Genomic DNA, 230,686 nt, shown 5'->3' on the forward strand with positions numbered 1-230,686 from the left:
GACTAGGGTTTGAAAAGATGGGGAAAGAAGTTCATGTTTATGCGCCGGCTTACGTGGAGCAGGAATTTGACGAATTTCTTAACTATTGCGACCACATTGTTTTTAATTCTTTTGATCAGTGGAATCGATTCAAAGGCAAAGTAAAAAATTTTAATGCAAAAAAAATAGCATGCGGCATCCGCGTAAATCCGGAATATTCGGAAATTGAAACACCTATTTATAATCCTTGTTATAAGCATTCAAGACTAGGAGTAACTTTGTCTAATTTCAGACCTAAAGAGCTGGAGGGCATTGACGGACTTCATTTCCACACCATGTGCGAGCAAAATTCTGATACTCTGGAACGAACCATCAAAGTGGTTGATGAAAAATTCGGGGCATATATTCAGAAAATGAAATGGCTTAATTTAGGTGGCGGCCATCATATCACCAGACCGGATTATGATCTGGAAACCCTTGTCCGTTCCATTTTATTTTTTAGGGACAAGTATGGAGTAGATATCTATTTAGAACCAGGTGAAGCTATTGCTTTGAATACTGGATTCCTTGTTGCCCAGGTTCTCGATATTGTTGATAATGACATGAGAATCGCCATTTTGGATACTTCAGCAGCATGCCACATGCCTGATGTACTCGAAATGCCTTACAGACCCCATATTATTGATGCGGGAAAGCCTGGTGAATATTCTTATACTTACCGGCTTGGCGGGCTTACTTGTCTCGCGGGAGATATTATTGGCGACTATTCTTTCACACAGCCTTTAAAACCTGGTGACAGGCTGGTGTTTTGTGATATGGCCCACTATACAATGGTTAAGAACAATATGTTCAATGGTGTAAACCTTCCTTCAATCGCACTTTACAACGAAGCAGAAGGCATTAAAATCATCAGACAATTTACTTATGAAGATTATATATCCCGGTTATCCTGATAAATAAGCATTTATATGATAGGATATATGTATATAAATCAGCAATCTGCCTGTAAGGTTTTTGATGGATGATTTAACTAATGATAAAAGAGCCAGAAAAAACAAGGAGTATGGATATGGACTTTCTCAAAGGAATTTTAGATGTGATAGAGACTGATTACCCAGACAGATACGTGATGATGTTAGAGGATCGTACCCGGATCAAAACGTTGTTTTCAAATGAAGAATGGATAGACATATTGACAAAATCTAGGAATTCTTATGAAAGTCATCTTAAACGAATTAAAAAACAAGAAAACGTTTAACCTATGTGATCATCAAGCAGAGAATAAGGTTGATTGGAATAAGGTTAAATTTTTCGCTTGGCAAGAAGTGAAATGTCCAGGGGACGGGGTGTGCGCCCTTGTGTGGCGCACACTGCGTCCCCTGGTATATTCCAGAGTAAAACTCCTCGGTGGCTGCGGGAATGAGGAAGTCATTTTTTCTGGCCAAGTGTATTGATAAATCCCTGCTAACATGTTAAATTATGTTTGCTTTACTATTTTTAAAAAAGATCCCCATGATTAACTGAAAGAAAGATAGGGCGGTGTTTAATCATGAAGCTTTCCCAAAATATTGCCCCGATTTTAGACGCGCTCGACAAATATAAGAAAAATAGAGTGGTTCCTTTTGATGTTCCTGGTCATAAGCAGGGTAAGGGAAACTTAATGCTCAGAGATTTTCTGGGGGAAAGATGCCTATCTGTTGACGTAAATTCTATGAAGCCTTTAGATAATCTTTGCCATCCGGTATCTGTAATAAAAGACGCAGAGGATTTAGCAGCCGAGGCATTTGGATGCGACAATGCGTTTTTTATGGTCAACGGCACAACTTGCTCTGTTCAAGCCATGATTATGAGCGTATGCAAGGATGGGGACAAAATAATTATGCCGCGAAACGTTCACCGCAGTGCCATTAATGCTGTTATTCTAACCGGTGCCATTCCGGTTTATGTCAGTCCGGGAATTAACAGTGAATTGGGCATCCCTCTTGGCATGTCTATGAGAGATCTTGAACAGGCGATTTTAACAAACCCGGAGGCAAAGGCTGTTTTTGTTAACAATCCTACCTATTATGGAATTTGCTCGGATTTGAAAGGTATAATTGAGCTTGCCCACAAACACAATATGCTTGTACTTGCGGATGAAGCCCATGGCACCCACTTTTATTTTGGCGAAGGCATGCCGGCTGCCGCCATGCACCTGGGCGCTGATATGTCCGCGGTCAGTGTGCATAAAACCGGAGGGTCCCTTACGCAAAGTTCTCTGCTGTTGGTCAATGCAAAGCGCGTTAATCCCGGACATGTCCGAACGACCATAAATCTGACCCAAACTACCAGCGGCTCCTATCTGCTCCTTGCCTCGTTGGACATTGCCCGCAAAAATCTTGCCATCAACGGTAAGGATATTTTCGCCAAGGTACTTGAGCTCTCTGAATACGCCAGACAAGAGGTCAATTCAATTGGTGGGTACTATGCTTTTTCCGAAGAACTTGTTAACGGTGACACGGTTTTTGCTTTCGATCGGACAAAGCTGAGCATGCACACCCTGAGCATCGGCCTGGCCGGGATCGAAGTTTATGACATCCTGAGGGATGAGTATTCCATACAGATTGAATTTGGGGATATTGGGAATATTCTGGCGATTATTTCCGTGGGGGACACCTATTTTGCCATAGAACGTCTTGTCGCCTCCTTGACGGAAATTAAACGGCTCCGCTCCAAAAATAGGTCGGGCATGTTTGACCATGAGTATATTTCACCAGTGGTGAAACATTCCCCCAAGGCCGCATTTTATGCGCCCAAGAAAAGGGTTGCCATTGCCGACAGCAAGCACGAGGTCAGCGGTGAATTTGTAATGTGCTATCCTCCGGGAATTCCCATATTAGCACCTGGAGAGATGATTACCGAGGAAGCGATAGAATATATTCAATACTCTAAGCAAAAGGGATGCCTGCTCACTGGAGCTGAGGATATGGAAATGCAGTTTATTAATGTATTAGATTTATAGGGGGTATGGATAATGGAATTATGGTACACGGAGGAACATACCGACACAGTCCGTTTTTCAATTAAGGTAAAAGAGCAATTATACAGTGCAAAAAGCCCGTTCCAGCAAATTGATGTGTTTAACTCAGAGGAATTTGGCGTGATTTTAACTATTGACGGATTGATGATGGTTACTCAAAAGGATGAATTTATCTACCATGATATGATTGCCCATGTTCCCATGGCGACAAATCCCCAGATTGAAAAGGTACTTGTGATAGGTGCAGGCGACGGTGGCACGGTACGCGAGCTGACACGCTACCATGGGATCAAACAGATTGACATGGTTGAGATTGATCAGATGATTGTTGACGTTTGTCGCAAATATCTGCCTCAAACCGCTTCCAAGCTTGACGATCACAGGGTTAATCTATACTTTGAGGACGGGCTCAAATTTGTCCGCACCAAGGAAAATGAATATGATTTAATTGTTGTTGATTCCACTGACCCCTTTGGACCTGGAGAGGGATTGTTTACCAAAGAGTTTTATGGTAATTGCTTCAAAGCGCTCAAAGATGACGGTATCCTGGTTAATCAGCATGAAAGCCCCTACTATGAATCTTATGCAAATTCCATGAAACACGCCCACAAACGGATTAAAGAGTTTTTCCCGGTTTGCAAGGTTTATCAGGCCCATATACCTTCTTATCCGTCAGGGCATTGGCTCTTTGGTTTTGCCTCCAAAAAATACGACCCGATTACCGACTTCAATGCCAACGCATGGAACCAGCTTGAGTTGAAAACAAAATATTATAACACGGAACTGCATATCGGGGCGTTTGCACTGCCCAATTATGTAAAGGAAATGCTTGAGGATAACAATGAATAGTCATTCGCATGAGAATGCGATCATAATATTATTTTAATATAACGGGGTATGCTATATGATATATCGAAAAGCACGTATGACTGATGTGGAAGCGATTCATGGGTTGATTAATAATTATGCAGAAGTAGGTCTGATGCTGGCCAGGTCCCGCAGCTCATTGTATGAATGCCTACGGGAATATACGGTGGCCGAAAAAGACGGCGCAATTATTGGTGTGGGAGGACTGCACATCCTGTGGTATGATTTGGCGGAAATCCGGGCCCTGGCCATTGCACCCGAGTACAGTAAACAGGGCATTGGCCGTCAAATCGTCTCCTTATTGGAAAAAGAAGCACGGGATTTAGGATTGCCCAGGCTATTTGCACTCACTTACCGGCAGGAGTTTTTTGTCAAGTGCGGGTTTAAAGAAGTTGACAAGAAAGAACTTCCCCAAAAAGTGTGGAAGGAATGTATTGATTGCCCCAAGTTTCCCCATTGTGAAGAACAGGCTGTGATCAAAATCCTCTAGACGGCAAACAAAAATTAACAGCATAGTTTTATTGGTCGGTAAGAAGGAAAAATCCTTACTCTTGTAGAATATTTCCTGAAAAGTAATACTATTTTTTTGTCTTTTTCATAAAAGACTAGTAAAAAACACTAAGTTTTGATAGAATCAGACTAGAGGGTTATCCTATGCAGGTGTCTGAAAATTTATTTTCAAGGGGATATCGATGTGACGGAGAAAACACAAACAGTCGAAGAAGTATACGAAACATTGAAAAAACGCATTATCAGTTTGGAATATAGTCCCGGCCAGGTGCTGAATGAAGCGGATATTGCCAATGAGTTCGAGTTGAGCAGAACTCCGGTCCGGAAGATATTCGAACAGTTAAAAAACAAGAAGTTGCTGAATATTATTCCCAGATACGGTGCCCAGGTGGCCACCATTGACTTTCGCTATATGAAATCGGTCTTTGAGGTGGTGCGGGAACTGGAAGGGTATGCCACCCGATTGGCTGCGGAACGGATACCTGAGGAGAGGATTCCCGATTTACTGAGCATTGTGGAACGAATTAAGCAGTGTAATATAGAAACCGATTATAAGACCATCATTACGGAAGACGAAAAATTTCATGAAATTGTGATTCAAGCCAGCGATAATCCTGCCCTTGTTGATATCCTTCTTGACCTCCATATGCATACCGAAAGACTCTGGTTTTATTCCCAAAAAGACCTGGTTAATCTCAGCTTATTTCATGAAACCTTGGCCAATATTATAGAGGCTTTGAGACAAAGAGATGTTTGGAAAGCCGATTCCTGTGCCAAGGAACACATTGATGATTTTGTCGCGCTGATCAAGCGAGAACTTTTATAAAACAAAATAGACGGCCTGGGAAATTATTTCCCAGGTTTTTTTATTTTTATCAGGGCGTAGAATGGGCAAAATGATAATACTGATTCTAAGCTTTTATGATGGTTTAAATTTTTATTAAAAAACTTTATCTATTTTTTTAAAAGATAGAAGGAATTTGTCACATCGTAGCGAAGAATATTATAAAAATACAGTAATACGATCAGTGAAATACAAAGAGTTTTTTTAGGAAAAAATAGGAAAATACAATTAGAGAATTAAGAAGCTCAATTTATTTCTTAAGGGAGGCAAATATGGTGGCAGAGATTTATGACATTCTCGTTGTTGGTGGGGGACCGGCAGGTTTAGCCGCAGGGATATATGGGTCCCGGTCACGCCTGAAAACGGCGATTTTGCAGAAAGGGAAGCCGGGCGGTCAGGCGGCAACCACCCAGGAATTAGAGAATTATCCGGGCTTTTCCCGGGGTACCACGGGGCCGGCATTGATGGAGGCGATGGCGGAGCACGCCAAAAGCTTTGGTACGGAAATCCTGCGGGAAGAAGTTATTGATCTGGAGTTAGAAGAAGAAATAAAGATCGTTAAAACGAAAAGCGGTGCCGAATACCGGTCTAAGGCCGTAATCCTCGCCCCGGGTGCTGAGCCTAGATCCTTAAACATTAAAGGGGAACGGGTATTAAGAGGAAAAGGCGTTTCCTATTGCGCAACTTGTGATGCGGATTTCTTTGAGGATTTGGACGTGGTGGTGGTAGGAAACGGTGACGCTGCGGTGGAAGAAGCCATGTACTTAACCAAATTTGCGGAAAGCGTTACCATTATTGTGATCCACGATGAAGGGGTTCTAGACTGCAATAAAGCCAGTGCAGAGCATGCTTTTGCCAATCCCAAGATTAAATGGGTATGGAATTCCGTGCTGGAGGAAATCAAGGGCGACGGTCTGGTGGAAAGCGTGATGATCAAAAACATTAAGACCGGAGAAATTTCCGAAATGGAGACAAACGGAGTCTTCTTCTTTGTAGGAACAGTGCCCAAGACCGAGATCTTAAAAGGAAAAGTGGAACTGAGTGAACAGGGATATGTCATTACCAATGATTTGATGGAAACCTCCGTCCCCGGAGTTTATGCAGCAGGTGACGCCAGGGTGAAATATCTGCGCCAGGTGATCACGGCCGCCAGTGACGGGGCTGTGGCAGCGGTGGCGGCAGAAAAATATTTGGCGGAAGAGGAAGGGTTTAAAGACCAGGTCCTTCATGCCCAGGAGCCGGTGCTGGTAGCCTTTTGGGCGCCTCAAATTGAAGAGAGCATTGCGGCCGTATCAAAGTTGGAAAAGGCAGTAAGTGAATTAGCCGGCAAAGTGAAACTGGTTAAGATTGACACTTACCGAAATCAAAGAGTGGCCAAAAGATATGGGGTCACTGAAATACCCACGGTGGTCTTTTTCAAAAACGGAGAAAAGGTCGATGCCATAAAGGGAAGCTTTAGTACAGAAGAAGTAGCGGAAAAAATTAATCTGATTTAGCACATGTACAAATTAGGCAACTAAGGAGGTGAACAAAATGATTGAACTGACGAAAGAGAATTTTGAACAAGAGGTACTACAGGCAGAAGGCTTAATCATGGTTGATTTTTGGAGCCAAAAATGTGAACCTTGTAAAGCGTTAATGCCCAGCGTTCATGAACTGGCCGAAAAGAACGAGGGAAAGGCAAAATTCTGCAGCCTGGACACCACCAATAACAAGAGACTTGCCATCAGTCAAAAGGTCTTAGGGTTACCGACCATCGCATTCTATCAAAATGGGGAAAAGATTGCCGAATTATGCAAAGATTTTTCCATTGAGGATGTAGAGGCAAAACTAAACGAGCTGGCATAAAACTTGTTTATTAGTAAGGGGATGCTTTTTACAAAAAATAAAAAATAAATCATATGACACCATGAATGAAAGGGGAAAAATGTGATGCTGGAAGGCAAGAAAGTCGCCATTCTCGGTGACCGGGACGGGATTCCTGGACCGGCCATTGAAGAGTGTGTGAAGTCAGCCGGCGCAGAAGTAGTATTCTCAACGACAGAATGCTTTGTCTGAACGGCGGCTGGAGCAATGGACCTGGAAAACCAGGCGAGGATCAAGGATTTGACGGATAAATATGGTAATGAAGATTTAATTGTTGTTCTGGGCGGAGCCGAAGCAGAAGCTTCCGGCCTGGCTGCCGAAACCGTATCTACCGGAGATCCCACCTTTGCAGGTCCGTTATCCGGAGTCTCGTTGGGACTCAAAGCTTATCATATGTTTGAATTAAAAGATGAAGTTGACCCTACTGTTTATGATGAACAGATCAGTATGATGGAAATGGTTCTTGATGTGGATGACATCATCAATGAAGTAAAGACTTATCGCGGATAATACGGGTCAGCAAGTCAAAGATCTGTTGATAAACATTTCCCACAAAGGGTAATGACGCCTGCTGAACCCATTACCCTTTGTGATCATTTGGAGGTGATTTCATGAGTTTTCCGGTTGTCAAAGGTGCCGCCTATGCTTTAATCCAAGCAAATGACATGCTTGTCCACCATGGCACCACCCAAACATCGGACCGGAGAAAAAACCCGGACTCAGAGCATTTACAAAAATTGCCGGAGCACCTAAGAAGCTTTGAAAAAGCGGTTAGCTATCCGCCCAATCAAGTATATATTGGTAACATGACGCCTGACGACCTGAAAGGGATAGCCCGCCCCTGGTATGAAGCATCTGTACCCGGAGCGACACGGGACGGTAAGTACGGAGAAATCATGCCGGAAGATGAATTCTTAGGCTTGATGAAAATCGTCGATGCCTTTGACCTGGTGATTCTGGAAGAGAATTTCCAGGCGGCAGTAAAAGAAAAAATTTCTGCTCATCCCATCCTGGGCGATATGAAGGATTTGGATAAATTAGCCAAGAACCCGGGAAATGGGGAGGAGATTAAAAAACTGGTCGACAGTCATGTCGCTCAGCCCATGTATTTTGAGGGAACACTTGTCGGCTGTGTCAAAAAAGCCCATGAGTTTGATGAAGCTTTATCAGATCATGTGATGTTTGAAAACCTGGTGGGCAAAGCTTCATCTGTTTATGCTTTAAAACTTTTGCTGGCGAAGACAGATGTGCAGCCGGAAGAAGTGGAATACATTATTGAGTGCTCTGAAGAGGCTTGCGGAGATATGAACCAGAGAGGCGGGGGAAACTTTGCCAAAGCCATTGGGGAAATGTGCGGCTGCGTCAATGCTACCGGGTCCGATACGCGCAGCTTTTGTGCCGGTCCCGCCCATGCTCTTGTTGAGGCCGCAGCTTTGGCCCAGTCCGGAATTTATAAAAATGTGGTGGTGTTGGCCGGGGGCGCTTCTGCCAAACTGGGCATGAACTCCAAAGACCATGTGAAAAAAGGGATGCCGGCTTTGGAAGATATGCTGGGCGCTTTTGCCATTCATATTGCCGAGAATGACGGTATCCATCCGGTGATCCGGACGGATGGCATCGGACGGCATAAAATCGGTTCCGGGGCTTCCCCCCAAGCGGTGATGACGGCGATTGTCGCCGATCCCTTGGATAAATTAGGCTACAAAATCCCCGAGATTGACCGTTATTCACCGGAAATGCAAAATCCTGAAATTACCGAACCTGCCGGGGCCGGGGATGTTCCTCTGGCAAACTATAAAATGATCGGTGCTTTGGCCGTAAAAAGAGGAGAACTGGATAAGGCAGACCTTCTCAAAGTAGTTGACAATTTTGGCATGTCCGGATTTGCCCCCACCCAGGGACATATTCCTTCCGGTGTTCCCTTTATTGGCCATGCGCTGGATATGATTCAGGAAGGAAAAATCAGCCGGGCCATGATTATTGGCAAAGGGAGCTTATTCTTAGGCCGGTTGACAAATCTTTTTGACGGTGTCTCTTTTGTCCTGGAAAAGAATGGTGGCTTGTCCCCAGAGGCCGGTTTTGACAAAGAAGAAGTCCGGTCCATGATTGCAGAGGCCATGCGTGATTTTGCCAAGGCTTTTCGCCAGGAGTAATGATTGGGGCCATTCCTTGGCCAGATAGGAATACCCGATATAGAGGTGTGTCCCCTGACCTTATAAGGGAGGTGAAATAGTGAGCGAAAATATAATTCGTGACACGATTGCAGATATATTTGAAGAGGTAGCTAACGCATTAGAAACCGGTAAACTTGGCAAGAAAACCAGGGTCGGTCTCACCATACTAGGCAGCGAACATGGCCCCCAAGAACTGGTTTCCGGTGCCGAACTGGCCCAAGACCAAAATTCCGATATTGAAGTGGTAGTAATCGGCTCCGGCGTAGAAACCAGTTTGGAAATGGTGGAAGCAGCGGATGAAAAGGAAGCCCATGCCAAGATGGATGAACTGCTTTTGCAGGGGAACCTGGATGCGGCCGTAACCATGCATTACAGTTTCCCCATTGGCGTCTCTACGGTCGGCCGGGTGATCACGCCGGCTAAAGGCAAAGAAATGTTTCTTGCTACTACCACGGGAACATCTGCTACCGAACGGGTTTCCGCCATGCTCAGAAATACCATCTATGGCATTGCTACCGCCAAGGCCTGCGGAAAAAGCAGCCCTACCGTAGGGATCTTAAATATTGACGGCGCCAGACAAGTGGAAAGAGCATTAAAGAAGCTTCAGGATGGGGGATATCCCATTAACTTTACCGAATCCGCCCGGGCAGATGGTGGCGTGGTGATGCGTGGGAATGACCTCTTAATGGGTGTTCCCGATATTATGGTTCATGACAGTCTCACCGGCAATGTGTTTATGAAAGTGTTTTCCGCCTACAGTACCGGGGGCAGTTACGAGTCTTTAGGCTCCGGCTACGGTCCCGGCGTGGGAGAAGACTATGACCGGATTATCTGCATTATTTCCCGGGCTTCGGGAGCTCCGGTAATTGCCGGTGCCATTCGTTTTGCCGCGGAATGCGCCAGGGGAAAGCTGATGGAAAAAGCCAAGGCGGAATTTGCTGCGGCCAAAAAAGCGGGCTGGGATGATTTGCTTAAATCATTAAGCTGCCCTGCCGGACCGGTAAAAAAAGAAGCCGAGCCTGAAATCCCGGCACCTGCCAAAAAGCCTGTCACCGACTCCATTCCCGGAGTAGAGGTGATGCAGCTGGAAGATGCGGTTCAGGTGTTATGGAAGGCCAACATTTACGCCGAAAGCGGCATGGGCTGTACCGGGCCTATTGTCATGGTCGCCCCGGAAGACAAGGAGAAAGCGCTAGAATTGCTTAAGAAAAATGAGTACCTGTAAAACGGAATTTATCGCTTAAAAGATAGGTTTTACCTAAGTAGCATCGTCCCACATAAATTCCGAAAGGAGGGGCTTCATTGAAAAGAATAATCATCACGAATAATCCAGCAGTCGCCGAAAAATACGACAATGTGCTTTTTGTGGAAGGTTCTGTGGAAGAAACTCTCATCAAAGTGCGGGACCTGGTGCATCAGGGATATGAACTGATCAGCCACCCGTTAGCAGCAAGTTTAAGAATGATTTTTTCGCCCTATCGTTCTGTGATCATCGGAAAACGGAATGAAAAGGTTGATTTTCTGAGTGCGGAGGTTATTGAGGATAGTATTATCAAATACAAAAGGCACATGGATCATAGAAAAACCGATACAGCCCACAGTGATGATTATCAAGCCATAGATTTAATCCTCTTGGAATCTGCTTTGAAAGAACCAGCAGCGGAAAGTTAGGCTCTATGAAATTTTTGGGAGGTGGATGTTTTGAAACTGGAGATTGGACGTGTGTTTATTAAGGATATCCAATTAGGTAACGAAACCTCTGTGAAAAACGGTGTGCTCACCGTCGACAAAGAGGGATTAATTGCCAAGCTTAAAGAAGATGAAAGAATTAAAGAGGTATTACTGGATGTAGCCAGACCCGGAGAAAAAATCAGAATTATCCCTGTGAAAGACGTGATTGAGCCCAGGGTAAAAGTATCCGGAGGAAATAACGGTTTTCCCGGTGTGACCTCAAAACCGGCTCAGTGCGGGGAAGGACGGACTCATGTCCTTTACGGCGCCGCCGTTGTTACCGTGGGTGATGTAGTCGGCTTCCAGGAAGGCGTTATTGATATGTGGGGCGAAGGGGCCAAATGGACTCCTTTTTCCAAGACCTATAATTTGACCGTCGATATTCATGTGGTAGACGGTCTTGATCCCCATACCCATGAAGAAACAGTTAGGTTGGCCGGTTTAAATGCAGCCGAGTATCTTGGCCAGGCGGGAAAAGATGTTACCCCTGATGAAGTGCTCACTTATGAAATGGGCAGCATTTTTGAAGAAGCAGCCAAATATCCCAATCTTCCCAAAGTAGTTTATGCGGAAATGATGATTACCCAGGGATTGCTTCATGATACCTATATTTATGGCGTCAATGCCCAGACCATTCTTCCTTCCGTGCTGCATCCCAATGAAGAATTGGATAATGCAGTCGTAAGCGGAAACTGCGTGGCTGCCTGCGATAAGATTACCACTTACCAGCACCAGAATAACAGTGTAATCGAAGATTTGTATGCCCAGCATGGGAAAGAAATCAACTTTATGGCATGTATTATGGTTCCGGAGCACACCACACTGGCCGGAAAATTACGGGCCTCCGACTATACCGCCAAATTGGCAAAGATGCTTGGTGCCGATGCGATCGTTGTTTCTGAAGAAGGATACGGCAACCCGGATTCCGACCTGTTGATGATTTGTAAAAAGTGTGAAAAAGCTGGAATCAAAACCCAATTGATTACCGACGAATGTGCAGGGAGAGACGGTATGTCTCAGCCATTGGCTGACACTGCGGTAGAAGCTGTTGCTGTGGTTTCCGGGGGTAATGTAAGTCACGTTGTGACTTTGCCGCCTGCCGACAAAGTGATTGGAAATGCTGCAGCTATTTCCGTACTGGCAGGGGGCTGGGAAGGAGCCTTATTGGAAGATGGAACCCTCATGTGCGAATTAAACGCTGTGATCGGCGCCACTTCTGAAATCGGTTTCCACAATGTGACCTGCAGGCTTTACTAAACCACTTGCTGAAAGGAGGACATGAGATGTCGGATAAATTTAAAGTATTATATTATGTTAACCAGTTTTTTGGCCAAGTCGGCGGAGAAGACAAAGCGGGCATGGCTCCCGAATTCCGTCCGGAAAAGGTAGGACCCGCTCTGGGATTTGAAGGACTCCTCAACAAAGAGGGTGAAGTCGTAGGGACCATCATCTGCGGCGACAACTTCTTCAATGAAAATAAAGAAGATGCCTTAAACATTATTCTAAACACGGTAAAAGAAGCTGCCCCCGATGTTTTTGTGGCAGGTCCTGCTTTTAACGCCGGCCGTTACGGGGTAGCCTGTGCGGAAATTTCCAAAGCTGTGGCGGAAAGGTTAAATATTCCTGTGGTTACCGGGATGTACGTGGAGAACCCGGGATTAGACATCTGCAAAGAGATTGCTTATGTGGTTAGCACCAGCGATTCTGCCGGCGGCATGCGCAAAGCTTTGCCGGCGATGGCGGCTATTACCAGTAAATTAGCCAAAGGAATTGAGGTAGGATCTCCTGAGGAAGAAGGCTACATTGCCCGGGGCATGAGAAAAACCCTTTTTGCCGAAAAAAGAGGGTCCCAGAGAGCGGTAGAAATGTTATTAGCCCGTTTGAAAGGCCAGCCTTTTCAAACAGAAATGCCCATGCCCGTATTTGACGTAGTACCCCCGGCTCCTGCCATTAAGGACCTGCGCAAAGCTACCATTGCTCTGTGCACTTCAGGCGGTATTGTTCCGGAAGGCAACCCGGATCATATTCAATCTGCCAGTGCTCAGAAGTGGGGCAAATATCAGGTAGGCAGCAGAGATGCTTTGAATGCTCCTGATTTTTACACTACCCACGGCGGTTATGACCCCGTTTATGCCAATGAGATTCCGGACCGGGTAGCTCCCTTGGATATTTTAAAGGAATTTGAAAAAGAGGGTTACATCGGCAAGGTATACGATTGGTTCTGCACCACGACAGGAACCGGAACCGCTGTAAGCAAAGCGCGGGAATTTGGTACCGAAATTGGTGCCCAATTAAAAGAAGCAGGAGTGGACGGCGTAATCCTCACCTCCACCTGAGGTACTTGTACTCGTTGCGGTGCAACGATGGTAAAAGAAATTGAAAGATATGGTATTCCCATTGTGCATATGGCCACCATTACTACTATTTCCGAATCAGTTGGGGCCAATAGAATCGTACCGACTGTGGCAATTCCCCACCCGGTGGGAAATCCAAAACTCAATGCCGAGGATGAGCATGCCCTCCGCAGAACTCTAGTGAAGAAGGCTTTAGATGCCCTGGCCACGGAAGTTACAGAACCGACTCATTTTGAATAATTTTTTGGATCGATTTCCTTTGTTCCATGATCGTGTTCCTATTTCTATTGCTGCTTTTAGAGGACCGGAGATGTCTGGTCCTCTAAAAGCAATTGTTGTATTAAATTGTTTTTACGGGTTCAGCCACAGAATGCATGTTGCTTAGGTCCCTATGCTATGGAAGGAGGCTCTTAAATGGAAGAAAAGATTAAAAAGATGTACCGGGGAGACTGCAACCTCATTATTGCTTTTACCATCTTTCTCTGGATCGTTCTCATCTCTACCATGATCGTGGTAAGCAGTCTTGCTCCCAGCCATACCGTGCGGATTATTGCTTTGGGTGCAGCGATCATTGCCGGCGTAACTGCCACTACCGCCTTGCTTGCCGTGCTGGGACACCTGAAAAAGAATCAAACCCAGCTCTATAGCGAAGATATCATGTGTTCCGGCGCCATGGAAAAACAACAGTAGACTTACCTGAATAACCTGGGAAAGGAAGGATTCTACAGATGGCCAAAAAGAAAAACAGCAGCCTGTTTATGAGCGTCTTTGACGTTTTGTTTATCATGATCTTGTGTTTTGCCACCCTGCTCACCACCATGCTGATGCAGGGAGGCGTGCTCGTAGGAGGCTCAGCCTCAGGAATGCGCTATCATTTCAGTATTGCCTCTTTCCTGATGGTAGTAGCCGGATTGATCATCTATCTGTTTTACATCATTCCCCACAGCGACAAAGAACTGAGAGAGATGATCAAACATCTTTACGGGGAAAAGAAATAAAGACGGGATCCGGAACCGGGTCCCGATAACCTAAACAAAGCACCGAAACTCACGCAGACCATTATCCATAAAGGAGGCAAAACAATGAGTTTTTGGTCCGTCATGAACTGGGTTGCCTGGGGATTGTGCGCAGTACTCTTCATTCTCATTGCCACCGACTTCATCAAAGTCGAAAAAGACCAGGCAGCGCGGAAAAAAAGCTAACTTAAGAAACTGACAAAGAAGAAAGGCAGGTACAAAGCGTTGGAAGAAAAAACCACACTGGGTGAAGCACAAGAAAAAGCCCACGAATCCCATCTGTTAAAAGTACTGGGGCCAATGCATATCTGGGCTTTAGGAGTAGGGATCGTACTGGTGGGTGAATTCATGGGATGGAATTTCACCATCGCCAAAGGAGGATCCCTGGGCTCCATCATCGCCTGCTGGGTTATCGGTATACTCTACATCTCACTGGTCATGATCAACACCGAAATCGGCTCCGTCATCCCCGAAGCGGGAGGCCAATACGCCATGGCCAAATACCTCTTAGGCCCCCTGGCCGCCTTCAACATCGGTCTGATGCTGGTCTTCGAATACGTCATGCTGGAGGCGGCAGACGCCCTGGTCGTAGGACAGATCCTCCAATCCCTGCATCCTGACGTCCAGGCATTGCCCTACATCATACTCAGCCTCCTGCTCCTGACCTATTTAAACTACCGGGGGGTATACGCCACCCTCACCCTAAACTTCTTCATCACCGCCATAGCATTCGTCACCATCTTCGTACTCCTCTTCGGCACCCAATTTTACAGTCCGGAGCACAGCCTGATCCAGATCAAACAGCTCACGGACGGACTGCCCTATGGCTGGATCGGCATCGTCGCCGCCTTCCAGTTCGGGGTCTGGTTCTACCTGGGCATCGAAGGAACGGCCCTGGCGGCGGAAGAATGCCGGTCCACGGGACGGTCCTTGCCCATCGGGGCCATGGTCGGATTAGTCACCCTGCTCATCGGGGCCACCACCACCTGGTTTGTCTGCTCCGGACTGGTAGGGGCGGAAAAACTGGGAGAATCCGTCTTCCCCCTCTATGATGCGGCGCTGGCCACCGGGAAGCCCTATGTCATCATCGCCCTCTTCGTAGGCACCATCCTCTCCTGCTTAGCCAGTGCCAACGGGTGCATCAACGACTCCAGCCGGGCCTGGTTTGCCATGTCCCGGGACACCCTCATCCCCGGAGTCTTTGCCGTCACCCATCCCAAATACAAAACACCATACCGGGCCATCCTCTTCCTCTTGCCCATCTCCATCGCCTTTGGCTTCACCGGGCTTTTGGACCAGGTGATCACCTTCTCCATCCTCTCGGCCCTCCTGGTGTACGTATTAACGGCATACATGATGTTCAAATTCCGGGCCATGTATCCCCTAGGGAGCATCGAACGGGGCTATACGGCGCCCTGGCATCCCATCCCGGCGGTAGTACTGCTGCTATTGACCCTGGCCACCCTGGTCGGCATGTACTTCGGCTACTGGATCAACATGGTCTCCGGTTTCATGTTCTATTTACTGGCCTCCGTATGGTTTACCATGCACAGGTCCAAATTTGTGGATACCGAAACCTTTATCGAGGCTGGCGCCGGCTGCTGGCCCCGCCCTCAGGGATATTAATTTTAGAAATATTGTAAAAGAGTATGGTAAAATAAACGCTGGTTTGGGTAGTAATACCTTAACCGGCGTTTTTCATGCGTGCGTGATTAGGTGTCGAGGGGGCGGGGTTGTTGACAACACCCTTAACAGAGCCATGGAGGTGGTTCAGCTAAACTGCCTGCAAAATAACTGCCGACTAACTGCAGAATCACGGAGGAAAGCTGCCGCTGAAGCTGTCTTATTCAGTGGCATTGCCTTCCATCCAAATAGGAGGGACATGGGGGACAGCTAATATTGATGAAAATATGGTAAAGGAAAATATTGCTTATTTTCAAAAAGCATTTGCGGAAGGTTGGGTACTAGCGTCTGGACTTAAAGATAATGCGAGTGGTGGACTAACCATTATAAAGGCTGACTCCATTGAGCACGTGAACGATTTTCTTGATGCTGATCCACTTAAGGTTTCCGGTATACAGGAATATCGTGTTGTGGAGTTTGAAGTGCAATACTTTAATCCGATGGCAAGTGAATTGTTTAAAAACTAATTATTGAAAAAGCCACAACGCTCGGTACGCTACAAGGAAATAACAAATAGACTAAAAGTCATATTAAGGGTTATGTATAGAAGAGAAAAATGCCGGTATGAAGAGCCAAGATTTTATCTTTGGCTATTTTTTTATGCTTAATCATACCCGAATAAAAGCCCTTTGGGCTTTTTTACATTTTTCTTGACATTCCTTGCCAGGACAGATAATATATAACTGTATTAACTGTATTAATAAATATAATACAGATAGGGGGGTGAAGAAAAGCATGTTTCAGTTGGATATTGGGGACAGGAGACCTCTTTATGAGCAGATCAAAGAAAAAATGAAAATACTCATTATCAATGGGGTCATGAAGGCCAATGAACAGATACCATCCGTCCGGGAGTTGGCTCAGTCCTTGACGATTAACCCGAACACCATTCAAAAAGCCTATAAAGACCTGGAAGTGGAAGGATTTATTTATTCTGTCCGGGCGAAAGGAAGTTTTGTCACGCCGCTGCAGCAGGTCAATAACCAGGTAAGAAGGGATGAACTATTCAAGGACTTTGACCGGGTAACAGCCGAGTTAAGATATATCAACACCCCGAAAGAAGAATTAATTTCCCATATACAACGAATCTATGAGGAGAGGGAGGCCAGGGAATATGATTGAAGTAAGGGAAGTTACCAAGCGGTTTGGCTCATTTAAGGCATTGGATGAACTCAGCCTCCATGTAGAAGAGGCATCTGTATACGGTCTGCTGGGACCGAACGGCGCAGGAAAAACAACGTTGATCAAACACCTGGCCGGTATCTATCGTCAGGACTCCGGGCAGGTTACCATCGATGGGGAGCCGGTGTATGAAAACCCCAGGGTTAAATCCTCCCTGGTCTATATTCCGGATGATCTTTATTTTTTTTCTCAATACAGTATTGATGAAATGGCCAAATTCTACGCGGGAATTTACCCGGCTTGGAATTGGGACCGGTTTCACCTGCTGAAACAGGTATTTCCCCTGGAAAGTAAAGGAAGGATTACCCATTTGTCCAAAGGAATGCAGAAACAAGTGGCATTTTGGCTGGGAATCTGCATGATGCCCCGAGTGATGATCTTAGATGAACCGGTGGATGGACTGGACCCGGTGATGCGCAAAAAGGTCTGGAATTTGGTGTTGCAGGATGTGGCCGAGCACAGGACCACAGTCTTGGTTTCCTCTCATAATTTACGGGAACTGGAAGATGTCTGCGACCATGTAGGGATCCTGCATCAGGGAAAAATCGTCGTGGAAAGAGAATTGGACAGTATGAAATCAGATATTCACAAAATCCAGGTGGCTTACGCCGGAACATTTCCCGAGGGGTTGTTTCAAGAGGGAGAAACCCTTTACCGGACGCAAAATGGCAGCGTTTTTCTCTTGATTGTCAAAGGGAACAGGGAAGAACTTTTATCCCGGATTCGGACCACGAATCCCATTATTTTGGATGTTCTGCCCCTGAGCCTGGAAGAAATATTTATCTATGAGTTAGGGGGGATGGGATATGAAATCAAAAACATCCTTATTTAACAAGAGCCTGATGAAAAGTGACCTGAAACGCTTTTGGTGGATAAGCAGCCTGTATATGCTGGTGCTCTTTTTTATCCTGCCCTTTAATCATCTGGTGGCAGGCCCCCCCGGGGCGGATAAGTACAGGCAGGAGATGTTTAGAAGGTCTTTGGACCTATCGTCCGGACAAAACGAGCTGCAAATCTTATTAATCATTGTGGTGCCGGTATTGATGGCCGCACTGCTTTTTAAATATTTACATACGGCCAGATCTGCGGCGATGATGCATGGCCTTCCCTATGCCAGAAAAACCCTTTATTTCAATCACGGTCTTTCCGGCCTCTTGCTTCTCGTTGCTCCTGTTTTATGCAATGCATTGGTATTAATGGTCCTGCAGTCGGCAACTTTTTTAAAGGAATATTACTCTTTGGGAGATATTTGGACCTGGGCAGGCTACACCCTGCTGTTTAATACGCTGTTTTACGGCATGGGCATCTTTATGGGCATGTTTACGGGAAATGCCATAGCCCAGATCGTTTTTACCTATATCCTTCAGATCCTGCCCGAAGGGTTTCACATGCTTTTATCCTATAACCTTCGGCAGCTGTTGTTTGGGTATGCGGATACCAGTTTCCAGGGAAGCTTTTTCAATAGTCTCCCTCTCTTGGTATTGCTGAACGGCAGACTTACACCGGAGTATTTCGGCCCGGGCCAGATTGCCGGCTATCTTATTCTCGCTGGACTGTTTTTCTTGTGTGCTTATTATGTCTACAAGATTAGAAAATTAGAATCTTCCGGCGATATTGTGGCTTTTCCCTTTTTCCGGCCCGTGTTTAAATATGGGGTAACCTTGTGCAGTATGCTGCTGGGAGGGGCCTATTTTGCCGGAATCTCCAACGGTTCCTTTGCTGTAACCGTTTTTGGATACCTCTTCTGCTCTTTCTTGGGATACTGTATTGCGGAAATTTTATTGCAGAAATCTTTTCGGGTTTGGCCCGCCTATAAAGGTTATCTGGCCTATACGGTACTGCTGGTGGTGCTGCTGGTGGGCATTAAAACTGATTTTATCGGTTATCAGACTAGGGTTCCCGACCTTGACCAAGTTGAAAAGGTGTACTTGGGAAATTATTTTGGCAATTGGACCCAGGTTGAACTGGAAAAGGGAAAAGAAAAGGCTTGGGAATCTGATCAAAAAGAGAGAGAGTACTCAACCGCTTATGACAGAGGAGCTTTTTTTCACGGCAAAGAGAATATAGAAAATGTGATCAAGCTGCACCGGCATTTCGTTGAGCAAAGACCTGATAAAAAGGAAGGTCCTTACCGTTATATTATTTATACCATGAAGGACGGCACCCATTTGATCAGAGAGTATCCCATGGAGAATAATGCAAAGAATGCCCCTTTCCTCCAGCCTATTTATGAATCCATGGAATATAAGGAGGCCAGGTTTCCTGTCTTAACGCAGGATCTGTCTCAGATAAAATTGGTGGAAATCAAAGATGACCGGACGCCCAAAAGACCTTTGATTTTGACGGAAAGCGGCGAGATCAAGGAATTTACGGATCTTTTCCGGCAGGAAATCAGGTCTGCCTCTTTGCCGGTACTGCTGTCGGAAAAAAACATATACACCAACATCCGGATCACCGATCAAAAGGGAAATATTCAGTATTACCAAATGCCTAAAGAGTATAGGACTCTCTTTCAGTGGTTGCAAACTAAGGGATACTATGACCAGGTGATGCTGCTTCTCAATGAGGTAGGATACGCGGAACTGGAAAAACAAAACCGGGGATATGAAGAGAGAGCGGCTGACGGGCAGGCGCTTCCCAAACGGGTGAAAATCGAAGACCCTAAGGTGATCCAGGAGCTCTTGGAGCTGTGCGAAAATTATCGATATGATCAGGAAAAAGAGCAGATAGATGTCATGTTTAGTATCAGAGGAGGTACCCTATCCCAATTCCATGGTACGATCAATGAGGGTACACCGGTTTCAGAGAGCCTGAGCGCTTATCTGAAACGGCTTTAAGCATAAACATGTGTCTAGCCACGGTTGGTATGCCCCCCTATTCATGGGGGACATACCCCGACAGGCAATCATGAGAGAGATGTCCCCTGGTCGAGCACAAGGAGTGGTTTTGATGGAGGGTGTGAGAGAAATGTGTGCAAAACAGAGCATGATAGATTGTTTAAATGAAAATAGTGCTTTACTCTATAATGCCGCCTTTAGGCTAGTTGGACAAGATAGTTTAGCGGTGGAACTGATCTCTAAAGCAGTAGGCGGTTTAATGCCGGTGCAGGACATGGCACCAAAAGATCTTGCCCGGGAGATTTTAAAAAAGATGTGCCGGATCTACCTTCAATTTTACCAAGAGGAGCCGAAAGGTGTTAAAGGAAACCCCCGGCAGGTGGATACTTTGCTGATGATGCTCCCGCCTAAAGAAAAACTGGCCCTGGTGCTTTATGACGTTCTTAAACTGTCCCGGGCCGAGGTGATCCAGATCCTGGGAGAACCGGAGGAGGCCTTTCAGGCACGACTGTCCCGGGGCAGAAATATGATGAAAGATAGTTTAAAGCTAGTGGGGTGAGAATGGTGCGGGCTGTTGACGAAGTAGCGCAACCAGTCAAGCCAGAATCGAGTAGAAGCCGTCCGAAAGGGCGGCTTTTACGGGTATTAGAGATCGTTTTTATTTGCTAAAGGGCTTGTCTTGTTAAAGAAATAGGCGGCAAAGCACCACCAGCCTAAAAAGGTAAGGTAGCTGAAAAAGGGATAAAACCAGGGACGATAGTCAAAAAGACCCACATTTTTTACTAGGATGCCGTATCCCACGGAAAAACCGGCAAAGGTGAGAACATAGAAATATTTGAAAAAACGTTTATGGGGCAAAAAACGGAGAAAAAGCATCACGGTAACCGTCCAACTGGGCGGAGAAAGAAGGTTCTGTCCTAAGACATGGAAGATCCCCGCATTTTTAAACCAAATGATCTTAAATACATTTTGGAATAGGGCTACCACACAAAAGTCGCCCAGGGCGCCGATGAGAAATCCGTAAATAAAATATTCTTTATAGTACTTCTTAGGAATAAAAATCAGGGAGAAGATAATTCCTAAAACCAAATACGTGGGATAAAACCAAACTTTTACCATCAATAAACCCCCAGCGGTTTTTTTTTATTTTTTGCTTTAGAAGAGCGCAATATGCATGAAGGAGAGGTTGGGCTCTTTTCTATTTTACGTTTCATATCTTGGTCCTGGTTGGAATAGATTTATTAAAGAAATAAAGGAGGCGTTGCTATGCGGACCAACAAACAAGTGCTGCGCGGGCAAAGAGCGAAGTTTAAAAGCGCCTTTGCCGATCTCTTGGAAATTCCTCCGGATATTGCCTTGAATTTGCCCCGCATTACCATGATTGGCAACCTTCAGTTAAATATAGAAAACCATAAAGGCATTGTGGAATATACCGACAGCAAAATAAGGGTCCTGGTGGCCCGGGGTACTTTGGACATCGAGGGAAGTAATCTGATCCTGAGAAACATTCAGTTGGACGAAATTATGATCAATGGGGAAATTCTTCAAATAAAAGTATCCATTTCCGGTTAAGGGGAGGACCTGAATTGAAAAATCTGTTAAATTACCTGATGGGGTATGTGGTGATTTATATTAAAGGAGCCGGAGTAGAACGTTTCATCAACTTTGCCGTTCTGGGAGGCATCCACATTTGGGACATCTCTTGGAAAGACGACGGCACGGTACAGGCAAAGGTACAGCTTTCCTATGTCAAAGCTTTACGGCATGTGGCCCGAAAAAGCCGGTGCCGTTTTCGGATTGTAAGGAGAAGGGGCCTGCCCTTTAAGATTAAATATTTTCAAAAAAGAAAAATGCTGGCCTTTGGCGCCGTGATGTTTATTGTCACCTTATATGTCCTTTCCACCTTTGCTTTTTTTGTGGAAGTAACCAGCCAAAAGCCCGTCAAGAATATCAACCCCCAAATGATCAAGCGTTTGGCTGCGGAACAAGGTATCTTTGCGGGACGTCCCAAATGGATGATGGATTTTAAAGGGACAGAAAAATATCTCATTACCCGCGTTCCGCAGCTTTCCTGGGTCGCTATCAGGGCCAAAGGAACCAAAATAGAAATCGAGATTGTGGAAAAAGTTGCGCCGGAGCCGGGTGAAAAAAACAAAGGGCCGGGTAATATTGTGGCCTTAAAGGATGGGGTCATTACCCAGATTCTGGTCATGAAAGGACAGCCTTGCGTGGAGCCGGGAGATACTGTTTCCCGGGGGCAGGTGCTGATTTCCGGTGCAATTTTGCCAAATGAGGAATCGCTTCCGGGCCAGGAACCGGCGCAGCCTCCCCCTTCTTCTTTCTCAGGGGAAAAGGTCCAAGCAGACGGGATTGTACGTGCCCGGGTATGGTACCGGGGGTATGGTGAATGCCCGGTTGTGGAGTATGGAAAAAGAAATACGGGAAAAATTACCCATGCCTTATCTCTGAAATGGCAGCAAAAAAATGTGGTGATTTGGGGACCGAAAGTATCTCCGTACAAGCTTAGTATTGATGATACGAAAACCCAAAAATTGAATTGGGGGAGGAGTATTAAGCTCCCTGTCGAATTAATAATTGTTACTTACCGGGAACAGGAAACCTATCAAAAAAATTGGGGAACCGAGGGCGCCTGGCAGAGAGCGGTGAAGATTGCTTTAGCTTCCGCAAAGCGCCAGGTACCGTCTCAGGCTGTAATTACGGATCAAGAGATCAGACCCGTGGAAGGAAACGGGTCCCGCTTAAAAAGAGCCTGCGTGATCCTAGAGACTGAGGAGGATATAGGGAAATTTCTTCCCATTGAGTAATGGTACAAAAGAAGGTATAATGGGGTCAACAACATTTTCCAATAATATAGGGAGGTTCTGATTGATTGACCACCAAACGGGAGCTTAAAATTACCATTGGAAACAATGGACAAGCGGCAAATTTGTTGGGCCACCGGGATGAGAATTTGAGACTGCTGGAACAAAGCCTGCAGGCGGGAATTGTCGCCCGGGGAGACGAGGTTATTCTCACAGGTACAAATGAAGAAGTGGAAAAAGCCCGCCGGGTTTTTGAGCATTTGCTCACGCTGGCCAAAGCGGGTGTGACCATAACGGTATCTTCCATCAATTATGCGGTGAATATGGTTGCTCACGAAAATGAAAACATTGCGGAAAAATTAACCGAGACCATTTATGTGACCCCGCGGGGAAAGCAAATTAAAGCGAAAACATTAGGACAGTACCAATATATCCAATCAATCCGGCAAAACGGCATTGTTTTTGGCATTGGCCCCGCCGGGACAGGGAAAACGTACCTGGCGGTGGTGATGGCTGTTTTGGCCTTAAAAAACAAAGAAGTGACCCGGATTATACTAGCTCGGCCTGCTGTGGAAGCCGGTGAGAAATTAGGCTTTCTCCCGGGCGATTTGCAGGACAAGGTAAATCCCTATCTCCGGCCTATTTATGACAGCCTTTATGATGTGCTGGGCATGGAAGCGGCCCAGAAGTTTATGGAACGCAATACCATCGAAGTTGCTCCCCTGGCTTACATGAGAGGCCGTACCCTGGACGATGCCTTTATTATTTTGGATGAAGCGCAAAACACCACGCCCCAGCAAATGAAAATGTTTTTAACCAGAATTGGTTTTGGTTCCCGGGCGGTAGTGACCGGAGATATTACCCAGGTGGATTTACCCCAGGGACAGTATTCCGGTTTAATGCAAGTACAGAAAATATTGCGAGATATTCCGGGCATTGGTTTCTGTTATTTAACCCAGTCGGATGTAGTGCGCCATCCGTTGGTCCAAAAGATTATCAATGCTTATGAAGAAAATCAAATGTAACTCCCAAAAGGAGGCAGTCCTGGTGACAAAAGACCGGTTGCTAAGAAAATATCTCCTGTTACCTTTTCTCAGGTTGTTTCGTAACCATACTGCCCGCCGTGTCCTTTGGTGGGTTATCTTTTTTCTTTTCAGTTTTATCATTCTGGGAGCAAATTTTATTCCGGACCAGGTGGTGCTGGAGACAGGAGAAGTTGCCAAAAAAGATGTTTATTATAACGGGGGAGTAGTTACCTATACCAGTGAGATCAAAACCGCCGAAGCCAGAGCGAAAGCGGCTCAGGAGGTCCCTCAAATCTTTCAGATGAATCATCAGGTGTTGAATAATCTGGAACTGGGCGTCGAAGATTTTTTTGTCGCTGTTTCCACAATTAAAAATGATGCCAATTTGGACGAAACAGCAAAGATGGAAAAATTAAAAGGCCTGCTGCCGGAATCCGTTCCCCAGGAGTCTTTGTCCGCTCTTTTAGATGCCGACCAGGAGACCGTAGCCATGCTGGAAACAGAATTAAAAGGAATTATCCGGACCAGAATGCAGGATGGGGTCACCAAGGACCAGCTGGAGTCTGTGCAGCGGCGCATCATTAACGATGTGGAAGCACTTGATTTGAAGTCATCTTTTAAAGTGTGCCTCCGGGGCATTGTCAATCAGCTCAAATTTGAGCCGAACAAGATTTATGACCCGGTCACCACCGCTCAAGAAGTAGAATCCAAACTGGCTCAGGTGAAACCGGTTCAAGTGACGATTCAGCCGGGGGAAAAGATCGTGGAAAAAGGAGCGGTGACCACGCCGGAACAGATTGAGGCCCTGAAGTATTTGGGTCTGCAGAGGGCCAATACGCCTTTTCCCACCTTTGTAGGGTTGTTTGGATTTATCGCCATAGTCTATGTTTTAATTATTGTTTATATAAGAGGATATAAACCGGAACTGCAAAAGCAAGAATCCAATATTGTTTTATTGGGCCTGCTCATTAATGTTTCTTTGATTATCGCCAAAATCGTCACCTCCATTCATATCTCGGACAGGCCCGAGTTTGCCTCCCAACTGGGCTATGCCATTCCCATCGCGGCCAGTTCGATGCTGGCGGCAATTTTGTTTGATGTGCGCACGGCTGTTTTTATTACGGTGGTGTTGGGCCTGTTTATCGGGGTGATCACCAACGGGCAGATGATCTATGTCACAGTAGCGATTGTGGGCGGTCTGGTGGGTATTTACCGGGTGGCGAACTTAAGTCAAAGGTCCCATTTGGTACGGGCCAGCATCGATATCGGTTTGGTAAGTGCTTTAACGGTGGGTGTTCTTGGCTTAATGTGGAACCAGTCCATGCCGGTAATCGGGTTAGGTATGGGTATGGGCTTATTTAACGGTGTTTTCGCATCGATCCTCACCATTGGAACTTTGCCTTTTTTAGAGACTGCTTTTGGCATTACCACCTCGGTAAAACTGCTGGAACTGTCCAACCCGGGGCATCCTCTCATGAAAAGACTGATGGTGGAGGCACCTGGCACCTATCATCACAGCATTCTGGTGGGGAATTTGGCGGAAGCTGCGGCAGATGCTGTAGGCGCCGACTCTCTCTTAGTGCGGGTGGGTTCTTATTTTCATGATATCGGCAAGGTGAAAAGACCCTATTTCTTTATTGAAAACCAGCCTTCCGTAGAAAATCCCCATGATAAAATTACGCCTACGCTCAGTACCTTGATCATCACCTCCCATGTCAAAGACGGGGTGGAATTAGCCAAAGAGCATAAATTTCCCAAGGTCATCGTAGATATTATTGAGCAGCACCATGGCACCGGGTTGGTTTCTTACTTTTACCACAAAGCCAAAGAGGGCGATAAGCCGGAAAGCGTGTTAGAATCAGATTTCCGCTATCAGACGCCCCGGCCTCAGAACCGGGAAACGGCCATTATCATGCTGGCGGACAGCGTAGAAGCCGCGGTTCATGTCCTGGAGAAGCCCACCAAAGGGCATCTGGAGGCAAAGGTACGGGAGATTATCAAACAAAAGCTGGATGACGGCCAGTTGAGTGAATGCGATCTTACCTTTAAGGATATTGCCGTTATTACCCAAACCTTTGTCCGGGTGTTAAACGGCATGTTCCACAGCCGGATCGAATATCCGGATCAGGTTGCCAAAGAAATGGAAAGGGGAAAAGCAAAGGGTGGAGTTAATCATAAGGAACCAGCAGGACAAAGTGATAGTAACCCCGGAGACGGAAGAGCTTCTTAATACCCTCGTCTGTGCCGTGATCAGGGAAGAAAATTTGGACATGGACCCGGAAGTAAGCATTCTGCTCGTCGATGATGCGGAAATTCAGGAATTAAACAGGTCTTACCGGGGCATGGACCGGCCTACGGACGTGTTGTCTTTTGCCATGAACGAAGAGATGGAAGGGGCTCCCGAATTTATTTCCCTGGAAGAGAGCAATCTGTTGGGGGATATTGTGATTTCCCTGGAAACAGCCGGGCGGCAGGCCGAGGAATACGGACATTCTTTAGAGAGAGAATTGGGCTTTTTGACGGTACACGGCATGCTTCATTTGCTCGGTTACGATCACGGCAATGAGGCTGAAACCGCTGAAATGCGCCAAAAAGAAGAAAAAATATTAAATCAGGTAGGATTGGAAAGATAAAGGTGAAACGCATGAGAATCCGAAAACCAGGAAGGGGTTTTCGGGTTGTACAAAATAGTAAGGTTGGTTGAGTGATGGTAAAAAAATCGCGAAATTTTTGGGAAAGCCTGGGCTTTGCCGGAGACGGCATTCTTTATTCCTTGCGCACGCAACGAAACATGCGTATTCATGGCCTTTTCACCCTGGGGGTTTTACTGGCCGCCCTATATTTCCATATCTCTACGACAGAACTCCTGATTTTGCTTTTAACGATCCTGATGGTGGTGACCCTGGAAATGATCAACACCGCAGTGGAAACAGTAGTCGACATGTATACAGAGGAGTACCTTCTTCTCGCTAAAGTGGCGAAAAATGTGGCGGCAGGTGCGGTTCTGCTCGCCTCTTTCGGCGCGGTGATCATTGGTGCGATCATATTCGGTCCTAAAGTCTGGGCCTTATTTTAGAAGCTGCGTTTATCTGATGATAGAGGGGGAAAATAAATGAAGCCCAGAGGCCGTTACAAATTAATGATGATCTTGTTGACGGTTCTTTTTTTGGGTATCTGTACTTTTATTTACTTGACCTGGGCAGAAATAAATTCTGTTTCCCAGGTGGTAAAGGATGATAACAGTACAGAGGAAACTGGAGACCAAGACCCGATCTATGCCTATGTTTGCCCCTTTGATGGAACGCCCCTGGAGAAAATGCCTGCCCGTCCTGTGGCCGTTACCATCGATAATCTTTTTGCTGCCCGGCCCCAGTCCGGATTGACGAAAGCGGATTTGGTCTATGAAATACCGGCGGAGGGAGGAGTCACCCGTTTCCTTGCCATATATTTTCATGGGCAGGCGGAAAAAATCGGCCCGGTGCGCAGTGCCCGGCCTTATCTGGCCAGCCTGGCCCAGGATTGGGATGCCGTTTTTATTCATGCCGGGGAAAGTCCTCAGGCCCAAATATATTTTAAAAATGAGGATCTGGACCATATTAACGAGATGTTTCATCCTGCCGGGTTTTGGCGGGATAAGTCCAGGAAAGCTCCCCACAACCTTTATACCAGCAGCGAGAACCTGGGGCGGGAGATCGCCCTGAAAGGGTGGGATGAGAAAGTGGAGGTGCCGGGTTTTTCTTTCCGGGCACGGGAAGAAGCGGGCGCCGGAAATCACGAGGCTCTTCAGGCAACGATCCATTATGCCTATGGGGATGTAATTTATAAGTATGATCAGGCCTCCGGCCTGTACCGCCGTTATCTGGGTGATAAACCCCACCAGGATAAAGAGACGGAAGAACAGCTTTCTGCGGCGAATATTCTTGTCCAGGAGACCAAAATTCGGGCCTTTGATGAAGAGGGGCGCCTGGAGATTGACCTGCAGGGCGAAGGAAAGGTCTGGCTTTTTTCCGGGGGGCAGGTAGAGGAAGGCCGGTGGATCAAGGATGCGGAACATCAGCCTACCCGTTTTGTAGATGTCTACGGGAATGAGTTTCGCTTCCTGCCCGGGCAGACCTGGATTGAGATTATTCCCCAAAACACCCGGGTAGAATATTGATAGAACAGGGACCAAACCCCAACCCCCAGTCCCTGTGAAGGGATGTGATCGGATGGATGACAGAAGTCTCTTGGCTTTAGCTGAGCAAGCCAAGGAAAAGGCATATGCCCCCTACTCCCAATTCCGGGTGGGCGCGGCTTTGCTTACGGAAGAAGGAAAACTTTTTACCGGATGCAACGTGGAAAATGCCTCTTACAGTCTGACCAATTGCGCGGAACGGACGGCCGTTTTTTCTGCCGTGGCGGCGGGATGCAGGAATTTTTCCGCTTTAGCGGTGACCTCCGATGCGCAAACTTATACCTATCCCTGCGGGGCGTGCCGGCAGGTCTTGATTGAATTTAACCCGGATATGAAAATTATCATGGGAAATATTAATGGTGAGTTTATCGTACGCACCGCAGCAGATTTACTTCCCCTGTACTTCCATGGGGATACATTCGGAAAACCGGAGGAAAGGAAATAATGTCTTCATATAAATCGGGATTCGCCACCATTATCGGCCGGCCTAATGTGGGAAAATCCACCCTCTTGAATACCATTTTGGGCCAAAAGATTGCCATTATGTCTGACAAACCGCAGACGACGAGAAATAAAATTCAGGGTTTTTTCACCACGGAGAATGCCCAAATCATTTTTATTGATACGCCGGGAATTCATAAACCCAAGCATAAACTGGGCGAATTTATGGTAACGGTCGCGGAAAGGACTTTAAATGAGGTTGATATTGTTTTGTACCTGGTCGATGCTTCGGCAGATTTTGGCGGCGGCGAGGAATTTATTATCAATCAGCTGGAGAAGATCGATACCCCGGTATTTCTTGTCCTGAATAAGATCGATTTAGTTTCCCGGGACAAGCTTTTAACGCTCATCAGCCTTTACAGCGGTAAATACCATTTTGCGGAAGTAATCCCTATTTCCGCCCTGGCCAATGATAATGTGGACCAACTGATTTCGGTAATTGAAAAATATTTGCCGGAAGGCCCCCAGTTTTACCCGGCTGACATGATCACGGACCAGCCGGAAAGAGCCATCATCGCCGAACTGATCCGGGAAAAAGTACTGCATCTTACCAGGGAGGAAATCCCCCATGCGGTAGCGGTTGAAGTAACGGAGGTTAAGGAAAGAGAGCGGGATTTGGTTTATGTAGGCGCGATCATCTATATCGAACGGGACTCTCAAAAGGGCATCATCATCGGCAAAAAGGGCAGCATGCTCAAGGAAATCGGCAAGCTGGCCCGGGAAGATGTGGAGAATCTTTTGGGCAGTAAAATCTTCCTGGAACTATGGGTAAAGGTGCAAAAAGACTGGCGCAACAGAGACGTGGCCTTGAGAAATTTCGGGTATGATAAGAGAAATATCTAATCCATTGCATGTGAGGTGAGCTTTTTCATGGACAGTGACCCTGGAGGAAAAAAATCGATCATATGCCGGGAGAAACTGTCCTGAAACAGAGACTCCTGGGATCAGAAAGGAGTCTTTTTTTGTGAAAAGCGAAGAATTCTATCCTCTTTTAAAAGAATATATTTCCCATAACCAACACCAAGAGGCGGAACGGCTGCTCCAAGAGTGTCAGCCGGCAGATATTGCGGAATTCCTTGTCGACCTGGAACCGGAGGAAATAGCTACTGTCCTGAACCTTTTAGACGGGGACATGGCCGCGGAAGTTTTAAACCAGTTGGATCCGGACCTGGCCAATCAGGTTTTGAAAATCATCGGCGCGGAAAAAACCTCTGAGATTTTGGATGAAATGTATTCCGACGATGTGGCGGACCTGCTGGGCGAATTGACGGATCAAGAAAAAGACCAAATACTCAATTTGATGGAAAAGGAAGATGCCGTTGAGGTGCGGGAACTCCTGGAATACAAGGAGGACACGGCCGGCGGTATTATGACCACGGAGTATGTGGCCATTCTCCAGGACATCACCGCAGCCAGAGCCATCGAGGTGCTGCGGGAAACGGCTCCTGATGCGGAGACAGTCTATTATGTCTATGTGATCAATGCCAAAAACCAGCTGGCCGGTGTGATCTCTTTACGGGAACTGATTGTGGCCAGTCCCGATACGGTGATTGAAGAGATTATGCACCGGAAGGTCAAGAGCGTAAATGTACATATGGACCAGGAAGAAGTCGCCGCCATGGTGTCCAAATATAACTTCCTCGCTATACCGGTTGTGGATGACAACAATTGCCTCTTAGGAATCGTCACTGTGGACGACGTCATCGATGTTATTCATGAGGAGGCTACAGAGGATATTTTCCGGTTGGCTGGTACGGCAGAAATTGATTTAGAAGATACTTTAGGAAGCAGAATTATTAATTCTCTGCGCACCAGGCTTCCCTGGCTTTTGGTGACCCTGGCGGGAGGGTTGCTGGCGGGAAGAATTATCCGCGGCCTGGAGGCAGAATTGCAGGCTGTAGTTGCTTTGGCCTATTTCATTCCCTTACTCACCGGCATGGGGGGAAACGTAGGAACCCAATCGTCCACACTGACGGTGCGCGGACTGGCTACCGGTCAAATCGATGCCAAAGAACTTTTTTTGACGGTAGGACGGGAAAGCCTGGTTGGTTCCGCGGTGGGCCTGATCTGTGGATTAATCGTTACTTTCGTCGCTTTTTTCTGGCAGAAAAGCCTGCTTTTGGGCTTGGTGGTGGGGGGCGCGCTTTTGGGCAATATGATTACGGCTGCCACCATGGGAACCCTGGTTCCCTTAGTGTTTAAGCGCATGGGTATCGACCCGGCGGTAGCTTCAGCTCCCTTTATCAGCACCTCCATTGATATCACCGGACTGTTGATTTATACCGGGCTGGCGTCCTTCTTTATGAGCCAGCTGGTTTAAAAGAGCAGGCGACAAAAATTTCACTAACAAGCGAAGATTTCCAACGGACTGTAGACAGTCCCCCAAATTTATTAACCGAGAACCGACTAAATCCCGGTAACCGGAAACCGAAAAGGAATGTATCCCATGACCAAGCTATATTCCGTGGATGCCCTGGTTGTTAGAACCCGGGATTTCGGTGAGGCAGACAAAATATTGACCTTATATACAAAAGAACAGGGAAAGGTACAGGCCATTGCCAAAGGAGTAAGAAAGCCTACCAGCAGGCTGCGGGGGGGCGTGCAGATGTTCTCCCATTCCCGGATGCTCCTGTACCGGGGCCGCAGCTTGGATACCGTTTCCCAGGCTGAGACGGTAGAAGCATTTGGCGGTCTGCAGGATGACCTGCTGCGGCTGATTTATGCCTCCTATCTGGCTGAACTCCTTGATGGTGCCGTGCCTGACCGGGAACCCAATGAAAAGCTGTTTCTTTTAACCCTGCTTTGCCTGGGACTCTTGCTCGGCGATGATCCGGAACTAATCTGCCGTTTATATGAAATTCGTTTGCTTTATCTTCTGGGTTATCAGCCCTATTTAACGGAGTGTATGCTTTGTCACCGGTCTTTGGGCGGCGGTTCTTTTTTCCTCGATCCGGAGGCCGGAGGAATCCTGTGTCAAAATTGTGTGGGAGATAGGGGAGCAAAAAGCGCTATTTCCCCCGGTACAGTGCTTACCATGCAAAAAATGTTGTCAATGGATCCCAGGCAAATATTTCGCTTGAAAATATCTCCCATGATGAGAAACGAATTGGAGAAAGCTTTCGAGCACTATTTAGAATATCATTTGGATAAGACCTTAAAGGCAAAACGAGTCTTAAAAACTCTGGAAACATGGGGACGGTCCTAGTGTTTCCTGTTGGCGATCAGGCCTTGAATATCGTGCTTGGGGCGACCCCCAGGATTCTGGCGATTTGCCGATAGTTTGTCCCTTTAATGGCCTTTGTGTTACGTAAAATAGCCTTTCGTTCTTCTTTAGGCATGCTGTTGATATTTTGAATATTTCGCCCTTGCATAAGGCGTATGATTTCCTGCCGGACTTCCCCATCGCTCCTTCTCTTTTTCTCATCATGGTCGAGACACTGGTCTGAGTTTGCTTCTTCCATGTATTCTCTGAATAAGGAAATAGCATTTTCTTTGTTTTCTGAAAGTATCCCAAGGGTAAATTCTGTTTCCGTGAGTCCTAAGGGATAGGGGGACATTTCGTAATAGGCCCGGCAGCTACTCCAGTCCCAACTTTCAGGATTTTTTGCCAGGCCTGCTTTCACCGGATTAAGATGAATGTATCGAACAACAGTTAAAAGATAGGCCTCTTTATCAACCGCTTCACTTTTATACCGATCTTGAAATACATGCCCATTACGGTCATATTTCCAGTTGTACCAGCGCGCATATGCTGTCCCAATACTCTTCATGGCTGCTGCAAGTCCGTCTTTTCCTTCTTTAATCAGTAAGTGCACATGGTTTTCCATTAAGCAATACCCATATAATGCTATATCTTGTTTTTCCTTTACGCGCATAAGCGTTTCTAAATATCGTTCTGAATCTTCCTTATCATGAAAAATATCTTGACGATTGATTCCCCTGGACATCACATGATAGATACCAGTTTCACTTTTTTCCCGCGCCTGTCGTGACATGGCAATTCCTCCATTGGATCTTTTACTTTATCAAATTATAGTGTAAAACTGTAATGGAAACAATAGGACCGTCCCCGTGTTTCCTCTTTAGCATCTCCATAATTCGACAGAATAATACATATTTTTCATATAAGCATAAAATATGTAAAATTCTATTATAATTAGCAGGAAAATAAAAAAAACAGTAGAATAATCCCGTATGATGAAAAATAATCAAACTATGACTAATAAGATTAGCCATTATTTGGCAACTGAATCCGGAAAAGATGAAGAGGTAATTTTATTTGGGTTTAAGCTGTTTACTTCATTTATTTTAGGTTATCTAGTTTTAATCGTTTTAGCGGTTAAGTTAGGAATTTTCTACGAAACGATTACGGCTGGATTAACAGTTTCGTTCTTTCGTACTTTTTCCGGAGGAGCGCATGCTTCTTCTCAATGGAGATGCAATTTAATTGGCTTATTGATCCTCATCCCTATTGGCTTTTTTGTAAAATATGATTATCTAGCTGTCAACCCATTTTTAGGTTATTTATTGTTGTTGACTACTATTTTAGGAATATGGTCAACCTATATTTATGCACCTGCGGATACTCCTGGCAAACCAGTCACATCACAAGTACAAAAGAAGTATTTACGCAGAATTTCTTTTACTTTACTTTTTGTATGGAGTATACTTTGTATTTTCTTGGTGCTCTATGAAAAAAATCTATTAATCAATCGCCTGATATTCGCTAGTTGCTTAGGTATGGTGTGGCAGATTTTTTCTATTACTCCTATCGGTTATTTGTTTGTTCATTTTTTAGATAGCTTGTTAAAAATAATTACAGAAAGGAGGAGAGAGAATGAGCCGGATATTTGTTAGATTATTTACGGTAGTATTGACATTAATTGCCTTAGCTAATGTGGCGGTTGCTTGTGGACCAATGTCATATCAGCCAGATGTTCCTGCGGCATTAAGAAAGTAATTTATACTAGATATATAAAATATAAAAATTCTTTAAAAGGAGCCGATCGATAATGGGGGATCTTATGATCCTAATTTTTTTGCATATGATACAATCTGCAATAATGATAGTAACTGGATTAGAATTATTTAATATCAACTATAAACTTAAAAATATCTTAATACCAGTAATGATTTTCGGGCTAGCAATTTGGGTAGTTCGTAAGGTTTATGTTTATTATCATATACCCTTTGGATCACATACTCTGGTATTAATAGTATTATTTTGTATTATTCTCAGATTGTTTGTGATAGTGAAAAATCACTATGTAATAAGCATTGCCCTTTTAGATTTCAGCTTGATCATGCTGGGGTCATGTCTGGTAGGATATATTTTTAATATTTTTCATGTAGATTCGAGTGTTGTAATGAAGTCTCCTTCGCTACTTGTTGTATTTGGTCAAGCAGAAAATATTTTTCTTATTATATTATTAGTCGCATTAAAAATATTTAAAATTAATATTTTTACTATTATAGAAAAGATTGAAGTGAAATGATTAGGAAAAAACTTATAGTTTTGAATTATTTTTTATTGCAGATCTGCTTTCTTTCCTTTATTTCATATGTTTACATTTTTAATGTTTTTCAAGAATATAGAGTTAGTACAGAAACCATTCTATTTCTTGTTTATTCCGTTGTATTTATAGATATTTTTTTATTTATAGAATTTATTAGACTATTTTCGAAAGAAAAGAATATGGAAAAAAGGATGGAAGTTGAGAAGGTTAGTCTGCTTTTAGAAGAAGCCAATAATTTAATATATTCTATTCGGGCAAAGCATCATGATTTTATCAATCATCTACAGGTAATTATGGGGTTGGCCCAATTAGGCAATAATGAAGAAGTGAGCAGATATATTAAAAATCTTTCAAACGAATTAATTGAATATGAAAAGCTCGTTTCGTTAAAAAGACCGGAGGTAGCAGCCCTTATTTGTAGTAAAACTGCCAGCCTCAGTTATCTTCGAGTCTATTTGGATATTACTACATCACTAGAAAATTTGGAAATATCACCGTTTCCTTTAGTGACCGTTTTAGGGAATTTAATTGATAATGCCGTGTATGAAATATCTACAAAGGATGACAAATGGATTAAAATAGCGATTTATGAAGACCCAAAATATTTTGTTTTTGAGATCACTAACCCTGGAGTAATTCCCCAAGAAATTCGGAGCAGAATTTTTGATTTGGGTTTTACCACTAAAGAGGAAAAAGACGGAGGAAGAGGTCTATATATAGCAGAAAAAATTATCACAAATTCGGAGGGTATGTTATTTGTTGATTTGTTAAAAGAAAATGAGACTACATTTATAGTTAAATTACCAAAATGTATTAAAAAGTAATTACAGTTTTTGGTGTATAAAGTAGATAATGCTTTTAAGATCAATTACAGAGCAGTATGGGAATAATTATTGCTGATGGAGAAGTTTTTCCTACTTAATTTAAGAAAGTAAAAGAGAATAAATAATCTAAATATCAGGAGGCTTTAATGGAAGATCTTAAGGTAATAATATTTTTCTATATGATACAATCTCTTTTAATGATTTTGACAGGATTAAAATTTTTTAGCGTTAAGTATAAAACTAAAAATGTATTAGTACCTGTATTTGTATTTGGACTAGTAATTTGGTTGGTACGCAAATTATATATTTATTTTCAGATACCGCTTGGCACACATACCCTTGTGCTATTAGTATTATTTTGTGTTATACTCAGAATATTTTTTAGATTAAATATCACATACATTTTAGGTATTGCTTTTCTTGATTTTAGTTTAGTTATGCTTGGAGGAGGCTTGACAGTATATTTTTATAAAATTTTTAATGTTCAACCAGAATTTGTACTTGATCATGCATGGATGCATATATTAATGGGGCAAGTAGAAAATATTTTTCTTATAATTTTATTATTGATTCTAGAATTATTCAATATAAGCATTTTTAAAATTATGAGAAAAATTGAGGAAAATAGGTAACCATGTTTTAAATTTTATCGTTAAATTACCAAAGGATATAAAAGAGTGAAAAACCCGGGCACTCTTTTATGAAAGTGAAATTCGCTCCATTTCCCCTGCATAAAATTATTCTTCTACGGGCATAAATGCTCATAGAAGGAGTGATCATGATGGATGATACATTAAAAAAGATAGATCAAATCAAAGACCGGACCGGCGTTAGCTACGGCATGGCCAAGGAGGCTTTGGAAAAAAGCGAGGGAAGTGTGATAGATGCCATCATTTATTTGGAAAAGCAGGCTAATTCCCCGGAGAAAAAGGCAATGGAGCAGGGAAAAGACCTTTGGCATGGTTTGCAGGGCGCGATAGAGAAAGGAAAAGATGCCAAAATCCGGGTGTTAAAGGAAGGAAAACCGGTGGCGGAAGTACCGGCCGCAGCGGGAGTTCTGGGGCTGGTAGGTGCTCTGGCCATTCCCGGAGTTGCCGTAGTGGGGGCTGTGGGCTCCGTTGTGGCCTTAATGAACAAATATTCTCTGGAAGTGAAACGAAACGATGATCCGGATCAAGATCCGGACCGGGAAAATGACGTTGACAATAAGGCCTAATTTTGCTAAAGTTTAACCTGACAAGTTAAATAAAGTTGTGACGATCGAGACAAGTACCCAGTAATTTTCAGGCGGGGCAGCATAACCCGCAAAAGAGAGCCGGGAGGGTGGAAACCGGCAGCCCATGCTGGGGAAGGCACTCAGGAGCAGTCGGGTGAAAGCAAGGCAAATAGCCTGAACCGGAGTCATCCTCCGTTATCAAAGAATGGTATGATATGGATACCGGATTGAGACGGACTATTACGTCAATCAGGGTGGAACCGCGGGAAACAAACCTCTCGTCCCTGTAGCTTTATTGCTGCATGGCCAGGGGTTTTTATTTTTTTATCTGTTTTCCGGTAAGTTCATCGGCCTGCGGGTCCCAAGTCCACCAGCAAAGTGGGTCTGCTGAATTTTTATTTGGAGGGAAAGAAAATGAATTTCCAGGATCTTATTTTAGCGTTAAACAAATTCTGGGGTGAACAAAATTGTATTATCCAACAACCCTATGACATGGAAAAGGGTGCCGGAACCATGAACCCGGCCACAGCCCTGCGGGCTTTGGGGCCGGAGCCATGGAATGTGGCCTATGTGGAACCGTCCCGGCGGCCTACCGACGGCAGGTACGGGGAGAATCCCAACCGGCTTCAGCATTATTATCAATACCAGGTGATCCTGAAGCCTTCTCCGGATAATATTGTGGAATTGTACATGGACAGCCTGCGGGCCATCGGCATCAAACCTGAGGAGCACGATATCCGGCTCGTGGAGGATAACTGGGAATCAGCGAATTTGGGAGCATGGGGCTTGGGCTGGGAAGTTTGGCTGGACGGCATGGAAGTAACCCAATTCACCTACTTCCAGCAGTTCGGGGGATTGGACTGCAAACCCGTGAGCGGGGAAATTACTTACGGAATTGAGCGGCTGGCCATGTTTATCCAGAAGGTGGACAGTGTTTTTGACATTGAGTGGGTAAATGGGATTACTTATGGTGACGTGCACCACCAGACGGAAGTGGATTATTCTTATTACAACTTTCAGGTCGCGGATACCGGGATGCTGTTCAAACTATTTGATATGTTTGAAGAGGAGTTTAAAAGGGTGGTAGAGAAAGGGCTGGTTCAGCCCGCCTACGATTATGTACTGAAATGCTCCCATACTTTCAACCTGTTGGATGCCCGGGGTGCCATCAGTGTCACCGAGCGGCAGAGCTACATTACCCGGGTGCGCAACTTGGCGAAAGTTGTTAGCGTGGCATACGTGAAGCAGCGGGAGGATCTGGGCTTTCCTCTTATCAAGGATGGGGCAAAACGTGAATCCATGGGGCTTCCTCCCCTCCTGCAGTCTCGTCCTGCCGCAAACAAAGCCCTTGATACCAAAGATCCCATGGATGTGAAGGAGGCATAAATGATGGCAAAGGATCTGTTATTTGAAATAGGCACGGAAGAGATACCTGCTCGTTTTATGGCGTCGGCTTTAAAACAGATGAAAGAATTAGGGGAGAGCAGCCTCAAAGAGGCCCGTCTGGCTTTTTCTCACATCCATGTGTACGGGACGCCCCGGAGACTTGCCCTTCTGGTTGAGGGTCTGGCGGAAAAACAGGCCGATGTGCAGGAAGAGGTGAAAGGACCTTCAGAAAAGGCAGCCTTTGATGGGGAAGGCAACCCGACCAAAGCGGTCCTGGGTTTTGCCCGGGGACAAGGGGTAGAGGTAAAAGATCTGGCTATCAAAGAAACCCCGGCGGGGAAATATGTTTTTGCGACGAAGAAAGCGGCAGGACAAGGGGCGGAAACGGTTCTTCCCGGCATCCTTTTAAACCTTGTGCACAAGCTCTATTTCCCCAAACCTATGCGCTGGGGTGATTTAGAGATGCGTTTTGCCCGTCCCATCCGGTGGATGGTGGCTTTATTCGGCAACGAGGTGCTTCCTGTGGAAGTGGAGGGACTGAAAGCAGGAAGAGAAAGCCGCAGCCATCGTTTTCTCGGCCAGGGCATCGTAGAATTAGCCTCTCCTGATCAGTACATCCCCAAACTAAAAGAAAACTATTGTATCGTGGACCAAAATGAAAGAAAACAGCTGATCTGGCAGCAGATCCAGGAAACGGCCGGGAAGAGCGGCGGCCAGGTGCTGCCGGATGACGAATTATTGGAGGAAGTAACCTATCTGCTGGAATATCCCACCGCTTTGTGCGGCGGTTTTGAAGAAAAGTATCTTGCCCTGCCCAAAGAAGTGTTGATTACACCGATGCGGGAGCACCAAAGATATTTTCCGGTGTTAAAAGAAGATGGAAGCCTGCTCCCGAAATTTATCACGGTGCGCAACGGTTTAGCGGAACATTTGGATATTGTCACGGCCGGCAATGAAAAGGTTTTGAAGGCACGGCTGGCGGATGCGGAGTTCTTTTATACGGAAGACTTGAAAAAGAATTTGGCGGATCATGTACCGAAACTGGAAAGCATTGTCTTCCACGAAAGATTGGGCAGTTTGTACGCCAAAGTGGAACGGGTCCAGAAGCTGGCGGAATATATCGGCCAGCAATTAGGCTTCTCTCCGGAAGAAATTAGGGATACCCGGCGCGCGGCATACCTGTCCAAGGCCGATCTGGTCACCAATGTGGTCTACGAATTTCCTGAGCTTCAGGGGATCATGGGCGAATACTATGCCCGGCACGCCGGAGAGAATACCGCGGTGAGCACGGCGATCAGAGAGCATTACCAGCCCAGGTTTGCGGGAGATATGGTACCCCAGTCTAGAGTGGGAACAGCTGTTGCCCTTGCGGATAAATTGGACAGTATTGTGGGCTTCTTCGGTATGAATATTCAGCCCACCGGGTCCCAAGATCCGTATGCTTTAAGAAGACAGGCTTTGGGTATGGTGCACACCATTCTGCACCATAACCTGGAGATTTCCCTCCCATATCTGGTGCGAAAAGCCTACCAGCTCCTTCAAGAGCAGGTTGTTTTCCCCCAGGATGAGCAAAAAACATTGTCGGATATCCTGGCCTTTTTTAAACAGCGCATGGACAATGTGCTGACAGAGGCAGGAATACGGTATGACGTGATTAATGCGGTCTTGGCGGCGGACCTGGATCATCTTTCCGAAATCCGGAGAAAAGCGGTGGCGATCAGTGAATTCAGAGAAAGCACCGAGTTCCACCAGTTGATTACCGGCTTTACCAGGGCGGCTAATCTGGCGAAAAACGCGGTCAAGAACGATGTGAGGCCGGATTCGTTTACCTACGAGGAAGAAACCTGCCTTTACCAGGAATTTCTCAAGGTCAAGGAAAAGGCCGATGCCTATATCGGCAGGAAAGATTATCAGAAGGCCTTAGGGGCTGTAGCGGATCTCCGGGAACCTATTGATCATTTTTTTACCGCTGTGATGGTGATGGTTGATGACACCGACATTAAAGAGAACCGGCTGGCTTTATTAAAGCAGATTGCCGATTACGTCACGGGCATAGCCGACCTTTCACAGTTGGTAGTTTAAAAATTTTCTTAGTCCAAAGGGGCTTTCCGGGAACCGGGAAAACAAGAGCAGGGAGCATTTATACATTAAAAAATCAAGTTGACGTAACCCGCAACTTGATTTTTTTTTACAGCAACTTTCTGATAATTTTTTCCGGTAGCTGGCAACCGGTGTCCGGACCCCGAAAACGGGATAATATTTTTTAAAATATGCCAATTTATAGGAAAATCCTATTGACCGGGGGAGTACATTTAAATATAGTAGTAATATATTGTTTTTAGTTAAATAGTATGACATAATGTAGTTTTCGGTAGATTATGAGGGGTGGTGGCTACTATTCAGCTTACGTTTCGACAAAGAGAGATTATTGGTATCGTAAAAGAAAAGGGCCCAATAACAGGGGAAGTTATAGCCCAACACCTCAATTTAACCAGGGCAGCATTGAGAGCAGATTTGACCATCCTGGTGATGGCCGGGTTAATTGATGCCAGACCCCGGGTGGGGTACTATTATGTGGGAGACGATTCCCGGTCTTTTATCTCAGAAAAGATCCAAGAAATGAAAGTAAATGACTTTAAATCAATCCCCATTGTCGTAAAAGAAGAGGCATCTGTTTATGATACCATTGTGACCATGTTTGTTGAAGATGTCGGTTCCCTTTTTATTGTGAGCGAGGGAGGGCTTTTGCAAGGAGTAGTTTCCCGAAAAGATCTTTTAAAAGTTACATTAGGTCAGGGAGATCTTCATAAAATACCTGTAAAAGTAATCATGACCAGGATGCCGAATATTATTACCACTTTTTTGGATGAATCCGTTTTCGATGCCGCAAAAAAAATTATTGAACATCAGATTGACGCCCTTCCGGTGGTGCGGCTTTGTGCCGGTGATCCGGGTCATGAGGGTAATCTGGAAGTGGTGGGCCGGTTTACCAAAACCAATATCACGAGAATTTTCCTGGAATTAGTGGAAGGCAAATAAGGGGGTTCATATGAACGAAAAAACAAGTGATCCGGTAATATTCGTTGTTTCAGACTCATTGGGTGAAACTGCGGAGCTGGTGGCCCGGGCTGCCGGCAGCCAATTCGACGGGGGACATGTCAATATCCGTCGGGTGCCATATGTTGCGGAAGTGAGCGACATAGAAGCTATTTTCCAGGAAGCTGTCAAATACAACAGTGTGATTACCTATACCGTGGTAATTGAAGAACTGCGCGAAGCCATCAGCCGGCTTTCTGTGGAACATGACATCCCTTGTGTAGATCTATTGGGGCCTACTATGGAGGCAGTAACCCGGGTTACCGGGATGCAGCCGAAAATGGCCACAGGTCTTTTAAGAAAACTGGATGATGAGTATTTCCGCAAGGTAGATGCCATCGAATTTGCCGTAAAGTATGATGACGGCAAGGATGCCCGGGGATTTAAAAAAGCCGATATTGTCTTAATTGGCGTGTCCAGGACTTCTAAAACACCCGTGTGCATGTATTTGGGACACAAAAAAATCAAAGCCGCCAATCTGCCTTTGGTACCGGAGGTAGCTCCGCCGGAAGAGCTATTCGAGATACCGCCTAAGAAAATTATTGGGCTTACCATCAGATCCCAACTATTAAATGATATCAGAAGCGAGCGGCTGAAAGTACTTGGCTTAGGGTCGGGAGCGGATTATGCCAATCCCAACCGCATCATTGAAGAGTTGGAATATGCGGAAAGCATTTTTCGTAAAGTTGGTTGCGCCGTCATCGATGTGACAAACCGGGCGGTAGAAGAGACAGCCAGTAAAGTACTAGAGATATATTATAAGGGGGAGAAAAATGTCTAACAGAAAGTATGTCTACTTATTTCATGAGGGAAAGGCGGAAATGAAAGACCTGCTGGGCGGAAAAGGGGCCAATCTTGCGGAAATGACCAATATCGGCTTGCCGGTTCCTCCGGGATTGACCATTACCACGGAAGCATGCAATGAGTATTATGAAGTAGGGCGTGCCTTTCCCGCCGGTTTGGAAGAACAACTGCAAAAAGGTTTGCAGGATCTGGAGCAGCAAATCGGCAAAAAATTTGGGGATGCCGTCAATCCTCTTCTCGTTTCTGTGCGCTCCGGAGCGAAAATATCCATGCCGGGCATGATGGATACCATTCTGAATTTAGGGTTAAACGATGTTACCGTGCAAGGCTTGATCCAGGCCACAGGGAATGCGCGGTTTGCTCTGGACTGCTACCGGCGCTTTATTCAAATGTTTGGTGATGTGGCCATGGGCGTACCCCATCATGCTTTTGAAGAGATCCTGGCCCGGGCCAAAGAGGAGCAGGGAGTGGGGTTTGACCATCAGCTTGATGCGGAAGCCTTAAAACAAATTATTGGAAAATATCAGCAGCTTTACCAAGAACATACCGGTACCGACTTCCCTCAGGAACCTTATCAGCAATTGCTGCTTGCCATCAAAGCGGTATTTGGTTCCTGGAACAGTGACCGGGCCATCGTTTACCGGAAACATAACAAGATCCCTGATGATTTGGGCACTGCTGTAAATGTTCAGGCCATGGTCTTCGGAAATATGGGCGATGACTGCGGTACCGGAGTCGCTTTTACCCGGAATCCTTCCACTGGAGAAAAGAAGCTCTACGGGGAGTACCTGATCAACGCCCAGGGCGAGGATGTGGTGGCCGGGATCCGTACCCCCCAGCCCATATCCAGCTTAGAGCAGGATATGCCGGAAATTTATCAGCAATTTGTCCAGATCAGCCAGCGCTTGGAAAAGCACTATCGCGACATGCAGGATATTGAGTTTACCGTGGAAAAGGGCAAACTTTACATGCTTCAGACGAGAAACGGCAAAAGAACTGCCGCTGCAGCCATGAAGGCGGCGGTAGATATGGTCCATGAAGGTCTAATTAGTAAAGAAGAAGCGATGCTCCGGGTGGATCCCAAGCAGATCAATCAGATTTTGCATCCCCGCATTGATACCAAGGCAAAATTAAATATTATTGCTACAGGTTTACCGGCTTCCCCCGGAGCGGCCTCGGGAGAAGTAGTATTTGATGCCGATGATGCGGAAAAGCAGGGTAAGGAAGGCAAAAAAGTAGTCCTGGTCCGCACCGAGACGACCCCCGATGATATTCATGGGTTGGTCATGGCCCAGGGCGTTCTGACCAGCAGGGGAGGAATGACCAGCCATGCCGCCGTGGTGGCCCGGGGAATGGGCAAGCCGGCGGTATGCGGTTGTGAAGCGCTGAAAATTGATTATGAACAAAAATGTTTCACGGTGGGCAGGATCACGGTGCAGGAAGGAGATTTAATTTCGATTGACGGGGCTACCGGTCAGGTAATACTGGGTCAGGTTCCTACCCTGGCGCCGGAATTGGGCGGTGAATTTGCCGAATTCTTAGGCTGGGCCGACGAGATCAGAACCATGGGGGTCAGGGCCAATGCCGATACCCCGGAGGATGCCAAAAAAGCCCGGGATTTCGGGGCGGCAGGAATCGGGCTGACCCGGACCGAGCATATGTTCATGCAGCAGGAGCGCTTGCCTATTGTGCAGCAGATGATTCTGGCGGAAACCGTAGAAGAAAGACAAAAAGCCTTGGATCAGCTTCTGCCTTTCCAGCAGGAAGATTTTTACGGCATTTTAGAAGCCATGGAAGGATATCCCGTGTGTATTCGTTTGCTGGATCCGCCTCTACATGAATTTTTACCGAACCGGGAAGAATTGCTCGTGGAAATTACCACATTAAAATGTACCGGAGGGGACCCGGAACTGATCACTGAAAAAGAAGTTTTGCTGAAAAAAGTGGAAGCATTGCATGAATTCAACCCCATGCTGGGCCACCGGGGATGCCGTTTAGGCATCACCTACCCGGAAATCTATGCCATGCAGGCCAGGGCAATATTCCAGGCAGTAGCCCAGTTGACCAAAGAAGGGGTAAAAGCAATCCCTGAAGTGGAAATACCCTTGGTGATTCACGTCAATGAATTGGCTTTCCTGAGAAAACAGACTATCGAAATAGCGGAACAGGTGATGAAAGAAACCGGGGTCGAATTCGAATATACCGTAGGCACCATGATCGAAGTTCCCCGGGCTGCCCTCACCGCAGACGAAATTGCCCGGGAGGCGGACTTTTTCTCTTTCGGTACCAATGACCTAACCCAGACCACCTTTGGCTTTTCCCGGGATGATGCGGAAGGCAAGTTCTTGCAGCATTATATTGATGCCAAGGTTTTGAAGGAAAATCCTTTTGTGACCCTGGATCCCCTTGGGGTAGGCAAATTAATGGATTTAACGGTGAAACTGGGCCGTACCACCAAGCCGGACTTGCAGATCGGCATTTGCGGCGAACATGGAGGAGATCCGGACTCCATTGAAACCTGTTACAAACTGGGATTGGACTTTGTCAGTTGTTCCACTTTCCGGGTGCCTATCGCCCGGTTGGCGGCAGCCCAGGCGGTGATAAGCAACAAAGACCAATCGAAGTAAGTTTCAAAACGAAAACAAGGGTGCTGTCACTTAATAAGATTAGGTGGCAGCACCCTTGTTGTTATAATATTTTCAATTAAAGAAAAATTGTTTTGTGACGGACCAGAAAAATATGTTAAAATGAACGTTAAGTAAATTAACTCTAGAGACATGATTCTGACATACTGTAATAACTGTGAAGTAGGTTATAAATAAGCTATAATAAATATTAGTAGATGTTGTGAAGTAAGGAGTATTTATGCTGAAAAGAAGTATGGAAAAAAAAGAGGCAGCAGCAATTGGAATTATAGGAATACCCGATGAAGAAACTATTACAATGTTGGAAAAGGAGTTGGGGAAGCCTATAAAGAAGATTGAAAAAAATGGAAAGATTATTTTATTGGTTGGTAAAGGATTATTTAAAAAGAAAATTGTAATTCCTATCGAAGAATAGGTATACTGAAAACTGATTTACATTGAAATTTTTTGCAGTGTTTTTATTTTGTGAAGTTAGTCAGAAATCTTGTATAATTTATTCCTAGAGTGTTCCATAATGCGAAAAAATGATGATTAGTCTATTATGATTGTGTCGCAGTAAGCGGAGGAAGCCTGGACAGAAGTAAGGCAATACAAAACATAGCATCAAATTGACTCCGGCGGGTGACCTTAGAGTTGCCTGCCGGTTTTTGTTTGTGGAAACAAAATCCGGATAGATGATAAGGGAAGATTTAATTATGAATTTTCAAATTTACATCCAAAAAGAAATAAATGTATTTTATGAGTTTACAAAAGAAGACCAAGAAGAAATTCAAGAAAAAGAATATACTGACAGTGCAAATGAGGATCCGGACTATAAAATACCGGTTATAAAGCTAGATAATGAAATTCCTAAAATAACCAATAAAGCTTCATTCACAATCAGTGGAACTTGCGAAAATGCAGACTATATAGTTATAAATGGTCCGTTTAATTTTAGTGGCAAAATGAAATTAGAAGATGGTAGATATAGTTTTACTGTAGGACTTTGGACAGGTGACAATGGCGGTTCTCAATCAGAAAAAGGAGTATACAATTTTATTCAAATATATGCAGCCAACAAAGATAAGGTCTTGGTTAGAGAATATATAGTTTACTATAAAGAATAGTTTTATATGGGTACTAGTACTTTGGCAACTCTAAATTTTTATTAAAATATTCTTTGTGTTATATTATTCACAGAAACGCCGCTGTTAACAATAAAGACCAATCAAAATAAGGCTTAAATAGTATGGTTGAAGCCCCTGAAGCTTTATATACCAAGGGCTTGAAAGATTTTGCATAAATGAAAGACGGGTACTGTTTCTTAATGATTTTTAAGAGACAGTACTCTTTTTTATATAGATGTAAAGGAAACTTGACAAAGTGGGAGAAAGCCTTTACAATAGATGTAAAGGTACCTTGTCACCGGAAGAGATGGTTGGTGGTTAAATGGAAAATAAAGTTGAAGAGCTTAGAAAGCTTATAGGACTTAATCAAGAAGATTTGGCAAAGGCGCTTAAAGTTTCAAGGCAAACAATCAGTTCAATAGAAACAGGGAAGTATAACCCTTCGCTAGAATTAGCCTTTGCAATTTCCGCTTACTTTCAAAAATCAATTGAAGAAATATTTATTTATGAAGGGAGAGGGGAGAATGAAAAAAAGTAACCTGTATATAGGGCTGATATACTTGTTTATAGGAATTGTTTGCTTAGTTATTGCGCTGAATTTTGAGTCAAGACTAGAAAGCCTATTATTTGGGTTCACAGGGGCAGGGATTTGCGGTGGAGCAGTTATCTTATGGAAATATTATTATTGGACCCGACCGGAAAATAAAGACAAATATCAAGAAAAAATTGAAAATGAAACCATTGAATTGCATGACGAAAGAAAAACAATTCTGCGGGATAAATCTGGAAGATATGCGTATATTATTGGGCTGATAGTAATGTCTGTGTCTATTGTAATCTTTTCCATAATAGGGAGTCTTAATATCATAGAAAATTCGAAGCTGATAATAACATATTTAGCTGGATTTTTGGTATTCCAATATATCATAGGAATTTTAATTTTTAAACATCTGAATAAGAAATACTAAGCAGGCTCTAAGGAGTGTTCAATAATAGTGAAAATTAAGATGGGTCTATTTTGATAGCCGTGGCTCAGGCCGTGGTAAGCCAGAAAAGAGTTGAGAGAACATAGGAACTTGGAAAAAATATCACAAAAACAGGTATAAAAATCATTCTTGTCTGTTTTTGTCTGTGGTAAGATCAGAAAAATGGGTAAAAAATGAAAAAACCATCTAGATAAATTCAGCAAGACGTTTTATAATAGGATTGTATACATAATACAATGTACAATTTATTGAATTGCCTGAATAAAAGCGATTTATTCGGCAAGTATGTCAAATCAATTTTCTCATCACAAAGGAGGCTTTACCTATGTCTACAGGAGAGAACTGTCTAAAGGGAAATCTTGAATCATTTATGCAAAAAGTTATGGCAAAGAATCCCGGTGAAAAAGAATTTCACCAGGCAGTGCAGGAAGTGGCCACTTGTATTATGCCCTTCATCGACAAAAACCCCAAGTATCAGAAAGCAAAGATACTGGAGCGCATGGTAGAAGCGGAGCGGGCCATCATCTTTCGCGTACCCTGGGTTGATGATAAAGGAGAAGTCCAGGTTAACCGGGGTTACAGGGTAGAAATGAATAGTGCCATCGGCCCCTATAAAGGGGGATTAAGATTTCACCCCACCGTCAGCTTAAGTGTAATGAAATTTTTGGCCTTTGAACAAGTTTTGAAGAACAGTTTAACCACGCTGCCCATGGGAGGGGGAAAGGGAGGTTCCGACTTTGATCCCAGGGGAAAATCCGACAACGAAGTGATGCACTTCTGCCAGGCTTTCATGAGCGAACTTTTCCGCCATATTGGACCCAACACCGACGTTCCTGCCGGTGACATCGGCGTAGGGGGCCGGGAAATCGGCTATCTCTTTGGCCAATATAAAAAACTGAAGAACGAATTTACCGGCGTACTTACGGGAAAAGGAATTACCTGGGGCGGGAGCCTGATTCGTCCGGAAGCCACCGGGTACGGAACGGTATACTTCTTGGAGGAAATGCTTAAGACCCGGGGCGAAACCGTAGAGGGCAAAACCATTGCCATTTCGGGATATGGAAATGTAGGCACCTACTTTATTGAAAAGATTAATGAACTGGGCGGTAAAGTGGTCACGATTGGGGATGAATACGGATATGTCTATGATCCGGACGGCATCAAAGGTGAAAAACTTGATTTTCTCAAGGACCTGTGGGTGATCCACCGCAGACCGGCGAAAGACTATGCCAATGAATTCAATTTGAAATGGGTAGAAGGGAAACGTCCTTGGGAAGTACCTTGCGATATTGCGGTGCCTACGGCCACTCAAAACGAAATCGACGGCCCGGATGCCAAAAACCTGATTGAAAACGGGTGCTGGTGTGTGGCGGAAAGCTCCAATATGCCCTCCACCTTGCAGGCGATCGAAGTATTCCAAGAAGCAAAAATACTTTTTGCCCCCGGAAAAGCTGTTAATGCCGGCGGCGTGGCCGTATCCGGACTGGAAATGGCCCAAAACAGCATGAGATACAACTGGTCCAGAGAAGAAGTTGACCAGAAGTTACGAAATATTATGCAGAATATTCATGAACAGTGTGTGCGTTTTGGCAAACACGGCGACTACATTAATTATGTAGAGGGAGCCAACCTGGCCGGATTTGTTAAGGTGGCCGATGCCATGCTGGAACAAGGTATTGTGTAAAATGAATGATGTGAAAACCCCGTCTTTTCAGGCGGGGTTTTTTATTGGATGCTATTGATTTTGGGCCGCTTTCTCCATGAATTCCCGAAATTTTTCCCCATTGATGATATGAAGTCCGGAGCCGTCCCTTTCTGCGATCACACTCCCCGAAGCGCCTTCAAAGGAATTATCATAGATTCTCATGCGGTCAAACTGATCTTCAATAGCCATAAAGGTCACGGGAAACTGGTGATGAAAATAGCGAAAAATCCGCTCCGGCACTTTGCGGTGTATTTTTTGAAATCTTTTTCTTTCCCGGGTCAGGGCTACCTCTTCCGAGGTATAAACACCCACAATTATTAAATGATAGCCGGCTTTTTTAGCCCGGTGGATAAAAGGAAGATATTCATCCGGCGGGGCCGCTAAGCTGGAATCATAAATAAAGGAATTTTTGTTGTCCAGGCACAAATAAATGGCCTTCTGGGCAATATATTTACTTTCTTTATGTATTTCAATACCTGTTTTTTCAGAAGCCAAACTATGGCACGGGTTCAGGACCAATCTGGCTTTCATGATGTCGGCATCAATAATGACAGGGGAGATACCCAGCCAGGGAATGATCACTTGATCACGAAGAGTGCTTTTTCCTGCCGCTGCCCCGCCGCCGATAAACACGGCCAGGGGAAAATCCGAGGGAGGCTGATTGATCGTCTCCGCTAATATTTGATCATGAAGGGCTCTTCTTTCCGAAGAATACTTTTCCCCTTTCACCGCTCTCACCTTTCCCGGAATAAAGTCGCATCGAACTGAAATAAAAAACAATTTGACTATAATTATATGTTATTAATTGCTCTTATGAAAGAATATTATTCAAAATAGCAAAATTCCCTTAGACTGAAAAAAAGCGTAATTTAATTATTAAAAAAATAATAGAAAAAATTGACACCCTGTAATATAATTTGAGATAGCGGGTGGTTGTAGTATACAATGAACATTATACAATGTGCTCATGAACCGGTAACAAAAGGTCTTCTGGCGCCTTTTGTCATAAATTACTTATAAGGGGATGATCTGATGTCGTATGTTCAGGAAGTATTTGAAACCGTAAAAAAACGGAACCCAGGTGAAGCGGAATTCCACCAGGCAGTGGAAGAGGTTTTAGAGTCACTTGCACCAGTGATCGAAAGGCACCCCGAATATGCTGAGACTGGTTTATTGGAGCGCATCGTAGAGCCGGAACGACAAATTCTTTTCCGGGTCCCCTGGGAAGATGATCAGGGCAAGATCCACGTGAACCGGGGATTCAGAGTCCAGTTTAACAGTGCCATCGGACCCTACAAAGGCGGCTTGAGATTCCATCCTTCGGTCAATTTAGGTATCATCAAATTTTTGGGATTTGAACAAATCTTTAAAAACTCTTTAACCGGACTTCCCATTGGCGGAGGTAAAGGTGGTTCAGACTTTGATCCCAAAGGTAAATCCGACCGGGAGGTCATGCGCTTCTGCCAGAGTTTCATGCATGAATTGTCCCATCACATTGGTCCGGATATTGATGTCCCTGCCGGTGATATCGGTGTAGGGGGCAGAGAAATCGGTTTTTTATACGGACAGTATAAGAGAATTAAAAATGCCACGGAAGCCGGCGTTTTGACCGGGAAAGGGATTCCTTACGGCGGTTCGCTGGCCCGTACGGAAGCGACCGGATACGGCTTAGTCTATTTCTTAAAAGAAATGCTGGAAGACCACGGCCATGAGCTGGCCGGAAAAACCGTCTTAATCTCCGGATCGGGCAATGTATCCATTTATGCCTGCCAAAAATGCCAGGCCTATGGCGCGAAAGTTGTGGCCATGTCCGATTCCAACGGCTACATCTATGATAAAAACGGCATTGATCTGAAAGTAATCCAGCAACTAAAAGAAGTAGAAAGAAAGAGAATTAAAGAATATTTGAATTATCATCCCGAAGCTGAGTATTCCGAAAACTACCGGGGCATTTGGAACATCAAATGTGATATTGCTTTGCCCTGCGCCACCCAAAATGAAATCAACGACAAAGAAGCGGCGACCCTGATTGAAAACGGTGTCATGGCAGTGGCGGAAGGAGCCAATATGCCTTCGACCAGTGAAGCAATTAAACTGTATCAGGATCACAAAATTCTGTTTGGGCCGGCAAAGGCTGCCAATGCAGGCGGGGTAGCCACGTCCGCCCTGGAAATGTGCCAGAACAGTATGCGGCTGGCCTGGTCCTTTGAAGAAGTAGACCAAAAATTACATGGCATCATGGTAAATATCTACAGATCGATCAAAGATGCCGCAAAAGAATACGGCATGGAGGGCAATTATGTAGCAGGAGCCAATATTGCCGGATTCCAGAAGGTTGCCGCATCCATGATGGCTCATGGGATTTATTAAACCCCAGGTTTGGCAGATCGATAGAACAAAGGGGCTATAATAGAAGGGGGATCGTATCTTGGTGAGACGATCCCCCTTTTTTTCAACCTAAAAGCCAAAGAGTAATTTACAAGGTATAGCAAATTATTTTTTGGGAAACCAAATCCGCATTGATGTAAAGGTTTTTTCCGGGAAATGCCTGGGACAGATCGATCACTTTCACTACATGCATCCACTGGTCGTTACCGGGGAGAATGGTTCCCAAATGATTCGGCGCCTCGTCAAGCCATTTCTGATTAAAAATGACATCTTCTTTTTCCGGAAAAATCGCCACATAGAAAATATCCGTTTCCACCAGATCCTGAAAAAAGTGGGTGCCAAAAGACAGTTCCGGACAGAATCCAGCTGTAAAAAAGGCCACCTCTCCTAAAACACGCATGTGGTTGATGTCGCTAAAGGTCACGGGTACGCCCAGAGAAGGTGTACTGGAGCCCCAGCGGCCCGGGCCAAGCAAGAGAGTAGCGGTCTCAGCGTTGTCGTCAACGAGGCGGTTGATTTCTCCAATTAAATGAGCGATATCATATTTATTCCTGATGGGAAGTTGATGATACTGTTGGGGGTCAATGAAAATGATACGGTTGATTAATAATTCCAAATTTCCCCCCATGAAATTTCCCGTCGAGCGGAATAAAATATCCTTTTCTTCAATGCTTTGGGGAATATTGACTTTCGTATGCTGACCCTTGGTTTGGAGGGAGCGGCATTGGAGCAGGTTGATCCGGGGCTTTTCTTCTGTGTCAAAATTGACCGTGAATTCCACATCCACCGGGCATTGATAGCCTTCTTCCAGTATCTTGAGCATGGATTGCATGGTGTTCAAGAAGTCCGGATTGGACAATAACTTATCAAAGGTGACCACCCAGGCCTGCTCTCCGGCCATGCCTAATTCTTTCAGCTTTTTCTCTGTTTCCCAATCCTTTACGGCAACCAGATTTAGTCTTAAGTCCAGTTTTTCATTGGTTAATTGCCGGAATGAGATGGTTTCCCACTGATTTTCTTTAATATTGAGTACATCTACTTCATGCTGGGAATATTTTCTGATATCGTCCATATTACCGCACGGGCGCAGTAAGGGGGCATCCAGGGCCACTACCCGGGGGTAGTCGCCTTCCGTCCTTCCTACCGCCCTGGTTCCCAGCCCGAATACCAGGCGCAGCATCCCTGCTTCCGGAGCCATGGAATCTTTCCACACGTACGTGTTGTAGGAAAGGCCTACTCCGGCAATATCCGGGAAGAAATAATCCCCGTGGTAGGTACCGGAGACCCGCTGCACCAGGAGCGCCATCTGCTCATCTTTTTCCGCCAGACCCCGTTGGAGGCGGTAATTTAAAGCATCCTCATTCATGGTACTGGCATATGCGGTGCGCACCGCTTTCTCAAATTCCTGATATCTTTGCTCGGGTGTTCCCTGGTTCACGCAAAAAATGCTCACGTATTTACCGGCAAAGGCGTTTCCAAAACCATCTTCCAAAAGACTGCTGGAACGGACTACAATAGGAGATTGGCCAAAGTGCTCCAGCATCCTTTTGAATTGATCCCGCACTGCTTCCGGCAGCCTTCCTTTCATGATTTTTTCTTTTAGTTCTTTGGCTGCCTGAAAATATTTATCAGGGCACTTTTGTTCCATTCTCAGCTTCCACCAGCCATTTTGCACCAAAAAGGTATAAAAAACATCCGAGCCGATGTAATAAGAGTCATGGGGCTCTAAAAAATCGTCCCATTTGAGCAAGGGGTTTTGATCCAGGATTTTTCTGGCCAAGAGCATTCCTACGGTCTTACCGCCAATAAAGCCTGAGCCGATCATGCGGGATTTAATATCCAATAAGTCACCTAAACAAAAATTGTTTTTCACTAAATTGAGAATGGTTTTATCTTTGCTTAACACCATTTTGCAGATGGTTTCCACCATTTTTGTTTCTTCAGTCCCGCCGGATTGATCCTGTTTCTGGGCTTTTTCATATATTTCCGATGCTTTGAAAAAGACCTGATCCCAGTAATCCCAGTTTCTTTCCGTTTTGCCCAGGCCCCTGCTGATTACGCAAGCATATAGTTTCGCCCCGTCCACCCCGCTGGTTACGGGGACAAAATTTTCCCCCCTTTGCACATGGGGGAAAAACATAGAGGGTGAATACCGGTTTTGCGCTTTTAAGGGATGTACGAAAACATCACCGTCACAATTGTAGATATCTAGAAGCAGCTGGGTTGTTTCCCGGATCGTGGCCACCGTAGAAAAGGAGTTGCGGTTTCTTAAGATGGAAAAATAAGCAATGGTATTTAATTCGTACAAATAAGGGCAGGTAATGTTAAAAAAATTTCCGATCATTAAATCTGTGGCCCAGGCGGACAAGAGTTCGGACAGACAATCAAATACGTAATAAACGCCTTCACCTTCCCGGGTAGCGATTTGGTGCACCTGAGTTGAAAAGACCTCAAAACCCGCATTGGCATCCAAATCATAAATGGTTACGTTTTCTCCGGGAGCTATCAGGGGCTTGTGTTCGGCAAATCTAATATAGTTTATTTTTTTGCCCTCCTGATGGGCTTGTTCTACAAAAGGAGTCACGAAGTATATGTAGTCATCGATGCTGTCGACATGTAGAACCACATTGTCCCCCAAGCGCAGGTAATCAATGATATAGTCTAGCCCGGGCACGCCGGTGCTGGGCTTGCCAAAATGAGTGTTGCCAAAATCTGATCCAGAAGGGGTGAAATCCATTGATCATACCTCCCTTTAATAAGAATTTGACGGTTTTAGAAAGCGGGCAGCATCTATTCTTTATTCTCTTTTTTTTCTTTCATTCCTTTTTTGGGCGTACCGGAAAGATAGGTTTTGTACAAATGCCCGAAAAGCCCCTTGGGCTTTTTGCATGGAAAGAGAAGGTGTTGGATGGGAGAATCAATATGCAGCTTCAAAATAGTGCAGGGCGGAATTGATTTGGGCCGGTCCAATCCTGAGAAGTCTTGGACCGGCGCCAATTGTGCCGGCAGGGATTTCTCATTATTTGGTGAATATTATCTCATGGTTGTCCGCTGACTTAATTTTTGTGGCTTGATCACGCCGGATCTTTTCCGGTTGGCCGTATTTTTTTCTATCATATGTACAGCTTCCGGTCCCTTTATCCTGCTTCGGGAATAACCTGGGTAATACTTCAGAGTAAACTCTTCTTGTTTTAGGGCCACTATTTTGGTGCGAAACCATTCGGTATGCATGTGCTCGTCCACAAAATTATGCTGCAGTATTTTTACCAGCTCCTGGTCACCATGTTTATCCCGGTGTAATCTTTCGATTAAATTATTATAGTCCTTCATGGCTTTCTGTTCGATGATGATATTTGCCATTAAAGTATCCTTTAGTCCGGCGAAAGAAATCAATTTTCCCCCCAGGCGCCCGATGATGGGGGAAAGGATATCTCCCAAAACGGTGGGGGTACGGCCCAGCTCTTTAATCTTTTCACCGATGTTATCCACATGCTGCTGTTCCAGATAAGCACACCGTTCAAAAACAATACCGGAATAGCTGTTTTTAAAGGTTTTACTCTGGGCATGATAGAGATCGACCTGATTCAGTTCCAAGGAATAGAACCAGTTAAGTTTGGCAATTAACGCTTCTTTATCCACTTTATCCGCTCCAAAAAAATGAATTAATACCAATAGCTTCGGCATATTTTAAAGGGAATATGCAAATTGTTTGCGAGAAAAGGCAGGAGTAAAATAATGCTCAAATATATTATTTTTGATTTTGACGGCACCCTGGTTGATTCCAAGGATGTTTTTGTTTCGGTGTACAACCGGATCGCGGAGAAATATCGCTATAAAAAACTGGAACAGAAGGATATCGAAGCTTTACGCAGGCTATCCATCAAAGAAAGATGCCGATTTCTTCATTTTCCCATGTATAAATTTCCCTTTCTGGCCATGGAGGCTTATCACCTGTACAAGGAGTCTCTGGCAAATGTGGTTTTGGTCGCGGGCATGAAGGAGCTTTTGGAAGAGTTGCATCATCAAGGCTATCTTTTAGCCATTATCTCATCCAATTCCGAACATAATATCAGAGAATTTTTGGAAAAGCACCGGGTGGATCATATCGAACAGATTATTTGTACACCGAGCATTTTCGGCAAGGATACTGCGATTAAGAAATTTTTAACAAAGAATGATCTGAAAAATTCCCAGGTCATTTATGTGGGAGATGAGCATCGGGATATCGTGGCGTGCAAAAAAAATGGCGTCAGGGTGATCTGGGTAGCCTGGGGATATGACGCCATAGATATGGTGAAAGAAGAGGGTCCGGACTATCTGGTGCAGATGCCGGATGAGGTTTTAGGTATTTTGAAAGAATTTTAGGAAACGGATTTGATTTTATCAGCCCAAAGGTTAATCAGGTCCTCCGGGACGGAGAGATCCCCTAACCCGGCCCCCAGCCGAATATGGGGTTTATTTTTCCCGTGGTAATCACTGCCTCCGGATACATAGAGACCGTGCCGCCGGGCAATATCCAAAAGAAGGTTGATATTTTCCGGGGCGTGAAGGGCGTAAAAGACCTCCAGCCCGTCCAAGGCGGATTCCGCACTGATCTCCTCCACCATTTTGCGGTGGTCGGTCACCAAATAGGTAAAAGGGTGAGCCAGAAAAGCCAGCCCTCCGGCCTCCTGAATCGCGGCCACCACTTCCCCGCAGGGAGGGAAATAAGAATCAAACATATACAGGACACAATGAGGATCGTTCATATACCGGTAGAGCATTTCCGGATACTTAACCAGTTCTTCGGGAAATCTTTTTAAGTTTTCCGGATACTTCCACAGCTCTTTTTCAAAGGCCTCGGTAGCAAAAGGCGCCACATATTCCAGATCAGGATCCAGTTTGAATCCTCTTTTCTGCAGTTCCTCCTTAATGAGGGCAAAAATCTCTTTTTCTTTTTGTTCCATCTCCTGTGGGTGAAAGCGCAGGTCAATATACTTTTGCATCTGGGATAGATCAAATCCGTACCCCAGGATTTCCACCAACAAAGAGCCAAAAGTGGCGCAGAATTCTACACCGGTGATGATTCTGCCGGAGAATGCTCTCAGCTCTTTGCTATGGCGTAGCCTGTCGTAGGCAGAAATAACATTATGGTCCGTAATACTTAAAAAATCCAACCCCAACTCCCGGGCATTACTGATCAACTGCTCCGGCGTGTCTGTGCCGTCAGATTCACGGGTATGAATATGAAGATCAATTTGGGACATATCAATCAACCTCTCCGTATGCTGGATCTGTTCAGCATTTCTCTTTATGATCGGCTTGATAGGAATAAATTTGTGCCTTGGCAGGTAAGATCCCGTAATATTTACTCCCCTCTGAGGAACACTTTTAGAGGAGCCTATTTTTGCCTACCTATCATACCGCATTCGATGCGGGATGTAAACTTTTTATCCCTGCAAATGATCGATTATTTTGTTGCTTTAAAATAGTTGAGGAACAAAACTTCCCTGGGTTATAATAGATGGGGTTGATCAGCTTGAAAAAGGAGGGTAGTTTTCAAAAACTAATATTTTTTAGGGGGTATTCGATTGCAAGCGTTTCATGATTTTATTGGCTTCCTCAACGGTTATCTTTGGGGGCCGCCCATGCTTGTCCTTTTGTTTGGCACTCATTTGTTTTTAACTTTCCGGCTCCGTTTTATTCAAAGATATATCGGGTTGGGCATTAAACTATCTGTCCGTAAGGACAGGCAAGGATCCGGGGATGTCAGCCAGTTCGGCGCTTTAACGACGGCCCTGGCTGCGACCATTGGCACCGGTAACATCGTTGGGGTGGCGACAGCTGTCTCCCTGGGAGGCCCGGGAGCCGTTCTCTGGATGTGGCTGACAGGCGTATTCGGCATTGCGACCAAGTATTCCGAAGCTTTACTTTCCGTGAAATACCGGGTAAGAACATCAGACGGGACCATGCTGGGAGGACCCATGTATGCCCTGGAGAACGGCCTGAAAATGAAATGGCTGGCCGTATTGTTCTGTATCTTTACTTCTATAGCGGCCTTTGGTATTGGCAACACCGTTCAGGCCAACTCTATTTCTACCATGGTCAATGAAACCTTCAAAATTTCTCCGTACATTACCGGTGCAGTAATGACAGTCCTTACAGCCATTGTCATCCTTGGTGGAATCAAATCTATCGCCAGAGTGTGCGAAAGGTTGGTTCCTTTTATGGCTATTTTCTACACGCTGGGATGTTTAATCATCTTGGCCATGAATGCTTCATTTATATTTCCTGCCGTCGCATTAATTGTTAAATCAGCTTTTTCACCTCAGGCGGCCGGCGGCGGTTTTATCGGTGCTACGGTGATGATGGCGGCCCGGTATGGGATTGCCCGGGGCCTTTTTTCCAACGAATCCGGTCTCGGTTCCGCCCCTATCGTGGCGGCGGCAGCCCAGACCAAAAACCCGGTGCGGCAAGCCCTGGTTTCCTCCACAGGTACCTTCTGGGATACCGTAGTGGTCTGCGCCATGACCGGGATGGTCCTGGTGACGACCATAATGAAAAACCCGGAAATGCTGAACGGACTGCAAGGCGCCGCTTTAACCAAGACTGCTTTTGCCCAGATTCCGGTTGTCGGGCCCATCGTATTAACAGTCGGTCTTTTAACCTTTGTGTTTTCCACCATCCTGGGTTGGTCCTATTACGGAGAGAGAGCGATTGAATACTTGTTTGGAAAAGTTGGCATCTTGCCTTATAGAGTTTTGTGGGTGGTTGCGGTTTTTATTGGTTCTACCGTATCCTTGCAGTTAGTGTGGGATTTTGCGGATGCCATGAATGCGATGATGGCCATACCGAACCTGGTCGCTCTGCTCCTGCTGAGCGGTGTAATCGTCGCGGAAACCCGGGAATATCTCTGGAATGACAATCTGGATAAGTCTGTACCAGTTAAAGAAAAGCAGTTGTAATATTAGTATTATCGAAAAACCATGGAAGGAGGCCGGGATGGCCTCCTTATTTTATTATCCGGTACCCGGCAACGGTTCACGGATCCCGAAAAGCCCTGGGGGCTTTTTTAGTTTTCTGATCATCTTTGTTATTTGACAAATTATCCGATTTTTTTTATGATACATTTATAAGTTCCGAGGAGAATGAAGATGCATATCGTTTTAGTCATCTCGCTGGGTCTTTTGGCCGGCATTCTAAGTTCATTGTTAGGGGTAGGGGGCGGAATTATCCTGGTGCCGGGAATGATGTATTTATTAAAAATCCCCATTAAAACCGCAATCGGCACCTCCCTGGCGATTATTCTTCCTACTGCAATTATTGGGGTATACCGGCACGGCCTGAACGGAAATGTAAACTGGAAAGTGACCCTTTTGATTTCGCTGGGCACAGTGACCGGAGCCTATTTAGGCGTATGGTTAAATGAGGTGTTATCTGTGGAAACCCTGCGCAAAATATTCGTTGTGCTTTTAATTGTCATGGCCATTAAAATTTGGCGCGGGTGAGGATCGCCGGGACAATTCTTAACACATAAGAGACGATCACAGAAAGATCAAGAAAAATTAAATTAGTCGAAAATTATTGGAAGGTACATGGTTTTTATTTGGTGATTGGTTGCTTGCAGGCAGCTTTTTTTATTAGAGCTGGTAATCCTGTTTTGTTTAAGAGAAACTTTATTTGGGTAGATTCAAATGGGCTTGAACATGAATAAGTGTTTGTGTCACTGTTATGAACGGAACAATCCAACTTGAAAAGAGGTGCGCTTGTTTTGGAACATGATAGAAAAGGTTGTAATCAAACATTGTTAGACGTGGTTCAATCTGCCTTTGAGACAGCGGATGATAAGTTATTCGTGGAAAACGGGGATGAAAAAGATCCTAGTATCGTCAGTAAAAGTGATTTATTTATCGCATTTGCCGGGGGATTGTCAACGGAACAGACCCTGGGAGAATTGTGCGCAGAATGGGTGAAAAGGAGCCAGAGTTATGTGAACATTTCTCTGGGAAAAACGCTGGAAAAATTTTTCCGCGATTTTTCCGCCCAGATCGGCTGGTTCATCAGCATCTTCAATTCGATTCATGACGGGATCATGATTGCCGATGAAAGGGGTATTGTCAGATTTATTAACCCTGCCTATACGAAATTGACCGGCGTGGAAGCGGAAGATATTATCGGCCAAGAATTGAGCGCAGCCAGGCCCAGCGCCCGTCTGCCGGAAGTGATCAAAAGTGGAAAGCCTTTGTATAATGTACACCGGAAAGTGGGCGACGTGGAATATATTGCTAGTATGCATCCCATCATTGTTCAGGAAAAGGTGATCGGGGGTGTGACCATAGCTTCCGATATCACGGAGATGCAAAATTTAAATAAAAAATTGATTAATTACAGAAATAAAGTGAAAGGCTTAATTAACCGGGTGAAAGAACAGAATGTGGCCCGATATGATTTCTGTGATATTCTGGGCATTTCCCCGGAATTCCAAAAGATTATGCGTATGGCGCAAAAATTAAGTCAATCGAATATCAGTGTCTTAATCAGAGGTGAAAGCGGCACCGGCAAAGAACTTTTTGCCCATGCCATCCATAATGCAAGCAAAAGAGCCCAAGGTCCTTTCGTCGTTGTCAATTGCGCCGCCATACCGGTAAACCTGTTGGAAAGTGAATTATTCGGCTATGAAGCAGGGGCTTTTACCGGGGCCAATAAGCAGGGGAAATCAGGTTTAGTGGAGATTGCTGATGAGGGGACCATTTTTCTCGACGAAATAGGGGACATGAATGTGGACCTGCAGGCAAAGCTGCTCCGCTTCCTTCAGTCCATGCAGTTTCAAAGGGTGGGAGGCACAGAAACCGTTGACGTCAATGTCCGGGTCATTGCCGCCACAAACCGGGACCTGGAATCAATGGTGGAAAAAGAAACTTTCCGGGAAGACCTGTATTACCGGCTGAATGCCGCCCAGCTAAAAATACCGCCTTTAAGAGAGCGCAAAGAAGATATGGAAATTCTCATCAACTATTTTTTAGCGAAGAATGGGAATAAAGACTGTGGACATTATACGCTGGCGGAAGATACCAAGAGGATTCTCTTCCGTTATCCCTGGCCGGGAAATATCAGAGAATTAGAGAATACCGTTAATTTTTTGACCAGTATCTCCAATGAAAACGTCATCGCCTCGTCTAATTTGCCGGAAAAATTTTTCCGCGACAGACCGGACCGGCATCCGAGAGAGGACGTCAATAAAGAAAAGCAAGCATTGATCGATGCCCTGGAATTGTTTGGGAAAAGCGTCAAGGGGAAAAAGGAAGCGGCCAAGCATCTAAAGATCTCTTTAGCGACTCTTTATAATAGGCTAAAGTATTACGGCATTAAATAAACCTAGAAATTTCTAATATTTCTAGAAATATTTCTAGAAGTATTAGAAATTGAAGGGGCAAACCGGTACAACCCTATCATTCCGTTATAGATTCCATAATTTAATTATTATGTGCGAGCACTACGCGGTCAAGCGATTCAGGGGTTAAATGACTTCATTTAACCTCTATTTTTATGAATTGGTATGATTGTTGCAAATATGAGAAAAGCAAATGGCCATTAAGAATGGAAAGGAGAATTACAGCAATGGATAAACCTCTTACTGGTATTAAAGTGGTCGATCTGTCCAGAATCATTGCCGGACCCTTTTGTACCATGCAGTTAGGCGACATGGGGGCGGAAATCATTAAGGTGGAAAACCCTAACAAAGGAGATGACCTGAGATCAATCCCTCCTTTTATGAATGGAGAAAGTTCCTACTTTCTTTTAAACAATAGAAACAAGAAAAGTATTACCTTAGACCTGAAAAAACCCCAGGGAAAGGAAGTCCTAATGAAATTGCTGGAAGATGCGGATGTGCTCATTCAGAATTTCCGGCCGGGGGTAATCGATAAACTGGGCTTTAGCTATGAGAAGGTTGCGCAAATCAACCCCCGTATTATTTATTGTTCTATTTCAGGTTATGGGGACAGCAACCATAGCGGCGCCTATGATCCCATCATCCAGGGTGAATCAGGAATTATGTCCGTAAATGGAGATCCTGACGGCCTACCGGTTAAGGTAGGTGTTCCGGTAGGCGATCTGGTGGGTTCTTTATATGCGGTAAGCGGCATTCTTTATGCCTTATTAATGCGGAATACAAGCGGCAAGGGGCAATATGTGGAAATAAGCCTGCTGGATGCGCTGGTTTCCCTATTGGCTTTACCTGCCAGCATCTATGTGGCCACCGGGGAAAATCCGCCCCGGGTGGGAAATGGTCATCCCGGATTTAATCCTTATGATTTGTATGAGACGGAAGATGGATATATTAACATTGCAGTAGGCAATAACTCTTTATGGCAGAAGTTCTGCGCGGCCACCGGTTTGGAGACTTATCAGGACGATCCCCGGTTTCTCACGCTGAAAGACCGGAAGGAAAATCGCAGCGCACTGCAAAAGATCGTCAAAGAAGTTCTCAAAACGAAGGCAACAGAAGAATGGGTAAAGATATTTACGGAGCATGACATCCCCAACGGCCATATTCGCAAGATTAAAGAAGTGTTTGAAGATGAAAAACTGAAAAACCGAAATATGATTTCCACCATGCACCATCCGGTGGCGGGAGATTTTGCCTGGATGGGTAATCCAGTAAAACTGTCCAGCCAAAATGAAATTGACTATTTTCCTCCCCCCTTGTTAGGAGAGCATAGTGCTGAAATATTAAAAGGCCTGGGATATGGTGATGAAGAAATACTAGAATTGAAGAAAAATGGAGTGATGTAACGCTATGTGTGCAGACTGTAAAATTGTCCCCTTAAATGCGGTTGGGTCACTTGTGCGTGATAATCAAAAAATTGCGATTGGGGGCACTCTTTCCGCGAAAGAACCTATGGCGATTATCAGAGAAATCATCCGGCAGGGCATCAAAGGCCTTACCACCATTGGCGGTGCCCATGGGATAGATGTTGATCTGCTTTGTGCGGGGGGAGCCGTAAAAGCTGTGCATAATTCTTTTGTCGGCTTTGAATTTGACTTTGGCATTGCTCCCAACTACCGGAGACTGGTCCAGGAAGGAAAAGTGATCCCTCAGGACAGCGATTGTGATTTTATTTTAAACCAGCTGCGCGCCGCTGAATATGGCGTCCCTTTCATGCCCATGCCTTTGGTGGGAGGGACAGATTTATTAAAACTGCATCCGGAATATCAGACCATGACCTGCCCCTATACCGGTCAGAAAGTAACTGTTGTACCCGCTTTAAAGCCGGATGTGGCAATCATTCATGCCCATTACGGCGACAGCTCAGGGAATATTAAGCTTTTCCGGCCTCATTTTGCCGATCTGTTAATGGCTACGGCCGCGGAAAGAACCATTGTTTCCGTAGAAGAAATCATTCCGGAAGAAAAAATGCGGGAACTGAATCCGGAATTGCCGGGATATCATGTAGATGCTTTAATTCACCTTCCCTTCGGAGCGCATCCCACATCCTGTTATCCAAACTATGTTTATGATCGGGACCATATCGCCCATTATATGGAACTGGCTAAAAAAGGTGGGGATGTTTTTGATGAAGAATACTTAAAGGTATTTGTTCATGGGGTGAAGAGTCATGAAGAATATTTGGAACTGATTGGCGGATCAGAAAGACTGCACAAGCTCCGGAATTGGCAGGAATCCGTCCCCCAATGGAAGGAGGCGTTTATCTCCCATGAGTGCTGATTATTATACCATAGATGAGCTGATGGCGGTGTGCATGGCAAAAACAATCAAGGATCATCAGGTGGTATTTAACGGAGTTGCCGTTGCTCTGCCCTTTACGGCAATCATGCTGGCTAGAAAAACCCATGCGCCGCATAGTATTTTTTGGGGAGGCCTTCCCGGAGGCATTAATCCCCAACCCCCATTTTTGGTGCCTACCTCGGGCGACAGTGTGATGCTGGAAAATGCTACGGTCAAGTGCGATTTGCACGAAGTCTTTGATATGGCTCAAAAGGGAAAGCTGGATCGCATATTTTTTGGGGGCGGGCAGATCGATCAGTATGGCAACCTGAACAATACCTTGATCGGCAACCTGGAGCACCTGAAAGTAAAACTGCCCGGGGGGGCCGGGGCGAGCACCCTGGCTTGTTTTGCCAAGAACTTTACCGTTTGGTGCCCGCGCCACCGGGCGATAACCACCAAAAAGGGCAAACAATATACCCTGGTAAAACAAAATGATTTTGTAACTACCTTTGGACACCGGACTAAGGATGGGGTCACAAGAAAGGAAATGGGATTAATGGGCGGTGGCCCGGACTGTGTGGTCACAAACTTAGGCGTATTCGATTTTGAGCCGGAAGAATTTAAACTGCGCCTGAAGAGTTACCATCCGGGTGTCACGATTGACGAGGTAAGAGAAAACACCCAATTTGAACTCGTGATTGATCGGGATTGCCATGAGACTCCCATTCCTTCCAAAGATGAAGTAGAGATGATTCGGTTGATAGATCCACTGGAAGTGAGAAAAAAAGAGTTTTCCATCAGTGATCGGGAAACCAAATATTATTTTAAATAAATTTGGTTTTTATCATGAAAGGGGAAAACAAGTTAACCAAAAGAAATGGGGGTAAAAAATGTCTTTAGAAATAAGAAGTTTCCATGTTAAACATGCTAAGTTTACGGAAGGGCCGAGTAAGATTGAGGGAGGCACCCTGCTGATCAACAAAGACGCTGTACTGGGAAATTTAACCCATGAATCGATGGAAAAGGTTGATCTGGATATTGTCAAACCCGGAGACAGCGTGCGCATCATTCGGGTTTTAGACGTGGTGCAGCCCATTGCGTCTCCGGATAAAAAGATATTCCCCGGTTTTTTAAATGAACCGAGTACGGTGGGGTGGGGAAATACCAATCGTATCGAAGGATTTCGCGTCATCAGCTGCGGCACTTTTCCCCAGGTTCAGAATACGTCCTTAACTACGAAAGACGGTCTGATAGATATGTCGGGTGTGGGAGCAGAGATTTGTATCGGATCCGATACGGTCAATCTTGTCGTCACATATTATCCCAAAGCGAATGTTTCTAATGAAGAGTTTGATCAGGTTACCCGAAAATTAACGCTCACTTTGGCGGCGTATTTTGGGAAAATGACCTTGGGTTTGGAGCCGGATGAAGTTTGTCGTTATGACATTTCCCAAGAAAACCCGGAATTGCCCAATGTACTTTATATCAATCAACATCAGGATCAGGGCCCCCACATTCGTCCCTATCTATACGGCAGGCCTTTAGGAGAGGACTTTGTTCCCACTTTGATCAGCCCCCTGGAAATGATGGATGGAGCTATTGTGAGCGGAAACTACAGAAACTGCATGAAAAAACCTACCAGCTTTCATATGCGGGACCCCATTATGGAGGAGCTGCTGCGGCAACACAATAAAACCCTTAATTTTAAAGGGGTGATTGTAACCCGGGGACATCACGGGGATGCCACACTAAAACTGCGTTCAGCCTCTTGCGCGGCAAAACTGGCCAGGATGATGGGGGCGGATGGTGTCATTGTGGCCCTTGAAGGGACGGGAAACGGAACCATTGATTTTCAGTTTACCCTGGAATGTTGTGAAAAAGCCCAAATTAAGACCATCGGAATTATCCATGAATTGGGAGGGGTTGTAGGGGATGATGCTCCCCTTGTTTATCGAAGCCCCTATGCAGATGCCCTGGTCAGTACGGGAGGCGTGGAAAGAGAATTTGCCCTTGGTCCTGTTGAAAAGGTGATTGGCGGATCGGATTATTTAAATTATATGATGTTGGAAAGAGATCCATACAGTGGATTTGTAGCAAGACCTATGGATTTCTATGGTAGTTTTTGGAAGATGAATGCGGCCGGCTTTACTTGCCAAGATTTTTAGGAGGTGAAAAAATTGCCAAAAGTACGGATTGTGTATTATATTAACCAATTTTTCGGGGGGATTGGCGGGGAAGAACATGCAGGACATTTGTTTGAAGTGAAGAATGGCCCTGTAGGTCCGGGCGCCTTGTTGGAAAAGTTGCTGGGAAATGAATGTGGCATAGAGAAAACGATTGTGTGTGGGGATAATGAATTTAATGAGCACGAAGGGGAAAACATCAAAAAGATTTTGGAGGTAATAAAACAAGTAAATCCGGATATTTTTGTGGCCGGACCTGCTTTTACCTCCGGCCGTTATGGACTGGCCTGTATGAAGGCCTGTGTGGCGGTGGCGGAGAATTTTGGCATACCGTGCGTAACAGGGATTCATCCGGAGAACCCGGGGGCAGGCTTGCAGGAAAAGCAACAGCATGTATATGCCGTTCCAGTGGGAAAATCGGCTGCTACCATGAAAAGTGCGATCCAACTGTTTTCCGATCTTATTTCCAAAATAGTTCTGAACGGAGAAAATGGCCTTTCCGTCGGTGACGGCTTTTTATCCAGAGGAATCAGAAAAAATGTAAAAGTAGCGGATGGTGCCCCCAAAAGGGCTTGCGAAATGCTTTTAAACAAGATAAAGTCCCTGCCCTTTCAATCGGAAATTGCCGCGGAGCAATATGAAGTAATTGTGCCCCCACAACCCATCAAGGATCTTTCTAAAGCTAAAATTGCCCTGGTTACGGAAGCCGCCCTGGTACCGGAAGGAAACCCGGACGGTATTCAGGCAGCTCGGGCAGACAAGTGGGCGAAATATTCAATTAAAAAGACGGACGACTTTGTAGAGGGAAGTTTCCATTCCGTGCACGGAGGCTATGACAGCAAATGGGTGGATAAAGATCCGGATCGGGTTTTACCCTTGGATGCGCTCCGCTATTATGCACAAAATAGTGAGGTTGGGCAGGTTTGCGAGTACATTTATGTGACATGCGGCAGCATGGGGCACGTTCTGACCATGGAAAAGATAGGCAAGGAGATCGCTGATCAACTCTTAAAGGAACAGGTAGACGGGGTAATACTAACAGCAACCTGAGGCACCGGAACGCGTAGCGGCGCTACGGTGGCAAAGCAGATTGAAAAAGCCGGTATTCCAGCAGTTACATGCACAGGTCTGCCTGATGTAGCCTTAAGAGTGGGAGCGAATCGCGTTTATCGAACCGAGGGGCACTTTCACCAACCCTTTGGAGACCCGAATAAGAGTCAGGAAGAAGAAATGATATGGAGGAGGTGTCAGGTTAAGAAAGCTCTTGATTCTTTAACCCAAAGTGTGGATAAGCCTACATTAATTACATTTAATTAAAAGGGGGAGCCAAAGTGAAACTTAAAAAAAGTCAGGCAATGGTGGGGCTGTTGGCAGTATTATTATCTTTAACAGTATTTTTGGCCGGCTGCGGGCCAAAAGAGGGGGAACAGAGTCAGGGTGATTCAGAACAGGCAGGTTCCCCAGAAACGGTACAGTATTTGATGGGTACAGGTAATTCCGGCGGGGCTTTCTATTATTTAGGCGCTGCTTTATCCCAGGTGATCAATAATCATAGCGATCATTTAAACTTTACTCCGCAAACTACTGCCGGATCAGGAGAAAATGTACGGTTGATCAATGAAAAGACGGTCGAGTTTGCCTTGGGTTCTTCAACTACGGAAATTTTGGCCGTTAAAGGCGAAGGCCCTTATCAGGGGACGCCGCTGACTGATATCCGTGGTGTAGCAGGAGGATATATTCAGCCGGTACATTTTACCGTTAAGGCTGATTCAAACATCAAAAGCTTAGCGGATTTTAAGGGCAAAAAGATTGGTATGCCGGCAGGGGTAATTGCTACCACTGTGGCGCAGGAAGTGCTTAAAGAATATGGTTTAGAACCGGGCAAGGACTATACTGCGGTAAACATCGGATATACGGAGCAGGTTGATGCCATTAAAAACGGCAATATCGACGGAGCCATCCAAGGGGTAGCGCTTCCGGTTCCCGCAGTTACCGAAATGGACAGCACGATTGGCATTAGAATACTCAGTATCGATAAACCGGAGGTTCTGGAAAAGGTAAACAGTACATTGGCAACGGTTACTACAATCATACCGAAAGGAACCTACCCTGGTTTCCAAGAGGATGTCCAAACGGTTGGTTTTCCTGCGGACATCATCGTAAATAAGGATGTTCCGGATGACGTGGTATATGAGTTTTTGACCATTATGTATGATAATCATGACGAATGGGTTAAAGGTTATGCGGCAGCCGAAGGCTTCAATTATGAAAATGCCATCATACCCGGTTGGATTGACCTGCATCCTGGTGCCGTGAAGTATTTCAAGGAAAAAGGAATATTAAAATAAAAAAGAGAAGGAAGAGTGCAATGAGGGATGATCTTCCTCATTGCACGTCTTCATCTAAAAAGACATTGCACCAGAATTAGGCTAGAAAAAATAATGGAAAATGCTCCATCAATGATGAGGAGGGTGTGATGAAATGACAGAAGTAGTTGAGGCTCCGGAAAATCAGATATGGGGATCTTATGACAAGACAGTTAAAAAAATAAAAATTGTCCTGGCTGTTGCATGGGTACTATTTCAGATTATCAGCGCGATGTTAAATGTACCTGATCCCGCCCGGGCCCGCGTGATTCACCTTACTTTTGCTTTGATTTTTGTGTATTTGACTTTTCCTTTTCGAAGAGGGAATAAAAATATAATGTCTGCTCTGGAAGGGTGTGCAAACATCCTGGCCATATTACTGGCGATTGCGGGTGCCGTTTATATGTATACCCAATACGACCTTTTGATCTGGCGTATCGGGGTACCTCTTCCCGGAGATATCATTTTTGGATTGATTGAGATAGTCCTTATCTTGGAGGCTGTCCGGCGGTCATTGGGGTGGCCTCTGGTAATATTGGTATCCTTATTTATTCTGTACGGCTACGTAGGGCCCCATATGCCTTCTATCCTTGCGCACCGGGGCTTGTCAACTGCCCGTATTATGAGCAATTTATATTTGGGCGATGGCGGTATCTGGGGAATTCTCCTCGGGGTATCGACCACTTATGTGGCATCCTTTATTATTTTCGGCTCCTTCTTTAATATTACCGGTGCCGGAGCATGGTTCATTGATATCAGCTACGGATTGGCAGGCTGGATGACGGGAGGACCGGCTAAAATGGCGGTGATTGCCAGTGCCTTGTTCGGGACTATTTCCGGAAACTCGGCAGCCAATGTTGTTACCACAGGAACTTTTACGATTCCTCTCATGAAAAGAGTCGGATATAATAATGCCTTTGCGGGAGCCGTAGAGTCGGTCTCCTCGACAGGCGGTCAAATCATGCCCCCTGTGATGGGCGCTGCGGCCTTTTTGATGGTCCAGGTTTTAGGGCTGCCCTATGCGGTGATTGCGAAAGCTGCTCTCCTGCCCGCCATTTTATACTTTGGCTCTGAATTAATCTGCGTTCATTTTGAGGCCAAAAGAGTGAAGCTGGAGGGGTTGCCCAGAACTGAATTGCCGCCTATTTGGGCTACTTTTAAACGGGGCTGGTTCTTTCTGCTGCCCATCCTTGTGCTGCTTTATTTAATCTTTTGGCAGCAATTAAGCCCTATTTTCGCTGCTTTGGTGTCGGCTTTTGTGTCTCTTCTTATCGCGGTATTCAATAAGAATAACCGGCTTAATGTAAAAAAGTTAATTGAAGCCTGTAAAGACGCATCAAATAACATGATTCAGGTTGCCGTTGCCTGTGCGGCAGCCGGGATACTTGTGGGCATGGTTTCTCTAACCGGATTAGGGTTCCGCATTTCAGAGCTAATTTTATATATTTCCGGCGAAAATCTCATGATTACCTTAGTTCTATCGGCCTTCGCATCCATTATATTCGGCATAGGCATGCCCACCACTGCTGTTTACATTGTGGTGTCATCGCTAATTGCTCCGGCAATCGTGGAGTTGGGTGTTCCGGCCCTTGCCGCCCATCTGTTTATCTTCTACTTTGCCTGTATTTCGGCCATCACACCGCCGGTGGCAGTAGCCGCTTATGCAGCAGCTCCATTAGCGAAAGCTGACCCGATGGATGTTGGGGTCAAAGCATTTAGACTGGGTCTGGTTGCCTTTATCATTCCCTTTATGTTTGTGGACAATCAAGCCCTTTTGTTAGAGGGAAGCTTTTTGACCATATTCTCAGCGATAATATCCTCTACGTTAGGGATCTGTGCTCTAAGCGGAGCTGTAACCGGGTGGCTGATCAGTGATCTAAAGCTATGGGAAAGAGTGGTGCTGTTTATGGCAGCGCTTGGGATGCTTAAGGTGGGACTGGCTACAGATATAGTAGGTTTTGTGGTTTTAGTCTTTTTCATTATTAAGAATTTAAGAAGAAATAAAGCAGCTGGAGAGGCAGTGTAGGAATTAATTGGCGAGGATGATGAAATAATGCATGAGATTTACGATATGATCATCGTAGGAGGAGGGCCGGCCGGATTGGCCGCCGGAATATACGGATCCCGGTCTCGTTTAAAAACAGCCATTCTCCAGAAAGGAAAACCGGGAGGGCAGGCTGCGACTACTCAAGACTTAGAAAACTATCCCGGGTTTTCCAGAGGAACGACAGGGCCGGCCTTAATGGAGGCGATGACAGAGCATGCCAAAAGTTTTGGGACGGAAATCATCCGTGAAGAAGTTGCGGATCTGGAATTGGACGGAGAGATCAAGATTGTAAAAGGAAAAAGCGGCCATGAATACCGGGCTAAAACTGTTATTTTGGCACCCGGAGCGGAGCCCAGATCCTTAAACATCAAAGGCGAAAGACTCTTAAGAGGGAAAGGGGTTTCCTATTGTGCCACCTGTGATGCCGACTTTTTTGAGGAATTAGATGTAGTCGTTGTCGGCAATGGTGATGCTGCCGTGGAAGAAGCCATGTACCTGACGAAGTTTGCCGAAACGGTGACCATTATTGTGATCCATGATGAAGGGATCCTGGATTGTAATAAAGCCAGTGCGGAGATCGCCTTTGCGAATCCTAAAATTAAATGGATATGGAATTCTGTATTGAATGAAATAAAGGGAGACGGACTGGTGGAAAGCATCGTCATTAAGAACATCAGAACCGGTGCGCTTTCCGAGATGGAAACGAATGGGGTCTTTTTCTTTGTGGGTACCATCCCTAAAACCGAAATGCTGAAAGGAAAAGTTATCCTTAATGAGCAGGGGTATATTGTGACCAATGATCTCATGGAAACTTCGATACCAGGGGTATATGGGGCCGGTGACGCCCGCGTGAAGTATCTTCGTCAGGTGATTACTGCCGCCAGTGACGGGGCGATTGCCGCTGTTACTGCGGAAAAGTATTTGGCGGAAGAGGAAGGTTTCAAGGAAAGAGTGCTTCAGGCACAAGAACCGGTTTTGGTTGTCTTTTGGGCGCCTCAAATTGAAGAGAGCATTACTGCGGTTTCTGAGCTGGAGAAGATCGTCAGTGCTCTGGAGGGCAAAGTAAAACTGGTAAAAATAGATACTTACCGCAATCAGAGAGTCGCCCAAAGATATGGTATTACACAAATACCTAGTGCCGTAATTTTTAGGCAAGGTGAAATGGTGGATAGGATTTCCTGCTGCTGTAAAAAAGAATTGTGGAAAAAAGTAAATTCCCTCTGATACGAAATACTAAATACAAAAAGAAGGAGGTGGGAAAATGATTGAATTGACAAAAGAGAATTTTGAAGAGGAGGTATTAAAGGCAGAAGGTTTGGTGATGGTTGATTTTTGGAGCCAAAAATGTGAACCATGCAAAGCGTTAATGCCAAGTGTCCATGAGCTGGCAGAAAAGAATGAGGGCAAGGCAAAATTCTGCAGTCTGGATACCACAAATAACAAAAGACTTGCGATCAGTCAAAAAGTCTTAGGTTTGCCAACCATCGCCTTTTATAAAAATGGCGCAAAGATTGCCGAATTAGTGAAGGATTTTGCCATTGAAGATGTTGAGGCTAAATTGCATGAGTTGGCGTAAAACTATTCTAGAAAAACTAGTCTGGTGTTTTCGGTAAGGAACAAAATAGAATTAATTCAAACAGAAAGGAGCATGGGACCATGCTGCAAGGAAAGAAAGTGGCCATTTTAGGTGACCGTGACGGAATTCCCGGACCGGCCATCGAGGAATGCGTGAAATCGGCCGGCGCAGAGGTAGTATTCTCAACGACAGAATGCTTTGTCTGAACGGCGGCTGGAGCAATGGACCTGGAGAATCAGGCAAGGATTAAAGATTTAACGGAAAAGTACGGTAACGAGGACTTGATTGTTGTTCTTGGCGGAGCGGAAGCGGAGGCTTCCGGCCTCGCTGCGGAAACCGTATCTACCGGCGATCCTACCTTCGCAGGTCCCTTATCCGGAGTCTCGTTGGGACTCAAAGCTTATCATATGTTTGAACTGAAAGAGGAAGTTGACCCGAAGGTTTACGATGAACAGATCAGCATGATGGAAATGGTTCTTGAGGTAGATGAAATCATCAATGAAGTGAAGACCTATCGGGGTTAGCTAGGGGAGGAGATTCCATGAGTTTTCCGGTTGTCAAAGGTGCCGCTTATGCTTTAATACAGGCTACCGACATGCTCATGCACCAGGGTACGACTCAAACATCGGAAAGACGAAAAAACCCCGAATCAGAACATTTGCAAAAATTGCCTGAGCACCTGAGGAGTTTTGAGGAAGCGGTTAATTACCCGCCGAATCAGATCTATATTGGCAATATGACTCCTAACGACTTAAAAGGTATTGCCCGTCCTTGGTATCAGGCACCTGTTTCCGGAGCCTCCCGTACGGGGAAGTACGGAGAAATTATGCCGGAAGATGAATTCTTGGGATTGATGAAAATCGTTGATGCTTTTGATTTGGTGGTTTTAGAAGAACAATTTCAGGCCAATGTCAGGGAAAAAATGATCAGGCATCCCGTCCTGGGGGACATAAAAGATTTAGATAAATTATCCAAGAATCCCAGTAAAGTGGAGGAGATTGGCAAACTGGTAGAAGGCCATTTGGCACAGCCCATGTATTTTGCCGGAAAGCTTGTGGGGTGTGTCAAGAAAGCCCATGAATTTGACGAATCCTTATCGGATCATGTGATGTTTGAAAATCTGGTGGCCAAGGCTTCGGCCGTTTTTGCCTTAAAACTTCTGCTTTCTAAGGCTGAATTCCACGCGGAGCAGGTGGAATATATTATTGAATGTTCGGAAGAGGCTTGCGGAGATATGAACCAGAGAGGCGGAGGCAATTTTGCAAAATCGATCGGAGAAATGTGCGGCTGTGTAAATGCCACCGGTTCCGATACCCGGAGCTTTTGTGCCGGTCCGGCCCATGCGCTGGTTGAGGCTGCTGCCCTAGCCCAGTCAGGTATCTATAAAAACATTGTTGTTCTGGCCGGGGGTGCTTCCGCTAAGCTGGGCATGAATTCCAAGGATCATGTCAAAAAAGGGATGCCGGCTTTAGAAGATATGCTGGGCGCCTTTGCTATTCAGATCGCGGAAAATGACGGCGTTAACCCGGTGATCCGCACGGACGGTGTAGGACGGCACAAAATTGGATCAGGTGCCTCACCTCAGGCAGTGATGACGGCTATTGTCGCAGATCCTTTAGATAAGTTAGGTTATAAGATTCCTGAGATTGATCGTTATTGTGCAGAAATGCAAAATCCTGAGATTACCGAACCTGCCGGAGCCGGCGATGTCCCTTTAGCAAATTATAAAATGATCGGTGCTTTGGCGGTTAAAAGAGGAGAATTAGAAAAGGCCGATCTTCTCGAAGCCGTGCATCGGTTCGGCATGCCCGGATTTGCTCCTACCCAGGGCCATATACCTTCCGGGGTACCCTTTATCGGACATGCCCGGGATATGATTTTAGAAGGAAAAATCAACAGAGCCATGATTATAGGGAAAGGAAGCCTTTTCCTGGGCAGGTTGACGAATTTATTTGATGGTGTATCCTTTATCATTGAAAAGAACAGTGGGATGCCAAAGGACACCTGCTTTGATAAAGAAGAAATAAGATCAATGATTGGACAAGCCATGCGGGATGTTGCGCAACTATTGAGAAGTGAATAAACCGGACAAAAGAGCAATTTCCCGATCGGGGGTGAAAATATGGGCGTAAACCGGATCAGAGATACTATTGCGGAAGCATTTGAAGAAGTTGCTGATGCCCTGGAAACCGGATCTTTTGGTAAAAAAACCAGAGTGGGTCTGACCATTCTCGGAAGTGAGCACGGGCCCCAAGAACTGGTCCGGGGAGCAGAGCTGGCCCAAAGCCAGAACCCGGATCTTCAGGCCGTGGTGATCGGGGCTGGTGTAAAAACATATCTGGAAACAGCAGAGGCATCCGATGAAAAAGAAGCCCATGCCAAAATGGATCAAATGCTTCGAGACGGATTTTTGGATGCCGCAGTTACCATGCATTACAGTTTTCCTATCGGCGTCTCTACCGTGGGCCGGGTGATTACTCCGGCTAAAGGCAAGAAAATGCTTCTGGCCACTACAACCGGAACATCTGCTACCGAGCGGGTGTCTGCCATGCTCAAAAATACTGTCTATGGCATTGCTGTGGCGAAAGCCTGCGGAAATCATCATCCTTCAGTAGGAATCTTAAATATTGACGGAGCCAGACAGGTGGAAAGGGCCTTAAGGAAACTCCAGGAAAGAGGATATCCCATTAGCCTGATTGAATCTACCCGGGCAGACGGGGGTGTGGTCATGCGGGGGAATGATCTTTTAATGGGTGTTCCGGATGTCATGGTGCAGGACAGTTTAACCGGTAATGTGCTGATGAAAGTTTTCTCCGCATCCAGTTCCGGCGGCAGTTATGAGTCTTTGGGTGATGGCTATGGCCCCGGAGTGGGAGAAAACTATGATCGTATTATTTGTATTATTTCCCGGGCTTCAGGGGCTCCGGTAATTGCCGGGGCAATCCGCTTTGCGGCCGATTGTGCTAAAGGTAAACTGGTGCAAAAGGCAAAGGACGAGTTTGCTGCGGCCAGGAAAGCCGGTTGGGATGACTTCGTGAAGTCATTGAGCTGTAGTGCGGTACCCGCTGCAAAAGGGACTGGAGCTGAAGTTGTCGTCCCACCTAAAAAACCTGTTTCTGATTCCATTCCCGGAGTGGAGGTGATGGAGTTAGAAGAGGCAGTTTCCCTTTTATGGAAGGAAAATATTTACGCGGAAAGCGGCATGGGTTGTACCGGACCTATTGTCATGGTTGCCCCGGAAGACAAAGAAAAAGCCTTCGAGTTGCTGAAGAAAAATGAATATTTATAGATAAAAGGGCAATAAATTTTACCCTTCAATCATCTAGCACTTGCGGGCTCTTTGGGGCCCGCAGTTTTTTTAGATAGAAAAATTTGCCGGCATCATAAAGGATTCAATTTTTTTGCACCAGCAGCATTCTTCTTATCATAATATAATAATTATATAAAATATAAAATTATAATATTTTACTTATAAAAAAACTGACGCTAAAATAGAGGAAAATAAGAAAAAGGTGCTGAAATAATTATGAAGATCAAAGAATCCATTCTGCCGGGCATGCTTTTGACTGCCGGACTGGCGGGAGTGTCCTTCTGGCTGCAAAGGCTTTCCCTGATTAGCTTTTTTCATCTTAACTCTTTAATTATTGCCATTATTCTGGGCATGGTGATGAATAATGTAGGGAAAGTGCCTGCTTTTTTGGAACCGGGAATCACTTATTCTTTTAAAAAGATTTTGCGGATTGCCATTATCTTCTTAGGATTTAAGCTAAGCCTCAGCGACATGGGCCAGATTGGGGGAAAAGGAATCTTCCTGGTGATTGTGGTGACTGCCGCCACCTTGATGTTCACCCTGTGGCTGGGGAAAAGACTGGGCCTGGACCGTAATCTGGCGGTTTTGATTGGTGCAGGGTCATCCATTTGCGGGGCTTCCGCCATTGCCGCAGTCGCCCCGGTGATCGATGCCGACGACCAGGATATTACCTTTGCGGTGGCTACGGTGACCATTTTCGGCACCTTGGCCATGTTCTTATATCCCGTTTTCTATCATGTTTTTCACCTGCCTGATGTGTTGTATGCCGTCTGGGCCGGGTCTTCCATTCATGAGGTGGCTCAGGTCGTTGCCGCCGGTTTTGCGGCAGGGGAAAAAACCGGCCAGTTTGCCACTCTGGTTAAGCTCACCAGGGTATTGCTGGTCATCCCTACGGTTCTTTTGTTAGGATTCTCTACCGTAAAAAAAGGCGGCGAGAATCCGGGTTTTCGCAAGGGAACCTTTCCCTGGTTTGTTTTTGGCTTCTCCCTGGTGGTACTGATCAACAGCTTTTCCTTAATTCCTAAGCAGATCGTTGATCAATTTGTCACCCTGGACAGTTTTTTGCTTACCATGGCCATGGCAGGGTTGGGCCTGGGGGCCAATTATCAAAAATTGAAGAGGGTGGGATTAAAACCTCTTTACGCCGGCCTGTGTATTTCGGTTTTTATTTCTTTTTTCAGTTTTGTCCTGTCCGATTGGTTTTTTTCCTGAAATTCCAAACTGCTGGCCAATCGCCCAATAATTCAGTGAAGAAGCGGGTATGCGTATGGAAAAAGGTCATCATCATCAATATCTTCCTTATGGCCAAATTGTCTTTGCCTGTTTGATCTGGGGTTCCTATGGGCTGTTTGTGCAAAAGCTGCACCAGCCTCCCCAGGTGATTGTTTTTTTCCGTTTTCTCTTTGGGTTCATCATTTTGCTAGCAGGCATTTGCGTCACCAAGCAAGGCAGGGCTCTGAAAATACCCGGCCAATGGAAACCTTTGGTGTTGGCGGGTGCCATTAACGCAGCAAGCTGGCTGCTCGTGACGAAATCCATCCAATTAACAGGTGTGGCCAACGGTTTTATCCTTTATTATACCGCCCCCTGTTTTGTGGTCTTGCTGGCTCCGGTTCTGGTCAAGGAAAAAATCACAAAAAGGTCGATGACCGCTTTAATTCTTTGTTTTTTGGGCATCCTCAACGTGGTGGGCTTTGGCAAGTGGGATCCGGCCGGCCTCAACTGGCAGGGAAACCTGATGGGCCTGGGCAGCGGCCTGTTTTATGCCTTGTATATCATCTTATTAAAAAGGCTTCCGGGTCATCTTTTAGGCCTGGTATCCAATACCTATGTGTGCGCGGTGATCTCTGTTCTCACCTTTCCTCTTGCGGCCCCTGCTTTGCGGGCAATTTCTCCTAGGGAGCTGCTCATTCTGGCTTTAGCGGGAATCGCGATTCAGGGAGTGGCCACATCCAGTTATATGTTCGGCCTGCGTAAGGTAAGCGCACAGCATGCCAGTATTCTTTGCTACCTGGAAGTGCTTTTTGCCTCTATATTTGCCGCATTATTTCTCAAGGAAGGTTTTACAATTTATTTGCTCGTGGGCGGGCTGCTCATCATCGGCGGGGGCTTGCTGATAGTTTTCTCGGCAAGGAACCAAAATAAAGAAGAACAGCATCAATAAAGACGTAGTGGAGGGTGAAACTGTGAATGAACGGAAGCTAAGGGTTTTTTATGAAGTGGCGACAAAACTGAATATGACGGAAGTGGCCAATCAGCTTTTTATCAGCCAGCCGGCCATCAGCCAGACCATTCGGGAACTGGAAGCGGATTTTGGCATTCATTTGTTCGACCGGATCGGTAAAAGGCTCTATCTGACCCACGAAGGGGAAATCTTCCTGAATTATGTGCGCAGAATTCTCAACCTCTATGAGGATTGTGCCAAAATATTAAAAGAATCCAGTGAGTTAAAACAGGGCAAATTACGCATCGGCGCCAGTACCACCATCGGTATTTATGTTTTGCCCCAGATCATCGGCAAGTTTTATCAGGAACACCGGGGTATTGAAGTATCCATCGCCATTGAAAATACCAAGATTATCGCGGAAATGATTCTGAAAAACCAGATCGATTTTGCTTTTGTGGAAGGCCCGGTTTTTTCTGATGAAATCATCGAGGAATTTTTCTGTGCCGATGAGCTGGTATTTATTACTCCTCCGGGCCACCCTTGGGACCAGCCCGCAGGAATTGATTTTAAAGCGATTGAGCATGCCAAACTAATCATGCGGGAGCAAGGGAGCGGAACCAGGGAAGTGCTGGAGGAGGCCTTAAAAGCCTTTGACGTGGATGTGTCGGTGGATTTTGAACTGGGGAATACGGAAGCGATTAAAAAAGCGGTGGAAGCCGGGCTGGGAGTTTCCTGCATTTCCAAAAGATGTGTGGAGAAAGAGACGGCAGACGGGCGCATTGCTCTTACCAAAGTAAACGGCCTGGTTATTATGCGGGAGTTTCATCTTATTTATCACAAAGACAAGTATCTTTCCAAACTGTTTAATCTGTTTATTGATTTTTCCCGGTCTCAAGTCAAATAGCCTTAACTGGCTCTTCTCATCATCTCTTGATCCATGATTTCCGCCTTGGGAATATCTGTTAAGGATGTGCCTGTAACCCTAAGCAGGCTCTTTTGTTTTGCCCGGTTCTGGTAGTAGCTGCTATTCGGGTCTTTAGAAGCTTTAGTCACTTTATAATAAGCAAATAGTTATTATAAACATAATCTTTTTATATTTCACTTATCAAAATTTAAGAAGTACAATGAAAGCGTAAGATAAAATCGTTCCATATGGGCGCTCAAAGTCGTTTTGACTTAACCTTTATAAGGGTTAAAAAAAGCTATTTGCTCATCTTAAACATGACAAAGCAAATGGAAATACTAGTATTTATCCTTTGTCATACTAAAGATAAGAAAAAATAACACTGGAGGTGGAGAGTTTGGAGGATAAAAAGACTCCTCTTTTGGACCAGCTGGAACAGGGCCCCTGGCCAAGCTTTGTCACGGAAATGAAAAAAGCTGCGGAAAAAGATGATTCTGCCAAGGACTTGCTGCTGCAACTGGAACAATCCTATGTCGACAAGAAAGGCCATTGGAAGCATGGAGGCATTGTAGGCGTAAGAGGGTACGGGGCCGGTGTCATCGGACGTTATTCCGATTCACCCGAAGAATTTCCCCATGTGGCGGAATTCCATACGGTTCGGGTGAACCAGCCCAGCGGGTGGTTTTATAACACGGCGACCCTGAGAAAATTATGCGACATCTGGGAAAAGCGGGGCAGCGGATTGACCAACTTACACGGGTCTACGGGGGATGTGATTCTCTTAGGGACGAAAACCGATCAACTGCAGCCTACTTTTGACGAATTGAGTGATGCCGGGTTTGACCTGGGCGGGTCCGGGTCCGGTTTGCGCACGCCCAGCTGCTGCTGCGGACCGGCCCGGTGTGAATGGTCCTGCTTTGATACCCTAGACCTGTGCAATGATCTTACCCATACATTTCAGAATCAAATGCACCGTCCCATGTGGCCCTATAAATTTAAGTTTAAGATTTCCGGCTGTCCCAATGACTGTGTGGCGTCCATTGCCCGGGCCGACCTGTCCATTATCGGCACCTGGCGGGACAGTCTGAGAATTGATCAGGAGCAGGTAAAAGAGTATGCCCGTTCCGGCATGGATATCCGGGGCGAGGTTTGTGAAAAGTGTCCCACCAAAGCTTTGAAATTTGATGAAAAAGCCCAGGAACTTCAGGTAAAAGTGGAAGACTGCACCCGATGCATGCACTGTATCAATAGAATGCCGAAAGCGATTCGGCCCGGGGTGGATAAAGGGGCCACGATTTTAATCGGGGGTAAAGCCACGATTCTTCGCTCTGCTTTCCTGTCCTGGGTGATTGTGCCCTTTATGAAAATGGAACCGCCCTATCAAGAATTAAAAGACTTGATTGATAAGATCTGGGAGTGGTGGGATGAAAACGGCAAGACCCGGGAGAGAGTGGGAGAATTGATTTACCGTCTCGGTATGGGAAATTTCCTCCGGGCCGTAGGATTGCCCCCGGTGCCCCAGATGGTGCGGGAACCGCGTGCCAATCCCTACATCTTCTGGCAGGCGAATGAAGTGGAAAGAGGTGAAGGGAAATGAGCAGAACAGATTTAGGACCTCCGGATTACCGGGAGATGCTGCCTCCCATTATTAAAGAGAATTATGGCCAGTGGCAATATCATGAATATGTGCAGCCGGGTGTGATGAAACACGTTTCGGAATCCGGGGCGGAGCTGTTTACCATTCGGGTCGGTTCTCCCCGTTTGGTGAGCCTGGATTTTATCCGGGAAATCTGTGATTTAGCGGATACCTACTGTGATGGGTATCTCCGTTTTACCAGCCGGCATAATGTAGAATTTTTGCTTTCCAAGGAAGAAAATGTGCAGCCTTTGCTGGATGCTTTGAAACTGAAAGGATATCCCGTGGGGGGGATCGGCAATGCCATGAGCAGCATGGTACATACCCAGGGGTGGATCCATTGCCATACGCCGGCTACGGATGCCTCCGGAATTGTCAAAGCTGTCATGGATGACCTGTTCGAGCATTTTACCCATATGGACCTGCCCGCCAGGCTGCGGGTGGCCTTGGCCTGCTGTCTCAATATGTGCGGGGCGGTGCATTGTTCCGATATTGCCATTCTGGGTATCCACCGGACGGTTCCCCGTATTAACCATGACAGACTGTCCAAGGTGTGTGAGATTCCTACGGTGATTGCCAGTTGCCCCACAGCGGCCATCAAACCGGATCCTCAGAAGAAGAGCGTAAAAATTAACGAAGAAAAATGCATGTATTGCGGAAACTGCTTTACCATGTGTCCCGCTATGGAAATTATGGATCCGGTGAACGACGGTATTGCCATTTTGGTGGGAGGAAAGGTTTCCAATGCCAGGACCGGCCCCATGTTCTCCCGCCTGGCCATCCCTTTCCTGCCCAACAACCCGCCCCGCTGGCCGGAGGTGGTGGATGCGGTCCATAAAATTGTGGAAGTTTGGATTGCCGACGCCCAGACAGGAGAGCGGGTAGGGGAATGGATCAACCGGATCGGCTGGGAGAGATTTTTTGACAGGACCGGTATTCCCTTTACGGATAAGCACATTGACGACTATATTTTCTCCGTTCCTACATTCCGTTCGACTACCAACTTTAAATGGTAGAAAAGAGGTGAGATGCGGTGGGGGAAGCTTCTGATTTAAGAGAAAAGGTTCTGGCCTATTTAAACTCGGTAAGTAAAGCCAAGACCAGGGAAATTGCCGATGCTTTAGGGGAAAAGAAAAGTAATGTGGATCAGGTGGTACGGGATTTAGGTAATGAAGACATTATCGAATTTCTTTACCTGGGCACCTCTTATGTGCGCATCAAAGGAAAAGAATAGAGCTTGAGACCCGGGACGCTGCAGGTATGATATCTGCAGCGGCCTTATAAATTGGAGAAGTGAGGTGACAGGCATGTATCTGGTAAATATCAATACGGACAAATGTACCGGTTGTGGGGCGTGTGTGGAAAATTGCCCGGTAGAATATTTGGCCCTGGAAGAGGGGAAGGCAACCATTGTAGGGGATGAATGTCAGGGATGTGAAAGCTGCGTCGCCGTATGTCCCTCCGAAGCTGTTTCCGTGCAGGAACTATAAAATTATTTGGGAGGTTGGGAAAATGGGGTACATCGATTTTAATGGCCAGCAATATGAAGTGGATGAAGACGGTTTTCTGGCTGATCCTACTTTGTGGACCAGAGAATTAGCCGTATTTCTCGCCAAGAATGAAGAAGTCGAGCTGACCGATGAACACTGGAAGATCATTGATTACCTGGTTAATTATTACAAACAGTTTGGCATCGCGCCCATGGTGCGGAAGATGGTAAAGGATACCGGATTCAGTGTGGAAAAGATTTATGAATTATTTCCCAGCGGCCCGGGAAAAGGGGCCTGCAAAATTGCGGGAATCCCGAAACCTACGGGTTGTGTTTAAAATACCATAAAATTTTTAGGGAAAGAATGATGGCTATGACAAGTTCAAAGCGAATTGTCATCATCGGGGGTGTGGCAGCGGGACCAAAAACCGCTGCCCGGGCCCGCCGTCTCCTGCCGGAAGCGGATATCACCGTGATTGAGCAGGGGGAACATATTTCTTATGGGAGCTGCGGCTTTCCGCTCTATCTGGCCGGTATGATTCCCGATTTGACTTCTTTATCTGTCACAGCGGCCGGCTTAAAGAGAGACGTGACCTATTTTGCCCAGGAAAAAGATGTCCGTTTTTTGGTGAAAACCTGTGCCACGTTCATTGACCGGGAGCATCAGGAAGTGGTGGTTTGGGACCGGGAACAAAAGAAAGAGAGCCGCCTTCCTTATGATGATCTGGTCCTGGCGACAGGGAGTCAACCGGTGATTCCCGATATTCCGGGGATTGAACTAAAAGGGATTATTTCCCTGCATCACCCGGAAGATGCCCAGTTGATCCGCAGCGCGGTGCAGGATGGAGTGAAAAAGATTGCCGTCATCGGCGGCGGCCTCATCGGCATGGAAGCTGCGGCCGCCCTGTCCCGGCCGGGACGGGAAGTGACCGTATTTGAAAAAGAGGAACAGATTCTGCCCGGGATCCTTGACCCGGAATTTGCTGGTTTAGTCCGGGCCCACCTGGAAGAAAATGGCATCCAGGTTTTTACCGGAGAAACGCTGAAAGGAATCAAGGGAGACGGCAAAGGGGGAAACGTCAGGCGCATCACGACCAACAAAAGTATCTATGATGTGGAGCTGGTGGTGCTGGCTTGCGGGGTAAGGCCCAATATTCAATTAGCCTCCGCTTGCGGCTTAACGATCGGTGCTACTGGCGCCATTCAGGTCAATGCGTATCTGCAGACCAATGACCCCCACATATACGCCGGGGGCGATTGTGTGGAAAATGTGCATTTGGTTTCCGGGAGAAAGGTCTATTTCCCCCTTGCTTCCACGGCGAACAAACACGGCAGAGTGATCGGCAGCAACCTGGCCGGTTTACAGGAAAAATATCCGGGTGTTTTAGGAACCGTGGCCCTGCAGGCAGGCGACTATAATATTGGCAAGACCGGCCTGACAGAGGCCGAGGCCAAAAAGCTGGGCTACCCGGTCAGGTGCGCCCTGGTTTCCGGACATGATACGGCCCATTACCACCCCCTCCATGGAAAAGGGATGCTGAAACTGGTGGTCCATGAAGAAACGGAAAAGCTGTTGGGCGCCCAGGTGGTGGGCATAGGAGAAGTGATCAAAAGATTGGATGTTTTGGCCACTGCCCTGCACTTGGGGGCCGATGCGCACCAGATTGCCCATCTTGATTTGGGGTATGCCCCGCCCTTTGCCACACCCATCGATTTATGCCTCCATGGAGTCCATACCCTGCAGAACCTGAAACAAGGCTTGGCCCAGGCCATTCCTTCCCGGGAACTGGCCCGGATGGGGCAGGAAAAAGAGGGGGATTTTCTCCTTCTGGATGTGCGGACTTCTGAGGAAGCGAGACGGCGGCCTGTGAAAGATCCTAGAAGCGTAAATATCCCTTTATCGGATCTCCGCACCAGATTCAGTGAACTATTCCCGCAGAAAGAGAAAAAAATTGTCACAGTTTGCCCTTTGGGTGTAAGAGCTTATGAGGCGGCATGCCTCCTGAAGGGAAAAGGTTTTACCGACGTGGCCTTTTTAGAGGGCGGCATCTCCGCTTTGCCTGGCTTGATATAAAAAGAGAAAGGACACAGGGTGACAAAGATGCAGAAACAGCTGAAAATTCCCCGGGTTGTCATTACCGCACCCCAGGGCCAATCCGGAAAAACAACGGTCAGTATCGGTTTGATCGGTGCTCTGGTCCATGCCGGATACCGGGTCCAGCCTTTTAAAAAAGGGCCGGACTTTATTGATCCCAGCTGGTTGTCCCGGGTTTCCGGGCGCTCCTGCCGGAACCTGGACTGTTTTCTCATGGATGATGACGCCATCAGAACATCCGTGTTTCAAACCTCCTTCGATAGCGATATCGCCGTGATCGAAGGAGCCATGGGCATGTTCGACGGCGTTGATCTTATGGGCAGCGGGAGTACGGCCCAGGTGGCGAAGATTTTAAAAGCGCCTGCCCTTCTCGTGGTTGACTGCCACCGGATGACGAGAAGCGTGGCCGCCCTGGTGAAAGGATTTAAGGATTTTGATCCTGAGGTAAAGCTGGCCGGGGTGATCCTGAACAATGTGGCGCGTCTCCGGCACCAGGAGATGCTCTCCGGGGCCATTGAAAGATACTGTGATCTTCCGGTCTTGGGCGTGATACCCAAAAATGTTTTGCACAGTATCCCCAACCGGCACTTAGGCTTAATTCCGGCGGAAGAAGATCTGGCCCTGCAAAAAGCCATTGCAGCCATTGCCCAAACGGCCCAGGACGCATTGGATCTGGGAAAAATCTTTGATTTGGCCTGTGAAGCCCCTGTACTGTCCATCCTGGATGGGGAAACCAGGATCCATCCGGGGGGGCATGGCGAGGTACCGGTGACCATCGGCGTGATCCGGGACCGGGCTTTTTCCTTCTATTATCCGGAAAATTTGACAAGCCTGGAACAGGCGGGAGCCAGGCTCGTTGATATAAATGCCTTGGAAAACCGCTGTTTGCCGGAAATCGATGCGTTGTTCATCGGCGGCGGCTTTCCGGAAGTTTTTTTGGACCGGCTGGCGGAGAACAAGACCCTGCGCCACCTCATTGCCCAAAAAATTGAAGCGGGTTTGCCCGTTTACGCGGAATGCGGCGGCTTGATGTATTTGGGCCGCAGCATCATCAAAGAGGAACAGCGTTTTCCCATGGTGGGGGTCCTTCCCTTTGATGTGGTGATAAAAAATAAACCCCAGGGGCATGGGTACACCGTGATGGACGTAGCGGGGGCCAACCCTTTCTTTGCCTTGAACTCTTCCGTCAAAGGCCATGAGTTCCATCATTCCTGTCTGGTGGACCTGGATACCGGCTCCATTGACTTTGCCTTTAAAGTGCGCCGGGGACACGGCATCGACGGGGAAAGGGATGGTATTATTTATAAAAATGTCCTGGCATCTTATAACCATATTCATGCTTTAGGCACGAAAAACTGGGCGGAAAGATTTGTGGCCGCCGCTGCTTTGTACCGGGACAGATGGACGGAAAATAAAAAAGTCTCAAATATCTAAAGGTCCGGGGGTGTAAGAATGGTATTGGTGATTTTTCTTTATCTTTCCTTTTTGGCCTTCATTGGTTTTTCTGTACAGAAAGCCCTGGCTTTTGCCAAAATGCCCATGCATGGCAGATGGGAGCTTTATCCAGTACCAAAAGAAAAAGGAAAGGGTCATTATGGGGGTTCTTATTATGAAGAGGTAAAATGGTGGACCAGGCCCAGGGAGACCTCCCGGTGGGAAGAACTGGTCGACATGGGCAAAGAAATTCTTTTCATCAAGAAATTATTTCAGAACCAGCGGCCTTTTTGGTGGCTTTCTTATGCTTTGCACTTGGGCATTTATTTTATTTTTTGCTGGTTCGTGCTGCTCTTTGTCCATTTTTTTCTTCCGGTACAGATACTCAGTTTCTTGATCGTTTTTACCGGCAGCTTGGGCATGGTCCTGGTGGCGGTGGGGTCGGCCGGCCTGCTCCTGAAAAGAATGGTGCATCACGAGTTTAAAATCTATACCACGGCCCAAGAATATTTTAACCTAGCTTTCCTTTTTGTGGTGGCTGCGACCGGTTTCCTCAGCTGGATCCAGGACGGTGCCTTTCAGTACGGCCAGGAATTAATGAAAAGTATGCTCACCTGGGCACCCTTTTCCCCCGACCCGATGGTAGCAATTCATCTGACCTTGTTTGGACTGTTAATGATCTATATTCCCCTCACCAAAATGAGCCATTATGTGGGAAAGTTTTTTACCTTCCATCAGGTTTTGTGGGATAACGAACCCTTTATTCCCGGCAATGAAATTGCCCGGAAAGTAAAAGAGGCCCAGACCTATGCTCCAGAGAAGTCCTGGTCCGGTCCCCATTATCCGGGAACCGCAAGCAAAACAGAGGAAAGGAAAGAGGGAGGCGCTATAGGTGGCTGATATGAAAAACGAACACATCACACTGCAGGATATGGGCTGTCCCCAGGATCGGCAGCTCTCCCAACCAAGTCTGGACCGGCTGATGAAATTGCCTTTCCCTTACGATCAACCGGGTGCAGAGCCCCCCTTAAAGGAATGGAAAGGGGACTGGAAAGAAAAAAACTGTACCTTCCTGGATGGCTATGCCGGCATGGAAAATTTGGTCCGGCCCCAGACCAAGGAAGAAGAAGAGGCCTTGGTGAACAAATTTTTAAAAGGGATGGAGAAAATCTTTTCCCAAGATACCAACCGGGCCATGCTTCAGCCCTTGCTCCTCTCCTTTGAATATTGTGCCAAATGCCATACCTGTTCCGAATCCTGTCACGTTTATCAGGCTAGCGGGAAGAATGAGATCTACCGGCCCATTTTCCGCTCGGAAATCTTCCGGCGCATCGCCAAGAAATATTTGGACAGCAAGGGGAATTTAGTGGGCACCTGGCGGGCCGGTGACGGGGATTTGAACTGGGAAACGGTGGCCCGCCTGGGCGAACTGGCCTACCGGTGCAATCTGTGCCGGCGCTGTGCTCAAACCTGCCCCCTGGGCCTGGATAACGCCCTCTTGGCCCGGGAAATCAGAAAGATTTTCAGCCAGGAAATGGGGATTGCCCCTAAGCCGCTCCATGAAAAAGGTACCATGCTGCAGTTGAAAACCGGTTCCACCACCGGCATGACCAAACCGGCTTTCCTGGATGTGATTGAATTTATCGAAGATGAGATTGAAGAAAAAATCGGCAAAAGAATCAAAATCCCCATTGATAAAAAAGGGGCGGATATTCTCCTCATGCACAATGCGGGAGAATTTATGGCCTGGCCGGAAAACCCGGCCGCTTTTGCCATCCTTTTTGAGGAAGCCGGTCTGGATTGGACCTTGAGCAGTGAGTTAATGGGTTATGACAGCGTCAATTACGGAGTCTGGTATGATGATTTCCAGGCCAAACAGGTGGCTGAGCAGCAGTTTAAGGCAGCGAAAGAATTAGGCGTCCAGAGAATCGTCCTGGGTGAATGCGGCCACGCCCACCGGGCAACTGCCGTCAGCATGGACCGGAGTGTGACTGGGACTTACTACGTGCCCAGAGAGAGCTTTCTCCCTCTTTTGTGGGATTTAGTGAAGACGGAAAAGCTGCGTTTTGACCCCGCGAAAAACAATTTTCCTGTTACCCTTCATGATCCGTGCAATTATGTGCGTTCCATGGGGATTGTCATGCCTCAGCGTCATATCCTCAAGGCGATCTGTCCCCAATTCCGGGAAATGACGCCCCATGGGGTTAACAATTATTGCTGCGGCGGGGGCGGCGGTTTTGCCATTATGAATGCCATGAACTTTGCCGAGTTCCGGAAAACTGTCAGCATCCGCATGAAGTTCAAGCAGATTCTGGATGCCTTTGCCGATACCATCGGTGATGGGGAAATTCCCAAATATGTCTGCGCTCCCTGCTCCAATTGCAAAGGGGCGATCCGGGATATGCTGGAGCATTACGGTGCGGAAGCAAAATACAACCTGCATTACGGCGGCTTGGTGGAGTTGATGGTAAACGCTTTGGTAGGAATGAAAAAGCCTTACTTAGAGTTCTTGGCAGAATGAGGAGGCGTCCATGAAAGAAACGCGTATTGGCCTGGTGCAAATGCAGGCGGAGATAGGGCAGGTGAAAGAAAATCTCGCTAAAATCACTTGGTTCATCGAAGCAGCGGCAGCCAAGGAAGTTGATGTGCTCTGCTTTCCTGAGCTGAGCATTACCGGATACACAAAAAATACCGGCTCCCTGGCGCCGGAAACCATTCCGGGGCCCAGCGCCGATTTGATCAGCGCCCTGGCCCAAAAAACGAAAATGGTGATTTTGGCCGGCCTGCCGGAAAAGTCCCCCACAGATAAACCCTATATTACCCAACTGGTCGCCTTTCCCAACGGGCTTGTCGGTACCTACCGCAAGACCCATTTGGGGAAAAGCGAATGGGGCAGCTTTTCTCCGGGAGATGAACTGCCGGTATTTATGACCGAAAAGGTGCAGTTCGGCATGGGAATCTGCTGGGATATGCACTTCCCGGAAGTAAGCACGGTATTAGCTTTGCAGGGGAGCGAAATCATCTTTGCCCCCCATGCCTCTCCTCAAGTGGTGGGCAACCGCAGGGAGATCTGGTTGAAGTATTTGCCCGCCCGGGCTTATGATAATGGGGTTTTCCTGGCTGCCTGCAACCTGATTGGAAAAGCCGGGGAAGAAAAAGAGTTCTGCGGGGGCGCCCTGGTGCTCGATCCCCGGGGAAATATCGTTGCCGAGGCTTTCCCGGGAAAAGAAGACCTTTTGATCGCCGATCTGGACCCAGGTTTGGTCAATCAGATGCGCACCCGGGAAAGAAAAGTGATGCGGGATAGTTTCTTTTTACAATTCAGACGGCCGGAGCTTTACCGGCAGCTTGCAGAGGATCAGGAAGCCGGGAAAACAGGCGATGGAAAATAAAATAAGTCAGGTCTGGAGGTGGAGGAGGGGAAATGGATCTTCTCACTAAGGTTCTTCAAGATCATCAGGCAGTTATATTGGAAAAATGGTTTGATGCCCTTCTGGACGCTTATCCTGCTGAAGCAGCCAGGATTTTCAAGCACGTAAAGGATCCTTTCGCCAATCCCGTGGGGCATAGTATGGTTACCGGACTGGAAGCCATCCTGGACTGGCTGGTCCGGGGAAAAGAATCTTCAGAGGTGGCGGCATATTTGGATCAAATCGTCAGAATTCGCGCCGTCCAGGAGGGCCTTCCTTCTCAGGCCGTATCCTTTTTGATTTCTTTGAAGCATATTGTGGGAAATGTCTTGGAAAAGACGACCGCCCCCAGAGAAGAAAGGGAGACCGCCCGGCAGAACTGGGAAGGGCAGATTGACCGCCTGCTCCTGATGTCCATGGATATTTATGCCCAGTGCCGGGAGAAAATTTTTGAGCTGAAGGTAGATGAGGTTCATCGGCAGGTCTATGCTCTCCTCCGGCAGGAGAAGCAGGAAAGGGAGAAAAAAAGCTGTGAAGGGGTGCCAAAATGAGTTCACTGCCCAAATCGGATGCACTGGTAAGTAATCAATTTAAGATGCCCGCCACCAAATGGTATGAGACGCCGGTGGTATTCAGGAAAGGGACGTATTGCTACGGCTCCAAGCCGGATCCCCATCAAGCCTTGGGGCTGCCCAATCCGCGCAAATGGTCGCCGGAAGATGAAGACTGGAAACTGCCGGAAAATTGGAAAGAAATCATCCTGGAAGGGTTACGGGAAAGACTGGACCGGTTTCGTTCCCTGAAACTGTTTATGGATGTCTGTGTACGGTGCGGGGCCTGTGCCGATAAATGCCATTTTTTCATTGGCTCGGGAGATCCCAAGAATATGCCTTTTCTCCGGGCGGAACTGCTCAGGTCCGTGTACCGGAAGGAGTTTACCAAGGCGGGGAAATTACTGGGCACCTTTGCCGGGGCCCGGGAATTGACGGTGGATGTGATCAAGGAATGGTTTTATTACTTTTTCCAATGCACCGAATGCCGGCGGTGTTCCGTTTTCTGTCCCTTCGGCATTGACACGGCGGAAATCACCATCCTGGCCCGGGAATTACTGGGCTTGCTGGGCATTAATACGGACTGGATTATTTCTCCCGTGTCCAATTGTTACCGGGTGGGAAACCATGTGGGGGTTCAGCCCCACGCCTTTGTCGATACGGTCGACATGCTGTGCGATGATATCGAAGACATTACCGGAGTCAGGATTTCCCCTACCTTTAACCGGAAGGGTGCGGAGATTCTTTTTATCACACCCTCGGGGGACTTCTTTGCTGATCCCGGTATTTATACCTTTATGGGATATCTGATGCTCTTCCATGAAATCGGCCTGGATTACACCTTGAGCACCTATGCCTCGGAAGGGGGCAATTTCGGCCTTTTTGTCTCTCATGAAATGATGAAAAGGCTAAACGCCAAAATGTATGCCGAGGCCCGGCGCTTGGGGGTAAAATGGATTCTGGGCGGGGAATGCGGCCATATGTGGCGGGTGGTGAACCAGTATATGGACACCATGAACGGACCGGGGGATTTCTTAGAGGTCCCGGTTTCACCTATTACGGGGACAAGATTTGAAAATACCCTTTCCACCCGGATGGTGCACATTACGGAATTTACTGCCGACTTAATCAAGAACAACAAGCTGAACTTAAACCCCCGCCGCAATGATCATCATCATCTGACCTTCCATGATTCCTGCAACCCGTCCCGGGCCATGGGGCTATTTGAAGAACCCAGATATATCATCAAGAATGTGTGCCGCCATTTCCAGGAGATGCCGGAAAACACGATCCGGGAAAAAACCTATTGCTGCGGCAGCGGGTCCGGCCTGAACACCCAGGAATATATGGAAATGAGGATGCGGGGAGGATTTCCCCGGGCCAGTGCCGTGAAACATGTGAAGGAAAGGTACGGAGTCAATATGCTTTCCTGTATCTGCGCCTTAGACCGGGCGGTGCTGCCCCCCTTAATGGATTATTGGGTACCCGGGGTCAAGGTATGCGGGATTCATGAACTGGTGGGCAACGCTTTGATCATGAAGGGGGAAAAGGAAAGGGTCCAGGACCTGCGCGGTTCATCCCTTCAAATGACGGGTGGTGAGCAGGATGTATGATAAAAAACTGATCATTCCTTTGTTATTGGTTTTTGCCGCCCTGGTGACCTTTCCCGTGTGGAATATTTTTGGCAAAGAGGCGGCGGCCCCCCAACTGGATCTGAACACCCCGGCTATTCAAGCCCTGGACCAAAAGGTCTGTATAGAAGATGTGGCATACATGCGCACCAACCACATGAAATTATTGAATGAGTGGCGCACTAAGTCCGTCCGGGAAGGAACCAACGTCTATGTATCTTCCAGCGGGGCGGAGTATGAGATGAGCCTGGAAAACACCTGCTTCCAGTGCCATTCCAACAAAACAGAGTTTTGCGACAAGTGCCATACTTACGCCAATGTATCACCGGATTGCTGGCAATGTCATGTGGGAGGTGAGTAAAAATGGACATGGACCGGAGAAAATTTATTAAAGCGTGCGGCTTGGGTCTCCTGGGCTTCGGCATGGTCAAGGCAGAAAACGTTTTTGCCCAGGTAGCCAAAGGGCAGTACCGCAGTGACCTTTCCATGACGGGAAAAAGGTGGGCCATGGTGATTGACTCCCGCAAGTGCGCCGGCTGTAATGATTGCATCAATGCCTGTCATAAAACGCACAATGTGCCGGAGATCAAAAACCAGGAGGAAGAGGTGAAATGGATCTGGAAAGAAAAGTTTGAAAACGCCTTTCCTGATTTAAACCAGCGCTATCTCAGCGCCGACCTAGAAAAACGGCCTTTCCTCCTTTTATGCAACCATTGCGAAAACCCGGCCTGCGTCCGGGTATGCCCCACCAAAGCCACATTCAAAAGGGAAGACGGCATTGTGATGATGGACTATCATCGCTGCATCGGCTGCCGTTATTGTATGGCGGCCTGTCCTTATGGGGCGAGAAGCTTTAATTTTCAAGATCCCCGCCCCTTTATTCCGGAGATCAATGAAAAATATCCCACCCGGACCAAAGGGGTGGTGGAGAAATGCAATTTCTGTACGGAGCAGCTTTCCCAGGGATTGCTTCCCCTGTGCGCCCAGGCGTGCCAAAAGGGGGCCATTACCTGCGGGGATTTGAATGATCCTGATTCCAACGTGCGCAAGCTTCTGGACGCCCACATCACCATTCAGCGCAAACCGAATTTGGGAACCTTCCCCGGCATTTATTATATCGTTTAAGGAGGGCCGCTATGGTAGAGCGTATATTTCATGGAAGCCGAAGATATTGGCAGTGGCTGGCCTTTTTGCTGGTGATCATCGCCGCAGGCATGGCCGCCTACCTGTATCAGTTTCAAAAAGGATTAACCGTTACGGGGATGGGCAGGGACGTATCCTGGGGGCTTTATATCGGCCAGTTCACCTTTTTTGTCGGGGTTGCCGCCTCCGCAGTGATGGTAGTGCTTCCCTATTACCTGCACAATGTGAAAGAGTTCGGCCGCATCACCATTTTTGGAGAATTCCTCGCCATTGCCGCCGTGATCATGTGCATGCTCTTTATCGTCGTGGATTTGGGCAGACCGGACCGGTTATTGAATATGATTCTCATGGCCACACCCCATTCCATTATGTTTTGGGATATGGTGGTTTTGTTCGGCTATTTGCTTTTGAACCTGTTGATCGGGTGGAACATGCTGGAGGCGGAATATAATTCAGTCCAGCCTGCCCGCTGGGTGAAGAACCTGGTCTATGTTTCCATTCCCTGGGCCGTCAGTATCCATACCGTAACTGCTTTTTTAATCGCCGGATTGCCGGGACGCTCTTACTGGCTTACTTCCATCATGGCAGCCCGCTTTCTGGCCTCAGCTTTCGCCAGCGGTCCGGCGCTTCTCCTCCTCTTAATTATGGTGATGCAGCGTTTTACGGGTTTTAAGGTGGAGGAGGGAGCGATGCGCAAGTTGTCCGTCATTATTACCTATGCCATGACCATCAGCATGTTCTTTATCATTTTAGAATTTTTCACCCCTTTTTACAGCCAGGTGCCGGAACATATGCACAGCCTGCTCTATCTGTTTTTTGGCCTGGAGGGGTATCACAAAATGGTGCCGGTGATGGGTATTTTTGTGATTTTGGCTCTCCTGGCCCTGGTTTTGCTGCTCAATCCCAAGACCAGGAATGATCAGAGATTTCTGGCCCTGGCCTGTGGTGCGGTTTTTTGCGCCATGATGCTGGAGAAAGGATTGGGCTTAATCGTGGGCGGATTTATTCCCAATGCCTTCGAAAAGATTACGGAATATGGGCCCACCGGGCCGGAAATTCTCATTACCGCCGGGGTATGGGCCATTGGGGCCCTGGTTTTAACGCTGCTCTACAAGATGGCAGTTGCGGTGAAAGTAGAAAGCGGCAGCGACCATTGATGAAAAAAAACCAAAGAATAAGCGAGGGGATAGATATGGGCGTGGGCTTTTCACTCATGGCGATGATCATTTTAATCTTGATTCCCGTTCTAGGAGTTTACGCAGGAGGGGAATACATGCTGGGCGTTGTGCTGCCTTACGGGGCATTTGCCCTTTTTGTGCTGGGCGTCATCTACCGGATCGGGGTCTGGGCACGCTCGCCCGTTCCCTTCCGCATTCCTACTACCTGCGGTCAGCAAAAAACCCTGTCTTGGATCAGGCCCAATGGCATCGAGAATCCCACCTCTGCCCTGGGCGTCTGGCTGCGCATGGCAGGGGAGATTTTTCTGTTTCGCTCTCTGTTTCGCAATACCAAGCTAAAATTGACGGAAAAGAGAGCGATGGTGACGATTTGGGAAAAGTGGCTCTGGCTGGCGGCGATCATCTTTCACTGGTCCTTTTTGATCATTATCCTGCGTCATTTGCGCTTTGTCACCGGGGAAGTGCCGGTGCTGGTGCGCTTGTTGGACGGTCTGGACGGCTTTTTCAGCTTTGGCATGTTCAGCTTCTACCTGACGGATCTGTTGATTGTGGGGGCCCTGGGTTTTCTCCTCATCCGGAGACTGGTCATCCCCATGGTGCGCTATGTTTCTTTTGCCGCAGATTATTTTCCTCTCTTCCTGATTCTGGGCATTGGGTTAAGCGGGATTTTGATGAAATATTTTCTGCGCGCTGACGTCACGGCGGTGAAAGAACTGGCTTTGGGACTGGTGACCTTTCATCCCGCGATTCCCGGAGAAGTCGGCCTGATCTTCTATGTGCATTTGTTTTTGGTCTGCGTTTTGCTGGCTTATTTTCCCTTCAGTAAATTAATGCATGGACCAGGGCTATTGTTAACCCCGACGCGAAATATGGCCAATAACAACCGGATGGCAAGACATGTGAACCCCTGGAATTATCCGGTGCACGTGCACACCTATGAAGAATACGAAGACGAATTCCGGAAAATCATGCAGGGGGCGGGCCTGCCTTTGGAAAAAGAAGGATGAGGCTAGCCGATAAAATCGAGAAAGAGAAAAATAGTTAATTTCTGGATAAAGGAAAAATGTTGCCCAAGGTAGAATCATTAATTAAAAATAATCACCTTCACCCAAGATAGGTTCTTATTTGCCGGTCTGGAAAAAATCTTAAAAAAGATTAGGTGATAAGAGTGGAAAAATCGAAAAAGAAGGCCCCTGCGGCGGAGAAGGCTCCGGAAAGCCGGAACGAATGGGAATTAACTCAGTTTAGGAAAATATTAAACCATTCCTATGATGAGATTTTTGTCATCAACAACAAAGGGGAAGTTGTGTACGTCAATGAAGCCTGTGAGCGAAATTACGGGCTGAAACCGGAAGAAATTGTGGGGAAAACGGTTTACCAGCTGATCAACGAGGGATATTATTATCCCTTGATTGCTCCTCTGGTGTTGCAGGAGAAAAAAAGGGCCACCTTTGAACAGGAAACCATTGTGGGGAAAAAACTGGTGGTCACCGCTACCCCCATCCTCAACGACCGGGACGAAGTGGACCTGGTGGTGATGAACAGCCGGGATATCACGGAACTGGAAAACCTGAAATATAATTTGGAAGAAACCAAAAAACAAATGGAAGAATACAAAAAGGAAGTCGAAGAATTAAAAAAGAGAGAGAACCGCTTTGAAAATTTTATCGTGCGCAGCAAGGCCATGGGCGATTGTATGGAATTGGCCCAGCGGGTGGCCCTGGCGGATTCCACCATTATCATCCTGGGGGAAACCGGCACGGGGAAAAGCGTTTTAGCCAAATATATTCATGGCATGAGCCCCCGGAAACAGGGGCCTTTTCAGACGATTAATTGTGCCGCCATTCCGGAGCAGTTGCTGGAGTCGGAATTATTCGGTTACCAGTCCGGTGCTTTTACCGGGGCCAATAGCAAGGGAAAAGCGGGACTGTTGGAGCTTGCCAATGGAGGGACCCTTTTTTTGGATGAAATTGCGGAGATCCCCATTAAACTTCAGGCGAAGATTTTGCAGGTGATCCAGGAAAACAAATTTATTCCGGTAGGCGGGACTAAATACAAAACGGTCAATATCCGGATCATTGCGGCCACTAACCGGGATCTGGAACAAATGGTGAAAGAGGGAACCTTCCGGGAGGATCTTTATTACAGACTGAACGTGATTGAACTTCCTATTGCCCCGCTGCGGGAACGGACGGAAGATATTGTTCCCCTGGCCCAATTTTTTCTCAATAAGTATGATAAGCGTTATCATACCTCTCATTCCTTTTCTCAAGATACTCTGGACATTTTGATCTGCCATCCCTGGCTGGGAAATGTCCGGGAACTGGAGCATGTCATTGAGCGGTTGGTTTTAACCGTCCAGGAATCAAAAATTCTTCCCAAACACCTACCCAAGAAATTTCAACAAGTGGAAAAGATGACAGGACCTGTGTCCTTACAGAACATTGCCCCCCTTGACCTGATCGAGAAAGAACTGATTATCAAGGCTTATAAACAGCTGGGCAGTTCTTATAAAGTCGCCAAAGTATTAAATATCAGTCAAAGTAAAGCCAATAGAAAAATACGCCAATATTTATCCGGTTTAAACGCAGCCCCGAAATCATAAAGAGCCCATCATATTTTTATATAGGTTTTGTTACCGTGCCCTGAATATTAAGGGCATTATTTTTTATTGCTTTTATATTTAGAATAGTAAGTTTTGTGAGGAGAGTCATGAAATAGATTGAGTTACAATGACTCGATATGAGTCTAATAGATTTAAAATTTAGCCGGGTTAATCGCCTCTCCTAGTCCTAAAACAGTAAAATTATCAATAAAAACAGGCATTTTCACAATGATCCTAAAAGTGGTATGGAACTTGCTTAAAATAATGATAGGTTTTTCAATTCAATAAGTTCACTATTTTAGGAGGTAAAAACAAAATGTGCTGTAGCAATGATGTAAAAACCAAAAAAGTAATGATGGTCGGCCTTGATGGTGCCGATCCGATGCTGATTAAACGCTTTATTGATGAGGGAAAACTACCTAATTTCAAGAAAATGATTGAAATGGGCGTTGCTACTGAGGACCTGGGGATGCAGGGCGTGCTGCCGACGATTACCCCGCCCAACTGGGCATCACTGGCCACAGGCGCTTATCCTAATACGCACGGCATCACCTGCTTCTGGAATCATGAACTGGGCAAACCATTGGATGAACTGGAATACGGATGGGATTCCAATCTTTGTAAAGCTGAGTATATTTGGGACGCTTTTGAACGGGCCGGCAAAAAAAGTATTCTTATGAATTATCCCACTTCCTGGCCGCCCACAACCAAGAATTCCATTGTAATAGACGGAACCAGCATTTTTACCAATCTTCGCGGCTATACGGATTATGAAAAATACTTCACCTGTGCAGAAGGTGATTTTGCAATTGAAGAGGTGCCCCATGTGGTGGACAATAGCGGTACGGACTGCCGGGTGGAAACCGAAGTTACCACTCAGCAGGCAAAGATCAAACCATTGGATGGTTTTGGATATTCTCAACCGGGCTTGGTCACTGAGGAAGGCGGCAGTGAAGAAGAAGCTGATGCGGCTAAATGTGATAAAGTAAGAACTCCGATTAAGGCGGCCACAGGCTGGGAAAATGCTCCGGAAGGCGCCAAAGAAGTTGTACTTCCTGTAAACAGCGGCAACACCAGGCGCTTTGGTCTGCTTATTGCTTCTGACGGCAAGACCTATGATACTTTCCGGATCTATGTCAGCAAAAATGACGAGCAGCCTATTGGCGAGGCCAAGGTTGGATGCTGGAGCGAATTTATTTATGATACCTACAATATGAACGGGGAAAACCGGCCGGTTGCTTATAAAATCAAAGTGACCAAGATGCAGGCCGATGGCAGCTATATGGAATTCTATTACTCCTTCGTCCAGGATATCAAGAATGACAAATATTTTTATCCTAAAGAAGTCTGCAGTGATCTCTTTGAAAATGTGGGGCCGATGCTTCAGCCATCTAATTACGACCGGCATAATGTCACCGCTGATACCATCGTTATTGAGTCCATGGCTGATTACTACAGCTGGCACGAAAAAGCAATTTCTTATTTGCTGGACAACAAGGAATGGGATCTGTTTTACAGCCACATCCATGGTATTGATATGTTAGCCCATTATTACCTGGATTACAACCTGGAGCAGGTGACTCCGGATTATAAGCGCTATCGAGCATTAACATCTAAAATCTACCAGATTACCGATCATTATATTGGAGAACTTCTCAAACGGGTGGGCGATGATGTGGCCATGATTGTAGTTTCCGACCATGCGGCCATTACCCCCGGTATGAAAGTATCGGAATGTCCCTTGATCGGCGACATGTGGGGAATGAATGTGGGCGTGATGTCTGAACTGGGTTATACCAAACTGAAAGAAGTTGATGGCAATCTGGAAATCGACTGGGCCAACACCAAAGCCGTTGCCCAACGGGCGATGTATATTTACATCAATCTCAAAGGCCGTGATCCTCAGGGAATCGTTGATCCCGAGGATTATGACGAACTTGTCAAACAAATCATTTCCGACCTTTACACCTACCGGGATCCGAAAACCGGCCGCCGGGTGATCTCTTTTGCCTTGAACCGCCATGACATGGAAGATATCGGTTTGGGCGGACCGCACTGCGGGGATATCGTTTACTTCATGGAAAATGAATTCTGCCGTACTCATGGCAATGGCCTGAGCAATCAGACCTTCTACGGCTTCTCCACCCGATGCCTGCTTTTGATGGCCGGAGATGGCTTCAAAAAGGGCGAAGTGCTCAGACGCCGCTGCAAAGTGGTTGACGTGGTACCGACGATCTGCCATATTGCCGGCGCACCAATGCCCAGGGATATTGAAGGAAGTGTGATTTACCAGGCTTTAGAAAGCTTTGAAGATTAATAGGAGAAGGGAAGATAGCAATTGGCCGTATACGATCTGATGATCATCGGGGCCGGCCCGGCCGGACTGGCTGCCGGCATTTACGGAGCCCGGGCTAAATTGCACACACTGATTATTGAAAAAGGGGCAGTGGGCGGCCAGGCTTTTACCACCAGGGAACTGGTCAATTACCCGGGATTTCCCGATGCTACCGGTCCCCAACTGATGAAAGCAATGGCCGATCATGCAGCCGGTTTTGGCGCGGAAATCATCCGGGATGAAGTAGTGGACGTGAATTTTGCCCGTGAAATAAAAGAAATCAGTACCAGAAAAGGCGGCTCGTATCAGGCCAGGGCGGTGATACTGGCAGCGGGGGCCCAGCCCCGGCTGCTCAATATCCCGGGGGAAAAAGAGTTCCGGGGGTTGGGTGTATCCTATTGTGCCACCTGTGACGCCGAATTCTATGAAGGGCTGGATGTGGTGGTGGTAGGAAACGGTGACGCGGCCATCGAGGAGGCCCTCTATATCACCAGGTTTGCCCGTAAAGTAACGATGCTTGTGATCCATGACCCGGGGGTGGTGGACTGCAACCGGACCAGTGCGGAAAAAGCATTTCAGAACGAAAAAATGGCCTTTATCTGGAATTCCGTGCTGGCAGAAATCAAAGGGGATCAAGAAGTAGAAGCCGTAGTGATAAAAAATATCAAAACCGGGGAACTTAGTCAATTTCCCGTCAACGGAGTTTTTATTTATGTGGGGACGGTGCCGGGGACCGGGTTCTTGCAGGGCAAGGTGGAACTGGATGATAAAGGCTATATTATCACCAATGAAAGAATGGAAACGGCTGTAGACGGTGTTTTTGCCGCCGGGGATGCCCGGGTCAAATACCTGCGCCAAGTGATCACGGCGGCCAACGATGGTGCGGTAGCCGCTATCGCCGCAGAAAATTATCTGAGGGAGGAAGAAGAGTTCAGAGGGCAGGTGGAGGATGCAGGAAAACCTGTCCTGCTGGCCTTTTGGAGCCCGGCTCATGAAGAGAGTATTGCTCTGCTCAGTACCCTGGAAAGTGTGGTCGGCCAATGCAACGGTCAGGTAAAACTTGTCAAGGTCGATATCTCCCGCAGAAAGAGGATGGCATCTAAATACCATGTCCTACAGGCGCCGGCGATCCTTTTGCTCAAAAAGGGCGGGGAAAAACGGGACCTGCCGCCAAATTTGACCGCGCGGAGCCTGGAGGCAGCCCTAAGGGAGAAAAACTGACCATAAAGGAGGAATCAAAATGACTCAAGGATCTTTAAACCCTATTTCCCCCGGGGATTTTGATCAGTTAACCTTTGACAGCCCTGTTCCCGTGACGGTTTTCTTCGGTGCGGAACGGTGTCAGGTCTGTAAAGAGCTGTTGCCTACAGTAGAAGAAATTGCCCGTGATTATGCCGGAAAAATGAATTTTTATTGGGTGGATGTGGATGAATACAAGACATTGGCCACCCGGTTCAGGTTAAGGGGAATTCCTCAGATCCTGATCTTTCACCAAGGAGAGATCAAAGAACGCATCGGCGGGCTGGCGGAAAAAGAAGCCATTCAGGAAAAGATCGACAGTGTGTTGGGCGTATAACCCTAAGTTATTATGGGTTTTAACAAGTTAATGTGACTTAAAAATAGCCTGATCCGTCTGTCCCGCACGGGAAGAATACGCCGAAAATCCTTTTGCCTATGGGAAAAACAGCAGCTCTTCATTTTAGGCATCGTTTTTGCTACAAGAGTTAGAGAAGAGGCGAAATGGGGTATTTCGGGAAAAAAGGGGGGAGAAAAAAACTGATTCATGTTTAGCAGGGAAAAAGAAGTAAAGGTTATACACGGGTATGCTCAACGCAGAAAGAAGTTGGAATACAGGAATTATCAACTTAATATGTAGGAGGGGTACAAATGGATAATGGAAAGCCACAACCTAAATACGCGAAAATTAATCCAATGGTATTTTGGGTATCCATCGGGGTATGTCTGCTGTTTTACGGACCCATGGTGATTTACCAGGAAGGCGCGCAGAATATTATCAATAAAACCTTTGCCTTTGTGACCCGTGTCACGGACTGGACCTGGGAGGTTGTTGTTCTGGGCTGTCTGGTTTTCTTAGCCTGGCTGGCCTTTAGCCGGTACGGCAATGTAAAATTGGGCGGACCCGACGACAAACCGGAATTCTCTACTTTTACCTGGATTGCCATGATGTTTTGTGGCGGTTCCGGGGCGGGACTTGTTTACTGGGCATTGGTGGAACCGATTTGGTATCTGGCCGGGCCGCCCTTTGGCGTGGAGCCTTTTTCTGCCGCATCTGCCCAATGGGCGCTGTCTTACGGGGTCTTCCACTGGGGCTTTAGTGCATGGGCTACCTTTGCGGTTCCTGCCCTGGCTTTCGGATATATGTATTATGTGCGCAAAAAGCCTTTTCTTTATCCCAGTTATGCCTGCCGCGGCGTCTTAGGAAAATGGGTGGACGGTTGGGTAGGAAAATTGATTGATGCTATCGTCATTATTGGTATGGTGGGTGGGATGGCCACCTCCCTGGGATTTGTGATTCCCATGATCTCGAAGATCGCGGCGGACTATTTCGGTATTGCTGATGGCATAGGCTTTAAAATGGTTGTTTCTATCATCTTTTTATGTATTTACGGGTGGAGCTGCTATCAGGGATTAAAGGGCGGGATTGCCAAACTGGCCGATGCCAATATGTATTTATCCTTTCTGATCCTGGCCTTTGTCCTGGTTGTCGGTCCTACTGCTTTCCTGTTTTCTCTCTTTGCGGACAACATGGGCGTATTGCTGAATAACTTTTTCCGCATGAGCCTATATACCGACCCCATCGCCAAATCCGGCTTCCCCCAAGACTGGACCACCTTCTACTGGGCCTGGTGGCTGGCTTGGGCTATGTATGTAGGGCTTTTTGTCGCCCGTATTTCCAAGGGCCGCACCATCAAATCCGTGATTGCCAACTGCGTTTTTTCGGCTACCGGCGGGTGCGCTCTCTTCTTCCTGATTTTCGGCGGTTATCAAGTGGATATGATTATGAATCAAGGGGTAGACCTGTTTGCCATTTTGCGAGACCAGGGCGGACCGGCAGTAACCTCCGCATTTTTGCAGTCACTGCCCCTTAACGCCATCGTCATCCCTTTCTTTATCTTTGTTATGTTCATATCTCAGGCCACCGGTGTGGATGCCGCTTCTTTTACCATGGCAAACATGGCTTGTTATGAAGTGCAGGATGGGGTAGAACCTCCTAAATGGTCCCGTGTTGTTTGGGCATTGGTACTTTTCTTTGCTACCACGGGTCTGCTGCTGGTGGGCGGTATGGATGCGGTCAAACTATCCTCCGTATTAACGGCGGTACCGGTGTTGTTCCTGCTGATCATATTGGCTATTTCTTTGGTCAAGTGGCTGCGGGAAGACTTTGGTCATGATGAACCGCTTACTACAAACAAGTATGACGCGGTGATCAATGAACAGGGAAAAGCTGCTTATGCGGAAGGAGTTGCCCAGTCCAAAAGCGTGTAAGCCTAAGAAGTGATCCATAGGGATCCGGCTTGCCAAACCGGTAACTGATGATGAGAAACGGGTGATGAATTTCTTTCATCACCTGTTTTCTCTAATTATTAAAAGTTGGTATGATAATTGCTTATATGATAGCAGATAGCTGGTATCAGCCCGAATTTGTCGATGCAAAATATGAAATAAAGGAGGATAAACGATGCGGACTAATTCTGAGGCAGCTGTGAATTTGACAAGAGGATTCGGATTAAAAATGTTTTCCGAAGATGAACTCTATGCCATCCATTTAGCAACACTGCAGGTATTGGAAAGAACAGGCATTAAGGTAGAGAGCGAAGAAGCATTGGAAATTTTTGACGCCGGCGGTGCGAAGGTAAATAAACAAACTCATCTGGTGAAATTCCCGGCTTATATTGTGGAGGACGCTATTCGTTCCGCCCCCAGCAAGGTGGTGTTGAATGCCAGGAATCCGGTGCATAATGTGATCCTGGAAGGAAAGAGGGTTCATTTTACCAATTTCGGGGAAGGGATTATGGTGATTGATCCTTTTACCGGTGCATACAGAAAGTCCACCAAGCAGGATTGCGCCAACGCGGCATTGATCTGTGACGCCCTGGACGAGGTGGATGTCATTTTAAGAGCGGTAGCGGCCCATGATGTGTTTGTTCCCACCCATGCTCTCCATGAAATGGAAGTGTGCTTTCATAATACGTCCAAACCGGTTTTCAATGGAGGAGTGAACGCCAGGCTTGCCGAATACTTGTTCCAAATGGGGGCGGCCGTGTGCGGGGGCATGGATAAATTTAAAGAACGTCCCATTCTCTCCCTTAATGTGTGTCCGACCAGCCCCTTGCAGCTGACCAGTCATTGCACCGACGCCATTATTAAATGTGCGGAATACGGGGTACCGGTGAATATTCTTTCCATGGCCATGGCCGGAGGCTCTTCGCCCGTTACCTTGGGGGGAACCCTGGTTACCCATAATGCGGAAGTCTTGTCCGGCGTCATTCTGAATCAGTTAACCCGGAAAGGAGCCCCGGTCATTTACGGCAGTTCCACCACCATGATGGATCTTAAAACCACCACCGCTCCGGTAGGTGCTCCGGAATTGGGCATGATCAATGCCGCCGTGGCTGCTCTGGCCCAATACTATTTGCTGCCCAGCTGGGTAGCGGGCGGGTAGGTAGACAGCAAGATTGCCGATGCCCAGGCTGCGCACGAAACAACCATGTCTACTCTTTTAACCGGATTGGCAGGGGCCAACCTGATTTACGGAGTGGGCATGCTGGAATTAGGAATTACCTTTAGCTTTGAGCAGATGGTGATGGATAACGATATTATTAAGATGGTGCGCAAGGTACTGAAAGGGATTGAAATCAGCGATGAAACCCTTGCTGTGGATGTGATCGACCAGGTAGGAGCCGGCGGCGACTTCCTCAGCCAGGAACACACTATTAAATATATGCGCACGGAACAATCCCGCCCCAAGATTCTGGACCGGCAAATGCGCTATGCCTGGAAAGATAAGGGAAGCAAGGACCTTACCGCCGTGGCTCATGAAGAAGCGGTTTCCCTGCTGCAGAATCATAAACCGGAGCCGTTGACGGAGAGTGTCCAGGCAGAACTGCAGTCTATTATTGCCGAGGCGGAAGCAGAGTTTGCGGCGCAGATGAAAAAAAAGTAGTGGTTTAGCACCATACCCGGAAGATAAAAGAGATTTCACCTCTCTTTTATCTGAGGGGATGAGTCTTAATGACTTAACAAAGAGAACCTGATCTCAGGAGCAAGGGAGGCTTTTTCATTGTCTTTTAACCCGTTTAAACTAATTACCCAAGAAGACTATCAAAGAATTCATGATGCTTCACTGCAGATCTTAAGAGAAACCGGTGTGGTTTTCCACTCTCAGGAGGCCCTAGAGATATTCAAGAAACATGGGGCCCGGGTGAACGGGGAAATTGTCTATCTGGATGCCCCGATGATAGAACATGCCCTGGAGAGCTGTCCCGAGAAGTTTGTGTGGCAGGCGAGAAATCCTGATCATTCCGTAACCGTGGGGGAAGGGATTTTGATTCAACCCAATGTGGGGCCGGTGTATATTGAGGACCTGGACCGGGGCCGCCGGCTGGCCACCTTGAAGGACTATGCCAATATTATGAAACTGTGCCAGGCCAGCGACGTGATTGACCTGAACGGCAGCATCCCGGTGGATCCCAGCGATGTGGAAGCGGATAAGAAATATTTTTATATCATGTATGAAATGTTAAAAAATACGGATAAACCCATTATCGGCGCCTGCGTTTCCCGCCCTGAGGCGAAAAAAATGCTGGAGATGGCGGAACTCGCCCTGGGTCAGGAAGGTTTTCTGGAGCAAAATCCCTGCGTAGGGGTTCTGGTCAATTCCCTCAGTCCTTTGGCATATGCTCCGGAAACCCTGGAAACAATAATAGAGTATTCCAGAAAAAAACAGATCATTCTTTTGGCCCCCTGCATTATGGCAGGAGTGTCCGGACCCATTAGCCTTCTGGGCACCGCGGTGCTGCAGAATGTAGAGCTTTTAGCGGGAATTACCTTGACCCAGCTGGTCAATCCCGGTACGCCGGTTGTTTATGCCACGGCTTCTACGGTGGGCTATATGAAGACGGCCAGTTACGCCGCCGGTTCACCCGAGGCCATGTTAATCAACACGCCCAACATTCAGATGGGTTTGGATTTTTACCACCTGCCCACCCGGACCATGTGCGGGATCAACCATGCCAAGGTCTTGGACTGCCAGGCAGGATATGAAACCATGATGAGTTTAATGATGGGATTGATGAGCGGCGCCCATATTTTTGTACAGTGCTTAGGGGTATTGGATGCCATTATGACCACCTCTTATGAGAAAATCATCATTGATGAGGAATTGATCCGGCGCGTGAAGCGGATCCGGCAAGGGGTGGATACCTCAGACAAGGCATTGGCGGTTGATGTGATCCAGGAAGTAGGCTATAATGGTACATATCTCACCCATGAAAGTACCTTTGAATCCTTCCGCAACATCTGGCTGCCTACGGTATCCAACTGGGAATCTTACCAGGACTGGCGGGCGGAAGGAGGGGAAGATGTCACCGTAAGGGCCCATAGAAGATATAAAGAAATCTTAGCAAAGGCCCCGGAATCTCTTTTGGATCCTGAAGTGGAAAAGGCTTTACGCCGTTACCTGGTGTAAGGGACCGGTTGATTAATTTGTGGAGTGGTTCATTTGGCAGAAAGCATCCATCATGACCCGAAGAAAAAAGGCATCGTGCCATATTTGGCTTCTATGAAATTGGGGCTGTGCCTCATCTTTATCCAAGGGGGATTGATCTCCCTGGGTACCGTGATTCCCCAAGACGCTCCGGCACAGCTTTACCTGATGAATTACGGAGACAGGCTGGGAAAGCTGATTGTACTTACAGGCTTAGACCATCTGTACCGGTCCTGGTGGTATATTTTCTTTTCCGTATTACTCCTGTTAAACCTGGTGTTTTGTTTGATGCTCCGCGTGAAAAGGCTGAAAAACCTGCGCGCCTGGGGTTCCTTTTTGATCCATGGCAGCCTTTTGGTCCTTTTCATCGGCTGCCTGATCTCAGGAGCCTGGGGTCACCGGGAGTACGTAGAACTGGCCGAGGGAGATACCGTCAATCTGGCCACGAAAGGCTTTTCTCCCCATGTGCTTACTTTAAAAGAGTTTAGAATCTCCTATTATGAGAATTATGATCCCCAGCAGTATTATTCGGATTTGACTCTTCAGTTGGAAAACCGGCAGGCGATCCAGGGACAGACCAGTGTCAATCACCCCTTTCAGGCGGGCGGATTAAAAATTTACCAAACCAGCTACGGATGGGTGCTTCAGGGCACTGTCAAGACCGGCCAAAGCAGTACCCCTTTTACCGTACGGGATGGGGACTTTGTGAATCTGAACGACCGGCAGGATTTAAACATCAGAACCTTTTTTATCCCCGATTATGATGCCCAAACCGGAACCATGTCCTCCAAAACGCCCCTTCCTCAGAATCCCAGGATGGTATGCGCCATGATTCAGGGAGGGGAAATGACGGACTTTCTGTTGCTCGCCCCCGGTGAAAGCAAGGAGATGGCCGGATGCACCGTGACCTTTACTTCCTTTCGCCGTTATTCAGGCTTAGAGATTAAGCAGGATCCAGGGATACCCTATATTTTTGCCGGGTTCGTTTTGGTCGTATTGGGTCTTGTTTTGTACTGGTGTGTACCCCATGCCAAGATCAAAAAGGAAGGGAGGGAGCCTGGTGGAGAGCATCTTCAATAGCGTGGCTTATCTGTTTTTAATCCTGGCCACATTCTTCAGCTTATTGTCTCTTTGGAAACCCAATCGGTTTTTGGAAAAGGCGTCTTTTGGCGGTGTGCTCACGGCGTTTATTTTCCTCACCCTATTTCTGGGCTGGCGCAGCTGGACTTTAGACCGCCTGCCTGTAACCTCCCTTTACGAATTTGTTTTCCTTTTTTCCTGGGGCATTCTGGTACTTTATCTTTTTACCTGGCGAAAATTAAAATTGAATTTATACACCTTTCTGACCGCTTTTTTTAATGTGCTCATCTTCTCCGTAGGAAATACTTTTTCTGCAGAGGCCAGACCCTTAGTTCCGGCCCTGCAAAGCGTGTGGCTGCAATTTCATGTGCTGACAGCCATCTTGGCCTATGGAGGGTTCGGTATTGCCTGTTTTTTAGGGATCATTTACTTAATCAAAGGCTCCAAGGGGGGCACTGAAGCCGCCGTCAGCCTGGGCAAACGGATCGATCATCTCATCTACTGGTCTGTTGCGGTGGGTTTTTCTTTTTTAACTTTAGTGATTATTACCGGAGCGGTTTGGGCGGAACAGGTCTGGGGCAGTTGGTGGAACTGGGATCCCAAAGAAACCTGGGCCTTAATTACCTGGCTGATTTATGCCGGATACCTGCACGTACGAAAAACCTATGGCTGGCAGGGGAAAAAAGGGGCCATCCTGGTCATCGTCGGCTTTGTGGCGGTCCTGTTCACCCTGTTTGGGGTAACCCTCTTGCTCCATGGGGTACACAGCTATGGTTAAATTACTGGAAAAAAAGTTTTTCTGATTCGAAAGGATAATTTAATAAAGGTGGGGATAATATGGCTGACAACAGGGAACTTTGCCAAACATTGAAACATTTTTTAACCGTTGCTCCATATATTAACCAGCTTACGATTGAGGATATGGGATTATTTGTCTGTGATCAGGAAAGGGTTATTTGGGATGTGACGCCGAAAACCTTTAAATGGCCCAAGGCAAGCTATGTGGGTGACCAGCCGGGGCCGGACTGGGTAGTCTCCAAGGCCATGCAGCAACAAAAAAGACTCATTGAGGAAGTAGGAAAAGAAGCCTTTGGCGTGCCTTATATGGCGGTGGCTCTGCCCATTTTTGAAAACCGCCGGGTGGTAGGGGGCATTGCGGTTCAGGTATCGGTGGAACGAAAAGAAAAGCTTTTGGAAATTGCCCATTCTTTGGATCAGACGATCAGAACTTTGGATACCACTGTGCAACAAGTAGCGGCGGAAGCAGAGGAGTTATCTGCCACCGGGGAAGAATTGGGCAGCATTTCCCAGGAAACAAATGCCCAGGTGGGAGAAACCGATGATGTGATTGAGGTGATCCGGAAAATAGCCGGCCAAACCAATTTAATCGGTCTGAATGCAGCCATCGAAGCAGCCCGGGTAGGCGAACACGGCCGGGGATTTACGGTGGTGGCGGAAGAAGTACGCAAACTGGCCCAAACCAGTTCAACTTCCACGAAAAATATCAAGCAAACCTTGGAAAGAGTGAAAAGTGCCGTAGAACAAATCAATTCGGCCGTGAAAGAAGTGGCAATCGTGGCCAACCACCAGGCGGAAGTCCTGACCGATATTTCGGCTGCCGTGGATAATCTGACGGGTTTAGCTGATTCCATTGTGACCATGGCCCAGGACCTAACAAGAGATGCTTATGCGGCGTATGAAGGAAAATAGGGCCTAAAAAAGAACATAGTAAATTTAACCCCTTTTCGTAAGGGGTTTTTATTTTTTTCAAAATTTATTACAAAGCCAGACTTCAGTCCGAGATCAAATAGCGGGGATTAAAAAAGCGGGCATCCGTATTGGCCAGGTCGGAATAATAAACAAAACAGTCGGGCGAATTCTGGGCCAGAAGCAGGGTGGGGGCGTCAACCAGCAACAGGCTATGGCTATATTCTTCATCGGTATTGCGGAAGCGGCCCGGACGGGTTTGCACAATACCCCCCGGATCAAGCTGGGAAATTGTCTCTACAACCTCGCCGTAAAGGCTTTGTTCCCCAGGGTTCCGGGATGCTGTGGCATAGTTCCAAAACTGCTCCACACTTTCCCAGGCCGGGGAGCCACCGCCCTGCCCCGCGTACCACTGGGCGGTCATGTTCTCCCGCCGGGCAATATCAGGCTGGTCACCTGATCCAAAGCCGTACCAGAGGCATTGCGATAAGAAGTTGGAACAGTTGCCCATAAAGTCTTCGATGCCGTAAAAGGCCGGATTACGCGTTTCGGTGTAGGTCCGGGCATATTGAACTGCCCGTAGGCCATGATAAGGAGAAGCATGGGCCGGCAGGCTTGTTTCCCCGGAGGATGCGGCCGGAGCGAGCGTCTGGAATTCTCTCATCAAATCCTCCCGCATCTCCTCCTCAGAGGGTAAAACGAGGGGGGTGTTCTGTCTAAATCTGCTGGAGCCCGGGTAATAGTGAAAGGTGATTTTCCAAACCCCGCCTATCTGTTTAAGCCGCATCGTGTGCTGTCCGTTTATGGCCAAAAAAGGGGGATAGGCCCGGCCTTTTTCGCCTGTGATGGTGAAGTGGACGATCACCTCGTCTTCATTGTGGATACCCCTGCTGCTCCAGAATTCCATGCGCCCATCCTCCGCTTCCTCCTCATAGGTGATGCGGTAAGGATACTTGGTTGTTTCCACATAGCAAAGCTGGTGTTGGGCGATCAATCTTCTGCGCTGAATCAGGATTTCCAGCCAGATCAGAGGGTTGCGGTTGCGCATTTGGCTCATATCCAAGAGATAGCTGACATCAATGTAGTGCAGGCCGGTATATGCCTGGTATTGCTGTTCAAAAAACTGTTCAATGGTCTCCTCCTGCGTGAGGGGATGGTCCGGGATATAGACGGTGGGTTCCTGTGCTGTGGAGCTCTTTTCCAAAGACGGCTCTACGGACTGACCAGAAGGCAGATTGTCTCCGCCCCCTGCAGAACAGGCGGATAAAAACAGCGCTAGGCAGAATAACAGAACAAACTTTGGCATAGGCACAACCCTTTTTCTTCTTATTTCCCCTGCATATTCAATTTTACCATATCACCTTATTTTATTCATTAATTAGATTGACATCTAAATCGGCCCAATACTATAATTAAAATTGAACAATCGTTCAATCATTCAATTAAGGAGAAGAGATTTTTATGTGCGCATATACGGCGGATTTTGATAAATGTGATTGCAACACCATTCATGAGGCTGTGGTCCATGAAGTGAGGGCGCATATGCCGGATGAAGAAGATCTTTTGGATCTGGCGGATCTTTTTAAGATTTTTGGGGATTCCACGCGGGTCAAAATACTCTATGCCTTATTTAAGGCGGAGATGTGCGTGTGCGATATCGCAGTGCTTTTGGGCATGACCAAGTCTGCCATCTCCCATCAACTAAGGATTCTGAAACAGGCAAAGCTGGTGAAAAACCGGAGAGACGGCAAAATCGTTTATTATTCCTTTGCCGACGATCATGTAAGAAATATTTTTGCCCAAGGCTTGCTCCACATTTCTGAAGAACGAGCGTCCATGAGCTTATTTGGCCGCTAACCTGCGCCTCTATGGAATGGAATCTAAGGGATAGGAAGATAGATTTAAGCCAATTTATGATGAAAGGAGGGGGACAATGCCATCCGTAATGGTCATGAAAACAATCATTGCGGGGGGTAAAATTTTATCCTTTTTTAGTTGATTGGGTAATCAACTGTTCAATCAAGATCCAAGAGGAGGAACATCGCGTGAGAGGTCGTATTTGGTGATGGGCATGGAAAAGAAATTTGGATTTATCAGGAGGGGGTGGGTAGATGCTGGTGTTGGATGAAAAAAGTAAAACCCCTCTATACGCCCAATTGTATCAGCAGATTAAGGATGATATCGTCAAGGGATGTGTCAAAGCCGGAACAAAGCTGAGGTCGAGCCGGAAAATATCCCAAGAACTGCATATCAGCAGAAACACGGTGGAATTGGCTTATGAGCAACTGCACGCAGAAGGATTTATTGTCAGCAAACCACGCAAAGGGTATTTTGTGGAAGCAGGGGCGGAGGAAACCTTTCAGAAAAGTAAAACGGCCCCCAATACCCGGACAGCAGCCATGGAGGATGTGAATCAAAAGGTGGTTTATGATTTCCGGCCCTGCGCTTTGTATCTGAGGGAGGCCCCTTTTCCTCAATGGCAAAGGCTGATGAACAGGTGCTTTCATGATTTTAAAGAGGGGGTCATCCGCTACGGGTCCTCTTTTGGCGAATGGAGTCTGCGTACGGAGATCCAAAGGTATATCTCCGATTACCGCAATGTCCATTGTAAGGTGGACCAGATTATGGTCGGCACTGGCACCCAATTTTGCCTGGGTCTTGTCTGCCCGCTTCTGAGAGAGAGGGGCTTCAGCGTGGCCATGGAAGAACCGGGTGATGATCAAGCGCGCATGACTTTACAGAATAACGGCATCAAAATATCGCCCATCGAAGTTGATAAGGAAGGATTGAATGTACGCGTCTTGGAAGGGGCAGAAGCAAGAGCCGTTTATGTGACGCCTTCCCACCAGTTTCCCACGGGAACAGTGATGCCTATGACCAGACGGTTAGAATTGGTGGAATGGGCCCGGCGCAGGGATGCCCTGATTATTGAGGATGATGATAGCTGCCATTTCCAGTATGATACCAAACCGCTTCCTTCCCTCCAATCTTTGTGCGGCGACCGGGTAATTTACTTAGGCAGCTTCTCTGAGATGTTGTTTCCCTGCATTCAGGCCTCCTATATGGTGATGCCCGACCCGTATCTGCAGGATCTCTATCAGCGCTTTGAAAATCATACTCCCTTGGTGCCCTTTTTGATGCAGAAAACGCTGGAGCTTTACATACGTGGAGGCCATTGGGAGAGCCATGTGCGAAAAACCAGAAAGCATCAAAAGGAAAAATGCGCCTCCCTGGTACAGGCATTGAAAAGTGAATTTGGCAACAACATTTGTATTCTGGGCACCCATGCCGGTTTCCATTTGCTCGTGCAGGTAAAATGGCCCATGAATGAAGCGGAGTTGATTCATCGGGCCTGTCAGGCCGGTGTGGGCGTGTGCCCCACATCAAAGTACTGGATCCGGCCCCAAAACAGTGCCTATGGAACGGTCCTTTTAAGTTTTCGGGGCATCCCCTTGGAGCATATTCCTAGGGCAGTTAAGCTTTTGCGTGAGGCTTGGCTGGGTTAATCAAAAACTGGAGCCATACAGAATATCAAAACTGGACCTTGCATTTTATGTTAGGATATCCTAACTTATAGATGATACAGCTTATGTATCAATCTTACTTGGAAAGGAGGTATAAAAGGTGCGTAAAACGCTCGTGGCAATTACCCTGATCCTTGTCCTCACAAGTATGCTCCCGCTGACGGCGTTTGCCGCCCATGAAACATGGAATGATGTGGTGGACGAAATGGAAACGATCCTGGATAAGTCTTACGAGATATATATTTCAGGTGATGCGGAAGCCGCTAAGGAACAAGTCGATGCTGCCTACTTCGGATATTATGAAAAGCTGGGCTTTGAAAAGACGGTAATGGCCCATATTTCGGGCGACCGTGCAGCTGAAGTGGAATACCAGTTCAGCTTTGCCAAAAAGGCCATCAGTGCCGGTAAGCCGGAGCAGGAAGTCAGAGTCTCGCTGGATACGCTGATCAACCTGCTGCGCGAAGATGCCATCAGATTGGATGGAAAAAAGGAGAGCTCCATCGGTGTTCTGCTTGCCTCCCTGCTGATCATCACCAGGGAAGGCTTTGAGGCGATCATCATCGTAGGCGCGATTATCGCTTATCTGATTAAGTCCGGGAACAAGCACAAGACCGGTGCGATTTACTGGGGTTCGCTTATTGCGTTGGGTGCCAGTGTTCTGATGGCGATTATTCTGAACAGACTGTCCGGTTTGAGCGGCGCAAATCAGGAGATCATTGAAGGAGTGACCATGCTGGTTGCCGTGGTAGTTCTCTTTTATGTAAGCAACTGGATGGTTTCCAAGGCAGAAGCAGCCGCCTGGACCAACTACATAGCAGGAAAGGTGCAGAGTTCCCTGACCAAGGGCAGCCTGTTTTCCCTTGCTTTTGCGGCGTTTCTGGCCGTTTTCCGTGAGGGCGCGGAAACAATCCTGTTTTATCAGGCGCTGCTTGCCAATACGAAAACCTATATCAACATGGTGTGGCTGGGGCTGGGGATCGGGTGCGTTCTCCTGGTGGTGATCTACATCCTGATCCGTGTTTTAAGCATCAAATTGCCCTTAAAGCCCTTCTTCCTGGGCACCAGCATTCTGTTGTTTGTCATGGCCATTTCCTTTACCGGTTCCGGTATCAAAGAATTGCAGGAAGGGAATGTCATAGGCGTTACATCCGTTCCGGGCATTTCTTCGGTAGACCTGTTAGGGATTTATCCCACGTGGGAAACGCTTATTCCCCAAATCTTTTTGCTCATACTGACGGTTGGTACATTCATCATACAGATGAGAAAATGGCGCAAAGCGCCTATGGGGGGCACAACCGCAGGGACGGGCAATAACAAAGCCTGAACAGGTAAAGATACCCCTGACCTTCCTGACAAGTTCAAAGGGAATGAAAAATAAACACATTTTTGGAGGGATAGAATATGAAAACCAATAAAATAACCGTCCTTTTTGGCATCATCGCCATCGTCCTCTCTCTTGGTCTGGCCGGTTGTTCCTCGGACACGAATGCGCCTGCCGATTCAAACACACCCACGGAAAATAGCGATACTTCCCAAGAAGGGGAAGGCGCGGTGGGACCTGCTGATGTGGCCGGATTTGAGGAATTCCCCATTGGGGATGATATTGAGCTGGGGCCTTTGAATGTGGCCGGCGTCTATTTCCAGCCGGTGGATATGGAACCGACGGGCAAGAGCCTCCCCGCCTCTGAGTCCGACATGCACATGGAAGCGGACATTTCCGCCCTGGACAATGATCTGGGTTACGGTGTGGGTGATTTTGTGCCCTATTTGACGGTAAAATATCAGATTACGGGTGATGACGGCAAAACCATCGAAGGAAACTTCATGCCCATGAACGCCAGCGACGGCCCCCACTATGGGGCAAATATCAAGCTGGGCCCGGCAGGTACCTACAAAGTCCGCTTTATTATTGAGAACCCGGAGGCACAAGGTTTTCTCCTTCATGTGGATAAGACAACGGGCGTTACCGGACGTTACTGGACCGAACCCCTGGTGGCAGAATGGGACTTTGATTACGTGCCCAGGGTTTGGTAAGGGATCCCTTTTCATTGATCCGGATATCGATATAACAGATCCAACCCGTGCCATGGAAGGTCTTGCGCCGACGGGCGGCCCTTCCATGGCTTCATTTTGAAGCTTGATAGGAGGTGGCTCCATGCTGAAGTACCTCATACAGGTTGTGCAGAGTACGCTGACAACCGTCCTCCTTTTGGCCATGCTAGGTGCCCTTATGCATCTCGTCGGCGGCAAAAAGCAAAAAAAGTGGCTGCTTTGGGGCTTCGGCGCAGGTATTGCTGCGGCGTTTGTCCTGGCTGCTTTAGAATTTTCCACCGCGCTGATCAACAGGGAATTTTTTAATATGGGCATTTTGTCGGTCGCCCTCCTGGCGGAAATAATTTTCTTTCTTCTTGCCTGGGGCGTGCTCGCCCCAAAAGCGCCGGTATTTCATGAAAGGATCTGGAATGGGATAAATTTCCTGATGCTCATGGCGCTTCTTCTTTATTGCCTGCCGGATATTTTGCTCTATCCCACAGAGTTTGTCATGGCCGGGGAAAGCGTATTCAGTACGGATTTTTTATTTAAGCTCATCGGCTACTTAGGGGGGCTTTTCCTGATCGTCCTGACCGGATTTGCTTTATCCAAGGTGGGCAGAAGCTTATCCTTTCAACTGGTGCGGATTTTGCTGACCGCCGGGCTGGCCATCCAGCTGGCCAATCAAATGGCCATGATGGTCCAGCTTTTACTGGCAAGACGCATCATCCCCATGTCAAAAGGGCTTTTCGCCCTGATTAAGCCTGTTATCAATCATCAGGAATATTTTCTTTATGGGGTTCTGGCGGTCACGGTGGCATTGCCCCTGGTACTGTGGAGAAAAAGCCTGAATCCCCAAGAAACTTATGCCAATCCGGCCCAGCATCGTAAAATCCGGGCTGCCGCACGCCGGCAACGCCGCTGGTGTACGGTTGTTCTGGCCGGGTATGTTCTGGCGGTGCTGAACCTGACGGTGGTGAAGGCCTACGAGGAAAGAGAGGTTGTCCTTTCCCCGGCGGAGCCCATGACCATCTCGGGCCAGGAGATATTGATTCCCCTGGAAAATATCAGCGACGGCCACCTGCACCGTTTTGTCTATACCGCTTCCGACGGTACGGAAGTGCGCTTTATCGTCATCAAGAAAAATGAAGCTGCTTTTGGCGTGGGCCTGGATGCCTGCGATATCTGCGGCCCCACGGGCTACTATGAGCGGGATGACGAGGTGGTGTGCAAGCTTTGCGATGTGGTGATGAATATCTCCACCATCGGCTTTAAAGGGGGCTGCAATCCTGTACCCCTTGCCTATACTTTAAGGGGGGGCACCATGGTGATCCAAACACAAAATCTGGAAAATGAAAAGAATCGGTTTCAATAGGAGGTGATCCCATGTTCTGGAGAATGGTCAAGGGTGCCCTGTTCCGGCAAAAAGGGAAAATGCTGATGATTGCCTTCACCATTGCCTTAGGGGCCTCTCTTGCTACCGCCATGCTGAATGTGATGCTGGATGTGGGAGACAAGGTCAATCAGGAGTTGAAAACTTACGGCGCCAATATCAACGTCGTGCCCAAAGAAGCTTCCCTGCTGGGTGACCTTTACGGCGTTGAGGAAGGCTCCGGTGTATCGGATAAATATTTACAGGAAAGGGAGCTGGGGAAGATCAAAACCATCTTTTGGGCCTTTAACATCGTGGATTTTGCTCCTTACCTGGAAACAAGGGTCCGCTTAAATGCCCGGACAGACAGCGTGGAGCTCGCGGGAACCTGGTTTGAACACCACCTGGACCTGCCCACGGGGGAATCCCTTGATACGGGCATGAAAAACATGAAAAATTGGTGGGAGGTGGACGGCGCCTGGCTGGCCGATGCAGATGAAAATGATGCTATGGTAGGCAGCCTGGTGGCAGGCAGAAACAATATCAAGGTTGGTGATACCATTACTGTTCAGGCAAAAAGTCAAAGGAAAGAATTGGTGGTCAAGGGTATTTTTAATTCCGGCAGTGAGGAGGATGATCAGATCTATGTGCCTTTGCAGGTGGCCCAAGCGCTGACAGGGCGGCCGGGACTGGTGAGCCGGGTGGAAGTCAGCGCCCTCACCACCCCCGACAATGAGCTGGCCCGCCGGGCGGCCCAGAACCCCCAAAGTCTCTCCATCAAAGAATGGGAAACCTGGTATTGTACGGCTTATGTCAGTGCCATTTGCTATCAGATCGCAGAAGTGATCACCGATTCTGTGGCCAAACCCATTCGCCAGGTTGCGGAAGCGGAAGGCGCCATTCTGGAAAAAACCCAGCTGCTGATGCTGCTCATGACAATTTTGAGCTTGATCGGTTCCGCCCTGGGCATTTCCAATCTGGTTACGGCCAGCGTGATGGAGCGCAGTCCTGAGATCGGCCTGTTAAAGGCGGTCGGCGCCCATGACGCCCCCATCTCCTTATTAATTTTAACAGAGATACTGATCACCGGAATCATCGGCGGCATGGCGGGATATTTTGCCGGGCTGGGCTTTGCCCAGATCATTGGGCAGTCCGTTTTCGGGTCCGCCATCGAAATCAAGCCCATGGTCATTCCCCTGGTGGCGGTTCTGGTGTTTCTCGTCATCTTGGCAGGAAGCATACCTGCCATCCGGCTTTTGCTGTCCCTGCGTCCGGCGGAAGTATTGCATGGCAGGTGAGAAAATGAAAAAACAATCCATGTATTTTAAGATGGTGATGAGTTCCCTGATCCGCCGCCGGTCCAGAATGGTGGTGGCCCTTTTGGCCGTTGCCATCGGCGCTACCATCCTTTCCGGGCTGATTACCATTTACTACGATATTCCCCGGCAGATGGGCAAAGAATTCCGGTCCTACGGCGCCAATCTTATCTTAGTTCCGGCCGGAGAGCAATCGTCTTTGAACACTGCCGCCATGGAAAAAGCGGCAAGCGTCTTCCCGGCTGACAATATCGTGGGCATGGCGCCCTACCGCTATGAGACGGTAAAGATCAATGAGCAGCCCTTTATGGCGGCGGGAACAGATTTGGCAGAAGTAAAAAAAGTCAGCCCCTACTGGTATATTGCCGGGCAGTGGCCGGAAGGCAAAGATGCCGTGCTCCTGGGCCAGGAGGTGGCCGATCTCATTCGCCTTTCGCCCGGCGATACTTTCACCGCTACCGGCACGGATGCCCAGGGAGAGAATTTCAGCCATGACTTTACGGTAGCCGGCATCGTTCAGACCGGGGGAGCGGAGGAAGCATTTATTTTCATGTCCCTGGCCGATCTGGAGGGCATCATGGGGAACCGTGATGAAGTGGACGTGGTGGAATGCAGCATTGCCGCTGACGAGGAGGCCCTGAGCAGCATGGCGGAACAGATTGGCGCCCATGACCCGGAGGTTACTCCCCGCCTGGTCAAACGGGTCACCCAGTCGGAGCAAACCGTATTGGGCAAGCTTCAGGCCCTGGTCTATCTGGTCACGGTAGTGGTCCTGCTCCTCACCATGATCTGCGTTTCCACGACGATGATGGCAGTTGTTACGGAGCGGCGCAAAGAGATCGGTTTGAAAAAAGCACTGGGTGCGGCCAATCAAAGCATTGTGCTGGAGTTTCTGGGCGAAGGCCTGTTTCTGGGCGGTTCAGGGGGCGTGCTGGGCGTGCTGTTCGGTTTTTTGTTCGCCCAGTCTGTCAGTGTGAATGTCTTCAGCCGCAGCATCTCCTTCCAGCCCCTTTTGATTCCGGTGACCCTGGTGGTATCCATCGGCATTACCGGATTGGCCTGCCTGATTCCCGTGAGAAGCGCAACAGACATCGAGCCGGCAATCGTATTGCGCGGCGAGTAGAGGAGGCTCAGCGATGAATTTATTAGAACTGAAGGATATTTCCAAAATTTACGGCAATGTGAAAGCTTTGCAAAATATCGATCTTACCGTCCGGCAGGGGGAATGGTTAGCCATCATGGGACCGTCCGGCTCCGGGAAGACCACCATGATGAACATTATCGGCTGCATGGACCGGCCTTCCCATGGTGCGGTCATTTTGGACGGCAAGGATATTTCCAAGGAAGGGCCAAAGAGTCTGACCGCCGTCCGCCGTGATAAAATCGGCTTGATCTTTCAGCAGTTCCATCTGATCAACTATCTCACAGCCCTGGAAAATGTGATGATCGCCCAATATTATCACAGCATGCCGGATGAAAAGGAAGCCCTGCAGGCGCTGGAGCGGGTAGGTTTACAAGAACGGGCGAAGCACCTGCCCAGCCAGCTGTCCGGGGGGGAACAGCAAAGGGTCTGTATTGCCCGGGCCCTGATCAACTATCCCATGCTGATTTTAGCGGATGAGCCCACGGGAAATCTGGATGAAGCCAATGAGAATATTGTGCTGGACATTTTTAAGCAGCTGCACGGGGAGGGCAGCACCATCATTGTGGTCACCCATGATGCCGAGGTCGCCGAGGAAGCCCAGCGTACGGTAATATTGGAGCATGGCCGTATTGCAAAAATCACGCACAATCAAAATGACCAAAGGGGGTGCGAACGATGAGGGAAAAAACCATCCACCTGATAGGGGTCCTTGCCCTAACTTTGCTTTTGTTGTCCGGATGCGGCAATGGTTCTGATTCCAGTGCTTATCAAGACGGCACCTATACCGGGAAAAGCAGCCCGGATGACCGGGGCGCTTACGGAGAGGCCACTGTCACCATTGCTGACCACAAAATCACGGCGTGCACCTATGTGACCCGGCAAAAGGACGGCACGGTGAAAGATGAAGAGTACGGCAAGGTCAATGGAGAAATTTCCAACCAGGACTATTATGACAAGGCCCAGCTGGCCGTAAAAGCAATGCAGCAATATGCCCGGCAGCTGGTGGAGGTTCAAAAGCCGGAAGATGTGGATGCGGTATCCGGGGCGACCATTGCCTATGACCAGTTCATGGAAGCGGTAAAAAATGCTTTGGAGGCAGCAAAAGAATGATCTCCGGATATTTGATGTGTGCCATTTGTCCTGGGATAGGAAAAGCTTGCATTCAGCAAAAAGATGAGGATTCCTGTACGCAAAACAGGAACCATTCAGGAGGTAATTCACGTGAAAAACAGATTTTTGTCCGGGCTTGTGCTTGCTGTTTTCGGGCTGCTCATTGCCCTGATCCCGGTGTGCATATTTCCCACCTGTGCCAAAGTAATTGAAACCGCCGCAGGGGGAACGGTGCCCATGAAATGCTTTTGGTCCGGGCGGGCGGAGATAGGAATCGGTTTATTGATCCTGTGCGGGGGCGGCTTGCTGGCTTTTGTCAAATCCCCCTTGACCCGGATCGGCATCAGCATCATGACCGCCTTGACGGGTATTCTGGCGATTTTAGTTCCTACTCTGTTGATTGGAGGATGTGAGATGGCCACCATGCCGTGCCGGATGACCACTTTTCCCGCATTAATGCTGTTGGGTGGCCTGACGGCGGCGGTCGCTTTGGTTAACGCCGCCTATTTAGGGAGCCAAAACAAAAAAACGGCGGAGACCGGCCAATGAATAATAAGCCTCTCACTGTTTTTACCCTTGCCGCCCGTAATCTCAAAGGCAAGCCCTTTCGGAGCGGCGGCCTTATTTTCCTGGTCGCCCTTTTCGCTTTCACCCTTTTCGGGGGTACCATTTTAGCGAAGAGCCTGGAGAGCGGTATGGATAGCCTGTCCAAAAGACTGGGCGCGGATATTCTGGTGGTGCCCTACGGTTATGAGGCGGATATTCAAGGCGCCCTGCTCCGGGGAGAACCCAGCACCTTCTATTTTGACGCTCAAATCACCGGTAAAATTGCCGGTCTGGAAGGCATTGACCGGGTCTCTCCCCAGCTTTATATCGCCACGCTGAACGCCGGGTGCTGTGCCTATCCTCTCCAGTTGATCGGCTACGATCCGGAAACGGATTTCATCATCCAACCCTGGTTATCCTCCATGCTGAAACACCCTCTCGGGGATGGGGAAATCCTGGTGGGCAGCAGTATTAATGCCCAAGCAGGACAAAAACTGAAATTTTTTAACCGGATTTTTACTGTGGCCGCCCGGCTGGAAAAAACCGGGATGGGATTTGACACCTCCGTTTTTATGAATTTCACCACAGCCAAACAGCTGGCCCGGGAATCTGAGCGCATCCAGTCCCATCCGGTAGCCCAGGATGATCGTCTCATTTCCTCCGTGATGGTCAGAATCAAAAAGGATGCCGACGTAAAGGGCGTGGCAAACGGCATCCTGCAGGCTTACGCAAGAGAAGGCGTGGCGGTTGTGGTTGCGAAGAACATGCTTAGTGAGATCTCCGGGAGTTTAACCGGGCTTTCTCTCTTTATATATCTCCTGGCCGGTATTTTATGGCTCTTAGCCATTCTTGTTCTGATGATAGTATTTTCCATTTCCTTAAACGCGCGGAAAAAAGAATTCAGCATATTTCGGGTTCTGGGCGCGCCCAGGAGCATGCTGGTAAAATTAATCCTCAGTGAGTCCTTTCTGATCAGCCTTTTGGGGACGGTGGCGGGAACGATGGGGGCCGCCTGCCTGGTATTTCCTTTCCGCGCCTACATCGGTTCCTTGCTGAACCTGCCCTATTTGCAGCCGGCTTATGGAATGATAGGGATGGTTGCCTTGACCAGCTTTTTCCTATCTCTGACGGTAGGTCCCCTGGCCTCCATTTATGCGGCTCTCAAAATCGGTCATTCCGAAACCTATACCACGATGAGGGAGAACGAATAATGCTTTTAGAAATAAAGGAACTGAGCAAAGAATACAAACGGGGAGAACGGCCATTTGCCGCGGTTGACCAGATTAATTTATCCGTAGCCCAGGGCGACTTCGTGACCATTACGGGGCGTTCCGGGAGCGGCAAAAGTACTCTTCTGAATATGGTGGCCGGGCTTTTGACCCCCACTTCCGGCACGATCAGCCTTAAGGGCAGGAAGCTGGATACTTTGAATGACAAGGAAATGTCGGCATGGAGAAATTTTCGGCTGGGCTATGTGCCGCAAGGAACCAGTGCCCTTGCCCATCTCACCGTTTTCGATAATGTACGTCTTCCTTTTTATCTGGCCAAAAGGCAGGGCGATCCATGCGGACGGGCCGTCTTTCTTTTGGAGGAGGTGGGCCTGCCTCACCTGGCCCATCTCTATCCCCCCCAGTTGTCCGGGGGAGAATTGCGGCGGGTTTTCATCGCCCGGGCGCTGATGAACGAGCCGGATCTTTTGATGGCGGATGAACCTACGGCAGATTTGGATCAGGAAACTACCAGGGAAATGATGGCGCTCTTTTGCCGCATCAACAAAAACGGCACTACGGTGATCATCGTTAGCCATGAACGGGATACGGGGAAATTCGGCAATCGGGTGCTGACCATGTCTGCCGGCAAACTGAGGGAAAACTTGCCCGCGGATGAAAAGTAGAAAATAGATTTCTGGTGCTTTGCTACCTGTGAAAACATGTTGTTGGCTTTTGGCGTTAATAAACGAATATGGGTTTAATCACGACAACAGCGAGGCGGTTTGCAGCTTCGCTGTTGCCTTTATAGCGGGTATATTATTGGAATGGAAGGCATATCCTGCCCGGATAAGCTTCTAGTTAGGATTGCCTGAAGAAGATAAATTTATCAAATCCTTAACAAAGAGATGCTATAATAGACGGAAACAGCCAATGGATGGCAATGATAATGAAAAAGGAGGACGGAGAATGATGCCCACAATATTGGAAAAGATCGTCAAGAAACCAAAGATATCGAACAATCAAATCACCCAAGGCGAAAGAAAAAAGGCTATTAAAAAAGATTATCTTCAGATGGCTATTTCCTACTTTGTACTTGCGCACACAGAACTTATTGCGAAACAAACGGAGTTAAAAGTTGCAGATATTACGAAAAGTGCCCACGACCTTGCCGCGAATAGTGAAGAAACCTCGGCAACAGCAGAAGAAACCAGTGCCACGACACAGGAATTTAGTGCCATCATGCAGACACTGGACAACAGTTCTGCGCAAAATATTGAAAGATTAAACGCTTTGCAAAAAAAAGGTGTTGAAGTAAATGATAATTTAACAATCGCCAAAGAAAATATGGAAGAATTGGGACGAAGCTTAGAAAACATTGATAGTATCAACCAAACAGTAGAGGGAATTGCGGACCAAACAAATCTTTTGGCCTTAAATGCCGCTATTGAAGCAGCCCGCGTGGGGGATGCCGGACGAGGATTCGCCGTGGTGGCTGATGAAGTTCGAAAACTTGCCGCACAAACGAAAGACGCCGTCAAAGAAGTGAAGAAGGTCTCCGGGGAAATCGACAGAATCACTGCCGACACGAAATCAATCAATCATACTATTTTCCAAGATTTCGACGAATATTTTCATGAATCTAGGGCCATTGCCGATACGATACAAGAGCATACGGAAAAAATAAAAAATGCCACCGAGGCCACCAGGAATATTAATATGGCGATGGAACAATTAGCCGGGGCATCGGAGGAAATCGCCGGTCTTGCGGCAGATTTATCAAATACGGCGGATTTTGGTTCTGTGGTGATGAAAGAAATCCAAGAGTTATCCACCATTGTGAAGCCTTACATCCATATTGAAGCCGATGACAGTTCCCTGACCAATATTTTAGCCCGGCGCTTAGTGGATCATGCCAATTACCTTTTGGATGTAGTAGCAAAAGGGGGAAGTAAAACCAGGACGAAAAACCATCACGAATGCGCTTTTGGTCTTTGGTATGACAAAGCCAAAGACCGCTACGGACACATTCCGGAATTTGTCTCCCTGGACAAGCCTCATGAAATGGTGCATGTTGCCGGCCAAAAAGTAGCTGAGGAAATCACCATCAGGAATCTGGAGCTATTAATCGAAGCATCCGGAGAAATTTTAAAAGCATTTTTAAGTTTTGCCAAAACTATCGATGAATGAAGAGAATCTTTTGTCGGTATAATTTCCCCAAAAGCCTTGACAAAGAAGTGGTGTAAAGCTATTATTTAAAGTAATTAAATCATATCAGAATAGTATGCTTAAGTAGGAAATTACTCTGAAATTTGTTCCCATGAAAAAAACTTTTTCAGTTGACCAGAAACACTGGAGACTAAGTTTTCTTCTTGCATCTTTAAGGATGCGCAAGAGGATGAAACTTAGTCTTTTTTATTTTGGGTCCGATGATAAAAAATACCTATTGCGTATTCAAAGATTTCGATTTGTCTGACTATATTAAGGAGACTTATACTTGAACTATAAAAATTTATTTGGAGTGTATATTTTATGAATGATACCCATGTTTTATCAAGTTATGTGGCTGGTTTGAGATGGGAGGATATCCCTGAGGAGGTGATTTCCCGGAGTAAAATTAATATCCTGGATACCTTAGGGGTGGCTGTGCGTGGTTCTCTGACAAATCATGCCAAGGCCGCTTTTCAGACCATCAGTGAACTTGACGGTCCAGACCAAGCGTCGGTGATTGGTCAGGAAAGGGGTCTGAATGTGACACAAGCGGCCTTTTTAAACGCCTTGTCCGCCCATGCCATTGATTTTGACGATGCCCACAAATTTGTTCATCCTGGTTGTGTCGTGATTCCGTCCGCCTTATGTCTGGCAGAAAAGCTAAACCGATCCGGCAAAAGTTTTATCTTAGCCGTAATTGCCGGATATGACATATCCGTGCGCGTAAGCCAGGCTGCCGGGGTAGAGCACCGAAAGCGGGGCTTCCACCCTACGGGGACATGCAATTTTTTGGGTGCCGCCGCTGCTGCCGCCCGCGCCCTGGGATTGGAAGCAAGCCAGGTGGAAGCGGCTTTCGGCATCGCGGGCACGCAGGCGGCGGGGCTAACCCAGTATCGCTTTGACGGCAGCGCCGACAAGCATTTTCACGCCGGTATGGCTGCTCAGGGAGGGGTTCTCTCTGCCTTACTGGCCCAATCCGGTTTCCAGGGAACCAAGGAAATACTGGAAGGAAAATTTGGCTTTTTAAATGTCTTGGGGAATGGGGGAAGTCCGGAAAAACTGGTGCAGGGACTGGGAGAAGTCTTTCCCATCAGTGAAACAGATATTAAGCCCTATCCTTCATGCCGCCAAACCCATACGGTGGTTGATTTGGCTTTACAAGCAGCCCAAAAAAATATGGCAGAAGGTGATATCAAGGAAATACTGGTGGAAATTTATGATTATGCTACGGAAAGCTGGCTGGTGGACACATCCCCTCCAGAGTCGGGGCTGCAAGGAATGCTGAACATTCCTTATTGTTTGGCAAGTGCCCTGGTTTATGGAAAGTTATCCTTGGAGCATTTTCAACCGGAGATGTTGCGGGAGCCTGTGGTGCATAGACTGGCGCGCAAGGTAAAAGTTGTGCCCAACAGTGATTTTTCCCGGAAATTTCCCGAGAAAAAATGTGCCCGGCTTCAGATTAAATTGGTACAGGGTGCGGACCTTTGTTTGATGGCGGAAAACCCCAGAGGGAGCGCCGACGCTCCTTTTACCTTTGGGGATGTGGAAGAAAAATTCCATCAATTAGCCGATCAAGTGATTGGTCAAAGCAACACTGATGAGATCGTCAAACAGGTAAAAGAGCTGGAGGCGGTGGGGGATATGGCGGCTGTTGCCCGGCTGCTGAGAAAAGATAGAAAAACCTGTCATAACGGTTAATGGAGGTGAGAGCTAAGAACAGTGATTTTCTAAGGTCCTTTGAATCAAAGATTTAAGATGGTGAGAAAGGAGAAAGAAGGATGAAAATTAAAGGGTACATGGGTTGGGTTGTGGTGATGGTGTTGATGGTCTGTCTTGTCCTTGGGTTAGGAGGCTGCGGGGGGCAGAAGGAGGTTCCCGATTCTGCTGCCAATACCGGAGAAACGGAAAAATGGCAGCCGGAAAAAATTGAAATCGTCTTGCCTCATGCTGTGGGGAGTAATCAGGATATGACCACCCGGATTCTAGGGGAAGTGTGGTCGGAGAAATTAGGGATCCCTTTTGTTTACAACAATAAAGACGGAGCCAGCGGTCAAGTGGGCTATACCTACTTTTTAACCTTGCCCAAGGACGGCACCGCCCTGCTTTCTACCAACCTGGCTTCGGCTTCCATTATGTATAAAGAGCAGAAACCCGATTTTGACTGGGAAAAGGATCTGGAATGGATGGGGATATTTGGTATTGACCCGGGGACCTTCTTTGTACAAAAGGATTCTCCCTTTCAGACCCTTAATGATGTGATTGAAGCGGCCAAGAAGGAAAAGGTGACCGTGGCCATCTCCTATTGGGCCAGCCCGGATAACTTGCTGCTCCAGCAGATCATGGAACAGACCGGTGCTCAGTTTGAAATCATTCCCTATGGCAGCGGCAATGACCTGGTGACCCAGGTACTGGGCGGTCATGTGCAACTGGGATTCACCAAAGTATCCGGTGTGGAAAAGGCGGGAGACACCTTAAGACACCTGGCGATTTCCATGTCGGAAAACCCGGTTCCCGACATGACCAACAATGCCCCCACGGTGGATAGCGCTTTAGGAACCAAAACCCTGGTGGTAGCCTCTTACCGCGCCATCAATGTGCCGAAGGAATTAAGAGAAAAATACCCGGAACGGTTCAAAATGATTCAAGAGGCTTTTGAAGAGGCGAAAGATGATCCCCGGGTGATTGAAAGCATGAAAAAAGCGGGAGTGGATCCCGGTTTAATAGTCGATTGGACCCCGGAGCAATTGAATGAGCAGACCAAAATATACTGGGATGTGTTTGAACAATACAAGGACATCTATATGCAAAAGAAATAAAGAAGGCCGTCTTCAAAAACCGGTGTAAACCGAGCAGTGCCAATTTATTTTAAGGTAGTGATCACATAATGAAAAGTTCCGGCAGGGTAGATCCGGGAGAATTTGTGATTCCCCTGATCGCCATACTTTATGGGTGCTACAGTATCAGTTCCCAGGTTGTAAAAGGGTATCAGACCTCCACAATCGGATACGGGCTGGTAATTGCCCTTCCCATGCTGCTTTGTGCAGGAGTCGTTTTATTTAAAGCGGTGAAAAACCGGAAACAGGAGGTCCGAACAGAAAAGAAACACAGTCTCAGGCCTCTGGGACTGTTAGGCGGCATGATTGTCTTTATTGCCTTGCTTCCCATTTTAGGCTATTTTCTAGATATTTTTCTCTATTTAATTATCCTGATGTGGTTCTTTCAGGTCCGGCGCTGGTCAAAGCTTGTGGCTGTTGCTCTCGGCACGACCCTGGTGATTCACGTGATCTTTGTCTTGTGGCTCCAATTGCCGCTGCCGCAAGGCTTGATTACGGGCTTGTAATGAAGGGGGTGAACGAATGGATCATCATGCGATTTTTGCGGGACTGGAAATGTTGTTGAGCAATTTGTGGATCGTACCCATCGGTGTTCTGGTGGGCATCATTATTGGGGCCATTCCCGGGCTAAGCTCCAGCAATTCTTTGGCGATTCTGCTGCCCATGATGCTGGGGCTCCCGGTGGAAACAGCCCTGATCTTTGGAGTATCGTTATACTGCGGGGCGGAAGTAGGCAATTCCTATCCGGCGATTCTGGTCAATATCCCGGGCACCGGGTCGGCGGCAGTGACAACCTTTGACGGCTATCCGATGGCGCAAAACAAACAGGCGGCGGAGGCCATGGGTTTGTCCATTTTTTCTTCTTTTATCGGCGGCGTGATCGGCGGGCTGGTCTGCCTTACCTCGGCCCCTTTGATCAGTAAAGTGGCCCTCAAATTTAGCTCCGTGGAAATGACGATTATTATTCTTTTCGGTGTGGCAGTGCTGGCCCAGTTATCTTCCGGCGGGCTGGCCAAGGGTCTCATGGCGGGTTTTTTTGGCCTGCTCCTGTCTACCACGGGGGTAGACCCCATCTGGGGGCAAATCCGGGCTACCTTCGGCAGTATGTATCTCATGGACGGCATGCCTGTGATCCCGGCTTTAATCGGGCTCCTGGCCTTTTCCGAATTACTGATTTCTTTGGAAAAGAATGAGGCTGTTTCCCTGGTGGAAGACTCTCAGAGCTTAGGCTTAAAGGGAATTTTTCAGGGCTTCCGGTATACGATCAAGAGCTGGGTAAACACCTTGCGCTCATCTTTAATCGGGGTAATTGTGGGTGCGATCCCGGGTGCCGGGGCTTCTATCGCCAGCTTTATTTCTTACCAGCAGACAGTGGCTTTTGCCCCTTCCGAAGAGAAGAAAACCTTCGGCAAAGGGAATCCGGAGGGGGTCATTGCTTCCGAAGCCGCCAACAACGGGGTTGTAGGGGGCAGCCTGATCCCTTTGCTTACTCTGGGCGTTCCCGGTAGCGCCAGTATGGCTGTGCTCATGGTGGTGATGGCGTACCAGGGCTTGGCCCTGGGACCCCGGCTCTTTGTGCAGAATGGGGATGTAGCCTATGCCGTCTTGTGGTCCCAGTTTGCCGCCGCGGTTTTCATGCTGGTTATTGGTACGGCCTGCGCCTACAGTTTCTATCGGCTGGCCTATATTCCCATGACCCTGCTGGTTCCGGTGGTCTCGGTGATCTCCATTATCGGGGGATATGCGCCCCGCCAGTACATTTTTGATATGGGCTTAGTGATCATTTTCGGCATCCTGGGGTATGTGATGAAGAAATATGAATACCCGCCCGCCGCCATGCTTTTAGGGCTGATTTTAGGCCCCCTGCTGGAGGCCAATGCCTTCCGGGGCCTGAAAATAGGTTTAGGCTCCCCGAGCATATTTTTTACCCGGCCCCTGGCTGTTTTGTTATGGATTTTGCTCATTATTACCTTTGTGGGACCGGAAATAAAACGAAAATTGGCCCGGAATAAAGAAGGCAAAAATTCTTTCCGCATAGATTGAGGTCCGGAAAGCAATTTTCCTGGAGGTTTATTTTTTGAGCTGGAATACGCTGGTAGTTTTTTGCCTGGGTTTTTTAGGGGGCGTGGCGGGGCAAAAAACCCGCATCCCGGGAGGAGTTCTGATCGGGGCGATGCTCTTTGCGGCATCGGCAAATTTTGTCGGCATGCCGCCTGCATCCCTGCCCCCCTTTTATAATCTCAGCTTGCAGATCATGGCGGGCTGCCTGGTGGGCATCGGCATTACCACAAAGACCTTAAAAGATTTAAAGAAAATTGTTGCTCCGGTGCTGCTCAATGCCTTGATTATTTTAACAGGAGGAATAGTGGTAGCCGTTGTGATATCCCATCTGTTTTTCTGGGGCCGGATCACTTCCTGGCTGGCCTCATCACCGGGCCGCATGCAGGATATGGTGATTTTTTCCGACAGCCTGGGAGCGGATACCACAAAGGTGGCGGGGGTGCATATTATGCGCACCATTTCCGTGGTAATACTTACTCCCCTGATTCTAAAAGGACATGACAGGTTACGGAAGCAAAAAAATTTACCGTCACAAAACGATGGGGAAAAGAAAAAAGGAGGACATTAAAGTGAAGAGAGCATTAGAGTTTTTGGAAATACCAACCAGGAGTGTAAAACCCCGAAAGCAAGGGCTGACCATTGTGCGGGATCACAATATCGGCTGGAATTGTGCCGTGGATATGGTAGATGCGGTAGGCCCGGTGATTGATTATGTGAAAATGCGCCATATTACCGTGTGTGTGGCGCCCCTCGATGAAAACGATTTAACGATCAAAAAAATTCAGTTGTATAAAGACAACCAGATGGACGTCTTTCCCGGCGGCATTGTCTTTGAAAACGCCTTTGTTCAAAGGAAGGTGGAACCCACTTTTGATACACTGGTAAAAATGGGTTTCACGGCGGTGGAATGTTCGGAAAATATTATTAATATTAATATGGAAGATAAAATTAACTCCGTTAAGACGGCCAAAAAAGCGGGATTAAAAGTGCTTTTTGAAGTGGGGGAAAAATATCCGGAGGGTCCCCTGGATGTGGATTTGTGTGTAAAAGAATGTCATACTTTGATTGAGGCGGGGGCGGATCTGGTGATCGTGGAAAAATCCCTCCTGGAAACCAGCCTGGGTACGGCAGGAGAGCATGCCGATGCTTATCGCATTGAAGAACTGGTCAAAAGAGTCGGGCTGCAGTATCTCACCTTTGAAGCGGAGTCCAAGTTGCACCAGGGCTGGCTGTTTAATACCTTTGGACCTGATGTCAATATTGGCCCCAATCTGCATCCCGATGAAATTGCCAAGCTGGATGCCACCAGGCTCACCTGGAGCCGTGAGGGGGGCTATACCTGGCTGATTGAGCGGGCAAAAGCAGCGGGCTGCCTGGCCTAAACCGATGCGAAAGCCGGACAGGAAGCACATCACATCCTTGGTGTGGGTGGCGGTTCTAGGCATCTTAGGCGGTGGAATGGGGGAGATTTCACATGTTCCGGGAGGCATCATCCTGGGCGCCATGCTGACTATCGCGGCGGGAAACCTGTTAGGGTTTCCCGCTAACTGGTTACCGTCCCGGTCCGGCTTTATCCTTCAGGTCTTAGCAGGGATCATGCTGGGCATCAAAATCACCGGGGAGGAATTGTCTACGCTGGGAGAGATCCTGATTCCGGTGCTGATCATTACCGGGGTGCTGAATCTCATGGGCATCCTGTCCTCCCTGTTGGTGTGGAAGGTATTTGACTGGGACCTGCTCACCGCCTGGTTGTCTACTTCTCCGGGACGGATGCAGGATATGGTGATCCTGGCCAAGAATCTGGAGGCAGACAGCGAAAAAGTAGTCACCACCCATGTGATGCGGATTACCCTGGTGGTGATAGTGACCCCGCTGATCCTTTTATTCTGGGGCAAATAAATGCCCACAACGAATACCAGCAAGGAGGGTTTTAAAATGAGTGATTTGTTTCGTTTTCCTGTAACTATCTACCGGGGAGGAACCAGTAAAGCCCTGGTTTTTCGTCCGGAAGACCTGCCGGAGGATGCCGATGAAAGGGATAAGGTGATCCTTGCTGCTTACGGCAGCCCGGATCCTCGGCAGATTGACGGCATGGGGGGCGCGGATTCGCTGACAAGTAAAATGGCCATTATCGGCAAGTCCCGGCGCCCAGATGCCGATGTGGATTATACCTTTGGTCAGGTCAGCCTGTTTAACGCCACGGTGGATTATTCAGGGAACTGCGGCAATATCTCTTCCGCAGTGGGTCCCTACGCGGTGGACGAAGGGCTCATTCCTGCGGTAGAGCCGGTAACAACAGTGCGCATATTTAATACTAATACCAATAAAATCATCGTCGCGGAAGTGCCTGTGGAACAGGGCAAACCAAAGGTGGACGGGGATTTTGCCATTGACGGGGTGCCGGGCACAGGGGCCAGGATTGTCCTCAATTTTCTGGATTCGGCCGGTTCCGTGACAGGCCGGCTGCTGCCGACGGGAAATGTGCAGGATGTGATTGAAACCAGCCGGGGAAAATTCACCGTTTCTTTTGTCGATTCCGCCAACCCCGTGGTTTTTGTGGGCGCGGAGGAATTAGGCCTGCAGGGTACGGAACTGCCCGATGCGGTGAATGCCTATCCCGATTTATCCGAGACTCTGGAAGAAATACGCGCTATTTTCGCGGTAAAAATCGGCCGTGTGGACGACTGGAAAAAGGCCCAGGCCGTCAGTCCAGCCATACCGAAGATTTGTTTTGTGGCAAAGGCCCAAACCTATTGTGCTTCCGACGGGCGCATGATCCAGGAAGATGAAATTGATCTGGTGGGGCGAATGATGTCCATGCAGAAGCCCCATAAGGCTTATGCGGTGACAGGGGCTGTTTGTACAGGAACCGCCGCCAAGATTCCCGGCAGTGTGGTTTACAATTTGCTTTCTGCCCAAGCCCAAGAGGGGAACCGGATTCGCATCGGCCACCCCTCCGGCAAGCTGGAGGTGGAGGTTGATGTGGCCCAGGAAGAAGGCCGCATCATTTTACATAAGGCGGCATTGGCAAGAACAGCACGACGTTTAATGGATGGGCAGGTTTATGTGTCCCGGGCCAAGGTCGCCTCTACCAAACTGGAAACAGCGCCCCGGAAAAAATCCCCGGAATAAGACAAGGGAATGGGGCGGAAACCGGCACCACATCTTCCCTTTTCCCAGCGATGAGGTGACCCGGAAATTTTTACAAGCCAAGGCCGGGAAAATGCCTGGATACCCCTTGACGCGGATGCGGATGCCATATATGATCAGGAATTAGAAATTAATTTAAGCGCATTGGAACCTCTGGCCGCGTGCCCCCATAGTCCGGATCATGTCAAGACGGTGAAAGAACCGGAACTTTAAAAGGCGTTCGGGAGCGAAAGACGCTCAGGTTTATCTGGTCAGTTCGGAGACGGCTGCGGCCAGTGCTCTTTCCGGGGTGATCACCGATCCCCGGAGTTTAGGCGAACCGGTAGTTATGTCCCTACCGGCGAAATTTGCCATTGATGACAGCATGTTTATTTTCCCGGCCTATGGCCGTCAGGAAGTCCGGCGCGACCCCAACATCAAGGCCCTGCCCTTGAAGAAGGGAACTGGGATCCTGTTTCAAAAAAGTTGCAAACTAAGTCAAAGTAAAGGAGGCATACGATGAGGGAAAAAATTTACATGAAGACGCCCTTAGTGGAGATGGACGGGGACGAGATGACCAGGATTATCTGGCATTTTATTAAAGAGATCCTGATCGGGCCCTATGTTGATTTAAAAACAGCCTATTATGACCTGGGCTTGAAACATCGGGACGAAACCAACGACCAGGTGACTATTGACGCGGCAATGGCAACCAAAAAATATGGCGTGGCTGTAAAGTGCGCGACCATTACACCCAATGCCCAGCGGGTGGAGGAGTATCACTTAAAGCAAATGTGGAAAAGTCCGAACGGCACCATTCGGGCGATTCTGGACGGCACCGTTTTCCGTACGCCCATTATTGTCAACAATATCCGGCCTTTTGTGAAATCCTGGGCCAAATCCATTTCCATTGCCCGGCATGCTTACGGGGATATTTATAAGAATGTGGAGATGCGCATCCCAGGAGCGGGAAAAGCGGAGCTGGTATTTACCGGGGAGAATGGGGAAGTGGTGCGGGAAACTGTTTTCGATTTTCAGGGACCCGGGGTGATCATGGGCATGCATAATATCGATAAATCCATTGAAAGTTTCGCCAGGTCCTGTTTCAACTTTGCCCTTGACCAAAAAAAGGATCTTTGGTTCGGCACTAAGGACACCATCTCCAAGACCTATGACCACCGGTTTAAAGACATCTTCCAGGAGATTTTTGATAAGGAGTATCAAGACAGATTTGCGGCCAGGAAAATTAGCTATTTCTACACCTTAATCGACGATGTAGTAGCCCGGGTGGTGCGTTCGGAAGGGGGTATGATCTGGGCATGCAAGAACTATGACGGGGATGTGATGTCCGATATGCTGGCTTCGGCCTTCGGCAGCCTGGCCATGATGACCTCCGTCCTGGTTTCGCCGGATGGGTACTTTGAATATGAGGCTGCTCACGGCACGGTGACCAGGCACTATTACCAGCATTTAGCAGGCAAAGAGACCTCCACCAATTCTATGGCCACTTTGTTTGCCTGGTCGGGCGCCTTGAAGAAGCGGGGAGAATTAGACGGCATTTCAGCACTTGCCGATTTTGCCGAAAAACTGGAGAAGGCTGCCCTTCAAACCATTGAAGAAGGCGTCATGACCAAAGATTTGGCCCAGCTGGCAGAGACGGCCGATAAAAAGGTTGTGCATACGGAAGATTTTCTCAGAGAAGTAGACTTGCGTTTGCAGGCCATGCTCTGATTCTCCACCAGTGACTGCTCCACCCTTTACCGGGACGGAAGCTCATGACAGACGAGGGGGAGGACATATGGAAGGATACAAACTGCTCATCACACTTTTTCTCATGATACTCCTGATTTGGCGGCACGTCCCGATCAGCTGGGTGATGCTGGGCTGTTCGGCCTTATTGGCGTTCATGTACCATACCGGGTTGATCGCTTTCGGGAAGATGCTATGGCGGGGGATGGCCAATCCAGTGACCATTGAACTGGTGATTATTCTGATGGCCATTATGATGCTGGAATTCCTTTTGAGGAAAGAAGGATACCTGCAGCGCATGCTGGCGGCATTGCAGGCGATCATTCCCAATCCCCGCTTTGTGATGGCCCTATTGCCTTCCTTTATTGGTCTGATGCCCTCCGCAGGAGGGGCGGTGTTTTCCGCTCCCCTGGTGGAGCATGCGGCCAAAGGTCTTGCCATTTCCCCGGAACAGAAAAGCTTTGTCAACTTCTATTATCGTCATGTGACCGAGTATTTTCTGCCTATCTACCCCAGCATTCTCTTGATCGCTCAATTGTCCGGGATCCCTGTGCAAAAGCTGATCCTGGCTTTGATTCCCTATGGGGTGCTGGCCATTTTGCTGGGGATTCCGGTATTGAAAAAAATCCCCCGGGATCGGGCAGACGGAATAGTTCGGGAGGAAAGCTACGAGGGCCCGGAGCGGAAGAAGATGATCCGGGAGCTGGTCCTTAGTGCGCTGCCCATGCTGGTGGTGGTCTTGATGGTGCTGGCCCTGCAGGCGGAAGTCTGGTTGGCTGTCGGCCTGGTGATTCTGTTTCTTTTGATTTACCACCGCTATACGCCGCCAAAATTGCTGGAGCTTTTTCGCGAAATTAAAATTCAGACCATTATTCTGGTCTTTACGGTGATGATTTTTAAGCAGGTATTGGAGGATACCGATGCGGTGGCTGGCTTGCCCCTGCTTCTGGAACATCTCCCCGTACCCTCTTATTTTGTTTTTATCGCCATTAATTTTCTCGTGGCGGTGATGACCGGTCACATGGTGGCCCTTGTGGGCATAGGGTTTCCCGTTGCCCTGGCGGCGATGGGATCCAGCTTTGACCTTCCTACCGCCGTGCTGCTCTTTATTGCCGGTTTTACCGGGCAGATGATCACGCCTGTGCATCTTTGTTTAACCTTGACGGTGAATTTCTTTAAAGCCGATTTAAATCAGGTCGTGAAGATGTTGATTGGTCCGGAGGCGGTCTTGCTGGCCTCAGCAATAGCGGCCTACGTCCTGTTTTGAGGTCCCTTTTATATTCCGGTTATGCGGGGTTAAATCAAGCTCAGTCCGGTTATTAAACAATAAGGCTAAAGAATTGCCCTTAAAAAGCAATAAAAATCTTCTTTAAGTTGACCAGAAACACAGGAGACTAAGTTTTCTTCTTGCATCTTTAAGGATGTGCAAGAGGATTAAGCTTAGTCTTTTTTATTCTGGATCCGAGTGATAAAAAATACCTATTGAGTATTCAAAGATTTCGATTTGTCTGACTATAAAAGGGGATCTATACTTTAACTATAAAAATTGATCTGGAGTGTATATTTTATGGATTATACAAATGTTGATAGATAGGACAAAATACTAAAACAAAAAAATTTGCCATCACAAAACGATGGAGAAAAGAAAAAAGGAGGACATTAAAGTGAAGAGAGCGTTAAATTTTTTAGAAATTCCTACCAGGAGTGTGAAACCCCGGAAACAGGGACTAACCATTGTGCGGGATCACAATATCGGCTGGAACTGTGCCGTGGATATGGTGGAGGCGGTGGGGCCGGTAATCGACTATGTGAAAATGCGCCATATTACCGTATGCGTGGCACCCCTCGATGAAAACGATTTAACGATCAAAAAAATCCGGCTGTATAAAGAGAACGAGATGGACGTTTTCCCCGGGGGCATTGTTTTTGAAAACGCCTTTGTCCAAAATAAAGTGGAGCCGACTTTTGAAACATTGGTAAAAATGGGGTTCACGGCGGTGGAGTGCTCGGAAAATATCATCAATATTGATATTGAAGAAAAAATCAATTCCATTAGAATGGCGAAAAAAGCAGGGTTGAAAGTACTTTTTGAAGTAGGGGAAAAGTATCCCGAAGGCCCCCTGGACGTAGAACTGTGCGTAAAAGAATGCCATACCCTGATTGAGGCGGGGGCGGATCTGGTCATTGTAGAAAAATCCCTGCTGGAGACCAGTCTGGGTGCAGCAGGAGAGCACAAGGATGCCTATCGTATTGAGGAACTGATCAAAAGAGTGGGATTGCAGTATCTGACCTTTGAAGCGGAGTCCAAATTGCACCAGGGATGGTTGTTTAACACCTTTGGACCGGATGTCAATATCGGGCCCAATTTACATCCGGATGATATTGCCAAGATGGATGCCACCAGGCTTACCTGGAGCCGTGAGGGGGGCTATACCTGGCTGATTGAGCGGGCAAAAGCAGCGGGCTGCCTGGCTTAAACCAGGATGCCGATGTGGATTGTACCTTTGGCCAGGTCAGCTTGTTTAACGCACGGTGGACTATTCCGGGAACTGCGGCAATATCTCTTCCGCAGTAGATCCTTATGCGATTGACGAAGGACTCATTCCGGCGGTAGAGGGCCGGATTATTTTACATAAGGCAGCATTGGCAAGAACAGCCCGGCGTTTAATGGACGGGCAGGTTTATATGTCCCGGACCAAGGCTGCCTCCCTAAAACTGGAGACGTCAGCTAAGAAACAATCGGATCAATAGAAGAATGCCCTTATGCGTTAAGGATCTGTCAAGGACAGCTTAACTTAGCGATCTTGAGGAAACCTTTTAAAGGACCGGAAAGATGCTTGTTTCTGTTGAAAAAAACGTATGTAGCCCGGGAGAGCCCCGGTGGGTTTGATATTTTTATTGCCCGAAGCATGCCGTGATCCAGTTCTTCTTGGATGGCCAGCTGGGGCAATAGGGCAATGCCGAGGGCTTTGGAGACCATTTTTTTGGTCGCTTCCATGCTATCTAACTTCATGAACACCGTTGGGGTAAATCCAATGGTGCTGAAAGCATTATTAATAAAGCTCCAATAGTCTGAGCCTTTTTGATAGGAGATTAAGGGATAATTCTCCAGATCCTTCAAATCGACAAAGGGTAAATGAGCAAGAGGATGTTCCGGATATACACAAAGTACAAGGGGATCTTGGGAAATTTTAATTGATGTCATTAAGGGATCCGACAAAGGGCTGCGGCTTAGACCAATCTGGGCTTCGTAATTACGAACCATGTTTATGACGTCGGAACTGCGGCCCACGTGAACGTTAAGTTCCACATGGGGATAAGCAGATTTGAATGAACATAGGATGTGGGGTAATTGATAACAGCTGATATAATTTGATGCGGCAATCGAGATGCTTCCTTTAGCACAGGATGACCATTCATTTAGTGTTTGCCGGGCCTCACGCAGGAGAAAAAGGGTCTTTTCCACATAAGGCAGGAGAAGGTAGCCTTCTTCAGATAGTGTAACCCCTTTGGGCCCCCTTTCAAAAAGACGTGCGCCCACTTCTGCTTCTAGGTTTTTTATCCGGGCTGACAGGGTAGATTCCGTACAGTGCAATATTTCCGCGGCGGATGAGAATTTTTTTGCTTTATAGATTTCATAGAAAGAGGCTAAATCTCTCAATTCCATATTGTTTACACCTCGTCCAAAGCTTTGTATTACCCTATTCGGTGTGTTTAAAAAGAACCCTTTTTAGGGCTTCGAAATTTTCGAACTGCTAGTCTTAATCTTTCAATTAGATTAAAGGGGAACGATATTGTATTCTATTACTGGGCCCATTAGTTCAATATTTTCATTAAGGTTAAGCATGCTTAAACTCAAAATCCTCATTTGCTTCAATCAGTTTAAATGAAAAAGGAGTGCTTAATTTGAAAATTGTAGACGTCAAAACCCAAATGGTTTCTCTTCCCTTGATTTCGCCTTACAGAATTGCCCCCGGAACCTGTAGATATGCTACCAGTGTTTTAGTAAAAATAATAACCGATGAAGGCGCCGAAGGTGTTGGGGAAACTGCTGTAACCGTACCTGAAAGAGGCGGCGAAACACAGGAAAGTATTAAAATCTCTTTGGAAAAATATATTGTACCGCAAATTATCGGCATGGATCCCCGTGATATTGGTTTGGTCATTAAGAAAATTGAAGATTTTCACTGGGGAAAAACAGGGTTTCTTTGCGCCAAAGCAGGTATTGATAATGCCCTTTATGATCTTGTCGGTAAGTATTATGGTCTGCCCGTCTATCAGTTGTTAGGCGGGGCACACAGAAAGAGCTTCAGTCTTACAAGAAGCTTAGGAGTTAGGACTCCTGAGGAAATGGCAGAAGAAGCGGTGCAGCTTAAATCCCTGGGATATAAAATGCTGACCATTAAAGCCGGTTTTGATCCCCAGCAAGACATTGAACGTGTCGCCGCCGTCCGGGACGCAGTCGGTCAGGATTTTCCCCTGGAGGTTGATGTAAATGGCGGTTATACAATAGATGTAGCGATTCCTACTTTGCGTAAGATGGTGAAGTATGGCATTGAAAATGTTGAGCAGCCGGTACCCTGGTGGGATCTGGAAGGGATGGCCGAAGTAAGAAGATTGGTGGAAATTTCTGTTACGGCTGATGAAAGTGCTTGGACGCCTTATGATGTGATAGAAATCATTAGAAAAAGAGCAGCAGATAGAATCTGTATCAAACCTATTAAGAGCGGCGGTTTGTATTGCAGCAGCAGGATTGCGGATGTTGCGGAAGCGGGCGGATTGAGATGCGTAATGGGAAGCAAGCATCCCCTCGGTCCGGGCACTGCTGCCATTCTTCATTTTGCGGCGGCGAAAAGTTGTGTAGACGAAGTTTTGGGATATGGCTCTCCCCTGGAAAGATTTACAGATGATATCGCTGTTAATCCTGTACAAATTGTGGATGGTATCGTAACCATATCCGACGCTCCCGGTTTGGGGGTTGTTTTAGATGAAGAAAAACTCAAGCGGTATGATGGGGCACCGAAAGAGTGAGGATTGGTAAAGTACGTATCGGAAACGTATGATTGATATTTATGCTATCATTGAAAAAGGAGGACATTAAAGTGAAAAGAGCATTGGATTTTTTAGAAATTCCTACTAGGAGTGTGAAGCCTCGGAAGCAGGGGCTAACCATTGTGCGGGATCACAATATCGGCTGGAACTGTGCCGTGGATATGGTGGAGGCGGTGGGGCCGGTAATCGACTATGTGAAAATGCGCCATATTACCGTATGCGTGGCACCCCTCGATGAAAACGATTTAACGATCAAAAAAATCCGGCTGTATAAAGAGAACGAGATGGACGTTTTTCCCGGGGGCATTGTTTTTGAAAACGCCTTTGTCCAAAATAAAGTGGAGCCGACTTTTGAAACATTGGTAAAAATGGGGTTCACGGCGGTGGAGTGCTCGGAAAATATCATCAATATTGATATTAAAGAAAAAATCAATTCCATTAAGATGGCGAAAAAAGCAGGGTTGAAAGTGCTTTTTGAAGTAGGGGAAAAGTATCCCGAAGGTCCCCTGGACGTAGATCTGTGCGTAAAAGAATGCCATACCCTGATTGAGGCGGGGGCGGATCTGGTCATTGTAGAAAAATCCCTGCTGGAGACCAGTTTGGGTGCAGCAGGAGAGCATAAGGATGCCTATCGTATTGAGGAACTGATCAAAAGAGTGGGATTGCAGTATCTGACCTTTGAAGCGGAGTCCAAATTGCACCAGGGATGGTTGTTTAACACCTTTGGACCGGATGTCAATATCGGGCCCAATTTACATCCGGATGATATTGCCAAGATGGATGCCACCAGGCTTACCTGGAGCCGTGAGGGGGGCTATACCTGGCTGATTGAGCGGGCAAAAGCAGCGGGCTGCCTGGCTTAAGCGAACGAGACAGCAGGCAGATCAGAGATAAGATTTATGGGAGTTCATTAAAGGAGGGGCTTTCGTGGCTTTAACAGCAGCACAAAAAATTATTCAAGAACACTTAGTGAGCGGAGAAATGACAGCTGGTAAAGAAATCAGCCTCAAAGTGGATCACACATTAGTCCAGGATGCCACAGGGACCATGGCGTTCCTCCAGTTTGAAGCAATGGGCATTTCCCGGGTCAAGACAGAAAAAAGTTTGATCTATGTTGACCACAATACTTTACAGACTGGGTTCGAAAACCCGGATGACCATATTTTCCTCCAGGATATGGCTTCAAACATTGGGGTGATTTATTCCCGACCGGGAAACGGTATTTGCCACCAGGTAAACCTGGAACGTTTTGCTGAACCAGGAAAGATTCTGTTGGGGGCAGATAGCCATACACCTACAGCGGGAGGATTGGGCATGCTGGCGATAGGAGTAGGCGGTTTGGATGTGGCGGTAGCAATGGGCGGAGGTGATTTTTGTCTCATGATGCCCAAAATAATCAATGTAAAGCTGACCGGCGCATTGGCACCCTGGGCCAGTGCAAAAGATATTGTCTTGGAAGTGCTCAGAAGACTTTCCGTAAAAGGAGGCCTGAAGACCATTTTAGAATACACCGGTGACGGTATAAAACACCTTACTGTACCGGAACGGGCGACCATTACCAATATGGGTGCGGAAACCGGTGCGACCGCTTCCCTATTTCCCAGCGATGAGATTACTCTGGAATTTTTAAAAGCGCAAGGCCGGGAAGACGTGTGGAGACCTCTGGCGGCGGACAAAAATGCCGTATATGATCAGGAATTGGAAATTAATTTATGTAAATTAGAACCTTTGGCAGCATGTCCTCATAGCCCCGACAATGTAAAGCCTGTGAAAGAACTGGAGGGCATGAAAATTAACCAGGTCGTAATCGGCAGCTGTACTAATTCTTCCTATTTGGATTTAATGAAAGTGGCTGAGATCTTGAAAGGGAAAAAAGTACACCCTGACGTTAGCCTGGTTCTCGCTTGCGGGTCTAGACAGGTGTTTCAGATGCTGGCGGATAACGGTAGTCTGGCAGAGATTATCAAATCCGGGGCCCGGGTTTTGGAATGTGCCTGTGGTCCCTGTATCGGTATGGGACAGTCGCCTAAGTCGGCGGGGATCTCCTTACGTACGATCAACAGAAATTTTAAAGGACGCTCGGGAACGAAAGACGCTCAGGTATATTTAGTCAGTCCGGAAACGGCTGCAGCCAGTGCTGTTTCAGGGGTCATGACTGATCCGCGGAGTCTAGGCGAGCCGTTTGTTGTGCCCAACCCGGAGAAGTTTTCTATTGATGACAGTATGTTTATTTTCCCGGCCTATGGCGATAAGGAAATCCGGCGCGGCCCCAACATCAAGGCCCTTCCCTTAAAGTGTGAGCTGGATAGAGATCTTCAGGGGGAAGTGCTGTTGAAAGTAGGGGATAATATTACCACCGATCATATTATGCCTGCGGGGGCCAAAATCCTCCCCCTGCGGTCCAACATTCCTGCCATGGCGGAATATGTATTTGAACCCGTTGATCCGGACTTTGCCCGGCGTGCTAAAGAAAAAAGGGGTGGTATCGTCTTGGGCGGTGATAATTATGGTCAAGGATCCAGCCGGGAGCATGCTGCTTTGGCCCCTATGTATCTTGGCGTAACGGCGGTGATTGCCAAGTCGATTGCCCGGATTCATTACGATAACTTGATCAACTTCGGTATTGTACCTCTTATTTTCATGGATCCGGCCACGTATGATACCATTGGCCAGGGCGATCGACTGGAGATTTGCGGTATGAAAGAGTCCGTTGAAAGAGGGGATGAAGAGTTAACCGCCCGGAACTTGACCTCAGGGCAGAAATTCTCCGTGAAGCTTCTGCTTTCCGATCGGCAGCGCCGTGTTCTTTCCGCCGGGGGGACACTAAACTTTATGAAAGCAGAAAATAGTTAAGCATCAGATCTTTCTTTTTAAAAAGTTGCAAACCAAGTTCAAGAAAAGCAGGAGGCAAAAGGACTGGAGGAGGCTGCCATTCAGACCATCGAAGAGGGAGTCATGACGAAAGATTTGGCCCAACTTGCAGAGACCACCGATAAAAAGGTTGTTAATACCCAAGGCTTTCTTAGAGAAATAGACTTGCGTTTAAAGGGAATGCTGTAGTCTTCCATTGGGACTCTTCCATCTTTGAACGGGAATGAAGTTCATGACTGACGTGAGGGAGGACATATGGAAGGATATAAACTGCTCATCACACTTTTTCTCATGATATTTCTAATTTGGCGGCATGTTCCGCTAAGCTTCGTAATGATTGGCTGCTCGGCTTTATTGGCCTTCATGTACCAGGCCGGTTTAGGCGCTTTTGGGCTGATGCTGTGGAGGGGTGTGATCAACTCTGAAACGATTGAACTGGTGATTATTCTGATACTAATTATGGTCTTGGAGTCTCTGTTGCGGAAAGAAGGATACCTTAATCGCCTGCTGTCGGGATTGCAGGCGATCGTTCCCAACCCGCGTTTTGTGATGGCCGTATTGCCTTCCCTGATTGGATTAATGCCCTCGGTAGGGGGAGCAATGTTTTCCGCTCCCCTGGTAGAGCATGCGGCCCAAGGTCTTTCCGCTTCACCGGAGCAGAAAAGCTTTGTCAATTTTTATTATCGCCATGTGACAGAGTATTTTCTTCCTATCTACCCCAGCCTTTTATTGGTAGCTCAACTGTCCGGAATACCTGTACAGAAGTTGATTCTGGCCCTCATTCCCTACGGTGTGCTGGCGATTTTGCTGGGGATTCCGGTATTGAAAAAAATTCCTCTGAATCCGGCTGTGGAAGACAGTCCCAAGTGCCTGGACCGGAAAAAGATTACCAGGGAACTGCTCGTCAGTGCCCTACCCCTGTTAGTGGTCGTGTTTCTGGTGTTGGTAATGCAGGCGGAAGTTTGGCTGTCTGTTGGCGGCGTGATCGTATTCCTCTTGTTGTATCACCGGTATAAGCCGGCAAAAGTGCTGGACCTGTTTCGTGAGATCAAATTTCCGATCATTATGATCGTATTTACTGTGATGATTTTTAAGCAAGTACTGCAGGATACGAATGCAGTTGCCGGGTTACCCCAGATGCTGGATCGATTGCCTGTGCCCTCTTATGTTATTTTTATGTCCGTTAATTTTCTCGTGGCAGTCATGACCGGTTACATGGTGGCCGTTGTGGGCATCGGGTTTCCCATTGCCCTCGCCGCCATGGGATCAAGTTTTGACCTTTATACAGCGGTGCTCTTGTTTATCGCGGGTTTTACCGGGCAAATGCTTACGCCGATGCACCTGTGCTTAACTTTGACCGTGAATTTCTTTAAAGCTGATCTTAATCGGGTGGTGAAACTGTTGATAGGTCCGGAAGCAGTGCTCCTGGCGGCAACTTTAACAGCATACTGGATTTTTGCGTGAATGTTTTGATGAAGATGAAGCAGATTTGGCTATGAAGCGTGACTAAGAGTTATTCATGAAACCTACGAATAGGAGGTGAGAAAAATGAGAAATGCACAGAGTGACCAGGAAAACTCTGGTGAAGTTGGTAAAAAGGAGTCACGATATGGCTAAGTAAAATTTCAGGTTATTATCCTTAGGTGAATGTCAAGTATAGTCGCGTGAAGGATAAACTCAAAATAGGGGAGGTAATAAAATGCGAAGAAATAGATGGTATCTTTTTGGAATGTTGGCGCTGATCCTTGTTTTGTCAATGACCCTGTTCGGGTGCGGGGGAAACAGCAATAAAGGGGATACCTCAACGGATTCTAGTAATCAACAGGAACAATCTAATGTAGCAGACAGCTATCCGAAAGGCCCAGTTACTATTTTAGTCCCATTTGCGCCGGGGTCTACAGTTGACGTTACTGCCCGGACATTAGCCGAAATGCTGCAGAAAAAACTTGGACAACCGTTTATTGTTGAAAACCAAGAGGTCGCCAATGGAGCGGAAGCTTTGAATACGATGATGAATAAGCCGGCCGACGGTCAAACGATGCTAATTCACACGCGCACATTTACGTTTTTAATCGCGGGGAAACAGGTTCCATATACCATGGATAACATTATACCTGTTGTGAGACTTATGGGTGAACCGGCGGCCTTTTTCGTGAAGAAAGACAGTCCCTATAAAGATATGGCAGATGTAATGAAGGCGGCTCAAGGTAAACCGGGCTCGATCAGTATCGGAGGACCGGGCGTTAAATCAATTAATCAGCAAGTAATGATGCAAGTAGAAAAAGCAACGGGAGGAAAACTTAATTGGGTTCCTTTTGACGGGGGCTCGAAAGTGGTAACTGCTGTTTTAGGGGGACATGTTGAACTAGGCTCGGCAGCAGCAAGTAATGCCCGGTCACAGGTCAAAGCAGGGGAGATGCGTTATTTAGGAATTGCCGCTGATACAAAATTACCCGATATTGATGCAACTACCCTCAAAGAACAGGGAATTGACGTATCGGAAACTGTATGGCGCGGTATTTTCATGAAGGAAGGAACTCCGCAGGAAATTGTAGACAAAGTTGCGAATGCTTTTGAAGAGATCTCGCAAGATCAAGAATGGATAGATTTTTGTAAAAAGAACGGACAAGAAATTTTATTCTTAGGCTCAAATGAATTCTCCGACTATCTTACGGGAGAAATCGATAAAACCGCTAAATTCCTTGATGAAGCAGCGGCACAATAAACCTTTCATTATAATTGCTTGGAAATCAATAAATTATATTCTCTGGTGGCCGGAGCTGGATCATGCAATTCCGGCCATCGGAACAATCTTTGTGAAAATTTAATTTTAGCATGGTTCTAAAAGTACTTATTAGTACAATATCAGCTACATTTGTTAGAAGGGGAGGTGCATGTAGATGAGGCGAGCTAACATAATAACAGCAGCCCTTCTTTTAATCAGCAGTATCTACATCATATGGGAAGCGACGCGAATGGAGTATATGGTTGATAATGTTCCCGGACCGGGGTTTCTTCCCTTGTGGTGTGGCGTGCTGTTATGTTTTTTAGCAGTATTGCTACTTTTGACCAATATTAAGAAAAGTACTTATAATGCTGCTCCCATGTTTAACAAGAAGATTTATAAAAATATGGGGGCGGTAATTGGAGCCTCGTCCATTGCCATGTTTCTGGTAAAATTTCTTGGCATGTTGGTTTGCATTGGTTTGTTAACCGGAGTCCTTTGCTGGGCTTTTGGCAACAAAAATCTTAAAACCTGTGTAATGATCACGATATTTCTCCCTTTGGGCTTCTGGCTTCTTTTTATAAAAGCACTAGGAGTAATCCTTCCACAGGGATTACTCGGATTTTAGGGGGGATATTTTCTTGGATACATTAAGTAATCTTTTAAATGGATTAGTTATCGCTTTACACCCGACGAGTGTGATTTTTTGTTTCTTTGGAGCAGTTGCAGGGTTACTGATCGGTGCTTTGCCTGGATTAGGCCCTTCAGCTGGATTAACGATTATTTTGCCGATCACTTTTAGTTTGCCTCCCATTCAAGGAGTAATTTTTCTAGCTGGTATTTATTACGGGGCCATGTATGGTGGTTCTATTACATCTATTCTTCTTGGTTTACCTGGAGATCCTGCCTCAGTGGTGACTGTGACGGACGGATATCCTTTAGCCAAGCAGGGGCGGGGCGGCCCGGCATTGGGTATTACGGCTATCGGGTCATTTGTTGGCGGCACGATATGTGTCATACTCTTTACCTTCTTAGGGCCCGTTCTGGCCAAAGTAGCCCTGAGCTTCGGACCGCCTGAATACTTTGCCTTAATGTTTTTAGGGCTGACATTAGTCTCCAATTTTATGGAGAAAAGTATTATCAAAGGTTTTATATCCGCGTTCGTGGGACTCTTTGTTTCGGTAATCGGCTTAGATTTGGTAACCGGGTTGACGCGTTTTTCCTTTGGGACCATTGAGCTTTATGATGGGATTGATTTTGTGGTGGTAGCTTTAGGAATATTTGGCATTACCGAAATACTGATATCGCTGGAAGATGATATAACCTCGTTTAAATTTAACCGAAAAGAATTGCGTTTACGTAATCTATTCCCAGATGCCAAAGATTGGGCTGTATCTAAATGGCATATTGTCAGAAGCACCTTTATTGGATTTTTTATGGGTCTGATGCCTGGGTGCGGGGCCGCCATCTGTTCCTTTATTGCTTATGCAGCTGCAAAAAATTCTGCTCCGCCGGAAAGGAAAAAACTCTTTGGTAATGGCGCCATAGAAGGGGTAGCGGCACCTGAGACCGCAAATAATGCTGCTTCCATTGCAGCTTTTGTACCTTTGCTCACCCTTGGCATACCTGGTACTGCCAGTGCCGCTGTAATCATGGGTGCTTTGCTGATGTTTGGCTTGGAGCCGGGTCCTCTGCTTTGGACGAAAAATCCTGATTTTGTCTGGGGGCTAATCGGCAGTATGTATATTGGAAATGCGATGCTTTTGGTTTTATCCACTGTCGGTATCCCGTTTTTTGTCAGGATGTTAGAAGTTCCGTTTCCCATACTAAACGCATCGGTAATGGCGTTTATCCTGGTTGGCGGTTACAGTTTGAATAATAGTATGTTTGATGTAGGCCTGGTAATCCTATTTGGCCTGATCGGGTATCTGATGAGAAAAATGGAGTATCCCGCACCTCCCATGATTCTGGCCCTTATTTTGGGTAATACGCTTGAAATCTCTCTGCGTCAAACGATGATTATTTCCCAGGGACATATAGGGGTTATTTTTACACGGCCAGTTTCCGGTACGATTATGGTCATTGCCATTGCTTTTATTTTATGGTCAGTCTACAAATCTTTGCGTAAAACTAACAAGACACAGGAATAAAGCCTATTTTAAGAAGGAAAGGTGTTTGATAGATGAAAGCTGAAATTGTCTTAACTCCGACGGAAAGCAAGAAATTAATTTGCCTGGGAGTTCAGCAACTACCTTCTTTTAAAAAAAACCTAAGCAACGGGATCATTGCTATTCATCCCAGCAGCACAACTTACTTCTTAACGGAAACAATGGGATTCTCTCCGACTGGCACTTGGTTGCTAGGGGCAATCAGGGAAAAAGGGCTTTGCGTCAGCTGGGAAAGGCAACAAGCAGCTAAACTAGGTCATCAATTTGGTCAACCCGCAAATTTTCCCTTCACTTGGGTACTTGAAGACGGAAAATGGATTACGGAGCAGAGAAAGTTAATAGACATTTTAGATCGGATGGGTCCCGGTGATATCTACATTAAAGGGTGCAATGCTTTAGATATTAATAGAAATGCGGGGGTTTTATTCGCCAATCGGGCTGCAGGAACGATTGGTGTGGTTAATCGTTTATCGCGCAAAAGGGGTTTTCAGATTTTATCACTGGTGGGATTAGAAAAACTGATTCCCGTTCCCCTGACTGTTGCGGTACGAGCGGCGGCTTTTTCATCAATTGACTTGTCCTTGGGGCAAAAAGTCGGCCTGTTGCCTCTCCGGGGAGAGGTAATGACCGAGGATCGAGCGCTTTCCCTGCTGACTGGAGCAAAAGTAACTCCCATAGCGGCAGGCGGCCTACTCGGTGCCCAAGGTGCTACAACCATGGTGCTGGAAGGAGATAAGCCGGTTGTGGAAGATGCACTTTCTGTTGTTCAGGGGGTTAAAGGTGCAAAGCTTCCCCCCATTCGCGAGCCGGAATGTAAGGATTGCAGTATATTAAAATGTGACCTGCGGTTCTCAGAATAAATCAGGACTTTGCGTGCATAGCGGGAAACCTCTTAGGGTTTCCCGCTAACCGGTTACCGTTCAATACCGGTTTTGCTCATAGTGAGTGCCGCCCCGGTCATCTTTTTATTCCGGGTTAAATGAAGTTTTGTCCGGTTCGCAATAGATCATCTTCACCATTTCCACGAAAGCCTTTGTCGGTTTGCTGATCTTATTCAGGGGACCGGAGTAAAGATAGGTATCCCGGGTTAATCCCGGATTTACAATATTTAAAGCGTGAATTTGTTTTTGGGCAATTTCTTCTTGCACGGCTGCATACGGTAAAAGGGAAGCTCCCACTGTTTGCATAATCATTTTTTTGATGGCTTCGATACTGTCTAATTCCATCATAATAACGGGTTTGAGGGAAAAATTCTCAAAGGCTTTTTCCACCACAACCCAATAACCCCGGCCCCGCTGATAGGCGATTAAAGGAATGGACCCGATGTCTTGCAGTGAAATACGGGTGAGGGTGCTTAAAGGGTGGGACGGGTGCGTACAGAGCACAATCGGTTCCTCACTGAGCTTAATCTTTTCTAAGCTGGCCGAGGCTACGACTCCCCGGGCAATGGCCAGCTGGATTTCGTTTCTTTCCACCATGGGCACAATTTCCGTACTTCTGGCTGTGCGCACATGAAGACATATTTGGGGGTAATGCTTTCTAAAAGTCGACAAAAGGGAAGGCAGTTCATAGCAGCTGACAAAAAAGGAAGCGCCGATGAGCAGATTGGTGGTCAGGTCGTTTTTCAGTAAAATTAAGGCGTCTGTTGCTTCTTCCGCCGTCTTGATGATTTTCTGCACATAGGGGAGAAAAAGCTCTCCCGCCTTGGTCAAATTTACCCCTTGTGACGTGCGGTCCAGCAGCGCAATACCCAGCTCATCCTCTAGATTCTTGATCCGGGCAGTTAAGGTAGGTTGCGTATAATTTAATATTTCCGATGCGTGACGAAATTTTTTGGTTTCCGCAATGACCTTAAAGGTATTCAGATCTCGTAATTCCATTACCCATTCCTCCGGTCTTTCTACCTTATTTATCTCATAAACTATTCTTTATCTATTATATAAACTATTCTTTATGACGGCCGGGATTCCTCCCCCGTCTTTTTTTTACTTCACATCACCTTTGCCTGGTGCTATGATTTTTATGTACTGATTTTTTCCTGAAGAAATCGGCCTGTTTTTTGGATATGAGATTAAATTAGCGAAATGGGGGTGGGGAATTGTTCCGGTACTTTTTTACTTTAGTCATTTCCATTTATGTACCCGCAGTAATCTATACGGGTTATCGCCTTTGGCAGATGACAAAATATTTTTTTCCTTCTGCACCCAGGATAGGATACTGGTTTTTTTTCTTGCTCTTCTCATTGGCATTCTTCTTATCCCGCTCAGTGGGCAGTGTGTTGCCCGATTCGATCAGTGAGTCGATTAATCTATTCAGTTATTATTGGCTGGTTGCCTTGCTCTATCTTTTTGTGTTTTTACTTGGACTGGATTTAATTCGTTTCATAAATAAACTAACCGGTATATCTTCCGGATTTGATAAACTAACCCCCCATATTCTTTTAGGTGCTGTTATTTTAGTAGGAGTGATTCTCCTTTATGGAACCTGGAACGCACGCCATCCCCGTATCATGAATTACGAAATAACCATCAATAAGGATGCGGGCAGCTTTAAACAGCTTCATGTGGTTATGGTGAGCGACCTGCACCTGGGTGCAGTGGTTGATCGCAGCCGCCTGGAAAAAATGGTCAACATGATTAACGCTTTGAAACCTGATTTAATCCTGATGCCCGGCGACATTATCGAAGATGAAGAGACGTTTTCAGAGCAGAACATGTTGGCAACCTTTGGCAAGCTGCAATCTAAATTAGGCACCTTTGTCTCCCCGGGCAACCATGAATATTACCGGGGGACGACGAAAAAATCATTTGACCGGCTGAAAGAAGTGGGCATAAGTGTTCTCGAGGATGACTACGTAAAGATCGCAGACAGCTTTTATATCGTAGGCCGGGAAGATCCCGCGGTGGAACGGTCTCAGGGAAAGAAAAGGAAGGATCTAGGGGAGATTCTGGATGATGTTGATAAAAAATTGCCCATCATCCTGTTAAACCATCAACCCACAGAACTGGAAACCGCAGAAAAAGAAGGGGTCGATTTGCAGCTTTCCGGCCACACCCACAGAGGTCAGGTATTTCCCGCGAATCTGATCACGTCGCGTATCTTTGAACAGGATTGGGGGTACCTGAAAAAAGGAGGCCTGCAATTGATCGTCTCCTGCGGCTATGGCACCTGGGGACCACCCTTCCGGATCGGGAATAAACCTGAAATAGTAAACATAGTCATAAACTTTCACGGGGGTCAGGCTTGACTTATTTTAGATCAAGGCAGATACAAGCAGAGATCTGAAAGAAGGATACTAATATAGATTAGGTGTAAACAAAACCATCTATTGAAAAATTGAATCGATAAAGATTTGCCATAAATATTATTAATTAGACAATCTATCTCCAAGCGTATATAGTGTTACCCGTCAAGAAGCTAAAAACGGAATTGTGTTTTGGTACCTACAATCTAAGTAATGGAGATGTGCTAAATGAGATATCAGGATTCAATGACGCCTATGGAAAGAGCAGCCGCTATTGCCAAGGGTGAGGCAGCCGACAGATTGCCTTGTAACCCTAATATTGCTAACGGGGTAGCGCGGATTTATGGGTGCAAGGTATCTCAGTTTAATACCGACGCCAGGACCCTAGCGGCAGCACAAATTGCTGCTTACCGCAAATTTGGTTCCGACGGCGTACGGATTTTTACCGATCTTTTCCCTTGGGCAGAGGCCATGGGTGCGGAGGTTATCTGCCCCGACGACGCTACGGTAGATTTAAAAAGGCCTGCTGTCGCTGAGATCAGTGAGATCAACCGGCTCCGCCCGGCTAATCCCTATCAAGATGGCCGGCTTCCTGTCCATTTGGAGGCTATGAAATATTTGCTGGATGAGCTGGGGAGTGAGGTAGGCTGCTCCGGGGGGATTGTCGGTCCGTTCACAAACGCTTTTTTTCTCATGGGAATAGACAAGACGCTTAGGCTGTTGCGTAAAAATCCCGAAGCTATGCATCAACTCTGTCAAGTGTCCTTAGAAACTTGCATAAATTATGCGGAAGCAGTCATCGATATCGGCTTGACCCCCACCATTTCCGAACCTATGTCTTCCTGTTCTGTGGTGAATCCGAAAGTATTCCGGGAATTTTCCTTGCCGTATTTGCAAAAGCTGGTGGATTATATTAAAGGCAGGGGTAAGGGCGTTGTCATTCATATATGTGGGCTGACCCACAAAATTTGGGATGATATTGCGGCTATGGGTATAAGCGGCTTTAGCATTGATAATGTAAGCGGCTTAAAGGATTGTTGCCGGCAAATCGGGGATAAGGTAAAAATTATGGGTAATGTTGATCCCGGCGGCATCATGTATGCAGGCTCCGTCCAAGAGGTGCGGCAAAAAACTCTGGAATGCATCCGGGATGGATATGATTCGCCGAAAGGCTATACTGTTATGTCCGGCTGCAGCCTGCCTATCGAAACTCCAATCGAAAATATTGTAATGATGATGGATACCGTCCGTGAGGTAGGGTATCCTGTGGATATTGATAAGGTAAATCACATGCTCCGGAGTATGGAAGAAGCTGGTTAATTAAGGGGAGATCTTGGTATGACACAAAAGATAATCGCCTGTGAAGTATTGAAGGAAGAACTGCTCGCCGTGACATCAGGCCGTGAGATCGAATTTGAATTTCTTCCTCAGGGGCGGCATAATTATCCGGAAAAATTGGGCCGGGAATTGCAGGACATACTGGACGGTTTAACCGGCTATGAGCGGGTTGTACTGGCGTTCGGGCTATGCGGCGGTGCGGCAAAAAATTTGCGGGCGGGTGATTTCACGCTAACCATACCACGGGTCCATGACTGTATTCCCTTGTTGCTAGGTTCTAAGGCCAGGTTTGCTGAACATCAGTCGGAAGGAACAGGCACATTGTATATGTCACGCGGCTGGACGAGTAGTGACGGGTCTATTGTTTCAGAGTATCAGCGCACTTATGAAAAGTTTGGGGAAAAAAAGGCGGCGAGAATTTTTGAGATAATGTTTAATGGCTATCGGCGTGTCTTGTTTATCAGCGCCGGCTTGCCGGATGAAGAAAAATATGTGCAGCGATCTAAAGAAATAGGGCAATTACTAAAATTGGATCATCAAATCACCCAGGGTAATTTAACGTATATTGATAAGCTGGTCAACGGACCTTGGCCGGAAGACGAGTTTATCAATATTGCTCCTCACGAAGTTATCAAAGAATCTTATTTTTTGGTTTAATACCGGAAGGTGTAACAGCCAAGTGAAACCGGCCCCCCGGAAAAATACTAAATTTGATTAATCAGCACTGCTAAATTTCGGCAGTGCTTTTTATGTGATCAGGTTGGGGCCTATGTGGTTCGGGAGTTTAGTAAACCTTTTTGGTTCAGGTCATCTAGAAAGCAGTTTTTATCATTAGGAGTATGCTCTTGCAATTGAGGCATAATTATGGCACAATAATACCATAGAGTTAGAGAGGAGTGCTGATTATGCCGCGAATCATCCCGATTCGAGATTTGAAAAATACAAGTGAAATCTCTCAAATGTGCCACGAGGCAACCGAGCCGATCTATATTACCAAAAACGGCTATGGCGATATGGTTATCATGAGCATAAAAATGTACGAAGAAAAATTGTTTATGTTGGATGTGTATAACAAATTGGTTGCAGCCGAGGCACAGATAGCAGAAGGAAAGGTGTTGGATGGAGACACCTCTTTGAAAAGCATAAGAGAAAAATACAATGTATAGACTGGTTGTTTCGGAGCTTGCCCACCAAGATTTGGATAATATTGTCTCGTACATTGCGGTTGAGCTTGCAAACCCCATAGCAGCTACCAATTTCCTCGATGAAGTAGAAAAATGCTACGGTTATTTAAAAAGCAATCCGCTTATGTATGAACGGTGTCATGATGCCCGCTTGGAAAAAGAAGGCTATCATAAGGCGACCATTAAAAACTATATCTTGGTTTATAAGGTTGATGAAGCAGTTAAGGAGGTTATCATTCATCGTTTTTTCTATGGGGCACAGAACTATGTAAAATTGATATAAAGAAATTTTGTTTTTATAGGGGGCTATGTATAGGGGAATCTTGAGGACGACCTTAGCGATGTCATAGTAAAAGTCAAATTTGCCCACATATGCAACAGAATGTCTGCGGAGATAATGCACCAAAGAAGAAATTGGAGGTGCATTTTTTCATGATAATTGAATTATAGTTGAATAGAAAACTATGGTAGGGACGTGCTAGTACATCCTTTCATCCTGAAAGAGGTTTCAGACAAAAAACGTAGCCAGTTGGAATGGTTTAAAAAGCGTACAGAAGAAAACAATAACCAATGCCTTGATCATCCAAAAGAAAAGGGTAACATCTGTACGAATGGGAATTTAAAAAAGATTAGCAGACAATCAGGGAGTAGTATGATCCAATAGATTTTATTTAAACAAATATTGGCATATAATAATATTTTTATTTTATATCATGTCAAATAATGGTATAATTTTGATAATAATGTATTTCTAAATTTAATCTACAAAATTCCTCATTTATAGGCTGGGTTATAAAACGTATAAATATATTGAGGAGGAACAAAAGGTGCATATTTTTGCAACATTGAAATCAGACTCTGAGATGGAGTTGCCAATTACATACAATCATCTTTTGCAGGCTGCTATTTATAGGATCATTGATCCGGAATTGGCAGCCTTTTTACATGAGCGGGGTTTTGAGACTGGTAACCGAATTTTTAAGTTATTTGCTTTTTCCCGTTTATCCGGTCGTTTTTCCATCGACAAAGAAAAAGGGACAATTAAGTTTTTAGAAGAAGTAAAATTGGTCCTGTCATCTCCGGTTGACCGGTTTTGCCAGTCTATTGCCAATGGTCTATTAACTAAGGATGATATTTACTTAAACCATAACAATGTGAAAGTAGAAAAAATTGTTGTCCAAAATTTCCGTATTGATCGAGAAAGAGTAGTCTTAAAAACTTTATCCCCGGTTGTGGTATACAGCACTTTATTAAGACCGGAGGGGAGAAAGTATACCTGTTATTTTCAGCCCGGAGAACCGGATTATGATTCTTTGATTACAAATAATTTACGAAAGAAATATCAGGCTCTTTATGGGAAGGACGCCCCAGAAGGTAAGGTAAAAGTGAGAAGACTTGGAGAAATGCGTCTGCACGTGGTTAACTATAAAGATACGGTAATTAAAGGGTATTCGGGAAAATTGGAACTAACTGGGCCAGTGGAACTTTTGCAAATGGCAATAGATGCCGGGTTTGGTGGAAAAAATTCCCATGGATTTGGATGCATGATAATTAAATGAACTAATTCCTTATAGATAGACTAAAGGGCTTTGCTGCCTATACCACTGCATAAGTTTTAATTCCTCATAGGAAGTCTAAAAACACAGGATCACCGGATCACCACAGGCTGCCTGTCGGAGTTTCAATCCCTCATAGGGAGTCTACAAATTCGGGTTTTACTACTATACCAATCATGATTGTATGTAGTTTCAATTCCTCATAGGAAGTCTAAAAACTGGCGGGTATGGGGCTGTTATCTCCCTATCTCCAGGAGTTTCAATTCCTCATAGGCAATCTAAAGACACCCCGAGCGTTCTGGGCGATGTTATGTTTCGATGCTGATAAAGGTAGATTGGTAATTGTTATTATCCTAACATATCTTAATGAAAATATAAATATGAGATCTCTAAGTTATTATGGAAAGATTGCTGAGTTTTATGCCATGAGAAGATTATCATAATAAAGTTGAAAATATATTTTTGCAAAGAGAGGTGTTGGAGAATTTAATAAAAATACAAAAAATAGTTTTAGTGGAGGAATATTTACCGGCTATTGGAAAGAGGTGAGTCTGAAATTGTGGAAATGAAATTCACGAAGCTTGGACATTTTTGGTTTGACTCAGGATTGGTAGGCCTGATTAAAATGGTGGAGCAAGTCGGATCTTCAGATATTGCAGTGAGGCTAAACGACCAAGAATACGTCTTGACGGGAAAGGCAGAGGATGTCCAATCAGTTCTTGAAAAGGCGTATGATTTATTAACGGAAAAATTTTATAATTTATCTTCCCAAAAACAAAAAGAAGAAAAGACTTCATACAACTTTTTCTATGACAGCCGGACTGATTGTTTTAAAAGTTTTCCTAAACGAAAATCCGTGGGCATTGCGGAAGTCATCTATAATAAAGCCGCCCGGCCGACCGGAAGTATGGTCAAGTGGGAGAAAAAAGAGAAACGCAATGTGAATTTTGCCGGAAAGGTTGTTAGAAGAACGAGAGGGATACTGCCGGATGAATTTCGCCATCTGCAGGCAAGACTGGATGATTTTTTGGACAGTAACGGGTTGGATGTTACCACTGCCGGCCTTCTCGTGGATGGCCCAAATGCCGTAAAGCCCAATGTAAAAATCAAAGTAGACGATCAAAATAGCAAAGGGATTTGTTATCTGTGTGGAGAGGAATCCGGGATTCTGGATGAAGCGAATCAAACCGTATTTCCCCTTATTACCGGGTCTTCCGGTGTGCTGTCTTTTAATTCAGCAGCGGGAAAACCGGAAAAAGTCTGCTGGAAGTGTGCTTTGTTAGGAAAGTTTGTTCCAGCTACGGGGTTTTATTTATCCGCCGGAGAGCATTTATTTGCATTTTTACCTTACTCTCTTTCGCTGGAAAAGATGTGCACGGTTTATGATGCTTTGCAGGCGGCAAAATACGATGATCCAAGCCTTTACCGAAATTTTCAGCACCCCCTGGGCGGGTATTACCAGCACCCCTTTGAGGTGACCGTTGCCTTTCTGTACACGCTTTATGGAAAAATTCTGCTGCAAGAAAAAGCGGATGCTGCCCATGAGGATACCTATTTTGCGGAACTGGACTTGGACAAGTTTTTTGATATTACTCTTGCAAAAGCTCCTCTGGAATTTGTGGTAGTCCATACCAAAGACGAAGGGAGCACCTTTGCCGGAAAAATGGTTTGGCCGTTTAAAGAAACTGTATATTTTTTTAAGTTGGTAAGGGAAATTGAGGTTAGAACCAACACTTCTATAAAGGAAATTTTTGCTTATTTAGTGGATTATAGCCAATCGAAAAATGAGAATAAGACATTGACAAGAAACCGGGTTTGTGAACGGATTTTAAAAAAGCAAACCATTCTCGATTTAGTGGAAAAACATGTGTTTCATGCTGATTTGACTTATTTCAAACCTTTGCTGGACATGCTGTTGATCTATGAGTTGCTGATAAAGGAGGAGAATGCGATGTTTAAAGATGAGCAAGAGACAGCCGTAACTTTAGGGAGAAATGTGGGAATGGCGGTAGGCAAAAGCTCCGGAGGCAAAAAGGGCGATTTATTCGCCTTGCGGAAAAGCCGCCGTAAGGTGGATTTCCTGGAGCAGTTGAATCGGCTTCAGTTTAAGCTGGGTAATGACTTTATCGTTCCGGCAGATGTCTATACAGGAAAACTAACGGATGAAAATTTTCAAGAGTTCAAGCAGTTTTGCATGGTGGCGGCTCTCAACAGTTATAATTATGCCAAAAACGGGCCGAACAAGGAGAAGAAAAAGGAGGACAATAAATAATGAAAAATGCAAAGGCGTTGACGATCACCTTTTTAACGTCGGTTTCTCTGGGGAGTTTAAACGGATCGGATAAAGAAGCCGATAATATTGTCAGTATCAAAAAATTTTCCAAGGGAACGGAGCAATTTCCCTATGGATCTTCCCAATGGTTAAGGCGGGCGTTAAGGGACCAGATGGCATCGCTGGGCTGGACTACCTCTGAAGGGGTTGCCGCCAGCATTGCCAAAGGGGCATCAACTACTGCGCAAAAACCGGATCAATATTTTGATGATGACCTCTTTGGGTTTATGGGAACGGAAAAAGGCGATGAAGAAAAAAAGGGCTCAGCAAATAAAAGAACTTCCCCGGTACGGGTGTCTCCTCTGATCTCCCTGCATAAATATGAGGGGGATTTGGACTTTGGCACCAATTACATGGGGGTAAAAGCCGGGGGAAATCCCAACATTTTTGAAACAGAGATTCATGCCGGTCTGTATCGGGGCACAATTTTAATCGAGTTGGACCGGATCGGTTGCGGGGAAGGATTTGACGCTGAGTTGCCTCAGGAGGAGAAAGCCAAACGGGTGGATGGTCTGTTAACTGCCATAAAAAATTTGTGGTCTTCTGGTCGGCAGACCCGGTTTTTGGCCGACATTTCCCCCAAGTTTATCGCCGGGGCTCTTCTCATCGTGAAAAACCCCATCTTCCTGGAAACGGTTACTGTCGAGAAAAATAGCATTAACTTCGGCCTGATTCAGGAAACCCTTGCCGATTACCAAGAGGAAATCATCGCCAGTGTCTTGGGTGCGAAAAAAGAGATGTTTGGCGATCTGGCAGATCGGGTGGTAACGATTGGAGAAGCTTTTGCGAAAATGAAGACGTGGGTTGATAGCCATTACTTAGAGAAATAGGGTGAGGATATGTTCTATTTTAGTATACATACCTATGCCGTTACAGCTTCTTTTCGGATCCCGGAAACCCATACCTTTCAGCAAACACTGCCTCTTCCTCCGGTCACGGCGCTGGCAGGAATTCTGGGTGCGGCAGCCGGATGGTCTTTTGAGCAAACGATGGATTTTTGCCGGGAAAAGGGGATTCGCTTTGGGGTGGTGGGTACCCATAAAGGCAAAGCAAAAGATTTATGGAAATATCAGAAAATCAAATCCGGGGAAACCATACCGGCAGTATTATTGCGGGAGTTTTTGACGGACTTGGACATGGTGATTTATATTGTTGCGGAGGAAGAGGATATTGCCGAAGAAATGCGACAGTGTTTTCTCAGTCCTTGCTATGCCTTAACAGCTGGGAATAGTGACGATCTACTGAAAATTAGATATGTTTCCTTGGTGGAAAAGGGCCAAGTGGTATGGGCTGAAGATTTTCAGACAACTGTTATCAGCGGTAACCATGCTGCCAATTATGAATCAAATATTGACATAAAATCTATACCCTTGATGAAAGCGCTTTATGCGCCGCAAGTGCATTTGCTTCCCACGGAATTTCAGTTTTTGGGCCAGGAAAGAAGGGTTACCGCTCGGCAACCGTTTACTTTTGTGGATACCCCGATTAAACTAAAAACTCCTGTCCAAGCTTTGCAGGTTGGAGAACAGGCGGTCCCATTATTATGAATACTCAGTATTATGCAAAAAAGGATCAGGTTTATGAAGAACACCTAAAAGCGGCTTATAAAGCCTGGAAGGAGACTGTCAAGGAAAAAAGAAATTTAATAGAAAGAATCGCGAGAAAATACGGTTTTTCTCTCGAAAGATTTTTGCAGGGCTCCTTATTAACAGTGGTGCTGCATGATATCGGAAAGATGATTAGGCCCTTTCAGGAAATGATACAGGCGGCGCGGCAAGGGAAAAAATTTGATTTTAGAAAGAATTACCGGCATGAATTGGTTTCTTTTCTTTTTGCTTTAGCCGGATGCGGGGCCTTGGAAAAAAGATCCTTCTATTCCAAATGGCCGCTGGAAGCAATAGCGGTAGCAGGCCATCATAAGGCCCTTGATATTGATTTATCCTCATTTGACCGAGAAAAAAGAGCCGGCAAACTATCCGTTGAGGAGGAAGGGATCTTAGAAGGACTGACGGTGGCTCAAGAGTTTTTCGAAAGGGAAAAGTGGCAGTGGCCCCAGTTACCCTATCAACTGGCCCAGGCAGACGGCCTTGGCAAACTATCGGAACTGGTTGTTAATTATTTGCCTAAGATCAAAGACCTGGAAGATAGCGAAAGGCTAAGGACACTTTATGTTCTGACAAAAGGGATTTTGCATTATGCAGATTGGCACGGATCGGGAAAAGTTCCGGTAAATTATGCTGTTACCTGTTCCGAAGAAGAGATTATTGAAAAGACCCGCAAGCGATGTTTGGAAAAAAAGATTACATTTACCGGGCTCAGGCCTTTCCAGAGGCAGGTAGCGGATCAGTCCGGACATGTCATAGCAATTGCTCCTACGGGTAGTGGAAAAACAGAGGCCTCTGTTTTGTGGGCACTGAAAAATTCAGGCGAAATGGGGGGAGCCAAAATCCTTTACTTGTTGCCCACCATGGCCACGGCAAATAGTATTTGGCGCCGCCTTAGCCAGTTTTTCGGACCGGATCAGGTGGGATTAACCCATTCTTCAGCCAATCTTTGGTTTGAAACAGAAATCGGGCATGAGGCAGAATCGAAGGAAGAGGAGCGTCATTTCCTTTTTGATCAAACCTTTATTAGACCGGTTACGGTGGGGACTGTCGACCAGTTGCTGAACGCCGGATTTAATGGGGGGCACTGGGTATTAAAGGAAATTAATGCGGCCAATGGAGTCATTATTCTGGATGAGATTCATGCTTATGACGGATGGACCTTGGGATTAATTGTCGCCACCATAAGGCATTTCACTGATTTGGGTGCGCGTTTTTTGCTCATGAGTGCGACTATGCCCCAAAATTTGATAGAAATGTTCCAAAAAGTGCTGCCTGAGGCACAGATCATTGAAGATACCGCTTTATTAAATGCGCACCGGAGCAAATATTTTATTCAAGATAAATCAATTATGGAAGCGGACAATGATATCAGAGCGGCAGTGACAGCCGGACATAAAGTTTTGGTAGTCGTGAATACCGTTGAACGGTGCCAGCAGTTAGCAACAAAGCTGGAAGATTTGGCTCCGCTCTGCTATCATTCACGGTTCATTCTCCGGGACAGAAAAGATATTGAAGCAAAAATGGACGATGCCCGATTAGTCATTGCTACGCAAATTGTGGAAGTGTCTTTGGATTTAGACTTTGATTGGCTTTTTACCGAGTGTGCTCCTCCTGACGCTCTTGCGCAGCGGGCGGGGCGGGTAAATCGCTACCGGGATCCTGGCCGGGACAGCAGGATCTATATTTACCGTTCGGACGAAAAATCCCAAAAGATTTATGACCCGATTAATGACCCAGAGTTATTAAACAGGTCTTTTGAAGCGTTTAAAAAATCTCCCCAGGATATGACGGAGAGAAATCTTTTGGATGTAATCGAAAAGGTATATGCAAATATGCGTTTTGAAGAGAAAAAAGGTTTCCCGGAAGCTTTAAATCAGTATGAATTAAGCCAAAAGATACGTTTAGCAATCCTTGATAACCCTTTGAAAGAAGACGAATTGGCAAAACAGGAAAAAACCCGGATGAGTGATTATGAAACAATATCGGTGATACCCTATTGCTTTTACAGTGATGTTCAGGAGATTTCCGTGCAAGAACGAAGATGGTATGAAGTGAAGATCCCTTATTGGTATTTTGCAAAACATAAAAGGGTGGTTAATGGAATCTTATTTTGCGATATGGAATATGACTCTACACTGGGTGCTTTTTTGAAAAGAGATGATAGAAGCTTATTTTATTAAGTCTGAGACAAAGTGGGGATCCTTTTGAATAACTTATCTGACCTTCATGTTACCGGTACCCTTATGTGGTACTACCATGTCTGCCATCGGGAGGTTTGGCTTATGTGCCATAATATAGTTCCCGACCAGTCTGACCAGAATGTGGATTATGGCCGGTTTTTGCAGGAAAATGCTTATCAAAGGGATAAGAAAGAGATTTCTGTGGGGCATCTGAAATTTGATATGGTGCGGAGAAAAGATGGGCAGTTGATCGTAGGTGAAGTCAAGAAGAGCTCTAAACATGAATTAAGCGCTAAGATGCAGCTTGCCCTTTATTTAACTGAACTGTCCGCACTGGGAATTCAAGCCAAAGGTGAATTGTTGTTCCCCCAAGAAAAGAAAAAGGTAGAAGTGGAACTTACTCCAGAACTGAGAGAAATCGTGGAAAAATCGAAACATGACATTTTGCGCATTGCATATTTACCGGCACCGCCTCCGGTTACCAAAAATAAATTTTGCCGCAATTGTGCTTATGCTGAGATGTGCTGGGCGTAGGAGGGGATATTTTTGAAAAAATCTGTCTATATTTTTTCCGATGGCGCATTGCAGCGCAAAGATAATACGCTGTTTTTTGAGGGAGAACAGGGGAAAAAATTTCTTCCGGTTGAAGATATTAATGAACTGATGGTTATGGGAGAAGTTTCTCTCAATAAAAAGTTTCTGGAGTTTGTTTCCCAAAAAGAGATCTTGGTACACTATTTTAATTACCACGGGTACTATATGGGCACCTTTTACCCCCGGGAACATCTCAATTCCGGTTATATGATCTTAAAACAGGCGGAGCATTATTCCGATTCAGAAAGGAGAATGATGATCGCCAAGGGATTTGTAACCGGGGCTGCCAAAAATATCAAACAAGTGCTTAAGTATTATGGTAATCGGGGGAAAGATTTAGATGAGATTATTAACAGGATCGAAGAATTGCTTGAACTGTCTTCAAACAGCAAGGATGTAAATGAATTGATGGCCTTTGAGGGCAATATCCGGGATCATTATTATAAGGCCTTTGATCTTATTTTGGATGATTCTGACTTTGCATTTGATCAGCGAAGCCGTAGGCCACCCCTTAATTATTTAAACTGTTTGATCAGCTTTGGTAATTCCTTATTGTACACAATCGTTCTTAGTGAAATTTATCAAACCCATTTAGATCCCCGAATTGGTTTTTTACATGCAACTAATTTTCGTCGCTTTTCTTTGAATTTAGATGTAGCAGAGATATTTAAACCCATTATCATTGACAGACTGATTTTTACATTGATAAGCAAAAAAATGATTACCAAAAAGGATTTTGAAAAGGAAACAGAGGGCATTATTCTGAAAGAACAAGCAAAAAAGACATTTGTGGAAGAATTGGACAAAAGACTTAAGACCACTATTAAACATCGAAAATTGCCTCACGAAGTATCATACCGGAGATTAATTAGGTTAGAACTTTACAAATTGGAAAAACACTTAATGGGAGAAGAAGAATATAATCCTTTTATTGCCCAATGGTAATGAGTTAGGGGTGAATTCGGATGTTTGTAATTTTGGTTTATGATGTTGGCGAAAAAAGGGTGAATAAAGTTTTAAAAAAGGCGCGAAAATATTTGAATTGGGTACAAAATTCGGTCCTGGAAGGCGAAATCAGCGATGCTAATTATAAAAAACTGAAATATGAATTAGGAAAGATAATGAATCTAGACGAAGACTCAGCGATTATTTATCAGCTTAGAACTACAAAGTATTCCTCGAGAGAAATTATTGGGATTGAAAAAGGAGGCCAGGAATTGATTCTATAAATTTTTGTATTTTGGTTCGTCGATCTATAATACGGTAAAAAAATGTATACATCGACGACAATTTTGGACTCGCTAAAACTAAGTTTTAGCAGCTAATCGAGCTAAAAATCGATTTATTAAGCATAAAGAACGAAATATATATTTTATTATAACCTTTTAAATAAACATAGGTTTTACAGGAATTATGTGTTTCTAAAACGGGTTTTTAGACTTCCTATGAGGAATTGAAATTTCATCGGAGTGCGCAGCCTGCAGGGTTACGAGCTGGTTTTTAGACTTCCTATGAGGAATTGAAATATTTAGTGGAACGTTGAGGTGGAGAAAATGTATCCGGTTTTTAGACTTCCTATGAGGAATTGAAATTCAGTTTGTCGATGGTCTAAACATTAACGAGCATCAGTTTTTAGACTTCCTATGAGGAATTGAAATTGTCTTTTAAGTGCGTCTCCTTCGCCCCGGGCCTCAGTTTTTAGACTTCCTATGAGGAATTGAAATATTCCATGGCATTTCCCTCAATGCGGTTGAGGTCATTGTTTTTAGACTTCCTATGAGGAATTGAAATATAGTTTTGTATTCTCTTCTAGACATAAAAAGTCCAGTTTTTAGACTTCCTATGAGGAATTGAAATAGATATACAATGGAGGTTGATTCTAATAGCGGCATAGTTTTTAGACTTCCTATGAGGAATTGAAATCAAAAGAATGGGGCTTAGAATACTTGGATAAGCTTGTTTTTAGACTTCCTATGAGGAATTGAAATAAGCAATTTGACTATGATAGGCTAAAACATACCGGCGTTTTTAGACTTCCTATGAGGAATTGAAATCATAAAAGGACATTGTTCCACTCGGACACAAAGGGTCGTTTTTAGACTTCCTATGAGGAATTGAAATCAAGATCATGAAAGCATTGGGCATGTACCAGACTGAGTTTTTAGACTTCCTATGAGGAATTGAAATCTCTATTAGAGTCGTTTATTTTTCTGCATTCTTCGCAGTTTTTAGACTTCCTATGAGGAATTGAAATGAAAAAGACTATAAGAACACAAAATATTGCCTAAAGAGTTTTTAGACTTCCTATGAGGAATTGAAATAATAATTCCAGATCAGGAATAAGAAAATCAGTTGCGTTTTTAGACTTCCTATGAGGAATTGAAATCCCCAGAATGTATTCCTAATTGCCAGGGAAAAGCCGGGTTTTTAGACTTCCTATGAGGAATTGAAATCCTCGAGAATCACCTCTCTAATAATTTTTTTCAACCGTTTTTAGACTTCCTATGAGGAATTGAAATAATATTGATCTCTATATTTCTGCCATCTTGCATCATAGTTTTTAGACTTCCTATGAGGAATTGAAATTCTTTTGAAATAAAAAAGAGAGATGGCTGGTTTTTGTTTTTAGACTTCCTATGAGGAATTGAAATCTGTCAAAGCCATGATCTGGCTCAAAAAATATCTGAGTTTTTAGACTTCCTATGAGGAATTGAAATTGGGGTACCCTGGCTGGGGTACATGCATATCCAGCAGTTTTTAGACTTCCTATGAGGAATTGAAATAGATAGCAGTTTGACTATTAAAATGTTTGTAATAGCGTTTTTAGACTTCCTATGAGGAATTGAAATCTTGTCTGTCATAAATGCGATAATCCATCATGTGTAAGTTTTTAGACTTCCTATGAGGAATTGAAATCTGCAAGCACAAAGGTCATTATAATTTTATGCATGGAGTTTTTAGACTTCCTATGAGGAATTGAAATCCAAAAGCAGGAGATAATATTGCCTGTTTAATAAAGTTTTTAGACTTCCTATGAGGAATTGAAATTATGAAAACTGTGGCAACTGAGGGAGCACAAAAAACAGTTTTTAGACTTCCTATGAGGAATTGAAATTTGAATACCTTTCTTTGTATTGCATCCACATCAATGCGTTTTTAGACTTCCTATGAGGAATTGAAATTTAAGTTTGAGCATAGTTCCCGCCTCCTTTCAGCCTGTGTTTTTAGACTTCCTATGAGGAATTGAAATTTGGAGTCCATTAATCAAATTCCAAACGGTGCAATTGTTTTTAGACTTCCTATGAGGAATTGAAATTTTGACTTATAATTATCCATTGCCTTATTGACCATTGTTTTTAGACTTCCTATGAGGAATTGAAATAACAGAAATGCCATTGACTGGACAACCAGATCCATGGTTTTTAGACTTCCTATGAGGAATTGAAATGGCGCTTTCATGCCCTCCTCTTCCTGGCCTTCATTCGTTTTTAGACTTCCTATGAGGAATTGAAATTCTCTTCAATCATTCTTAAAACCTTGGAAAATTCTTGTTTTTAGACTTCCTATGAGGAATTGAAATCCTTGAGTCCAAAATTCCTCATGGTTAAAAGGAGTTTGTTTTTAGACTTCCTATGAGGAATTGAAATATCCTTTATTTATCGGCTTAAGATTCCTTTGCAATCGTTTTTAGACTTCCTATGAGGAATTGAAATCTGTTAAGGTCGGTTTTCCGGTCACTTTTATCGTTGGTTTTTAGACTTCCTATGAGGAATTGAAATCAAAGCCGTAGAGAAGGAATATCAAATAGGTCATACGTTTTTAGACTTCCTATGAGGAATTGAAATTTCAGGATTTGGCTGAGGTTGTCAGGGCTTCGCAAAGTTTTTAGACTTCCTATGAGGAATTGAAATTCGCAAACATGAATCGCTTCGTTCCACTCCGGAAAGTTTTTAGACTTCCTATGAGGAATTGAAATTCTAAGCAGCGCCACCGTTTCCAATGAGGAGGAGGGGTTTTTAGACTTCCTATGAGGAATTGAAATGCAAAGGAGGAAAAGTAAAAAATGACCAACAGGGAAGTTTTTAGACTTCCTATGAGGAATTGAAATTCTGTCATCTCACAGGCATAAATGCGGCCGCTACGGGTTTTTAGACTTCCTATGAGGAATTGAAATCCGGTCAAAACAATCCACCGGACTGCTCTTCTATGGAGTTTTTAGACTTCCTATGAGGAATTGAAATCTTTCATGCTGGAATTAGTACCCTTTCCGCTTATCTGTTTTTAGACTTCCTATGAGGAATTGAAATATTAAGTTTGCTTCCAGGTCATCGTATGTTTCGCGGAGTTTTTAGACTTCCTATGAGGAATTGAAATCAAACTAACATTTGATGATGGTACGGAAATAATATCGTTTTTAGACTTCCTATGAGGAATTGAAATGTTGATGGTTGGTCCGATGGTTGCTTTGACAAGAAAGTTTTTAGACTTCCTATGAGGAATTGAAATCAATTTCATAACCCTTTTCTTCGAGAGCCTTAATTGGTTTTTAGACTTCCTATGAGGAATTGAAATTTTAGAGTTCATGGCACTAAAGCTCATGCACTTCTTGTTTTTAGACTTCCTATGAGGAATTGAAATTCTACAAAACAGTTGAATAGCTTAATGGCCTGATTTGTTTTTAGACTTCCTATGAGGAATTGAAATACTAAAATATCCGACGAGCTTAAAGACTTAGAATATAGTTTTTAGACTTCCTATGAGGAATTGAAATCCTAACCGCCAACGCGGGTAAATGTCATTTCCCAATGTTTTTAGACTTCCTATGAGGAATTGAAATGCGGAAAGAGCGGGCGTATCAAGACAATATATATCAGTTTTTAGACTTCCTATGAGGAATTGAAATATAATTCCGGTATTTTGATCTGATTCAAGTATCCCGGTTTTTAGACTTCCTATGAGGAATTGAAATCTGTGCTACAATCACCTTAAGTAAATCTTTTGTGTTGGTTTTTAGACTTCCTATGAGGAATTGAAATAAATCACACTGTAAAGACCAGGCTCGTTTATAATAAGGTTTTTAGACTTCCTATGAGGAATTGAAATTATAAAATACTATAGAAGCAAATCAGAATGGAATGTGTTTTTAGACTTCCTATGAGGAATTGAAATTAATAAAAATCAATTTGATCTCGAAACCTAATCAAAGTTTTTAGACTTCCTATGAGGAATTGAAATCATGCATTTGCAACAAACCAATCCGGTAGGACAGAAAGTTTTTAGACTTCCTATGAGGAATTGAAATTATAAAATACTATAGAAGCAAATCAGAATGGAATGTGTTTTTAGACTTCCTATGAGGAATTGAAATTAATAAAAATCAATTTGATCTCGAAACCTAATCAAAGTTTTTAGACTTCCTATGAGGAATTGAAATCATGCATTTGCAACAAACCAATCCGGTAGGACAGAAAGTTTTTAGACTTCCTATGAGGAATTGAAATTTTACGGAATCGGAAAGAATACTGGAAAACTGACTGGTTTTTAGACTTCCTATGAGGAATTGAAATTAGGCAATTGCGTTTCTTTCAGATGCGTCCTTCATAGTTTTTAGACTTCCTATGAGGAATTGAAATTTGCTCCTTCTATGTAGCCTAAACAAAAATCATATCGTTTTTAGACTTCCTATGAGGAATTGAAATTCAAAAATACTTCCCGGTACCCTATGTAGTTGAGCCATGTTTTTAGACTTCCTATGAGGAATTGAAATAGAGCTTGACCGATTGAAGAAGGGCCTCGGTCTGGGTTTTTAGACTTCCTATGAGGAATTGAAATATTGGGAAGATAGTAACTATAATGGTTTATATGGGGGTTTTTAGACTTCCTATGAGGAATTGAAATTTAGAATTGGAATATCATGTTCCATATCAGATAGAAAGTTTTTAGACTTCCTATGAGGAATTGAAATTTTGATCGGGGAAGTAGTTAGGCTTGCATATTTCTCGTTTTTAGACTTCCTATGAGGAATTGAAATCCACCGAAGTGAGCAAGCCCGCATCTCATATCCCATTGTTTTTAGACTTCCTATGAGGAATTGAAATTCCAGTAATTCCGCCTGAAGGTAAATCCCGTTTTCCGTTTTTAGACTTCCTATGAGGAATTGAAATGTTGTTGCTAATGATGCTTTGTACTTGCCCATGTCAGTTTTTAGACTTCCTATGAGGAATTGAAATTTCTCGCCGGGGAGCAATGCCCGTAAAATTGTTTTTGTTTTTAGACTTCCTATGAGGAATTGAAATAAGAACATGAAGAATATAACGGACAAAAACAAACAGGTTTTTAGACTTCCTATGAGGAATTGAAATAGAATTGGCGGTAACGGAGAAATAAACGGAGTAGTAAGTTTTTAGACTTCCTATGAGGAATTGAAATTTAGATTTAAAAGGTTATTCTTGTTTACATCCTGAGTTTTTAGACTTCCTATGAGGAATTGAAATGCAGCTCTCCAGCGCCTTTCTCCTGCGACCAGCCGGTTTTTAGACTTCCTATGAGGAATTGAAATGTTGCAGTAGTTGGTTGGTTGCTATACTATATCGCTGTTTTTAGACTTCCTATGAGGAATTGAAATTTGCAGACACCGGCAGCATGGCGTGGGGTAAGCGTGGTTTTTAGACTTCCTATGAGGAATTGAAATTTTAGAAAAGATATGGAAATCAATAATGGTCGAGTTAGTTTTTAGACTTCCTATGAGGAATTGAAATTTCCATTTTAGACTAAGCATATCGGTGTGTCTATTCGTTTTTAGACTTCCTATGAGGAATTGAAATTCGTAAAAATCTTCCTCAAACTCTCGCGGATCACTGGTTTTTAGACTTCCTATGAGGAATTGAAATTTAAACGTGCCTGCCCTTCCATAGTGAAATTTTTTCGTTTTTAGACTTCCTATGAGGAATTGAAATTCACAACTTCCCATCTAATAAATTCCTTGGCTACCCGTTTTTAGACTTCCTATGAGGAATTGAAATACTCTTCCTGAGTAGGGACAAAGCCGAGTTCAAAGAGTTTTTAGACTTCCTATGAGGAATTGAAATAACGGTATCCGGACAAAGGCTGAATACTTTTCAAATGTTTTTAGACTTCCTATGAGGAATTGAAATCGAGAGTAATCGAGGCATATCCATGTTGTGTCACAGCGTTTTTAGACTTCCTATGAGGAATTGAAATACAAAATCGGAGAAAGAAAACGAAAAAAACAAAAAGGTTTTTAGACTTCCTATGAGGAATTGAAATGAGGAAAAACTCGAGATAGCCCAGCGGCAGATTGATGGTTTTTAGACTTCCTATGAGGAATTGAAATCCATAACCGGGAAGGCCACATAATGATCCGGAATAGGTTTTTAGACTTCCTATGAGGAATTGAAATTTTATTGATCCGGGCAAATGGTAGCCCGGAAAGTATGTTTTTAGACTTCCTATGAGGAATTGAAATCCAGGAAGCGCAGCAAGCCCTAATCCGGTTGATTGCGTTTTTAGACTTCCTATGAGGAATTGAAATATATTAATAGTGATTCCCCCTACACCCGCCAAGCTCAGTTTTTAGACTTCCTATGAGGAATTGAAATCTTCAATGGTCTTTTCAGTTTGAAACAAAATATAGCGTTTTTAGACTTCCTATGAGGAATTGAAATGATTACCTTCGAATGATACATGAAAAAGCAGACTCGTTTTTAGACTTCCTATGAGGAATTGAAATACCGACTTCTCAATTAGTTCCTTCCTCCCTTTGCTTGTTTTTAGACTTCCTATGAGGAATTGAAATCAATTTTAGCAAAACCAATATAATCCACAGATGAGGGTTTTTAGACTTCCTATGAGGAATTGAAATTTAAACGTGCCTGCCCTTCCATAGTGAAATTTTTTCGTTTTTAGACTTCCTATGAGGAATTGAAATTGTCCAGCAGGCTAAAGGAAAGAAAGATCGTTACGTCGTTTTTAGACTTCCTATGAGGAATTGAAATTTTAATATACTGCCCCACATAATTGTGTTAGTTGCAAGTTTTTAGACTTCCTATGAGGAATTGAAATTCCGCATACCCGGAAAGACCTTCCCCGTCCTCTGCCGTTTTTAGACTTCCTATGAGGAATTGAAATTACGACCAGAATTGACAGAATTGCCGTCGGTCATTAGTTTTTAGACTTCCTATGAGGAATTGAAATCTTTGTTGAGCTGTCATTTGATTCACCTCTCATTTGGTTTTTAGACTTCCTATGAGGAATTGAAATATGAAACCGGAGGCCTTTAGAAGACTGCAAGAAAAGTTTTTAGACTTCCTATGAGGAATTGAAATTCTACGAAACCTTGTCGCAAATGAGGTAATAAATCGGTTTTTAGACTTCCTATGAGGAATTGAAATCCGGAAGTACAACGAGCGAGCGTTGCTCCAATACGAGTTTTTAGACTTCCTATGAGGAATTGAAATTCCTTTCAGACAACCCTTGTCTATTTAGGCAACCCGTTTATAGACTTCCTATGAGGAATTGAAATATAGTAATCGCCAAGGAACGGGTACAAGAGAATGGGGTTTATAGACTTCCTATGAGGAATTGAAATAGGAAAGAAGCAGGAGATTACTTCATTATTCAGAGAGTTTATAGACTTCCTATGAGGAATTGAAATGCAGCTGCAGAGAATTTCAGTGCTGGGGTCAGGGAGTTTATAGACTTCCTATGAGGAATTGAAATTTACTCATCGAACGTACACCCAATTTGGGGATAATGGTTTATAGACTTCCTATGAGGAATTGAAATATATTGCCGCCGGTTTTGTCAAAACGTTGACCAAGAGTTTATAGACTTCCTATGAGGAATTGAAATTCAAATCCCTTAAATCCTTTTAACATGGTATCCTCTCGTTTATAGACTTCCTATGAGGAATTGAAATATCATATTCCCGGCGCAAAACCCCTCCCCGTATCCGGTTTATAGACTTCCTATGAGGAATTGAAATGCAAAAGCATTTAGTAGGCTTTTAGAAAGACAAATCACGTTTATAGACTTCCTATGAGGAATTGAAATTGATAACAGGACGATTCCGGTTTCCGGCACCATCTGGTTTATAGACTTCCTATGAGGAATTGAAACTTGGATAAATGTCCCCGGATGACTGGCTGTGAAAAAGTTTATAGACTTCCTATGAGGAATTTATAATCCTTAAACAAATGAATTTTGGTATGAGTAGTTTTTAGACTTCCTATAGGACCCACCTCAATACCGATGAAACGCGTTGGTAAAAGAGGCGAAAACAAATAGGAACAGATTACCTGGGACGAAGCCTACGATACGATTGAAAAGAATTTTAGGAAAGCTATCGAAGAATATGGACCGGAGTCCATATTGGGTTATATCGATACCAGCAGAGGTCTAGTGTGGCACATGGGCCGTTTCATTTATTGTTAGGGTAGCCGGGCGGGGGATTAAGCGGAAATTCTGTTACATGCCCAGAGCTGTGGCAAATATTGCTACTTTGGGCGCTTTTCTGGCTGCCTATTGTTTCCAATACAAGGTAGAAAATTGATTCCCTTGATTGGGTTATCGATACTGATAGTATCGATATTTTTTATAGTATGGTTCCATCAGTCCCGGGGGTATTTTTTTGATTGACCTAGGGTTCGAAAAATAAACATCTTTTATCATTGCACGAAAATAGATTAAATAATTCTATTGGACAATGAATATCTGGTTGGTTTAATATTTGATCGATGTCGGGGGAAAGTGGTGGAGCTTTTGAAAAGAAACAAAAAAATTGTTTTGTTGGCCCATTGCATTTTGAATGTAAATGCCAAGGTTTATGGTATTGCCACAGAGCCGGCCGGTTGCACGCAGATTATTACGGGTTTATTAGATAGGGGCTTTGGCATGATCCAGCTGCCTTGTGTGGAGCAAAGCTGCTTTGGCATCAACCGGTGGGGGCAGGTCAAGGAACAATTGAATTTCCCCGGGTTTCGCACTAAATGCCGCAGCTTGTTGCAGCCTATAGTAGAGCAAGTGTCGGATTTTTATGCAAACGGTTATGAAATAGCGGCTGTCATCGGTTTAGACGGCAGCCCTGCTTGCGGCGTTAATTACACGTGCACGGGAAATTGGGGCGGGGAAATTGGCAGTGGCTATGATTTGCCTGCAAAAATTGCCTCTCTTGCGATCTTGCGGGAACCGGGCGTGATGATGGAAATTTTGCAGGAAATGCTTAAGGAAGCCGGTATTACCGTTCAATTTTTGGCCGTTGATGAGACCAATCCCGAGGCTTCTGGAAAAGATCTTATGGCAAACCTTCGTTGAGCAACTCCTTTGGATACATAGATGAAGGAATGGAAGATGGCCGATACTGATAAGTTTAAAACAAATTATTTATTGAAGCCGGATTGTGATAACGTTCGTAAAAGGCATAGGGATTTTTGGCAGTATCAACCTACAGACTGCCCTTTGCTCTATATTAAAACCAAAAAGGAACGTGCTTTACCTGTACTTTTAGCTGACCAAAACAAAAGCCGTAAAGAGCTTGAGTTGGACTTGCCCTGGCATATCCGTCATTGTCACAGCCAGGTGACGGTTTATGATTTTTTGTTCGACAGTATGCCTGTATCAGTTGTTATGTTTGGCCGGGATATCACAAATATGGGTGTGTTGTCCGGGAATGACTTTGATATTCACGCTGCTACAGAGTTTATCACCTTTGAGCAGAACACTGATTTTCTTTTTGCTCCTACTCCTGAATTTAACGAAGACCATCCTTTTGTACAAAAGGTGCTGGCAATTTACCAAGGGGTAACAAAAAATATGGGGCATGCGGCGTGTATCAATCCGCCGGCGACGGCAGATGCCATGACTACCATGGCGATGATTATGGGGACGGAAAAATTTTTGCGGAGTTTATCTAAACATCCCGCAGCCGTAAGACAAAAAGCCCTTGAATTAAACAGACTATTTTATCATTTTTATAATTATATTTATGCCTATTTGCTTGAATCCGGTTATGGCGAGTCGGCTTCCTGGTTTCCGGTGTTTGTGGAGGGCAAATTTGACAGTGTCAGGTCGGATATATCGGTGATGCTCTCGGGAAAGATGTTTGCGGAGCTTTCTTTGCCTGCTATTGCAGATGCCTGCTCTTATTTGGATGATGCCATGTTTAATTTGGATTCTGTGGAATTAATTCGCTTTTTACAGCCATTATCGGAAATAAAAAAGTTAAACGGCATTTACTGGAATATTGAGCCCTGGTTGGATAACGTTACCCCATATTTACCTGTATTAAGACAAATTAAGGAAATGGGTTTTCTATTAGCCATACCCTGCAAAGGTGTGGCGGATGCGAAACTGATCATAAACGCTTTGGGAAAAAACGGCTTGTTGCTGGAATTTCCTGTTTTTGAGGAGCAAAGCCAGGGAATGGCGGTAGGGGAAGCGGTGGCTGCATTTGCCGGCCATTGTTTATATTAAAATTATGATCTATTAAGGGGGAGAAGAATTGAAAAGGTTTAAGTTTACAGTATTGATTTTAGTTCTTGTTTTATCTGTATTTGCGCTAGCAGGCTGTGGTGGAACAAATAATAGTACCGGGGATGCAGAAAATACTGCCGATACGGAAAATAGTACTCCAGCTGATGCATCGCTGCAAACAGTGCTTGACAAAGGGGTTTTGCGTGTTGGTATGTGTCCGGAATATCCTCCCTTTGAGAGTATTAACGAAAGCAATGAAATTGTTGGTTTTGACCCCAGCTTGGCAGCTGAAATTGCCAAAGAATTGGGTATCAAGGCTGAATGTGTCAATACCCCTTGGGAAGGTTTGATCGCGGGATTAAACAACGGCGATTTTGATATTATTATGTCTGCCATGTCTCCGGAAGAAGCAACTGCTGCTACGAAAGCCGTGGAGCTGAGCGATAATTATTATGTCATGTCTGATGTGATTGTGGTGCGGTCGGATAATACGGATATTAACAGCAAAGAAGATTTAGCAGGGAAAATAGTGGGTGTGCAGGATGCCTGCTCTGCCGCGCAAGCTGCGGAGGACCTGCCCAACAAGGGTATTCAGGTGGCAAAACTAAACCACTATACCAGAAATGCGGAAGCTTATGCAGAGCTGGCCAACGGCAGAATCGATGCTCTTGTGGTCAGTATCACCTATGCGAACGAACAGGCGAAAAATAATCCCGGCTTCAAGGTGGTCAATGATCCCCTTCATGAAGTAGGCATTGCAGTAGTAGCGAAACAAGGCTCGGTTGCTTTGATTGATAAAATCGACGAAATCGTTGCCAAATTAAAAGAGAACGGCACTTATGACAAAGTAGCCGTCCAGTGGTTGGCTGCTGACTAAATTATACACATGATAAATTTTGCGGTGAGCGAACTGTGAGTAACCCAGTTCGCTCGCTGTTTAATAAGGTGGTTTTAGTTTATGAGAAATTTGGATTTTTCCGTGATCGCACCTTATTTTAACCTGTTGCCGGAAGCTATTGCCATCACTTTAAAGGTAGGTATCGGTGGTTTTATCGTTACGATCATCATCTCCATGATGGTGGGCAGCTTGCGCACCAGAAAGCTTTGCCGGGCTGTCCATTTTTTGCTCACGGTTTATGTGGAATTTTTCCGAGGCACGCCTTTGTTGATTCAAATTTTTGTCGTTTATTACGGGCTGCCTTCCTTCGGCATTAAAATCGAGCCGATTACAGCTTCCATTGTCACAATGGGGCTTAACAGCGGTGCTTATATGTCTGAGGTTGTGCGCGCCGCCATTCTCTCCGTGGACAGGGGGCAGTACGAGGCGGCGGCAATGCTGGGCTATAAGCCTGTGCAGACCATCATCCACATTATTTTACCCCAAGCTTTACGGATTGCCGTGCCGTCCTATATGAACGGTTTTTCCTCTATCATTAAAGAAACTTCTTTGATTTCCGTTTTGCCCGTGGTGGAGCTGACCAAGCTGGGAAATCAAATTTATGCCAAAACCTATCATCCCTTTGAGATCTATATTACCATGGCAATTATTTATTTTATCATGACCTATTCGGTAACCTTTTTCGCAAAATGGCTGGAAAGGAGACTCTCTCTATGGGTGAACTAATCAAAATAAATAATCTGTCAAAGAGTTTTGATGAGATCAAGGTTTTAGAGTCATTGAATATGCAGGTAGAATCCGGTGAAGTCGTGGCGATCATCGGTGCCAGCGGCAGCGGCAAGAGCACCTTGGTGCGTTGTATTGCCGGCCTGGAGCCGGTAAGCGGCGGGGAAATTTTATTGCATGATACTGCGGTAGTAAATACCGCAAGTACCAATGGCAAGATCGGCATGGTTTTTCAGAATTTTAACCTGTTTCCCCATTATACGGTGGGAAAAAATATCACCATGCCTTTGAAAACAATTTTGAAAATGTCGGATGACCTTGCCATCGCCAAAGCGAAAGCTTTGCTGGATAAGGTCCATATTTTAGATAAATTTGACCAGTACCCCAATAATTTATCGGGGGGACAGAAACAAAGGGTGGCCATTGCCCGGGCATTGGCCCTGGAGCCGGAGATCATTATTTTTGACGAGCCCACATCCTCTCTTGATCCTGAGCTGGCCCACGAGGTATTTGAGACCATCAGCGATTTGGCCAAGGAGGGTCAAACGATGCTGATTGTCACGCACCAAATCAATGCCATTCGCCGTTTTGCCACGAGGATTGTTTTCTTGAATCAAGGCAAGATTGAGGTAGAAGGGGCCCCGGATTACATTTTTAATCAGGTAGATCATCCTAATTTGCACCAATTTTTGAAGCAAGTTGACTTTGAAGATTTATAAAAAAGATCTGATGAGGATTTTATAAATAGAGAAGTCCTCATTTTTTATGGGATCGGTAAGGTGATTGACGATGATTTTTTTGATTTTGGCCATTCTGAGCAATTGTGCGGAAACGATCATAATCCGGTTTTCGGAAAGAAATTTGCATAATCGTTATGCGGTGACGATGTTTAATTATATGATTACCGTAATGATGAGCTATTTTTTTATTGGTGGCGCCAAGGCCTTCAGCCTGGCCGGTGATCACCGGTTTGCCCTGTTTTTGGGGGTTTGGAACGGGGCTTTATTTGTCACTTGGTTGTTAATTTACCAAGTAAGTATCCGTCATAACGGGGTGCCCATGTCCGCCACCTTTGCGAAGTTGGGCATTCTTTTACCTACCGCCGGTTCGGTGGTATTTTTTGCGGAAAACCCCTCTCTGGTGCAAATAATGGGGATCATCATTGCGTTATCAGCGATTGTGCTATTTTATTGGCCTGAAAAGAGCAGGGCAGGGGAGGCACCAAAGCCCGGGTTCAGGCTTTTACTGATGCTAGTTTTGTTGATCGGCGGCATGGGGGATTTTAACTCCAAGATATTTGAACACTTTGGTAATCCCCGGTTTGACGGTCTGTTTTTGTTTTATACCTTTTTGGTTTCATTGATTTTAAGCATGGTGGTCTGGTTGGTTCAGGACAAAAGGGTCCATCAAAGGGATGTGCTTTTTGGGGTGCTGATTGGCGTGCCCAATCAGTTGACTACCATGTTTTTACTGTGGGCGATTATGCGGCTCCCCGCTTATCTGGTATTTCCTATTTACAGTGTGAGCGTAATATTACTGGTTAGCCTAATCAGCAGCTTATTATTTAAGGAAAAGCTTTCGCGTCTCCAGTGCTTGAGTATGATCTTGGTGTGTGTTGCTTTAGTATTTCTTAATATATAAAATATAGATAGTGTCTTCTGTTAATGACAAGTGCTAATATATAAGGAAGTGGGCAGGTGGAGATAAAAAAACGGAACATTGTTGCTGCCATCATGGTGGCCATGTTTTTGGGGGCCGTAGAAGGGACTGTGGTAACCACCGCAATGCCTACGATTGTCCGGGAACTGCACGGCTTCCAATTGATCAGCTGGGTTTTTTCCGTCTATCTCTTGACTTCGGCTGTTTCCACGCCTGTATACGGAAAACTGGCTGATTTATACGGCAGAAAAAATACCCTCTCCGTGGGAATTATTATTTTTATTGTGGGGAGTACGCTGTGCGGGTTGTCCGGAAATATGGTGCACCTGATCCTATTCCGTGCCCTTCAGGGACTGGGGGCCGGGGCCATCTTTACAGTTACCTATACGATTGTCGGGGATATCTTTTCACTTGCGGAACGGGCTAAGGTACAGGGGTGGCTGGGGACGGTCTGGGGTATCGCGAGCCTTGCCGGCCCCTTCCTGGGCGGGTTTTTAATTGACTATCTTTCCTGGCACTGGGTATTTTTTATCAACCTGCCTTTTGGAATATTGTCTGTGCTTCTATTAAAAAGAAACCTTGTTGAGCGTTTCGCGAGAAAAAAACATCAGATGGATTATGCAGGCATTCTGGTGTTGTCTTTAGCCATTATGGCTTTATTAATCGGTGTGCTCCGGGTGGGAAACAGCCAGGAACAGAATCCGTGGTTTACCTATACCTCTTTTATCTCTGCTGCTGTTCTGGTCGGGGCTTTGTATTTGATTGAAAGGAAAGCCGAGGAGCCGGTCATTCCTCTTGAAATACTTACCAGGGACAACACAGCTGTTAATGTGATCAGTTTTTTGGTTGCTGCTGTTTTAATGGGAGCGGATGTTTATTTGCCCATCTATATTCAGAATGTTTTAGGATTCAAGGCCACTTTATCAGGGCTGGCGATGGCGCCCATGTCCCTTTCCTGGCTGCTGGCCTCCGTTTTTCTTGCCAAGGCGATACCCCGTTTGGGGGAAAGAGTAGTCACGATTTTTTCCACCTTTATTCTGCTCGGCAGTTGTTTTTTGTTATTGGCTTTGGGCATGAAGTCTTCTCTCTTTTTGGTGGTGATTTGTGTTTTTGTCATGGGGATTGGATTTGGAGGCAGCTTCACTACTTTAACCATCGTGATTCAGGAATCGGTAGGATATCATCAACGGGGGGCGGCTACCGCTTTTAACTCTCTCGTCCGGACATTAGGACAAACTATTGGCGTAAGTATTTTGGGCACCCTTCTTAATTTAAAGATTGTACAATATTTTAATCATATAGGAATCAAGGGCGTTAACCCTGACAGTCTTTACGCAAAGGCGAATCTAGCTGCAGGACTGGATTTAGACAAGGTAAAGGAATCGTTGAATTTTTCCCTTCATCACGTGTTCCTTGCGATTATTGGACTTTCTATTCTTTCCTGGTTCTTTTCCTTTGCCTTACGGAGCGGCTTGAAAAAAAGACTTCCCAACGCAGACGAGTAATTTCGGGAAAGATGAGTGGGGATGATAGCAGTGTTTGGAGAAAGCCGAATTTCTCTGAGGAGAATGAGGTCTTGATATAGACTAAGGTGGAAATGTAGAAAGGAGCTATTAGCGCATATGATTGAAAAGGTATACCACAACATATACAAAATAGAAATTCCCCTCCCCAACAGCCCGCTTAAAGCGACCAATGCTTATTTTATCCGGGGCAAGGGAAGGAATCTATTGATCGATACGGGATTTAATCGTTCCGAGTGTCTGGACGCCATGAAAAAAGGAATTCAAGAAATCGAATTTTCCATGGAGAATACGGATCTTTTTATTACCCATATCCATGCGGATCATTCCGGATTGGCCGGTCACTTAGCTACCCCTGCCACAAACGTCTATTGCGGCAATTATTGCGCGCAAGCATTAACCGATGGGAACAGCAGTTTGCTAGGGTATTATCAGGATTATATTCAACAAAGCGGGCTTTATGATGAAGGGTTTTCGATAGATCTTTCTCTGCACCCTGGCTACAAGTATGCGAGTGATAAAATTCCCAAGGTGAATGTCATCAAAGACGGCGATGAAATCGAAGTCGGAGACTTTTCCTTCCGGTGCATTGATACGACTGGACATGCTCCGGACCATATGTGCCTGTATGAGCCCAAACATAGACTCCTATTTTCCGGCGACCATATTTTGGGAAAAACTACTCCCAATAATACCATTTGGGATGCCCCATGGGCCATTACCTACGACTACCTGGGAGCTTACCTGAGAAATTTAGATAAAATTGCTGCACTAGAGATTGAAGTAGCCCTGCCGGGGCATCGGATGATTTTAAGGGATTGTCATCAGCGTATAGAAGAACTAAAGATGCATCACCAAAACAGGCTGGGCAACATTTTAGAGATCTTAGGGAAGGAAAAAATGAACGGGGTGGAAGTCGCAAGTAAAATGAAGTGGGACATAAGGGCTAAATCATGGACGGAGTTCCCGCCGGAACAAAAAATATTTGCCACAGGGGAAGCGTTGTCCCATCTTACGCACTTGGTATTCAGAGATATTCTGGTTAAAGAAATGTGCCATGGCGTAGTGTTTTACTCAGTACCATCCGGGCGTCCACGACCACACAGCCATCCGGATAAGCAAGCACAGGATTGAAGTCCAGCTCATCTATCTCGGGTATTTCAGAGAGCAGTTTCCCGGCATTGACAATGAGGTCGGCAAGTGCGTCCAGGTTGCAGGCTTTTGCTCCCCGCACGCCGTTTAATATTTTGTAGGCTTGGGTTTCTTCCATTTGTCTCAGGGCTTCTTCTTTTTCCATCGGTACCATGCGGAAGGAAACATCTTTAAAAACTTCAATCAAGATCCCGCCGGAACCAAACATGACTACGGGACCAAATTCTTCGTTCCGGATTCCTCCGACGACCACTTCCACCCCTTTTGCCATTTCCTTTTGCACTAAAACCCCATCGATGGGGACAATCCCCAATTTTTCTGTTACATGGGCCGTCAGTTTGTCATAACCTGTCCGCAATTCTTCCTGATCTCTAATGCCGACAATAACTCCCCCCACGTCTGATTTATGCACGATCTCAGGAGATACGATTTTGATGACCAGGGGATAACCCAGTTCTTCTCCGGCTTTTTCCGCTTCGCGCCGGCTCCGCACAAACCGGGTTTCCGGATAGGGGATACCAAAGGATGCACAAACCGTGTAGGCTTCATATTCCGGTATCAGCTGCCGGCCTTCCGCACATGCTTTCTTAATTACTTCCCGGTAATCCATCTCTCCCTGCCTCCTATAATCTGATCACTTTTTTTATTTGCTGTTCTTAGACCGGTACTGGCTGTACCGAATCATGTTTGTCATCACTTTTGCTGCCGTGTCGGGGTATTCCAGCGTGGGCATACTGTTTTTTTCCAGAATTTTTCTGCAGTCAGCAGCAGAAAAACCATTGACAAATACGGAAAGCAAGGTTTTCCTTTCCGCTTCAGGGAAGGACTGATATGCCGATACAATTTTGTTTGCCAGCAATTCTGCATCCAGAAAGGTGGGCGGTGGGGTAATAAATATGATGGCGTCAATCTGGGGATCTGCGATGAGGATCTTAAATACTTCGTGATGGATTTCTTCATTCACCGATCCGGTCATATCGATGTAGCCGTCCAGGAGCCCGATATTGGCGGTTGGGGCCAGAATTTTTTTTAGTCCGGTTTTTGTTTCCGGGGAAAGTTTAGCCAGCTCCGCAACCCCGGAGGACATCAGTTCGTCGATACAGATGGTTCCCGGTCCCCCCACTACGGTCAGCACACACACCCGGTTTCCTTTGGGCAGAGGGGTTTTATCCATTGCGGCGATGGTATGGTAAAATTCGGGCACATCAAAGGTTTGCACGATTCCGGCCTGGCGAAAGGCCCCCTTGTACATAGCGAAGCTACCGGCAATAGAACCGGTATGGCTTTGTGCGGCCCGGGAGCCCAGTTCGGTTTTTCCGGGTTTCATGGAAACGATGGGTTTTCTCTTCGTTACTTCTGCAGCAGTTGTCATTAACTTACGGGCGTCTTTGGTTCCTTCCAGGTAGAGGGCAATGACATTGGTTCTTGCGTCATCGCCCAGATATTCGATCAGTTCACTGACATCCACATCTTTCATGTTTCCCATGGCCACAAATTTGTTTATGCCGATCGTACCCAGCGCCTCGGTCGACCGGAGACAGGATTGAGCGAAGGCGCCGCTCTGGCTGACGATGGATACCCCGCCCTTTGGGCAGTTGCCTATTTCAAAGGTGGTATTCACGCCATGGTAGGTGTCAATGATCCCTAAGCAGTTGGGACCAATCACCCGGATGCCGCGTTCCAGCAGGGGGGCAAGCAAGGCTTTTTCCCTTGACCGGCCAGTTTCATCGCCCATTTCACTGAAACCGCTGGAGATTACCACAACCCCGTTAATATCTCCTATTCTGTCTCTGCGCCGGGCAATTTCCTCAGCAGCCTTAATACATTCTTCGGCATTGAGCACCATGACCGCGATATCCACTTTTCCGGATATTTCTTCCAGACTTTTGTAGCATTTTAGGCCAAGGATTTCTTTTGATCCGGGATTGACCGGATATATTTCTCCGGAAAAATCCATGGCTTTGGCATTCTCCACAACTCGATGCCCAAGTTTGCCGGCCTTTGACGATGCGCCCAAAATTGCGATGGATTTCGCTTTGAACAGGGCGTCCAAAGACTGCTTGTGATCCATTTTCCTCCCTCATTCCTTTCTCACCCCATATTTCATGCCGATCCTTTTTACCCCTTATTATTGACAATATGGTATGATCATCTTTGGTATCCCAATTATACCACCGCACTCAGCAGCTTGAGCCATTTTATCCCTTGCTCAGATCAAGTGGACAAATTTTTACAATTTTTAAGAACTCGGTGTAACTATGCGGTGCGTCATCCCCATGGGTGCAGAAAGGAAAAATGCAAATTCTATCTCAACAAATAAAGACTTCTTGAAAGATCGTTTGAATTTCATTTTATAGGGCTTGAGCGTTTATTCTCAGGCTTTTTTGTTGGAAAAGCAATGGGCAAAGACCCTGCCGGATATTAGAAATTTCTATAGGGTGATGGGTGACAATAAAATTATTGAATTTCCCTTATAAAAGATTGCCATGATAAAATGAAAACAGTTTGGAGAAAGCCTATAGAAATAAATCCTGGAACCAAAAGAGAATTAAAAAAGCTTTTGGAAAGCAAGGGACTGGATATTCCCTTTGTGGCAATTGATGAGGCTGATCCAACCATTTCTATCATAAATATACAAAATTTTTTTCGCGGGGAGGCTTAGGGTGAGGTAGGTTCAGGCATTCAGCTAAAATGGGGTGATGTTTGTGCAACAAGTTGCCGTTTCTACTGCCTCTTTTTGCCTTTGGGACATTGGGCCGGCGGGGAAGCTTACTATCTGTAAAGAGCTGGGCTGTGACAGGGTGGAAGTAGCTTTCAGCTCGGTTAAAATGTTGAAGGACTTTGTTTCTTTCCCATCCCCGCTAATTCAATTGGCTGAGTTTAAGCACATTACCATCCATATGCCCTGGTGCGGCGTAAGCTACGGAAATAATGCCACAAGCAGGAAAATTATGGATTATGTGCAACTAATCAACGAAAAATTACAAGTCGAGGCCTTTGTGATCCATTTTGATACTATCTCTGACTTTGACTGGGTAGAGAAAAGAGACTTTCCTGTTTATCTGGAAAATGCGCTGCGAAATGGTTCATGGCCCCTTTTTCAGCACGTGCTCAAGAACTATCCATTTGATTGTGTGTTAGATATTAACCGGGCGACCAGATTTGGGGACTATTTGGATCAGATTATTGAGGAACACCGCGATGATATCAAGGAAATCCATGTCAGCGGTTTTATCAATGATTTGGGACGGATTCCGATTAGAGAAAGCAATCAGGAACCTTTGCTGGATAGAGTGAAGGAGATAAATGTACCTTTTGTGATTGAGGGTTTGTTTTCACCCGGTGATTTGGAAGCAATACGCAAAGAAATCCGGTTAATACAGGACAAAACCTGTTGCCTTGAACTCTAGCCAGGCAGGATGCTTCTTATTCATAGTAATTTTCGTGCAGGATTCCTGGCATGAGGGCAGAGGGCAGCGATGATGATACAGGGGAGGTGAATTTATCAGGCCTGTAGACTTGTTTTGACAGATGAATTTCCGTAAGTCAGTAAGAAAGAAAAGGAGGTTGACCATGAATAAACGTCTCTTTGTAACTTTAATACCGGTAGGAATTGGCGTAAATATTGTGGGCGGACTGTTGGCCCAGACACTGAAGCTGCCTATTTTCTTGGACAGCATCGGCACCATGTTGACCGCGGTGATTCTGGGACCATGGCTTGGTGCCCTGACCGGTTTGTTGAGTAACCTATTGCAAGGCCTGTTCACTGATCCCATCAATATCCCCTTTGGCCTTGTGAATGCGGTGATTGGTTTAGTCGTAGGCTTTCTGGCGTTAAAACGGGGATTTGAGGATTATGTTACTCCCCTGATCGCCGGGTTGATCCTGTCGGTATTAGCTCCTATCATCGGCACTCCTATTGCGGTTTATTTGTTTGGCGGAGTGACCGGGGGAGGAGTAGACCTGATTTATACCGTATTGTTGAAGGCAGGAAACGAAATTTTTGCCAGCGCTTTTCTAGCGCGCGTACCGGCTAATCTTGTAGACAAGTTAATCAGTGCGTATTTGATTATGGCGATTGTCCGTAAGCTGCCGGTGGCAATGAAGGGATATGCTGTACCAGGTGCCAAAAGAACAGAAAAAATTACTGCCTAGTTTTCCGAGCGCCTGTAATGCGCCGGGGATCGGTGCGGGCAGTAAAATTCTCGTTTTATCCTTAATAATAATCTCTTTATTTTTGATGCATGACTGGAGGCAGTTGTTTATTAACCTTTTCGTGCTTACGATGCTTTCATGTTTATGCGGAGTGCTTCGGCCTATGGCAGGAAGAGTGAAGCATTTTATCTTTCTCTGCTTAGCGATCGTTGCCATCCATGCTTTTTTTAATCCCCATAATGATCATTTTATTTATTTTATTGGCCTGGAAGGGTTTCATTATGGGTTAAAAACAGCCCTGCGTTTGCTGGGCATTGTGATTGCCGGGAATTTGCTGCTGCTTACCACCGAGGTTACGGTATTAGTGCGGTGGTTCGGCAGGATTAATTCTGATTTGGGCATGATCCTGGGACTTTCTTTGTCGATTATTCCTGTGATGCAGCGTCAAATGGCCACTACTTTAGAAGTGCAGTCTGCCCGGGGATTGCGTCGGGACAGGATGAGGGACCGGTTTTTTGCTTTTGTTGCTGTGATCGTTCCGGTGATTGTCAAGTCAATTATTCGGGCCCATACCATGGCTCAGCTTTTGTATTTGCGGGGATATGACGGGCGCGTGAGACAGGAAAGATCCAGCCTGATCCGGCAAGATTGGTATCTGATGGGTTTTGGTTTTTTCTATTTCTTCATGAACTTATATTTTTCCATTCATCTATAGAAACGTAAGGTGGATAATTTGACGATTATCGTAAATAATCTGAGCTTTAGATACCATGATTCTTCTGTCAAGGCTCTGAAAGGGATTGATTTGGAAGCTCAACCGGGTGAGCTTCTTTTTATTATTGGGGGAAATGCCAGCGGGAAGTCCACCCTTTTGTTGTGCATGGCGGGCATCATTCCCCATTTGGTTACAGGTGAGTTGAGCGGAGATATTTTGGTAGATCATATCAGGATGGGAGAAAACGGTATTCAGCAGGAGCGCCCTGGCATGGCCCTTCAGGATTCCGACACCTATCTGTTCGAAGAAGTGTTTCAGGAAATTGCCTATCCCCTTGTCAATCAGGGTGCTTCCCAGGAAGAAGTATCTGATTCGGTATACGCTGCATCAAAGTCATTGGGCATAAGTCGCTTGCTTCACCGCAGTATGTCTACTCTGTCCGGGGGTGAAAGGCAGAAAGTTGCTATCGCAACGGCTTTAGTGACCAAATCACCTGTTTTATTATTGGATGAGCCGGTGGAACAATTGGATCCGGATGCTGCCCATGAGGTTCTGACCATTTTGCAGAAAATGGCGCGGGAGGGTAAAACGGTAATCGTTACGGGAAAGCAAGGAGATTTTGCCCGGAAATATGCGGGCAAAATTGTGTTTTTAGACAATGGCTCTTCCGTCCGTAATATCTCAGCAGCCGGCAACATTTTTGACGATAACCCAGCCCGCCATCTTTCTGCTCCAAACCTGAAGGTAGCCCGCGAATCCAGCTGCGGGGAACAATTATTGGAAGAGAGAGATGCCGGGACATTATCCCCGGTCGTAAAATTTGAAAAAGTGACCCATCTGTTCCAGGACGGAGGGGGCGTGGAAGAGATCGATTTTGCCATCAAACCTGGTGAGGTCATCGCCATCATGGGCCCCAATGGGGCAGGGAAATCCACATTATTGAAGCATTGCCTTGGCCTGCTTCGGGCACAGAAGGGAAAAACTTTTATTTTTGGGGAAGATGCCTCCGCTTTGCCCAGCTGGAAGCTGGCCCAAAAAGTGGGCATGCTTTTTCAAAATCCCGATGACCAGATATTCAACGAACGGGTTGATAAAGAAGTGGCGTGGAATCTTAAGGTAAGAGGAATGACATGGGAACAGGCCCTCAGCGAGGCAAAAAAAGTTTTAGAGGAATTGGGTTTGCTTGATTTATGTGAAAAGCATCCCCATGAACTGATCCGTTCCCAACGGCAACTGATCGCCTTGGCTTCCGTGCTGGTGACCCATCCGGATCTGATTATTCTGGATGAACCAAGCAAGTCCTTGGATCACAAACATGTCCGGGAAATAATGGACAGGATATTGCAGCAAAGACCAAGCCGGGGTGCGGTGATTATTGTTACTCATGACCCTGCTTTAGCCTGGCTCTATGCAGACCGGATAGCTTTAATCGTTGCCGGCCGATTGGCCGGTATCGGAAATACGGAAGATATTTTGCTTGACCATGTACGAATGGAAAAAGCAAAGTTGTCCCGGCACCCTTTTGTAATGGACCTCCATGAAAGCAATTCTGATGTACAAGGAGAGTATTGAATAGCGCACAGGTTTTGCGGTGGAGCTTGCCTGGAAAATATAGTTTTATCTTACAGACCCAAGTTTGGGGTCTGTTGTTTTACCATATTATAATATCATATAGTTTATAGTATAATTAACGTATAATTAAGCAAGATTAACATGCCTTTACAGAAGACTGAGCAATTCCCAATAGGATGACAACTGGGGGGAAAGGAATTTGTCAGAGCGCAAAATTGTTTGTGAATACCGCACTTATACCGAAACAAAAAATACCCATCAACATGCCTTCATCCAATTAATTTTGCCCCTCCAGGGTGTGTTGAATATAGAAACCGAACACAAAGACCTGAAGCTAAACGATTCCCAGCTATTCTTATTGCCCGTAGGGTGCGATCATACTTTTTGGGCAAACCGATGCAACCGGTTCCTGGTTTTAGATATTCCTCAAATTATGCTTCCCGGCAGCGAATTGGCGAAATTTTCCGGTGGTAAAAACTATGAGATGGACGAAAAATGGAAAGCGATCCGGTTGCTATTAATGAACGAACTGGATCAGGAAAATGATCCGGATTCGGATGTGACCATGCTGCTCCGGTATTTTCAAAAGTTTCTCACCCCAGAGGACCTGCCGGATTCTGTAATTTATATGCAAAGACACTATAACCAGGATATTAAATTAGAGAAGCTGGCCCAGATCGAGCATTACCATGTCAATTATTACTGCGAATGGTTTAAACGGATCATGTGCTGTACTCCTTTGGAATACCTGAAGAAAGTAAGAATTGAACAGGCAAAAGAATTACTATTGGGCACCAATTTAAATATTATGCAAATTGCCTGGGAAGTGGGCTATGCCCATCATTCTTCTTTGACCAGGGCGTTTAAGGAAATGGAAAATATCACTCCGGAAGAATTCAGACAGAAAAACATGAAGATTTGCTAAAAGAAAACTTAATTACGGGAAAAAACATGGAGGAGATTTTTGTATCATAGATATAGAGAAGTTTCCCGGGTTATATTTTAAATTGAGGAGGTAGTTAAAGGTGGACCTAAGAAATGAAATTGTGTCGGTGATAAAAAATGAGGTTCTTGGCTCGGGAAAAGAGGAATTATTCAGAGAACCTCTGGTGGGCTTTGCTTCCGCAGACGATCCTTTGTTTTCCAAACTGGCCGAAATCGTAGGACCGGAACATGTTCACCCGAAAGACATCCTGGAATCTGCTAAGACAGTGGTGGCCTTCTTTGTTCCTTTTTCCAAAAGAATTGTCTTGGAAAATAGGAAGTCTCCTGAGGTTTCTCCGGAATGGGCGAATATCTATCTGGTGGCAAATGCCTTAATCAATGATATTTCGAAAAAATTGATTGAGCATCTGGCCGGTAAAGGGATTGAAGGGGGTACCATTAAAGCAACCCACACCTTTGATGAAAAAACCCTCCAAGCGGGCTGGTCTCATCGAAGCGCGGCGTACATTGCCGGATTGGGCAGATTTGGCCTGAACCGGATGCTGATCACACCGGTGGGATGCGCCGGCCGGTACGGGAGTGTCGTTATTTCAGAGAAAATTGCACCGGACCCGCGTCCCCAAGAGGAGCTGTGTACTTATTTTATCAACGGACAGTGCGGGTTTTGCATTAATAACTGTCCCACACAAGCTCTCAAGGTTGACGGGTTTGACCGGCATAAGTGTTATGCTCATTTACTGGAAGTTAGTAAAAGGTTTTCTGATTTAGGGGGGCTTTGTGATGTGTGCGGGAAATGTGTGGTGGGCCCGTGTGCCATTCTATTTGACAAGAGCAAGGAGCGGTCCCTGTAAGCCGTCCTATTAATTGAATAATTGAGTTGTTAAACGCCGGTGAAGTAAAAAGAAACTTTGTCCGGCTTTTTATTTGGTAAATGTGCAGGACAATGGGATACCATGGTGGAAATAGGCAGTGTTAACCGGGATATGAGATGATAAAGGGAGGCAGCATGATGCAAATTAATCCTGATAACTGGTGCCTGGATTTTACCCCTGATGATTATAAAAACATTTTAGAGAATTGCTATGATGAAGTGATGGTGGTAAATGCCAAAGGAGTAGTGGTTTATGTTAATGAGGCCTGTGAAAGAAATTATGGCCTTAGCCCATCGGAAATTATCGGTAGGACGGTTAATGATTTGGGCGCCCAGGGATATTATCGACCTGTAATCGCTCCTCTTGTATTTAAGGAAAAGAAAACCGTTACCTTAGAACAGGAGACAAACCTGGGGGTAAAACTGGTCGTTACGGTGAAGCCAATTTTTGATACGAAAGGCAATATTAAATACATCGTCGCTAACAGCCGCGATATCAGCCAGATCGAAAGGCTGAAACACGATTTGGAAAAAACAAAGCGGATGGTGCAGAAATTCCAGACAGAGGTGGAAGAGCTCAGAAAAAAACAGGTTGTTTACGAAAGTATGTTTGTGAACAGTAAGTCCATGCGGCAATGCCTGGAGCTTGCCCAAAAGGTGGCTGCATCGGACTCTACCTTGCTCATTTTAGGTGAATCGGGTACCGGAAAAAATGTCATGGCAAAATATGTTCATAAAATTAGCGGCCGGCCCGGGCCTTTTTTGTCTATCAACTGTGCTGCTATACCGGCGCACTTATTGGAATCGGAATTGTTTGGCTATCGCCGGGGCGCTTTTACAGGGGCAAATAGTGATAAAGTGGGCCTGATCGAGCTTACGAACGAGGGAACGATATTTTTAGATGAAATTGCCGAAATCCCCATTACCCTGCAAGCAAAAATTTTGGAATTCATTCAGGAAAAGCAGTTTATGCCGATCGGCGGGAAGGTGCACAAAAAAATCAATAGTCGAATCATTGCCGCGACCAATCGGGACTTAACCCAGTTGGTTAAGAAAGGGGAATTTAGAGAGGACCTCTATTACCGGTTAAATGTGATCGAATTAAAAATTCCTCCCCTCCGGGAAAGGCAAGAGGATATTCATTTATTTATTAAACATTTCTTGGATCAGTTTAACAAACGATATCATAAATACTGTACCTTCAGCAATAAGTGTATGGATGTGCTCACCAAGTATCATTGGCCGGGCAATGTGCGGGAACTGGAGCATCTGACGGAACGCCTGGTTTTAACGGTACAGGGAGAAAAAATTAACATTGATGATTTGCCGGGATATGTCTATCAAACTTACGACCAGGTTCTAAATAAAGAATTTGTTTCTTTGGATGAAGTTGTAGAAGACTTGATCCAAAAATTAGTCATTGAAACATATAAACAACACAAGAGTTCCTACAAGTTAGCTAAAGCCTTAAACATCACGCAGCCGAGAGCCTATCGATTAATATGTAAATACATTGTGGAAGCCGGTTAGATAAAAATCTTTCCGGTTTTTTTATACCTAAATGCCCCGGGTAAAACGCCGGCGTATTGGATTTAACCGTTTTATGGTTATGAAAGCTGCACCGTAAACGAAAAGAATTTCCCGCTCATAAGCAACCCCGGTTTTAATTCCACTTAGGGAGATTCGCGATGTCACAGAAATATCTAAAGCAATACGGAAACGTATTGCTTTTAAAACAATGACGTATTAATTTGGAGAAATATTAGATCAGAACGAATGATTGTAAGCTACCATCCTCTCCTTTTGTCTTTGGCATATTTATTGCTAATTCCTAAATCTGAGTAAGAGAAATAATTGCTTTTCCGGCAAGGAGGTGTTACGGATTTAACATGCAATGGGCAGACAGTACAGAAAGGGGAGGAGTAAATGAGTATGGAAGAAAAACAGAAAAGAAAAGTTGAAGCTATTTTGTTTTATCCACCGTTAATACTTTTAGCGGCTTTTTGTCTTTGGGCGGTGAACGATGCTGAAAAGGCAGGGGCGGTTCTCCAAAAAGTATATTATTTTGTCACAAATACCTTAGGCTGGGTTTTCCAATGGTATTATGTGCTTGCCTTTTTATTATTTCTCTACTTTGTATGCGGACCCTATGCCCATAAAAAGCTGGGGGAAGGACCGCCGGAATTTAGCACCTTGACCTGGTGGGGCATGATGTTTACGGCCGGAACCAGCCTTGGGGTGATGTTCTGGGCCACGATGGAGACCTTTTGGGATCTTCAGTTCCCCGCCATGGGGGCCCAGCCTTTCTCTCCGGAAGCTGCCCGGTGGGCCCTTAGTTATCCCTTGTTTCACTGGGGACCCTTGTGCTGGGGCATCTACGCAGTCTTTGCGGTAGCCTTTGCCTTTATGTTTTTCGTCCAGAAGCAGAATGTAGTCAGACCAAGTTCTGCTTGTGAGTCGTTGCTGGGCACCCGTTTGGCGAAGGGGTGGCTGGGCAGAGTGATTGATATCATTTTCCTGATTGGTCTGATCGGCGGCATCTCAACATCTACGGGTATTTTGGCTCCGGTTATCGGAGAGCTGTTCTCCAAGGTATTTGGTTTTGAGCATAATATCCGGCTGGATAGCATCATTATTTTTTCCTGGATTTTTGTTGTAGCTGCCACAGTTTATACCGGTGTAAATAAAGGCATTAAAATATTGAGCGATATCAGAGTTTACCTGGGCTTTGCAGTACTTTTGCTGCTCTTGTTCTTTGGTCCGACCAGCTTCATCTTGAATAGTTTTACGGATTCAGTCGGGCATTTGGCGCAAAATTTTGTGATGATGAGTTTTAACCTGGATCCCCATGCCAAGGGGGGATTTCCCCAGAACTGGACCATCTTTTACTGGGCCTGGATTATCTGCCTGTGCCTGCCCGCAGGATTGTATTACGGGAGAATTTCTAAAGGCAGAACGGTTCGGGAGTTAGTGACGGGGGTTTTAATAGGCTGTATGGGGGGGAGCTGGATCTTCTTCGCCGTTTTTGCCAACTATCTGTTGGATATTGTGAATAAAGGCGTGTTCACCCCGGAACAATTAACGGCCTTGGGTCAAATAAGTTCCCATGAGGCGGTAGTGAAAATTTGGAGTACCATGCCATTTGCCGGTATTACTTTAGTTGTTTTCTTTATCCTGGCGTATATATCGAACTGGACTCTGGTAAACGGAGCTGTCTATACCATATCCATGGTATCAACCAAGGAATTAACCGGAGAAGAGGAACCGCCGAAATGGAGCAGAGTATTTTGGTCGGTGGCGTTGTGCTGTTTAACTCTGGCCTTAGTCAATATTGGGCAGTTAAAGGCAGTGCAAACCATGACCGTTGCCGCTTCAGTACCCATGCTGTTTGTCACGACCACGATCATCCTTACTATGATGAAAGATCTGCGCCGGGAATGGGGAAGTGAACAGATAGGCAGGAATCCCCAGTTGGAACGGCAGAGTGCCCTAACCGTTGATCAGGAAAAAGTTCAGGCATAACAAATAGGCGGGCAAGTTATCATTACCAATTGGGGAGGTATCAAAGTGAAGCGCAATTTCCAAGTAGGCATAAGCCATATCAGCGGTTTTAGTTTAAATGCTTTGACGGCAGATGAATTATATGCCGTTCACTGTGCCATATTGGAGGTTTTACAGGATTCCGGGCTGAAGGTGGACAGTCGGGAGGCTCAGGCCATTTTTGAAGGCGGCGGGTGCAAGGTCAATCCTAAGACAAATATTGTTAAAATTCCTGCCGATGTAGTGGAAGATGCCATCTGTTCAGCCCCCAGCACATTCCTGCTGGCGGGGAGAAACCCCAAAAACGACTTGGTAGTAGGAGGAAAAAGCTCGGCCTTTTTTAACTTCGGAGAGGCCATTTATCTTTATGACCCTTTTACCTTAGCGTATAGAAAAAGCACGAAAGAGGATGTGGGAAATGCGGCTTTGATTTGCGATGCCATGGAGGAAATGGAGATTTGCAATAGGGGGATGGGGGCGGATGAATACCCGGGACCGATTCAATCCATTCATAATGCCGATGCTATTTTCTCCCATACATCCAAGCATTGCTTTATCGGTCCCAACAGTGGCTATAATTACAAAAAAGTTGTTGAAATGGCAGCGGCTATTCAAGGGGGCATGGAGGCATTGCAGGAGCGCCCTATTTACAGTGCCACGGTTTGTCCCACCAGCCCGCTGCAGTTGCTGCCTGAAATGTCGGATGTAGTGATTGAAGCCGCCCGGTATGGATTGCCGGTAAACATTGTCTCTATGGCCATGGCCGGGGCAAGCAGTCCGGTCACTCTGGCCGGTACCCTGGTTACCCAGGGCGCAGAAGTGCTGGGGGGGATCGTGCTGAACCAGCTCACGCGAAAAGGGTCGCCCGTCACCTTTGGCGCCGTTAGTACCATTATGGATATGCGCCTTGCCACCGCACCGGTGGGCGCGCCGGAATTAGGCATGCTCAGTGCCGCGATGGCCAATTTAGCCCAGTATTATAAAATTCCCAGTTTTGGGGCCGGCGGGTAGTCAGACAGCAAGGTTCCGGACGCCCAGGCCGCTCAGGAAAAGGCCCTTAGTTTATTGACATCCTCCATGATGGGGGTTAACCTGGTTTTAGGCATAGGGATGCTTGAAGGTGGGTTAACATATGATTTTGCCCAGATTGTGATGGACTGTGAGTTAATCAGAATGGTGCGCAGAATTGTACGAGGAATTACGGTGGATGACGAGAGCTTGGCTGTGGATGTGATCAAGCAGGTAGGAGCCGCGGGTGAATTCATGAGTCATGAACACACCTTTCGTCATTTTCGAAACGAACATTCACAAAGTAAGATTGCGGATCGGACGATACGGGCCAATTGGCTGGCAAAGGGGAGCAAGGAGATGGTGGAAAGGGCCTATGAAGAGGCCCGGTATATTCTAAAAAATCATCAACCGGATCCTTTGCCATCGGGCGTGGATTCTGCGATAGGGAGAATTATGGAAGAAGCGAACGAGCATTATGGGATAAAGCAAAATTAATGAATAATGGGGTAAGCTGACGGAACATCAGCTTACCCGCATTTTGACGTGGAGGGTTGACGATGACTTTAAAGCCTAGACTTCATGTGATTTCCGAGCAGGATTATCCGAGAATTCATGAGGCAACTGTGAAGATACTTGGGGAAACGGGTGTGGTTTTTCATTCCGAGGAAGCATTGGCGGTTTTCCGAAAGCACGGCGCGAAGGTGATGAATAAAACTGTTTATCTGGACCGGACACGCATAGAGCAGGCGTTAGAAACCTGCCCCAGAACTTTTTCCTGGATGGCAAGAAATGAGAAGCATGCCGTAGTGGTAGGTGAAGAATGCCTGATTCAACCGAATGCCGGTCCGGTATATATTCAGGATTTGGACCGGGGACGCCGGTTAGCCTTATTAGAGGATTACTGTAACATTCAAAAACTTTGTCAGGCAAGTGATGTCGTGAACCTGGCCGGTCATATTCCGGTTAATCCTAGTGATGTGAACCAGCAGGAAAAGCATTTGCGTATCATGCATGCGATGATCAAACACGCCGACAAACCTTTAATCGGGCACACCGTTTATCGAAAACAAGCCCAGGAAATGTTAGACATGATGGAAATAGCGATCGGCAAAAAAGGATGTCTTCAAGACAAGCACTATCTTGGGGTGGTGGTAAACCCCTTATCCCCCCTGGCCTACTCCGAGGATGCCCTGGAGACGATGCTTGTTTATGCCGAAAACAAACAGCCCATTGTGATAGCTCCCGCCATCATGGCGGGTGTCTCAGGGCCCATCAGTTTACTGGGTACCGTGGTCCAACAGAATGCCGAAATCTTAGCAGGCATCGTATTGGTGCAACTGATCAACCCGGGAAATCCTGTGGTATACTCGACGGCATCAACGACGGCCTTTATGAAAAGGGCCAGTTATTGTGCCGGCACTCCGGAGGCAATGCTCATCAACATTCCCAATCTCCAAATGGGACAGGATTTTTATCATTTACCGGTGCGGACCATGTGTGGGATTACCGAGGCGAAAACCATAGACAGCCAGTCCGGATTTGAAACCATGCAAAGTGTGATGATGGGGATGCTGGGAGGAGCCCATATTTTGGTACAGTGCCTGGGGGTTCTGGATGCACTGATGACGACATCTTACGAGAAATTTATCATCGATGAGGAAATCATCAGGCGGGTCAAATGTGTCGCCGGGGGAATCGATAACTCAGATAATGCCTTGGCAGTAGATGTGATACAGGAAATCGGCCCTACAGGAACCTATTTAACCCATCAAAGTACCTACGAGCATTTTAGAGAACGATGGGCGCCCACCATCTCCAATTGGGAACCATATGATAATTGGGCCAAGGCGGGAGGTGAGGAAATCGTTATAGCAGCAAATAGAAAGCTGAAAGAAATATTGCATCATGCTCCCCCATCTCTGATCGATGCAGCATTAGATCAAGAACTAATGCGTTATATTCATCAGTTAATAGAGGAGTGACCAAAGGAGGGGTATAATGGAAATAAAAAAATCTCCCCATAAATATGCGAAAATAAACCATCTCACGTTCTGGGTCTCCGTTGCTGCTTGTATTGCTTTTTATGGACCGATGGTGATTTTTCAAAAACAGGTAGAAAAACCATTTACCCAATTATTTTTTATTGTTACCCATAGCACCGATTGGGTTTGGGAATTCGTTGTTTTTGGCGGGTTTGTGTTTTTATTATGGCTGGCTTTTGGGCGGTATGGCAATGTAAAATTAGGAGGGCCTGACGACAAATCGGAGTTCTCCACCTTTACCTGGATCTCGATGATGTTTTGCGGCGGCTGCGGCGCCGGTCTTGTTTACTGGTCTTTGATTGAGCCCCTTTGGTATCTGGCTTATCCTCCCTTTTGGCTGGAACCTTTGTCCCCGCAAGCAGCCCAGTTTTCCCTGGCTTACGGCATTTTCCACTGGGGTTTTAGCGCCTGGGGAACCTATGGGATTCCTGCTGTAGCGTTTGCCTACATGTATTATGTGAGGAGAAAACCCTATCTCTATGCCAGTTATGCCTGCCGGGATGTTTTAGGAAAGGTTGCCGACGGGTGGGTAGGCAAGCTAATTGACGCTTCGGTAATTGTGGGAATTGTTGGAGGAACGGCGACCTCCCTTGGCTTTATTATTCCCATGCTTTCCAGACTGTCCGCGGAATACCTTGGCATTCAGGACACCATGGGATTTAAAATCATTGTAGCCATACTCTTTTCTTGTTTGTACGGCTATAGTTGTTATCGAGGCTTATATGGAGGAATTGCCAAACTGGCAGACTATAATATGTATTTAACTTTTATCATCCTGGGGTTTGTATTGCTGGCTGGTCCTACCATGTTCATGCTTTCCTTGTTCTGCGACAACTTTGGGGTGCTGGTACAGAATTTTGTGCGCATGAGTTTTTACACCGACCCCATTACAAAATCGGGTTTTCCTCAGGATTGGACAGTTTTTTACTGGGCATGGTGGATTGCCTGGGCCATATACATCGGTCTTTTTGCTGCCAGGATATCCAAGGGACGCACCATCAGGGGACTTATTCTGAACATGGTTTTTTCTGCAACAGCAGGTTGTATGCTTATTTTCCTAATTTTTGGGGGTTACCAGGTGGACCTGGTGATGAATAAAGGTGTTCAATTAACCAAGATCTTGCAAGACCAGGGAGGACCTGCAGTGATATCCTATTTTTTAAACACGCTTCCTTTAAAAGCAATCATTATACCCTTCTTTATTTTCGTCATGGCGGTTTCTCAGGCTACCGGGATCGATGCGGCATCCTATACCATTGCCAATATGTCTTGTTATGAGGTTCGGGATGGAGTAGAACCGCCAAGATGGGCCCGTGTTTTTTGGGCGGCAATCGTCTTTTTTGCCACAGTGGGATTGCTTATTGTAAACGCCATGAACGTGGTGAAGCTATCCACCGTAATCACAGTGATACCGGTGCTTTTCTTAATGATTATATTGGCTGTATCCATCGTAAAATGGCTTAGGGAAGATTTCGGTTATGGGACACAATTAGTTACGACAAAATATCTTCATGAAGAGACTAAATAAAAAATCTCATCTTCTGTCAAAAAAAACTGAAGTCAATTAGGACTTCAGTTTTTTCTATTAAATAGGCCCTGTCCACATAAATCTGGTAAAGCTTAACCTGATTTTTTTATTGAGCACACCCGGTATACGGGTTGGCAGCAAGCGCTTCATGTGCTCCAACTCGAATATCAAGTGCAGAAAAGGGAAATGCTATTTGCTAAGTCATAAGCGGGAGGAATGGTATGATACTCGGTCATAAATCCAACACAGCCAAAAATGCCGGATTAAGTGTTGAGGGAGCATATGTTTTGTGGCGCTTGCAGGTAGACCGGAATACGTCGGTAGGTCATCTTAATGTGTTAAAAAATTATATCCATGATAAGGACTTCAGTATTTATGTACAGAAAATCATTTATGATTATCAAAAGGAAAAGACGGAAATTACCAAACTCCTGAACGAGTATTCCATAAGTGGTCCAGATCCTAATTCACGGGACTTGAACATCAAAAGCAATACTGAAGCCATGGCCGACCAGGAGATGGCCCAGGTGATTTACCGGTTTATGCGGCTGGACGTGAATTTACTTCTCTTAAATATTAGAAATGTTGCCACCAATGATGCAGTACAACAAAAGATCATTGGTTTTGCCAAGGAAGCGATTAATCGCATTAATACCTTCATAAAGTATTTAAAAGTAAAAAACTGGCTCCTTCTTCCTCCCATGTATCCGGGCCTTCCGTCCAACAAAAGGGAAATGATCGCGATCAATGAAGTTTATCTTCTGTGGGACTATTTGGTTTATCGGTATAATGGATTGCGCCAAATCCAAATCTATGCAGAGTTTTCAGAAGATCCTGATTTCACTGCCCTCCTGAACACGAGTATTAAAGTACAAGAAAAGGACATCCAAAATTTAGAGGATAAGCTGATGTATTACGGCATTCCTTTCCCTAAAGCCTACTCAAAAACCAATCCAAAAGTTGAATCTAAGGAAATTTATGAAGATAGATTCATGTTTAATACTGTTTTGCGGGGTATACAAGATTCTATTGCCATACGGGGATCGGCTGTACAAGAGGTAATCGTAAATGATGAGCTGCGCAACTTTTTTACCAAATTAGTTTTTTTAGAGTTGGATTTGCTGCTGCAGATGGCCGGCTTCGGGAAAGTAAAGGGCTGGGTAAATGTAACGCCCAAATATAAGTCTTTAGAGTCGGAATAATCAGAGGGGGAAATAGCATGGTATTCGGTGTGAATTTGGGGTCAACCACGAGCTGCAAAATAAGTTCTGAGTCGGCATATATCATCTGGCGTTCTCTCATTGATAGAAATGTCTCGGTAGAACACTTAAATGCGCTTGAAAATTATATCCATGATCAAGACTTTCTGAAAGTATGCAAAGATATCAATGAGGAATATCAAAAAGAGATTAAGCAACTGACTAAATTAGCGGACGCGTTTGGCATCAATGGTCCCGACCCATTCCTGCCGGGCCAAACCATAAAAAGTGATCAGGAAGTCATGCGTGATCAGGAAATTGGAGAGGTTCTGTACCGGTTTATGCGGCTGGACGTGAATATGATCTTGTTGAGTTTAAAATATGTGCCTATCAATGATGAGGTTCAGCAAAAAATGATCAATCTGGCCCAAAAAGCCATGTATCGGGTAGATGCTTTTATCAAATATTTGAAGAAGAAAAACTGGATCTTTACTCCCCCTGAATATCGAAATACCCCACCCAATGTCACGGAAAAGGTCGGTGTCAATGAGATTCATCTTTTGACTGATCATCTCCTTTTCCGTTATAACAATATCCGTCTTACGGAACTCTTTGCGGCATATGCCCAAGACCCCGATTTTGCGCTGGTTTTAAAGGCCGGAGTCCGGATATTGCAAAAAGAAGTAAAGCTTCTCGAAGATAGGCTTTTATATTTTGGCATTGCTTTACCAAAAGCGTACCCGGATACGGTTCCAAAACCGGAAAAGAAGGAATATTTTGAGGACCGCTTTATTTTTAACACCATTCTGCGCGGCATGCAGGATGCTTTGGCCCTTCACGGTTCGGCGGTACAAGAAATCGTTGTCAATGATAAGCTGCGTGAGTTTTTTATCGACTTAGCGTTAGGTGAAATAAACTTGATGGTGAAGATGTCTTTATATGGAAAAGGAAGAGGTTGGGCTAATTTGGTGCCAGGTTATCAGGCCGGTGAATAAAGATACTGTTGGCCGGAAAAGTCCGCTCCCAGTTGATTCGTCTTTATCTTCTTCGTTGTTTTGTCAGGATATTAGACCGGCCTTGTTCGTACAAATCTGGTAAAGCTTAAGGCAACGGAGAAAAGACAGGACAATGCGGCAAAGATCAGGACTAATTGATAGCCTTTTAAAAATGTATCGGTAACGGCCAGGATACCACGCTGGGAAAGCAAATTGATATCCATTTTGGTTGTGAGGGAGAAAATAAGCACGGATAAAGTAGTACCGGAAACCATGCCCAGGTTTCTGAAAAGCGCATTCATTCCCCCGGCGACACCAAGCTGATCTTTAGGCACCGCGCCCATGACGCTGCTGTTATTGGGTGACTGGAAAATGGATACGCCTCCCCCCAACAGGGCCATGAGGAGAATGATTGTGATATGGGAAGAGGAGCTGTTTAACGTGGCAAGCCCAAATAATACGATGGTGTTGATCGCCAACCCGGTGACGGTAAGAGGCCGGTAAGTAACCTTATCCGACAGCCACCCGCTAAAAGGGGCCACCACAGCCGCCGTAACAGGGTAAAAGGATATGATCAGCCCGGCGGACAAAGGGTCTAGCTTTAATACATACTGCAGGTAAAAAGGCATAAAAAGAAGGGTGGCACTGATGGCGACAAAGGATAAAAAGGCTGAGCCCAGGCCGAAAGAAAATTCATGAATATGAAAAAGATTTAAATTGATTAAGGGGTTGCTGATTCTTTCCTCAAGAATGAAAAATAAGATCAATGCGGTAGCGGATAATAAAAGCAGAGAAATAAACAGAGGGACGGACACCTTTCTTTCCTGAAGGAAAAGAAGCCCGAGAAAAAGGAGTAATATTGCCGCACTAAACAAGAAAGTGCCTTTGATATCAAATCCTCTATTTTCCGGGGCGTCATGCAGCTCGGGAATAATGGCAAAAGTCAGTACTGTGCCCACAAGGCCAATGGGAACGTTAATAAAAAATATCGATTGCCAACCTACCATGTGGACCAGTATTCCTCCCAGGCTGGGTCCCACCAGACTCCCAATGGCAACGGTAGTACCTGTAATACCTAAGGCCTTTCCTCTCTCTCCAGGGGGGAAAACCCTGGTGACAATGCCTTGGCTCAGCGCCATCATTGCTGAGGCGCCGACAGCCTGAAGCACCCGGGAGAAAACGAGCAATTGAAGATGATCGGATATTCCGCAAAGTGCGGAACCAACAGTGAAAATGATAAATCCAAATGCGAAAATGTTTTTCTTTCCATATATGTCCGACAGCTTTCCCCAAACAAGCAGAAGGACGGAAATGGTAAGAAGATAAGAAGTAACTACCCACTGAATGGCACTAATCGTAACATTCAGCTCCTGGGAAATAATGGGAAGGGCAATGTTCACAATGCTTCCATCCAGTGTTGCCATAAATGTGGATACGGAAACATTGAACAAAATTAGCCACCTTTGTAATTTTGTGACGTGCATAGGCATTTATCCTGCTCCACCAATTTTTCCTTATTATTTGATACCGGATTCTTCTCCATTCACTTTTTCAATCCGGCATATGAATATTCTTATCAAAATCATTTCGGTTATGCATGGCATAGAAAGACCGCCGAAACGCCTGGCTTAAACATTGAATTTTGCTAAACCTTATATATAATAAGGATATGTTGAATAAGAGGGTGTATCGGGAGGGGGCTATAAAAATCAGATTTATCGTTGCTTTCCATAAATTATGGGCTAGAAGCCGTACAAAAGCAGAAGGCCTTTATACTAAGAAGATTTCTCCCCTGGGTACTTTTGGAAACTATCTTTTAGGGGGATTGGTCTTGGGTCTGGTCTTTATGCTCCTATTTGCTAAGCTGTCTGAGGACTTAATCAATGACGAACTAAAACTGTTTGACCAAATTGTGATTCATGTAATTAATCTGATCCACGGCCCCTTAACAACGCAAATTATGAAAGGGATAACCAGTATGGGTTCTCCTGCTGTGATGCTTTTTCTCGCCGTCCTGGTCTGGATTTATTTCCTTTTGGCCAAAAAACACTTTTGGGATTCAAACATGGTGCTCATCGCCTTGACCGGTAGTTGGATCATGAATGAATTATTGAAATGGATCTTTCAACGGAGCAGGCCGGATATAGCAAGAATGGTACAAGTCACAGGATACAGCTTTCCCAGCGGCCATGCCATGGTCTCTTTTGCTTTTTATGGGATGTTGGCTTATTTAACGTGGATTAACTTAACGAAAAGGAAAACAAAAGTTTTTTGCACGGGTATTCTTCTCCTCCTCATCTGCGCCATTGGCATCAGCCGGATCTATTTAGGCGTCCATTACCCAAGTGATGTTTTAGCCGGTTTTGCTGCTGGCGGGTTTTGGCTTGTAGGATGCATTCTTGGGTTACAGGCTATTCGGTATTACCGAAGTAATATATGATTTAAGTATGTCCAAAAGAGATTTCGATGCGCAGCTTTCGCCCGGGCATCGCAAAATTGTCAAGAGACAAAGTCCCCCCTTCTCCTATCTGACATATAATGAGATGGGTAACAGGAAAAATAAGAGCTTGTTGGAAAGAAATGAAGGGGGGAAAAAATAGATGTATCGCAATTGCCTTTACTGCATGTATTACTATCCCTGCTGTTCTATGCCCATGATGATGAATCAATTTAGGTCCGGCTCCTTTCCGGGAATGGCGCATCAAAGAGGTGATATGAGACAGCGACCGTGCCGCGGCTTCATGTATCAGGTTAAAAGAGGCGACACCCTCTATTCTATTGCCCAGCACTATAAAATTTCTTTAAACAGTCTGATTGGGGCCAATCCGCAAATCACTGATCCGAATGTTCTCAGCATAGGTCAAACTATTTGTGTTCCGGGGGTAATGCCTCTTCCCACACCTGTTGAATGTACTGGAGAGATCTATTCCGTACGTTCAGGAGATAAGCTAACCGCCATTGCCCGGAGATTTAACGTAACGGTATCTGCGATCCTTGCCGCCAACCCTAGTATCAGTAATCCGGATAACCTGATGGTGGGATTTAACCTTTGTATTCCACATGCCTGCAGCGGGCGTATTTATACCGTGCGTCAGGGAGATACCCTGTCGGGAATCGCGCAGCGGTTTGGGGTTCCCTATCGATCTCTGATTCAAGCCAATCCCCAGATCATCGATCCCAACCAGTTGTTCATAGGCCAAAACATCTGTATTCCGTCCGTGAGCCCAGTGGTCTACAGAAATACCCAGTATGGTTTTAGTTTTTCTCTGCCGGAGAGCTGGCGGGGATACCGAATTGTGACCGATAGATGGGAAGGCCTTGATATAAATGGCCAGGTGGTTGAAACGGGTCCGGAGATTATGATCCGGCATCCTCTATGGACTGCCGAAAGACCCCGGCAGGATATCCCCATCATGATATTTACCCTGGACCAATGGAGATCCCTGGAGCAGGATAAGTTCCACATTGGTGCCGCACCCATCGGTCCCAGAGAACTGGGCCGGAACAAGAGATACGTGATGGCGCTTCCGGCCCGGTATAATTTCGCCTTCCCGGAAGGATATGAAGAGGTCGAAAGGATATTGGAAGGCAATCCTCTCCATACGGACGAAAATATATAACCCGGACCATTGTGGGGGTTAATTAATCTCGAGATAGTACGCCGGTCGGGTGGATTTCACCTGGGCCGGCGTTTTTTTCTAGGAATGAATAGGTCTGGTTAAGCCAATGTCGGATTTTTGTCTTGGACGGGCCGATCTAAAAAAATTTATATTAAATGGGCCGCCGGAAATACTATAAAGAGATATTGGCCTGGATTAATCGGCCGGTGCATACATAAGGGCAGTATGGAAACTTGAGGAGTGAGCCATGAAAGATAGAGTACTGATCGGGTTTATTTCCGGAATATTGGCTGCCATGGGAGCGGATATCATAAACTGGGTACTTTACTGTCTAAACTATACGGATATGAGATTTCTTGATTGGGCAGCAGTAGTATTTCTGGGGCATTTAGCTACTAACCTGATGGAAGTGATTGTGATGCAAATTACCCAAATGATTTGGGACGGTGTGATGGGTATTGTGTTTATCATGATCATTCCGGCCATAAAATCCTATGGTCTGGTGATGAAAGGCGTCATTTTCGCATTTGTTTTATTGTTTATATTTAAAGGAGCTACCGTGCTGTTTGATTTGCCGGACTTGAAAATCATTTCTTTGGAGACATTTTTGTCAAATGTTTTTTGCACGATCATCTGGGGCATATTAGTTGCTTTGATTATCAAAAGGTTTAAGGCACTTTAGCATCATCAAAAAGGGTGCTATATAAGGCATAATTGTGCCGGTGTTTTATGCACTCTATAAACCAATATTATCTGATAGTGCAGGAGAAGAAGTCTATGGAGAAAAAGCAACAAGGACTGTCCGCCTGGCAACTCACCATGATGGCGTTAGGAACTGTGATCGGAGGCTCATTTTTTCTTGGTTCGGCGGTAGCCATTCACGCGGCAGGACCCTCTATTCTAATATCCTATATTTTGGGCGGGGTACTGGTTTTTTTTATCCTTTTTGCCCTATCGGAGATGACTGTAGCAAATCCTGATGCCGGCTCCTTTCGCACCTTTGCCGCACAAGCCTTTGGCCAGGGAACAGGGTTCGTTGTGGGCTGGGTGTACTGGACCGGAATGGTTTTAGCCATGTCCAGCGAAGCCACCGCCGTATCTATCCTGGTCCGTCAATGGGCGCCCAATATCACCATATCCTTGTTGGGCAGCTTCATTATCATTGGTGTGACACTGCTGAATCTATTGGGCGCTGATAAGCTAAGCAAACTGGAAAGCGGTCTTGCGGCCGTAAAACTTTTCGCCGTCGTTTCTTTTATCGTCATCGCAGTATTATTAATCTTGGGCGTGCTCCGGGGAACTCCGCCCATCGGTGCCGGAGAATTAATGAGAGAAAGTTTGATCCCGGGCGGGATCAAGGGCATTGCCGGAAGTATGCTGATTGTGATGTTTGCCTATGCCGGCTTTGAAATCATCGGTTTGGCTGCTTCAGAGGCAGCAAATCCACGAGAAACGGTCCCCAAAGCAATTGCTTATACGGTGGTATGTCTGGTGGGATTTTATATCATTTCGGTTGCCGTACTTCTTCCCCTCATTCCTACAGCCGACCTCAGTGAAAAGGTAAGTCCCATGGTAGCGACTCTTAATAGGTGGGGCATAGGGTGGGCCGGTACGGCGATTAATCTGGTATTAATTACCGCCATCCTGTCCACAATGCTGGCCGCTATGTTTGGGCTGGGAAGAATGATGCGGTCTCTGGCAGATGAAGGGCATGCTCCTAACTGGTTAAAAGATAAAAGAGATGTTCCGTATCGGGGAATCTTATTTTCCGGTCTGGCCATGCTTTTGGGGCTGGGTTTTGGCCTGTTGCTTCCGAAAGTTTATCTGTTCTTGGTCAGCTCCGGCGGTTTTGCCTTACTTTTTACCTATGCTGTCATTATCGCTACCCACATCCGCTTCCGTAAAAAGAACGGATGTCCTCCGGACGGCAAGTGTCAGATGCCCGGATATCCCTATACCTCTTGGATTGTTTTATGCAGCATCGTGATTATTGTTTTAAGCATGCCATTTATTTCAGGTCAGGGATCAGGGCTTTTAGCAGGTGTCATAATGACGGCTGTATATTTAGTAGGTTATCTGGCTATGAGATCTTTCCGCCGTTCTCAAAAAAATCCTCTTACTTCTTACGGCCTGAATCATAAAAAGTACCAAACACGATTGTCCGCAGAGTTTTCCGAAGAATTAACCGAGGAGATGAATGACAAAAAACCAGATGGCATTCAATAAAACTTACCATTTTTTCTGCGTTGAAAATGAAGTTTTTTGTATTATAATTTAGTTAGTCATGTAAAGGTGGTGAGGCCAATGCAATTAGATCACAGTATTTTAATGGTTTTGCTTAATCTGGGCTTGTTATTGACTTTTTCCTGGTTAGGTTTCCAATTAATGAAGGGATCTGTTTTTTGTGACAAAGAAAATATTGGCCCCACACAAAAGCTGAAGATTTCCGTCGGAGTATCACCCCTTTCCTTTTGCACCAGGCATCTGGTGGTGAGAAGAATGATCAAGGTTGACCGGGATGATGATACGGCCCCCTATTTTGCCTTCTGATCGTGATCGCTCTATCAGACGAAATAAGGAGGAAAAAAATGCATATCTTCAATTCCGTGTTCGCCGACTTATTAAAAACTGTTTTATTCTTTACCAATGACTGGTTTTTTGCCATCGCTTTCATTACTTTGACGATTAAGCTTTTATTATTTCCCCTGTCTCTTAAACAGCAAAGGACCCTGTTATTCTCGCAGAATCTTCAGGCAGCGAAAGACATATTGGCCAAAAAGTTTAAAAATGATAGTGCCAAAGTCAATGCTGCGGTCATTTCCATCATGGCAAAATATAAGATCAGCCCATGGTTTTCCTATGCCGTTTTGATCATTCAGACCCCGATTTTTCTTTCCCTTTATTTTTCCATTAGCAATTTGTCTACTTCCATTGGAAGTATGATCATACCATGGGTATTAAGCAACAGTCCGGACAGCTTTCACGTTTTGCCTGTGGTGGCCAGCCTACTTCAGGGTTTGTCCGGGTTAACGCTGCAGGAAAAAAATTCGTTGATGCTGATGATTCCGATCTTGATCGGATTGGTGTTCCTTTGGAAGGCCCCTGCCGGAATCAGCGTTTATTGGGCTTTAAACTCCCTTTTTAGATACATGGAGCTGAGAATTTTTTCTTGGCGTGCTGTCCGTGAGCGCTATTTAAAAGTTCCTTCGCCTGAAATCATGATTCGAGAAACTGCATAGATACCAGTAAAGCCCGGCTGCGCCGGGCTTTTTTTTACTTTCAGAATTATAAATTTCAAGGCCTCCGCCGTCGCCAGAGGTTTGGCGCAAGCCAAGTTTTCTAATCAGATTTTCCGGAGCGGGTATACGGAGTATTCGGGATGGAATCAAGTTCTCTGATGCCTCCGGGGATGACGTGTTCGGGGCGGCAGCCAGTCCTATCAAAAATGGACTAAATATTTTTATTATTCAGTGCTAGGTCATAAAAACTTTGCATTGGACGCATTTAGATGCTATCAATTACAATGTTGTAAGGCTTATTCGACAAATTTTTTGGTTTTTCGCCTTTTAACCTGACTAACTTGGCTTACTCTGTATTCGCAGTTCTAAGGTTTGGTAAAAAGCAACCAAACCAAGAACTTGCTTCAGTCTCCCGCCATCAGCGGTCAGGGACACACTCATTGGGGACATTCCTCTGTAAGAGGTGTGTCCCCTGACCGCTACAGGAATGTCCCCCAATATGCGGGAGTCCAACGCCAACTAAGTCATGCATTTGCAGTTCTCACGCTGTATTAGCAGTTCTAAAACTTGCTAAGAAAACCGCTTAGCAAGTTAAGAACTTGCGTCAAAATTCAGATGGAGTAAAAGAATCTCCATCTGAATTAAGAACTTGCTTCAATCATAATTTAGGCTGATGTTTTAGCATCATGAGGTAGGTTGTAGTGGCTGGAAAATTAAACAGAATGGCATTGCTGCGCAGGGGAAAAACTCCTGACCGTGTACCTGTATTGGTTACTTTTGACTGGTATTCAGGTAAGATGATGGGATCAGATCCGGGGAGCTTTTTTTTAAACCCTAAATTGGCTTTAGAAGCTTGTATTTGGACGAATAAGCTATTCCCGGTTGATTCAGGGTATTCTTATTATCTGCCTAATGGAACCTGTTGGGATTTTGGCGGCGAATTGGAGTTTGGTGCGCATATCTGGCCTACAGTTCGAAAAAGACCGGTCACGACCATGGCCGATGTCGACAAGCTGCAGGTCCCCGACCCTCAATCAGCGCCTGCTTTTGCTTTGACGATGGAGTTTTCTCAGCTTTGTTGGGATTTGGGAGAGGGCGCAGGGATCTATCTCAGCTCGCCCTTGGAGAGAGTTGCTCAACTAACAGGTGTGGAAACCCTGCTGAGGTGGTTATATAAAGCGCCTGAGCCGGTTCATTACCTAATGCGCCTAATGGTAGAATACTCTATGAAAGAAGTGACGCTTTACCTAGACCGTTTTGGAAGGGAAAATTTACATGTTGGCTACGGCTATCCTGTGGAGTCCCATCAATTGATTTCCCCCAAGCGTTTTGAGGAGCTTTGTGCACCCTATATTAAGGAACTTCATGAAAGAATCGGGGCCTTAGGCATCACCAGCTGCTCTGAGCATCTTTGCGGTGATCATACGCATAACCTATGGTTTTGGAAAGAGGAGTTAAAGCTGCCCAAACACACCTATATTTCTCTGGACGGCAATACGGATATTTTTAAGGCCAGTAATTATTTGGGCGAGCATTTCGTTTTGGGGGGGAATTTGAAAAATTCTATTTTAAGCTGCGGCTCACCGCAAGAGGTATATTATTCTGCGAAAGAGTTGGTGCAGCGATTAAAGCATCGAGCGGGAGGCTATGTATTAGCTCCTGACTGCGGGTTGCCCGCAACAACACCTCCGGTAAATGTAGTGGCTTTAATACAGGCTGCCGAGGACTTTGGCTATTATGATGCACAAGATATGTTAAAAGATGGGGCAGTTTTTTGATGATCGTCTATTTATATGGGGAAAGGGTGATGCAGTATTGGACGAGAGTGATTGTTATTGTGGGGGATAAAATTGCTGGGGACATAATGAAAGGGGATAAGAAAAATGAAATACAAGGGTATCATTGGTAAACTGGTGCTGCTGGGTTTATTATCCGTTTTAATACTTGCCCTTGCCGGGTGTGGCAGCTCTGAAAGTACCGGAGATGCAAATGATCAGCCAAAAATTAAAAATGCCGGGGATCCGATTTCTATTGCTACTTTATCTGAAGTTGAAGGCACTTCTGTGGGTCAATTAATCGTCCAAGCGTTGATCCATAACGGTTATGAAGTAGAGGACAAAACAGGTTCCGCTGCTTCCGTAGACGTGATGCGTCAAGCTATTTTAAATAAGGAAGTAGACATGATCTTTGACTACGACGGCGATGCGGTTTCTTATGCCGATTTTGGGGATATGGATGCATTCCGTCAACCAGGAGTGGGCTGGAAATTGATCCATGATTATGACTTAGAGCACAATCAGCTTGTTTGGCTAGAGCCGTCTGAAGCCAATAATACCTTTATTATTGCGACGACAAAAGAATTTGCCGCGGCCAACAATATCAAAAACATGCATGATTTTGCCCGCTATGTCAATGAAGGCGGAGAGGTCAAATTAATTACCCCTTCCTATTGGATTGATGGGGACCAAAATTTACCGGGCATGGAGCAGCTTTACGGTTTTAAATTGGATCGGAATACCCAAACCATTATTGCCGAAGGCCTGAACGAAAGAATGGTGGCAGAAGGGAAAGACGGGGCCAACTTCTGCCTGGTATTTGCGAACCAGGGAAGCTTAAATGAATTAAATATGACGGTGATCGACGATCCCCTGAATGCAGAGCTTCGTTATAGCTATTGTCCCATTATCAGACAAGAGGTGTTGGACAAATACCCGGAAATCGCCGACATTCTGAATCCGATTTTCAAGGGTATCACCAATGATGATGCGCGTTATTTAAATGAGCAAGTTCAGGTGAACGGCCGTCCGGGCCCTGAGGTTGCCATTGAATACCTGACCCAAAAAGGCTTTATGCAATAATAATTAGTTGGATTTTACAGATTCCTTCTTGGTGGTCTGATCATTAGGAAGGAATCTGCTTTATTTCTGGGGGTCAATGTTATGAAAAGATGGGATTTTGTTTCTTTTTTGTCATCCTGCCTCCTTTTGGCAAGTTTTTTCCTGCCTAATTACCTGAACTTCAGAAATTCTCGGATTTCTTCGCCCCAGGCATTGAGTGTTCAGGACTGCTTCGGTGCTTTATTCTGGTGGGGGTTTGCGGCAATCGCACTCTTATTCGTTTTCTCTTTTATCAAGAAAAACAACCAGGTTTTAAATGCTGTGACGGGGCTTTTTGCCGGCATCTTTATGGGATTGTTATTTTATTGGGTGGCACGTTCCCCGGACCATATCCCTTATCAGGTGTCGGGCAACGCGCGCATTTCCCTGGGGGCAGGGTTTATCCTCACCATTGTGGCCTTGAATTGTGTCATGATTAAATGCAATCAATTTATTAAAATAAGCTGGCTCAGGATGCTGGTGGGTGGAACCGGTTGGTTATGCGTAGCTATTTTCCTGGTTACGGGACAATTAGACACCTACTCCATTATGAAAGAGTATCTGGGCGTGAAGAATCAGTTCTGGCGCGATGCCTGGCATCATTTGGTCCTGTCCCTGACGGTCCTTTTGACATCGGTGCTGGTTGGCTTGCCCCTGGGTTATTGGTGCTTTAAGAGCAGCCTGACTGATAAAATAATGCTTGTCGGCTTAAATATTACGGAGACCATACCGGCTATGGCCTTATTTGCCGTTTTAAGGATCCCTTTTTCTGCTTTGGGGAATCATTTTGCATTCTTGAAAGACCTGGGAATAGGTGGTTATGGGATTGCTCCTGCCTTTGGCGCCCTGTTCCTTTATGCCTTATATTTAATCATCCATAATGTGAGAGCTGCTTTCCTGAGCATTGACGGAAACTATATAGAAAATGCTTATGCCATGGGGATGACATCCCGGGGCGTATTTTGGAAGGTCCGGATGCCAATGGCTCTGCCCATTATTCTTAGCGGAATCAGGATTGCTTTTATCAGTACTTTAATTGGGGCTGCTTTAGCCAGCTATGTGGGTGGCGGAGGCTTGGGCGTATATATTGTCAATGGAATCAATAGTTTGGCCATGGATATGCTGCTTTTAGGTGTGATTCCTATTTTTGTGATGACGATCGTGGCCGACTATCTTCTGCGATTTTTGATAAATCATTCTTTTCCCAAAAGGGGGGTGGCAGGTCATGATTGCGTTACAGGAGGTATGTAAATTTTATGATGATTTAAAGGCGGTCGACCACTTAAGTCTGGAAGTTGCCGAGGGAGAGATTTGTGTTCTTCTAGGTAAAAGCGGGTGCGGCAAATCTACGACCTTAAAGATGATCAATCGTCTGATTCCATCCACCTCCGGCCAGATTAAGGTGAACGGTAAGAATGTTGAGGATTATGTAGTGGAAAACCTAAGACGCAGTATCGGATATGTGGTGCAAAGCATCGGCTTATTCCCTTATATGACGGTGGAGCATAATATTTCCCTCGTTCCTCAGATGCTTAAGTGGGATAAAAAGAAAACAAGGGCCCGGGTAGAAGAGTTGTTGGAATTAGTAGGCTTGGATGTGGATCTGTACATACATAAATATCCTGGGGAGCTGTCCGGTGGTGAGGCCCAAAGAGTGGGGGTTGCCCGTGCCTTGGCGGCCGACCCGCCTATTATTTTAATGGACGAGCCCTTTGGGGCAGTTGACCCCATTAATCGGACCCGACTGCAAAAGGAGTTTGTACGGATTCAGAAGCAATTGCATAAAACTGTGGTTTTTGTCACCCATGATATTGAAGAGGCTTTAAAGATCGGTGATAAAATAGGGATTATGGATAAAGGGGTATTGCAAAATTTTGCCCCGCCGGAAAAGATTATGTCAGGGGGCAACCAGGCATTTGTGAGAGATTTCTTAGGGGAGGATTATTTCCTAAAAATTTTATCCCGTTTTCCCATTGCCGATTATCTCGTTTCTTTTTCCGCCCCTGTAACAGATTATAAGCTTTGCTTACCCGCTGCGTCCAATTTACAGAATGCGCTTGCCATGATGGTTTCTCAAGGTGAAATGAAAACTGCCGTTCAGGGCGAAAACGGCACCATGCTGGGAGAAATTAATCTTGACACCGTGTTGCGCGTTTTGAAAAGAAGTGAGTGATAAAATGGAAAGAAAAAAAGGTTTAAGGGATATGGTGGTAGTGGCCATATTATTGCTGGCCTCCATATTCTTATTTGAAAAATGCAAAGAGTATATCTACGCAGTAACAAATTTGTCTTATCATGTACAAGGTGAGTTTGACTTACCCTTATTAACTTGGCAACATATTACCATGAGCTTTTGGAGTTGTTTGCTTTCCATCATCATCGGTATGGTTTTAGGCATTTTCTCTCTGACCAGGTTGGGCAGTGAGTTTCGACCGATTATTGAGAAGATGGTAGCGGCTTCCCAGGCCTTGCCTACAATTGGTTTATTGGCCATTCTCATTCCCATTCTTGGCTTCGGTCTTTTGCCCGGAATCATTGTTCTGGTGATTTGTGGTACGATGCCCATTGTATTTAGTACCATTACCGGTATTGAAAATGTTCCTGAACAAATGATCGAGATTGGCAAAGGCTTGGGCATGACGAAAGGAGAAGTTCTTTTAAAGATTCAGTTGCCTCTGGCATTCCCTGTGATCTTATCGGGCTTGCGTACCTCCAGTATTATCATTATTGGTAGTGCTACCCTGACTGCGATTACCGGGGCCGGGGGATTAGGGCTGCCCATTTTCCGGGCAGGCTTCAGGGGATTTGATCCCATTATGCTGATTGAAGGGGCCATTCCTGTTACCTTACTGGCAATGCTGGTTGATAAGGTCTTTGCTTATTGTGAAATTAGATTTAAAACCCGATTTGAGGGGTAAAATGAAAACCGATGCCCTGAACCGGCATCGGTTTTCTATTTTTTTTAACCTTTTTTCGTGATGCCTGAACCCCATGGATGAGGCTTCTTTTTTATTGGGCTTCTAACCAACTCATGGCTTCATCAGGATCATTAAATACCTTTACGACAACTCCCGCGTCAGAAACAAAACTTGTCTGCCTCTTCATATTCATTTGCCCGGTAATCTTTTCCGGCTGCACTAAGGCCCAATATTTCCAACCTGCTTGCGCTGTGTTAGGGAACCAAATATTGTTGGCCCATTCTGTGTCCTTGACACCTAAGGCATTATTATTCCGATCATCTGATAACCATTTTTTGGCCCCGTTTTTTCTTAATTCCTCAGTTCCCCGATTTAACAAATCCTGCAGGGGTTTGCCGGTAATATATTTTTTGATTTGATGGTGGATGATTTTCTTGTCGGGATAATACCACAACGAGGCAAATTCATTATCAATAATGGTCAATTTAGACATCATGCTACCTTCCTTTTATTCTCAATTATTTGCTATAGATCATAACTCAGAAATATTAAGAATTAATTGAAGCAAAGTTAAGATGAGTAAAATTATCTTCATCAAGGAAGAAATTCAGGATCCAAGGGAAAAAATAACATAATTATTACATGGCCATAACATGATCATGCTATGGTTATTGAGAATATATCAGAAAACTCAATAATAAAAGGCAAGGAGAAAAAAGATGGACACTAATGAAGAAAAAAGGAGAATCGCCAGGGCTGGCTATCGAATTAAAGGGCAAGCCAAGTATCGGGACAAATTCTTCAAAGGTGAAATCATAAATTTCAGTTTAACCGGCTTTTTGTTTAGTTCCGATGCGGTCATCGATGTGTGTGAAGGAGAGAAACTGATCATTTTGTTTCAGTGGGATCAGGAAATCCGGGATATGGTATCGGAAATTACCTGTACCGTGATCAGAAAAGTAAAAAATATCTTAGGATTAAAATTTGATGTGATTGATTATGATACGTTAATGTACCTGAAAGAAAAACTCATTGATATTACCGGTGATGAAAACAAGATCAATGATGCGTTTATCCAATTCATCATAGGGAATAAAGGATAATATCACATAAGGGAAAGGAGATTCTTTATGTTTAATCAGTATTTTGGCAACTATCTTTTGGAGAAAAGAATCGTCACACCGGAGCAGCTGAGAGTTGTCTTGGCAGAGCAAAAATCAATCAAGGTCAAGCTGGGGGTTTTGGCAATTGATTCCGGTTATATGAATGCAGCTCAAGTAAATCAGATACACCGGCTGCAGGCTGCACGGGATAAAAAGTTTGGCGAATTGGCCGTAGAAAAGGGCTATTTGACTGAAGAGAAGCTTGATGACCTGCTTAAAGCACAAAAAAAATCAAATGTCTTGTTGGGACAGGCGCTGATCGAAAAGGGCTACTTAACTTTCGAGAAATACGAAGGGGTACTTCTTCAATATCATGAGGATTCAGGCTTTGGTCCGGATGAAATGAAAGCCTTGAAAGATAACGATGTGAAAAAAATAGTCGATATATTTCTTAAAACAGTCGATCGCCCGGACAACGGCATCTATCATGATTACCTGGAACTCTTCATCAGAAATTTAGTCCGGTTTATCGATGATGAAATCAGGGTGGAAGAAGCGGAAGAGATTGATTCCTATCCTTTTCATCATTTTATCACCCAGAGAATGGACGGACAGCATCCTTTGTTCACTGGTTTTTCCGGCGCGGAAAGTACCCTGGCCAGATTCGCTTCCCTTTATGCGCAAGAAGCGTGCCCGGGTATGGATGCCATGGCCAAGGATGCTCTAGCCGAGTTCCTCAATTGCCACAACGGATTGTTTTTATCCAATCTTTCGCATCAAGGGGTGGAGCTGGAATTATATCCTTCAGAAGTAAAAGAAAACGGGATTCTTCGGCCTGTTAAGAAGCTGTATCGCATACCCTGTTATTTGAGTTTTGGAGAGATAGATGTAATATTTTCTGATGCATCTCCCAGTTATTTATAAAGATAGGGTCATGGGATAGAACAGGATCGGGTCCCATTACCCTATTTTATAGATAAAAGAATAAGGAAAATGGAGGACTTTCAAATGGCAAAAATACTTATTGTGGATGATTCCATCGTCTCAAGGAAGAAGCTGAGGGAAATACTTGAATCTGCCGGTCATGAAATTGTCGGTGAGGCCTGTGACGGCGCCGAGGCATTTGAAAAATACCAGGCTTTGCTGCCGGACCTTGTCACCATGGATATAACCATGCCCCATATCGATGGGATTACTGTGCTCAAGAAGATTATGGATTGTGATCCCCATGCCCGCGTGGTGATGATCACTGCTTTGGGAAAAGGGGATAAAATACTCCAAGCCCTTAATGCCGGAGCCAAGAACTATATCACAAAACCTTATGAGGATGAGCAAATTATCCGCTCGCTTCAGGAAGCCTTGGAAGAATTGTAAAAGTTGAGGGGTTTTTTATGATAGAGACGATTGCTAAACTAGTACAGGCTGCACCTGCCTTTCCCGTAACGGAAAACGGCAGCATTGTTCACGATTACTTTGAGCAAAACAAGGAAGCAGAAGGTGTAGTTTTAGTGGATCGGGAAAAACCTGTGGGAATCATCATGCGGCACGATTTTTATCAAAATATCGGCAGGCAATTCGGATATGCCCTGTATATGAAACGGGAGATCGGGCTGATCATGAAATCGGAGATTGTCTGTGTGGACATTTCCTGCGATATGGCCAAATTCGGTTTCATTGCCATGAATCGAAAGAAGGAAAATTTATATGATTATATTGTGGTGCTGAAAAATGACCGGTACGCCGGAATCGTAAGCATCAGCAGATTCCTTATCGAAATGTCGGAAACCAAGGAACGTGAAATCGCACTTCTCAACAAGCAGCAACAGATCCTGAAACAAGCAAATGAAGCAGAGAAGCAGCACCGCATGGAAATTGAGCAGAAGAATGCTTCCATCAAAAACTTGCTGGATCATGCCGGCCAAGGATTTCTTTCCTTCGGCAGCGATTTAATGATATCGGCAGAACATAGCAAAGAATCGGATGAAATCTTTGGGTTTTCCATCAGCAAAAAAAATCTTCTGGACATTTTGCAGGATTTTGTGGATCGCGAGACCATCGGCATCATGAACAATGTATTTAAAAACGTCTTTCATGAGCAGAACCAGAAAAGAAATAAAATCTATCTCTCTATTTTGCCCCGGGAAATCATGATCCGGAAGAAATATATTCAAGTGGAATATAAAGTGATGGCCAACCAACCGGAAAAATCGGTGATGATTATTCTGACCGATATCACAGATAAGAAAGCTTTGGAATGGAAAGATGCGGAAGAAAAGAATAAGGTCAAGCTCGTGATTTGGGCGATCGGCAGCAAAGCTGAAATAAATCAGGCCATAGACGATTTGCGCGATTTATTTAAAAATGGCATCCCCCAACTTTTAAACAGCGGCCAAGAAAAGAAAATCATTCTCCATCAGATCTATCGGATGATGCATACCATGAAAGGAGATTTTTCTCTTAATTCCCTGCATCACACGTCCAGGGAACTCCATAGGCTGGAAGACACGCTTTCTGAGATGCTGCATCATAGCGACACCGTCAGTCTGGATGACATCCGTCAATTCGTAAATCAGGTAGACTGTGACAATTTGTTGAAAAAAGATATCAAAATCATTACAGAGGCCTTAGGAACCCAATACTTTGAAAATGATGAAACATTTACGGTGAGTAAGAAACGATTAAGAGAAATAGATGAAGAGATCAGAAAAGTATTCAAGGGCAATGAACAGGCCATGATGCTGCAACTGTTGGATCGTCTTTTCTATCCGAACCTGAAAGAGATCCTGAAAAATTATAATGACTATACCAAAGCAGCTGCAGAAAAATTAGGTAAAAGCATCACAGATTTTAAAATATCCGGTGAGGATTTCTACATGAATAGAAACATCTACACGCCATTCACAAAATCCCTGGTCCATATCTTCCGAAATATCGCCGATCATGGGATTGAGGAGCCGGATGAGAGAATGGTTTCCGGGAAGCCTGAATCTGGCGAAATTACCTGCCGGATCGAAAAATATCAAGACAAATATGTGGTGCAAATATCTGATGATGGAAAAGGAATCAATCCGGATCTGATCGGAAAAAGGGCCATAGAGAAAGGGATCTATACAGAGAGTGAGATCCGCCATCTCTCAAAGGAAGAAATACTTGAGATACTTTTCTTTGACGGCTTTTCTACCAAGAATACCGTGGACATGCTTTCAGGCAGAGGGGTGGGCCTTGCCGCTGTACGATCAGCGCTGGAAGAGATCGGAGGGACGATCAAGGTCGATACCCAAGCGGGCAAATTTACTACTTTTCACTGTGTTCTCCCTATTTACCGTTAATAATCTATTCCGCTTTACTATTTTTATCGGGTATGTTATCTTAATAAAGGATGAAAGGTTATAGGAGTTGATTGATCCGATTCATTGTAAAAATTGAATGAATTGGAAGCGGATATTTAAAACAACTATTTTCCGATAGACCATTGTTACCAACATTTCCTATGGTTTATTTGTGTCAGGTTGTTTTAAGTATTCTGGTGGTATTTGGCGTCTCAGAATTCTGAGGCGTTTTTTGTTCTCAAAAAAGATGAAAATAAAGCCAATTCGGCTATTGAGATGAATAAAAAAACATGCTCATTGTATAAAGGAGGAATAAACAACAGGTTATCGATGATGACAAAATAAGCAGGGGATTCTATTGTTAGCAGCAGGGAGGTATGGGTGTGAGCGACTTGACAATCAATCATAATGAAATTATCGGAGCTATTGATAGGATGCCCGATTTTTTCTCTGTTTTAGACAAAGAATATAGAATTACTTACCTGAATAAGGCCATGCAATCGGCATTTTCCGGTAAGTCGGAAGATTTGATTGGCCGGAGCATTCTGGACATGATCGATCATGAAGAAGATTTAGCCTTATTTAACATGGTATCCCTAGCTATGAAAGAACAAAAGGAGCTAAATTCTGAAATATTTGATGGGGCCGCAGATCGCTGGTATGAATGGTCTGCTTACCCCTTAGGAAATGGTTTGGCTGTTGTTAGGCACGATATGACCAGGCATAGAAAATTGGAACAGACCCTTTGCGAGAGAGAAGAAAAATACCGGGCCCGGTTTTTTAATAGCCCGGCGATTGAACTGATGATTGATTTTGAAACGGGGGATATTCTTGACTTTACCCAGGCGGCGTTAGATTTTTACGGATATTCGGACAATGAACTAAAAGGCATGAAGATATATGAGATTAACACAGCGGATCTAAGGACAATTTTTCGGAATCTGAAAGAGGTAAAAAGGTTTCATGAGAAATCCTTTTTCTATCAGCATCGGCTAAAAAATGGAGAAATTCGCGATGTGGAGGTCTACTCAGGATTAACCGAGATTTTCGGGAAAAAAATTGTCCATTCCATCATTTTTGATATTACAGATAAGCAGAGGATGGAACAGGAATTACGGGAAAGCCAAGAGAGATTAGCATGGGTGATCCGTGGATCCAAAGCAGGGATCTGGGACTATGATCTGGTGCATCATCGGCTTTATATTGACAAGCAATGGAAGGCTATTTTGGGCTACGAAGAGCATGAGATTCCCGATGAGTTGGGAGACTGGCGGAGCCGGTGTCATCCGGAGGATCGCAGTAGAGTAACAGACATGGCAAGTCATTATATCACAGGAAAGAATGAAAAATATGAACTGGAATACCGGATGCGTCATAAGAACGGTACCTATCGTTGGGTCCATGCCACAGGAAAGTTAATTTTTGACTGGGAAAATTGCCCGATCCGTTTTGTAGGCTCAATTATCGATGTTACAGATCATAAACAGGTGGAAGAATTACATCATGAAATGGAAGAAAGGCTGAAGGAGTTTGCCCAGGCAGTGCCTGATGCAAGCTTTATCGTGGATGAGGACGGCCGGCACATTGAGATCTTTGGCAATTATCAAAAGATCATTCCGTTCCCAAAAGAACAGTTAATCGGGCGAAGGATTCAAGAAGTCATGCCGGGTGAAGATGGAGAGGTACTATTAAATGAAGTAAAGCAATGTCTTTTAACCAATGAATCTCGCTACCGGGTGGATGAGAGGAAGCGGGGAGAGAAAAATATCTGGATTGAGGGAAGAGTGGTTCCCATGGACTATCGTTTCCATGGGAAAAGAACGGTTGCCGTCGTTTTAACAGATGTCACAAAACAACGGCAATCAGAAAAGATGCTGCAGTTCAACTATGAATTGAGGAGAAAAAGTGATTTCTTTAATGATATTATCGGGGGGAAAATATCCATTACGGAAAAGTCTAAGTTAAGTGCCCAATCCTGGGGCGTAGATTTTGCCCAACCTTTGATTTGCTGCTTGTTAAGCCTAAAAAAACCATTAGATCCCCAAGAGAGGCAAAACAACGGCTCAGTTAAGGCACCGATTCATCAGGATAAAGAGGATCTCCTAAAATTATTAAGCACAATTCCGGAATGTATTGTCTGGGACTGTAGGGAAAGGATCGGTATTGTAAGCCATCATCTTACTGTCAATGATCAGGGAGAAAAGGGTTTAAAAATAATTGGGGAAATTAGAGAAAAAGTACGTACCTATGCGCCTGATTTAATCGTCACAATTGGTGTTGGCAAGGTGCATTCCGGGCCGGACAGCTTTGAGACCAGCTTTTTGGAGGCAGAAAGCGCCCTGGCGGCAATTCTCTGCAAAGGAAAATCTGAAGAAGTAACCTGTTATTATCAGGACCTGGGTCTTTTTCAATTGCTTCCGAGCATGAGCGGCCATAAGCTGGCACCGAATTATGTGGAAACCATGATTGGCCCCTTAATTGCCTATGATTTGGAAAGGGGAACGGATCTGCTCAAAACGCTGGAAGAGATCTTGCAGAACGCTAGCATGAAAGAAGCAGCGGAAAAAATGTTCCTGCACCGCAAGACACTGGTGTTCAGAAAAAAGCGGATCGAAAAAATATTAGGGGTCTTACTTGAGGAATTTGAGATGCGCATGGCGCTTGCAGCGGCAATTAAACTCCATAAATTAAAAAACATTACGAATAATTAAATAATTTTATCCGGATCAGGCGAGTTGTTATCCAGCGGGGATAACAACTTTTTTTATTTTCGCAACATAATTGGTATCTGTGGTAAATTGTGTAAAATAGGTTCTTCAAATAAAATAAAAAATGTCGAAATATACCAAATATAATCGTAATAAAAATAGATTTGTCGAAATAAGGCAAATATGTCTTCATAAAAAGATGAAATGACGAATCCAAAGGAAAGGAAGGTAGAGTAAAAAATGGCGCAAGAATGGGAAAATACCATGGAACCGGAAGAAGATACGCAGAAAAATAAGTATCTCACCTTTGTTCTGGGAAAGGAGGAATACGGGATCGAAATCAAACATGTCATTGAAATTGTGGGGATGCAATCCATTACAAAGATCCCGGAACTACCCGACTACATGAAGGGGATTATTAATTTGCGGGGCAAAATTATCCCGGTCATTGACGTGAGGCTCAGATTTATGAAGGACGTAAAGGAGTATAATGACAGAACCTGCATTATCGTCATTCAAATCAGAGACGTTTCCGTGGGGCTGATTGTGGATAACGTAGCAGAAGTACTGTCCATTTCTCAGGAAGATATTGTTCCGCCTCCCCAGTTGATCAGCAGTTATCATCAGAAGTACATTAAAGGGATCGGCAAAGTTGGCAGTACGGTAAAGCTGGTGTTGGATTGCGACAAGCTGCTCAGTGACGAAGAGGTTTATAGTCTGTCTGAAGTATCCTAAAAAAGTGCCGTGCTTGTATATCGGGCGCGAGACGTCATCTTATGAAGACAAAGCAAATCTAAAAGGAGGTTTTTAGTATGAGATTAACAATAAAAAAGCGGTTATTATTAGGATTCGGTATGCTCTCTCTAATATTGATGGGGCTGGGGATCTATGCCATCTTTTCTCTTAACACCGTGAATGGAAAGACGACGGAAATTGCGGAAGAGTGGCTGCCCAGCGTAGATTATGCCCACTCTATCAACACAGCAACTGCTAATTTTCGCATCAAGGAATATAAGCATGTTCTTTCCGCTACACAGGAAGAGATGAGTAGCTTGGAACAAGAGATGGACGAGCTGAATGATGAAATTACAAAGAATATTGAGGGATACCAAACCGTGATTTCAGGTGAGGTAGACAGAAAGATCATTAATTCCGTAACAGCTGAGTGGGATAACTACCTGCAAATCCACCAAAAAGTATTATCCTTGAGCCGTGCCCTAAAATCCCAAGAGGCAGTAAATTTAATGAACGGTGAGTCAAAGGCGGCCTATGATACAATATCCAATGGGTTGCTGGAACTGGTGAAATACAACCAGGACGGCTCGGGTCAGGCCAGCAAAAATGCCAGCGCGGTTTATTCCAGCACGAGAAGTATCTTAATAGTGGTCATCCTTATCGCCGTCATCATTTGTATCGGAGCAAGCCTCATGATCACCAACAGCATTGTCAAACCTGTCAATAAGCTGATTGGTGTGGCGGACAGGCTTGCCCTGGGCGATGTAAACGTTGCGGTGGAAGCGACAACGAAGGATGAAATCGGTAATCTGATGGAATCCTTTGGCCGGATGGTGGAAAATATTCGGGAGCAAGCTTTTGCCGCGGAAAAAATAGCCGCAGGGGATTTAACGGTCCAGGTGAAAGTCAAATCCGATGATGATCTCCTGGGTAAAAAGCTGAGCGAAATGATTGAAACAAACAATGAAATACTAACCAATATAAGTTCCGCGTCAGATCAAGTGGCTGCAGGTGCCCGGCAGGTATCCGCGTCAAGTCAGATGCTGTCCCAGGGGTCTACCGAACAGGCCAGTGCCATCGAAGAAATCACCTCGTCCATGACCCAAGTTGCTGCTCAGACCAAACAAAATGCGGTAAACGCAAACCAGGCAAACGAGCTGGCGCTGACCGCTAAAGACATTGCCATATCGGGCAATGGCCAGATGCAGGGAATGGTGAAAGCGATGGCGGAGATTAATGATTCTTCCTCCAACATATCCAAGATTATCAAGGTGATTGACGAGATCGCTTTTCAAACCAATATTTTGGCCTTGAATGCGGCTGTGGAAGCAGCAAGAGCAGGCCAGCATGGAAAAGGCTTTGCCGTGGTGGCCGAGGAAGTAAGAAATCTGGCGGCGAGAAGTGCCAATGCCGCGAAAGAGACCACCGAGATGATTGAAAACTCCATCAAGAAAGTTGGCGCCGGCACCCAAATTGCCAACAGCACTGCGGAGGCATTGGACAAGATTGTAGACGGTGTGGCCAAGGCGGCGACACTGGTGGGAGAAATCGCCGTTGCCTCCAATGAACAGGCCACAGGAATCGCCCAGATCAATCAGGCGATTTCCCAGGTGGCTCAGGTTGTACAGACCAACTCTGCCACAGCGGAAGAAAGCGCAGCGGCCAGCGAAGAACTGTCCAGCCAGGCAGACCTGTTGAAGAGCGCCGTAAGCAGGTTCAATCTAAAAACAGGGAAAAGTAAACTTAGCCTGGAAGATGGGGTAAGCCCGGATATGATGCGTATGATCGAAGAGGTGCTGGAGAAAAAGAGGTCTTCCCGCCACCTGGAGCAGGGAGCCGGCGATTTTGCGGAAGCTGCGGCTGCTAAGGAAGTGCCTGGAAAGATAAAAATATCTTTAGAGGATCATAATTTCGGCAAGTATTGATGAACCGCAGAATGTTGCCCAAAAGGGGAGAATCCGCTCCCCTTTTGGCACCAAAGGTACCGGGAGGAATATGAAACCGATTACAGACCAGGAATTTAACCAGTTGGTGAACTATATCAGGATGAAGTACGGCGTGGATCTTTTTTATAAAAAGACGCTTGTACTGGGACGGCTGCAAAACTATATTGCGCAAAACAACTTTAAAAGCTTTTCAGCATACTATGATTTTGTCCTGTCGGATCACACCGGGGCTGCTGCGTCTGTTCTCATCAATAAAGTAACGACAAATCACACTTTTTTTATGCGAGAACCGGAGCATTTTGACTACTTCCGGCAGAGAATTCTGCCCCAACTGGAATCCACAGAAGCCAAGAAAATGGATTTGCGTATTTGGAGCGCGGGATGTTCCACAGGGGAGGAGCCTTTTACGCTGGCCATGATCATCTCCGAATATTTTGGGGTCCGAAAAGGATTATGGGATACTCATATTCTGGCCACAGACATCTCGACAAAAGTGCTTCAAGCAGCGGTAGCGGGCATCTATTCCCATGAAAGGATCGCATTGCTGCCGGAGAAATGGAAAAAAAATTATTTTGTGCGCGTAGACGAAGAGAATAGCATGATTATTGACAAAATCAAGAAAGAAGTCATCTATAAGAAGTTTAATCTTATGGAGGAGATTTTTCCTTTCCGGCGTAAGTTTCATGTCATATTCTGCCGGAATGTGATGATCTATTTTGATGCAAATACCAGAGATGAACTGGTCTATAAATTTTATCAATGTATAGAGCCGGGAGGATATTTGTTTATCGGGCAATCCGAATCACTGAACCGGGAGGCAACTAAATTTAAATATGTCATGCCTGCCGTCTACAGAAAGGATTAATCCTGTACCCATAATAAGATCAAAGTGCTGATCGTTGATAGTTGCCGATTATTTCACTTTCTTTTCCCTCATTCAGATTTTCTAATATCTCATGATACCGTTTCGTCCCTAATTCGCTTGGTTCTCCCTTTTTACAGAAGGCAAACCCCGCTAATTTCGGATTAACCCGTTCCACAACAATCTTGCCATCCACCAATTTAGATTTTAATATATTGAACGCCTCATGAAATCTTTTATCTTCCTTTGCTCTGTTGTAAAACGATAAAACATAGAGATAAATAAAGAGATTATAATTACCGAAAGGGTATTCAGCCTGCATGAACAAAGTACCCATTCCATAGTGGCAGGGGCCAAGCGGTTTTCGTATTGTCCAATGTTCAAGCATAAATTCCACGGCCCGATCAAGGGCCGGTTCTTTATTGAGGAAACTTGTAAATCGAAAAACATTCAGAGCTGTCAATGTCGGACCGGGATTTGAAAAATCCGTTTCCGGACCTCTCCCGAAACTGAACTTGTTGCAGCGCCAGCCGCCGTCGCTGTGCTGGATATCAAAAAGATGCCGGAACGTTTTTTGAAGCCTGCTGTCCGTTGCATATCCTAAATGGCAAAGTACATTGGCAGCGTTGATAGTATGACAGGGATATATTGCGCCTTGTGGGGACAACTTAAACCGTCCGTCTTCCCGCCATGTGCTAAAAATCAAGTCTGCAATCTCTTCTAATAAAGGCTCGGAAGGTTCCAGTCCCAATTCCAGCAGTAGTAGTGTGCTCATAAGGGTAGAAAATGGACTTCCTTTACTCAAACGTTTGTCGGGAGTAGTCCAATAGTCAGCACCGTTGTCATATCGTTTTGCCAATATCGCAGCAACATCTGATTGATACTGTTGTACTATTGCCATTGCCATCCAACCTCCTTAAGTTAAAGATACCCCAAGGCCTGATTATTTCAAGAAAAATATACCATAAAAAAATCAGCTTTTCTACCACTACAAAAGCCTCTGGCTGTAGTCATGCTTAATTACGATAAATAAAATAAAATGAAGTTCGGATACCCATAATCTAAGCGATAAATTAGGATTTAGCGTTTAATTTCCTTCCGGTGCTGTAAATGGATACCGATATGACCTATTCCTAAAATCGAAACAGCTATAAGCATCCATATTACCTTTCCATAGATGCCAAGCAGGAAAAACGCAATAACTGGTAATGTTGCGCCTGCAACGGGTATGCTGCAAAAGCTGCTATAAAAGTCTTTTATACTTTTTTTGCTTCTAAAATAACGTATCCACCATAACTCGTATAAAATCATTACAGCAAACGCTGCCAGAAGCCATGGACTCCACAGCGTCAAGTGATGTATATTAAAATCCGAAAAGATGAGCGCAACACAGGTGACACAAACCTGCCCAACTTTTTCAAAGATAAAAAGCACTTTGTTTTCGTTTATACTACTGTATTCTTTCGGTTGATACCTCGTCCATATCATATTAGGTATAAAAAGCATGATTAGGAAAATCATGCCGATATAAGAAAAGCCCAAATGTCCCATATAACCACCTAACAAATCCCAGTTTATCCGCATGTTATATAAATGTAATGATTCAAATCGAATAAAGCTAAAACAGATCTGAATTTTACAACTTATTACTCTGTCTTATCCATGATAGGCTGTCCTGCCAGCCCATATAGCATTAAATCACATAATTCTTTCAACAAATCTTTGTTTCTATTCTTCAGCATTTCCGGCTGCTGAACTACATTCTGATACATTTTTAAATAAATCGTCGCCGCTTCAATAGAAAGCTCTTTGCGGATATAGCCTTCCCTACGGCCTTTTTCGATAAATTGGCCTACGATCTCAGGATATCTGTGTTGATAAAAATCATCTGCCAGCTTTTTGATCTCCGGATCGCTATCAAGCAATGCTCTGAGCGTCTCCAGATTGATGTAATCAATGAAATCATCGTTCATGGATAGGGCACGCTTCAATAATTCCGGAAAAGGCAGGTCGGTTTCCCATAGTTCTTTTCTAGCTTTCCATCCGCTTTCAAGGAGATCTATTACGGTATCCTTCATCAGCCCTTCCTTGCTCCCGAAATAATTATAAATACTGGCCGGTGCAACCCCTGCCTTTTGAGCGATTTCATTGATGCTGGTTTTTTCCGTACCATACATGCAAAAGAGCTCTAAAGCGGCAGTACGTATTTTATTTTTTTTTGATTCTGTGCGACGTTCATATCCGTTCATGTATGTTCACCCCATTTTTATAATACTAAATGTTTTACAATGAGTCAATATAAAATATATAAAACATATTGACACAAGCTTCGCGTTTGGATAATATAGATATATTATAGCGTATCGATATAAAACATATAAATCGGGAGGAGTGCACATGAATGTGGTTCATATTCACAAGCTGACCAAGTCCTTTGGCACAACTCAGGCCTTAAAAGGAATTGATCTCAGTGTGAAGCAAGGGGAAGTACACGGGTTTATTGGCCCCAACGGCGCGGGAAAGTCTACGACGATTCGCATCCTGCTGGGGATTTTGCGCAAAACGTCGGGAAAAATTACCCTGCTGGGGGGAGATCCCTGGCAGGATGCTGTGAAACTGCATCGCCGGCTTCTTTATGTTCCCGGTGATGTTACCCTGTGGCCTGATCTATCCGGAGGTGAGATTATTGATCTCCTTGGGCGGCTGCATGGAGGGCTTGACCTTTCTCGAAAGAAACAACTGCTGGAACGTTTTCAGCTTGATCCCACCAAAAAGAGCGGAACCTACTCCAAGGGAAACCGGCAGAAGGTAGCTTTGGTGGCGGCCTTTTCCTGTGAAGCCGAATTGTATCTCTTGGATGAGCCTACCTCAGGGCTTGACCCCCTGATGGAAGCGGTCTTTCAGGAATGCGTGGCGGGAGTAAAAAAGGACGGCAAGACTGTGCTCCTGTCCAGCCATATCCTGTCGGAGGTGGAAGCTCTGTGCGACCGGGTAAGTATTATCCGGCAAGGGAAGATCGCCGAAACGGGAACTTTGTCAGAGCTTCGGCATCTTACCCGGACCACCGTGAACGTGGAGACGGGCAGATTGGCCACAGGGCTGGAAAAATTGTCCGGTGTCCATGATGTGTCACAAAACGGGTTGAAGTACCGTTTTTCTGTAGACTCCGATGCCATGACGGGGGTGATGGAGGCGCTGCTGCCCCTGGAAATCAAAGCTTTGACGGCTGAGCCGCCCAGCTTGGAGGAGTTGTTCATGCGCCATTACGGTGACGAGATAAATGAAAGGGGGCACGCCTCCTTTGGGGCAAGTGAGAGGGGGAGTGGGAGGAATGCCCCCAATGAGAGGGGAGGAGTTTAGAGATGAAAGCCAGTGACTTTGCGGGCACGGTCACGCTTTTCAGGCTATTCCTGCGCCGGGACCGGTTCTTGCTGCCTCTTTGGATTTTTCTTCCGGTGATTCTAGCTTTGATCACGGCAGCCACTTTCACCGCCATGGCCGGCCAGGGACTGGAACGTGTTCTGACTGAGTTTGACAATGATTCATTGATTTCCGCCCTTCTTGGCCCGGTCATGTCCTTTGACCTTTCAGGAGCTATTGTCTGGCGCGGTGTTTCACAACTGGCCCTTGTCTTGGGGATCGGCAGCCTGCTGACCGTGATCCGGCATACCCGTACAGATGAAGAAACAGGTCGCAGCGAGTTGATTCGTGCCTATGTGGTAGGCCCTTATGCCAGCCTGACTGCTGCCCTGATGCTGACCGGTATGGGAAACCTGGCGGCGGGCCTGCTGATCGCCTTGAGTATCATTGCCCTTGGGGGTGGTGCAGGTGGTTCCTTTCTGTTTGGAGCAACCCTGTCGGTGATGGGGTGCTTTTTTGCCGGAATCGGCGCTTTCGGTGTTCAGCTCCGGGAAAACAGCGGAACTGCCCGGGGCATTGGTATTACAGCTTTAGGCTTGGGCATGGGGATGGCGATTTTGAATAATTTCGGAGGCGGCGCTACCTTGTTAAAATGGATAACGCCCATGGCCTGGCAGCGGCTGACCCAACCCTTTGCCGCAAATCTTAGCTGGAGCCTGCTCTATTGTGATGCCTTTGCGGCTGTACCCATCCTTTTTGCCTATGTGCTTTCTGCCCGCAGAGATCTGGGGGCAGGCGTTCTTTCGGCCCGCTCCGGGCCCCCGGAAGCAGCGCCCCGCCTTTCCAATCCTCTGGCCTTGGCCTGGCAGCTGCATAAGAGAAGTTTTATCGGTTGGCTGGCGGGGACGGGTTTGTATATTGCTGTGTTTGCGGCCATTTCTCCCGGTTTATCCAAGACCGGCGGCATGAGTGATTGGCTGTCTAACCTGGGCGGCACAAGCTGGTCTGATGCGGTGGGTTTAGGCTATGTCTTTATCAGTATCGCCATCTATCTGATCTCCCTTTTTGTGGCTGTCTATGCCATGACCGCCGTATTGCGCCTGAAAAAAGAAGAAAATGAAGGCAGAGCGGAAATGCTGGTGGATAAACAGGTGAGCCGGATGGGCTGGATGAGCAGCCATTTAATCGCAGCAGCTTTCTGTTCTGCTGCCTTGCTGCTGGCCGTGGGCATTGCCGGAGGGCTTATTTTTGGGCTGGCAGCCGGCGATTTAAGCGATGGATTTTGGCCTATCTTTGTCATGAGCGTTTCCAAAATCCCGCCTGTCTGGATCCTCTTAGGCGTAACAGCTTTATTATATGGTTTATGGCCGCGCATGACAGCACTGGGATGGGTGGTTTGGTTATCCTTTGCTATGGTAGAGCTGGCCTGGGAAGGGCGGATCATTGATTGGTCACTGATGCGGATTTCCCCCTTCTCTTATGTTCACTATACCATTGATGTTACAAATCTGCCCCTGCTGCCCTTGTTTTTGCTCCTTTGCCTTTCTGCTCTATTAACGGGAATCGGATTGTTCGGATTTCGCCATAGAGATGTTTTGACCAAAGCATAAACGATGGAAGTAGGTTGTTAATTTCGCTTAATAACCTACTTTAGAAGAAATTTTTTCCGAATCAATTTTGCCGAGTTGGCGGCTACGAATACAGACCCCACATTATGAGTAACCGCTCCCAGAACCGGGCTTAAATACCCCATACTGGAAGCAAGGATGGCCAAGAGGTTAAAAACAAGGGCAAACATGATATTGTAGTTGATGGTTTTTAAGGTTGCCTGGCCTAGCTTAATCACATAAGGTATTTTCGTCAAGTCGTCCGCCATTAATGCAATATCTGCGGATTCAATGGCCACGTCCGTTCCCATGGCCCCCATGGCAATACCGATATCCGCTGTGGTGAGAGAAGGCGCATCATTGATGCCGTCGCCCACCATGATCACTTTATATTTCTGCTCCTGTAATTTTCTAATGGCGTCAAGCTTTTGTTCCGGCAGCAACTCGGCATCCAGTTCCTTAATGCCTGTAATTTGGGCAATATGTTCTGCCACGGTCCGCCTGTCCCCGCTTAATAATACCACTTTGTTGATGCCCAGCCGGTTTAGGGCAGGTACGAGCAGCTTGGCTTCAGATCTGATTTCGTCGCTTATGCCCAGATAACCAATGGGCTGATCGTCCTCCTTTACAGTCAGGTATGTTTTAGCCGTCATCTCAGATAATGGGTGATCCGCGCCGGTTGGTGCGGTTCCCACAAAAATCTTTTTATTTTCTACCATTGCTTCTATTCCTTGACCAGGAATTTGCCGAAAATTTTCTGCGTCATAGATGATACTTTGGGATCTTTCTGCGGCCTGGAAGACGGCACCGGCAAGGGGGTGTTCGGAATACTTTTCCGCCGAAGCCGCCATACTTAAAATGTATTTTTCCGGCTTGCCATTGAGAGGGATGATCTCCTCGACGACAGGTTCCCCCTTGGTTAAGGTGCCGGTTTTATCAAATACAGTGGCATCGATCCTGCCCAGTTCTTCAAGGGAGGCCCCGTTTTTAATTAAAATCCCGTTTTTGGCCGCGTTACCTAAGGCGGCGGTAACGGCTGTGGGAGCAGCCAAGATAAAGGCGCACGGGCAGCCGACGATCAATACGGTGATCGATCGATACATGTCACCGCTTATCAAATAGACAAGAATACTTAGCCCGACGATAAAAGGGGTAAAATAGCGGGCATATTTATCCGCCACCCTTAAAACAGGTGCGCGTAATTGTTCCGCTTCATGAACCAGGCGAATGAGCTTGCCCAGGGTGGTATCCTCACCTACTTTTTCAACTCTCACCACAAGCATTCCCGTGTAGCTGATGCTTCCTGCAAACACCGGATCATCAACGCTTTTTTCCACCGGCAGGGATTCTCCTGTTAAGGAAGCCTGATTAATGGAAGCTGTTCCTTTCATCACCACGCCGTCTACGGGAACCCGTTCCCCAGAACGGATCACGACCAAATCACCTGCTTTTATCTCCCCCAAGGGGAGGACTGTTTCCACACCGTCCTGAAGAACAGATGCTTCAGCCGGACTAAGACGAATCAGCGATTGAATCGCCGACCGGGCCCGCTGGGATGTGAACTTTTCCAGCAAAGAACCGAGGACCATGATGAAAGCAACGATCGCCGCGGATAAATACTCTCCCGCTGCAACGGAAGCAATGATCGCCAGGCTCACCAGTTCATCTACGTTCATTTGTTTTTGCATCAGGCCTGTAACAGCTCCCCAGATGATCGGTCCGCCCAGGACTGCTACCGCACACAAGGCAAGGACTGAAGCAAGGAGCGGGAAGGATGGCTCTAAAAAATAACTGAAAAGAATGAGCAGGGACCCTAGAGCCATGAGATAAAACTCTCTGATATTCAACAATTCCTTAAAGTTTCTTTGATTTGCATAACGTCCGATCATATGTTTCTCCTCCATACCCAGACAGGAATCCTGTTTAGAATACCTCGTTGTTTAATTTTTTCGCAATGGAGAGCAGATGATTGCTTTCCTCCTCGGTAAGTACGGATAAAATTTGCTCGGTTAAACTTAGATGATATTGATGATGTTCCTCAAAAACCTGCTTTCCTTTATCGGTAAGTGAGATGATATAGACACGCCTGTCTTCCAGGGTCGACTGTCTCCTGGCGTATTCTTTTTTTTCCAGGCGGTCCACCGTTACGGTGATGGTCCCTGTCGTTACCCCCAGTTTTTCTGCCAGTTGCCGCATATTCATCTGCCCATATTCTCCCAGAATTTCAATGGCGTGGGTTTCTGACACGGACAGGTCACTGGCCTTAATAACAGAGCCTTCCCAGGAGGCAAACCCGTTATAAAAACGAAACAATTCATAGGTCAAATCAGTCAGCATTTCACATGGACACCTCCATAATTAGTTTGATTATCTTATTATTTGAAGTTCAAATATAATATACAGGATCAGGAGATTTTTTTCAACACCTATTTTTTCCTTTCTATCATAAAAAGTTCCTCCGGTGCATGAGAGGACAGGCTATTCTTCTCGTTTTATGGAGGATTTTGCTCTTTTTTGTGGAAAAATAGTGGGGAATAAAATTTTTTCATAACGAAGGGACGATTTATGAATGGCCATTGAAAAGGTTCGTGCACATTTGAAAAAATGGGGTAGAAGTGAGGATATTCTAGAGTTCGAAGCATCGAGTGCCACAGTAGACCTGGCGGCACAAGCATTGGGCGTGGAACCGGCCCGGATCGCAAAAACGATTTCTTTTCGATTTCAGGCAGGCGCTCTTCTGGTCGTTGCGGCGGGGGATGCCAAAATTGACAGTGCCAAATTTAAGAGAGAATTCGGCTTTAAAGCAAAGATGCTGACGCCTGACGAAGTGCCTGCCTATATCGGACATGCTATTGGCGGGGTATGCCCCTTCGGGCTGAATGAGGATACTCCTGTTTTTTTAGATGTGTCTTTACAAAGATTTAAAACGGTTTTCCCGGCCTGCGGGAGCAGTAATTCCGCTATTGAGCTTACTTGTGACGAGCTCAATGAATATTCTTTAAATAAAAAGTGGGTTGACGTTTGTAAGGGCTGGGAGGAAGAATAAAAGAAATACACAAAAAACCCCGTCCGTTATGAGCGGACGGGGTGGTTCTACGATGCATGCGTGACGGCGCTTTTTGCTGTCTTCTTACGATTCTGCCACATGGTCCAGAGCGGTCCGGCAATGCAGATGGTGGAGTAGCAGCCGGAGATAGTGCCGAACATCATCGGCAGGGCAAAGGCCCTGATGGATCCGATATCATAGATCTGCGCAAAGATATAGACCACGGTAATGCTCAAAAAGACCGCGATATTGGTATTGATGGAACGCCGCATGGACTGGGTGATACTGGTATCAACCAGTTCCTCCCAGGAAACCTTTTTACCTAAAAGACGTTCGTTTTCTCGGATACGATCATAAATGACAATGGTGTCATTTATGGAGAAACCGATGATGGTCAGGATGGCCGCAATAAAGGAATCGTTTAGGGGAATTTTAAAGATGATAAAAGCCGCGGTGACGATGAAGGCGTCATGAAACAGGGCCACAATCGCCATGGCTCCTGCAGATAACCCGCCGATGTTCTTAAAGCGCACGCCCACATAGGCCAGAATCAGCAGGAAGGAAAGGGCGATGGCGATCAGGCCGTTGGTAAAAAAGCGCTTGCCGATAAATGGTTCCACCGTCAACGATTCGGCCAATGCCAGCTTGGCATCCGGATAGGCCGTAAGGAGGGCGGTGCTGACGGCCTCCTGTTCCTGGGAGGTAAGCGCTTCATTACTTGCCAGGCTTACAATCAGCATTTGCTCATCTTTGGCCATATTGGACTGCAGTTGGCAGTTGGTTGTTCTTCCCACCGCCTGTTCCACCATTTTTTCCGCCTGTTCGGCGTCAACTGGGCCGGAATAGGTATACTTGAGGATGGTGCCGCCCTTAAACTGAATATCAAGCTGAATCCCATTGATAAAAGCAGCCACAACACCGGACAAAATCAGGCAAAGGGAAATGATAAAAAAGATATATCTGTGTTTGTAGAATCGGATCATTTTGCCAGCCTCCTTGCGCCAAAGAATTGGGGTTTCCGGAATGCCTCAAAGTTGCTGAGGGAGCGGATCATCAGCCGGGATGCCGTCACACCGGCGATAAAGTTCATGATCACGCCGCACAAAAGCGTATAACCGAAAGAGAGCAGGGCGCCGGAGCCGAAAATAATCAAGATGACGGCCACGATAATCACCGTAATATTGCCGTCAAAAACGGAAGAAAAGGCCCTTTCGAAGCCCCGATCAATGGCCCTGCCTAAAGTTTTACCCGTATTAATCTCTTCCTTAATACGTTCAGAAATGATCACATTGGCATCTACGCCCATACCGATGGATAAAATCACGCCGGCGATGCCGGGCAGGGTCAGGGTAAACTGGGGTACGGACAGGGCCAATAGCTGGCCGGTTACCTGTAAAACCAAAGCGATGCACGCCACCAGGCCGGGCAGCCGGTAATAGAGAAGCATAAACAAACAAACCAGCATAAAGGCCAGCTTGCCTGCCAGCACCATTACGGCAAGGGCATTGCTGCCCAGGGTGGGGCTGATGATGGTGCAATTTTTTACGACCAGGGAAAAGGGCAAGGCGCCGGAATTAATCTTATGGGCCAGGGCCGATGCGGCTTCCAGGCTTTCCATGTTGGTGATCTCCGCATTGCCTCCGATAATCTGTGTTTCTACGATGGGTGAAGAAATCAGGGTTTCATCCATATAAATAGAGATCCTTTGTCCAATCAGCCTGCCGGTGGCCGCGGCAAATTTGGCCGCACCCTGATCCGACAGCTCAAGTACGACAACAGGGTTCATGGTAACCTGGTTTATTTGACCGGAGCTTTTGGCCACATCGGTGCCTTCCAAGACAATATTGCCGTCCGGGTCACGAAAGGTGAGCCGGGCCGTTTCCCCCAGCTCGGATACGGCCTTTTGGGGGTCGAAATCTGCTTCATCGGATTTCCAGGGAAACTGGACAATAATTTTGCCGTTACTCTTGTCTATGGTAACATCCCGGTCCGTGATATTACTGGCGTCCATCCGCGTTTCGATAATCGCCCTAGCCGCTTCAAGCTCATTGTCTGTAGGTGCCTGATCCCAATCCTTCGGTTCATAGGTGGCCTCCACGCCGCCGCGGATATCGATGCCGTAACGCATCTGATCTGCGCCTTTTATCTCAAAGCTTCCCAGCTTGATGCCGAAGATAGAAAGGAAAAACAAAGTAACCGTTATGAAAACGGTTATAAAAAACACACGTTTAGAATGCATCTATAATTCCTCCCATTTAAGACCCGTCCTGTCCGGTTCTATCCTGTGCAGGGGACGCGGTCAGACGGATGAAATGTCGCGGATAAGCAAAGTTAGCGATACTTATCCGGTTTAGGGCATGTAAATACCCCGCTCATGAGGTTTGATCATCATGTCATTTCATACCGTCTTTTTTATGGAGAAAGACTGTGATAATGCTGGAATTGGATGGGGGATAGATTTCCCCTGAGAGTTTTGAGTAATAGATAAGACAGGCTACAAGAAAAGGGGTTGATGCAGGTAAAATGTTATAACCGGCTTTGGTAGTGAGCCAGCGGGATTGCCTCAGGGAAGAAAGGGAAAATTGGGCAGAAACGTCGGCGGCGGCCATATAATCATGATGCCCCGCATTGGCTCCCCCGTTCATGGACGAAGGTTCGCTTCCTCCGCCGGGGGAGAAAGCATCCCATATATTCCCATCTGAAAGGATGATGCCGCTAGTATGGAAAAGACTTAGATAACTTATCAAAAACAAGAAGCATAAAAGCAGACATACCGAAATATGCTTATCATTTACTTTCGTCTGCATCGTACATACCTCCCGTTTTTAATATTTTGCCGATTAAGCCATATAGCTATAACTATTATAATGCAAGCCTGGGTACATGTCACGTTTAATTCAGATAGGGTAAAGTATGGCGGGAAATTATAAGTACGATATAACAACTATTCAAAGCCCTTGGCAGGGAGAGAGGTATATTAGGGATAAAAGAATAGCGGCAGGGGAACAGCATGGGGCGGCTGTTCCCCTGACACCATGCCTGATGCGAGATTTTCATTGCTGTGATCTGCTCAGGCTATTTTTTCATTCCGGTGTAAATCAGAATGGCATCTCTGAGAAATGCTGCGGTGCCCGGTTGCTTTTCATCATAGTATGCGGTAAATCTTGCATCATCCACGTACATTTGAGCAACTCCGGCATGCGCTTCTTTGGTATAAGCATCCCAGAAATAGCTGAGCCACTGGCGATGCAAATCTGCCGCCTTCTGGGCCAGCTCTCCGGCAGGGTCTCCTGTGGCAAGGGCTAATTTTAGGGTTTCCATCACGTCGGCCGCCAGTTTTTCTACCTCGGCATATTGGCCTTTCGTCATGCTTTTGAACTTTTGATTCGATTTGTCTACTTGGTCCTCACCATATTTTTCCCTGATTTCTTTGCCGTATTTCTGTTCGTTTTCATCAATCATTTTTTGTTTAAAGCCTTCAAACTTTTCTTCATCTGTCATGGTAACCCTTCCTTCCCTTAAAGCGATTGTTTTCTCCACATTGGCGATTAGAATATCCAGTTGCTCCCTTTTTTCCAGAAGCTTTTCCTGATGCTCTCTCAGTGCTTTTGTCTCGTCAAAAGACGGTGCATTTACCAGATCCTTAATACTCTCTAAACTGAAACCCAGCTCTCTGTAAAAAAGGATTTGCTGCAATCTGTCCACTTCTTTTTGACCATAGATCCGATACCCCGACGAATTAATCCTTGCCGGCTTAAGAATGTCAAATTCATCATAATATCGCAAGGTTCTGGTGCTGACTCCAGCCAGCTTTCCTAGCTTTTGCACGGTATATTCCATACGTTCGCCTCCTGACAAGACAACTATATTACTTTACGTAACGTTAATGTCAATAATTTTCTTTTAAAAAATACATATTGTCTTATGGTAAATAGTGGGTGTGATGAAAGGGGCGGAGAGAAAATTTTTGATAAATAATAGAAATTGGGCCGAGTTTGTATTGACAGAAAGTTTTTTTTAATTATGATAAAATTATAATCATTACAAAAATAAAACCAATATAAAAAGAGTAGTTTTTATAGAAATATGGAAAGAAGGATCAGATATGTATACTTTTGTGGAAAATTTAGCCGCCCTATTACAGGAAAGGGATATTAAGCCTTCATACCCGAGAATTAAGGTATTGGAGTATCTTGTCACAAAGAAAAACCATCCTACTGTGGACCTGATGTATCAGGAACTGGTAAAGGAGATGCCTACTTTGTCAAAGACTACCGTGTACAATACCTTAAGTCTTTTATTAAAAGCAAGTCTGGTCAGGGTGATTAATATTGAAGACAACGAGACCAGATACGACGCCACGATGTCGGATCATGGCCATTTTAAATGCGAAACATGCGGCAAGATTTTTGATTTTCCGGTAAATATGCTCGGCCTAGATCCGAAATCTTTAGAGCGGTTTAAAATCTGTGAAAAAAATGTTTACTTTAAGGGAGTTTGTCCAAGCTGTCTTGATCAGCATTAAATATGGCAAAAATTTGGGGAAAGCAGCGACGTCCCCTGGTCGCACGGGAGGTGCCGAATGGAAATAGAATTATTGAAGAATATCAGTCCTGTGGGGCAGGCCTTTATTGCTACCATCTTTACCTGGCTTTTAACAGCCTTGGGTGCCGGACTTGTCCTCTTTTTTAAGTCAATTAACCGTAAGGTCCTTGATGCCATGTTAGGTTTTGCTGCCGGCGTGATGATTGCGGCAAGCTTTTGGTCGTTGCTGGCTCCGGCCATTGAAATGTCTGCAGCAACAGGAAATATTCCCTGGGTACCGCCGCTGATCGGTTTTTTGTGCGGGGGCTTTTTCTTAAAAGGGGCGGATTCCTTTATTCCTCACCTGCATCTTGGCCAGCCTTTAGATAAAGCGGAGGGATTAAAAACAAATTGGGGAAGAAGCGTATTGCTGGTAACGGCAATTACCTTGCATAATATCCCGGAAGGGCTTGCAGTCGGTGTGGCATTTGGAGCCGTTGCAGCGCATTTGCCGTCCGCTACTTTGGCTGGAGCCGTGGCATTGGCCTTTGGTATCGGCATTCAGAATTTTCCTGAAGGGGCTGCTGTATCCATTCCTTTACGGAGAGAGGGCCTGTCCAGATGGAAAAGCTTTTGGTATGGCCAGCTGTCCGGAATGGTAGAACCCATAGCAGCTGTCATAGGCGCAGGTGCAGTGTATGCCATGAGCTCCCTCCTTCCTTATGCCCTATCCTTTGCGGCTGGAGCCATGATTTATGTTGTTGTGGAAGAATTAATTCCGGAGGCACAGTCTTCCGGCAATTCGGATTTTGCCACCATGGGGACTTTGATAGGTTTTGCGATGATGATGCTCCTTGATGTAGCACTGGGATAACAGGCGTCCGGAGGGCAGGAGATTTTTGAAAATAATCAGCGCATGCTATTGTTAAAGGCCAGAAGACAGGGTAAGATACTACTGACAAAGGTAAAATATTACCTAACCCAAAAATTAGGGAGCGTGGCTGAGATGAAATTGTTCGGAAAAATCATCCTATCTATCGGTATTATTTTTGTCCTGGCTGCCGCGGGGGGCATGCTTTTCCTGACCCGGGGACTGGAATCCGGGCGGAACCTGGTCATCGGAGAGGTGCATCCCTCCTTGCTTAATGATGGAACCTATCAGGGGGAATACCAGGGGGGAAGATGGTCCAACCAGATAAATGTCACCATTAAAGAGCATAAAATCACTCAAATTGATCTCGTGAAGGATGTGAAGTTCCCTCAGCCTGCTGTAGCGGACGAGTTATTTAATAAGGTGATGGAAAAGCAAAATACCAATGTGGACGCTGTGACCGGATCTACTGTTACGTGCAAGGCTTATTTGAAGTCCATTGAAAATGCGCTCAAAAAATAATCACACTCATCTGCTGAAGGATTTGGGAAAGAATAAATTCATGTGAAGGAGAAATCAGGAAATGGATATCCGTGAGGGCATCTTGCTGCTTTTGATCTTTGGGGCGATTATTCTCGTCTATCAAGGACAATCCGTCAAGAAAGTATATCAAAGGGAAGTAAGAAAAAGATTGGCTCAGAAGACGGCGTCGTCAGAAGGACCGACTCTAACGGAAAAAGATATGGAAAATCTGCCGGAACCGGTGCGCAAGTATCTTGCCTATGTAGGTGTGATAGGAAAGGAAAAAGTATTTAATGCCAGAATTGCCGCCCATGGCGAAATGAGGATGGATGCGAAAAGAAATTGGTTCCAGGTGAAAACGCAACAATATAACTTTTTTGACCCGGCGGCCAGATTGTTCTATATCCGGGGGAACATGTCCGGCATTCCCATGGTGGGCCTGGATTCATATGTCCGTGGCAAAGGAAATATGTTGATCAAAGTAGCTTCTTTATTTACCGTTGCCGATGCCAAGGGAAAAGAAATGGATAGCGGTGCACGGGTGACCTTATTTAATGATATGTGCTTATTGGCGCCGGCTACCCTGATTGATCCAAGAATCCACTGGGAGACGGTTGATGCATCAACGGTAAAAGCTACCTTTGAGGATCAGGGCGATGCAGTGTCTGCCCTGTTATATTTCAACGACCAGGGAGCATTAATCAATTTCGTGACAGACGACAGATACTATTCACCCATGGGAAAATCCTATCAAAGGGTAAGATGGTCCACTC

General features: G+C 45.8%; 209 protein-coding genes, 3 pseudogenes and 1 CRISPR repeat array (2 of these 213 running past the window's edge). Of the genes and pseudogenes, 189 read left to right on the forward strand and 23 right to left on the reverse strand.

The window, feature by feature from the left end; genetic code table 11:
* The 21 genes from nspC to DCMF_RS23435 all read left to right on the forward strand — a co-directional run.
* Window positions 1–932, forward strand: the 3' portion of a protein-coding gene (nspC, locus tag DCMF_RS23330) for a carboxynorspermidine decarboxylase (protein WP_148136647.1). It extends 208 nt beyond the left edge of the window; the window shows 932 of its 1,140 coding nt (coding positions 209–1,140); the start codon falls outside the window, past its left edge; the stop codon is at window positions 930–932.
* A 593-nt stretch (window positions 933–1,525) separates the two neighbouring features.
* Window positions 1,526–2,980 (forward strand): aminotransferase class I/II-fold pyridoxal phosphate-dependent enzyme, encoded by a 1,455-nt coding sequence (locus tag DCMF_RS23340; RefSeq protein ID WP_148136648.1) that lies wholly within the window; start codon window positions 1,526–1,528, stop codon window positions 2,978–2,980.
* A gap of 12 nt (window positions 2,981–2,992) precedes the next feature.
* The gene (gene speE, locus DCMF_RS23345) at window positions 2,993–3,847 is read left to right on the forward strand and encodes a polyamine aminopropyltransferase (protein WP_148136649.1); all 855 of its coding nucleotides are present in this window, start codon (window positions 2,993–2,995) and stop codon (window positions 3,845–3,847) included.
* Window positions 3,848–3,902: 55 nt separating this feature from the next.
* On the forward strand, window positions 3,903–4,355 hold the full coding sequence (locus DCMF_RS23350) for an N-acetyltransferase (RefSeq protein ID WP_148136650.1): 453 nt from the start codon (window positions 3,903–3,905) through the stop codon (window positions 4,353–4,355).
* Between the two features lie 204 nt (window positions 4,356–4,559).
* Window positions 4,560–5,201 carry a GntR family transcriptional regulator gene (locus DCMF_RS23355; protein ID WP_148136651.1) on the forward strand — a complete coding sequence of 214 codons (642 nt, stop codon included), beginning with the start codon at window positions 4,560–4,562 and terminating at the stop codon, window positions 5,199–5,201.
* Window positions 5,202–5,494: 293 nt separating this feature from the next.
* Complete coding sequence (gene trxB, locus DCMF_RS23360) at window positions 5,495–6,715, forward strand: thioredoxin-disulfide reductase (protein WP_148138046.1); 1,221 nt, start codon at window positions 5,495–5,497, stop codon at window positions 6,713–6,715.
* A gap of 37 nt (window positions 6,716–6,752) precedes the next feature.
* Window positions 6,753–7,067 (forward strand): thioredoxin TrxA, encoded by a 315-nt coding sequence (gene trxA / locus DCMF_RS23365; protein WP_148136652.1) that lies wholly within the window; start codon window positions 6,753–6,755, stop codon window positions 7,065–7,067.
* Window positions 7,068–7,151: 84 nt separating this feature from the next.
* Window positions 7,152–7,595: a glycine/sarcosine/betaine reductase complex selenoprotein A gene (grdA, locus tag DCMF_RS23370; protein WP_148136653.1), complete on the forward strand. Its 444-nt coding sequence runs from the start codon at window positions 7,152–7,154 to the stop codon at window positions 7,593–7,595.
* Between the two features lie 101 nt (window positions 7,596–7,696).
* Entirely contained in the window at window positions 7,697–9,238 is a 1,542-nt protein-coding gene (grdC, locus tag DCMF_RS23375) for a glycine/sarcosine/betaine reductase complex component C subunit beta (protein WP_148136654.1), read from the forward strand.
* 79 nt (window positions 9,239–9,317) lie between these two features.
* Window positions 9,318–10,484, forward strand: coding sequence for a glycine/sarcosine/betaine reductase complex component C subunit alpha (grdD, locus tag DCMF_RS23380; protein WP_148136655.1), 1,167 nt, complete (start codon window positions 9,318–9,320; stop codon window positions 10,482–10,484).
* A 77-nt stretch (window positions 10,485–10,561) separates the two neighbouring features.
* Window positions 10,562–10,930, forward strand: a complete 369-nt coding sequence (locus tag DCMF_RS23385; RefSeq protein WP_148136656.1) for a GrdX family protein — start codon at window positions 10,562–10,564, stop codon at window positions 10,928–10,930.
* A gap of 30 nt (window positions 10,931–10,960) precedes the next feature.
* Window positions 10,961–12,247 (forward strand): glycine/sarcosine/betaine reductase component B subunit, encoded by a 1,287-nt coding sequence (locus DCMF_RS23390; RefSeq protein WP_148136657.1) that lies wholly within the window; start codon window positions 10,961–10,963, stop codon window positions 12,245–12,247.
* 26 nt (window positions 12,248–12,273) lie between these two features.
* Complete coding sequence (gene grdB, locus DCMF_RS23395; protein ID WP_148136658.1) at window positions 12,274–13,584, forward strand: glycine reductase complex selenoprotein B; 1,311 nt, start codon at window positions 12,274–12,276, stop codon at window positions 13,582–13,584.
* A gap of 174 nt (window positions 13,585–13,758) precedes the next feature.
* Complete coding sequence (locus tag DCMF_RS23400) at window positions 13,759–14,034, forward strand: hypothetical protein (protein WP_148136659.1); 276 nt, start codon at window positions 13,759–13,761, stop codon at window positions 14,032–14,034.
* 38 nt (window positions 14,035–14,072) lie between these two features.
* Window positions 14,073–14,342, forward strand: coding sequence for a hypothetical protein (locus DCMF_RS23405; RefSeq protein ID WP_236860106.1), 270 nt, complete (start codon window positions 14,073–14,075; stop codon window positions 14,340–14,342).
* 243 nt (window positions 14,343–14,585) lie between these two features.
* Window positions 14,586–15,986 (forward strand): APC family permease, encoded by a 1,401-nt coding sequence (locus tag DCMF_RS23410; RefSeq protein ID WP_236860107.1) that lies wholly within the window; start codon window positions 14,586–14,588, stop codon window positions 15,984–15,986.
* Window positions 15,987–16,210: 224 nt separating this feature from the next.
* Window positions 16,211–16,510, forward strand: coding sequence for a YciI family protein (locus DCMF_RS23415; protein WP_236860108.1), 300 nt, complete (start codon window positions 16,211–16,213; stop codon window positions 16,508–16,510).
* A 268-nt stretch (window positions 16,511–16,778) separates the two neighbouring features.
* Window positions 16,779–17,165 (forward strand): GntR family transcriptional regulator, encoded by a 387-nt coding sequence (locus DCMF_RS23420; protein ID WP_148136660.1) that lies wholly within the window; start codon window positions 16,779–16,781, stop codon window positions 17,163–17,165.
* Complete coding sequence (locus DCMF_RS23425) at window positions 17,158–18,057, forward strand: ABC transporter ATP-binding protein (RefSeq protein WP_148136661.1); 900 nt, start codon at window positions 17,158–17,160, stop codon at window positions 18,055–18,057. Before DCMF_RS23420 ends, DCMF_RS23425 begins: the two co-directional genes overlap by 8 nt.
* The gene (locus tag DCMF_RS23430) at window positions 18,032–20,062 is read left to right on the forward strand and encodes a DUF6449 domain-containing protein (RefSeq protein WP_148136662.1); all 2,031 of its coding nucleotides are present in this window, start codon (window positions 18,032–18,034) and stop codon (window positions 20,060–20,062) included. The genes DCMF_RS23425 and DCMF_RS23430 overlap by 26 nt, the downstream gene beginning before the upstream one ends.
* 112 nt (window positions 20,063–20,174) lie before the next feature.
* Entirely contained in the window at window positions 20,175–20,621 is a 447-nt protein-coding gene (locus tag DCMF_RS23435) for an RNA polymerase sigma factor (RefSeq protein WP_214658841.1), read from the forward strand.
* An 86-nt stretch (window positions 20,622–20,707) separates the two neighbouring features.
* Here DCMF_RS23435 and DCMF_RS23440 read toward each other — a convergent pair whose 3' ends face one another.
* Window positions 20,708–21,181, reverse strand: a complete 474-nt coding sequence (locus tag DCMF_RS23440; protein WP_148136664.1) for a hypothetical protein — start codon at window positions 21,179–21,181, stop codon at window positions 20,708–20,710.
* 147 nt (window positions 21,182–21,328) lie between these two features.
* Between DCMF_RS23440 and yqfC the strand changes: the two genes are divergently transcribed.
* From yqfC to recO, 11 genes are all read left to right on the forward strand, one after another.
* Entirely contained in the window at window positions 21,329–21,634 is a 306-nt protein-coding gene (yqfC, locus tag DCMF_RS23445; protein ID WP_148136665.1) for a sporulation protein YqfC, read from the forward strand.
* A 14-nt stretch (window positions 21,635–21,648) separates the two neighbouring features.
* On the forward strand, window positions 21,649–22,887 hold the full coding sequence (yqfD, locus tag DCMF_RS23450; RefSeq protein ID WP_148136666.1) for a sporulation protein YqfD: 1,239 nt from the start codon (window positions 21,649–21,651) through the stop codon (window positions 22,885–22,887).
* 65 nt (window positions 22,888–22,952) lie between these two features.
* Window positions 22,953–23,909 carry a PhoH family protein gene (locus tag DCMF_RS23455; protein WP_148136667.1) on the forward strand — a complete coding sequence of 319 codons (957 nt, stop codon included), beginning with the start codon at window positions 22,953–22,955 and terminating at the stop codon, window positions 23,907–23,909.
* Window positions 23,910–23,931: 22 nt separating this feature from the next.
* On the forward strand, window positions 23,932–26,139 hold the full coding sequence (locus DCMF_RS23460) for an HD family phosphohydrolase (protein ID WP_214658842.1): 2,208 nt from the start codon (window positions 23,932–23,934) through the stop codon (window positions 26,137–26,139).
* Window positions 26,072–26,542, forward strand: a complete 471-nt coding sequence (ybeY, locus tag DCMF_RS23465; RefSeq protein WP_148136669.1) for an rRNA maturation RNase YbeY — start codon at window positions 26,072–26,074, stop codon at window positions 26,540–26,542. Before DCMF_RS23460 ends, ybeY begins: the two co-directional genes overlap by 68 nt.
* A gap of 74 nt (window positions 26,543–26,616) precedes the next feature.
* A complete protein-coding gene (locus DCMF_RS23470) occupies window positions 26,617–26,985 on the forward strand; it encodes a diacylglycerol kinase family protein (protein WP_148136670.1) in 369 nt (122 codons plus the stop codon).
* 36 nt (window positions 26,986–27,021) lie between these two features.
* Window positions 27,022–28,065 carry a DUF3048 domain-containing protein gene (locus DCMF_RS23475; protein WP_148136671.1) on the forward strand — a complete coding sequence of 348 codons (1,044 nt, stop codon included), beginning with the start codon at window positions 27,022–27,024 and terminating at the stop codon, window positions 28,063–28,065.
* Between the two features lie 52 nt (window positions 28,066–28,117).
* Window positions 28,118–28,528, forward strand: coding sequence for a cytidine deaminase (gene cdd / locus DCMF_RS23480; RefSeq protein WP_148136672.1), 411 nt, complete (start codon window positions 28,118–28,120; stop codon window positions 28,526–28,528).
* Entirely contained in the window at window positions 28,528–29,427 is a 900-nt protein-coding gene (gene era, locus DCMF_RS23485) for a GTPase Era (RefSeq protein WP_148136673.1), read from the forward strand. Before cdd ends, era begins: the two co-directional genes overlap by 1 nt.
* A 121-nt stretch (window positions 29,428–29,548) precedes the next feature.
* Window positions 29,549–30,904, forward strand: a complete 1,356-nt coding sequence (gene mgtE / locus DCMF_RS23490) for a magnesium transporter (protein ID WP_236860109.1) — start codon at window positions 29,549–29,551, stop codon at window positions 30,902–30,904.
* Window positions 30,905–31,030: 126 nt separating this feature from the next.
* Window positions 31,031–31,789 (forward strand): DNA repair protein RecO, encoded by a 759-nt coding sequence (gene recO, locus DCMF_RS23495; RefSeq protein ID WP_214658843.1) that lies wholly within the window; start codon window positions 31,031–31,033, stop codon window positions 31,787–31,789.
* A gap of 16 nt (window positions 31,790–31,805) precedes the next feature.
* Here recO and DCMF_RS23500 read toward each other — a convergent pair whose 3' ends face one another.
* Window positions 31,806–32,579, reverse strand: a complete 774-nt coding sequence (locus DCMF_RS23500; RefSeq protein ID WP_148136675.1) for an REP-associated tyrosine transposase — start codon at window positions 32,577–32,579, stop codon at window positions 31,806–31,808.
* A gap of 199 nt (window positions 32,580–32,778) precedes the next feature.
* Between DCMF_RS23500 and DCMF_RS23505 the strand changes: the two genes are divergently transcribed.
* The 16 genes from DCMF_RS23505 (at window position 32,779) to gdhA (DCMF_RS23580) (ending at window position 47,847) form a co-directional block, all read left to right on the forward strand.
* Window positions 32,779–33,441 (forward strand): accessory gene regulator ArgB-like protein, encoded by a 663-nt coding sequence (locus DCMF_RS23505; protein WP_148136676.1) that lies wholly within the window; start codon window positions 32,779–32,781, stop codon window positions 33,439–33,441.
* On the forward strand, window positions 33,422–33,544 hold the full coding sequence (locus DCMF_RS30555) for an AgrD family cyclic lactone autoinducer peptide (RefSeq protein ID WP_148136677.1): 123 nt from the start codon (window positions 33,422–33,424) through the stop codon (window positions 33,542–33,544). The genes DCMF_RS23505 and DCMF_RS30555 overlap by 20 nt, the downstream gene beginning before the upstream one ends.
* A gap of 52 nt (window positions 33,545–33,596) precedes the next feature.
* A complete protein-coding gene (locus DCMF_RS23515; protein ID WP_148136678.1) occupies window positions 33,597–34,079 on the forward strand; it encodes a hypothetical protein in 483 nt (160 codons plus the stop codon).
* A gap of 200 nt (window positions 34,080–34,279) precedes the next feature.
* Window positions 34,280–34,924, forward strand: coding sequence for a sensor histidine kinase (locus DCMF_RS23520; RefSeq protein ID WP_214658844.1), 645 nt, complete (start codon window positions 34,280–34,282; stop codon window positions 34,922–34,924).
* Window positions 34,925–35,070: 146 nt separating this feature from the next.
* Window positions 35,071–35,556 (forward strand): hypothetical protein, encoded by a 486-nt coding sequence (locus DCMF_RS23525; protein ID WP_148136680.1) that lies wholly within the window; start codon window positions 35,071–35,073, stop codon window positions 35,554–35,556.
* Window positions 35,557–35,702: 146 nt separating this feature from the next.
* The gene (locus DCMF_RS23530; RefSeq protein WP_214658845.1) at window positions 35,703–36,140 is read left to right on the forward strand and encodes a DUF4342 domain-containing protein; all 438 of its coding nucleotides are present in this window, start codon (window positions 35,703–35,705) and stop codon (window positions 36,138–36,140) included.
* A 414-nt stretch (window positions 36,141–36,554) separates the two neighbouring features.
* A complete protein-coding gene (gene glyQ / locus DCMF_RS23535) occupies window positions 36,555–37,526 on the forward strand; it encodes a glycine--tRNA ligase subunit alpha (protein WP_148136682.1) in 972 nt (323 codons plus the stop codon).
* On the forward strand, window positions 37,527–39,608 hold the full coding sequence (gene glyS, locus DCMF_RS23540; RefSeq protein ID WP_236860110.1) for a glycine--tRNA ligase subunit beta: 2,082 nt from the start codon (window positions 37,527–37,529) through the stop codon (window positions 39,606–39,608).
* A gap of 315 nt (window positions 39,609–39,923) precedes the next feature.
* The gene (locus DCMF_RS23545; protein ID WP_148138051.1) at window positions 39,924–40,565 is read left to right on the forward strand and encodes a helix-turn-helix transcriptional regulator; all 642 of its coding nucleotides are present in this window, start codon (window positions 39,924–39,926) and stop codon (window positions 40,563–40,565) included.
* 10 nt (window positions 40,566–40,575) lie between these two features.
* Window positions 40,576–41,403 carry a pyruvate, water dikinase regulatory protein gene (locus DCMF_RS23550; RefSeq protein WP_148136683.1) on the forward strand — a complete coding sequence of 276 codons (828 nt, stop codon included), beginning with the start codon at window positions 40,576–40,578 and terminating at the stop codon, window positions 41,401–41,403.
* A complete protein-coding gene (gene ppdK / locus DCMF_RS23555; RefSeq protein WP_148136684.1) occupies window positions 41,396–44,053 on the forward strand; it encodes a pyruvate, phosphate dikinase in 2,658 nt (885 codons plus the stop codon). Before DCMF_RS23550 ends, ppdK begins: the two co-directional genes overlap by 8 nt.
* A gap of 238 nt (window positions 44,054–44,291) precedes the next feature.
* The gene (locus DCMF_RS23560) at window positions 44,292–44,486 is read left to right on the forward strand and encodes a hypothetical protein (RefSeq protein ID WP_148136685.1); all 195 of its coding nucleotides are present in this window, start codon (window positions 44,292–44,294) and stop codon (window positions 44,484–44,486) included.
* A 280-nt stretch (window positions 44,487–44,766) separates the two neighbouring features.
* Window positions 44,767–45,177 carry a hypothetical protein gene (locus DCMF_RS23565; RefSeq protein WP_148136686.1) on the forward strand — a complete coding sequence of 137 codons (411 nt, stop codon included), beginning with the start codon at window positions 44,767–44,769 and terminating at the stop codon, window positions 45,175–45,177.
* Between the two features lie 322 nt (window positions 45,178–45,499).
* Window positions 45,500–45,715 carry a helix-turn-helix transcriptional regulator gene (locus DCMF_RS23570; protein WP_148136687.1) on the forward strand — a complete coding sequence of 72 codons (216 nt, stop codon included), beginning with the start codon at window positions 45,500–45,502 and terminating at the stop codon, window positions 45,713–45,715.
* Window positions 45,702–46,145 carry a hypothetical protein gene (locus DCMF_RS23575; RefSeq protein ID WP_148136688.1) on the forward strand — a complete coding sequence of 148 codons (444 nt, stop codon included), beginning with the start codon at window positions 45,702–45,704 and terminating at the stop codon, window positions 46,143–46,145. Before DCMF_RS23570 ends, DCMF_RS23575 begins: the two co-directional genes overlap by 14 nt.
* Window positions 46,146–46,488: 343 nt before the next feature.
* Window positions 46,489–47,847 (forward strand): NADP-specific glutamate dehydrogenase, encoded by a 1,359-nt coding sequence (gene gdhA, locus DCMF_RS23580; protein ID WP_148136689.1) that lies wholly within the window; start codon window positions 46,489–46,491, stop codon window positions 47,845–47,847.
* A gap of 51 nt (window positions 47,848–47,898) precedes the next feature.
* Here the strand turns inward: gdhA (DCMF_RS23580) and DCMF_RS23585 are convergent, their stop codons facing one another.
* Window positions 47,899–48,597, reverse strand: coding sequence for a zeta toxin family protein (locus tag DCMF_RS23585; RefSeq protein WP_214658847.1), 699 nt, complete (start codon window positions 48,595–48,597; stop codon window positions 47,899–47,901).
* Window positions 48,598–48,900: 303 nt separating this feature from the next.
* On the opposite strand from DCMF_RS23585, the gene gdhA (DCMF_RS23590) reads away from it, so the two are divergent.
* Window positions 48,901–50,238 carry an NADP-specific glutamate dehydrogenase gene (gene gdhA, locus DCMF_RS23590; protein ID WP_148136691.1) on the forward strand — a complete coding sequence of 446 codons (1,338 nt, stop codon included), beginning with the start codon at window positions 48,901–48,903 and terminating at the stop codon, window positions 50,236–50,238.
* Window positions 50,239–50,344: 106 nt separating this feature from the next.
* On the opposite strand, the gene DCMF_RS23595 is transcribed toward gdhA (DCMF_RS23590), so the two are convergent.
* Complete coding sequence (locus DCMF_RS23595; RefSeq protein WP_148136692.1) at window positions 50,345–52,993, reverse strand: PEP/pyruvate-binding domain-containing protein; 2,649 nt, start codon at window positions 52,991–52,993, stop codon at window positions 50,345–50,347.
* A gap of 296 nt (window positions 52,994–53,289) precedes the next feature.
* Entirely contained in the window at window positions 53,290–53,895 is a 606-nt protein-coding gene (locus tag DCMF_RS23605) for a ferritin-like domain-containing protein (RefSeq protein WP_335582363.1), read from the reverse strand.
* A gap of 96 nt (window positions 53,896–53,991) precedes the next feature.
* Here DCMF_RS23605 and DCMF_RS23610 point away from each other — a divergent pair, with 96 nt between their 5' ends.
* A complete protein-coding gene (locus DCMF_RS23610) occupies window positions 53,992–54,621 on the forward strand; it encodes an HAD-IA family hydrolase (protein WP_148136695.1) in 630 nt (209 codons plus the stop codon).
* Here DCMF_RS23610 and DCMF_RS23615 read toward each other — a convergent pair.
* A complete protein-coding gene (locus tag DCMF_RS23615) occupies window positions 54,618–55,502 on the reverse strand; it encodes a PHP domain-containing protein (protein ID WP_148136696.1) in 885 nt (294 codons plus the stop codon). The genes DCMF_RS23610 and DCMF_RS23615 overlap by 4 nt on opposite strands.
* A gap of 324 nt (window positions 55,503–55,826) precedes the next feature.
* Between DCMF_RS23615 and DCMF_RS23620 the strand changes: the two genes are divergently transcribed.
* From DCMF_RS23620 to DCMF_RS30160, 44 genes and pseudogenes are all read left to right on the forward strand, one after another.
* Window positions 55,827–57,200 carry an alanine/glycine:cation symporter family protein gene (locus DCMF_RS23620; RefSeq protein ID WP_148136697.1) on the forward strand — a complete coding sequence of 458 codons (1,374 nt, stop codon included), beginning with the start codon at window positions 55,827–55,829 and terminating at the stop codon, window positions 57,198–57,200.
* A gap of 189 nt (window positions 57,201–57,389) precedes the next feature.
* Window positions 57,390–57,743: a sulfite exporter TauE/SafE family protein gene (locus DCMF_RS23625; protein WP_214658848.1), complete on the forward strand. Its 354-nt coding sequence runs from the start codon at window positions 57,390–57,392 to the stop codon at window positions 57,741–57,743.
* 263 nt (window positions 57,744–58,006) lie between these two features.
* Window positions 58,007–59,608, forward strand: coding sequence for a sigma-54 interaction domain-containing protein (locus DCMF_RS23630; RefSeq protein WP_148136699.1), 1,602 nt, complete (start codon window positions 58,007–58,009; stop codon window positions 59,606–59,608).
* A 245-nt stretch (window positions 59,609–59,853) separates the two neighbouring features.
* Window positions 59,854–61,029 carry a CaiB/BaiF CoA transferase family protein gene (locus DCMF_RS23635; RefSeq protein ID WP_214658849.1) on the forward strand — a complete coding sequence of 392 codons (1,176 nt, stop codon included), beginning with the start codon at window positions 59,854–59,856 and terminating at the stop codon, window positions 61,027–61,029.
* A 4-nt stretch (window positions 61,030–61,033) separates the two neighbouring features.
* Window positions 61,034–61,963 (forward strand): CoA transferase subunit A, encoded by a 930-nt coding sequence (locus tag DCMF_RS23640; RefSeq protein ID WP_148136701.1) that lies wholly within the window; start codon window positions 61,034–61,036, stop codon window positions 61,961–61,963.
* Window positions 61,953–62,798 (forward strand): CoA-transferase subunit beta, encoded by an 846-nt coding sequence (locus DCMF_RS23645; protein WP_148136702.1) that lies wholly within the window; start codon window positions 61,953–61,955, stop codon window positions 62,796–62,798. Before DCMF_RS23640 ends, DCMF_RS23645 begins: the two co-directional genes overlap by 11 nt.
* Before the next feature lie 58 nt (window positions 62,799–62,856).
* Window positions 62,857–64,131 (forward strand): glycine/sarcosine/betaine reductase component B subunit, encoded by a 1,275-nt coding sequence (locus DCMF_RS23650; RefSeq protein WP_148136703.1) that lies wholly within the window; start codon window positions 62,857–62,859, stop codon window positions 64,129–64,131.
* A gap of 12 nt (window positions 64,132–64,143) precedes the next feature.
* Window positions 64,144–65,199 carry a glycine/betaine/sarcosine/D-proline family reductase selenoprotein B gene (locus tag DCMF_RS23655; RefSeq protein ID WP_214658851.1) on the forward strand — a complete coding sequence of 352 codons (1,056 nt, stop codon included), beginning with the start codon at window positions 64,144–64,146 and terminating at the stop codon, window positions 65,197–65,199.
* Between the two features lie 281 nt (window positions 65,200–65,480).
* Window positions 65,481–66,497, forward strand: coding sequence for a TAXI family TRAP transporter solute-binding subunit (locus DCMF_RS23660; RefSeq protein ID WP_148136705.1), 1,017 nt, complete (start codon window positions 65,481–65,483; stop codon window positions 66,495–66,497).
* 133 nt (window positions 66,498–66,630) lie between these two features.
* A complete protein-coding gene (locus tag DCMF_RS23665; RefSeq protein ID WP_148136706.1) occupies window positions 66,631–68,541 on the forward strand; it encodes a TRAP transporter permease in 1,911 nt (636 codons plus the stop codon).
* A gap of 27 nt (window positions 68,542–68,568) precedes the next feature.
* A complete protein-coding gene (trxB, locus tag DCMF_RS23670; protein ID WP_148136707.1) occupies window positions 68,569–69,786 on the forward strand; it encodes a thioredoxin-disulfide reductase in 1,218 nt (405 codons plus the stop codon).
* Between the two features lie 37 nt (window positions 69,787–69,823).
* Window positions 69,824–70,138, forward strand: coding sequence for a thioredoxin TrxA (gene trxA / locus DCMF_RS23675; RefSeq protein ID WP_148136708.1), 315 nt, complete (start codon window positions 69,824–69,826; stop codon window positions 70,136–70,138).
* 80 nt (window positions 70,139–70,218) lie between these two features.
* Window positions 70,219–70,662 (forward strand): glycine/sarcosine/betaine reductase complex selenoprotein A, encoded by a 444-nt coding sequence (grdA, locus tag DCMF_RS23680; RefSeq protein ID WP_148136709.1) that lies wholly within the window; start codon window positions 70,219–70,221, stop codon window positions 70,660–70,662.
* Window positions 70,663–70,679: 17 nt separating this feature from the next.
* Window positions 70,680–72,221: a glycine/sarcosine/betaine reductase complex component C subunit beta gene (gene grdC, locus DCMF_RS23685; protein WP_148136710.1), complete on the forward strand. Its 1,542-nt coding sequence runs from the start codon at window positions 70,680–70,682 to the stop codon at window positions 72,219–72,221.
* Window positions 72,222–72,260: 39 nt separating this feature from the next.
* A complete protein-coding gene (grdD, locus tag DCMF_RS23690) occupies window positions 72,261–73,427 on the forward strand; it encodes a glycine/sarcosine/betaine reductase complex component C subunit alpha (protein ID WP_148136711.1) in 1,167 nt (388 codons plus the stop codon).
* A 237-nt stretch (window positions 73,428–73,664) separates the two neighbouring features.
* Window positions 73,665–74,660, forward strand: a complete 996-nt coding sequence (locus tag DCMF_RS23695; RefSeq protein ID WP_148136712.1) for a YeiH family protein — start codon at window positions 73,665–73,667, stop codon at window positions 74,658–74,660.
* 55 nt (window positions 74,661–74,715) lie between these two features.
* Window positions 74,716–75,612: a DMT family transporter gene (locus DCMF_RS23700; protein ID WP_214658852.1), complete on the forward strand. Its 897-nt coding sequence runs from the start codon at window positions 74,716–74,718 to the stop codon at window positions 75,610–75,612.
* A gap of 22 nt (window positions 75,613–75,634) precedes the next feature.
* Window positions 75,635–76,519, forward strand: a complete 885-nt coding sequence (locus DCMF_RS23705) for a LysR family transcriptional regulator (RefSeq protein ID WP_148136714.1) — start codon at window positions 75,635–75,637, stop codon at window positions 76,517–76,519.
* 397 nt (window positions 76,520–76,916) lie between these two features.
* Window positions 76,917–78,116, forward strand: coding sequence for a dissimilatory-type sulfite reductase subunit alpha (gene dsrA, locus DCMF_RS23710; RefSeq protein WP_148136715.1), 1,200 nt, complete (start codon window positions 76,917–76,919; stop codon window positions 78,114–78,116).
* Window positions 78,113–79,171: a dissimilatory-type sulfite reductase subunit beta gene (gene dsrB / locus DCMF_RS23715; protein ID WP_148136716.1), complete on the forward strand. Its 1,059-nt coding sequence runs from the start codon at window positions 78,113–78,115 to the stop codon at window positions 79,169–79,171. Before dsrA ends, dsrB begins: the two co-directional genes overlap by 4 nt.
* 17 nt (window positions 79,172–79,188) lie before the next feature.
* Window positions 79,189–79,389 carry a hypothetical protein gene (locus DCMF_RS23720; protein ID WP_148136717.1) on the forward strand — a complete coding sequence of 67 codons (201 nt, stop codon included), beginning with the start codon at window positions 79,189–79,191 and terminating at the stop codon, window positions 79,387–79,389.
* Window positions 79,390–79,462: 73 nt separating this feature from the next.
* Window positions 79,463–79,645 carry an indolepyruvate ferredoxin oxidoreductase subunit alpha gene (locus tag DCMF_RS23725; protein WP_148136718.1) on the forward strand — a complete coding sequence of 61 codons (183 nt, stop codon included), beginning with the start codon at window positions 79,463–79,465 and terminating at the stop codon, window positions 79,643–79,645.
* 22 nt (window positions 79,646–79,667) lie between these two features.
* Window positions 79,668–79,982 carry a TusE/DsrC/DsvC family sulfur relay protein gene (locus DCMF_RS23730; RefSeq protein ID WP_148136719.1) on the forward strand — a complete coding sequence of 105 codons (315 nt, stop codon included), beginning with the start codon at window positions 79,668–79,670 and terminating at the stop codon, window positions 79,980–79,982.
* A 35-nt stretch (window positions 79,983–80,017) separates the two neighbouring features.
* On the forward strand, window positions 80,018–81,718 hold the full coding sequence (locus DCMF_RS23735; RefSeq protein WP_148138052.1) for an FAD-dependent oxidoreductase: 1,701 nt from the start codon (window positions 80,018–80,020) through the stop codon (window positions 81,716–81,718).
* 27 nt (window positions 81,719–81,745) lie between these two features.
* Complete coding sequence (locus DCMF_RS23740; RefSeq protein ID WP_148136720.1) at window positions 81,746–83,173, forward strand: cobyrinate a,c-diamide synthase; 1,428 nt, start codon at window positions 81,746–81,748, stop codon at window positions 83,171–83,173.
* Between the two features lie 18 nt (window positions 83,174–83,191).
* Window positions 83,192–84,073 carry a nitrate reductase gamma subunit gene (locus DCMF_RS23745; protein ID WP_148136721.1) on the forward strand — a complete coding sequence of 294 codons (882 nt, stop codon included), beginning with the start codon at window positions 83,192–83,194 and terminating at the stop codon, window positions 84,071–84,073.
* 1 nt (window position 84,074) lies between these two features.
* Window positions 84,075–85,694 carry a (Fe-S)-binding protein gene (locus DCMF_RS23750; protein ID WP_214659426.1) on the forward strand — a complete coding sequence of 540 codons (1,620 nt, stop codon included), beginning with the start codon at window positions 84,075–84,077 and terminating at the stop codon, window positions 85,692–85,694.
* Window positions 85,695–85,704: 10 nt separating this feature from the next.
* Window positions 85,705–86,565, forward strand: a complete 861-nt coding sequence (locus DCMF_RS23755) for a nitrilase family protein (protein WP_148136722.1) — start codon at window positions 85,705–85,707, stop codon at window positions 86,563–86,565.
* Window positions 86,566–86,597: 32 nt separating this feature from the next.
* Window positions 86,598–87,134, forward strand: a complete 537-nt coding sequence (locus DCMF_RS23760) for an RsbRD N-terminal domain-containing protein (protein ID WP_148136723.1) — start codon at window positions 86,598–86,600, stop codon at window positions 87,132–87,134.
* The gene (dsrK, locus tag DCMF_RS23765; RefSeq protein ID WP_148136724.1) at window positions 87,131–88,747 is read left to right on the forward strand and encodes a sulfate reduction electron transfer complex DsrMKJOP subunit DsrK; all 1,617 of its coding nucleotides are present in this window, start codon (window positions 87,131–87,133) and stop codon (window positions 88,745–88,747) included. The genes DCMF_RS23760 and dsrK overlap by 4 nt, the downstream gene beginning before the upstream one ends.
* Complete coding sequence (dsrJ, locus tag DCMF_RS23770) at window positions 88,740–89,126, forward strand: sulfate reduction electron transfer complex DsrMKJOP subunit DsrJ (RefSeq protein ID WP_148136725.1); 387 nt, start codon at window positions 88,740–88,742, stop codon at window positions 89,124–89,126. Before dsrK ends, dsrJ begins: the two co-directional genes overlap by 8 nt.
* A 2-nt stretch (window positions 89,127–89,128) precedes the next feature.
* Window positions 89,129–89,890 (forward strand): sulfate reduction electron transfer complex DsrMKJOP subunit DsrO, encoded by a 762-nt coding sequence (gene dsrO / locus DCMF_RS30275; RefSeq protein WP_148136726.1) that lies wholly within the window; start codon window positions 89,129–89,131, stop codon window positions 89,888–89,890.
* Window positions 89,891–89,901: 11 nt separating this feature from the next.
* The gene (dsrP, locus tag DCMF_RS23780; RefSeq protein ID WP_148136727.1) at window positions 89,902–91,065 is read left to right on the forward strand and encodes a sulfate reduction electron transfer complex DsrMKJOP subunit DsrP; all 1,164 of its coding nucleotides are present in this window, start codon (window positions 89,902–89,904) and stop codon (window positions 91,063–91,065) included.
* Window positions 91,065–92,093, forward strand: a complete 1,029-nt coding sequence (gene dsrM / locus DCMF_RS23785; protein WP_335582364.1) for a sulfate reduction electron transfer complex DsrMKJOP subunit DsrM — start codon at window positions 91,065–91,067, stop codon at window positions 92,091–92,093. The genes dsrP and dsrM overlap by 1 nt, the downstream gene beginning before the upstream one ends.
* A 161-nt stretch (window positions 92,094–92,254) precedes the next feature.
* A complete protein-coding gene (locus DCMF_RS23790; protein WP_148136728.1) occupies window positions 92,255–93,691 on the forward strand; it encodes a sigma-54 interaction domain-containing protein in 1,437 nt (478 codons plus the stop codon).
* Between the two features lie 316 nt (window positions 93,692–94,007).
* The gene (locus DCMF_RS23795) at window positions 94,008–96,008 is read left to right on the forward strand and encodes an alkaline phosphatase family protein (protein WP_148136729.1); all 2,001 of its coding nucleotides are present in this window, start codon (window positions 94,008–94,010) and stop codon (window positions 96,006–96,008) included.
* 39 nt (window positions 96,009–96,047) lie between these two features.
* Window positions 96,048–97,247: a thioredoxin-disulfide reductase gene (trxB, locus tag DCMF_RS23800; protein ID WP_148138055.1), complete on the forward strand. Its 1,200-nt coding sequence runs from the start codon at window positions 96,048–96,050 to the stop codon at window positions 97,245–97,247.
* 19 nt (window positions 97,248–97,266) lie between these two features.
* On the forward strand, window positions 97,267–97,602 hold the full coding sequence (locus DCMF_RS23805; RefSeq protein WP_148136730.1) for a thioredoxin family protein: 336 nt from the start codon (window positions 97,267–97,269) through the stop codon (window positions 97,600–97,602).
* Between the two features lie 311 nt (window positions 97,603–97,913).
* A complete protein-coding gene (locus DCMF_RS23810) occupies window positions 97,914–99,533 on the forward strand; it encodes a BCCT family transporter (protein ID WP_148136731.1) in 1,620 nt (539 codons plus the stop codon).
* Between the two features lie 247 nt (window positions 99,534–99,780).
* Window positions 99,781–101,211: pseudogene (gene mttB / locus DCMF_RS29860) on the forward strand ([trimethylamine--corrinoid protein] Co-methyltransferase).
* A 117-nt stretch (window positions 101,212–101,328) separates the two neighbouring features.
* Complete coding sequence (locus DCMF_RS23825) at window positions 101,329–102,735, forward strand: trimethylamine methyltransferase family protein (RefSeq protein WP_148136734.1); 1,407 nt, start codon at window positions 101,329–101,331, stop codon at window positions 102,733–102,735.
* A 33-nt stretch (window positions 102,736–102,768) separates the two neighbouring features.
* A complete protein-coding gene (locus DCMF_RS23830) occupies window positions 102,769–103,833 on the forward strand; it encodes a cytochrome c biogenesis ResB family protein (RefSeq protein ID WP_148136735.1) in 1,065 nt (354 codons plus the stop codon).
* Window positions 103,814–104,611, forward strand: coding sequence for a c-type cytochrome biogenesis protein CcsB (gene ccsB / locus DCMF_RS23835; RefSeq protein ID WP_236860111.1), 798 nt, complete (start codon window positions 103,814–103,816; stop codon window positions 104,609–104,611). The genes DCMF_RS23830 and ccsB overlap by 20 nt, the downstream gene beginning before the upstream one ends.
* A 59-nt stretch (window positions 104,612–104,670) precedes the next feature.
* Window positions 104,671–105,543 carry a methyl-accepting chemotaxis protein gene (locus tag DCMF_RS30160; protein WP_148136737.1) on the forward strand — a complete coding sequence of 291 codons (873 nt, stop codon included), beginning with the start codon at window positions 104,671–104,673 and terminating at the stop codon, window positions 105,541–105,543.
* A gap of 82 nt (window positions 105,544–105,625) precedes the next feature.
* Here DCMF_RS30160 and DCMF_RS23845 read toward each other — a convergent pair whose 3' ends face one another.
* Window positions 105,626–106,846: an amidase domain-containing protein gene (locus DCMF_RS23845; RefSeq protein ID WP_148136738.1), complete on the reverse strand. Its 1,221-nt coding sequence runs from the start codon at window positions 106,844–106,846 to the stop codon at window positions 105,626–105,628.
* 155 nt (window positions 106,847–107,001) lie between these two features.
* Between DCMF_RS23845 and DCMF_RS23850 the strand changes: the two genes are divergently transcribed.
* From DCMF_RS23850 to DCMF_RS30560, 22 genes and pseudogenes are all read left to right on the forward strand, one after another.
* Window positions 107,002–107,397: an ArsR/SmtB family transcription factor gene (locus DCMF_RS23850; RefSeq protein WP_148136739.1), complete on the forward strand. Its 396-nt coding sequence runs from the start codon at window positions 107,002–107,004 to the stop codon at window positions 107,395–107,397.
* Between the two features lie 254 nt (window positions 107,398–107,651).
* Window positions 107,652–109,046, forward strand: a complete 1,395-nt coding sequence (pdxR, locus tag DCMF_RS23855) for a MocR-like pyridoxine biosynthesis transcription factor PdxR (protein ID WP_148136740.1) — start codon at window positions 107,652–107,654, stop codon at window positions 109,044–109,046.
* A 118-nt stretch (window positions 109,047–109,164) separates the two neighbouring features.
* A complete protein-coding gene (locus DCMF_RS23860) occupies window positions 109,165–110,388 on the forward strand; it encodes an FTR1 family iron permease (RefSeq protein ID WP_236860112.1) in 1,224 nt (407 codons plus the stop codon).
* A 77-nt stretch (window positions 110,389–110,465) separates the two neighbouring features.
* The gene (locus DCMF_RS23865; protein WP_148136741.1) at window positions 110,466–111,098 is read left to right on the forward strand and encodes an iron transporter; all 633 of its coding nucleotides are present in this window, start codon (window positions 110,466–110,468) and stop codon (window positions 111,096–111,098) included.
* Between the two features lie 121 nt (window positions 111,099–111,219).
* Entirely contained in the window at window positions 111,220–112,470 is a 1,251-nt protein-coding gene (locus DCMF_RS23870) for a Fe-S-containing protein (RefSeq protein ID WP_148136742.1), read from the forward strand.
* 11 nt (window positions 112,471–112,481) lie between these two features.
* Window positions 112,482–113,765, forward strand: a complete 1,284-nt coding sequence (locus DCMF_RS23875) for an ABC transporter permease (RefSeq protein WP_148136743.1) — start codon at window positions 112,482–112,484, stop codon at window positions 113,763–113,765.
* A 4-nt stretch (window positions 113,766–113,769) separates the two neighbouring features.
* Window positions 113,770–114,906 carry an ABC transporter permease gene (locus DCMF_RS23880; RefSeq protein WP_214658853.1) on the forward strand — a complete coding sequence of 379 codons (1,137 nt, stop codon included), beginning with the start codon at window positions 113,770–113,772 and terminating at the stop codon, window positions 114,904–114,906.
* Window positions 114,907–114,919: 13 nt separating this feature from the next.
* A complete protein-coding gene (locus DCMF_RS23885) occupies window positions 114,920–115,606 on the forward strand; it encodes an ABC transporter ATP-binding protein (protein WP_148136745.1) in 687 nt (228 codons plus the stop codon).
* On the forward strand, window positions 115,603–116,037 hold the full coding sequence (locus DCMF_RS23890) for an FMN-binding protein (protein ID WP_148136746.1): 435 nt from the start codon (window positions 115,603–115,605) through the stop codon (window positions 116,035–116,037). Before DCMF_RS23885 ends, DCMF_RS23890 begins: the two co-directional genes overlap by 4 nt.
* A gap of 111 nt (window positions 116,038–116,148) precedes the next feature.
* Window positions 116,149–116,586, forward strand: coding sequence for a DUF4418 family protein (locus tag DCMF_RS23895; RefSeq protein ID WP_214658854.1), 438 nt, complete (start codon window positions 116,149–116,151; stop codon window positions 116,584–116,586).
* Window positions 116,583–117,794, forward strand: a complete 1,212-nt coding sequence (locus DCMF_RS23900; RefSeq protein ID WP_148136748.1) for an ABC transporter permease — start codon at window positions 116,583–116,585, stop codon at window positions 117,792–117,794. Before DCMF_RS23895 ends, DCMF_RS23900 begins: the two co-directional genes overlap by 4 nt.
* Window positions 117,794–118,477 (forward strand): ABC transporter ATP-binding protein, encoded by a 684-nt coding sequence (locus DCMF_RS23905; RefSeq protein ID WP_148136749.1) that lies wholly within the window; start codon window positions 117,794–117,796, stop codon window positions 118,475–118,477. The genes DCMF_RS23900 and DCMF_RS23905 overlap by 1 nt, the downstream gene beginning before the upstream one ends.
* A gap of 283 nt (window positions 118,478–118,760) precedes the next feature.
* The gene (locus DCMF_RS23910; RefSeq protein ID WP_214658855.1) at window positions 118,761–119,981 is read left to right on the forward strand and encodes a methyl-accepting chemotaxis protein; all 1,221 of its coding nucleotides are present in this window, start codon (window positions 118,761–118,763) and stop codon (window positions 119,979–119,981) included.
* 342 nt (window positions 119,982–120,323) lie between these two features.
* A complete protein-coding gene (locus DCMF_RS23915) occupies window positions 120,324–121,700 on the forward strand; it encodes an MmgE/PrpD family protein (protein ID WP_148136751.1) in 1,377 nt (458 codons plus the stop codon).
* 80 nt (window positions 121,701–121,780) lie between these two features.
* Window positions 121,781–122,818 (forward strand): tripartite tricarboxylate transporter substrate binding protein, encoded by a 1,038-nt coding sequence (locus tag DCMF_RS23920; RefSeq protein WP_148136752.1) that lies wholly within the window; start codon window positions 121,781–121,783, stop codon window positions 122,816–122,818.
* 68 nt (window positions 122,819–122,886) lie between these two features.
* Window positions 122,887–123,342 (forward strand): tripartite tricarboxylate transporter TctB family protein, encoded by a 456-nt coding sequence (locus tag DCMF_RS23925; protein ID WP_148136753.1) that lies wholly within the window; start codon window positions 122,887–122,889, stop codon window positions 123,340–123,342.
* A 16-nt stretch (window positions 123,343–123,358) separates the two neighbouring features.
* The gene (locus DCMF_RS23930; protein ID WP_148136754.1) at window positions 123,359–124,879 is read left to right on the forward strand and encodes a tripartite tricarboxylate transporter permease; all 1,521 of its coding nucleotides are present in this window, start codon (window positions 123,359–123,361) and stop codon (window positions 124,877–124,879) included.
* Window positions 124,880–124,913: 34 nt separating this feature from the next.
* On the forward strand, window positions 124,914–125,465 hold the full coding sequence (locus tag DCMF_RS23935) for an AbrB family transcriptional regulator (RefSeq protein ID WP_214658856.1): 552 nt from the start codon (window positions 124,914–124,916) through the stop codon (window positions 125,463–125,465).
* Between the two features lies 1 nt (window position 125,466).
* Complete coding sequence (locus DCMF_RS23940) at window positions 125,467–126,279, forward strand: phosphosulfolactate synthase (protein ID WP_214658857.1); 813 nt, start codon at window positions 125,467–125,469, stop codon at window positions 126,277–126,279.
* On the forward strand, window positions 126,245–126,796 hold the full coding sequence (locus DCMF_RS23945) for an AbrB family transcriptional regulator (RefSeq protein ID WP_148136757.1): 552 nt from the start codon (window positions 126,245–126,247) through the stop codon (window positions 126,794–126,796). Before DCMF_RS23940 ends, DCMF_RS23945 begins: the two co-directional genes overlap by 35 nt.
* A 36-nt stretch (window positions 126,797–126,832) precedes the next feature.
* Entirely contained in the window at window positions 126,833–128,029 is a 1,197-nt protein-coding gene (locus tag DCMF_RS23950) for a 2-methylaconitate cis-trans isomerase PrpF family protein (RefSeq protein ID WP_148136758.1), read from the forward strand.
* 11 nt (window positions 128,030–128,040) lie between these two features.
* Window positions 128,041–128,227, forward strand: a pseudogene (locus tag DCMF_RS30560) (aconitase family protein); the annotation flags it as partial.
* 63 nt (window positions 128,228–128,290) lie between these two features.
* Here DCMF_RS30560 and DCMF_RS30565 read toward each other — a convergent pair.
* Window positions 128,291–128,413 carry a hypothetical protein gene (locus tag DCMF_RS30565; protein WP_418219611.1) on the reverse strand — a complete coding sequence of 41 codons (123 nt, stop codon included), beginning with the start codon at window positions 128,411–128,413 and terminating at the stop codon, window positions 128,291–128,293.
* Between the two features lie 132 nt (window positions 128,414–128,545).
* Between DCMF_RS30565 and DCMF_RS23960 the strand changes: the two genes are divergently transcribed.
* The 4 genes from DCMF_RS23960 (at window position 128,546) to DCMF_RS30375 (ending at window position 132,526) form a co-directional block, all read left to right on the forward strand.
* On the forward strand, window positions 128,546–129,757 hold the full coding sequence (locus DCMF_RS23960) for an NADP-dependent isocitrate dehydrogenase (RefSeq protein WP_148136759.1): 1,212 nt from the start codon (window positions 128,546–128,548) through the stop codon (window positions 129,755–129,757).
* A gap of 67 nt (window positions 129,758–129,824) precedes the next feature.
* The gene (locus DCMF_RS23965) at window positions 129,825–131,042 is read left to right on the forward strand and encodes a DUF401 family protein (protein ID WP_148136760.1); all 1,218 of its coding nucleotides are present in this window, start codon (window positions 129,825–129,827) and stop codon (window positions 131,040–131,042) included.
* A 397-nt stretch (window positions 131,043–131,439) separates the two neighbouring features.
* The gene (locus tag DCMF_RS23970; protein WP_214658858.1) at window positions 131,440–132,252 is read left to right on the forward strand and encodes a phosphosulfolactate synthase; all 813 of its coding nucleotides are present in this window, start codon (window positions 131,440–131,442) and stop codon (window positions 132,250–132,252) included.
* A 55-nt stretch (window positions 132,253–132,307) separates the two neighbouring features.
* Complete coding sequence (locus DCMF_RS30375; protein WP_148136762.1) at window positions 132,308–132,526, forward strand: PrpF domain-containing protein; 219 nt, start codon at window positions 132,308–132,310, stop codon at window positions 132,524–132,526.
* Window positions 132,527–132,554: 28 nt separating this feature from the next.
* On the opposite strand, the gene DCMF_RS23980 is transcribed toward DCMF_RS30375, so the two are convergent.
* The gene (locus DCMF_RS23980; protein ID WP_148136763.1) at window positions 132,555–133,442 is read right to left on the reverse strand and encodes a LysR family transcriptional regulator; all 888 of its coding nucleotides are present in this window, start codon (window positions 133,440–133,442) and stop codon (window positions 132,555–132,557) included.
* A 239-nt stretch (window positions 133,443–133,681) separates the two neighbouring features.
* On the opposite strand from DCMF_RS23980, the gene DCMF_RS23985 reads away from it, so the two are divergent.
* The 8 genes from DCMF_RS23985 (at window position 133,682) to DCMF_RS24025 (ending at window position 143,451) form a co-directional block, all read left to right on the forward strand.
* Window positions 133,682–134,806 carry a mandelate racemase/muconate lactonizing enzyme family protein gene (locus tag DCMF_RS23985; protein WP_148136764.1) on the forward strand — a complete coding sequence of 375 codons (1,125 nt, stop codon included), beginning with the start codon at window positions 133,682–133,684 and terminating at the stop codon, window positions 134,804–134,806.
* Window positions 134,807–134,877: 71 nt separating this feature from the next.
* Complete coding sequence (locus DCMF_RS23990; protein ID WP_214658859.1) at window positions 134,878–135,690, forward strand: phosphosulfolactate synthase; 813 nt, start codon at window positions 134,878–134,880, stop codon at window positions 135,688–135,690.
* Window positions 135,691–135,754: 64 nt separating this feature from the next.
* Window positions 135,755–137,680, forward strand: coding sequence for an aconitate hydratase (locus DCMF_RS23995; protein ID WP_148136766.1), 1,926 nt, complete (start codon window positions 135,755–135,757; stop codon window positions 137,678–137,680).
* Between the two features lie 273 nt (window positions 137,681–137,953).
* Entirely contained in the window at window positions 137,954–139,162 is a 1,209-nt protein-coding gene (locus DCMF_RS24005; RefSeq protein ID WP_148136768.1) for a DUF401 family protein, read from the forward strand.
* Between the two features lie 235 nt (window positions 139,163–139,397).
* Window positions 139,398–140,423, forward strand: a complete 1,026-nt coding sequence (locus DCMF_RS24010; RefSeq protein ID WP_148136769.1) for a tripartite tricarboxylate transporter substrate binding protein — start codon at window positions 139,398–139,400, stop codon at window positions 140,421–140,423.
* Window positions 140,424–140,598: 175 nt separating this feature from the next.
* On the forward strand, window positions 140,599–141,051 hold the full coding sequence (locus DCMF_RS24015; protein ID WP_148136770.1) for a tripartite tricarboxylate transporter TctB family protein: 453 nt from the start codon (window positions 140,599–140,601) through the stop codon (window positions 141,049–141,051).
* A gap of 13 nt (window positions 141,052–141,064) precedes the next feature.
* Window positions 141,065–142,573, forward strand: a complete 1,509-nt coding sequence (locus tag DCMF_RS24020; RefSeq protein ID WP_148136771.1) for a tripartite tricarboxylate transporter permease — start codon at window positions 141,065–141,067, stop codon at window positions 142,571–142,573.
* A gap of 32 nt (window positions 142,574–142,605) precedes the next feature.
* Window positions 142,606–143,451, forward strand: a complete 846-nt coding sequence (locus DCMF_RS24025; protein WP_148136772.1) for a hypothetical protein — start codon at window positions 142,606–142,608, stop codon at window positions 143,449–143,451.
* A 105-nt stretch (window positions 143,452–143,556) separates the two neighbouring features.
* On the opposite strand, the gene DCMF_RS24030 is transcribed toward DCMF_RS24025, so the two are convergent.
* A complete protein-coding gene (locus DCMF_RS24030) occupies window positions 143,557–144,471 on the reverse strand; it encodes a LysR family transcriptional regulator (protein ID WP_148136773.1) in 915 nt (304 codons plus the stop codon).
* Between the two features lie 398 nt (window positions 144,472–144,869).
* Here DCMF_RS24030 and DCMF_RS24035 point away from each other — a divergent pair, with 398 nt between their 5' ends.
* From DCMF_RS24035 to DCMF_RS24140, 21 genes are all read left to right on the forward strand, one after another.
* Window positions 144,870–145,838, forward strand: coding sequence for a metallophosphoesterase (locus DCMF_RS24035; protein ID WP_214658860.1), 969 nt, complete (start codon window positions 144,870–144,872; stop codon window positions 145,836–145,838).
* A gap of 225 nt (window positions 145,839–146,063) precedes the next feature.
* Window positions 146,064–147,155, forward strand: coding sequence for a uroporphyrinogen decarboxylase family protein (locus DCMF_RS24040; protein ID WP_148136775.1), 1,092 nt, complete (start codon window positions 146,064–146,066; stop codon window positions 147,153–147,155).
* Between the two features lie 18 nt (window positions 147,156–147,173).
* Window positions 147,174–147,830, forward strand: a complete 657-nt coding sequence (locus tag DCMF_RS24045) for a DUF1638 domain-containing protein (RefSeq protein WP_148136776.1) — start codon at window positions 147,174–147,176, stop codon at window positions 147,828–147,830.
* 248 nt (window positions 147,831–148,078) lie between these two features.
* The gene (locus DCMF_RS24050) at window positions 148,079–148,339 is read left to right on the forward strand and encodes a type II toxin-antitoxin system prevent-host-death family antitoxin (RefSeq protein ID WP_148136777.1); all 261 of its coding nucleotides are present in this window, start codon (window positions 148,079–148,081) and stop codon (window positions 148,337–148,339) included.
* A complete protein-coding gene (locus tag DCMF_RS24055) occupies window positions 148,332–148,640 on the forward strand; it encodes a type II toxin-antitoxin system RelE/ParE family toxin (protein WP_148136778.1) in 309 nt (102 codons plus the stop codon). The genes DCMF_RS24050 and DCMF_RS24055 overlap by 8 nt, the downstream gene beginning before the upstream one ends.
* 544 nt (window positions 148,641–149,184) lie before the next feature.
* The gene (gene cas6, locus DCMF_RS24060; protein ID WP_236860113.1) at window positions 149,185–149,916 is read left to right on the forward strand and encodes a CRISPR-associated endoribonuclease Cas6; all 732 of its coding nucleotides are present in this window, start codon (window positions 149,185–149,187) and stop codon (window positions 149,914–149,916) included.
* A 556-nt stretch (window positions 149,917–150,472) separates the two neighbouring features.
* Complete coding sequence (locus DCMF_RS24065) at window positions 150,473–152,185, forward strand: hypothetical protein (RefSeq protein ID WP_214658861.1); 1,713 nt, start codon at window positions 150,473–150,475, stop codon at window positions 152,183–152,185.
* Window positions 152,185–153,075, forward strand: coding sequence for a type I-B CRISPR-associated protein Cas7/Cst2/DevR (gene cas7i / locus DCMF_RS24070; protein WP_148136780.1), 891 nt, complete (start codon window positions 152,185–152,187; stop codon window positions 153,073–153,075). The genes DCMF_RS24065 and cas7i overlap by 1 nt, the downstream gene beginning before the upstream one ends.
* Window positions 153,076–153,084: 9 nt before the next feature.
* On the forward strand, window positions 153,085–153,792 hold the full coding sequence (gene cas5, locus DCMF_RS24075) for a CRISPR-associated protein Cas5 (protein ID WP_148136781.1): 708 nt from the start codon (window positions 153,085–153,087) through the stop codon (window positions 153,790–153,792).
* Window positions 153,789–156,032 (forward strand): CRISPR-associated helicase Cas3', encoded by a 2,244-nt coding sequence (gene cas3, locus DCMF_RS24080; RefSeq protein WP_148136782.1) that lies wholly within the window; start codon window positions 153,789–153,791, stop codon window positions 156,030–156,032. Before cas5 ends, cas3 begins: the two co-directional genes overlap by 4 nt.
* Before the next feature lie 63 nt (window positions 156,033–156,095).
* Entirely contained in the window at window positions 156,096–156,566 is a 471-nt protein-coding gene (cas4, locus tag DCMF_RS24085; protein WP_148138058.1) for a CRISPR-associated protein Cas4, read from the forward strand.
* A 12-nt stretch (window positions 156,567–156,578) separates the two neighbouring features.
* Window positions 156,579–157,571, forward strand: a complete 993-nt coding sequence (gene cas1b / locus DCMF_RS24090; RefSeq protein WP_148136783.1) for a type I-B CRISPR-associated endonuclease Cas1b — start codon at window positions 156,579–156,581, stop codon at window positions 157,569–157,571.
* A gap of 20 nt (window positions 157,572–157,591) precedes the next feature.
* Entirely contained in the window at window positions 157,592–157,855 is a 264-nt protein-coding gene (gene cas2, locus DCMF_RS24095) for a CRISPR-associated endonuclease Cas2 (RefSeq protein WP_148136784.1), read from the forward strand.
* A 201-nt stretch (window positions 157,856–158,056) separates the two neighbouring features.
* Window positions 158,057–165,830: a CRISPR direct-repeat array (repeat unit 30 nt; unit sequence GTTTTTAGACTTCCTATGAGGAATTGAAAT).
* Between the two features lie 567 nt (window positions 165,831–166,397).
* A complete protein-coding gene (locus tag DCMF_RS24105; RefSeq protein ID WP_148136785.1) occupies window positions 166,398–166,958 on the forward strand; it encodes a CD3072 family TudS-related putative desulfidase in 561 nt (186 codons plus the stop codon).
* A 36-nt stretch (window positions 166,959–166,994) separates the two neighbouring features.
* Window positions 166,995–168,116 carry a hypothetical protein gene (locus DCMF_RS24110; RefSeq protein ID WP_148136786.1) on the forward strand — a complete coding sequence of 374 codons (1,122 nt, stop codon included), beginning with the start codon at window positions 166,995–166,997 and terminating at the stop codon, window positions 168,114–168,116.
* A gap of 28 nt (window positions 168,117–168,144) precedes the next feature.
* Complete coding sequence (locus tag DCMF_RS24115) at window positions 168,145–168,993, forward strand: transporter substrate-binding domain-containing protein (protein ID WP_148136787.1); 849 nt, start codon at window positions 168,145–168,147, stop codon at window positions 168,991–168,993.
* Window positions 168,994–169,074: 81 nt separating this feature from the next.
* Window positions 169,075–169,740: an amino acid ABC transporter permease gene (locus DCMF_RS24120; RefSeq protein WP_148136788.1), complete on the forward strand. Its 666-nt coding sequence runs from the start codon at window positions 169,075–169,077 to the stop codon at window positions 169,738–169,740.
* Window positions 169,728–170,459 (forward strand): amino acid ABC transporter ATP-binding protein, encoded by a 732-nt coding sequence (locus tag DCMF_RS24125; RefSeq protein ID WP_148136789.1) that lies wholly within the window; start codon window positions 169,728–169,730, stop codon window positions 170,457–170,459. Before DCMF_RS24120 ends, DCMF_RS24125 begins: the two co-directional genes overlap by 13 nt.
* 70 nt (window positions 170,460–170,529) lie before the next feature.
* Complete coding sequence (locus DCMF_RS24130) at window positions 170,530–171,381, forward strand: EamA family transporter (RefSeq protein WP_148136790.1); 852 nt, start codon at window positions 170,530–170,532, stop codon at window positions 171,379–171,381.
* Window positions 171,382–171,437: 56 nt separating this feature from the next.
* A complete protein-coding gene (locus DCMF_RS24135) occupies window positions 171,438–172,904 on the forward strand; it encodes an MDR family MFS transporter (protein ID WP_148136791.1) in 1,467 nt (488 codons plus the stop codon).
* 117 nt (window positions 172,905–173,021) lie between these two features.
* The gene (locus tag DCMF_RS24140; protein ID WP_148136792.1) at window positions 173,022–174,056 is read left to right on the forward strand and encodes an MBL fold metallo-hydrolase; all 1,035 of its coding nucleotides are present in this window, start codon (window positions 173,022–173,024) and stop codon (window positions 174,054–174,056) included.
* On the opposite strand, the gene DCMF_RS24145 is transcribed toward DCMF_RS24140, so the two are convergent.
* Window positions 173,965–174,684 carry an acetate--CoA ligase family protein gene (locus DCMF_RS24145; RefSeq protein ID WP_148136793.1) on the reverse strand — a complete coding sequence of 240 codons (720 nt, stop codon included), beginning with the start codon at window positions 174,682–174,684 and terminating at the stop codon, window positions 173,965–173,967. The two genes, DCMF_RS24140 and DCMF_RS24145, sit on opposite strands and share 92 nt — an antisense overlap.
* A 33-nt stretch (window positions 174,685–174,717) precedes the next feature.
* Window positions 174,718–176,145: an acetate--CoA ligase family protein gene (locus tag DCMF_RS24150; protein ID WP_148136794.1), complete on the reverse strand. Its 1,428-nt coding sequence runs from the start codon at window positions 176,143–176,145 to the stop codon at window positions 174,718–174,720.
* Between the two features lie 423 nt (window positions 176,146–176,568).
* Between DCMF_RS24150 and DCMF_RS29395 the strand changes: the two genes are divergently transcribed.
* From DCMF_RS29395 to DCMF_RS24220, 14 genes and pseudogenes are all read left to right on the forward strand, one after another.
* Window positions 176,569–176,736 carry a hypothetical protein gene (locus DCMF_RS29395; protein WP_214658862.1) on the forward strand — a complete coding sequence of 56 codons (168 nt, stop codon included), beginning with the start codon at window positions 176,569–176,571 and terminating at the stop codon, window positions 176,734–176,736.
* A gap of 43 nt (window positions 176,737–176,779) precedes the next feature.
* Window positions 176,780–177,484, forward strand: coding sequence for a hypothetical protein (locus DCMF_RS24155; protein ID WP_148136795.1), 705 nt, complete (start codon window positions 176,780–176,782; stop codon window positions 177,482–177,484).
* 163 nt (window positions 177,485–177,647) lie between these two features.
* Window positions 177,648–178,229 carry a CD3073 family putative ECF transporter S component gene (locus DCMF_RS24160; RefSeq protein ID WP_148136796.1) on the forward strand — a complete coding sequence of 194 codons (582 nt, stop codon included), beginning with the start codon at window positions 177,648–177,650 and terminating at the stop codon, window positions 178,227–178,229.
* Window positions 178,186–178,944, forward strand: coding sequence for an energy-coupling factor transporter transmembrane component T family protein (locus DCMF_RS24165; RefSeq protein WP_148136797.1), 759 nt, complete (start codon window positions 178,186–178,188; stop codon window positions 178,942–178,944). Before DCMF_RS24160 ends, DCMF_RS24165 begins: the two co-directional genes overlap by 44 nt.
* An 18-nt stretch (window positions 178,945–178,962) precedes the next feature.
* Window positions 178,963–180,516 (forward strand): ABC transporter ATP-binding protein, encoded by a 1,554-nt coding sequence (locus DCMF_RS24170; protein ID WP_214658864.1) that lies wholly within the window; start codon window positions 178,963–178,965, stop codon window positions 180,514–180,516.
* Window positions 180,517–180,715: 199 nt separating this feature from the next.
* Entirely contained in the window at window positions 180,716–181,441 is a 726-nt protein-coding gene (locus DCMF_RS24175) for an AraC family transcriptional regulator (RefSeq protein WP_148136799.1), read from the forward strand.
* Window positions 181,442–181,541: 100 nt separating this feature from the next.
* Window positions 181,542–182,312 carry an epoxyqueuosine reductase gene (locus tag DCMF_RS24180; RefSeq protein ID WP_148136800.1) on the forward strand — a complete coding sequence of 257 codons (771 nt, stop codon included), beginning with the start codon at window positions 181,542–181,544 and terminating at the stop codon, window positions 182,310–182,312.
* A 155-nt stretch (window positions 182,313–182,467) separates the two neighbouring features.
* Window positions 182,468–183,862, forward strand: coding sequence for a sigma-54 interaction domain-containing protein (locus DCMF_RS24185; protein ID WP_148136801.1), 1,395 nt, complete (start codon window positions 182,468–182,470; stop codon window positions 183,860–183,862).
* Window positions 183,863–184,258: 396 nt separating this feature from the next.
* The gene (caiT, locus tag DCMF_RS24190) at window positions 184,259–185,854 is read left to right on the forward strand and encodes an L-carnitine/gamma-butyrobetaine antiporter (protein ID WP_148136802.1); all 1,596 of its coding nucleotides are present in this window, start codon (window positions 184,259–184,261) and stop codon (window positions 185,852–185,854) included.
* Between the two features lie 45 nt (window positions 185,855–185,899).
* A pseudogene (gene mttB, locus DCMF_RS24195) lies at window positions 185,900–187,378 on the forward strand ([trimethylamine--corrinoid protein] Co-methyltransferase).
* A 62-nt stretch (window positions 187,379–187,440) separates the two neighbouring features.
* Complete coding sequence (locus DCMF_RS24205) at window positions 187,441–188,865, forward strand: trimethylamine methyltransferase family protein (protein ID WP_148136805.1); 1,425 nt, start codon at window positions 187,441–187,443, stop codon at window positions 188,863–188,865.
* A gap of 16 nt (window positions 188,866–188,881) precedes the next feature.
* Complete coding sequence (locus DCMF_RS24210; protein WP_148136806.1) at window positions 188,882–190,453, forward strand: BCCT family transporter; 1,572 nt, start codon at window positions 188,882–188,884, stop codon at window positions 190,451–190,453.
* A gap of 221 nt (window positions 190,454–190,674) precedes the next feature.
* The gene (locus tag DCMF_RS24215; RefSeq protein WP_148136807.1) at window positions 190,675–191,655 is read left to right on the forward strand and encodes a DUF3231 family protein; all 981 of its coding nucleotides are present in this window, start codon (window positions 190,675–190,677) and stop codon (window positions 191,653–191,655) included.
* Between the two features lie 17 nt (window positions 191,656–191,672).
* The gene (locus tag DCMF_RS24220; protein WP_148136808.1) at window positions 191,673–192,647 is read left to right on the forward strand and encodes a DUF3231 family protein; all 975 of its coding nucleotides are present in this window, start codon (window positions 191,673–191,675) and stop codon (window positions 192,645–192,647) included.
* A gap of 71 nt (window positions 192,648–192,718) precedes the next feature.
* Here DCMF_RS24220 and DCMF_RS24225 read toward each other — a convergent pair whose 3' ends face one another.
* A complete protein-coding gene (locus DCMF_RS24225; RefSeq protein WP_214658866.1) occupies window positions 192,719–194,098 on the reverse strand; it encodes an MFS transporter in 1,380 nt (459 codons plus the stop codon).
* Window positions 194,099–194,478: 380 nt separating this feature from the next.
* Between DCMF_RS24225 and DCMF_RS24230 the strand changes: the two genes are divergently transcribed.
* From DCMF_RS24230 to DCMF_RS24280, 11 genes are all read left to right on the forward strand, one after another.
* Window positions 194,479–195,087, forward strand: a complete 609-nt coding sequence (locus tag DCMF_RS24230; RefSeq protein ID WP_214658867.1) for a phosphatase PAP2 family protein — start codon at window positions 194,479–194,481, stop codon at window positions 195,085–195,087.
* A gap of 160 nt (window positions 195,088–195,247) precedes the next feature.
* Window positions 195,248–196,267 (forward strand): LysM peptidoglycan-binding domain-containing protein, encoded by a 1,020-nt coding sequence (locus tag DCMF_RS24235; protein WP_148136811.1) that lies wholly within the window; start codon window positions 195,248–195,250, stop codon window positions 196,265–196,267.
* Between the two features lie 247 nt (window positions 196,268–196,514).
* Window positions 196,515–196,949 carry a hypothetical protein gene (locus tag DCMF_RS24240; protein ID WP_148136812.1) on the forward strand — a complete coding sequence of 145 codons (435 nt, stop codon included), beginning with the start codon at window positions 196,515–196,517 and terminating at the stop codon, window positions 196,947–196,949.
* A 95-nt stretch (window positions 196,950–197,044) separates the two neighbouring features.
* Window positions 197,045–198,493 carry an amino acid permease gene (locus tag DCMF_RS24245; RefSeq protein ID WP_148136813.1) on the forward strand — a complete coding sequence of 483 codons (1,449 nt, stop codon included), beginning with the start codon at window positions 197,045–197,047 and terminating at the stop codon, window positions 198,491–198,493.
* 78 nt (window positions 198,494–198,571) lie between these two features.
* A complete protein-coding gene (locus DCMF_RS24250) occupies window positions 198,572–198,817 on the forward strand; it encodes a hypothetical protein (RefSeq protein WP_148136814.1) in 246 nt (81 codons plus the stop codon).
* Window positions 198,818–198,855: 38 nt separating this feature from the next.
* Window positions 198,856–199,506 (forward strand): YidC/Oxa1 family membrane protein insertase, encoded by a 651-nt coding sequence (locus tag DCMF_RS24255; RefSeq protein WP_148136815.1) that lies wholly within the window; start codon window positions 198,856–198,858, stop codon window positions 199,504–199,506.
* 701 nt (window positions 199,507–200,207) lie between these two features.
* Window positions 200,208–201,284, forward strand: a complete 1,077-nt coding sequence (locus DCMF_RS24260) for a uroporphyrinogen decarboxylase family protein (RefSeq protein WP_148136816.1) — start codon at window positions 200,208–200,210, stop codon at window positions 201,282–201,284.
* 105 nt (window positions 201,285–201,389) lie between these two features.
* Complete coding sequence (locus DCMF_RS24265; protein WP_148136817.1) at window positions 201,390–202,364, forward strand: glycine betaine ABC transporter substrate-binding protein; 975 nt, start codon at window positions 201,390–201,392, stop codon at window positions 202,362–202,364.
* Between the two features lie 81 nt (window positions 202,365–202,445).
* The gene (locus DCMF_RS24270) at window positions 202,446–203,633 is read left to right on the forward strand and encodes an ABC transporter permease (protein ID WP_148136818.1); all 1,188 of its coding nucleotides are present in this window, start codon (window positions 202,446–202,448) and stop codon (window positions 203,631–203,633) included.
* The gene (locus tag DCMF_RS24275; RefSeq protein ID WP_148136819.1) at window positions 203,608–204,555 is read left to right on the forward strand and encodes an ABC transporter ATP-binding protein; all 948 of its coding nucleotides are present in this window, start codon (window positions 203,608–203,610) and stop codon (window positions 204,553–204,555) included. The genes DCMF_RS24270 and DCMF_RS24275 overlap by 26 nt, the downstream gene beginning before the upstream one ends.
* A 4-nt stretch (window positions 204,556–204,559) precedes the next feature.
* Entirely contained in the window at window positions 204,560–205,300 is a 741-nt protein-coding gene (locus DCMF_RS24280; RefSeq protein ID WP_214658868.1) for an ABC transporter permease, read from the forward strand.
* Window positions 205,301–205,391: 91 nt separating this feature from the next.
* Here DCMF_RS24280 and DCMF_RS24285 read toward each other — a convergent pair whose 3' ends face one another.
* A complete protein-coding gene (locus DCMF_RS24285) occupies window positions 205,392–205,796 on the reverse strand; it encodes a hypothetical protein (RefSeq protein WP_214658869.1) in 405 nt (134 codons plus the stop codon).
* A 223-nt stretch (window positions 205,797–206,019) separates the two neighbouring features.
* Here DCMF_RS24285 and DCMF_RS24290 point away from each other — a divergent pair, with 223 nt between their 5' ends.
* From DCMF_RS24290 to DCMF_RS24325, 8 genes are all read left to right on the forward strand, one after another.
* The gene (locus tag DCMF_RS24290; RefSeq protein WP_148136821.1) at window positions 206,020–206,403 is read left to right on the forward strand and encodes a PilZ domain-containing protein; all 384 of its coding nucleotides are present in this window, start codon (window positions 206,020–206,022) and stop codon (window positions 206,401–206,403) included.
* 27 nt (window positions 206,404–206,430) lie between these two features.
* Entirely contained in the window at window positions 206,431–207,327 is an 897-nt protein-coding gene (locus tag DCMF_RS24295) for a lyase family protein (protein ID WP_148136822.1), read from the forward strand.
* A gap of 84 nt (window positions 207,328–207,411) precedes the next feature.
* On the forward strand, window positions 207,412–207,777 hold the full coding sequence (locus DCMF_RS24300; protein WP_148136823.1) for a response regulator: 366 nt from the start codon (window positions 207,412–207,414) through the stop codon (window positions 207,775–207,777).
* Between the two features lie 17 nt (window positions 207,778–207,794).
* Window positions 207,795–209,732, forward strand: coding sequence for an ATP-binding protein (locus DCMF_RS24305; RefSeq protein WP_148136824.1), 1,938 nt, complete (start codon window positions 207,795–207,797; stop codon window positions 209,730–209,732).
* 383 nt (window positions 209,733–210,115) lie between these two features.
* Window positions 210,116–212,443, forward strand: coding sequence for a PAS domain S-box protein (locus tag DCMF_RS24310; protein ID WP_214658870.1), 2,328 nt, complete (start codon window positions 210,116–210,118; stop codon window positions 212,441–212,443).
* A 237-nt stretch (window positions 212,444–212,680) separates the two neighbouring features.
* Complete coding sequence (locus DCMF_RS24315) at window positions 212,681–213,175, forward strand: chemotaxis protein CheW (protein WP_148136826.1); 495 nt, start codon at window positions 212,681–212,683, stop codon at window positions 213,173–213,175.
* A 77-nt stretch (window positions 213,176–213,252) separates the two neighbouring features.
* Complete coding sequence (locus DCMF_RS24320) at window positions 213,253–215,100, forward strand: methyl-accepting chemotaxis protein (protein WP_148136827.1); 1,848 nt, start codon at window positions 213,253–213,255, stop codon at window positions 215,098–215,100.
* 70 nt (window positions 215,101–215,170) lie between these two features.
* Window positions 215,171–215,986, forward strand: a complete 816-nt coding sequence (locus DCMF_RS24325) for a CheR family methyltransferase (RefSeq protein ID WP_148136828.1) — start codon at window positions 215,171–215,173, stop codon at window positions 215,984–215,986.
* A gap of 19 nt (window positions 215,987–216,005) precedes the next feature.
* Here DCMF_RS24325 and DCMF_RS24330 read toward each other — a convergent pair whose 3' ends face one another.
* The 3 genes from DCMF_RS24330 to DCMF_RS24340 form a co-directional block, all read right to left on the reverse strand.
* Window positions 216,006–216,884: a prenyltransferase gene (locus DCMF_RS24330; protein WP_148136829.1), complete on the reverse strand. Its 879-nt coding sequence runs from the start codon at window positions 216,882–216,884 to the stop codon at window positions 216,006–216,008.
* A 179-nt stretch (window positions 216,885–217,063) separates the two neighbouring features.
* A complete protein-coding gene (locus DCMF_RS24335) occupies window positions 217,064–217,534 on the reverse strand; it encodes a hypothetical protein (protein WP_148136830.1) in 471 nt (156 codons plus the stop codon).
* Between the two features lie 95 nt (window positions 217,535–217,629).
* Entirely contained in the window at window positions 217,630–218,232 is a 603-nt protein-coding gene (locus tag DCMF_RS24340) for a TetR/AcrR family transcriptional regulator (protein WP_148136831.1), read from the reverse strand.
* 148 nt (window positions 218,233–218,380) lie between these two features.
* Here DCMF_RS24340 and DCMF_RS24345 point away from each other — a divergent pair, with 148 nt between their 5' ends.
* Window positions 218,381–219,343 carry an ABC transporter ATP-binding protein gene (locus DCMF_RS24345; RefSeq protein WP_148136832.1) on the forward strand — a complete coding sequence of 321 codons (963 nt, stop codon included), beginning with the start codon at window positions 218,381–218,383 and terminating at the stop codon, window positions 219,341–219,343.
* A gap of 2 nt (window positions 219,344–219,345) precedes the next feature.
* Window positions 219,346–220,953, forward strand: coding sequence for an ABC transporter permease (locus DCMF_RS24350; RefSeq protein WP_148136833.1), 1,608 nt, complete (start codon window positions 219,346–219,348; stop codon window positions 220,951–220,953).
* Between the two features lie 35 nt (window positions 220,954–220,988).
* Here the strand turns inward: DCMF_RS24350 and DCMF_RS24355 are convergent, their stop codons facing one another.
* Window positions 220,989–222,839 (reverse strand): heavy metal translocating P-type ATPase, encoded by a 1,851-nt coding sequence (locus DCMF_RS24355; RefSeq protein WP_148136834.1) that lies wholly within the window; start codon window positions 222,837–222,839, stop codon window positions 220,989–220,991.
* Window positions 222,840–222,873: 34 nt separating this feature from the next.
* The gene (locus DCMF_RS24360; RefSeq protein ID WP_148136835.1) at window positions 222,874–223,287 is read right to left on the reverse strand and encodes a MarR family winged helix-turn-helix transcriptional regulator; all 414 of its coding nucleotides are present in this window, start codon (window positions 223,285–223,287) and stop codon (window positions 222,874–222,876) included.
* A gap of 232 nt (window positions 223,288–223,519) precedes the next feature.
* On the opposite strand from DCMF_RS24360, the gene DCMF_RS24365 reads away from it, so the two are divergent.
* On the forward strand, window positions 223,520–223,996 hold the full coding sequence (locus tag DCMF_RS24365; RefSeq protein ID WP_148136836.1) for a YbaK/EbsC family protein: 477 nt from the start codon (window positions 223,520–223,522) through the stop codon (window positions 223,994–223,996).
* Between the two features lie 47 nt (window positions 223,997–224,043).
* Here the strand turns inward: DCMF_RS24365 and secF are convergent, their stop codons facing one another.
* The 4 genes from secF to DCMF_RS24385 form a co-directional block, all read right to left on the reverse strand.
* Window positions 224,044–224,979, reverse strand: coding sequence for a protein translocase subunit SecF (gene secF / locus DCMF_RS24370; protein WP_148136837.1), 936 nt, complete (start codon window positions 224,977–224,979; stop codon window positions 224,044–224,046).
* The gene (gene secD, locus DCMF_RS24375) at window positions 224,976–226,235 is read right to left on the reverse strand and encodes a protein translocase subunit SecD (RefSeq protein ID WP_148136838.1); all 1,260 of its coding nucleotides are present in this window, start codon (window positions 226,233–226,235) and stop codon (window positions 224,976–224,978) included. Before secD ends, secF begins: the two co-directional genes overlap by 4 nt.
* A gap of 154 nt (window positions 226,236–226,389) precedes the next feature.
* The gene (locus DCMF_RS24380; RefSeq protein WP_148136839.1) at window positions 226,390–226,803 is read right to left on the reverse strand and encodes a hypothetical protein; all 414 of its coding nucleotides are present in this window, start codon (window positions 226,801–226,803) and stop codon (window positions 226,390–226,392) included.
* Window positions 226,804–227,071: 268 nt separating this feature from the next.
* Complete coding sequence (locus DCMF_RS24385) at window positions 227,072–227,836, reverse strand: MerR family transcriptional regulator (protein ID WP_148136840.1); 765 nt, start codon at window positions 227,834–227,836, stop codon at window positions 227,072–227,074.
* 265 nt (window positions 227,837–228,101) lie between these two features.
* Here DCMF_RS24385 and DCMF_RS24390 point away from each other — a divergent pair, with 265 nt between their 5' ends.
* The 4 genes from DCMF_RS24390 to DCMF_RS24405 all read left to right on the forward strand — a co-directional run.
* Entirely contained in the window at window positions 228,102–228,521 is a 420-nt protein-coding gene (locus DCMF_RS24390; protein ID WP_148136841.1) for a Fur family transcriptional regulator, read from the forward strand.
* Between the two features lie 63 nt (window positions 228,522–228,584).
* Complete coding sequence (locus DCMF_RS24395; protein WP_249027804.1) at window positions 228,585–229,394, forward strand: ZIP family metal transporter; 810 nt, start codon at window positions 228,585–228,587, stop codon at window positions 229,392–229,394.
* 132 nt (window positions 229,395–229,526) lie between these two features.
* Window positions 229,527–229,913, forward strand: a complete 387-nt coding sequence (locus tag DCMF_RS24400) for an FMN-binding protein (RefSeq protein ID WP_214658871.1) — start codon at window positions 229,527–229,529, stop codon at window positions 229,911–229,913.
* A gap of 61 nt (window positions 229,914–229,974) precedes the next feature.
* On the forward strand, window positions 229,975–230,686 hold the 5' portion of the coding sequence (locus DCMF_RS24405; RefSeq protein WP_148136844.1) for a DUF6544 family protein. Its footprint extends 140 nt past the window's final position; the window shows 712 of its 852 coding nt (coding positions 1–712); the start codon lies at window positions 229,975–229,977; its stop codon lies off the right edge, out of view.

The sequence above is a fragment of the Candidatus Formimonas warabiya genome, assembly GCF_002777255.1.
Classification (GTDB): domain Bacteria; phylum Bacillota; class Dehalobacteriia; order Dehalobacteriales; family Dehalobacteriaceae; genus Formimonas; species Formimonas warabiya.

Coding starts and splice junctions, on each gene's coding strand:
- recO (WP_214658843.1), top strand. CDS start 31,031: ATGACCAAGCTATATTCCGTGGATGCCCTGGTTGTTAGAACCCGGGAT.
- DCMF_RS23725 (WP_148136718.1), top strand. CDS start 79,463: ATGTATCTGGTAAATATCAATACGGACAAATGTACCGGTTGTGGGGCG.
- DCMF_RS24265 (WP_148136817.1), top strand. CDS start 201,390: ATGAAATACAAGGGTATCATTGGTAAACTGGTGCTGCTGGGTTTATTA.
- glyS (WP_236860110.1), top strand. CDS start 37,527: ATGATGGCAAAGGATCTGTTATTTGAAATAGGCACGGAAGAGATACCT.
- yqfC (WP_148136665.1), top strand. CDS start 21,329: ATGCGGACCAACAAACAAGTGCTGCGCGGGCAAAGAGCGAAGTTTAAA.
- DCMF_RS24110 (WP_148136786.1), top strand. CDS start 166,995: ATGGCCGATACTGATAAGTTTAAAACAAATTATTTATTGAAGCCGGAT.
- DCMF_RS24340 (WP_148136831.1), bottom strand. CDS start 218,232: ATGAACGGATATGAACGTCGCACAGAATCAAAAAAAAATAAAATACGT.
- DCMF_RS23925 (WP_148136753.1), top strand. CDS start 122,887: ATGAAAAGTTCCGGCAGGGTAGATCCGGGAGAATTTGTGATTCCCCTG.
- gdhA (WP_148136691.1), top strand. CDS start 48,901: ATGTCGTATGTTCAGGAAGTATTTGAAACCGTAAAAAAACGGAACCCA.
- DCMF_RS23890 (WP_148136746.1), top strand. CDS start 115,603: ATGAGGGAAAAAACCATCCACCTGATAGGGGTCCTTGCCCTAACTTTG.
- DCMF_RS23435 (WP_214658841.1), top strand. CDS start 20,175: ATGGAGGGTGTGAGAGAAATGTGTGCAAAACAGAGCATGATAGATTGT.
- DCMF_RS23875 (WP_148136743.1), top strand. CDS start 112,482: ATGTTCTGGAGAATGGTCAAGGGTGCCCTGTTCCGGCAAAAAGGGAAA.
- DCMF_RS23960 (WP_148136759.1), top strand. CDS start 128,546: ATGAGGGAAAAAATTTACATGAAGACGCCCTTAGTGGAGATGGACGGG.
- DCMF_RS24030 (WP_148136773.1), bottom strand. CDS start 144,471: ATGGAATTACGAGATCTGAATACCTTTAAGGTCATTGCGGAAACCAAA.
- DCMF_RS23625 (WP_214658848.1), top strand. CDS start 57,390: ATGCATATCGTTTTAGTCATCTCGCTGGGTCTTTTGGCCGGCATTCTA.
- trxB (WP_148138055.1), top strand. CDS start 96,048: ATGATCATCGGGGCCGGCCCGGCCGGACTGGCTGCCGGCATTTACGGA.
- DCMF_RS23405 (WP_236860106.1), top strand. CDS start 14,073: ATGGCCAAAAAGAAAAACAGCAGCCTGTTTATGAGCGTCTTTGACGTT.
- grdC (WP_148136654.1), top strand. CDS start 7,697: ATGAGTTTTCCGGTTGTCAAAGGTGCCGCCTATGCTTTAATCCAAGCA.
- DCMF_RS23915 (WP_148136751.1), top strand. CDS start 120,324: ATGAATGATACCCATGTTTTATCAAGTTATGTGGCTGGTTTGAGATGG.
- DCMF_RS23950 (WP_148136758.1), top strand. CDS start 126,833: ATGAGTGATTTGTTTCGTTTTCCTGTAACTATCTACCGGGGAGGAACC.
- DCMF_RS24040 (WP_148136775.1), top strand. CDS start 146,064: ATGAGATATCAGGATTCAATGACGCCTATGGAAAGAGCAGCCGCTATT.
- DCMF_RS24215 (WP_148136807.1), top strand. CDS start 190,675: ATGATACTCGGTCATAAATCCAACACAGCCAAAAATGCCGGATTAAGT.
- caiT (WP_148136802.1), top strand. CDS start 184,259: ATGAGTATGGAAGAAAAACAGAAAAGAAAAGTTGAAGCTATTTTGTTT.
- DCMF_RS23750 (WP_214659426.1), top strand. CDS start 84,075: ATGAAAAACGAACACATCACACTGCAGGATATGGGCTGTCCCCAGGAT.
- DCMF_RS23400 (WP_148136659.1), top strand. CDS start 13,759: ATGGAAGAAAAGATTAAAAAGATGTACCGGGGAGACTGCAACCTCATT.
- cas3 (WP_148136782.1), top strand. CDS start 153,789: ATGAATACTCAGTATTATGCAAAAAAGGATCAGGTTTATGAAGAACAC.
- DCMF_RS23740 (WP_148136720.1), top strand. CDS start 81,746: ATGCAGAAACAGCTGAAAATTCCCCGGGTTGTCATTACCGCACCCCAG.
- DCMF_RS23645 (WP_148136702.1), top strand. CDS start 61,953: ATGAGTGCTGATTATTATACCATAGATGAGCTGATGGCGGTGTGCATG.
- DCMF_RS24255 (WP_148136815.1), top strand. CDS start 198,856: ATGCATATCTTCAATTCCGTGTTCGCCGACTTATTAAAAACTGTTTTA.
- DCMF_RS24365 (WP_148136836.1), top strand. CDS start 223,520: ATGGCCATTGAAAAGGTTCGTGCACATTTGAAAAAATGGGGTAGAAGT.
- DCMF_RS23570 (WP_148136687.1), top strand. CDS start 45,500: ATGGAAAATAAAGTTGAAGAGCTTAGAAAGCTTATAGGACTTAATCAA.
- DCMF_RS24010 (WP_148136769.1), top strand. CDS start 139,398: ATGCGAAGAAATAGATGGTATCTTTTTGGAATGTTGGCGCTGATCCTT.
- DCMF_RS23500 (WP_148136675.1), bottom strand. CDS start 32,579: ATGTCACGACAGGCGCGGGAAAAAAGTGAAACTGGTATCTATCATGTG.
- DCMF_RS23930 (WP_148136754.1), top strand. CDS start 123,359: ATGGATCATCATGCGATTTTTGCGGGACTGGAAATGTTGTTGAGCAAT.
- secD (WP_148136838.1), bottom strand. CDS start 226,235: ATGCATTCTAAACGTGTGTTTTTTATAACCGTTTTCATAACGGTTACT.
- DCMF_RS24235 (WP_148136811.1), top strand. CDS start 195,248: ATGTATCGCAATTGCCTTTACTGCATGTATTACTATCCCTGCTGTTCT.
- DCMF_RS24045 (WP_148136776.1), top strand. CDS start 147,174: ATGACACAAAAGATAATCGCCTGTGAAGTATTGAAGGAAGAACTGCTC.
- DCMF_RS23615 (WP_148136696.1), bottom strand. CDS start 55,502: ATGTCCCAAATTGATCTTCATATTCATACCCGTGAATCTGACGGCACA.
- DCMF_RS24125 (WP_148136789.1), top strand. CDS start 169,728: ATGGGTGAACTAATCAAAATAAATAATCTGTCAAAGAGTTTTGATGAG.
- DCMF_RS23530 (WP_214658845.1), top strand. CDS start 35,703: ATGATGGATGATACATTAAAAAAGATAGATCAAATCAAAGACCGGACC.
- DCMF_RS30565 (WP_418219611.1), bottom strand. CDS start 128,413: ATGCTGTCATCAATGGCAAATTTCGCCGGTAGGGACATAACTACCGGT.
- secF (WP_148136837.1), bottom strand. CDS start 224,979: ATGATCCGATTCTACAAACACAGATATATCTTTTTTATCATTTCCCTT.
- DCMF_RS23550 (WP_148136683.1), top strand. CDS start 40,576: ATGAACGAAAAAACAAGTGATCCGGTAATATTCGTTGTTTCAGACTCA.
- DCMF_RS24275 (WP_148136819.1), top strand. CDS start 203,608: ATGATTGCGTTACAGGAGGTATGTAAATTTTATGATGATTTAAAGGCG.
- DCMF_RS23595 (WP_148136692.1), bottom strand. CDS start 52,993: ATGGATTTCACCCCTTCTGGATCAGATTTTGGCAACACTCATTTTGGC.
- DCMF_RS24220 (WP_148136808.1), top strand. CDS start 191,673: ATGGTATTCGGTGTGAATTTGGGGTCAACCACGAGCTGCAAAATAAGT.
- DCMF_RS24300 (WP_148136823.1), top strand. CDS start 207,412: ATGGCAAAAATACTTATTGTGGATGATTCCATCGTCTCAAGGAAGAAG.
- DCMF_RS24050 (WP_148136777.1), top strand. CDS start 148,079: ATGCCGCGAATCATCCCGATTCGAGATTTGAAAAATACAAGTGAAATC.
- DCMF_RS24150 (WP_148136794.1), bottom strand. CDS start 176,145: ATGGATCACAAGCAGTCTTTGGACGCCCTGTTCAAAGCGAAATCCATC.
- DCMF_RS23745 (WP_148136721.1), top strand. CDS start 83,192: ATGGTATTGGTGATTTTTCTTTATCTTTCCTTTTTGGCCTTCATTGGT.
- DCMF_RS24210 (WP_148136806.1), top strand. CDS start 188,882: ATGGAAATAAAAAAATCTCCCCATAAATATGCGAAAATAAACCATCTC.
- DCMF_RS23805 (WP_148136730.1), top strand. CDS start 97,267: ATGACTCAAGGATCTTTAAACCCTATTTCCCCCGGGGATTTTGATCAG.
- DCMF_RS24290 (WP_148136821.1), top strand. CDS start 206,020: ATGGACACTAATGAAGAAAAAAGGAGAATCGCCAGGGCTGGCTATCGA.
- DCMF_RS23470 (WP_148136670.1), top strand. CDS start 26,617: ATGGTAAAAAAATCGCGAAATTTTTGGGAAAGCCTGGGCTTTGCCGGA.
- dsrJ (WP_148136725.1), top strand. CDS start 88,740: ATGTATGATAAAAAACTGATCATTCCTTTGTTATTGGTTTTTGCCGCC.
- cas5 (WP_148136781.1), top strand. CDS start 153,085: ATGTTCTATTTTAGTATACATACCTATGCCGTTACAGCTTCTTTTCGG.
- DCMF_RS24245 (WP_148136813.1), top strand. CDS start 197,045: ATGGAGAAAAAGCAACAAGGACTGTCCGCCTGGCAACTCACCATGATG.
- DCMF_RS24380 (WP_148136839.1), bottom strand. CDS start 226,803: ATGCAGACGAAAGTAAATGATAAGCATATTTCGGTATGTCTGCTTTTA.
- DCMF_RS23810 (WP_148136731.1), top strand. CDS start 97,914: ATGGATAATGGAAAGCCACAACCTAAATACGCGAAAATTAATCCAATG.
- DCMF_RS23505 (WP_148136676.1), top strand. CDS start 32,779: ATGATGAAAAATAATCAAACTATGACTAATAAGATTAGCCATTATTTG.
- DCMF_RS23885 (WP_148136745.1), top strand. CDS start 114,920: ATGAATTTATTAGAACTGAAGGATATTTCCAAAATTTACGGCAATGTG.
- grdD (WP_148136711.1), top strand. CDS start 72,261: ATGGGCGTAAACCGGATCAGAGATACTATTGCGGAAGCATTTGAAGAA.
- DCMF_RS24320 (WP_148136827.1), top strand. CDS start 213,253: ATGAGATTAACAATAAAAAAGCGGTTATTATTAGGATTCGGTATGCTC.
- DCMF_RS24285 (WP_214658869.1), bottom strand. CDS start 205,796: ATGATGTCTAAATTGACCATTATTGATAATGAATTTGCCTCGTTGTGG.
- DCMF_RS24025 (WP_148136772.1), top strand. CDS start 142,606: ATGAAAGCTGAAATTGTCTTAACTCCGACGGAAAGCAAGAAATTAATT.
- DCMF_RS23755 (WP_148136722.1), top strand. CDS start 85,705: ATGAAAGAAACGCGTATTGGCCTGGTGCAAATGCAGGCGGAGATAGGG.
- DCMF_RS23440 (WP_148136664.1), bottom strand. CDS start 21,181: ATGGTAAAAGTTTGGTTTTATCCCACGTATTTGGTTTTAGGAATTATC.
- DCMF_RS24240 (WP_148136812.1), top strand. CDS start 196,515: ATGAAAGATAGAGTACTGATCGGGTTTATTTCCGGAATATTGGCTGCC.
- DCMF_RS23880 (WP_214658853.1), top strand. CDS start 113,770: ATGAAAAAACAATCCATGTATTTTAAGATGGTGATGAGTTCCCTGATC.
- DCMF_RS24165 (WP_148136797.1), top strand. CDS start 178,186: ATGCTGTACCAGGTGCCAAAAGAACAGAAAAAATTACTGCCTAGTTTT.
- cas2 (WP_148136784.1), top strand. CDS start 157,592: ATGTTTGTAATTTTGGTTTATGATGTTGGCGAAAAAAGGGTGAATAAA.
- DCMF_RS24140 (WP_148136792.1), top strand. CDS start 173,022: ATGATTGAAAAGGTATACCACAACATATACAAAATAGAAATTCCCCTC.
- DCMF_RS24335 (WP_148136830.1), bottom strand. CDS start 217,534: ATGGGACATTTGGGCTTTTCTTATATCGGCATGATTTTCCTAATCATG.
- DCMF_RS24270 (WP_148136818.1), top strand. CDS start 202,446: ATGAAAAGATGGGATTTTGTTTCTTTTTTGTCATCCTGCCTCCTTTTG.
- DCMF_RS24160 (WP_148136796.1), top strand. CDS start 177,648: ATGAATAAACGTCTCTTTGTAACTTTAATACCGGTAGGAATTGGCGTA.
- trxA (WP_148136708.1), top strand. CDS start 69,824: ATGATTGAATTGACAAAAGAGAATTTTGAAGAGGAGGTATTAAAGGCA.
- DCMF_RS24005 (WP_148136768.1), top strand. CDS start 137,954: ATGGAAGGATATAAACTGCTCATCACACTTTTTCTCATGATATTTCTA.
- DCMF_RS24390 (WP_148136841.1), top strand. CDS start 228,102: ATGTATACTTTTGTGGAAAATTTAGCCGCCCTATTACAGGAAAGGGAT.
- DCMF_RS23730 (WP_148136719.1), top strand. CDS start 79,668: ATGGGGTACATCGATTTTAATGGCCAGCAATATGAAGTGGATGAAGAC.
- DCMF_RS24325 (WP_148136828.1), top strand. CDS start 215,171: ATGAAACCGATTACAGACCAGGAATTTAACCAGTTGGTGAACTATATC.
- DCMF_RS24185 (WP_148136801.1), top strand. CDS start 182,468: ATGATGCAAATTAATCCTGATAACTGGTGCCTGGATTTTACCCCTGAT.
- ppdK (WP_148136684.1), top strand. CDS start 41,396: ATGTCTAACAGAAAGTATGTCTACTTATTTCATGAGGGAAAGGCGGAA.
- DCMF_RS24130 (WP_148136790.1), top strand. CDS start 170,530: ATGATTTTTTTGATTTTGGCCATTCTGAGCAATTGTGCGGAAACGATC.
- dsrP (WP_148136727.1), top strand. CDS start 89,902: ATGGTAGAGCGTATATTTCATGGAAGCCGAAGATATTGGCAGTGGCTG.
- DCMF_RS24055 (WP_148136778.1), top strand. CDS start 148,332: ATGTATAGACTGGTTGTTTCGGAGCTTGCCCACCAAGATTTGGATAAT.
- DCMF_RS24315 (WP_148136826.1), top strand. CDS start 212,681: ATGGCGCAAGAATGGGAAAATACCATGGAACCGGAAGAAGATACGCAG.
- DCMF_RS23910 (WP_214658855.1), top strand. CDS start 118,761: ATGATGCCCACAATATTGGAAAAGATCGTCAAGAAACCAAAGATATCG.
- DCMF_RS23700 (WP_214658852.1), top strand. CDS start 74,716: ATGGAAAAAGGTCATCATCATCAATATCTTCCTTATGGCCAAATTGTC.
- DCMF_RS23575 (WP_148136688.1), top strand. CDS start 45,702: ATGAAAAAAAGTAACCTGTATATAGGGCTGATATACTTGTTTATAGGA.
- DCMF_RS23475 (WP_148136671.1), top strand. CDS start 27,022: ATGAAGCCCAGAGGCCGTTACAAATTAATGATGATCTTGTTGACGGTT.
- DCMF_RS24360 (WP_148136835.1), bottom strand. CDS start 223,287: ATGCTGACTGATTTGACCTATGAATTGTTTCGTTTTTATAACGGGTTT.
- DCMF_RS23520 (WP_214658844.1), top strand. CDS start 34,280: ATGGAAAAAAGGATGGAAGTTGAGAAGGTTAGTCTGCTTTTAGAAGAA.
- DCMF_RS23610 (WP_148136695.1), top strand. CDS start 53,992: ATGCTCAAATATATTATTTTTGATTTTGACGGCACCCTGGTTGATTCC.
- DCMF_RS29395 (WP_214658862.1), top strand. CDS start 176,569: ATGAAAACAGTTTGGAGAAAGCCTATAGAAATAAATCCTGGAACCAAA.
- DCMF_RS24345 (WP_148136832.1), top strand. CDS start 218,381: ATGAATGTGGTTCATATTCACAAGCTGACCAAGTCCTTTGGCACAACT.
- DCMF_RS23650 (WP_148136703.1), top strand. CDS start 62,857: ATGTCTTTAGAAATAAGAAGTTTCCATGTTAAACATGCTAAGTTTACG.
- cdd (WP_148136672.1), top strand. CDS start 28,118: ATGGATGACAGAAGTCTCTTGGCTTTAGCTGAGCAAGCCAAGGAAAAG.
- DCMF_RS23845 (WP_148136738.1), bottom strand. CDS start 106,846: ATGCCAAAGTTTGTTCTGTTATTCTGCCTAGCGCTGTTTTTATCCGCC.
- DCMF_RS23565 (WP_148136686.1), top strand. CDS start 44,767: ATGAATTTTCAAATTTACATCCAAAAAGAAATAAATGTATTTTATGAG.
- DCMF_RS24330 (WP_148136829.1), bottom strand. CDS start 216,884: ATGGCAATAGTACAACAGTATCAATCAGATGTTGCTGCGATATTGGCA.
- DCMF_RS24280 (WP_214658868.1), top strand. CDS start 204,560: ATGGAAAGAAAAAAAGGTTTAAGGGATATGGTGGTAGTGGCCATATTA.
- DCMF_RS24355 (WP_148136834.1), bottom strand. CDS start 222,839: ATGATCGGACGTTATGCAAATCAAAGAAACTTTAAGGAATTGTTGAAT.
- trxA (WP_148136652.1), top strand. CDS start 6,753: ATGATTGAACTGACGAAAGAGAATTTTGAACAAGAGGTACTACAGGCA.
- DCMF_RS23525 (WP_148136680.1), top strand. CDS start 35,071: ATGGAAGATCTTAAGGTAATAATATTTTTCTATATGATACAATCTCTT.
- dsrO (WP_148136726.1), top strand. CDS start 89,129: ATGGACATGGACCGGAGAAAATTTATTAAAGCGTGCGGCTTGGGTCTC.
- DCMF_RS24145 (WP_148136793.1), bottom strand. CDS start 174,684: ATGGATTACCGGGAAGTAATTAAGAAAGCATGTGCGGAAGGCCGGCAG.
- DCMF_RS23665 (WP_148136706.1), top strand. CDS start 66,631: ATGACAGAAGTAGTTGAGGCTCCGGAAAATCAGATATGGGGATCTTAT.
- DCMF_RS23430 (WP_148136662.1), top strand. CDS start 18,032: ATGAAATCAAAAACATCCTTATTTAACAAGAGCCTGATGAAAAGTGAC.
- DCMF_RS23965 (WP_148136760.1), top strand. CDS start 129,825: ATGGAAGGATACAAACTGCTCATCACACTTTTTCTCATGATACTCCTG.
- DCMF_RS24250 (WP_148136814.1), top strand. CDS start 198,572: ATGCAATTAGATCACAGTATTTTAATGGTTTTGCTTAATCTGGGCTTG.
- DCMF_RS23515 (WP_148136678.1), top strand. CDS start 33,597: ATGGGGGATCTTATGATCCTAATTTTTTTGCATATGATACAATCTGCA.
- DCMF_RS23850 (WP_148136739.1), top strand. CDS start 107,002: ATGTGCGCATATACGGCGGATTTTGATAAATGTGATTGCAACACCATT.
- dsrK (WP_148136724.1), top strand. CDS start 87,131: ATGAGTTCACTGCCCAAATCGGATGCACTGGTAAGTAATCAATTTAAG.
- DCMF_RS23870 (WP_148136742.1), top strand. CDS start 111,220: ATGCTGAAGTACCTCATACAGGTTGTGCAGAGTACGCTGACAACCGTC.
- DCMF_RS23980 (WP_148136763.1), bottom strand. CDS start 133,442: ATGGAATTGAGAGATTTAGCCTCTTTCTATGAAATCTATAAAGCAAAA.
- DCMF_RS24295 (WP_148136822.1), top strand. CDS start 206,431: ATGTTTAATCAGTATTTTGGCAACTATCTTTTGGAGAAAAGAATCGTC.
- DCMF_RS23905 (WP_148136749.1), top strand. CDS start 117,794: ATGCTTTTAGAAATAAAGGAACTGAGCAAAGAATACAAACGGGGAGAA.
- DCMF_RS23420 (WP_148136660.1), top strand. CDS start 16,779: ATGTTTCAGTTGGATATTGGGGACAGGAGACCTCTTTATGAGCAGATC.
- DCMF_RS23900 (WP_148136748.1), top strand. CDS start 116,583: ATGAATAATAAGCCTCTCACTGTTTTTACCCTTGCCGCCCGTAATCTC.
- DCMF_RS23760 (WP_148136723.1), top strand. CDS start 86,598: ATGGATCTTCTCACTAAGGTTCTTCAAGATCATCAGGCAGTTATATTG.
- DCMF_RS23635 (WP_214658849.1), top strand. CDS start 59,854: ATGGATAAACCTCTTACTGGTATTAAAGTGGTCGATCTGTCCAGAATC.
- DCMF_RS24015 (WP_148136770.1), top strand. CDS start 140,599: ATGAGGCGAGCTAACATAATAACAGCAGCCCTTCTTTTAATCAGCAGT.
- pdxR (WP_148136740.1), top strand. CDS start 107,652: ATGCTGGTGTTGGATGAAAAAAGTAAAACCCCTCTATACGCCCAATTG.
- dsrB (WP_148136716.1), top strand. CDS start 78,113: ATGAGCAGAACAGATTTAGGACCTCCGGATTACCGGGAGATGCTGCCT.
- DCMF_RS23920 (WP_148136752.1), top strand. CDS start 121,781: ATGAAAATTAAAGGGTACATGGGTTGGGTTGTGGTGATGGTGTTGATG.
- DCMF_RS30160 (WP_148136737.1), top strand. CDS start 104,671: ATGGCTGACAACAGGGAACTTTGCCAAACATTGAAACATTTTTTAACC.
- dsrM (WP_335582364.1), top strand. CDS start 91,065: ATGAAAAAAAACCAAAGAATAAGCGAGGGGATAGATATGGGCGTGGGC.
- DCMF_RS23865 (WP_148136741.1), top strand. CDS start 110,466: ATGAAAACCAATAAAATAACCGTCCTTTTTGGCATCATCGCCATCGTC.
- DCMF_RS23425 (WP_148136661.1), top strand. CDS start 17,158: ATGATTGAAGTAAGGGAAGTTACCAAGCGGTTTGGCTCATTTAAGGCA.
- DCMF_RS24350 (WP_148136833.1), top strand. CDS start 219,346: ATGAAAGCCAGTGACTTTGCGGGCACGGTCACGCTTTTCAGGCTATTC.
- DCMF_RS23350 (WP_148136650.1), top strand. CDS start 3,903: ATGATATATCGAAAAGCACGTATGACTGATGTGGAAGCGATTCATGGG.
- grdC (WP_148136710.1), top strand. CDS start 70,680: ATGAGTTTTCCGGTTGTCAAAGGTGCCGCTTATGCTTTAATACAGGCT.
- DCMF_RS23640 (WP_148136701.1), top strand. CDS start 61,034: ATGTGTGCAGACTGTAAAATTGTCCCCTTAAATGCGGTTGGGTCACTT.
- DCMF_RS24305 (WP_148136824.1), top strand. CDS start 207,795: ATGATAGAGACGATTGCTAAACTAGTACAGGCTGCACCTGCCTTTCCC.
- trxB (WP_148136707.1), top strand. CDS start 68,569: ATGCATGAGATTTACGATATGATCATCGTAGGAGGAGGGCCGGCCGGA.
- DCMF_RS24400 (WP_214658871.1), top strand. CDS start 229,527: ATGAAATTGTTCGGAAAAATCATCCTATCTATCGGTATTATTTTTGTC.
- era (WP_148136673.1), top strand. CDS start 28,528: ATGTCTTCATATAAATCGGGATTCGCCACCATTATCGGCCGGCCTAAT.
- DCMF_RS24385 (WP_148136840.1), bottom strand. CDS start 227,836: ATGGAATATACCGTGCAAAAGCTAGGAAAGCTGGCTGGAGTCAGCACC.
- cas4 (WP_148138058.1), top strand. CDS start 156,096: ATGTGGTACTACCATGTCTGCCATCGGGAGGTTTGGCTTATGTGCCAT.
- cas7i (WP_148136780.1), top strand. CDS start 152,185: ATGAAAAATGCAAAGGCGTTGACGATCACCTTTTTAACGTCGGTTTCT.
- DCMF_RS23695 (WP_148136712.1), top strand. CDS start 73,665: ATGAAGATCAAAGAATCCATTCTGCCGGGCATGCTTTTGACTGCCGGA.
- DCMF_RS23560 (WP_148136685.1), top strand. CDS start 44,292: ATGCTGAAAAGAAGTATGGAAAAAAAAGAGGCAGCAGCAATTGGAATT.
- DCMF_RS30555 (WP_148136677.1), top strand. CDS start 33,422: ATGAGCCGGATATTTGTTAGATTATTTACGGTAGTATTGACATTAATT.
- DCMF_RS24120 (WP_148136788.1), top strand. CDS start 169,075: ATGAGAAATTTGGATTTTTCCGTGATCGCACCTTATTTTAACCTGTTG.
- gdhA (WP_148136689.1), top strand. CDS start 46,489: ATGTCTACAGGAGAGAACTGTCTAAAGGGAAATCTTGAATCATTTATG.
- speE (WP_148136649.1), top strand. CDS start 2,993: ATGGAATTATGGTACACGGAGGAACATACCGACACAGTCCGTTTTTCA.
- glyQ (WP_148136682.1), top strand. CDS start 36,555: ATGAATTTCCAGGATCTTATTTTAGCGTTAAACAAATTCTGGGGTGAA.
- DCMF_RS24205 (WP_148136805.1), top strand. CDS start 187,441: ATGACTTTAAAGCCTAGACTTCATGTGATTTCCGAGCAGGATTATCCG.
- DCMF_RS23795 (WP_148136729.1), top strand. CDS start 94,008: ATGTGCTGTAGCAATGATGTAAAAACCAAAAAAGTAATGATGGTCGGC.
- DCMF_RS23735 (WP_148138052.1), top strand. CDS start 80,018: ATGACAAGTTCAAAGCGAATTGTCATCATCGGGGGTGTGGCAGCGGGA.